This is a genomic window from Ruegeria sp. CF8, from assembly GCF_056537285.1.
The window spans coordinates 1-224,898 of the sequence record NZ_JBQFRG010000005.1; the positions used below are offsets into that span (position 1 = coordinate 1).

Sequence of the window (224,898 nt, forward strand, 5' to 3'; positions counted from 1 at the left end):
GGACAGGCATCTCCCAACCCGCAAAATCAACCATCTTACCACCCAACTCAACATGCAAATCGTACAAGGGCGTGCGTCTAATATCGGTCATGGCGGGTACTTTCTGTATCTAATGTTGAGCGTGCCGCGTCGTCAGTCTGCCCCAAGCTGGAAAGATTGCAACGATTCCAGTCAGCTTGCGCCTCAAACACCACCATTGGGACAGGTCTGCATACGGACGTATGCACATAAATGTTCCTATAGGAAACTTTTTTCCCTTAGGCAACACTCCTTATCTGACCGTTTCCGCCTGGATATCCGATGCCGCTCATTTTTCAGAAACCACCTAGTCCAACTAACGATGAGGGCTGGATAAATTTGCGCATCGCCCTCGCACTTTGACTATTACCTTCCGAGTGACCGGACAGCAGCATCCAACACATTGAGCCCGGCCAGCAGATCGCATTCAGCGGTATCTTCGGCGAAGTCATGGCTGATTCCGTTGATCGAAGGCACAAACAGCATGGCAACCGGCATCAAGCGTGACACGTTCGTCGCGTCGTGCAATGCGCCTGAGGGCATCTTGCGCCACTTTCTCGGCGCAACCTGTTGCGCACCACTTTCCAGCGCTTCCCGTAGTGTCTGATCCATGGCAACAGGCTCGAGCCCCAGCATTGTGCCATAATGCAACGCCATTCCTTGTTCTTCGGCGACTTCCTGTGCTGTCGCGCGAATGATATTCTCCATCCTGACCAGCCGATCCGCATCGCCATCGCGCCATTGCATCGAGAACCGCACCCGACCCGGAACGATAGACGAGGCATTGGGATGCACATCGACACGCCCGATGGTCCAGACAGTCTGTGGCGTTAACACATTGCGGAAACGTTCATAGAGACGGGTGTTGAACAGGGACAGTGCCTGAAACGCGTCGCGGCGCAGGTGCATCGGTGTTGTGCCTGCATGGTTCTGCTGACCTTCAAAGGTGATCGACATGTCGCGGATGCCAACAATATCGGTGACGACGCCAATCTGCTCGCCTGCTGCGTACAGGGACGGGCCTTGTTCGATATGCATCTCGATAAAACCGGTAAACCGGGACGGGTCCACAAAAGCACCAGACAATTCGGACATCGAAGACCGCGCGGCACCAAAACGAACACCCGCGCCATCTGTCAAAGCATCTGCCTGATCCAACGGCAGGCCATCGGACCAAACGGCCGAGCCTGTGGTTACACCAAACCGGCCTTCTTCGTCCTGAAAGCTGACGACCGAGATAGGCCGGTCGCTGGAACGCGCGATTTCCAGCGCGGCGATGACGCCCAGCGCGCCGTCCAGCCAGCCACCTTCGGGTTGGCTGTCGGAATGCGATCCCATCAGCAACGAGGGACCTTCGGCCAACCCAAACAGATTCCCGACCGGGTCGAAATGTGGTGTCAGTCCCGCGTCCACCATACGTTCAGCAAGCCATTTGCGCGCGTCTATATCCGCTTGTGAATAGGCCGGCCGGATCACACCTTTGCCGACACCCGACGCCCCAAATTCACGCAGCTTGTGCAAATCCGCCAAGAACCGTTCGTGATTGACTGGCATGATACCCTCCGAATTTTCAGTGGGCAGACCATAGCCACAAATGAAACCGCGGCGAGGATTTTTTCTGTGGCAGGTGAAACCCCTCTGGTCCCGGGGTGGAACCTGCCCTAAGACGTCTGCGCAAGAGGGACCAACATGTCACATATCACATTGGTGCGGCACGGGCAGGCCAATACCGCAGCGCGCGACGAAGTAAGTTACGACAGGCTCAGCGAGTTGGGGCATCAGCAAGCCCGTTGGCTGGGCGCGCATCTGCGCGACACGCGCAGCCACTATACCCGCGTTTATTGCGGTACACTGACTCGCCATGCAGAAACCGCCCAAAGCATGGGGCTGTCTGACCCGACCCGTGATGCACGATTGAATGAGATCGAGTATTTCACACTGGCGCAATTGCTCGAAGAACAGCACGGCATTGCAATCCCAACAGATCGCGAGGGGTTTGTCGAACATCTGCCCAAGACCTTTGCCGCCTGGGCCAATGGCGACATCAAGAACGCACCCGAAACCTTCGAAGCGTTCGAAACGCGTGTTCGTGATGCGCTGAGTGAAATCGGAACCGAAGGCGGACCCGCCATTGTTGTCACCTCGGGCGGGCTGATCTCGATGGTGGTGCGGCAGGCGATGGGGTTGGATATTCCATCGATGGCGCGGGTAGCCCTTGCCATCATGAACACGTCGATGCATCGTCTGCACCCGATTGGCACCCAGCTGAGTCCGGTTCTGTTCAATGCTGTCCCGCATCTTGAGGCACCCGACCGGCAATTCGCGCAGACCCACCTGTAGTCAGATCGGAGATACCCCATGCAGCTTTATTTTGCCCCTCGCACGATCTCGATCGCTGTTGCGATTGCTCTGGAAGAGGCAGGGTTGGAGTATGAGGCGATCCAGTTGGATTTCGCCGGGGGCGAGCAGACCAAACCGGCTTACCGGCAGATCAACCCCAAAGGTCGGGTTCCGGCGCTGGTGGTTGACGGTGGCATCCTGACCGAGACCGGAGCGCTGCTGGAATATATCGCTGCCCAAGCACCTGCTGCAGGCTTGGTCCCTGCTGATCCGGTCATGGCCGCGCGCATGCGTGAAGTGATGTTCTATCTTGCGTCGACCATGCACGTGAACCACGCGCACAAAATGCGCGGAGAGCGGTGGGCGGACAAGAAGCCCAGCTGGAAAGACATGAAGGATAAGGTCCCACAGACCATGACCGCATCCTGCGAATACATCTGTTCAAACGGTCTGCGTGGGCCATTTGTTCTGGGTGACGGATTCTCGCTGGCAGATGCGTATCTTTATGTGGTTTGCAGCTGGCTGGAAGGCGACGGCGTCGATGTCTCGGCGTTTCCCAAAATTCTCGCTTTCCGCGAGGCGATGGAGGCGCGGCCTTCGGTTCAGGCGGTCCGTGCCGCCGGAATGCTCTGACAAAAGGAATTACGATGACACATCTCTGGGTCCGGGCAGAACAGCGCCCGAACGAGGAACGGGTTGGGCTGACCCCCGAAGGGGCTGCGGCGCTGATCGCGGCTGGAATCCGCGTGACGGTCGAGGAAAGCCATGTTCGTGCCATTCCAATCGACGGCTACAAGGACGCAGGCTGCGAGATCGCACCTGAAAACACGTGGCCCGACGCCCCTGCGGACGCAATCATTTTCGGCCTCAAGGAGTTGCCCGAAGACGGCACGCCCCTGCCCCACCGTCACATCATGTTCGGACATGCCTACAAGGGCCAGCATTCCGGTCGCGCTTTGCTGGAACGGTTCAAGGCCGGGGGCGGCACGCTGTATGACCTGGAATATCTGGTGGATGAAGACGGCCGCCGGGTTGCGGCCTTTGGCTATTGGGCCGGGTATGCCGGTGCGGCAGTCACGCTGAAAACCTGGGCCGCACAGCAACGGGGCGAAAAGTGCCCACCTGTTGGGGTTTATGCCGGTAAGGACACGTTGAATGCCGATCTGCTGGCTGAGCTGGACGCAACAGGGGCAGAACGACCAACCGCCATTGTCATAGGGGCCTTGGGCCGCGTTGGCACCGGCGCTGCCGATCTGTGCGAAGCCATGGGTGTCGCCGTTACAAAATGGGACATGGCCGAGACCGCCAGCGGCGGGCCGTTCCCGGAAATCCTAGACCACGATCTGTTTCTGAACTGCATTTTCGCGCGTCCCGGCACGCCGGTCTTTGTTCCGCGTGAGGCGCTGACCGCCCCACGCAAGCTAACCGCCATTGGCGACGTCGCCTGCGACCCGGATAGCGATTACAACCCGGTGCCGGTCTACGACCGCGCAACCACATGGGACGCGCCTGCCCTGCGCGTGGCGAATGATCCGGTGATGGATGTGATGGCCATCGACAATCTGCCGTCCATGCTGCCGGTCGAAAGCTCGGAAGACTATGCCGCGCAACTGCTGCCGTCCTTGCTGACTCTGACCGATCTGGACAGCGGCGTCTGGGGTCGGGCAGAAGCAACCTACAAAACGCATATTGAAGGGATCTGAACGATGACGATTCATTGGTGTGGCACCGGCCTGTCTGCCATTCCCGGCCTGCGCCGCCTGATCGAAGGCGGGCACAAGGTCACCGTCTGGAACCGAACCATCGAAAAAGCCAAAGCCGAGGTCGGAGACCTGACCGACGATATCCGGGCGTTCGATATCGACGCCCTGGGTGAGGTGCTGGGCAAGGGCGACGTGATCGTCTCGATGCTGCCGGGCGACTGGCATGTTCCGCTGGCAGAGCTGGCGATCTCGAAACAGGCCAACTTCGTTTCATCTTCCTACATCGCACCCGAGATGCGCGCGCTGGACGACAAAGCGCGCGAGGCTGGCGTTGCGCTGGTCAACGAGGTTGGACTGGACCCGGGCATCGATCACCTGATGGCACATGCGCTGGTCGACGACTATCGTGCCTCGGATGCGTTCGATCCTGAAAACCACCTGAGCTTTATCTCGTATTGCGGCGGGATCCCGAAAACGCCCAACCCGTTCCGTTACAAATTCAGCTGGTCGCCGCTGGGTGTTCTGAAAGCGTTGCGGTCGCCCTCGAAGTCGATCCGTGACTATGCTCCGCTGGACGTTGCCCGCCCTTGGGACGCCATCAGCAGCTATATCGCTCCGCTGCCCACACCGGAAAGCTTCGAGGTTTACCCGAACCGCGACTCGATCCCGTTCATGGCGCAGTATCACTTCGAGGATCACTGGCCGGTCAAGGAATTCGTCCGCGGCACCCTGCGTCTGAACGGCTGGGCCGAAGCATGGTCGGACGTGTTCACCGAGATCGAAACTCTTTCCGGGCCCGAAGGCGACGCCCGCCTGAAAGAGATGTCGGACCAGTTCTGGGACGAAAACGCCTATGATGAGGGCGAACCAGACCGCGTTGTGCTGTGCGTTGGCCTGAAGGCTGGAAAAGACGGCATCGAGGTCTGGAACAAGACCTATGTTATGGATGCCTGGGGCGACGCGCGTGGCACCGCCATGGCGCGTCTGGTGTCGATTCCGGTTTCACTGGCTGTCGAGGCTGTTCTGAACCGCGCGATCCCGGCGGGCGTTCACGCCGCGCCCAGCGATCCGAAGCTTGTACAGGCATGGATGGGTGAGATCGACACGCTGGCACAACATTTGCAGATCGTCGATCACTTGGCCTGATTGAAAGGTGAAAGCCATCCCAGTTTTGCTGGAATGGCTTTCATCGTTCTTGGCTAGGCATGACTTGCATTCCCTTTCGGGCCTTCAGATGTACCGCTCAATCGTGTCTTCGATGTCGCTTCGATTGATGCCAAGCTCGGACAACTGATGATCGGTCAACGCATTGAGATGCTGTGCCGCGCGAACAATGTCGGGGCTGATCGATCGGATACGCATGGCACGGTCGAACAGCAGCAATGCACTGGCAGCCGGTGCCGGTTGATTGGTGGGCGGGATAACGTCAAACATACGGATAACCTCACAAACATAGACCTGGGGATGGATTAATTCAGGGGAAACCCACCATCACTGGCGGTAGGGTTTGTTGTGATAAACACTCTCATACGCGCATCGATTGATCTGGTCCCGCTGGACACCGATATCGGCAAGTTGTTGATCATCCAGCTTCTCAAGATCCCGCACAGTCTTTGCAAGAATTCGGCGACGGAAGTGCTCGACCTTTTTGTCGGCGTACTTCGAAAACAGACCATCAAGAAGGCCGTTCTGGGTGTTTACTGCTTGGGTATGTACCATGTCTTTGTCCTCCTAAACTTGATTTGCGTTGTCTTGGTGAAATCAAACTTGGGGACGCCGCCTTAACGTTATCAAAGCGCATCATTAAGGTTTGTTTAAGTCTTGGTCAAAGAGAGCATGCGGCGGATGAATTATACCGAAGTATGTCTGCAATTTACGCCAGCAAAGTGTATCTCAATCAAATATAAAGCCCAGATGGCGGCCAAACCGCCATCCTCGTATTTGGCTTGGAAAACGATCTACATCAGGTCGTTCTCAACATCCTCAGCCGAAATACCTAGCGCATCCAAACCGTTCTCCAGGTGATCTGACAGATGCGGGGTGCCAATCAGGTAGTCAGCACAGGGGGTCGAGGCTTCGGACTTGGCGGTGGCGATGGCTTCGGCCAGATCTTCTGCAAAAAAGCTTTCGCGGCCGATCCACATGATGGCGACCAGCTCGGCCTGTTCGTCTTCGCCCATGCGGTCGATGAACGCCCGCAGCTCACCCTCGGCCCGGTTCAGTTCGCGGCCCATCATGGCCACCTGGGCAACTTTCCTTGCCGAAATTTCCAACATGTCCTCAGCTCCTGTTGTTCGCGGTTGTCAAACCATCACAATCATCGACAGGGGCCTGAGTCTTTGATCTTACGCAAACTGGGGATCAGTCCCGCACACGCGACAATGGCTGGTCCGGGACAGGCTGGGATCGGAACGGTCGGAAGGTCGCCTTTTTCAGCCACAGTTTGAACGCCTGCCAAACAATCAGCGCAAAGGTCCGCCGGGCCCCAAACGGACGCCGCAGCAAGGACCACAGGATCACTCGATTTGTCAGCGGCTGACGCGGTCCGGTTAAGGTGGCGATCAGCCCACCTTCGGGTCGAGTATAGTCGATCCAAACACCAACCCTGTCAGGGCGGAGATCAAACCGAAACGTATAGCTCCCTTCGATCTTCTGGAATGGCGAAACATGCATCAGCTTGTCCGCCACCACCCGATCCGATGGTTCGATGGGTGCAAAATCAGGCTTGTGGCATAGATAGCTGTGACGCGTCCCAAAGGTGTTCGTCACCTCGGCAACCACCACATAGAGTTGGTCGTTCCCGTCAAAGCAGAACCAGAAGCTGACAGGGTTGAACACATGCCCCAGAACCCGTGGCTGGGTCAGCAACATGATCCGCGCTGGTTGTGGCACGGCCATCTCGTCAAAGCGGGCACGCACCCACGCAGCGCCTTTGCCCTGACCAGGCGCGCCGCCATGATCGCGCGTACGCCAGTTGGCGACGTTTGCGCGGTCACGTGAAAACAGCAAGGGGGTGGTCAACTTGGCCTCGGGGTCAAACAGAATGTAATCAACCGAGTACCGAAAAGCGTTTTCAATCCCGCCCTTGCGCCCGTGATAGGTGTGGCCCGCGATATGATCTATTTCTTTAGTCATCTTGTGTTTTCAGACCTGCCCATAACTGCCTAAAACAGCGTCGTTTTCAGCCATATTTGTATAGTAGTGGTACGGAAAATAGCGCGAGTTGGATCATAATGTCCCGATAAAGTGATCCGGCTTGGGGCGCGGCCCGTAATGTGGTTATGTTTACCGAGATCAATACTGCGACCTTGGACGAACCTGCGGCTGACACAGCCGCCCCTCAGCCTTGGCGCGGGAAGAAACGCATCAAGGGTAGACAGGTGAACGGAACGAAAGACAGTTGCGACACCAGAACCGAGTGGGTGGAACACGTCAAACGCATCCGGGATGCGCAGGACCAGGCGGCTTTTGCCGAGCTGTTCCAACACTTCGCGCCACGCATCAAGGCGTTCCTGATGAAATCAGGGTCTGATGCCACCATGGCCGAAGAATGCGCACAAGAGGTGATGGCGACCTTGTGGCACAAGGCCCATCTGTTCGATCCGACACGGGCCACCGTGGCCACGTGGGTGTTCACGATTGCTCGGAACAAGCGCATCGACGTGCTGCGCAAGCAACGCCGACCCGAACCCGAGGAACTGGGATGGGGACCCGAGGCCGAGCCTGAACAGGACGACGTGATCGCGCTGCAACAGGAAACCGCGCAACTGCGCACCGCCATGTTGGCGTTGCCCGAGGCGCAGAGAGAGCTGATCGAGAAGGCGTATTTCGGCGACTTGAGTCACCGCGAAATTGCGTCTCAGACCGGGTTGCCCCTGGGAACGATCAAATCACGTATTAGGCTGGCGCTGGACCGCTTGCGCCACGCGATGAACTGAGATGAGTAAGATGAGCAAGTCGATTAAACATCACCTGACAGATGACCTGCTGATGGCGTATGCCACAGGAACTCTGCCCGAGGCGTTCGATCTGATGGTCGCAACCCATCTTTCCCTGTGTGACCATTGCCGCGCACGGGCCGAGAGCTTTGACGCCGTAGGCGGGCAGGTTCTGGACGACCAGGCGGGTTCTGTCGCCATGTCTGACGCCTCCCTCGCGGCGACTATGGCATTGATTGCGCAGGGTGCGCCGACCCCCAAGCCCGCGCGACCGGGCTGCGCGGTTCTGCCGACCCCCTTGCAGGACTATGTGGGCGGAACAGTCACAGACATCCGCTGGAAATCGATAGGTATGGGTGTGAAGCAAGCCATCCTGCCGACCACCAAAGAGGCCACGGCACGGTTGTTGTTTATCCCGGCCGGTGCTGCGGTCCCGGATCACGGTCATCAGGGCATGGAACTGACAATGGTTCTGCAGGGCGCGTTTTCGGATGAGGTGGATCACTTTGCCCGCGGCGACGTTGAGATCGCTGACGAGGATCTGGAACACACACCTGTCGCTGATATCTCGGAAGACTGCATTTGTCTTGCGGTCACGGATGCGCCTTTGAAGTTCAACAAGCTTATGCCGCGCTTGTTTCAGCCGTTCCTGCGCATCTGACCTACTGGCGAGTTCCGGCCAAAGCGAAGCTTGAAAGGAAACAGACATGACAGGAAAACTTCTTTTGTCGGCCCTTCTGCTTGGTTTCGCGTCTGTTGCGTCAGCGCAAATGACGTCAGAGGTGCAGTTTGAGGCCGGCAATTATGGCACCATGGTCAGCGGGGCTGTCACTGGTGATGAGTATTTCGACTATTTGTTGGGTGCAAAAGCCGGGCAGGAGATGTTTGCCGACCTTCAGGTCAGTGACACCAATGGAAATGGCGTGGTGTATTTCAACATTCTGCCCCCTGGCAGTGATGGTGTCGCGATTTACAATGGGTCGATTGACGGTAATACCACCCGGATCAACCTGCCAGAGGACGGAGACTATACGATCCGCGTTTATCTGATGGGCAATGACCGAGATACCGGGAAAACCGTCGGGTACAACCTGGACCTTTCGATCCAGTAAGGTTCAACCTTCGTGACGCGCCAACGGCACAACGTCTGACGCGGCATCAGGTGCGATTTCTTCGAAATCAAAATTGTCCAGACGCTGTGCCCGTCGGCCAGCTTTTTCCGCGCTGATCTTGATTTCCGAGATATCCTTGGCTGCCTGACCAAAATGACGATCCAGATTGGTCACACGATCACCCAGACGCTCCACATCCTTGTGCAGCAATCCCAATTCTTTGCGGATCGCACCTGCCTGTTCGCGCATCCGGGCATCTTTCAGGATCGCGCGCATTGTGTTCAGCGTCGCCATGCAGGTGGTCGGCGAAACGATCCAAACGCGCTTGCTGAAACTTTCCTGAACCAGCTCAGGGAACTTGGCGTGAAGCTCGGCATAAACGGCCTCGGACGGCAGGAACATCAGCGCACCATCGGCGGTTTCACCGTCCAGGATGTATTTCTCGGCAATATCGTTGATGTGCTTACGCACTGTGCTGCGGAACATCTGCAACGCCGCTTTCAGCTCAGTGTCATTGGTCGCGCCGATCAGCGCTTCATAGGCCTCCAGCGGGAATTTGCTGTCGATCACGATGGGGCCGGGCGGGTTCGGCAGATGGATAAGGCAGTCCGCACGACGCCCATTTGACAGGGTGGCCTGCAACTGGAAACTGTCCCGGGGCAGCGCTTTTGAGACAATATCCGTCAGCTGAATTTCACCAAACGCCCCGCGCGTCTGCTTGTTCGACAGGATATCCTGCAGACTGAGAACGTCACCAGACAGTTTGGTGATATTGTCCTGCGCTTTGTCGATGGCAGCCAGACGCTCCTGCAGTTGGGTCAAGGATGTCGCGGTCTGTTTTGATGACCCATGCAGCGATTCTTTCATCCGCTCCTGCATTTCGGCCAGCGCGCGGGCAGACTTCATCGCGTTGTCCGCCAGCCGGTCATTCATCTGCTGCTGGACCGAGGACAGGCGCGCTTCGACCGTTTGGATCACCTGCACTTGCGCATTGGCCTGCGTGTCCGAGACATGCTGAAGACCGCCGCGCAATTGTTCCTGCCCTTGCCCCAGTTGCTGCACATGCTGCCCCAGATGCGCCATCTGCCGCGCCAGAGGTTCCGCCATCCGGGCCGAGCGATTGGCCGCCCGCAGCGACAGGAACAAAAGCAGCAGGATCAGCAGGACAACCCCGCCAACGGTCAAAAAGACCGGGTCATCTACTGGGATTTGGGTGCCTGCAATCTGGATCATGTCAGTCTTTATGTTCTCGTTTTGTTTCGATCTTCTTAATAGGTTCTGAACGACGGATCAACTGCGCCCGAACAACCGCTCGATATCGCTGAGCTTCAACTCCACATAGGTCGGCCGCCCATGGTTGCACTGACCGGAATGCGGCGTCGCCTCCATCTCGCGCAGCAGGGCGTTCATCTCTTCGGCGCGCATCCGGCGACCGGATCGGACGGACCCGTGGCAAGCCACCCGGCTGAGGATCGCTTCGATCTTTGCCTGAACCATCTGGCTTTCACCCTGATCAGCCAACTCATCAAGGATATCCAGGATCATCGCGCGGGCATCGACCTCGCCCAGAATTGCTGGGGTTTCACGCACAGCGACGGCACCACCACCGAAGGGTTCGATGGTCAGACCAAAGCGCGTCAAGTCATCCGCAACGGCCATCAGACGCGCACAATCGCCTGCAGACAGCTCCACGATTTCCGGGATCAGAAGCGCCTGCGCCGCAACGCCGTTTTCCGCCATCTGCGTTTTCAGCTTTTCATAAACCAGCCGTTCATGTGCAGCGTGCTGATCCACGATCACCATACCGTCGGCGGTTTGCGCGATAATGTAATTCTCGTGCACCTGCCCCCGCGCAGCCCCCAAAGGCAGGTCCTGCGGTTGAGATTCTTCTGCCTCGGCACTCGGCGAAACCGAGGTGGGCTCGACAATGCTGCCACTGTAGTCCTGGGCCAGTTCAGCAAAGCCCGGAGATTGCGCCCGATACGCCGCCTGCCGCGCTGCGGGCGAAGGTCGATCCATCTGGTACACACGCGCCGGGGCGGATTGCGCAGGTTCGGGCCGCATCGCGCCCAGAGTCGCATTGGCCACGGTCGAGGACGCCCGATGCCCGGCCTCGGCCAGTGCATGTCGCAGGCTGGACACAATCAAGCCGCGCGCGACGCCGGGGTCGCGGAACCGCACCTCGGATTTGGCGGGATGTACGTTCACGTCCACCAGCGTCGGATCACAGTCGATGAACAAAGCCGCTGCCGGATGCCGATCCCGACTGAGGAAGTCGAAATAGGCGGCCCTTAAGGCGCCGGTCAGCATCTTGTCACGCACAGGGCGGCCATTGACAAAGAGGTACTGCGCCACCGCAGCGCCTCGAGAATAGGTCGGCAAGGCAGCATAGCCATAAAGCCGGATGCCCTCACGCGTGGCGTCGATTTGCAGCGCATTCTCGGCAAACTCACGCCCGATCACACGGGCCAGACGGGCGTGAAGCGCGTCGAAGAGATCTCCGTTCTCGCGATCTGCGCGGAAGGTCACTCGACCCTCACCGCCACCGGACACATCGCGCAGCGTGAAGGTTACGGATGGCTCGGCCATGGCCAGCCGTTTTGCGGTATCGGTTATAGCCTGCGCCTCCGCCCGGTCGGTGCGCATGAACTTCAACCGGGCTGGTGTGGCGAAGAACAAATCGCGCAGTTCGACGACTGTGCCCGCGCGCAGGGCGGCGGGTTTGACCGCGCCCATCTTGCCGCCCGCAACGTGGATCTGCGCCGCCTCGGCACCCGGTACGCGGCTGGTGATGGTCAGACGCCCGACCGCACCCAAAGAAGGCAGCGCCTCACCCCGAAACCCAAATGTGTGAATGTTCAGCAGGTCCGATCCGTCAATCTTTGACGTGGCATGGCGAGACAACGCCAGCGGCAGATCATCTGCCGAAATACCGCAGCCGTCATCTGTGACGCGGATCAGGGTCTTGCCCCCATCCGCAATATCGATGGCGATCCGCGTGGCCCCTGCGTCGATTGCGTTCTCGACCAGTTCCTTCACGGCAGAGGCCGGACGTTCCACCACCTCACCAGCAGCAATCCTGTTGATTGCAGCGTCATCCAGTTGCCGGATCACCGGGCGATTTTCGCTGATATTGGGGTTTGCCTGCGCCATACCCCTAGACCTAGCACAGCCGCGCACGATTCTGCCACTGGTTTACGCAGGTCTTTTGATCAGAGGGGGTGTCCGGATGGCCGTGAACGTCCTAGTGCTCAGGTCCACCCGGACGTACCAAGTGAGTGGTGTGATTCAGCTAATGAATGGACGGCGTGTAACATGTGCCCACATTAAAAGCTGCTTAAGATTCATCAATTGGGCATCTGGGCAGAGATTGGCCGATGACGTGCGGACAGGTGCGGCGGGAACATGCCCGATCACGCAGATGTGTGCACCCCGATACGCGCGCGGCACGGTCCGAACATGGCAGCTGCGGCAAGTATCAGACCAGACATCGTGGCAATCATGCCAGCCGCGCTGACGGCATCCGACCCGCCCAACCACAAGGGGCCGTACCCAGCCAATACATAGCCCGACACTGCCGAGGCCGTGGCGAACACAATGCTCCAGACAATCTGCGCCTCGAGCCGGTTGGTCAGCATCCGCGCCGCCGCCGGAGGGCAAATGAACATGGCGATCACGATGATCGAGCCCACCGCGTCAAATGCCGCCACCGCCGCGATGGCCGCTACTATCACCAATGCCATGCTCAGGGCACCCGTGCGAATGCCGATCGTGCGCGCAAATCCTTCATCGAAGGTGGAAATCTTCAGTGGTCGCCAGAACAGCCAGGTGAACACCGACACGCCCACCAGAGTCAGAGCAATCCGAGGCAGCTCGGGCGGCAAACCCGCAAGGGCTTCGACATCCAGCAATGATCCCCAGCCAGTTGCGTCCAGCCAGATCAGGCTTTCTAGGTTGCCGTAAAGCGCATGTTCCACGTCCAGATGCACGGTCGAGGTGTCTGTTTGCTCAAGCAGCAAAACACCCGCCGCAAACATCGTGGTAAAGACAACACCCATGGCGGCACCGGGTTCGATCTGACCCAGTCGGCGAATGGCTTCGATCAGAACCACAGCCACAATCGCCGCCCCTGCAGCGCCCAGCATCATTGGCCATGTCGATATCGCCCCGGTCACCAGGAACGCCACAACAATGCCCGGCAGCACCACATGGCTGATCGCGTCGCCAATCAGCGCCTGCTTGCGCAGCACCAGAAAGTTGCCGGGCAAGGCGCAGGCGATGGCAGCAAATGTGCCAATCAGCAGTGGCGTCAGCGACAGTGGGACAAACTCTTCACCACTCATACCGGAACCCCCTGCGGCCCGCCAATTTGACGGTCGATTTCAGCGATCTGATCACGGGTCAGAACGGTTTCGATATCCCTCAGCCCGTCATAAAGCGCAGCCGTCGCCTCATGCGCCTGATCCGCGCGCACGATCTCCCAGCGTTTTTCGTCGCGCAGCGCTTTTGCCGCCCGCGCCTTGCCAGAGTCCGTGGCAACACCGTCTGGCCGGACCAGTCCCGCACGGCGCAGAAGGCGCAGCGTAAGCGGTTCATAAATCTTCTGCCCCTGCGCCAGAGCCAACAAACCCTGACGGATATGCACCCGGCGCTGAAACCGCAGATGCCGCAACACCGCCGCCAGCACCCCGCGCTTTGGGGCGCAGAACATGGACAGGACGAAGAATGCAAAGCTGACCAGAACGATGATCGGTCCCGTCGGCAAGTTGGGGGCAGAAGCGGAAATAGCAGCGCCGATGTACCCGGCCAGACCTCCGGCAAGCCCGGCAAGCAGGACAACGTGTTCCGAACGCTCGGACCAGAACCGCGCCGTAACCGCCGGAATGATCAGAAGCGCTACGATCAGGATCAAACCCACAATTTTCAGACCGACCACAGTGACAGCCATGACCAGCCCCATCATCGCAAGATCGATGCGATGGATTGGCAAGCCACGGGCGGCAGCATATTCCGGGTCAAATGCGACAAGAGTCATCGGGCGGCGCAGGATCAGAACTAGAAGCAGCGTCGCCGCGCCACCGATGGCGATGATCATGGCATCCGCCCACAGCATTCCGGCGGTCGAGCCTAACAGGAAGCCCTCCAACCCTGCCTGACGCCCAACGCCCATGGTTTGAATGATCGTCAGTAGAACGATCCCAAAGCCAAAAAAGACAGACAGAACCGCACCGATTGCTGCGTCTTCGGCAAGTCGGGTGCGCCGTGTCAGCCAGTTCATGCAAAGTAGCCCAATCCATGCCGAAATTGCAGATCCTGCCAGCAAGCCCAAAAGGTTACGCCCATCCCCGCCCAGCGCAACCAAGACCATGAAGGCCAGACAGACGCCCGGCAATGTGGCGTGGCTGATGGCATCGCTGACCAAGGCGCGTTTGCGCAGGAACAGAAAAGTCCCTGTGACACCGGCCGATACACCCAGCAAAGTCGCACCAACTGCGACCAGCGTGGCGTTATAGCCAAGCTGCAGGGTCAGAGCGTCCCAAATCATGTGTTATCCCAGCGCGCGCGATATCTGATCGATCTGCGCAGTTGCCAAACGTCCGCCATAGGCCGCTTGCAACGTTTCTGCAGTGAACGCCTCGGAAACCGGCCCTTCGGCCACCTTTCGGGTATTGATCAGGAAAACGTGGTCGAAATAATCGGTCACGGTCGCCAGATCGTGATGCACCACGACAACCGTCTTGCCGGCTTCTTTCAGAGATTTCAGCACCGCGATGATGGCCTTCTCGGTGGCGGCATCCACCCCAGCGAAAGGTTCATCCAGCAGGTACAGATCCGCGCCTTGCGCCAAAGCACGCGCCAGAAACACGCGCTGCTGCTGGCCGCCGGACAATTGCCCGATCTGACGATCCGCGAAGTCCCGCATCCCAACGCGATTCAGGCAATCCATCGCGCAGGCTTTATGGCGGGCACGTACGCGCCCCAGAAGCCCAAGCTCACGCGACAGACCCATCAGCACAACGTCAATCACGCGTGTCGGAAAATCCCAATCCACGCTGGCCCGCTGCGGGACATAAGCAATACGCGCGCGCTGCGCTTCCAGCGGCTGTCCAAATACCGTCACCTGACCGGACAGGGGAGTGACGATTCCAAGCGCCGCCTTGAGAAGCGTGGACTTGCCCGCTCCGTTCGGGCCAATGATGGCGGTCATGGCGCCGGGCTGCACCGTCATATCAACCGAAAACACAGCAGGCTTTTGTCCGTATGAAACTGTCAGGCCACGTACCGCAAGCGGGCTGTCGCCCAATCCACGGTCCTCAAGCGTCACACCATCATTGCTGACCAGACCCAGCATTATTCAAAACCCCGCAGACAGTTTGCCGTCCATGCCTCGCCCGGGGGCGTCGCCGTTCAGCGCACCGCCAATGACTGTTATGTTGTGGTCCAGCATCCCGATATAGGTACCCTCATAGGTGCCTTTTGCGCCCATCGCATCCGAAAAAAGCTCACCACCGATCGTCACTTTGTGCCCCTTGGCCGCAGCCCCTTCGATCAACGCGCGAATTGAACGATCCGAGACCGAGCTTTCGACAAAGACAGCCGTGATCTGGCGATCAACCAGCAGGTCTACCAATTCGCTAATCCGGTTCAGGCCCGCCTCTGACTGGGTCGAGATGCCCTGAATGCCCAGAACCTCGAACCCGTAGCTCTGACCGAAATAGCCAAATGCGTCGTGGGCGGTCAGCAGAACTCTGCTGTTCTCGGGCACCGAAGACAATACGTCCTCGGCATAAGCCGCCAGACGGTCAATGTCGGCAAGATGCGCCTGTGCATTGGCTGCAAACACGCCTGCCGCTTCTGGACGAACGTCGGTCAAGGCATCCTGAACCTCTAGCACAACTTCGCGCCAAAGCACGGGCGACATCCACAGATGCGGGTCGTATTTGTCGGCGTAATCATCATGAGCACGCAGTTTGGCCGCATCGACCCCTTCTGCCACCGCGACTACCGCGCGCTTGCGTTCCAGATCGTGGAAGAAATCTTCCATTTGCGCTTCGAGATACAGACCGTGCCAAAGGATCAGGTCAGCGCGGGTCATGGCAACGATGTCGCTTCGGGTCTGGCGATAGGCATGAGGGTCGACGCCCGGCCCCATCAGTCCTGTGACCTCAACCTGATCACCGCCCACCTGGCGCGCTGCATCCGCGATCATGCCTGTTGTCGCGACCACTTTGAGTGGCGCTTCCGCCCAAGCGGCGACTGGCATCGAAAAGGCCAGCGCCAACGCGGCAAGAAAACTCCGACGAATCATCTTCGACCTCAGTTTTGCGTCCTGTTGAGACTGAATATGAGAACCATTCGCAACTAAGTCAACGCTAATGCGAATTATTCGCAAGAAAGCCCTCTCTTTTTGTCCAAATGGTCAAAAAATTGCCATTCAATTCCATGCAACACCTTCCATTCCCCGTTCTGCCGTGCGAATTTGTCGCAAACCTCCCAAAGGACGTGACTATGGATACGCAGAGCTCAGAAAGCCCCGTGCGCACCGCGCATCTGCCGCAAGTGACCGAACCCCGGAACCCGGGAATGGATCTTGATCTTGACTGGGTCCGCGCCGTTCAGGCCAATACCTCGGCCATTGAGCGCCGGGCTGCGACCCTTCCCGGTCGGCGGTCTGTCAAGAAGGACTATCAGGCGGCATGGCTGCTGAAGGCTGTTACCATGATCGACCTGACCACGCTGTCAGGCGATGACACAGTGGGCCGCGTGCGCCGCTTGTGTGCCAAGGCCCGCCAGCCTGTTTCGTCGTCGCTGTTGCAGGCGATGGATATGCCGCAGATTACAACGGGTGCTGTCTGTGTCTATCACGACATGATCGAGACCGCCGTGGAAGCCCTGAAAGGCACTGGCATTCCGGTCGCTGCGGTATCCACTGGCTTCCCGGCCGGCCTGTCGCCGTTCCATCTGCGCGTGGCTGAGATTGAGGAAAGCGTGAAAGCCGGGGCCGAAGAGATCGACATCGTGATCTCGCGCCGGCATGTGCTGTCGGGTGACTGGCAGGCGCTTTACGATGAGATGAAAGCCTTCCGTGTGGCGTGCGGCGATGCCCATGTCAAAGCCATCCTTGCGACCGGTGAACTGGGCAGCCTGCGCAACGTCGCCCGCGCCTCGCTGGTCTGCATGATGGCGGGCGCGGATTTCATCAAGACTTCAACCGGCAAGGAAAGCGTTAACGCCACGCTTCCGGTGTCGCTGGTGATGATCCGGGCGATCCGCGACTTTTATGATCGCACCGGGTATCGCGTTGGGTACAAACCCGCAGGTGGCATTTCGAAAGCCAAAGATGCACTGGTTTACCTGTCTCTAATCAAGGACGAGCTGGGCGACCGCTGGCTGGAGCCCGACCTGTTCCGCTTTGGTGCCTCTTCGCTGCTGGGCGATATCGAGCGGCAGTTGGAACACTTTGTGACCGGAGCTTACTCGGCTGGATACAGACATTCGATGGGGTGAGGCGCGCCCGGAAATCGCTCCGGTGGAGCGATTTCAGCGCCGAACGGGCGGAGCCCCGGGAAAAGGATAAGAACAATGACAGTCAAAGAAATCTTCGAGACCATGGATTACGGCCCCGCCCCCGAAAGCGCTGCCGAGGCGCTGGCCTGGCTGGTCGATCAGGGTGACAAGTTCGGGCACTATATCGATGGGGCTTTCACCAAACACGGCAAAGGTTTTGAGAGCCGCAACCCGGCGACCGGAGAGGTGCTGGCCAAGCTGACGCAGGCGAAACAGGCCGATGTGGACGCCGCCGTGGCCGCTGCTCGTAAGGCGCAGCCCAAGTGGGAGAAGCTGGGCGGTGCGGGTCGTGCGCGGTTTCTCTATGCCATTGCGCGGCTTTTGCAGAAACACGCGCGCCTGTTTGCGGTGCTGGAAAGCATGGACAACGGCAAACCGATACGTGAATCGCGGGACATCGACATTCCTCTGGCGCAGCGGCATTTCTATTATCACGCGGGTATGGCGCAGTTGATGGAAAGCGAGCTGCCCGATGCGCAGGCTTTGGGCGTTTGTGGTCAGATCATCCCGTGGAACTTCCCGCTGTTGATGCTGGCATGGAAGATCGCACCTGCGCTGGCGATGGGGAATACGGTGGTTCTGAAACCGGCCGAGTACACCTCGCTGACTGCGTTGTTGTTTGCCGATATCTGCTCGCAAGCCGGGCTGCCGAAGGGTGTCGTCAACATCGTGACCGGCGACGGCGCGGTGGGCGAGATGATCGTGAGCGCCGACGTGGACAAGATCGCCTTTACCGGCTCGACCGTTGTGGGTCGGCGTATCCGAGAGGCGACGGCTGGATCGGGCAAGGAACTGACATTGGAGCTTGGCGGAAAGTCTGCCTACATCGTGTTCGATGACGCCGATATCGACAGCGCCGTCGAGGGTCTGGTCGATGCGATCTGGTTCAATCAGGGTCAGGTGTGCTGCGCCGGTTCCCGCCTACTGGTGCAGGAAGGTATTGCGGATCGATTCCACGAAAAACTGCGCACGCGGATGGATGGTTTGCGCATCGGTGATCCGCTGGACAAATGCATCGACGTGGGCGCTGTTGTGGATCCGGTTCAGTTGCAGACCATCAAGGGCGTGGTTGAAAGCAACACGGTTGGCCACGTGCATCAGGCCGCATGCGAACTGCCAGCGAACGGCTGCTACTATCCACCGACGCTGATCTCGGGCCTCGAAACCTCTGACCCGCTGATGCAGGAAGAGATCTTTGGCCCGGTTCTGGTGTCCTCGACCTTCCGCACGCCGGAAGAGGCGGTCGAGCTGGCCAACAACACCCGTTATGGGCTAGCCGCCACGGTCTGGACCGAGAATGTGAACCTTGCGCTGGACATCGCGCCCAAGCTGGTTGCAGGCGTGGTCTGGGTGAATGCCACCAACCTGTTCGACGCCGCCGCAGGCTTTGGCGGTGTGCGTGAAAGTGGCTTTGGCCGCGAAGGCGGTTGGGAAGGTCTGACGGCTTACACCAAGCCCAAGGGTAAGGCCAAACCTCTGGCGAAAGTCGAAGCGACAATGGGCGAAGGGGCTCCGGTCGATCCGATTGACCGTACTGCCAAGATGTATGTCGGTGGCAAGCAGGCGCGCCCTGATGGCGGTTATTCCAAACCCGTCTGGGGCAAATCGGGTCTGCTGGGCCATGTTGGGCTGGCGAACCGGAAAGACGTGCGCAACGCGGTTGAGGCCGCAGCGGGTGCGAAAGGCTGGTCCAAGACCACCGGCCATCTGCGGGCGCAGATTCTGTATTACATCGGCGAGAACCTCTCGGCCCGCGCCGTTGAGTTCGCAGCGCGCATCGACGCCATGACCGGCAAGAAGGATGGCGCGAAAGAGGTCGAAACCTCGATCCAGCGCCTGTTCACCGCGGCGGCCTGGGCCGACAAATATGACGGTCAGGTGCATGGCGTCCCGATCCGGGGTGTGGCCATTGCCATGAAGGAACCCGTGGGCGTCATCGGCGCGCTTTGTGCGGATGAAGCGCCTCTGTTGGGTCTGATCTCGGCGATGGCGCCTGCGATTGCGATGGGCAACCGGGTGGTTCTGGCGGCATCCGAACCCTACCCGCTGGCGGCAACCGATTTCTACCAGATTCTTGAGACCTCGGACGTCCCCGCAGGCGTGGTCAACATCCTGACTGGCAGCCATGCAGAGCTGGCCAAACCGCTCGCCTCGCATCTGAACGTGGACGCGGTCTGGTCGTTCTCGTCCACTGATCTATCGAAAGAGATCGAGGCAGTCTCGGCCGGGAACCTGAAACGGACCTGGGTCAATAACGCCACGGCATTTGACTGGGGCATGGACCATTCCCGCCGCTTCCTGCAGGCTGCGACCGAAGTGAAGAACATCTGGGTGCCCTACGGCGAGTAGGGCTCCCGCGCATCACGGGAGGCCCTTATGGACTTTGCAGGAAAAACCGTCATCGTCATTGGTGGCACCAGCGGTATTAACCGGGGGATTGCCGAGGCCTTCGCGGCCTCGGGCGCGAGGTTGGCCGTTGCCAGTCGTTCACAAGAGAAAGTGGATGACACGGTCGCTGCGCTGCACGCCGCAGGATCGGCAGAGGCCATCGGCGCGGCGTTTGATGTTCGCGATCCGGACGCCGTCGCAGCCGGTCTGAAACAATTCCACGACACCTTCGGTGATTTCGACGTGCTGGTTTCAGGCGCGGCGGGGAACTTCCCGGCGTTGGCGGCTGAAATGTCGGTCAATGCGTTCAAGACGGTAATCGACATTGACCTGATGGGCACGATTCATGTGATGAAAGGGGCGTATCCTTTCTTGAAACGCCCCGGTGCCAGCATCATCAACATCTCGGCTCCGCAGTCTTACCTGCCGTATGAGGGCCAAGCACATGTCTGTGCCGCAAAGGCAGGTGTCGATCAGATTACCCGGACACTGTCAATGGAATGGGGTGTCGAAGGGATCCGCGTGAACTCGGTCGTGCCGGGGTTCATCGAAGGCACCGAAGGCGCAAAACGTCTGGCCCCTACCCCGGATGCCGGTGAGGCGCTGCGCCGCGATGTGCCGTTAGGCCGCTGGGGTCAGCCGCAGGATGTGGCCAATGCCTGTCTGTTCCTCAGCTCGGATCTGGCCAGCTATATCAGCGGCACGGTTCTGGCCGTGGATGGCGCGCTGTATCAGCGCGGATCAGGCAAGTTTGGTCAGATGATGGGTGAGATGTTGCGCAGCATAAAAAAGGGGTGAGACACGCTCACCCCTGATTTTCAGTTTGTGGTCTCAAGACCGACAGGTTTTCCGACGATGATAAAATGCAGCCCGTCCGGGTCTAGCAATTCGGAGGCAACGCGGTTCACGTCTTCCAGCGTTACTGCATTCACCTTGTCGTTGCGGGTTGCGATATAGTCGATTGGCAGGTCTTCCATCTGCATCCCGACCATGATCCCGGCAATCTGCCCGTTGCCATCAAACCGCAGCGGATATGCACCGGTCAGATAGGTCTTGGCATCGTCCAGCTCTTTCTGAGTAACGCCTTCGGTCGCTGCTTTGGCCCATTCGTCACGGATCACCTCGACCGCCTCGGCAATGCGGTCATTGGCCGACGACACCGACCCCAGATAGACAGATGCCAGATCCTTGGGCACCAGATAGGTTCCGATCCCATATGTCAGACCACGTTTTTCACGCACTTCCTGCATCAGACGGCTTTCAAACCCGCCCCCGCCAAGAATGTGATTCAGGACAAACGCAGCGAAGAAATCCGGGTCATCCCGATCAATCCCGGCATGACCAAACAGGGCCACCGATTGCGGTGTGTCGAACTCGACGACGCTGACGCCACCCGGAATGGTCACATCGGCTTTGTCCGGGATGGGCTTACCGGTTTCCGGCAAATCGGCGAGCAGTTTATCCAGTAACGCGCCCAGTTCTTCCGCCGTAATATCACCCACCGCCCCGACATAAAGGCGGTCCTTGGCAAAGACGCTGTCATACGCAGCCACCACGTCATCGCGCGTCAGGGCCGAAACGCTTTCGATCGTGCCTTTCCCTTCGGACCCATAAGGATGGTCGCCATAGGCCATCTGAGCAAAGTTCAGGCCAGCAATCTCATTCGGGTCGGTCTGGTCCGAGCGCAATCCCGAAAGGATTTGCGCACGTACGCGTTCGATCGCGTCCTGATCGAAACGGGGTTCATGGATCGTGGTGCGCAATAGATCAATCACCTGGTCCCGGTTTTCGGTCAGAAATTGCGCCGAGATCGATACGGTGTCGTCGCCCGCATTATACCTGAATGATGCTGCCAGTGCTTCAAGCTCACGGGCATAGGTCTGAGCGTCCATATCGCCCGCGCCTTCTTCGATCAGGCCGCTCATCAAATTCACTGCACCGCGCTTGTCCGGATCGTCCAGCGACGTCCCGCCACGAAACCGCAGTTCCAGCGCAGTGAAGGGGATTGCATGATCTTCAACCAGCCAGGCTTTGATTCCGCCGGGTGAAGTCACCTCTTTGATCTCGATCTCGGCCCAGGCCGGCAGAGCAACCACACAGGCGATCAGAGTTGCAAGAAACCGTTTCATTGCGTCACCTCATCATCACGCATCAGCCAGCCCGTGACAGATGTTTCAGGTTGCAGGACTTCGCGGGCAGCGGCGATGATCTCGTCTCCGGTCACGGCCTGAAGAATGTCGGGCCAAGCTTGCACATCCTCGACCGTCAAACCGCTGGTCAGGGCGCGGCCGTACCGGTTGCCGATCCCATCAACATTGTCGCGTGCATAAATCTGTGACGCACGCAGTTGCATCTTGATGCGGTTCAGATCGTCTTCGTTAACACCTTCAGCAATAAAATCAGCGACCGCCTGATCCATGGCATCTTCGGCCTCTTGCAGCGACACGCCCTGCGCCGGAACAACCAGCAAATCGAAGGTTGTGTCATCCAGCGAGACACCGCGGTAGAATGCGCCTGCATACACGACTTTTTGCTGATCGAACTGGAGTTTTTCGTTCAGGTAGGACGTGGTGCTGCCGCCCAGCAATTCGGCCAACAGGAACAGAGCCGCCGCCTTTTCCTGTTCACCCGGATCGCGTTCGGGGGCCAGATAACTGCGCTGCACATAAGGCTGCGCCACGCGCGGATCTTTGTAAGTCAGCCGCCGTTCGGCCGTTTGAGGTGGTTCTTGTGCCCGCATCCGTTCGGGCAAGTCCGGGTTGGCCGGGATCACACCGTAATACTGTTCGGCAAGCGCGCGGACCTCATCAGGTTCGACATCGCCTGTGACCACCAGGATGGCGTTGTTGGGCGCATAATGAGTTTGGTAGAATGACAATGCATCCTCCATGTCCAACTCTTCCATCTCGTGCTTCCAGCCGATGATCGGCACGCCGTAGCTGTGGTTGAGGTATTGCGCGGCGTTCATCTGTTCACCAAACAAAGAGCGCGGGTTGTTCTCGGTCCTTTGGTTACGCTCTTCAAGGATCACGTCACGCTCGGTCAGGATATCCTCTTCGCTCAGCCGAAGGTTCCGCATCCGATCGGATTCCATTTGCATCATCAGCTCAAGCCGATCAGCCGCGACGCGCTGGAAATACGCGGTGTAGTCATATGATGTAAACGCATTGTCGTTACCACCATTGGCCGCAACCGTGGCCGAAAACTCACCCGGAGCAAGCGTATCGGTGCCCTTGAACAGAAGGTGTTCCAGAAAATGCGCAATCCCGGATGTGCCCACCGGTTCATCTGCAGATCCGGCGCGATACCAGACCATGTGTTGCACAACTGGTGCACGGTGGTCCTCGACCACGACGACATCCATGCCGTTGTCCAAAGTGAAAGTGGTGACCGCTTCTTTTCCGTCCTCGGCCAAGACCGGGGTGGCAGCGATAAGGGCAGCCGACAGGGCTAGGGCCCGAACCATGGGGCATCCTCCGTTTCGTTTCTGGTATTCAAACTACGGTGGTGCGGCCCGGGTTCAAGCCCGATGACGGAAAGTTAAGAATTATTCATTCGGAGGCGAGGACGGCGTTTCAATACCGGCACTACGGGCTGCATCGGTTTCCGCGTAAGGATTGATCGATTGCCGTTCATAGACCTGACCGTAGCGGTCCACTGGGAACAGGCGCAATCCGGTCCAACGACCACGACGTTTGCGGAACGCAGCATCTTCGGCTTCGACAACCTGGCGCGCATCAGGTGATACACCATACCGGCTGGAGGCTGTGACCAGCGCTGCATCGGACGACGGTACGGCCGCATTCGGGTTCAACGCTGCCGGATTTCCACCCAGTGCGGCAACGGCCTCGGCATTGGGGTTCGGATCCGTCAGGTTGCTACCGCCCGGTGTGGGCGCAGGCAAAAACGCGTAATCCTGAGGCTGCGTCAGCGGTTTGACCGGCAAGACCGAAAATTCATCCGGACCCTGCCCCGGAGGTGCCAGATCCCGCAGACCGGGATTCGAACATGCCGCAACCGCTGCGACAACAGTCAGAACAAATATGGCGCGCGGCATCCGCATTGGTGTCTCCAGCCTGTTTCTGGCGCTTTTATCTCATAAAATTCGGCGCGTCACGAGGGCTTTTTGCTGTCGAACAGAACCAGCCCCAATGCGCCCGCAAATATGAACACATCTGCAAGGTTGAACACAAACGGGTTGTTGATGCCGCAACATGACATGTTCAGGAAATCCAGCACATAGCCGTATAACAGCCGGTCCACCACGTTTCCAAGCGCACCGCCTATCAACAGACCTGCGCAAAAGAGCAGGAGTTTTGATGCGGCCGTACGGCTGAGCCAGATAAGAACGCCAACACAGATCGCAATCGAAATACCGATCAGCACCCAACGCGCGGCGTCGGAATTCCCCTGAAACAGACCGAAGTTGATACCGCGATTCTCACCGTATTTGAAAACCAGCAGCGGGGGCAGAACGTCGATACCACCGGGTTGTTCGGCCACGCGCATAACGTGAACGACCAGATACTTGCTGATCTGGTCGATCGCAAAGGCGGCAATCGCCGCCCAGAGAAGCAGGCCAGACCGCATCAGTGACGGAAATGCCGCATGCCGGTGAAGACCATGGCCAGACCGGCCTCATCCGCAGCAGCAATCACCTCGTCGTCGCGCATGGAGCCACCGGGTTGAATGACGCAGGTTGCACCGGCCTCGGCGGCTTCCATCAGACCGTCCGGGAAAGGAAAGAAAGCGTCAGAGGCGACAGCAGATCCGATGGTCAGCGGCTGAGGCAGACCCAGTACATCCGCCATCCGCTCGGCTTTCTTGGCAGCGATCAGCGCAGAATCCACCCGGCTCATCTGACCCGCACCCACGCCCACAGTTGCTCCGTCTTTGACGTAGACGATGGCGTTGGACTTGACGTGCTTCGCCACTTTCCAGGCAAACAGCAAATCACGCATCTGCTCATCGGTCGGGGCCTTTTTGGTGACGACCTTCAGGTCATCCATGCCGACAAAACCGTTGTCCTTGTCCTGAACCAGCAAACCACCGGACACCTGACGAACGGTTTTGCCACCGGCCGTTACATCTGGCAGGCCGTCGGTCGTCAGCAAGCGCAAATTCTTTTTGGCCGCAAAGATCGCCTTGGCTTCGTCAGATGCTCCGGGGGCAATCACGACCTCGGTGAAAATCCCGGTGATCTCTTGCGCGGTTTCCGCATCCAGCGGCTGGTTCAATGCCACGATCCCACCAAAGGCCGAAGTGCGGTCGCAGTCGAACGCGGCCTTGTAAGCCTCAAGCAACGTCGCACTCGTGGCCACACCGCAGGGGTTGGCGTGTTTGATAATGGCACAAGCCGCGCCCTGGGCGGGGTCAAATTCAGCAACCAGCTCAAACGCCGCATCGGTGTCGTTGATGTTGTTGTAGCTGAGTTCCTTGCCCTGATGCTGCACGGCTGTGGCCACACCGGGGCGGTTTGTGCCATCTGTGTAAAACGCTGCTTGCTGATGGCTGTTCTCGCCATAGCGCAGTGTCTGCTTCAACTCGCCCGCGAAGGCACGGCGTTTAGGTGCTTCAAGCTTCAAGGCATCGGCCATCCAGTTCGAGACAGCCGTGTCGTAGGCCGCGGTGCGGGCATAAGCCTTTTGCGCCAGCCATTGACGGAAACCGTACGAGGTTTTGCCGTAGTTTTCATCCAGCTGATCCAGCAGCGAAGAATAGTCTTCAACATCGACCACAACGTTTACAAAGGCATGGTTCTTGGACGCCGCGCGGATCATAGCAGGACCGCCGATATCAATGTTTTCGATGCACTCGTCATAGCCTGCGCCTTTGGCAACGGTGGCCTCAAACGGATAAAGGTTCACAACAAGCAGATCGATCGCGCCAATCCCGTGCTCGGTCATCGCAGCGACATGAGTGTCGTTGTCGCGCAACGCCAGCAGCCCACCATGCACCATCGGGTGCAGAGTCTTGACCCGGCCATCCATCATCTCAGGGAAGCCGGTGACTTCGCTTACGTCCTTCACCGCAAGCCCGGCATCGCGCAGCGCCTTGGCCGTGCCGCCGGTCGACAGCAGTTCGACCCCACGCTCGGCCAGCGCCTTGCCCAGCTCGATCAGCCCGGTTTTGTCGGATACGGAAAGCAGCGCGCGGCGCACGGGGTGAAGATCGGTCATGGGTCCAAAGGTCCTTTTGGCGTCAGTCGAATTCTGGCTCGTCCCGGTGCGTATCGCGCACGGCATAGGCTGTGTCCTGCGCCTTGCTCAGCGTCCACCGGATGCGCGTCGCATACTCCATTGCGCGCCCGGATAGAACGATCTGTTTTGTCGCGCGTGGCTTTAATCGCCCTTTTTCAAGGTAAACGCTTGGCTCGACGGACAATTTTCCAATGCCATCATGGCGGAAAACCCAGATCTCACCGCTTTTGAGCGCCATCGACACCGCCGCCCCGCCCAAATCCAGCGCGGCATCCACGTCAGGATGCAGATGAAAACGGATATCGTACCCGATCCCCTTGAGCGCCGAGGCGTCCATTGCCTTATCGAACTGCCGCTTAGCCTTGTCAGTCGCGGTCAGCAGAATATCCTCGACCGCCAGCTCGCGGCCATCGAACCGCAACTCAAAAGTCCGGGCATGGGTCAGGCCGAACACTTTGGCATATCCGTCATGACCGGCCATGAAGCGGATGCCTTCAAACGCGTCCTCGAAATCGACTGGCACGTCCTGTGGCGCATCCACCAACGCCTGACTTTCGCGGCCCGGCAATGGATTGGCCAACCGCGCGCTGGAAAACCCATCCAGGCACAATGTCGAGTGCGAGGGCGTTGCCCGCCCAGCGCGTCGCCATTCCAACCCGAAGCTGGCCCCCGACCCGCAATTCACGATCAACGGACGCCGCCCCGAGGTCAACTCGAACGCCAGCGTAGAGGCATGTGCATTGAACGAGGCCGCACCAGTGGGCGGCGCGCTGGAATCCACGATTACCGTGGTACGCGCAGCAGACAGGCGCGCATAGCCCATCGGCAATTCGGTCGCCGCCTTATGTTTGACGCCGCTTTGAGCAAGGGCCTGTTCCAAACGTCCGTCGACTCCGCGCCCGCCACCATGAAAACGCGCCAGCGCCCCGTCCGCATGGCGCAGGCTCCGCAGGGTCGGCGCGATCCGCTTGATTGCATTGACCTGCGCGACAGGCGCTCCGCGCCCCAGATCATTCAGCGCCGCTGTGGTCCAGCTGAGCAATGTGAAAACTTCCAGCAACTCTTCTGGGTTGCGCGTCGGAATACCACCCTGCGCGTCCACCTGCCGATCACATTCGCTGGCAAGTGCCCGCAAGGCCGGATCGGCCATCTGCTCCAGCCCTTCCAACGCCAGCCCGGCCTGCACCAGACCCGCCAAAGCTTCAAACCGGGGCAAGCCGGGGGTCGCCGCCTGCCAGCGTTTGGACAAAAACCATGTCTGTTGCGCCAGTGAACGGAAGAACAGCCTACTTTGCCTGTCATCTGCACCGCGCAGTAGAAAAATCGCGTGGTTGATCCAGCGCATGACACGCCGACCGGTCAGATCGGGCACCCAGCCCGGGCCTTGGCCACGACCATGCGCTTCGATCCAGCCAAAAACCCAGCGCTGCGCCTTTTCGCGTGCGCGCATGTCTCCGACCGCAGCCAGGTCGTCCAGCCAGGCAAAACCATGGCGTTCGTCGTCAAAGCCCGCACTGGGGGCTGCGACGTCCCATAATCCGGTATCTTCGGCCTCGACCAGGTACCCGGCGAACAAGAGGTTTCCAGCAACCAGTTGCCGACCACGCGCAAACGAGCCCACGGTGCGCGGATCGGGTTGCGCGACAAACCCTGTGACCGCCTTTTGCCGTTGGCTCAAGCGCGCGTAGAAACGGTTTTGAAACCGCATCCACCGACTGGTCATGGTGTCCGAGTTCGACATGTCTCGTGTTACTCTGCCCCTTGCGCTCTGCTGGCGCTTGAGACCCAACGATAGACCGTGCCGATCGTCAAGTCATCGAAAAGCGTGCGCTTAGGCGGATTTGGTCAGACAGGCGATGTAGAACCCGTCCATACCACCGCGATCCGGCCAATAATCAGGCCGCAGACGCAGGCCGCCTTCTTCCGTTGTCCAGCCCGTTTCAACGCCTGATATCTTTACTGCGTCGCGGTTCACGCTCATGTCGGGATACATCTCCAACGCCTCTTCGATCTGTACTTCACCTTCGTCCGGCAACAATGAACAGGTGCAATAAACCATGCGCCCGCCGGGCTTCAGCATACTCCAAGCATGGGCCAACATCTGTGTCTGAAGCTCGATCAGACCGCCGAATTCGGATCCATCTTTGGCAAAGGGCAAATCCGGGTGCCGCCGGATCGTACCTGTGGCCGAACACGGCGCGTCCAGCAGGATCGCGTCATACTGCCCTTTATGTTCCAGCGCATCCCCAACAATGACCTGCGCCGTCAGGCCCGTCCTTTGCAGGTTTTCGCGCACCCGCTCCATCCGAGATTCTGAAACATCCAACGCCGTAACATCCGCTCCCGCCGCAGCCAGTTGCATCGTTTTGCCACCAGGAGCAGCGCAAAGATCCAGCACGTTCTCACCGGCCTTCGGAGCCAGGACGCGAACCGGCAAGGCAGCCGCCGCATCCTGCACCCACCAGTCTCCGGTTTGGTATCCCGGCAGGGCCGAAACCTGACCGGCATCCTGCAGACGAATTGAGCCTGTTGGCAGCACATCGCCCGCGGGACCATTCGACCCCGGCTTCAAAGTCAGATCAAGCGGTGCGCCTGCGAAATGCGCCTGCTCCATTCCGGCCACGGCATCCGCGCCCCACGCCACAACCAAGGGATCGCGAAGCCATTCCGGCAATCGCGGGACACGCATTTTGGGCCATGCCTCGGGCCCTTCTGCAGCGACTTTGCGCAGAACCGCATTCACCAGGCCCTTCAGACGCCCATGCTTGCGCGAACGGCTGATGATCTCGACCATGGAGTTCACCACGCCATGCGCCGCTTCACCCTTACACAACTCAACTGCACCCAGCCTGAGCGCGTTGTGAACGGTCAGAGCGGGCGTGCGGTTCAGATGGTTGTCCAACAACCGGTCGGCGCGCTCCAGCCCGCGCAAGGTCTCCAACGCCAGACGTTGAGCACGCGCGCGATCTTCAGGACCCAGCCGGTCCAATGCACCCGCAGCGAGACATTCAGACAACAGGCGGCCCTCGCCCAGAACCTGATCGAGAAGATAGATTGCGCTGCGCCGAGCTGCTGTTGCGCTGTTTGCCATGGTATCGCCTTGCTGTGACCTGCGCCCGCATTGCCATTGGCGGACGCGGGCGTATATCAAGACCCAGCACGGAAAGGAACCCGATGTCATGAGTGACGACCGCAAAGACCTGCCCCCCGCCGCCCAGCGCGCACTGGCCGAAGCGGAAGAACGCCGACGCAAAGCCGAAGCCGAGGCCAAGGCGTTGCCCAAGGAACTGGGTGGGCGCGACGGGCCGGACCCGGCCCGCTATGGCGATTGGGAAAAGAAGGGCATCGCCATCGATTTCTAGGCGCTCAGCCGCGCAGCGCCTGTAGAAAGTCTTTGATCAGCGCGCGTTGTTTTTTGGATTTCGCCCGATCTTCGGGCCAGGTCAGCCAGTACCCGTCTTTGGTTTGCAATTCCGGAAGGCCCATCCTGCGCAACCGGCCCTCTTGTAGGTCGGCAAAAGCCAGAGGAACCGACCCCAGCACCACACCCAGTCCGCGCCGCGCTGCCGAGATCGCGTGTTCCATCGAATCAAAACTGATTTGAGACGGCGGTGCATCCTCCTGATTGCATTTCTGGGCCCATTCCCGCCATCCGGGGCGTTCTCCGCGCAATTCGATCAGAGGGGCACCCCATTCGATTCCCGGTGCGGCCATGGGCACAAGAACCTCATGCGCGATCAAGGCCGCGTCGCGCCCGGCCCACATGCCACGGCCATATCGGATTTGCAGCCAGGTCCGCTCTTCATCCAAGGTTGACCGCCGCGCGCCTGAATCGGTCAGCACCCGCACCTCGGGTCGCAGTTTTTGAAACGCAGGCAGGGCCGGCAGGACAAGCGCGTGAATGTTGGACGACAATCCGGCGACGCGCAGCTCTCGTGGGGATTTTCCGAACAGATCCTCGGTATTGCGCTCTAACGCTTGCAAGCTGTCTTGCACCAGGGGTAGATAGCTCTCGCCTTCGACCGTCAGCGACACGCCACGCGCTTCGCGCACGAACAGGGATCGGCCCAGCCATGCCTCGAGATTACCGATCCTTTGGCTGACAGCGGCCTGAGTCAAACCAAACTCTTTGGCCGCAGCCGAGAACCCCCCCAAACGCCCCGCAGCTTCGAACACGCGCAACCAGTCCAGCGGTGGCAGTCCGATCTTTTTCTTAGCCATAAGTTTTTCCAAGCCTCAGCCGAAATAAGGATTAATTGTCGTAATGCCACGAACAGCGTATCTGCTCAACCAAAGCTCGCGCCGAACAGGAGATCCCCAATGCTGCGCACCGCTACTAATGGCGCCAACGTCGTGACCGTGACTTTCACCGACGACAGCCAAGCCCGCTTTCACGCCATCTGGCTGCGTGACAACGCGCTGGACCCGGACACCCGCGCGCCCGGCAACGGTCAGCGCCTGATCACCATCGGCGACATTCCTGCCGACGTCTCAATCAGCGCGGCCGAGGTGATCTCGGGCGATCTGCAGGTCACCTTCCAGCCCGAGGAAAAGACCGTCGTCTTCCCCGCCAACTGGTTGGCAGATCACATCTATGACCGCGATCAGGACAACGCGTTTGGTCGCATCGCCCCGGGCATCACCACGTGGGAAAGCGGCATCAATGCACCCAGCGGCGACTGGAATGAAGTTCACGTCAGCCCGACCGCCAAGCGTGATTGGCTGGCAGCCGTCGCGGAATTCGGGTTTGCCAAGTTAACGGGTGGCCCGACCGAACCTGAATCGCTGCTGAAAGTGGCTGATTTGTTCGGCTATGTACGCGAGACGAACTATGGACCCTATTTCGAAGTGCGGACTGAGGTGAACCCGACCAACCTTGCCTATACCGGACTTGGCTTGCAGGCGCATACCGACAACCCGTATCGCGATCCGGTGCCAACGCTGCAAATCCTGTATTGCCTTGAGAATTCTGCTGAAGGCGGAGACTCGATCGTGGTCGATGGTTTCCGCGCGGCCGAAAAGCTGCGTGCGCAGAATCCCGAAGGCTTTGCCCTGTTGGCCGGCTACCCGGCACGATTCGAATACAAGGGTTCCGACGGGGTTTGGCTGCAATCGCGCCGTCCGATGATCGAACTGTCTCCGGATGGGGAATTGATTGGCGTCCGGTTCAACAACCGCTCAACTGCGCCGTTCGTCGATATCCCGTTCGACCAGATGGAGGCCTATTACGCCGCCTATCGCCAGTTGGGCGAGATAATCGATGACCCGGCCATGGGCGTGTCGTTCAAGCTGGAACCGGGCGAAAGCTTTATCGTCGACAACACCCGCGTGCTCCACGCGCGGCTGGGCTATTCCGGCGCGGGCTCACGCTGGTTGCAGGGATGCTATGCCGACAAGGATGGCTTGCTGTCCACACTGGCCGCGATGGAAATAACGCACCCGGAGGCGGCGGAATGAAACCCGATTTCTCGACGTTGAACCGTGACAATATCGTAGCCTTCATCGGTGATATTTTCGAGCGCCGCGGCGATGAGGAATATCTGGGCGAACCCGTCACCATGGCCCAACACATGCTGCAAGGGGCCACCATCGCCGAGCAGAACGGCCAGCCTGAAGAAATCATCGTCGGCGCGTTGCTGCACGACATTGGCCATTTCACCTCCGAGTTCGGGACCTACCATCCCGACGATACCGAAGACCGCCATCACGAGGATGCAGGGGCCGAGGTGCTGGAACAGTTCTTCCCCTCGGTCATCACCGATTGCTGCCGCTATCACGTGGCAGCCAAGCGGTACCTCTGCGCCACCAAGCCCGAGTATTTCCAGCGCTTGTCTGCCGCCTCGGTTCATACGCTGGAACTGCAGGGCGGCCCGATGAGCGAAGTAGAGGTTACCGCATTCGAATCCAACCCTAACCTGAAAGAGATCATTCAGGTTCGCTATCTGGATGAGGCCGGTAAACGCGCGGATATGGAGACCCCCGATTTCGCCCATTTTGCACCCATGGTGCAGCGCATGGTCGACAAACATCTGGGCACGTCATGACTGCACCTGAATACATCTTCGAGGCCAGTTCCAAGCCCTCGTTACCCTGGCACGAAGTTCCTCTGATCCGCGCAACAGATCAGACGGTCAAAGGCTATGGCTGTCTGGTCGATGACCCCGAGACCTTTGAAATCGAGATCGTCCGCTGGCCGCAACAAGGTTGGCGCCCCATCGACGAAGGCACCGGCGACGAAGGCGGCTGGGTCGAAGGCACGTTCAAATGTGACTGGCGAGGCGACGTGCTGTATGGCGAGAACGAAGCCGTCAAGGGGCATTACGTTCTTGGCTGGTCCACGGATCCGCAAACCGCGCAGACGGACCGACAAACCGCGCCCCGTGATCAGGTATTGCTCTGGCACATGAACTATCACCCCGATGGCGGACAGATGTTTTGGCCTCTGGACAACAAGCCTTTCATTGTCCCTGCTGCTCTGCCTGGTGACAACCTGACCCCCGACAAGGTGGTGGCGTTTTGGTGCGACGGCTCTCGCGGCCTCTATATCCACCCGGGCATCTGGCACGAGGGCATATTCCCGGTCGAAGATGACCAACGGTTCCTAGACCGACAGGGTGCAGTTCATGCACGGGTCAGCGCCGATATCGGGAAAGAGTTCGGTGTGTACCTGGCCTGCCCTTTGCGCGAAGACAGGATCAAGGAGCTGTAACCAAAGCCCCCTGATGCCCCGACCGTTTGCGCACGATCCATATCTGCACCGCAAGCAAATAGGGCACAAAGAACGCAAAGTTCTGAATCAGATCGAAAGGGCCCGAGAAGTCGGGCTCTGACCCCAGCCCACCGGTCAGCAGATACCACAGCGTGTAATGCACCCGGTACAGCCATGATCCCAGCGCCAGCCAGAACAGCCTCAACCCCCAGGCCCAGTGCCCCGCGCGATCATTGCAAAGCGCCATGCGTGCCACCATCAAAGCTGCGGTGAACAGGCAAAGGCCGTATAGGAAAAACGCGGCAGACATCACCGGCCCACCAACCGTGCCTCGCAAAGGGATATAGGTCATCCCCGCCATCCCTGTCACAAGAGCCAGCGCAACCAGCACAGTACCCAAGGCGCGGTGAAACCCGTTGAAGCGCTGCCGAAGGGCGTGGATCAGTTGCAGCGGCACCAACACCACCAAGAGCGTTCCCGTAAGGATGTGCAGCACCATCGCGGCGTTGCCGATACGTTGCCCATCAGCAAAAAGATAGCTTCGCTGGGCCGCATCCGACGACATGCCTACGCCGATCATACCAAACCCGTGCGCCACAAATGGCAGCAGTGTCAGATAAAAAAGTACCAGCAGGACACCGGTTGCCGAACCGGAACGACGTATACGCATGGATCAGAGCTTAGCGCCAACAATCCGGGCGTCTATGGCTTACAACCCCAGCACATCCACCATGTCATACTGCCCGGGTGCCTTGCCCTGACCCCACAACGCGGCTTTCAGCGCACCACGGGCAAAGATTGCGCGGTCACTGGCCAGATGACGCAGCACGATGCGTTCTCCGGGGGCAGCGAACAGCACATCATGTTCACCAACAATGTCGCCGCCGCGAATGGCGTGGAAGCCGATATCACCCCGCTTGCGCGCGCCGGTGATGCCGTCGCGGCCGCGGTCAGAGACATCGGCCAGTTTGACGCCGCGCCCCTCGGCAGCGGCCTCACCCAGCATCAGCGCTGTGCCCGAAGGCGCGTCCACCTTGTGGTGGTGGTGGCCTTCGATGATCTCGATATCGAAATCTTCATCCAATGCGGCAGCGACTTTCTTGGTCAGTTGCACCAGCAGGTTCACACCAAGGCTCATATTGCCCGCCCGCACGATCACGGCATGGCGTGAGGCCGGTTCCAGTGCCGCGACTTGTTCGTCGGACATGCCAGTTGTGCCGATCACGTGGACGCAACGCGCCTGCGCAGCCAGAGCGGCAAATTCCAAAGTCGCTTCGGGCGCGGTGAAATCGATCACCGCCTGCGCTTGCGCAAACGCTTCCAGCGGATCATCGGTGACGGTGACACCCAGCGCCTGACCACCCATGGCCTCGCCTACGTCCTGACCGATCCAATCATGGCCTTTGCGCTCGACCACGCCAACCAGACGCGCCTGATCGCTTTCGCTGACAGTCTTGATCAGCATCTGCCCCATACGGCCCGAAGCCCCTGTGATAACGATCCCCGGAATATGGGTCATTGCGCTGGTCCTTTTCGTTAAGTCGGCTCAAAGCCTCCTACCCCGTTCGCGCCCGCTTGGCAAAGCCCAGCTTTGGGCTTAGATCGGGGATATGGCAAAGAACAAATTCCACGATGGCCCCGGCCCGTCCCAACGACAGCTGCGTGTCGGCGAACTGATCCGTCGCACCCTGTCCGAAGTTCTGGCGCGCGGAGATGTCCACGACCCCGACCTGAACCGCATGTCGATCACCGTGGGTGAGGTCCGTACCTCGCCCGATCTCAAAATCGCGACAGCCTATGTGCTGCCGTTAGGCGGCAAAGGGCAAGAGGACGTGATCGACCTGCTGGCCCGCAACAAAGGTGAGTTACGGCGCGTGATCGGCAAGAAACTGAACCTGAAGTTCTCGCCCGATCTGAGGTTCCGTCTGGATGACACGTTTGACCGTTTGGACGACACCCGCCGCATGTTCCAGCAGGACGCGGTGCGCCGCGATCTGGACGAGTGATCCGGGCACTGACCATTTTGGGCGCGGTACTATGGGCCGCGCAAGCGTCTGCGGTGACCTGTGAAAAGGTGACTCACGAGGATCTGCGCTACACTGTCTGCGAGGTCGATGCGTCCGCGGCGGACCTGCGCCTGTTTCTGAATGGTGAAGACGGCGAAGTGCTGGGGCATTTCTCGTCGGTCAACGAGACACTTGAACCCGAGGGCAAACGGCTGGCCTTTGCAATGAACGCCGGTATGTATCACGACGACCGCTCGCCCGTCGGCCACTATGTCGAGGATGGGCAGGAGCAGATGCGGGTGATCCCGAACCCCGGCCCCGGCAATTTCGGCCTGCTGCCCAATGGGGTGTTCTGCATCCGTAACGGGCGCGCCGATGTGTTCGAGACACTGGATTTCGTGGATCAGACGCCGAACTGCCGCTTTGCCACCCAATCTGGCCCGATGCTGGTGATCGACGGCGAACTGCACCCACGCTTTTTGCCTGATTCGACCTCTCGCTATATCCGCAACGGTGTTGGCACGAGCGCTGATGGTACGCGGGCCGTTTTTGCGATCTCAGAGGATTATGTCACCTTCCACGAATTCGGGAGCTTGTTCCGCGATGTGCTGGACACTCCGAATGCTCTGTTTCTGGATGGCAATATCTCACGAATGTATGACCGGGCAGGCAATCGCTCGGATCTGGGGTTCTCGTTGGGGCCAATCGTTGGCGTGGTCGAGGATCGGCCAGCAAATTGACAGGGCGGGTGTGATCCGTTAACCCGCGCGCCTCAGCAAAAGGCAAGGTGCAAGATGGGACGCAAACGCAAGGGTCGCGACATTTCCGGTTGGCTGGTTGTGGACAAGCCTGCGGGCATGACCTCTACGTCGGTGGTCAACAAGGTGCGTTGGGCGATGGATGCCAAAAAAGCGGGCCATGCGGGCACACTGGACCCCGAAGCAACCGGCGTTCTGGCCGTGGCTTTGGGCGAAGCGACCAAAACCGTTCCCTACATCACCGATGCGCTTAAAGCTTATACGTTTACCGTGCGTTTGGGGCAGGCCACCAATACCGACGATGCCGAAGGCGAAGTGATCGCAAGCAGCGATGCGCGCCCCTCGGATGAGGACATCAAACAGGCGCTCACCCCATTTCTTGGCGACATCATGCAGGTTCCGCCTAAGTTTTCTGCGGTGAAGATCGACGGCCAGCGCGCCTATAAACTGGCCCGCGATGGCGAGGATGTGGAACTGACCGCCCGGCCCCTTTGGGTCGAGGAACTGATCCTTGTCGACCGCCCCGATGAAGACCACGTGGTGTTGGAGATGACCTGCGGCAAGGGGGGCTATGTCCGGTCGATTGCGCGCGATCTGGGTGAGGCATTGGGCTGCCACGGCCACGTCAAGGAACTGCGCCGTATCTGGTCCGGCCCGTTTGAGGCCGAAGATGGGCTGACCATCGAGCAGATCGACGAGATGGCCAAGTCCACCGCGCTGGACACGTACCTGCACCCGTTGGAAACCGGCCTGTCGGACCTGCCCGAGCTGAAATGCACCCCTGAGGGCGCCACCCGCCTGCGTAACGGCAATCCCGGCATGGTGCTGGCATCAGACGTCGAATACGGCGATGAAGCCTGGGCCTCGTTGGATGGTAAAGCGGTGGCCGTGGGCATCTACAAATCGGGCGAGCTGCATCCGAGCCGGGTGTTCGTTTCCTGAAACACGTGCTAGGCGGTTGGCATGATCACCCGAACGCATACCAAGGGCGACGCGCCTTCGACCGCCATCTATTCCGATTGCGAACACTACCGCTATAGCCTGACCCGCGTATGGGATCCGGCAGGCCGCAAAGCGCTGTTCGTGATGCTGAACCCTTCGACCGCGACCGAGGTGCAGAATGACCCCACGGTTGAGCGCTGCGAACGGCGCGCTCGGGCCTTGGGGTTTGGCGCGTTTCAGGTGACCAACATCTTTGCCTGGCGCGACACCGATCCGCGCAAGATGCGCGCCGCTGCCGAGCCGGTCGGGCCTGCGAATGACAAAGCTATTCTGGACGGCGTGGAATGGGCCGATCAGGTCATCGCTGCCTGGGGCACCCATGGTGCACATCTGGACCGTGGCACGGCAGTTGAACAGTTGTTGCGGGAAACCGGTCAACCCCTGTTCCATCTGGGCCTGACCAAAGACGGACACCCCAAACACCCCCTTTACATCTCCTACACTCAGCAGCCTGAGCAGTGGTGATAAAGTATTAACCATTTCAAAGACTTGCCTTTGACCTAACCGTCCCCGGCGTGAGACATTCATCCTCGGAGCATTCTGCTATCGGAGGAGTGTCATGTTTCTGGCCGGATTGATCGGACTGGCCGCCATTGGCGGTGCAGCCTACGCGATGAGCGACATGCTGATCGAAGACGAGGACACGTCAGATGACTTTCCCGAAGATGAGCCGCAAACCGAAAGCGGAACCGGAGAGTATCTGGAAATCGGCGAAAATGTCGAAGACCCTGTCGGAACCGAAGTCGAACCCCTGTCCACCGGGATCGTCCTTTCCGAATTCGAAGGGGATCTGGTGATTGCCGGAGAAGACGGCCCGGACATGATCACCGGAGGGGACGGTGTGGATCAGATCAACGGCTATGGCGGCGAAGATACGATCCACGGGGGCCAGGGGGATGACGTCCTGCATGGCGGCGACGAGATGGATACCATCTATGGCGGGCCGGACAACGATGTCCTGCATGGCGAAGCGGATGATGACCTGCTGTTTGGGGACACAGGCGATGATACTCTGTTCGGGCATTTCGGCGACGACACTCTGGACGGTAGCGAGGGCGAAGATGAGCTTTATGGCGGTCAGGGCGACGATACTTTGGGAGGCGGGGCCGATGATGACGCTCTACAAGGCGGATTTGGGGATGATGTCCTGACCGGAGACGCAGGCGAGGATGCGATCTTTGGCGGCGACGGGGACGATTTTGTATTCGGCATCGAAGACGGTGCAGCCGAACAGGATTTCCTGAATGGGGGTGCCGGCGATGACACCCTTCTTGCTGGCAGTGGCGACGTGGTGACCGGTGGTCAGGGGGCCGATGACATCGTCGTGGGCCTAGGTGAGGAAGATATCACCGTCATGGGGTTCCAACCGGGTGAGGATAAGTTGCTTGTCACCTGGGAGGACGAGGCTGAGCCTGAAATTGCCGTGGAACCTGACGCAGAAGACTCAAACCTTACGCGGGTGATCATCGACGGTCAGGAAGTGGCACAGGTGTATGGTGCCGAAGGGATGACGGCAGCCGATATCCAACTGATCACCGAAGCCCAACTGGAACAGTATGGGCAGATGGTCTGAGCCCGCAGATTCCCTTTGCCATTTGTCCAAAATGCGCCTATACGCGCCCATCCGCATCGGAATCGGTGCGGTTTTCTCCATGGGCCTGTGCTGGACGACATCCCGGCCTGCGCCATTAACTCTAGCCTTTGAAGGAGACCCCGATGTCGATCACTGCCGCTGAAAAAGCACGCGTCATGCAAGAATTCGCAACCAAAGAAGGCGACACCGGTTCGCCTGAAGTACAGGTTGCCATCCTGACCTCGCGCATCAACACCCTGACCGAGCACTTCAAGACCCACAAAAAGGACAACCACGGTCGTCGTGGTCTGCTGAAAATGGTTGCTCAGCGCCGTAAGCTGCTGGACTACCTGAAGGGCAAAGAAGAAGCGCGTTACCAGGACCTGATCAAAAAGCTGGGCATCCGCCGCTAAGGTCGGATCGCATCGCTTGCAGATTTCAGACGCCCGCCACTTTGGCGGGCGTTTTTTTGTGCAGGTCAATCAGTTGGAAGTCAGGTGCCCTCAATCAGGATGGGCACGTTCATATTCCATGCGTGCGCTTTTAACCTGATCCATCTGCTCATGTGACCAATAGACAAGCGGCTTGAGCAGCTCCAACAGATCTCGGCCCAAAGGTGTAAGCGCATAAGAAACCGCAACAGGCGGGCCGGGATCGACGGTGCGGGTCAGATACCCATCCCGTTGCAATCCCCGCAGGTTTTCCGTCAGCACCCGTTGCGTCACGTCGCCAATACAGCGCTTGAGCTCTCCAAACCTTTTAGGCTCATCCTCAAGGGCCAGAATGATGATCATCCGCCATTTGCCCGTGACGTTGGACAGAACCGAACGGATCGAGCAGTTGGACGCTTCGGCCTTGCTGTTGACGCCAATGGGGAGCATGAGAACCTCTGGTGCGGTTTTGTTACTTAAGACAACAATAGAACTTCCCGAAATATTCGCAAGGCTATGTTTTTAATGAAGTATCCCAGAAGTAACCTCGTGACATTTTAGTGCGTAATTGTAATGTGGTTCGTTTTCAATACTAACTATCAGCACAACTCGAATCATCAGGAATTGACCATGACCCCTAAAGAGCTTGTCCTCGCACTGTTCTCAGCCGCCTTTATCGATCACGACCCGGAAGCCGCGCGCCAGATGGTGAGCGCCGACTACATCCAGCACAATCCGCAGGTTCCGACCGGCGCCGAAGGATTGATGGGCCTGATCCCATTGGTTGGACAATCCGGCATGTCTGCCACAACTCACCGTGTGCTTGCTGAAGGCGACATGGTTGTGCTGCACAACACTTATGACAATGCCGACGCGTTTGGAGCCTCGTCGCTTGCGGCCTTTGATATCTTCCGCGTGGAAGATGGAAAGGTTGTTGAACACTGGGACAACCTGCAGCCCATCCCCGAAACCACCGCGTCAGGACGTGGCATGACGGACGGGCCGGTTGAAATTACCGACCTCGACAAAACCCAAGAAAACAAGGCGTTGGTGCTGGGCTTTGTGCGTGATGTGCTGGGCGGTGCCGCGCCGGAGAACGTCACAACCTACATGGACCCAGAGGTCTATATGCAGCACAATCCTTCTATTGAGGACGGTCTGGCCGGATTGATGGCCGCGATCGACGCTTTCGCCGCGCAAGGCATGGTGATCACTAAGTTCGAGCCTCAGTTCGCCGTAGCCGAGGGCAATTTCGTCTTCGTGGCCACCGATGCCACTATGGGCGGTGAGCCATGGGCCTTCTTCGATCTGTGGCGCGTCGAGGACGGGAAAATCGTTGAGCATTGGGATGTTGTCTCACCCATCCCGTCTGAAATGGCGCATGACAACGGCAAGTTTTGATACTGGATCAAAAAAAACGCCCACCGTCTGGTGGGCGTTTTCAATTTTCATAGCGGTCGTACTTACATCTTCGCCTTCTCAGACTTCAGCGCCAGCCACAGGCAGTAGCACATCATCAGAACCACCAGCGTGAACGGTATCCCTGTTGAAACCGCTGCGCCTTGCAGAGCGGACAACCCACCCCCAAGCAGCAGGGCGATGGCGACGAGACCCTCCAGCGTGCACCAGAACACGCGCTGCACAACCGGCGCATCCATCTTGCCGCCTGCCGTAATCGTGTCGATCACCAACGAGCCCGAGTCGGACGAAGTGACAAAGAACACCACGATCAGGATCAACGCGATGGGCGCGACGATGCCGTAGAGCGGCAGCTCTTTCAGGAAGCCGAACAGCGCACCTTCGGGGGCGTAGCTGTCGATCACCGTGGCGCGGACGCCTTCGGCTCCGCCTGCGTTCAGCATGTCGATGGCTGCACCGCCGAAAGTCGACATCCACAGGGCACAGACCGCCGTCGGGGCCAGCAGCGCGCAGAGGATGAACTCACGCACCGTGCGGCCCTTGGAAATGCGGGCGATGAACATGCCCACAAACGGTGACCATGCGATCCACCATGCCCAGTAGAACGTCGTCCAGCCGTGGAAATAGCTGGTGTCTTCTCGCCCGAACGGATTGGACAGCGCCGGAAGGTGCGTCACGTAATCCACCATCACGTTGAAATACCGCGCGATGGCTGTGCCAACGCCAGTGACAACGATGACGAACAGGAACAAGCCCACAGCCATGATCATGTTGATCTCACTCAGCCGTTTCACGCCTGCATCCATGCCCATCAGGACTGATCCCAGCGCGATCAGCGTGATTCCGATGATCAGCAAGACCGTCACAGTTGGGCTGGGTTCGATGCCGAACACCTCGTTCAGCCCCGCCGCAACCTGTTGCGCCCCAAGTCCCAATGAGGTCGTCAGGCCGAACAACGTCGCAAACACCGCAAGCGTGTCGATAAGGTGACCCCACCAGCCCCAGACGCGCTCACCTAGGAGCGGATAAAAGGCCGACCGCAGGGTTAGTGGTAGATTCAGGTTATAGGCAAAGATTGCAAGGCTCAGGCCTACAGCGGCATAGACCGCCCAACCTTCCAGCCCCCAATGGTGGATTGTGCCGACGATGCCGATATATTCGTTGCCCGGAACTGCGATATCAATGCCCAAGGGCCGCGCATTCCCGCCTTCGGCAAAGTTATAGTAGACCGGCTCCATCACGCCAAAGAACAGCAGACCGATACCAATACCGGCGGCGAACATCATCGCGATCCATCCGGCATAGGAATAGTCAGGCTTGGCGTCTTTGCCGCCGATCCGTACTTTACCAACGGGCAAAACAATCAACACCAGACAGAACAGGGTGATCGCGTCAACCGAAAGAACCAGGAACCAGTCAAACGTGCTGGTCAGCCAAGGCCGGAGCCAGCCGAAGAACGAGGCCGCTGCCTCTTGGTTGGCCAATGCGATCAGAACGAACGCAAAGATCAAAATACTCGAGATCAGAAAAACCGGGTTGTGAATATCCAGACCAAATGGCCGGACGTTGTCCTGCCCCAGCTCATATTCCGTTTCGAAGTCGTAAATCCGGGGATCCGGATCCAGCATCTTCTTTGTTTGTGCCATTCGATTGCCCTTCTGTTCGCTTTTTGCAAACGCCAAGGTATTCGGTCGGCGGACGGTTATGAGATAGTTACCCCCTTGGCGCGTTTCCGTCATCTCGACCGCGGGCTTATTCGTAAAAGCTTATACAGCCTTGTTATTTTTACAATTGCATTCGATTTTTCATATGTTAGCGATGAAAGCTCTCTTGCGAGTTTCTATCGTCTGACCGGAATGAAACGCTGTGTTTCGCCACGCTCAGTTTCAAGTTTTGACCTGAAAATTGGGCTCATAAGGAAAGCCATTGCCAGTCTCAGCATGATCCGGCCACCGGATGCGGTTTCTCTTTCCTTCCAACGCATTCTCATGTATGCGCGCGGTATCTGAGACGTTGTGCCCTGACCCCGGCACTCGAATGGAAGATAAAGTGGGGTCGGCGGCAATGGGGCCGCCATGCAAACCGGAGACCCGCAGGGGCGGGAGTGCTCCGTTCTAGGATACGCATATGTTTGATGTAACGAAGAAATCGATTCAGTGGGGCGAAGAGACGCTGACACTGGAAACCGGCAAGGTTGCCCGTCAGGCGGACGGCACCGTGATTGCCACGCTGGGCGAAACCAGCGTCATGGCCAACGTGACCTTTGCCAAGCAACAAAAGCCCGGTCAGGACTTTTTCCCGCTGACCGTACACTACCAAGAAAAATACTATGCCGCCGGTAAGGTTCCGGGTGGCTTCTTCAAGCGCGAGGCGCGCCCGACCGAGAAAGAGACGCTGACCGCGCGTCTGATCGATCGTCCGATCCGCCCGCTGTTCGTTGACGGTTTCAAAAACGAAGTTCTGGTGATGTGCACCGTGCTGAGCCACGATCTGGTCAACGATCCCGACATCGTTGCAATGATCGCTGCTTCGGCTGCCCTGACCATCTCGGGCGCGCCGTTCATGGGCCCGATCGCTGGTGCCCGTGTTGGTTTCGTGGATGGCGAATACGTCCTGAACCCGACCGTGGACGACATGCAGGACTTGCGCCTGAACCCCGAACAGCGTCTGGATCTGGTTGTGGCCGGTACCAAAGACGCCGTGATGATGGTGGAATCGGAAGCTTACGAGCTGTCCGAAGCCGAAATGCTGGGTGCCGTGACATTCGCTCATGAGCAAATCCAGCCGGTCATCGACCTGATCATCTCGCTGGCCGAAGAAACCGCCAAAGAGCCGTTTGAGTTCGTCGCCCCCGATTACTCGGAACTGTACGCCGCTGTTTCCGCAGCCGGTGAAGAGCAAATGCGCGCCGCCTTCGCGATCACCGACAAGCAAGAGCGCACCGCCGCTGTTGCCGCTGCCCGCGAAGCGATCAAAGAAGCGCTGACCGAGGAACAGCTGGAAGACGCCAATCTTGGCTCGGCGATGAAAAAGCTGGAAGCCGGCATCCTGCGTGGCGACGTTGTCAAAGGCGGCAAGCGCATCGACGGTCGTTCGACCACCGATGTACGCGCCATCGAAGCCGAAACCTCGCTGCTGCCCCGGACCCATGGTTCCGCCCTGTTCACCCGTGGTGAAACTCAGGCGCTGGCCGTGACCACGCTGGGCACCGGTGATGACGAGCAGTTCATCGACGCGCTGCACGGCAACTTCAAATCGAACTTCCTGCTGCACTACAACTTCCCTCCGTATTCGGTGGGTGAAGTAGGCCGCGTGGGTTCGCCCGGCCGTCGTGAGATCGGTCATGGCAAACTGGCATGGCGCGCGCTGCAGGCGGTTCTGCCTGCGCCGACCGACTTCCCCTATACCGTTCGCGTGGTATCGGAAATCACTGAATCGAACGGCTCGTCCTCGATGGCCTCTGTTTGCGGTGGTTCGCTGTCGATGATGGACGCAGGTGTTCCGCTGAAAGCACCGGTTGCCGGTGTGGCCATGGGTCTGATCCTGGAAGATGATGGCGATTACGCTGTTCTGACCGACATTCTAGGTGACGAAGACCACCTGGGCGACATGGACTTCAAAGTGGCAGGTACCGAAAACGGCATCACCTCGCTGCAGATGGACATCAAAGTCGCAGGTATCACGCCGCAGATCATGGAAACCGCTCTGGCACAGGCCAAAGAAGGCCGGATGCACATTCTGGGCGAGATGGGCAAAGCCCTGTCCGAGACCAATGAATTCTCGGTCCACGCCCCGCGCATCGAGACCATGAACATCCCGACCGACAAGATCCGCGAAGTGATCGGTTCGGGCGGTAAAGTCATCCGTGAGATCGTTGAGGTTTCGGGTGCCAAGGTCGACATCAACGACGACGGTGTGATCAAGATCGCCTCGCCCGATGGTGAATCGATCCAGAAGGCTTATGACATGATCTACTCGATCGTGGCCGAGCCGGAAGAAGGTCAGATCTATACCGGTAAAGTGGTCAAGATCGTCGACTTCGGCGCCTTCGTGAACTTCTTTGGCAAGCGCGACGGTCTGGTCCACGTGTCCCAGATCGAAAACCGCCGCCTGAACCATCCGTCAGATGTTCTGAAGGAAGGTCAGGAAGTAAAGGTCAAGCTGCTGGGCTTTGACGATCGCGGCAAGGTCCGCCTGTCGATGAAAGTCGTCGATCAGGAAACCGGCGAAGAGATCGTTCCCGAGAAGAAAGAAAAGAAAGAAGACGCAGAGTAATCTGCCCATTCGTCCAACACAGAAGGCCCCGGCATTGTCCGGGGTCTTTTTTTTGCGGGATACGCAGCGCAACCCCAACTTTCTGAATAGGGTAAATCAACCATTAACTGTTCTTAAACGTATTAGCACAACCTTAAGGCTGGAATTGGCAATTTCAGGGATGCTGTGCAGCCGTGGCCTCGATCACCGTTTACGAAATCAGCGCGGACCCGTTTAGCTCCCGCAACGTCGATATCACGGCAGCGTACTCCGTCGACGTCACTGACAATGATGCTTTCCTGCAGGATCCGGACCCCGACAGCGTTCAGTTGGATCTTTCCGGGCTGCCCGGGATTTCTGCATCGTCTCAGGATTTCAGCACATTCGAGGCATATACAGGTACGATCAATGGCGCACCGGTCCGTTTCACCCTGATCCAGTTTTCGAACCCGCGTTACATCATCGTCACCTCGGGTCAGGCTGCCCTGAAAGACACAATCGAAAACACCAGCTTTGGCGGTAACGCCTCTGCCACCCCGTATCAAAGCCTGCCCTCTTTCGTGTGCTTCACCACGGAGTCGCTGATCCTGACGCCAACGGGTCAGCGTAGGGTAGAAAAGCTGGTACCCGGAGATCCGGTCATAACCGCGGACGAGCGGGTTCGTCCGGTGCGCTGGATCGGTCGACGGCATCTGTCGACGCAAGAGCTGCGTTCCTCTCCGCATCTGTGCCCTGTACGCTTCAAGTCGGGCTGTTTTGGTCCGAACAGCCCCACGCGCGACCTGCTGGTTTCGCCGCAACATCGGGTCGCTGTGACCTCAGCTATCATGGAACTGATGCATGGCGAGACCGTGATGCTGGCCCCGGCGAAAACGTTGATCAACGGACAAAGCATTGTGCAGGATCCGCCTGCACGGGGGGTCGAATATGTTCACATCCTTTTAGATCAGCATGAGCTGGTGAATGTCGAAGGGATCTGGTCCGAATCTTTCTATCCCGGCGACACCACCCTGAGCGCGATGGCACCCGCCACCCAGCGCAGATTGTTCGACCTGTTCCCAGACCTGTCCCACGGCGCGAATGGTTACGGACCAACAGTGCTGCCGGTCCTTAAACCTTTCGAAGCCGCACTGCTGAAAGCAGACCTGATGGTTCCAAATTGGCGGGTTTATCCAAATACGCTTCAGAGGGCCGCCTGACGCAGTTTAGTGCGCAACACCTCCCGGCCCGTGTTTCAAGACATGCCATTGGCCATAGCTGTCTTTCAAATCCAGCTTGATCGCTGCGTCAGCGCGCGTTGAGGCGCTGCCGATCTCGGCCATTGAGAACTCGATACCGCCAGGAATATCGATACGCACACGATGCGGTCCCCCGCCATGAGGGGCTTCAATCGGGCGACCCGTCGAGTTCAGCACATCGCCGATGGAGACGCGGGCAGTGCGCTCTTCCATGTCCATTTCGAAATCAATGGGCAGGTAAAGCGTCTCGTGCACCTTGTCGCACATGGCACGGAACACGTACCAATGCGTCGCCATCTCTTCTGTTTCTTCTCCGTGAAAGACCTTTTCAAGCGCAGCGCGCTGTTCCGGGCTCGCTGCAGGATCAACGATGACCTGCATTTCCCCGCCGCCTTCGAAAATCGGCCCCGGCCAGGCATAGATCAGCGCCGCCTTGGCACCACTGAGATCAATGTCGCCGAAATACCCTGTGCCAATCTCAAGCACTTCGAAGCCCCGACAATTTCCGTGGGTGGGCAGTTCTTCGAATTGGCAGGGGCAGGAATAACCGCAATTGCAGTTTCCAAAGCTATCTCCTTCAACGTACCAATCTGTCAAAACCATGGTTCTCTCCTGTGAAGCACAGTGGAAACCCGATTTGTCTGGCTGTTGCCTGTCGTATGGCCTGCGCAGCCACCCTAGCACATCTTTGCATGTAGCAGAAACGCAGGCGTGGGCCATCCTGCGACAACAGATGAGCCATTCAGATTATTCTGTCACGCGCGCCCAAATTAGAGTGAAACGATGTGACCGCCCAAAACCTTTCCATGCAAGTTCAAACACCCGATCTATGCCGGGAAACGTTTTGGAACAAAGGACATGATCATGGTTAGTCGTTTCATCCTGACCTCCGCTGCCCTGATGCTGGGCACAACCGCAGCAACCGCACAAAGCCTGGGTGACGGCACCTATGTTCAGGGCTTTGTCGGCTACAGCCAACTGCAAGACAGCGACTTTTCGGGCACGATCGGTGGTTCAACGCAATCGGTAGATACGGACTTTGATGCAGGATTCGGCCTGGGTGTTGCTATCGGTAGAGAGATCCCGCAATGGTCCAATGACGCGATCGGAATACGGGTCGAACTGGAACTTTCCTATCGCGACAGCGACGTGGATGGTGTGAACTTTACCGGCAACGGTCCGGGAGCCGAGGGCAATATCTCGGGCGATGTGACACAGACCTCGCTGTTTGCAAATGTACTGTTCGATTTCAAACAGGCTGGCGCGCTGACCCCGTTTGCAGGCTTTGGTCTGGGTGCCACCTACTCAGATCTGGATTTCGCATACGGGCCAGGTGTGGCGCTGAATGACAGCGACACCACGTTTGCCGCCCAACTGATCGCCGGTGTGGCCTATGACATCAACGCGTCCACCGCATTCACAGTCGATGCGCGGTATGCTCGGGCCTTTGACGTTTCCTCACAACGCCTGGCCCCGAACGGAGCTTTGACCGGCAACGTAGAAGACGATCTGGACACATTCAGTGTCAATTTCGGGCTCCGCTACAACTTCTGATCGCTTTGGGCGTCAGGTTTCTCTCCGGTTTTCTGCCGCCTTCTTGCCCTCGCACCTCAGGTGCGGGGGCATTCAAATAATACCACTTTCATCGGATGTACCGTGGATCGCCCTGCCCGCAACAACCGCCTGCTTCATCTGGCCGAAAATACCTTCGGGGGGAATCGTGCCGACAGGCGCGATGGGGGGCAGACAGCCCCCCTGAACCGGCAACCGATTTAGGATGGCGCCTTGGTTTTGCGCAGATAGGGGAAGATCGTTTCGAACTCGCCGAACTTTTGTTTTGCTTCATCGTTCGACACGGCGGGCGGAATGATCACATCTTCACCCGGTTTCCAGTTGGCCGGAGTTGCAACACCCTTGGCCGACATTTGCAGCCCGTCCAGAGCGCGCAGGATCTCGGCAAAATTCCGGCCCACGGTCATCGGATAGGTCATCGACAGTTTCAGCTGCTTGTCCGGGCCGATGATGAAAACCGAGCGCACAGTGGCACTGTCAGCCGGAGTGCGACCGTCGGGCAGATAGGCTTCTGCGGGCAGCATGTCGAAGGCTTTGGACACGGCCAAACCGTCATCGGCGATGATCGGGAAACCGGGGTTGGCCTTGCCGTATTCCTCAATGTCCTTCTTCCACTTCTTGTGGTCCTCGACGCCATCGACCGATACGCCGATCACTTTGGTGTTGCGCGCGGCCCATTCGTCATTCAGCTGCGCAACTGCCGAAAACTCAGTGGTGCAAACAGGGGTGAAATCCTTTGGGTGCGAAAACAGAATGGCCCAGCTGTCGCCGATCCAGTCGTGAAACTGAACAGTGCCCTGATCCGTTTCTGCTGTAAAGTTGGGGACGGTATCGTTGATGCGCAAACCCATGGGGCATCTCCTTTCCAGTTAAAAACCTGAGTCGGTTGCGTGGAACCTAATCACTTTGCGCGCAGGTTAAACCATCCCCGGCGCTCAGGGATACGGAATTCGACCGCGTTAAGGGAAAATAATTTGATCAAATTCGCTATTGCTCGATCTTGGTATGGGTGCCAGAGTATGCGCTGACAACTGGGTTAGTGCTGATCCATCAGGAGGATTCACGATGATCGAAAAGCGGGATTTTTACATCAACGGTCAGTGGGTTTCTCCTTCGTCGCCCAATGAGTTTCAAGTGATCAACCCCTCGACCGAGGAACCCTGCGCAGTGATTTCACTGGGTGATGAAGCCGATACAAATGCGGCTGTTGCGGCGGCCAAAGCCGCGCTGCCCGGCTGGATGGCAACTCCGGTGGAAACGCGCATCGCGCTGGTTGAAAAGCTGGTCGATCTCTATGCGGACCGGTCCGAGGATCTGGCGCAAGCCATGTCACTTGAGATGGGCGCACCGATTGATCTGGCCCGTTCGGCGCAGGCCGGGGCGGGCATCTACCACCTGAAAAACTTCATCCGCGCCGCAAAGGCTTTCCAGTTCGAACGCCCGTTGGGGGATCACGCACCGAATGATCGCATCATCTATGAAGCGGTTGGTGTCGCTGCATTGATCACGCCTTGGAACTGGCCGATGAACCAGATCACACTCAAGGTCGGTGCAGCGGCAATCGCGGGCTGCACGATGGTCTTGAAACCGTCAGAGCAAAGCCCTCTGAACGCGATGATCTTTGCAGAGATGATGCACGAGGCAGGTTTCCCGCCCGGCGTGTTCAATCTGGTCAACGGTGACGGGGTGGGCGTTGGTTCGCAACTGTCCGGCCATCCAGATGTGGATATGGTCAGCTTTACCGGTTCGACCCGCGCCGGCACTGCGATTTCGAAGAATGCCGCCGAGACGCTCAAGAAAGTGCATCTGGAACTGGGTGGCAAAGGCGCGAATGTGATCTTTGAGGATGCGGATGATAAGGCGGTCAAGCGCGGTGTGCTGCACATGATGCAAAACACGGGCCAAAGCTGTAATGCACCCAGCCGGATGCTGGTGCAGCGCCCGATTTACGACAAGGCGGTAGAAACGGCGACTGAAGTGGCCAACATGGTCAAGGTCGGCCCTGCCATCGAAGAAGGCCGCCACATTGGCCCGGTGGTGAATGAGGTCCAGTGGACCAAGATTCAGGATCTGATACAAACAGGCATCGACGAAGGCGCTCGTCTGGTCGCCGGTGGCACCGGGCGGCCCGAGGGGCTGAACAAGGGCTACTATGTCCGCCCGACGGTGTTTGCCGACGCCAACAACCAGATGACCATCGCACGCGAAGAAATCTTCGGTCCGGTTCTGACCATGATCCCCTTCGACACCGAAGAAGAAGCCATCGAGATCGCCAACGACACGCCCTATGGCCTGACGAACTATGTTCAGACTCAAGACGGCGCACGAGCCAATCGCATGGCAAGGGTCTTACGCTCGGGCATGGTCGAGATGAACGGTCAGTCACGCAGCGCAGGCTCTCCGTTTGGGGGTATGAAGCAATCCGGCAACGGGCGTGAAGGTGGTGTGTTCGGTTTGGAAGACTTCCTTGAAGTCAAAGCGGTCGGCGGATGGGCGGCTGAGTAAGCCACCCAATGAGTCAGCCAAATTGGGCGGGGCAATACAGGTGCCCCGCCCTCAGTGTTTCAAACAGGCCGCACCACAAGCTGAGGCTCGCCATCTGAAGTGTGCCGTAGGGATCGGCCATCCCAGCCAATCTCTCCGGTGACGCGCTGCCGATAGGCGGAAAAGCTATCGAACCGCACCACATCGACAGGCGTATCGAAGTGCAGCGTAACCCTGCGACGCGCGCCATCGCCCAGCATAGTTATACCCCGAATTTCCCCCGTGTATGGCTGACCCAGGTATCGTCCCTCAACCCGGTCACCTACACGCAGGTGCATCCGATTTCCGGCCATTGCATGCAATGTGTTCCAGTCTCGCACGCCGTGCTGATGGGCCAACAGTTCCAGTGTGGCGCTATGCGACAGTGATACGCCTGTCGCTTTAAGTTTTTCCCGCAAGCGTTTTGCCTGCTCTTTCAGCTCTTCAAGCGGAGCAATGGTTTGGAGTCGTGTCATCATGTGCCTCGTTTCCTTGAACGGGCGCGTGTTTAGGACGGGGTTCGCATTACCATCCGCGCGCCGGAAAAGGGCAACAGATGTCATTAAACCGGGTTTCACCAAAGCCACAGGCCGCGAACGGTAGGGGACCCGAACCTGCTGTGCCTTTTGGCAGCGGTCTGGTCATCTGTCAATCAGGCATCGGCCTGCGCTGCTTCATAGGCCAGCATGGCGCGCTTAACGGGTAGACCCCAGTGATAACCACCTAACCCACCCGATTTGCGCAATGCGCGGTGACACGGGATCAACCAACTGACCGGGTTACGCCCAACTGCCGTTCCCACGGCGCGAACGGCTTGTGGTGAACCCACGCGCTGCGCGATTTCGGAATAGGTTGTGACCTGCCCCGAAGGGATATGCATCAACGCTTCCCACACTTTGATCTGCAAAGGCGACCCGATCAGGTAAAGCGGCGTTGGTTCCAGCCGGTCGTTAGCAGCCCCAAAAGCGCTCAGCACCCAAGGGCGCAAACGCATCGGATCCTCGACGAAATCCGCTTTGGGCCAGCGCGAGATCATGTCTTCCATCGCGGCCTCTTCGCCGGTCTCTGCCCCGAATGCCATGCCGCAGATGCCCTTGTCGGTGCCCATGACCAGCGCAGGGCCAAAGGGACATTCAAACCAACCCCAATAGATCGTGAGACCTGCGCCCTTGCGGGCGTATTCGCCGGGGCTCATGGATTCCCATTTCAGGAACAGATCGTGCAGGCGGCCGCTGCCGGACAGGCCAACGTTATGCGCAGTTTCTAAAGTGGTGAACCGCTCGCGCAACAGAGCCTTTGCGTGGCCCAGCGTGAGGTATTGTTGATACCGTTTCGGCGATACCCCGGTCCAGCGCGAGAACAAGCGTTGAAAATGGGCAGGGCTCATATCCATCTGACGGGCCAGCTCATCCAAGCTCAGGCCCTCGCCGCCCTGATCGATCAGGTCGATCGCGCGGCGCATGACGTTGTAGTGGTATCCGCTTTCCGGGGTCTGGACATTCATGTCGCTTACCTCTTGCACTATTTCCCAGACTATACGTCGTCTGTCTATTGGTGGGCGACCCGAAACTTGCGCAACCGTATTTCTTTGAGCATTGATCTGACTTAGGGTCGAACCACATCCAATCAATCCCGAGCCGAACATGACCCTCTCCGCCGCCATGGACCAAACAGGCCGCGTTCTTCTGGACGAGTGCGGTGAATCCCTGTTTCCCTGGTGGAGCTTCACCAAAACTGCAATCGCAGTTCTTGTCATGCAGGCGTGGGAACGCCAGCAATGCGATCTTGATGCGCCGTTCCGAGAGCATCCATTTTCGCTGCGCCAATTGATGCAGCACCGCGCCGGGCTGAGGGATTACGGGGCGCTACCTAGCTATGGTGATGCCGTCGCACAAGGTGCGGATCCCTGGTCTGTCGAGCAGTTGTTGGCAGAAGCAGATTTTCGCAACCTCGCCTACCCGCCCGGAACCAACTGGGTATATTCAAATGTGGGCTATCTGCTTTTGCGCCAATTTCTAGAAGAGGTGCACAACGCCAGTCTGGCCGAAATCATGCAAGCTCGCATTTGCCAGCCGCTGGGTCTGACTGCACGCGTTGCTCGGACACGGGATGATTTCGAACAGTTGTATTGGAACGCGCATGGTTATCACCCGGACTGGGTCTACCACGGCTGCCTTATGGGCACTGCAACCGACGCCTTGCGCCTGTTATGCGCCGTCCTGAACGGCGATCTGTTATCTGCTGCAAGCAAAGACCAGTTGCTCAGCCGTTCCATGCAAGGCCCGGCTATTCTGGGACGGGTTTGGAGCGAAACCGGCTATGGGCTTGGTCTGATGATCGGTGCGGCCCAACCCGTGGGCCGCATTATCGGGCACACTGGATGCGGCCCATTTTCGGCAAATTTGATCGCACAGTTTCCAGACACCCCTTCCGGGCTTTTGGTGGCCAGCTTTTGCCCAAAAGGTGACGAAACGCCCGCGGAATTTGAAGCCGTAAGACTTGCTACCAAGCTAGACGAGTCGCGCGCATGACCACATCAAGCGTGTTTTCAATTGCAGCCCGCACAATCCCACGGCATTAAGGCCCGGATGGCTAAACAACTCGACTATCATACGATCCGCGAGATCTTTACGCGCTTTCAGGAAGCCGACCCGGAACCCAAGGGCGAGCTGGAGCATGTAAACGTCTATACGCTGGTCGTGGCCGTCGCGCTGTCGGCGCAAGCGACCGATGCGGGCGTCAACAAAGCCACCCGCGAACTGTTCAAGATCGCCGACACGCCGCAAAAGATGCTGGACCTTGGCGAAGAGGGCCTGATCGAACATATCAAGACCATCGGTCTGTTCCGTCAAAAGGCGAAGAATGTCATCAAGCTGAGCCGGATTCTGGTTGAAGATTACGGCGGCGAGGTGCCCAATTCCCGCGCCGCGTTGCAATCGTTGCCGGGTGTCGGGCGCAAGACGGCCAATGTGGTTCTGAACATGTGGTGGCGGCAACCTGCACAGGCGGTTGATACGCATATCTTTCGCGTTGGCAACCGAACCGGCATTTGCCCCGGCAAGGACGTGGACGCAGTCGAGCGGGCCATCGAAGACAACATTCCTGCTGACTTTCAACTTCATGCACATCACTGGCTGATCCTGCATGGCCGGTACCATTGTAAGGCGCGCAAGCCACAATGCCCCACCTGCATCATCCGTGATCTCTGTCAATTCGAGGACAAAACCCAATGAAAACTTACCAACTGACCGGCATCGGAAATGCCGTCGTGGACGTGATTTCCCAAGCCGATGACAGTTTCCTGGAACTGATGGGCATCGAGAAAGGCATCATGCAGCTGATCGAGCAGGAGCGTGGTGAGGTTCTGTATGCCTCGATGGAAGGCCGTGTGCAGACGCCGGGCGGCTCGGTCGCCAATACGATTGCGGGTGCCGGAGCCCTTGGACTGGACGCCGCCTTCATCGGGCGCGTGCATGACGACGCGCTGGGCCGCTTCTATGCGGATGCGATGAACGAGGACGGCGTTGATTTCGTGAACCCTCCGGTTCCAGGCGGTGAGCTGCCGACCTCGCGTTCGATGATCTTCGTCTCGCCTGATGGTGAGCGGTCGATGAACACCTATCTGGGGATTTCGTCCGAGCTGTCTTCGCAGGACGTGTCAGATGACGTCGCTGGCAACAGCCAGATCATGTTCCTCGAGGGCTATCTGTTCGATAAGGAAAAGGGCAAAGCTGCGTTTCTCGAAGCCGCGCGCGCCTGTCACAAGGGAGGTGGCAAGGCCGGTATCGCCATTTCCGATCCGTTCTGCGTGGAACGTCACCGGGTCGATTTCCTGCTGCTGATCGAAAACGAACTGGATTTCGTGATCGGCAACGAGGCCGAGATCAAATCGCTGTTCGAAACCGACGATCTGGACGAAGCGCTGGCCAAAACCGCCGCAATTTGCCCGCTGGTGGTCTGCACACGTTCAGGCGATGGCGTGACGGTCCTGAATGGTGACAACCGCATTGACGTGCCAGTTGAAAAGGTTGTGCCAGTGGATGCAACAGGCGCTGGCGATCAGTTTGCCGCAGGCTTCCTGTTTGGCATGGCCACTGGTCGGGATTATGAGACCTGCGCGAAAATCGGCAATGTCTGTGCTCGTGAAGTCATCAGCCATATAGGCCCGCGCCCAGAGGCAAACATGCAGGAACTTCTGCGCGCTGAAGGGTTGCTCTGACTTGGGATCGAGACCCTGTTATTTGATCTGAAAACGGTTCGGGGCGCATGCGCCCCGCGCTGATCCGGTTGTTTTCTAGGAAAACAGCGCCAGCCAGATTCCGACAAACATCAGAACCCCGCCCAGGTTCACCCAGACGTGCCATATCGCGTAACGAAACGGCAGTGTCTTTTGGGCATAAAACATCGTTCCAAAAACATAGCTGGCTGCGCCGCCCGCAATGCACCAAAGGGTAGCTGTAGGAACTGTCGTCATGTCGGGGATCGCGCCCAGACCAATCCCGCCTAGACCGAGGTATGACGCCGTCGACCATCGAGATTTGACCGTCTCATTCGAGATCTTATTCCAGACGGCTGCGATAGTCAGACCCCAGCATACCCAAAGCAAGGTCATGGTCCATGTCGTGTCCGCCTGAACGAAGAATGGCGTGAATGTTCCGCAGATACTGGGATAAATCGCGGCGTGGTCGATGCGGCGCAACAGCTTGCGACGATCATGCCAAGGCGCGAAATGATAGGCGCAGGACGCAAGGTTCGAGGCAAGTGCACTGAGAACATACACGATGACCGCAAGAAGCAGCGCAACATCCAGACGTTGATAGGCGTTCACGATCAGCAGGCTGCCAGCCGTCAGGATCAAGGACAACCCGACCCCATGGACAACCATGTCAGCGGTGCGGTGCGCGCGTACTGGGCTGGGATAGGTTGTTTGAATCATGAAGAGCCTGCTAGGAACGGCTCCGCGCTAAAGGTCCGCTTGGAAAATGTCCAACCTTCCCATACGTCAATTCTTCTTATGCAAGTAGCTGTCAAAAGCCTTAAGCACTTGCTCGTATACTTCTCGTTTGAACGGTACGATCTCGTCGATCAACCGATCAGGCGCTTGCCATTTCCATTGTGAAAACTCTGGGTGATCGGTTTCGATGTTGATCTGATCATCCGATCCGACAAAGCGCAGCAGGAACCATTTCTGCTCTTGCCCGCGATAACGGCCTTTCCAGATATTGGGCACGATGTCGTGCGGCAGATCGTAAGGCAGCCAACCGTCGGTTTCGGCCACAACGTCGACCAGGTCCGAGGTCACCCCGGTTTCTTCCCACAGCTCGCGCAAGGCCGCGTCGCGCGGGTCTTCGCCTTTGTCCACGCCACCCTGCGGCATCTGCCATGCGTCCTTGTGGCGGTCATTGCGCTGACCCACAAAAATCCTGCCCTCCGCGTTTATCAGCATCAGCCCCACGCAAGGACGATAGGGCAGCTTGGCGATGTCTTCGGGTGTCATTTGGGGCCTCATCGGGTTGTTCCGCCAACCTCTAGCAACCGCAAGGGCAACAGCAAAGAGGGTGACGTGGGGTTTCGCGTGACAAAGTTGACGCGAAGGTCAATCTAACACCCATATTCGGGAGGGAGAGTTTCGCCATGACTGCGTACCCAAACATGCTGGCCCCGCTGGATCTGGGCTTTACCACCTTGAAGAACCGCGTGCTGATGGGCTCGATGCATACGGGGCTTGAGGAAACCGGTGACTGGAACCGGGTGGCTGAATTCTATGCCGATCGGGCACGCGGTGGCGTGGCGCTGATGGTTACGGGCGGTATTGGCCCGAATCTTGAGGGCTCGGTTCTGCCCGGCGCGTCGATGATGACCAATGAAAAAGAGGTGGCGAACCATTCCATCGTGACCCAACGGGTACACGAAGCAGGCGGCAAGATCGCGATGCAGATCCTGCACGCGGGCCGCTATGCTTATGGTCCGAAATGTGTGGCCCCCAGCCCGGTGAAATCCCCTATCTCTCCTTTTCCGCCTAATGAACTGGATGAAGAAGGCATCGAAAAACAAATCAGCGACATCGTGAACGCCGCCGTTCTGGCCCAACAGGCAGGCTATGATGGGGTCGAAATCATGGGGTCGGAAGGGTATTTCCTGAACCAGTTCCTTGTGACCCATACCAACAAGCGCACAGACCGCTGGGGCGGGTCCTACGAGAACAGGATGCGCCTGCCGATCGAGGTCGTGCGCCGCACGCGCGAGGCCGTAGGCCGCGATTTCATCATCATCTACCGCCTGTCGATGATTGATCTGGTGCCCAACGGCTCGACCCATGAAGAGGTGGTGCACCTGGCGCAAGAGGTGGAAAAGGCCGGTGCCACGATCATCAATACCGGCATTGGCTGGCACGAGGCGCGGATTCCGACCATCGCCACCAGCGTTCCGCGCGCTGCTTTCGCCTGGGTGACGAAAAAGCTGATGGGCAAGGTTTCGATACCTGTGATCACCTCAAATCGGATCAACACGCCCGAGGTCGCCGAAGAGGTCTTGGCCACCGGCTGTGCGGATATGGTGTCGATGGCCCGCCCGATGCTGGCAGACGCCGATTTCGTCAACAAAGCCATTGCGGGGCAATCTGCGCAAATCGCACCCTGCATTGCGTGCAATCAAGCCTGTCTGGATCATACATTCAGCGGCAAGCTGACGTCTTGTTTGGTCAATCCCCGCGCCTGTCATGAGACCGAATTGGTTATTGAGCCTGCTTCGACCCAGAAAAACGTTGCCATTGTCGGTGCAGGCCCCGCCGGTCTGTCCACCGCCATGACCGCCGCCCAGCGTGGCCACAACGTCACCTTGTTTGACCGCGCCGCAGAGATTGGCGGACAGTTGAACATGGCCAAACAGGTTCCGGGCAAGGAAGAGTTTTGGGGGCTGGTCGATTGGTATCGCACCATGATGGACGATCTGGGCGTAAAGGTGGAGTTGAACCGTGAGGTCAGCGCTGACGACCTGGCCGGCTTTGACGAGGTGATCATCGCAACCGGCGTCACACCACGCGATCCGCAGATTCCCGGGCAGGATCGGAAGAATGTCCTCAGCTATATCGACGTGCTGCGTGGCAAGGCCGAACTCGGCGAATCCGTCGCTGTAGTCGGCGCAGGTGGCATCGGCTTTGACGTCTCCGAATTTCTTTTGGAGGACGGACACAGCGCAACCACCGACTTGCCGCTTTGGATGAAGGAATGGGGCGTGACAGACCCGGCCGAACATCGCTCGGGTCTTGCGCCAGAAGGGCCTCAACCCAGCGCGCCTGCGCGTCAGGTCACATTGCTACAGCGCAAGAAACAGGCGCACGGTAAGGGACTGGGCAAAACCACCGGCTGGATTCACCGTGCTGCACTAAAGATGAAAAACGTAAACTTCGTGGGCGGTGTGAACTATGAGCGCATCGACGATGAGGGCCTGCATGTCAGTTTTGGCGAAGACCGTGCTGACCCGACAGTGATCTCGGCGGATACAATCGTTCTGTGTGCCGGGCAGGTTTCAGACCGGTCTCTGGCGGACGCGCTGATCGAACGCGGCGTTACTCCGCACGTAATCGGCGGCGCGGATGTGGCGGCTGAACTGGACGCCAAACGGGCGATTAATCAGGGAACACGACTGGCGGCCGAGCTTTAAGCTCGGTCAGTCAGAAAGTGCAAGTTTCACCCCCAGCGCACCAAAAGCCGTTGCAAAACACCGTTTGATCCAGGCCATCACGGACGGGCGGTGGATGATGTAGTCCCGCGCCAAGGCTGCGCAGGCCCCATAGGCGATGAAGACAACAAAGGTCATCGCCATGAAGGCAAGCGCCAGTTGCACCAAAGCCGACCCTGCATGGGCTGTTTCGGCGGGTAAGAACTGCGGCAGGAACGCGAGGAAGAACAATGAAAGTTTCGGGTTCAACACGTTGATCAACGTGCCGGTCGTCGCAATCTTTAGGTAGCCTTTGGTCGATTTCTCGGCGCTTACCTCCATGGCTCCGCCCTCGCGGACAATGCCCCACGCCATATAGAACAGGTAGAGCACCCCAAGGTATTTGAGCACCTGAAAGGCCAACGCACTTGTATGCAGCAGAGCGGCCAAGCCGATAATGCTGGCCACAGCGGCGGGCACGATTCCAAGTGTGCAGCCTGCCGCCGCTGCAATGCTGGCGCGAAAACCGCGGCCGAGCCCAATGGCCAGCGTGTAGATGACGCCGGTGCCCGGCAACAGCACAACGATCAAGGATGTAAGAAGAAACTCAAGTGACATAGAACCCTCCGACCAATGGCCGGAGAGTTCCTTACATCAACACGAAAGTAAACAGGCCCGCGGTCGCTTATTCGACCGTGATCGTTATCACTTCGGACACAATCGGCGGGTTGTGCGGCACATGGCCCGCGTCGCCCAATACCAGTTGCAGCGTGTGCTGACCTGCGGGCAGGTCCAGTGTCACTTCGGTCTGGCCGCCGCCAAAATGCATATGGTTGTCATCGGCAGGAAGGCCATAAGCCAGCTCGTCCGCACCATCTTCACCCTCACCAATCGGGGGGCGGTTGAGCAACAGGTGGTGGTGGCCGGTGTTTTCCTTCTCGGTCCCGGCAGGGGCGACGCCCATTCCGCTGAGGCCGAAGACAACCGTGACCGGTGATTGCACTGTGTCACCGTCTGAAAGGTTAACGAAATAAACCTTAGCATCGGGGTTCGAAGGCGTTTCACCCCCGGCGTGTGCAAAGCCCGCAAAAAGGCAAAAGGCAGCGATGGTGAAAACGGTCTTCATGATCTCCTCCCTTGTCACAAAAATGCCATCCTCAAGGTAACACAATAGGCCGCCGCGCGAAAAAACACAGCCAGACAGGGGCTCAGGCGCATTTGGAAACCACTGTTTCTGCGTTTCCCATACGCAAACGATCCGATTCAAATCCCTGATATTATCCCATGTCTGCCGCGTTTCCGCCCAGATTCAGCGCCATAGTCGAGTACGAAATCAAGATCTGGGGAACGAGTATGGACCGACTGACCGAAATGGAAGCCTTCGCCAATGTGGTGGACCAAGGTGGCTTCACCGATGCGGCCAAAAAGATGGGCATCTCCAAATCCGCCGTGTCCAAACATGTCTCGAGCCTCGAAGCGCGTCTGGGGGCCCGGTTGCTGAACCGCACCACGCGCCGGGTGTCGCCGACGGAAATCGGCCTTGCCTACTATGACCGCGCGCGGCGCGTTCTGAATGACGCGGGAGAGGCAGATTCGCTGGTCACATCTATGCAATCGGCCCCTTCGGGCCTTCTGCGCATCAGCGTTGCCACCGACTTCGGCGTGAATCACCTGTCCCCCGTTCTCTCCGAGTTTCTGGCCGCTTATCCCGACATCACTGTGAACATGGTTCTGAACAACCGTTACGTCGAATTGATTTCCGAAGGATTTGACGTGGCCGTCCGCATTGGCGAGCTGGAAGACAGCACGCTGCGCGCACGCAAACTGACCGAAACCGTGAAACGCATGGTAGTTGCACCCAGCTACATCGAACGCTTCGGACGCCCGCAGAAGATCGATGATCTGAATGAACACAAACTGCTGCACTATTCCAGCCAGTCTTCGGGCAATGTCTGGAAGCTGACCGCGCCATCGGGCGAAAAACGTCAGGTGCGCACCGCAGGATGGTTGAGCGTGAATGACGGGCAATCGCTGCTGAACGCCGCTATCTCTGGACTGGGGATCGCGTACCTGCCCAGCTATCTTTACGCCGAAGCATTGAAATCAGGACAGGTGGTCGACGCCATGCCATCTCTACCGGACGAGGTTCAGGGCATCTATGCCGTCTACCCGCCCGGCCGCTTCACACAACCCAAAGTTCGAGCCTTTATCGACTTCCTCGTCGAATCCTACCACGACAAAGGCCCGATGGACTGGTAATTCTCCCTGAAGACCAACCTATGACCCGCATGTCAAAGTGCGGGTCTTTTTTTGCCTTCAGGCTCGGCTTTACCTGTTCAGTTGACCAGCAGCACCGCCTCGACCCGGCGGTTCAGGTCGCGGCCCTCGGGCGTCGCGTTGGACGTAATCGGAGCCAGATAGCCCACGCCTTGCGCTTCGATCCGCTCGGGGGCTACGCCATGGGCCTCAATCAATCGGGTGCGTACGGCCTCGGCCCGGCTTTTGCTGACGGAGATATTGGCCGACAGCGCGCCTGTGTCATCGGTATGCCCGACTAACGCAAGTCGCGTGTCAGGATTGTCAGACAAGTAACCGGCGACCAGAGTCAGCGAGGCGAACGGACCTTCACCCAATGCCACCTCGCCGGTTGGAAAATGCAAATCATCTAGGATCACATGCCCTGCGCTTGTCAGAGCCTCCAGCAATCCGCCCGAGCCTTCGACGGCCTGTTCGATCACAACCGGATCAGGGTCAGGCGCATCCTGCGGCGTCACGCGGATCAACTGAACGTAGCCATCCGGCGGGTTACGGCTGACCAATAAGCTAAGCGCGACGGATCCCTTGGTCGCTGAAAGGAAACGGTAATCCTGAATAGCGACATACATATCAGGTGTCGGCACAACTTCTGTCCCAAAACGGAAATCGAAACCGCCGCAGGTGTGCGCCTCACATTCAAACAGGATCTTGTAGCCTTGCGCCTCGATCTGGTCACGCAGCGGCGTAAGCAATTGCAAAGTCGTGCTGGAGCCTGCCTGAAGCCGCCACGTAAACCGCTCAACCCGACCTTCAACAGTGTCGGAAGGCACTGCACCGTTCGCAAAGGGCCCAGTCGGAAGCTCATAGCTGTCCAGCGGCGAGGTCCGGTCGCTAATCTGGCGCGCACTGGTGGGCAGGGTCAGATCCTGCGCCAGAAGCGGCCCGGTCAGTAGCATTGAAAGAAGAACAGCGGCGCGGATCATCGAAACTGTGCGTGATATTCTTCGTTGGGTACCATTGCGGTTGCACTGGCCACCCGGTTGGACATGTTGAAGAACCCGGCCACATTCGCAATGTCCCAGATGTCGCGGTCGGTAAACCCAGAATCGCGCAACTTCTGGCGATCAGGTTCTTCAATCTCAGCGCTTGCGGTGGTCATCTTGGCGGCAAAATCCAGCATCGCACGTTGACGCGGCTCCAGCGGCGCGACCCGATAGTTCATCACCAGCATTTCGCCCAGCTGCGGATCACCCGAAAGCTGCCGCACCGCCGCACCATGCGCGACCAGACAGTAAAAGCATTTGTTGATTGATGAGACGACCACCGCAATCATCTCGCGCTCCAGCTTGGACAATCCGCTGTCAGCCAACATCAGGTCGTTATACATCGCCGTAAAGGCGTTCAGCTTGTCGATGTCGAACGCGTTGGCCTTCAGTACGTTCGGTACCATACCCAGTTTTTCGACGCAGATATCAAAGTACTTCTGCGTTTCCGGCGGCAGCGGATCGACCATGGGCAGGTTCAGCGCGGTGGGCATGTCTTTCTGTGTCACGGCGGCCTCTTCAGTTCACTCGAGCAGACGGTAATGGTATTCGCCCGCAAGCTCCATCCCGAGCGCGCGATAAAGACCGTTGGCCGCATTGTTGGCCTTGGTGCAGATCACACTGAGGGTCTGCGCGCCGTTGTCCCGCGCCCAGATTGCCGCCGCGCGCATGGTCCAATGGCCCAAACCTTGGCGGCGGTGCTCGGGCAGGATTTCAAGCGCGTGTGCCATCGCAACATCCTCATGCATTGCCACAAAGGCCACACCGCTGGGTTTATCATTGTGGCGCAGCAACAGGCTGGTTTTGGGGCCCTTCGCGCGCGCCATCACCGCCAAACGTTCTGCGCCGATCCCGGCCGAAGCCCAGATTTCGCGCATGATTTCAAGCGGTTCCCAGACCGAAAAAACCATGACCGGAGGGATAGGCTGATCTGTCAGCAGGTCGACAGGGCAGGCATAGATGTTGACCGGATCCAGAATACGATACCCTCGACGGGCCAGCTGCGCGTCCAGCGCCTCGTCTCCGGGTCGCAGGCAGAAAATGCGTTTCTGCCCTATGGCCAGCATTGCGGCTTCGGCGGCGTCAATATCCGCGTCGGTGGTGGGGCCACATGCATTGGCCGCAGACACGCGCGACCCGCCACCCTGCCCTTCGCGCAGTTGGAACGGGCCAAGCGCTTTGTAGCCTGCGGCAGGCCATGTGCCGTCGACAATATCCGTCCAGTTGGTGCTCAAAGCTCCAACTCTTTCGCCAGGCGGGTCATAGCCGCGTCAATCTGCCCACCGTCAGTGCCACGGATCACAACGTTGGCCCCGAAGGCTCCGTTGATCTGGAACGGATAGCAGCCAATGGACAGCTGGCTGAAGTCCTCAGCCAGTACAGACAGAGTCGCCGCAATGTCACCCTCACCGCGATCAATGCGCAAAGTTTGCGACAACAAGGGGCTGCCGCCTGTCAGCTTGGGTAAAACACTGGCCACCATGGCCTGAAACACTGAAGGCACACCCGCCATCACATGCACGTTCGCAAGGATAAAACCCGGTGCGGTCGAAACCGGATTGTCGATCAAGGTTGCACCATCCGGGATACGCGCCATGCGCAGGCGAGCGGCGTTCAGCTCCAACCCGGATTTGTCGTAATGCGCCTGCAACAACGCCCGCGCGTCATCCCTGATATCAATCGGCGTGTTGAAGGCCCGTGCGATGCAATCGGCGGTGATATCGTCGTGGGTCGGACCGATGCCGCCGCTGGTAAAGACGGTATCATAGGCATCAGACAATGCCGCAACCGCCGCTTCGATGGCAGGGGCGTCATCGCTGACAATGCGCACTTCTTTAAGGTCGATGCCGTGTTTGGTCAGCTCCTGCGCCAGAAAATGCATATTCGCATCACGGGTGCGGCCGGACAGGATTTCATCCCCGATCACCAACATCGCTGCGGTTGGATTGGCCATGGCGCTCTCCCCTCTTGATCGTTCTCAGGGGCAGGTATAGGCCCTGAACCATGCGTTTTGAAACCCCTCTTGTCCCCGCTCGCCTGATCCGTCGCTACAAACGCTTTCTGGCTGATTGCACGCTGGAAGACGGGCAAGAGGTTACGGCTCATTGCGCCAATCCCGGGTCGATGATGGGGCTGGCCGAACCGGGCGAGAAAATCTGGCTGGAACCCAATGACGACCCGAAGAAAAAGCTGAAATACGGCTGGCGTCTGGTGGATCACGAAAACGGACATTTTACTGGCGTTGATACCTCGGTTCCCAATCGCGTCTTACGGGCAGCACTTGAAGCTGGCGAAATTCCTGAACTGGCCGCCTATGACACCGTCCGGCCCGAGGTGAAATACGGCGAAAACAGCCGCATCGATTTTCTGCTGACCGCACCGGGCTTGCCCAACGCTTATGTCGAGGTCAAAAGCGTGACCCTCTCGCGCCAACCCGGATTGGCCGAGTTTCCCGACAGCGTCACGGCGCGCGGCACCAAGCATCTGGGCGAGCTGGCGGCAATGGCCGCGCAAGGGCACCGCGCGATCATGCTGTATCTGGTCCAGCGCACCGATTGCGATCGGTTTGCGCTGGCGGCCGATATTGATCCCACCTATGCGACAGCATTTGACGCGGCGCAGGCGCAGGGGGTGGAACGATTGGTGTATGGGACGAAGATTTCGCCAGAAGGGGTTTGGTTGGATAGGAATGCAATAATGATGAGTGACAGGTAGTACTGAATGCCGCCTAGTGCCCTAAGCGGACGTTCCGATGGCGGGAAAAACCAGGAACTGCGCAGCGCAATTCAATGAATGTGATATCAACCGAAAACGCCAACTTCTTTGCGTTCCTTAGACCATTATTTCACTTAACAAGCTTGAATATTAGGCGTTTCATCGGAAGGCTCCGGCTAACCGAAGTTTAATAACTTGAAAATTCTGAGTTGATCGTGAGACTTATCGTATGAGCGAGTATTTTGATGAAATGTTCAACGGCGATGGATCACTCAGAGGTCCGTATGAAGAAATAGGCCGTTGGTTCAACGCTGAGGATGCATCTCGTTTAAGGGCAAAACAGCGCGAAGCCGAAGAAGTCTTCAGGCTGACCGGCATTACCTTTAACGTATATGGCAAAGCCGAGGCCGAGGAACGTCTGATCCCGTTTGATATCGTACCACGTGTCATTTCCGCGCGCGAATGGCAAAGGCTGGAACGCGGCATCGAACAGCGGGTGCGGGCAATCAACGCATTTCTTCATGACATTTATCATCGTCAGGAAATTGTCCGGGCCGGGCGTGTGCCTGCTGAGATGATTGCCGGGAACGAAGCTTTCCTGCCGCAGATGCTTGGTGTCTCACCGCCCGGACAGGTTTATACGCACATTGTTGGTGTCGATCTGGTGCGAACCGGACCAGACGAATTTTTCGTTCTGGAAGACAATGCCCGCACGCCGTCCGGGGTCAGCTATATGCTGGAGAACCGGGAGACGATGCTAAAGATGTTCCCCGAGCTTTTCAGCGCGACCAATGTTCGGAATGTTTCTGATTACCCCCGTAATCTGAGAAGGTCTCTTGCGGCCTGTGCACCAGCTTGCGCAGACGGAGAACCCACTGTCGCGGTGTTAACCCCGGGCATTTATAACTCAGCCTATTACGAACATGCGTTTCTTGCTGATCAAATGGCCGTGGAATTGGTCGAAGGCCACGATCTTCGGGTTGTCGACGGACGCGTCTGCATGCGCACCACCAGAGGCTATAAACCCATCGACGTGCTGTATCGCCGGGTCGATGACGACTTCTTGGATCCACTGAATTTCAACCCTGACAGCGCATTAGGCGTACCTGGCATTCTGGACGTTTACCGCGCAGGTGGCATCACGATCGCCAATGCGCCGGGAACAGGTATTGCCGATGACAAGGCGATCTATTCCTACATGCCCGAGATCGTTGAGTTCTATACGGGCGAAAAGCCTCTGTTGCAGAATGTTCCAACCTGGCGGTGCAGCGATCCAAAATCGCTTTCCTACGTGCTGGACAACCTATCCGAACTTGTCGTGAAAGAAGTGCACGGTTCTGGCGGCTACGGGATGCTGATTGGCCCGACCGCCAGCAAAAAAGAGATTTCCGCTTTCCGGGATAAACTCAAAGCGCGGCCAGCGAACTACATTGCACAGCCGACGCTGTCTCTTTCGACGGTTCCAATCTTCGCACGTTCGGGGCTGGCCCCCAGACATGTCGACCTACGACCTTTTGTTTTGGTGTCTCCCGACGGGATCAAAATCACACCTGGCGGATTGACCCGCGTAGCGCTGAAGAAAGGCTCACTGGTCGTAAACTCGAGCCAGGGCGGCGGGACCAAAGACACCTGGGTTCTGGAGGACTGACCATGCTGGGAAAAACTGCTGGCGGGTTGTTCTGGATGTCCCGATACCTGGAGCGCGCGGAAAACACGGCCAGGCTGCTGGAGACAGGTCAAAGGATGGCGTTGACCCGGACTAAGAACTCCGCCGAGGAATGGGGGTCGGTTCTGAAAACGGCCGGAGTTCTGGATGGGTACCACGCCAAGTACGATGAAATTTCAAAAGACAATGCCGTCGATTGGATGCTGCGTGACGCTGACAACCCGTCCTCGATCAAGTCGGTTATCAAGCAAGCACGAGACAACGCGCGCCTTGTTCGAACCGCGCTGACCCACGATGTCTGGAGTGCTGTAAATGCGACTTGGATGCAGATTGACGAGGTCATGAAGCGCCGCGTGAATGAGCGGGATTTGCCCGCGACGCTGGAACTCATTCGCCAACAGGCGGCGCTGGTGCGCGGTGCCACCTTGGGGACCATGCTGCGCAATGACATTTTCGACTTCACCCGCATTGGCACGTTTGTCGAGCGGGCCGACAACACCGGGCGCATTCTGGACGTGAAATACTATGTTCTGCTGCCCACTGCCTTCTCGGTCGGCTCGTCACTGGACAACATCCAATGGGAAAGCATCCTCCGATCTGTCGGCGCTGGTGGAGGGTATCGAATGACGCATGGTGAGAAAACACGACCGTCTGATATCGCGCAATTTCTGATCTTGGATCAGCGGATGCCTCGCAGCCTTCACTTTTGCTGCAGAAAGATTCAAGAGAACCTGTCATACCTGAAGAAAGACTATGGCTTTGCCGGGCCTTCGTGCGAGGCGTCAAACGCTCTCTACGAGAAATACCTGGATCAGAAGATCTCGGATATCTTTGAATTCGGTCTTCACGAATACATTCAGGACTTTCTAACCGACCTAGGCAACTTAAGCCGTCAGATCGAGATTGATTACCGGTTCTACGAGTAGACAATGAAACTGCACATTCGACACGAGACACGATACGATTTCGACGCACCGGTTCCCTTCGGGCTGCAACAGCTGAGGAAGACACCAAAGTCCTTTCGCAATCAAAGCATTGAAAGTTGGAACACCGAAATCACCGGCGGGCGCAAAGAACTGACGTTTGAAGACTATCACCGCAACACTGTGGAATTGATCAGTTTCGACGCAAACACCCAAAGTATTTCGTTGATCTCTGAGGGCGTTGTTGAGGTGGAAGACACCCATGGCGTCTTGGGGCGTCACGAAGGGTCGACACCCTTGTGGCTGTTCAACAGGGGCACCCCGCAGACAACGCCGGGGAAAGGGGTTGCCGACCTGATAGCCGCGTTGCCCAAAGGCGAACCGCTGGAACAGATGCACGCTCTGTCCGAAAAAATTCGAGCTCAGGTCGCGTATGAAATTGGAAGTTCGCACCCGGACTGGAGCGCCGAAGATGCCCTCAAAGCCGGGCGCGGCGTGTGTCAGGACCACACACATATCTTCATTACATGCGCGCGACAGATCGGAGTCCCGGCACGTTATGTATCGGGTTACTTGATGATGAACGAAACGGAACTGCAGGACGCGACCCATGCCTGGGCCGAAGTGCATTTGGACGGTCTTGGCTGGGTCGGGTTTGACGTTTCAAACGGGATCTCACCTGACGATCGATACGTCCGCGTCGCAACCGGGCTGGACTATGCCCAAGCCGCACCGGTAATAGGGAACAGAATTGGGACAGCGGGCGAGCAATTGACAGTGCAGTTGCAGGTCGCACAGCAGTAACGGAGAATTTGATGACCTACGCTGTGGGCATGCGGCTGAATCGCGGGCTGGTGTTCATGTCCGATACGCGCACGAATGCAGGCGTGGACAATGTTTCGACCTTCAACAAGATGTTCAACTGGACAGTCGAAGGGGACCGGTCGATCACAATCCTAACGGCTGGAAACCTTGCCACTACTCAGGCGACGATCAGCCTTCTGGAAGAGCGTACAAAAGTGCCGGAAGAACGCTCGCCGTCTATACTGGAAGCGCCGACAATGTTTCAGGTTGCGCAACTGGTCGCGGCAACGCTGAACGACGTCATCGAAGAGCATGCCCGGTCTGGTCAGCAAGCTGACAGCGCCTTTCACGCGACACTCATTCTAGGAGGCCAGATCAAGGGCGGCCCGTCTCGTTTGTTTCTGATCTATCCCGAAGGCAACTTTATCGAGGCCGGCGACGATACCCCGTTCTTTCAGATCGGAGAGACAAAATATGGTCGCCCAATTCTAGTGCGCGCCTATGATCCGGAAATGAGCTTTCCGGAAACCGTAAAACTCCTGCTTGTGAGTTTTGATTCCACAATCAAGGCCAATCTATCTGTCGGGGCTCCGCTTGACCTGCTTCTCTACGATGAAGACAGCCTTGAAGGTGGAACGCGAACAAGGTTCGAACCCGACGATCATTACTTTCGCACGATCTCAGAGGGGTGGGGCGATGCCTTGAAATCCGCCCTGTCCAAGCTTCCGGAGTACAATTTGTAGGGAAAACTAAACGGTTGAACATCCGCTTTGTCTGCATAGTACGGTTTGCTTGCTTTACCGCCTGAGCGAAAAAGCCGTAATGACACTCCAAACAATGCTCAACGGGCTAACGCTTGAATTTGCCGCTTTTTGCACCATTTGAAACCCCGCAACCCGGCACCCTCTGGTACTTTCTGCACAAGCAGCGTAAAAGGAATGCTGCGCGCAACTTTTTGGAGCTTAGCGTCGATGAAAGAACATCGTGGCCGCCTGACCAAAGACGGCATCCGCATCTATGAACAAAGTGACTTCGCCGGGATGCACGCGGCGGGGGCTTTGGCGGCACGGATTCTGGATGATATTGCCGAACATGTCTTTCCCGGCCAGACGACCGGCGTAATTGACGGGCTGATCACTCAGATGGTCGAAGACGCGGGCGCAACTTCGGCCACAATTGGCTACAAGGGCTATCAACACGCCAGCTGCATCAGCGTCAATCATGTGGTCTGCCACGGCATTCCCGGTGACAAAAAGCTGAAAGACGGCGACATCCTGAACATCGACGTGACTGTTATCGTTGACGGCTGGTTCGGCGACACCTCGCGCATGTACGTGGCGGGTAAACTGCCGCGCAAAGCAGAACGGTTGATCCAAGTGACCCATGATGCGCTGTTCAAGGGTATAGAAATGGTTAAGCCCGGCAACACTTTCGGTGACATCGGCCATGCCATTCAGGCTTATGTCGAGGCGCACCGGATGAGTGTTGTACGTGATTTCTGCGGCCACGGTCTGGGCCGCGTGTTCCACGCGCCGCCGAACGTGCTGCACTATGGCCGTCCGGGCACTGGTGCGGTTCTGGAAGAAGGTATGTTCTTTACCATTGAACCGATGGTCAATCTGGGTCGTCCTGAAACCAAAACGCTGGCCGATGACTGGACTGCCGTGACCCGCGACAAGTCATTGTCGGCACAGTTCGAGCATTCGGTTGGTGTCACGGCGGATGGGGTCGAGATCTTTACGCTCTCACCGGGCGGCAAGTACCACCCGACTTATTCTTCCTGATCGGCAGCCTGTTCGCGCATCACTTTCAGCAGCATCGTTTCTGCCCCCCATGGCGTGACTGCGTCATGGATGAAAACCGGCGCGCGCATCGGCTTGCGCTCGGGGCCGGTTGAGGCTTCGGCGTCGCGGGAAAACGTCCAGCTAAAGGGTGTCAGGGCTCGGTCCATGACGGCACGTTAGCACAGTTCAGGTTCTGAGTCCCAAAAGCCGGTGTGCCTGTGCCATATCCGTGATCACTTCGGCACCCAGATCAGCCAACCTGTTGCCACCCCCATGTGGTGCATAAACCAAACAGCGCATATCCGCCCGCACGGCCGCTGTGACACCATTCTGGCTGTCTTCAATAACCACAGGGGTATTTGCTTCGAAGTGCTAAGCGGCCAGCTTGAACATCTTTGGGTCCGGTTTGCCAGTTCCCAGAACATGAGCCGAGAACATAACGTCCTTAAAGCAGTCCCAAAGCCCATTCTGACCCAGAGTGATCTTCATCTTGTCCGGGCTGCCGTTTGACACAACGCAGAACGGGATGCCGTTTTGATCCAATGCCGCCAACAATTCGGAAACACCAGGCACCAAAGGAACCCCTTTGCGCAGGCGGTCATAGGTTTCAGCATAGATCTGATCCACCCAGCCCTCGGGTAGATCGGCCCCCATGCTGCGTGCCTTGTCGCGTACTCCAACCATCGTTCCGCCGACAAACAGCGACATGCATTCAGGCAATGTCAGGTGCAGGCCATAACCAGCCAGATTGCCCATCAGCACCTGGTTCGAGATCACTTCGCTGTCGACCAGAACACCGTCACAATCGAAAATCACCAGATCATGCATCCGCTTCGGCTTTCCACATCAAAGAGATATGCGTGTCGCCGTATTTCCGGCTTTCGTGCAGATTGAACCCTGCGGGCGCCTGCATCGGGGTGTTTTCTTCCCAAACCAAGAGTGCATCCTCGGCGAGCCAACCGTTTGCCAAGGCTGCAACGGCTTTCTGGCCCATGGCCTTTCCGTAAGGGGGATCAAGAAAGACCAGATCATATGAGGCGTTCGGGTTGTCGCCCAGCCGCGTTGCGTCGCGGCGGATCAGGACAGTGCGTGCTGCGCTTCGCGTCAGATCAATATTCTTGCGGATCAGCCCCTGCGCCACGCGACCGTCATCAACGAAGGTCACATGCGCCGCGCCACGCGACAGCGCCTCGAGCCCCAGCGCCCCGGTACCTGCAAAGAGATCCAGCACCCGCAGACCGTCAAAGTCGATTTGGTGGGTCAGGACGTTGAACAGGCTTTCACGCACACGGTCGGTGGTGGGACGCAGATGTGCGCCCGCATCCCCTTTGCCGACCGAAGCCAAAGCGCGGCCCCGGAACTCTCCGGCGATGATCCTCACGCTTTGAGCAGCGGCTTCAGGTCCGCGTCCGGATCAGCTACGATGGCCGGATCGGCTGTCTTGCCTGCGTCGATCAGGCGTTTGCCGACCATATAGGCGCGGGGGTCGTTCATTGCGTCCACAGCTATCAACTGATCGCCCTTGTAATACCAGAAGGACACGGTTTGCCCTTCGCCCTTGCGGGTTACAACGCGGTCATATCCGGTGTTCAGACCGGCGATCTGCAATTTGACGTCATACTGGTCCGACCAGAACCACGGGGTCGCCACATAATCCCGGGCCGCACCCAGCATATTCTGCGCCACGATCTCGGCCTGATCGATAGCGTTGGGCACACTCTCCAGCCTGATCCGGCCTTCACCGTGTGGAAACGAGGCGCAATCACCTGCCGCCCAGATCGACGGATCCGATGTACGGCCATGGGCGTCGGTCTTGATACCATTGTCCAGCTCCAACCCCGCCATCTCGGCCAATTGGGTTGCGGGCGCGATGCCCACGCCAACCACAACGAAATCAACCTCCAGCTCGGTGCCGTCGGTCAGCAGGGCGCCCGTAACCTTGCCATTTTCGCCAATCAGTCGGTCCAGCCCAACACCTTCGCGAATGTCAGCGCCGTAGTCGCTATGCAATGCACGGAAATAATCGCTGGTCTCGGGTGCCGCGACCCGTTGCAAAATACGGTCGGCCATCTCGACCAGAGTCACCTTGACGCCGCGCTTGGCGCAGACAGCTGCGGCCTCAAGCCCGATATAACCACCGCCCACAATCAGCGCGCGGGCACCTTCGGTCACCTTGGGCTCCATATCGTCGATATGTGCCAGATCGCGCACCACATGCACACCGTTCAGGTCGCCACCGATTGCCGCAGGCAGGCGGCGCGGATCGGACCCGGTGGTCAGTGCCAGCTCGTCGTAGGAAAGAACCTCATCCCCCAACGTCACAGTCTTGGCTTGAGGATCGATGCCCGTGACGCGCTGGCCCAGACGCAGGGTGATGTTGTTTTCGGCATAAAAGCTTTCGGGTCGCAGGAACAGGCGCTCCAGTTCCATCTCGCCCAGCAGGTATGCCTTGGACAATGGCGGGCGCTGATAGGGCAAATGCGGCTCGGCTCCGACAAGGGTGATGTCCCCTTCGAACCCATCCTTGCGCAACCGCGCCACCAAAGATGCCCCCGCCTGACCGGCACCGATCACGACAATATGGTTCATGTTTCGCCCACCCTGCAGATTTCCCGTGGTTACTTTGTTGCGACCACCTATATTGCGGCTAAGTCCAAATCTGCAAATCCAAACGACAGGAGCAAAAAAATGATTTCAACAGGAGACACCCTTCCCGAAGCGACATTGACCCAGATGGGCGCGGACGGACCGGAGGAGGTTCGGATTTCAGAAAAGACCAAAGGCCGCAAAGTCGTGATCTTTGCCGTTCCGGGTGCATTTACGCCGACTTGCCATTCCGCACATGTGCCCAGCTTTATGCGCACAAAGGATCAGTTCGACGCCAAAGGCGTGGATGAAATCATCTGCATTTCGGTCAACGACCCGTTTGTCATGAAAGCCTGGGGCGAAGCGACCGGCGCGTCCGAGGCCGGATTGACCATGCTGGCCGATGCAACATCGGAATTCACAAAAGCCATTGGCATGGACTTTGACGCCCCGCCTGTCGGTCTGATTGCACGATCCAAGCGCTATGCCATGTTGGTTGAAGACGGTAAAGTCACAGCCTTGAATTTGGAAGAAAATCCAGGCGCTTGTGAGATCTCTGCGGGTGAAGGCCTGTTGGAGGCCATCTGAACAACATCGGCCCCGGGTACCCGGGGCCTTTACACCCCAAATTAACTTGAAGCCTTGCTCCATTGCGCAAATACTTGGTCTACGCATAAGTGGAGTTCTTTATGAAACTTAAGATATTTTCGCTCATTCTGACCGGCGCAGCCCTGATCTCGGCCTGCGGACCGGCCCCTACCCCACAACAACAAGCCGCGCGCCAGCACGAGATCGCGTGCCTGGGCGGCACACTGGGCGGCGCCTTGATCGGCGGCGCCATCGGCAACCAGTTCGGCGGTGGGTCAGGCAAGACGATCCTGACCGCGGCAGGTGCTGCTGCTGGCGGTTTTGAAGGTCAAAGATTTGCATGCTGAGGGGGATGGACATGACACGAGCAATTTTCATAACCGCAGCTTTTGTTCTGGCGTCTGCAGCAACAGCGGAAACCGTTGCTGAACTGCATGAAAAAGAACTGAACGCCATTGATGCAAACAATGACGGGTTCTTGTCCAAGGATGAGTTCAACGCATTCTCGGATTACGCATTCCAGACCATGGATGAAGACAAGAACGGCACTTTGGGGCTGGACGAAGCCAAGCCGTTTTTGGACATCAAGCAGTTTCAGGATGTTGACCGCAACAAGGACAGCTTTATCTCAAGAGCGGAATATGATGCTCAGATGAGTGAGGATTTCAACGCTGCGGACAAGGATGGCAATGGCCAACTGGACTAGGCCTGCCAAGGACAGGAGTTTGAGATGAACAAATGGATTGGTTTGGGTGTATTGGCGTTGGTCGCAGCGTGTGACGTTCCGCAGGCCCCGGTTGTGACGGGGCCGGACGGTCAGGCCCGCATTCAAATCAATCTATCCGGGCTCACCTGCTATCAAAACCGGTGTCTCGACATTAACCCCGCCGCGCGCAGCGTGCGCCAGATTGGAAACAAGACAACGGGTATCCCAAGATCCATTGACGTCAGCGACGGGACTGTGACACCTGCCGAGTTCCGGCAGATGGCCACTGCCGCGTCCCTGGCCGGTGGCCAGGGCTCAGGCAACGATCGCTAGCAAAGACTGTCCATCTTGCGGGCCAGCTTGGCATCCAACGAGGACAGCCCGCCCACGTCATGGGTGGACAGAACGACTTCAACCGTGCGGTACACGTTTGACCATTCCGGGTGGTGGTTCCATTTCTCAGACCAAATCGCCACTTGGGTCATCCACCCAAAGGCAGAAACGAAATTGTCGAAAATGAACGTTTTGGTGATTGCATCTCGGCCTTCGACCATTGTCCAGCCGTTCTTGAACAGCGGATCCAGCAGCGGGCCACGGGTTTCGGTCGACAAGAGTTCGGTCATTGCTGTTCCTCCGGGTTCGATTTCCTGAACGGGCCGTAGTCCGTTAGAATCTCGATCTCTTCTCCCACTGCCCGGCCTTCGGCGTCCAGATATTTTTTAACAGCATCAGCAAAACCCGGATCGCCAACCCAATGCAAGCTATGCGTGCGCGTTGGCAAATAGCCTCGCGCCAACTTGTGCTCACCCTGAGCACCCGCCTCGACCCGGGCTAGACCATGGGCAATGGCAAAATCTATCGCCCTATAATAGCACAACTCGAAATGCAGACAGGCGTGATGCTCAACGCAGCCCCAATACCGGCCAAAAAGCGTCTCGCGACCTATGAAGTTCAACGCGCCCGCTATGGCATAGCCGTTCCGTTCCGCCAGCACCAAGGCCATATCATCTGCCATGGTTTCCTGCGCGATATCAAAGAATTGACGCGTCAGATAGGGCGAGCCCCATTTGCGCGCTCCGGTATCCTGATAGAACCGCCAAAATGCATCCCAATGTTCCGGGCGCAACGCATCGCCGGTCAGGGTACGGATGTCACCGCCAAAGTCATTGGCCTGCGCCCGTTCCTTGCGGATGTTCTTGCGTTTGCGTGATGACAGGGCAATCAGGAAAGCGTCGAAATCAGAATAGCCTTCATTAAACCAGTGAAACTGCTGCGAACTGCGTAGCATCAGACCCATCTGTTCCCCGGCCAACGCTTCGTCTTCGGTACAAAAGGTCGCGTGCACCGATGAGACCTGATTGTCAGCTGCCAGTTGCACCGCGCCTTGCACAAGGGCTGACATGCCGATCCTCTCGTAACCCGGGCGCACCAGGAAACGTCGTCCGGTGGCCGGGGTGAACGGCACAGCGATCTGCAGCTTAGGGTAATAGCGCCCGCCAGCGCTTTCATAGGCATGGGCCCAACTGTGATCGAAGATGTATTCGCCCTGACTGTGCGATTTGGCATACATCGGGGCCGCAGCAATCAGCAATCCGTCCAGATAGGCCGTCAGATATTGGGGCTGCCAGCCTGTGCCGCGCCCGACCGACCCGCTTTCTTCCAACGCCAGCAGAAAACGATGGGTTGTGAAGGGATCAAGAGGCCGCCCGCCATCAGCGGCCTCGGGACAGGCGCAGGCATCCCATTCTGCCGCAGAAATCTGCGACAGGGTGCCCAATACCCGAATTTCGATCTGTGCCTGATCCATATGTCCTCCGCGCCTGTCCATTATCTGTGACAGGTCAGAGCAGGTTCAAGCTGAATGCTCAGCCAGATACCCTTCGAAAGTCACATTGTCGGCAACTCTGCGGGCCTCTGCCTCTTGTTCAGGCGACCGGATGGTCCAGCACAGGATCGGCACACCGCGCGCCTTCAACTCGGCCACGCGGGGGCGCGCCAGGTCGGCGGCCTCGTGACTGATGAAGCTGGCATTGCTGCGCTCAAAATCCGGAATGTCACGCAGGTGTTGACGGACGGCTTGAGACAGCGGCCAATCCTCCGACTCGAAGGCGCATGTTACGATGCCGCAAGGCAAATGCGGGGCCAAACGCGCGAGCTCAGCAGTTGAATTCGGATTAAACGACATCAGCGCCAGCGGGCCTTCATAGCCTGACAGAATGCGCAGGGCCTCTTGTTCCAGCGGTCCGATGCCGGTGCCCATAGCGCCATCCTGATCTTTGAATTCAACAAGCAAGGGCACCTGACCTGCGACGAGATCCAGCACTTCCTTTAGCGACGGGATGCCTTCGCTGTCAGAATATAGCAACGGAACCGCAGAAGCTTCGGCTCCGGTGATCTGTTGGATCGCGCCAGCCTGCCCGGTCAGGCGCTTGAGATCATAGTCATGAAAAACCACCACCTGACCGTCCGCAGTTAGTTGCAGGTCAATCTCTATCCCATATCCAGCGTCTATGGCGGCCTGAATGGCGGCGCGGCTGTTTTCCGGGCGGTTGTCGGAAATGTCATGCAACGCCCGATGCGCAATCGGGCGTTGAAGAAACACTGACGGCAATGAGGGTGTCATTGGACTTCGAAAATCCCTTCGATCTCGACCGCGACGCCCAACGGCAGTGACGCGGCACTGACGGCTGAGCGCGAATGGCGACCTGCATCGCCCAGCGCCTCGACAAGGAAATCGGACGCGCCGTTGATCACCTGCGGCTGCTGGGTGAAATCCGCTGTCGAATTTACGAAACCAGTCAGCTTGATCACGCGCACCAGCTTTTCAATGTCGCCGCCACAGGCTGCTTTGACCTGCGCCAACAGATTGATCGCGCAAACCCGTGCCGCTGCCGCACCGGCTTCCACATCCATGTTGTCACCCAGTTTGCCGGTGATAAGCTCATCGGTTTTCGAAATCTGGCCCGACACGTAAACGATATTGCCCATGCGGACGAACGGCACATAGTTGGCAGCGGGTGCAGGCGCTTCGTCCAGCGTGACACCCAAGCTTTCCAGTTTTGCGGTGATGCTCATTGAGAGGGTCCTTCCCTAAATTCGACTCTGCCGGACGCTAACCGGGAAGCTTGGTTTGCGAAAGGCAGAAACCGGCAATTTCGTGTTTGCCTGCAATCTGAGCGTTTCTTTACTTATTACGAGCTGTTGATCCTTGGTCACTTTACCCGCCCCCAACTGACAGGTTACACGCAAGGTGTTTCATTTAAGACCCGAAACGACTATGTGACAGAACTTGTGCCACCCCAGCACGTGGATTTTGATTGAACGTCCGGCGGACCATGTGTCGGGCAATTTTGGGAGAAGCAAACAGTGCCACGCAGATTGCGCCTGAAACATATTGTTGTCCTGTCATGCATGGCCATTCTGTCTGCTTGCGCAACGACTCCGCCCGAGGGGGCCTCGCGTAGCGACGTTTTTGATCCGTATGAGAACAACAACCGGGCAATCCACAAATTCAACCTTGGCGTGGACCGGTTTTTGTTCCGCCCTGCTTCAAAAGGCTATGTAAAGATCGTTCCTGACCCGATGGTGACCAGTTTCAGCACCTTCGCCGAGAACATCTCGCTGCCGGGGCAGGCCGTGGATTACCTGCTGCAGGGCAATCCAAAGCAGATGGGCAATGCATTGCTGCGATTCGTGGTTAATATGACCGTGGGTGGTTTTGGCCTGTCCGCACCCGCCGACGAATTGAACTTGCCGCCGGTCGACACCGATTTTGGCGAAACCCTGCATGTCTGGGGCGTGGGTGAAGGCGCTTATGTTGAATTGCCATTCTATGGCCCTTCGACCCAACGAGACGCCATCGGGGTCGTGATCAACCTGTTCTCGAACCCGATCAACTTTACCCCCGTGAGGCCAGCGGATAACCTGGGCGTATACGCTGAAATCGTACGTCGCATGGGAGATCGTGGTCGATTCTCGGATACGGTCGATTCGATTCTTTATGAAAGTGCAGACAGTTACGCGCAGGCGCGCTTGATCTATCTGCAAAACCGCAGATTTGAACTGGCAAGAGACGACGAAGACGCCTATCTGGATTTGTATTCTGACCCCTATGCCGAAACCGGGACAGACCCGGTCAGGGACCCCTTTTTAGACCCCTACGAGGACCCCTATGCCGAATAACGAGTTGAACCGCCGTCACTTCATCGCCTCAGGCATTGCGTTGGCTCTACTGCCAATGCCAGCATTTGCGCAGACCGAAGCCGCAGCAAAAGCACTGGTCAACAGCGTGGTTGCTGACATCAATCGGGTGATTGATTCCGGCAAGTCTGAAAAGGCAATGCTGCGCGACTTCGAAAAAATCTTTGTTCAATATGGCGATGTTCCCATCATGGCGCGTTACGCGCTGGGGGCTGATGCCCGTACGGCCAGCCCCGCCCAACTGAAAAAGTTCACCAAAGCGTTCCAGGGCTATATTTCGCGCAAATATGGCCGCCGGTTCCGAGAGTTTATTGGTGGCGAGGTCGATGTGCGCAATGCCCGGAAAATCAAGGCCGGGTACGAAGTTCGGACGCTGGTCAAACTGCGCGGATCGGCCCCATTTGACGTGACCTTTCTGGTGTCCGACAAGTCGGGACGGGACAAGTTCTATAATATGTTCATCGAAGGCGTGAACCTTCTGCTGACCGAACGTACCGAAATCGGCGCCATGCTGGATGCCCGGAAAGGCAATCTGGATCAACTGATCAGAGATCTGAACAAAACAGGCTGATCTTGCTGCTAGGCGTGGTCACGCACCAGCTCGAAGATTTTGCTAGAGCATACGAAAGGGTCAGGTTCTTCTGACCCTTTTTGTTTCGATTTCAGAGCGCATAACTGCGTACCAAAGCGCCTGCAATCAAGGCCCAGCCGTCAGCGATGACAAAGAACGCCAGTTTGAATGGCAGGGATACGATTGCCGGAGGGACCATCATCATGCCCATCGACATCAACACCGCTGCCACAACAAGATCGATGATCAGAAACGGCAGGAAAATCAGAAAGCCAATCTGAAAAGCCCGCGCAATTTCGGACAGCATGAAAGACGGCATCAGGACAGATAGCGGCGCTTGCGCTGACAGTTCCATCGCATCCCCACCGGGTCGGAGGGCCGCCATGGCATAAAAAGTGTCCGCGTCCAAACGGGCTGCCATGAAAGTACGGAAGGGGTCCAGCGCCCGTTCCAGCGCGGCCTCGACTCCCATCGATTCCTCCATCATCGGGCGAATGCCACTTTCCCAAGCTTCTGTGAAGACAGGGTCCATGATGAAATAGGTCAGAAACAGCGCCAGACTGACAATCAGCATATTGGGCGGCGATTGCTGCAAGCCAATCCCCTGCCGCAGGATCGACAAGACTGTAACCAGAAACGGGAAACAAGTGATCATAACTGCCAGGCCTGGCGCTATGCTCAACACCGTGATCAACAGGATCAACTGGATGGTCCGGGCCGAAATCGACCCGCCTTCGCCAAGGGACAAAGTCACATCCTGTGCTGCGGCGAGCGATGGCGTAAGCACAATCGCCAGAGCCAGCCAGATCGCAAAGCGCATCAACCGATCCCGTTTTGAAGGTCGGCAATCTCGGTCAGGCGTACAGCCAGTTGTCCGGCCTGATCGCCCTCCATCTCTTCCAGCAAACCACGCGCAACCAGTTGGTCCCCGACATAAAGGTCGACCGGATCTTCGATCCGTTTGTCCAGCATCAAAACCGCGTTCTCGCCCATGTTCAACAAATCCCGGATTAGCGGGCGGGCGCGGCCAACCGAAACTGTCACCTCGATCGGGACGGATTCAAACGGGTTTGGTTTTTCTGTTTGCTGGATTTGAGTTTCATTCATTGGACAAAGCCTCCCTTGCCTCAAAGGCATAAGCGTCAAAAATCTGTGCGACGGTGGTCAGCAAAGCGCTGCAATCCACTTCGCGCCGGTTGGTTCCGACCTGCAGGCGGGCTTGCCCTGCCTCGAGCGAAGGATCTTCGATGACATGCGGTTCGCGATGCGTGCCTGAGAGCAACAGCGCCTTGACATCTTCAGCGCATCCGATGGGCACCATGATCTGCATCGGCTGCTCGATCTGCGACCGTGCCATCTCGGACAATTGTTCAACAAGACGTGCGGCCAGCCCTTGTTCGACCATCTGGGGCAAAACCTTTTGGACCAGACTTTCAAACATCGGCTCCAAAGACATGGTCATCCGCATCATTGCCTCGTGACAGGTGAAAGACATGTCCTCCAGTGACTGTGCAAGCTCGGCCGAAACCTTCCCACGGCTTTGTTCCTGTGCCTCAGAGGCATCTTCCCAACCGGCCCCGTAACCTTCTTCAAAAGATGCGAGCCTTTGTTCTTCCAGCGTTTCCTCATCTAGCAGCAGAACGTTGCCAGTGCTGGTCTGCGCGGTGAAATCCTCAAGAAGATGGGCAATCGACATCACACCCTCTCCTCGCCTTCTTCAAGCCAGCTGCGCAGAATCTCGACTGTTTCTTCTTGCTTGTCGCCGATCATTGTCCGCAATCGCGCGACGGGATCTTCAGTGGCGCTGTCGCTCAGAGCAGGAACGCCCCCCTGTGGCGGCAAAGGTGCGAAACCAGCACCCTCGCCCGTTGCAATTTCACCGGTCAGAACCGAAGCGGCTTCGTCAGCGGCGGGCAACAGCGCTGTCGTCGTTGCTGGTTTCATAAGGATCGGTCGGATGACGAACAACGCAAGTACCAACGAGACAACCGCCAAAACAGCCATCTGGATCAGGGACATGGCATCCAGATGAATCTTTTGCCACATTGAAGACGACGCCAATGTGCCTTTCGGCTCTACTATTGGTAAATCCAGAGACTTCAGGGTTATCACGTCCCCCCGCGCGGCATCGAAACCCACGGCCGAAGCCACCAGTTCCTGAAGCGCGTCCAGCTCTGCCTGTGGCAGCGGTGCAAATGATTCCACGCCCGAGGCATCCACTGTCCGGGTCCCGTTCACCAACACGGCAACCGTCAGACGTTTGATCGCTCCGGGTGCGGTGTGCACTTCAAGCTCCGTCTCAGAAACCTCATAGTTCACACGCTCACGTGTTTGGGTGGCGGTGGAGTTTGATTCATCCCCGCCAGCCCCATCTCCATCGGGCAGATTCGATGCCACGGTGACATCGGAAGACTGATTGCGGGCACTGTCCGAGCGTTCTTCGACATCCGTGCTGATCGCCACACGGCTCTTGGGATCAAAGCGCCGCTCGCGGATGGATTCGGTCTTGGTCTCAGTGTCCACACTGACCTCGACCACCGCATTGCCGGTTCCAACGCGCGCTTCGACCAGGCGCAGGACACGTTCACGCAGCTGACGCGATTTGTCTTCCGCTGTATCTGCCGCCACAGCTGTGTCCTGCCCACCGATCACGGCCCCGTTCGAGTCGATCACGGTCACGTTCTCGGGTGCAAGCCCGCTCACGGCTGAGGCAACCAGGAACCGGATGGCCTTGGCTTGGTCGCTGGTGATGTCGGCGCCTGAAGGCACCAGATAAACGGAAGCCGTAGGTGACACGCTGCGCTGGAACGGGTTCGCCGAGCCGTTGGCTATGTGCACACGTGCCTGGCTGACATGCCGACTGCCGACTATTGTGCGCGCCAGCTCACCTTCTTTTGCACGCCAATATGCTGCATCGAACATCTGCGAGGTGGTGCCAAACCCGCTCAGCGAATCCAGCAGTTCATACCCCCGGTTGCCATTCGCTGGCAGGCCTTCGCTGGCCAGGGTCATCCGCAACTCGTCCCGCTGCGCGCCGGGGACATAGATTGATCCACCGCGAATCTCATAGATGACACCGCGCTGATCCAGGGCACGCACAATATCCCCCGCCGCGCCGCTTTCCAGGCCCGCATACAGCAGCGTCATAGACGGCGCGGTTACAATGCGGGACATTCCGAGAATTCCCAAAAACACCAGCGCAACCGCACCAGCAACGATAATTTGTTTACGCCTGTCCAAACTTGCCCAGACAGTTCCGATCTGCTGCACGCTCACCTCCGACTCGCCGACATTCTGCCCGGCGCATCCCTTGTTTGGACGATTGCCCTTAACAATCGGTTAGTCCCTGACCGGTTATGAAACGACAGAACGGATGAATGAGGACGTCATGACCGACGCAACGGCTGAACAGGCAGAAGCCCCTGACAAAAAGGGAAAAAAGGCAATGCTTATCGGGGTGATTCTGGCGATTGCCGGGGCTGCCGGTGGGTATTTCCTAACCTCTTCAGGGCTGATTCCATTGGGCGGTAAAGCCGCGAAAGAATCAAGTCAGGACGTCGAAAATGACACGCCAGCCAAAGCATTGGCAGATGTCGGGTTCGTCGATCTGCCACCCGTGGTCGTATCTGTGAATTCAGGCAATTCACGGCATCTGAAATTTCACGCGCAGCTCGAAGTGAACGCCCCGTATGTGGCTGACGTCGAAAAAATGCTGCCGCGGATCATGGATGTTCTGAACGGATATCTGCGGGCCGTGGAGTTGCACGATCTTGAAGATCCGCTGGCGCTGATGCGCATCCGTGGCCACTTGCTGCGGCGCGTTGAAATTGTTGTAGGCGAAGGTCGCGTTCGCGACGTGCTGGTCATGGAATTTGTACTGAATTAGGAGGCGAAATTGGAGCTGATTGCGGATATTTTGCTGGTCGCTGGCGCGCTGGGTGCGGGTCTGTACTGTTTTGTTCTGTCGCGCCGCCTTAAGCGGTTTACCGACCTTGAGAAAGGCGTTGGTGGTGCCGTGGCCGTGCTGTCAACACAGGCGGAAGAGCTGAAAAAATCCCTGGACAACGCACGTGACGCTTCTGATCAGTCCGGAGAACAACTTGGGGCGTTGACAATACGGGCTGAAAGAGTTGCTCAGCAGCTGGAACTCATGATGGCGTCAATGCATGACATTGTCCCCGAAGTGGCACCTAAGCCGGATGCAACGGAAGAACCAGTTCCTACTGAAGCCCAATCAAAAGAGCCAGACAAAATCGACCGTGAAGTCACCGCAGATCCCGCCGAGTCCGCTGCATCTGAAGTGAAGGAACATCAGAACAAAGCGCCTGAGGGGCTGATGTTTTTCCGCCATGACCGCAATCAGGACGGGGCCCAGGCATGAGCCGTCGCCACGCCACCCGAAAAGACGGCCGCCCGAGAGCCGGCGTCCTAACCGTCATTGCCTTACTGATGCTCGGCTCTGCCGTTATTCGTATCGGGTTGGAGGCGGGACCAGCCCTTGCGAAACCGACAGGGCCCGAGGTTGCGGAATCCAAACCCACAGCACCAGGCGCACGCAATATTCAGGCGCTCTTGAATGAACTTCTAAAGCGAGAAGAACGGGTCAAGCAACGTGAAGACATGCTTCGTGAACAGGAAAAAGCGCTGGAGATCGCAGGTCAGGCGATTGAGACGCGTCTGGTTGCGCTTGAAGAGGCAGAACAGTCTTTGCGTGCCACACTGGCCGTTGCCGACAACGCCGCCGAGAAAGATCTGACCCGTCTGACAGATGTTTATCAGACCATGAAACCCAAAGATGCAGCAGCGTTATTTGAAACCATGGAACCAACTTTTGCAGCTGGATTCCTGTCGCGTATGCCTCCCGACTCTGCGGCTGGGATTCTGGCGGGTCTCAGTCCTGAGGCGGCCTATACGATCAGTGTGGTCATGGCCGGGCGGAACGCCTCAGCCCCCCTGGAATAGTTACCTGCGTCACCCCGTCTAGCGCAGCCCCTAACCGGAGATTTCAAATGATTGGAATTGTAGGAATTGTCGTCATTTTCGTGATGGTTTTCGGCGGCTACCTTGCTGCTGGCGGCAAGATGACCATCATTCTGAAATCGCTGCCGTTCGAAATGATGATGATCGGCGGTGCAGCAGTTGGCGCTTTTCTGATCAGCAATGACATGGGCGGTGTGAAACACACGGTCAAGGATATGGGCAAGGTCTTCAAAGGTCCGAAATGGAAACCCGAAGACTATCGCGACCTTCTCTGCCTTTTGTTTTCGCTGATCCGTATTGCGCGCGCCAATCCGGTTGAGGTTGAACAACATATCGAAGATCCGGAAAACTCCAGCCTGTTTTCTGCCTACCCCAAGATTCAAGCCGACAAGGAAGCGGTTGATCTGATCTGTGACACGATGCGGTCTGCCGCGATGAATTACGATGATCCCCACCAAGTTGAAGAGGTGCTGGAAAAGCGGATGGAGGCGAATTTTCATCACGCGATGCACTCGAGCCATGCCTTACAGACAGTGGCAGACGGCTTGCCCGCGCTTGGGATCGTGGCAGCCGTTTTGGGGGTCATCAAGACCATGGGCTCGATCGATCAACCTCCCGAGGTGCTGGGCAAGCTGATCGGCGGTGCTCTGGTAGGCACGTTCCTTGGGGTTTTTCTGGCCTACGGTCTGGTGGGTCCTTTTGCCGGGAAATTGAAATCCGTGGTCGAGGAAGACAATCACTTTTATCAACTGATCAAGGAAGTTTTGGTCGCAAACCTGCACAACCACAATGCTGCCATGTGTATCGAGGTCGGCCGTCAGAATACACCCACACATAACCGCCCCGGCTTTACCGAGCTTGAAGAAGCGTTGAAAGACCTCAAGCAGGCGGCCGCATGAAACATCTCGGTCTTTTGCTTCCGGCTATAGTCGCGGCGGCTACCTCAGCCGCTGCGCAAGACGTGACAGTTCGGTCAGGTGAGCATGACGGCTATACACGTTTGGTGTTTAATGTGCCGCCGAACACAGAATGGAGATTGGCCCAGCGCAGAGACGGTGCGCGATTAACGGTGGACTTGGACGGCGTGATTTTTCGGACAGGGTCGGTGTTCAGCAGGTTGACGACAAATCGCCTGGAATCGCTGTCCCAGGCGCAACCCGGGGCCGCTTTGAACCTTGAGTTCGGCTGCGAGTGCGTGGCTTCGGCTTTTCTGTACCGAGGGTCGATGATCGTTCTCGACATCGCGCCAGGTGAGTTCCTGCCGCCGTTGCTGGCTGATATTCCACCGCCAATGCAACAGCGACCCGTCAATGCAACAACCGCTTCGGATACAAACGCACAAATGTCAGGGCTTGACCTGCCGCTTCTAGAGCGTGGGTTAAAAGACCAACTGTCGACCCGTTTTTTGCAGGGCGCTGACCGTAAGCTGCTGGATCTGGATCTGGCCCCGGTTGGACCGCGCAGTTCTATCACATCCAATGAAGATTCACTGTTGAACGGTTTGAGTGCGAATATACGCCTGACCACTGTTCTGGACGATCTGCAGGATGTGTTGAATTCCGAAGTTCTGCAACTCGACCTTCAAAAAGCCTGCGTCTCGACGTCCGAATTGGGTTTCTCAGGTTGGTCCACAGCAGACCCGTTCGCCACGCAGGTATCTGTTCTTCGTACGGCGCTTTATCATGAGTTTGACACGCTTGACGAAGACAGCGCTCTGAAACTGGCTAAGCTGTATGCATTCCACGGCTTTGGGGCCGAGGCTTTGGCCGTTTTAGAATTGACCCAGTTAGTGTCTGATGAAGCGGATCGCATCAAGGCGGTTGCGCGGATCGTAGACAAGAAGGCGGTGCAAAACACCAATCCGTTCAGTGGTTTGCAACGTTGCGACAGCAATGCAGCGCTTTGGGCTGTCCTTTCTGACAATGCGTTATCTGCCGATGCCAATGTCGAAGCGATCGAGCAGGCCTATGCAGGATTGCCGGATCATCTCCGCCGCAGGTTTGGCATACAGCTTTCACAAATTCTCGTCGAAGGAAACCAATTGGAAGCCGCGCGCAGAGTGATACGTTCAGTCGAGCGTATTGAAGAAAGCGCGTCGCCCAGCATGACGCGCGCAAAGGCCATAGTTGCCGCAGCCGAAGGCAACCAGGCCCAAGAAGAAAAGTTGCTTACCGAAGTTGTTAAGGCAACCGAAGCAACGCCTGAAGCACCGGTGGCATTGGCCCGTTTGGTTGAAAAGCGCTGGACCGATCGCAAAACCGTTTCCACGCAAGAGCTTGAGTTGGCTGCGTCTTATTCGGTTGAGTATCGGCGCTCGGATCTGGGCCCTATGATGGCCCGCACCCATGCGATTGCGCTGAGCCTTAGCCAGGACTTTGATCCTGCATTCGATATCATTCTGGCGCTTGAAAACGGGCAGGACAGGAACCGCGCGTTTGATCGGCATCTGCATCTGCTGGCAGAGCGTTCTGATGACGTGTCCTTCTTGCAGCAAACATTTCACATCCTGCAGATGGAAAAAACGCCAGCCCTGACCACGGGCGCTGCAATCGCATTGGCTGATCGGCTCGCCACGCTCGGGTTTGCGGATCAGGCGTTTGCTCTGGCAAACAGAACCGAAGATCAAACCCGTCGGGCTGAAAGGGCCCGTTTGCGAGCCAGGGCAGCCATGCTTTCGGAACGCCCCCACCAAGCGCTGCTTGAATTGGCTAAGGACGACTCGGACACAGCGCAGGCGTTGCGAGCACAGGCCATGGAAAAAGCGAAGGACTTTACGGGCGCAGCTGAGGTCATGCAGAGTTTGGAGCAGGACGAGGCAGCAAACCGGCTTTTCTGGCTGGCAGGCTTGCCGGGAGACACGGTTGATCCCACGGATGGGAAATACGCGAACCTGAACCGGACCACTCAGTCCTTGTTTACTCCCCCTGAAAGGCAATTGGAAAAACCATTGAAAGACGCCCAAGATCTGCTTGAAAACAGCGAAACGACACGACAGCAAATCGCTGAGATGTTCAATTCGATTGATAGAGAGTGACACGCGCTTCTCGCGTGCCCCGGTCAATAGGTTTTCATAATGCGGCAACTCTACACCATGGGATGAACCCCGCGATAGCCATTCAAAGCTTCGTCGTCACCGATTTTGGTTTCGCAAGTATCAGCAACCCCAAAAGTCGGATAGCAATCCTGTTGATGTGCTCAGCGCCCGACATTTGTGCCGGGCGCAGAAAAACGGGGCTATAGCCGAGCCATCGTTTATCAGTATGGTGCCTCGACATCGTTCATCGAGACATAGACGGTTTTCATCTCGCTGAAGTGGTTGATCGCCAGTTTCGAGTTTTCACGCCCCACGCCTGACATTTTCGACCCGCCAAACGGGGCTTCGACCGGGGCAAGGTTATAGGTGTTGATGTAGCAGGTACCTGCCTCAAACCCAGCCACCACGCGGTGGGCGCGTGTCAGATCGCTGGTGAAGACACCAGCGGCCAGACCGAATTCAGTGTCGTTGGCGCGGGCCAAGACCTCGGCTTCGGTGTCAAAATCCAGCACCGACATGACCGGACCAAAGATTTCTTCGCGCGCGATGGTCATGTCGTCGGTCACGTCGGAAAAGACTGTGGGTAGCATGTAGAACCCGTCGCCATCAAGCCGCGCACCGCCATGGACCAGACGCGCGCCCTCGGCCTTGCCTTTTTCGATGTAGCCCAGCGCGATATTCATCTGATTTTCGCTGACCATCGGACCAAAGCTGACATCTTCATCCATCGGATCGCCGATTTTGGCGTTGGCCAGACGTTCGGACAGGCGTTTAAGGAAAGCTTCTTTGATACCCTTTTGCACAAACACGCGGGTGCCGTTGGAACAGACCTGACCCGAGGAATAGAAGTTGCCCAGGATCGCGCCTGAAACGGCATTTTCGATATCGGCGTCGTCAAACACGATCATCGGGGATTTGCCGCCCAATTCCATGGTGACATGTTTCATACCTTCTGCTGCTGCGGCATAGACCTTGCGACCCGTCGGAACAGAGCCGGTCAGCGAAACCTTGGCCACGCGCGGATCAGTGACCAGCGAAGCGCCTACATCCCCATACCCCTGGATCACGTTGTAAACGCCTTTTGGCGCACCGGCCTCGATTAGGATTTCTGCAACTTTCAACGCCGAAAGGGGCGTGGTCTCGGATGGCTTGAACACCATGGAATTGCCGCAGGCCAGCGCCGGTGCCCCTTTCCAGCAAGCGATCTGGGTGGGATAGTTCCAGGCTCCGATCCCGACGCAAATGCCCAGAGCCTCGCGGATCGTATAGACAAAATCGCCTCCGCCCAGCGGAATATGTTCGCCGGTCAGACTGCCAGCCAATCCACCAAAGTATTCCAGCGCGTCCGCGCCCGAAGTGGCATCCGCCACGGTGGTTTCCTGGATCGGCTTCCCAGTGTCATGGGTTTCCAGAACAGAAAGGTCGTAATTACGTTCGCGCATGATATCGGCGGCACGGCGCAAGACCCGGCCTCGCTCGGTTCCCGACATCGCCGCCCAGGCCGTCTGGGCTTTTTTTGCGCTGTTTAGAGCCATTTCAACGATAGCAGGTGTGGCTGAATGCACTCGCGCGATCACCTCGCCGGTGGCCGGATAGATTACGTCGATGGCTGCTCCATCTGTATCTTCGACATAAGCACCATCAATGAAATGGCTGGCCTTGGGCTGAAACTTCATACCATGTCCTCTTCTTTTTCACCCGTCTGAACGGGACAATTGGTTCGTTGAAATCGGCCCTAAAGATTATTGACTGGCCAGTCAATAAAATCATTCGAGCGGCAGGATCATGCCAGCTGATGTCCCTAAACCTTGAAATTTTTGGTTAATGTTCTATTTATGTTCCACATAGTCAGAGGATAAACCGATGGCCCAGCACACGCGCCAATCTGCCCTGAACGGGCCCAGCAACGACTATCATTTGCTTCCGGTGACGGACAGGCAGATGCGCTATGCCCGCGCGATTGCCGAAAAGTCGGCCTTAGAGATACCGGCCGAGGCGCAACGTGACCGAAAGCTGCTTTCGGATTGGATTTCAACGCATAAACCGCGCAGCACGTCGCAATTCGACAATTACCCATCAGGCAAGCAAGTCGCCTTTGCCGAGCGGATTTCACGGGCCAAACGCCGCCCTATCCCGTCCGAGTGTTTTCGCGACAAGAAAATGATTTCGCGCTGGATCGATCACAACAAATAGAGCCTATTTAGGGTCTTCATGGCTGTGATTGCGCGCGTACAGTGAGACCGCTGCCGCAACGAACATGCCTAGCAGGATATATCCCGTCACAGCCTCGGACACGGCAAGCCCGCGACACAGGCCGGTTGGGGACATGTCGCCATACCCTACAGTTGTGAAGGTCACATAGGAAAAATACAGAATGTCACCCGGACCCTGCGCGCCGACGACACAATGATCATTGTACCCAAACGCGCCATAGACCGCAGCGAACAGGAATGGGACCACCTGTATGAACGACACCCCCATCAGGAACAAAAGCCTACGCGGCGATTTCACCTGGGTCATGTAATACCAGGACTGCGACACCAGCCAGATCAACAGACCAACCGAAGCGATTGTGCCGATCGTGTCACCTGCGGTCGTTTCGCTCAGGCGTGAAAGGCCGTACCAGGCAAGAAAGCTTGCCAGAACCAAACCCAACGCAGCCAGAAAGGTCGACTTCCATTCTTCCAATGTTGTGGGTTTGCGGCGCATGAGTGCCCCTTCAAGCTGATTTCCAGGTGATCATCCGACCTAAAGCAATGGCCTGCAACCCGAATTCAATCCTGCCGCAAATGCGTCTCACCCCGTTCACGCGCCAGCAGGATCTGCTTTTGCCGCTCGCGAAAGCGCATTTTGTCAGCCTCCGATGTCTCATCGATACATTGGTGACAGGACACGCCATGTTCGTATTCCGGGCGTTTCATGTCCTCGGGCAAGATCGGTCGACGGCACCCATGGCAAAGCATGTGCGGACCTTCAACAAGGCCATGACCAACAGAAACGCGATTATCGAATACGAAACACTCACCCTGCCAGGTGCTGTCTTCAGCGGGCGTTTCCTCCAGATACCGCAAGATGCCGCCTTTGAGGTGATAGACGTCCTCGACCCCCTGTCCCAGCAGGTAATTGGTGGATTTTTCGCAGCGGATACCCCCGGTGCAGAACATGGCGACGCGTTTGTTGTGAAAACGGTCCTTGTTGTCTTCCCACCACGCCGGAAAATCGCGGAAACTGGCTGTTTCAGGGTCTATTGCGCCTTCAAACGTGCCTATCGCCACTTCGTAGTCGTTGCGCGTGTCGATCACCACAACATCGTCCGAGCGGATAAGGTCGTTCCAGTCCTGAGGCTCGACATAGTTGCCAACGCGGGCGCGCGGATCGACATCCGGCTGCCCCATGGTCACGATTTCTTTCTTTAGCCGCACCTTGATCTTGCCAAATGGTGGATGATCCGAGGTCGCCTCTTTCCATTCAAGATCCGCGCAGCCGGGCAAGGCGCGAATATGTTCCAGAACCGCATCAATCCCAGCACGCGGACCAGCGATGGTGCCGTTGACCCCTTCATGCGCCAGCAGCAATGTGCCGGTGACCGATTGGGCGCGGCACAGGTCCAGCAACGGGTCGCGCAACGCGGCGGGATCCGGGAAACGTGTGAAATGATACAGGGCAGCGATGGTATACATAGGCGCGATTTACCTTCGTAGACCCGAAGCCGCAAGGGAGTGCATTGACGCCTGACGCCCCGCCCCCTACCGATAAGACAATCAAAGGAGGCCGCAATGACCCATGCCCTGCTCGTCATCGATGTTCAGAACGATTTCTGCCCCGGCGGTGCTTTGGCGGTGGCAGGGGGGGATGAAATCGTGGCCCCCATCAACGCAATGATGGACGATTTTGACGCTGTGATCCTGACACAAGACTGGCATCCTGCAGGACATTCCTCATTCGCCAGCTCACATGAGGGCAAAAATCCGTTTGACCTGATCGAGATGTCCTACGGCCCTCAGGTTCTCTGGCCCGACCACTGTGTTCAAGGATCACAGGGGGCCGCTTTTCACTCTGATCTCCGCATCAATGGCGATCTGATCCTCCGTAAAGGATTTCGTCGTGCCATCGACAGCTACTCTGCATTTTTTGAAAATGATCACAAAACGCCCACAGGGTTGAAAGGGTATCTGGAGACACGAGGTATCGACCGCTTGACGCTGGTTGGTTTGGCCACTGATTTCTGCGTTCATTACTCGGCCGTGGATGCTGCGCGGTTGGGGTTTGATGTCACCGTTCGCATGGACGCCTGCCGCGCCATTGACATGGAGGGGTCGCTGGCCGCAGCGGAACAGGCGATGCGCGACGCCGGAGTTACCCTGATTTAAGGGGTCGCCCCAGCTGCTGCCAGCAGCTTGAGAAGTACAAACAAAACGACCGCCAAACCCAAAGCCAAACCGATGCGGCCAGGTACTGTTCGCCGGTCGTTGCTTGGCTGCACCGGTTGCGGCGGTGGCGTGCGCGCCTGACGCGCGCGCGCGATGCCTGCCATCGGCTGCGCAACACGCACATACGTCAGGAAATCCATCAGGTCGAATTCGCCGCAATATTCCCCCCGAACCCCGCGCGTTTTTATGTTGGCAAATAGTGACCTCAGGACCCGCACCCGTTCGGCTTGATCCTCGGCAGGAAAAACACCCGGCACGATGCCGCTGTTGCGCGACTCAAGGCTGAACCCGGCGTCCAGGAACATCTTGCGGATTTTCGGCGACGTTCCCCGCAAAGCATCCGCAGTTCTAATGTCGCGGAAAACCGCATGCACCTGACGGCCCCCATCCCTCTGAGCCTCCGGCTTTTCGGTGTCAAAATCGTCTAGTGCTGCGTTAACAATATCAAAATCGTACTCGAGACCCATTCACAAACTCAGTTCCGTATTTCCATCCCCTCTTCTCACTAACCGGTGAAAACAATGCACAATATGCCGGTAATGTGACGTCATACTGGCATTGTCACCAAATCAGCGACTCTTGCCATTCCCGTTGTCGATTGATCTAACTACGGAAATTGCAGGAGTTCCCCATGGTCGACATTGCGACCCGTGTATACAATCACAAATGGCAGATTGACCCGATTGTCCGGTCTTTGATCGATACGGACTTCTACAAACTGCTGATGTGTCAGTCAGTGTTTCGAAACAAGCCCCAAACAACGGTGGCGTTTTCCCTGATAAACCGGTCGAATCACGTTCCTTTGGCGAAATTGATCGACGAAGGAGAACTGCGGGAACAACTGGATCACATCTGCTCACTTAGCCTTAGCCGGGGCGAAAGCACCTGGCTTCGGGGCAATATGTTCTACGGAAAGCGGCAGATGTTCCGCTCGGATTTCATGGAATGGTTCGAGAACATGCGCCTGCCGCCCTACCATCTGGAACGCAAGGGCGATCAGTATGAACTGACCTTCGAAGGCAAATGGCATGAGGTCATGCTGTGGGAAATCCCTGCGCTGGCGGTGTTGATGGAGCTGCGATCTCGGGCCGTTCTCAATGACATGCGACGGTTCGAGTTACAGGTGCTTTATGCCCGCGCGATGACCCGCGTGTGGGAAAAGATCGAAAAGCTGAGCTCGGTTGACGGTTTGAGCATTGCGGATTTCGGCACGCGGCGGCGGCATTCATTTCTGTGGCAGGATTGGTGCGTGCAAGCCATGATCGAAGGATTGGGCGCGTCGTTTACCGGGACGTCAAATTGCCTGATCGCCATGCGTCGCGAAGTTGAGGCCATAGGCACCAACGCCCATGAATTACCCATGGTCTATTCTGCGCTGGCCGACACCGACACAGAACTTGCGCAAGCCCCTTACGACGTCCTGAGCGACTGGCACGATGAGCATGACGGCAACCTTCGTATCATCCTGCCCGACACTTACGGAACCAAAGGTTTCCTGGACAACGCCCCCGACTGGTTGGCCGGATGGACCGGTATTCGCATCGACAGCGGCGATCCCGCGACAGGGGCCGAAGTGGCCATCGAGTGGTGGAAATCACGCGGTGAAGATCCAACCCAAAAGCGGATCATTTTCTCAGATGGTTTGGATGTCGAGAAAATTCAGGAATTGCACACCCAATTCGCAGGTCGTGCCAATATTTCCTTCGGCTGGGGCACTTTGCTGACCAACGATTTTCGCGGACTTGTGCCCAATGACGCACTGGCCCCGTTCTCATTGGTCTGCAAAGCGGTCTCCGCCAACGGGCGCCCGACGGTGAAACTGTCGGACAACCCGGAAAAGGCGATGGGACCGAAAGACCAGATCGAGCGCTACAAGCGAGTGTTCGGAGTGGGCGCGCAAGAAGCGATCGAGGTTGTCGTTTAACCGTGAAACGCGGCAACCGTCTTCAGTTGTGAGAACCCATACAACGCTTCGAACCCTTTTTCGCGACCGTGTCCGGATTTACCAACTCCACCAAAGGGCAATTCAACTCCGCCCCCAGCGCCGTAGTTGTTTATGAAGACCTGCCCCGAACGCAGCCCCTTCGCCAGTCGCATCTGCCGGGCCCCGTCGCGCGTCCAGATGCTGGCAACCAGGCCGTATTCCGTACTGTTTGCGATTGTTAGAGCCTGTTCTTCGGTGTCAAACGGGATCAAAACCTGAACCGGGCCAAAAATTTCATCCTGTGCCAGCATGTGATCAGGCGATACATCTGCAAACAAGGTAGGCCGGACATAAGCGCCGGTTTCAGGCGCATCACTGACAATCTGCCCCTGCGCCGCGATGGTTAGATCCGTACCTTTGTCCAGAAAACCGCTGACGATCTGCTTTTGCCGGTCCGAGATCAACGGTCCGACTCGCAGATCCTGCATTGCTGGTCCGACCGTCAGCTGTTCATAGGCTTCGGACATACGGGACTTGACTTGATCGTACACTCCACGCTGCACCAGAATGCGGGACGAGGCTGAACAAGTCTGCCCTGCGTTTTGTACGCCAGCATTCACCAGAAACGGCAGCGCCGCGTCCAGATCGGCATCGTCAAAGACCAGTTGCGGGGATTTTCCGCCCAGTTCCAGCGTCACGGGCACCACATTGCGCCCTGCCGCCTGCTGCACCAATGCCCCGGTAGCGACAGAGCCCGTAAACGAGATATGGTTCACACCTGGATGCGCCGACAGCGCTGCGCCCGCCTCAGCTCCAATACCGGGCACGACGTTCAAAGAACCGGCAGGCAAGCCCGCCTGCTGCGCCAGATGAGCAAAGGCGAGCGCGGTCAAACACGCTTCCTCTGCGGGTTTCAGAACGCAAGCATTGCCCATGGCCAGCGCCGCCCCGACCGAACGCCCAATGATCTGCATCGGGTAGTTCCACGGCACGATATGGCCCGTCACCCCATGCGGTTCTCGCAGCGTATAAACGGTGTAGCCATCAAGATAGGGGATGGTCTCTCCCATCACCTTGTCCGCTGCACCGCCATAGAATTCGCAATACCGGGCCAGCGCAACAGCATCGGCACGGGCTTGCGTCAGCGGCTTGCCCACATCCATCGCTTCGAGCTGCGCAAGATCTTCGACCCGTTCCAGAACCAGTTGGCCCAGCCTCGTCAGAATACGGCCTCGATCCAGCGCTGTTTTGCGCCCCCAATCGCCTTTCATTGCGGCTTGGGCTGCTGCGACAGCGGCGGCAATGTCCTGCTGCGCGCCGCGAGCGATCCGGCAAATTTCGGTCCCGTCCGAGGGATTGATCAGCGGCAGGGTGTCACCCGAGGACGCGGGCACCCAGCGTCCATCGATCAGGCAAAGAGCGGGGTGGAACCATATCTTTTGCGTCAATTTTGCCTCCATTTCAGGCTCTAATCAGAAGTTTTAGGCCGATATCATCTCAATCTCTGGCAATCGCGGTGCGGCTGCGATCAGAGTTTGTGTGTAAGGGTGTTGTGGCGCTTCAAAGACCTGATTGGTCTCGCCCTGTTCAACGATCTGACCGGATTGCATCACCAACACGCGATCGGTGACGGTGCGCACAACGCTCAGGTCATGGCTGATGAATAGATAGGTCAGGTCGTAGGCGTCGCAAAGCTCGGCCAACAGATCAAGGATTTGCGCTCGGACCGACACGTCCAACGCCGAGACAGCTTCGTCAAACAGGATCAATTCAGGTTGGATGATCAGCGCCCGCGCGATGGCAATCCGCTGACGCTGCCCGCCCGAGAATTCGTGAATGTACTTACCCGCGTCATCCGGGCTGAGACCGACCGCTGTCAGCATCTCAGCGATCCGATCCTGGCGGTCTGATCCGGTCGGCGGGGTATCCAGCAGATGGAACGGTTCAGTGATCAGACGCGCAACACGGTGGCGCGGATTAAAACTGCCAAACGGGTCTTGGAAAACCACCTGCATCTTGCGGCGCACCGCAAGGTTGGGTTTGTGACCTGTGAACACAGGCTGCCCGTCCAGTTGAATCTGGCCCGATTGCACCTCTTCCAACCCTAAAATAGCCCGTGTTAGGGTCGATTTACCGCAGCCGGACTCACCCACCAGCCCCAAACGCTCTCCTCGATTGAGGGTAAAACTCACACCATCCACGGCCCGGTGATGATGCGGCCTGTCAAACAAGCCCTTTCGGGGCAGGCGGTACGCGCGCACGACCTGGCTCACCTCCAGCAACGGCTGAGGCTGCGGTGGCTGGGGCAGCGTGACCTGATGGCCGGATGCCTCAAACAGCATACGGGTGTAGGGGTGCTGCATGTTGTGCAACAGATGATCGGTCCCACCGCTTTCAACCACTTCCCCGTGACGCATGACGGTGATCTGGTCAGCCATATCCGCGACCACAGCCAGATCATGGGTGATCATCAGCAAGCCCATGTCATATTCGCGCACCAGCCCCTTGAGCAAATCGAGGATCTGCGCCTGCGTGGTGACATCCAGCGCCGTTGTGGGCTCGTCCGCGATCAACAGCTTGGGTCGCAGGGCAATGGCCATGGCGATCACCACGCGCTGACGCTGCCCACCAGACAGCTCATGCGGATAGCGGGACAAAGGGAAGCGATCGGCGGGCAAACCGACGCGAGTCAGAACCTCTTCTGCCCTTGCTCTAGCCTGAGCCAGAGGCATCGCCTTATGGATCAGGATCGTTTCCATCACCTGATCGCCAATGGTTTTAACGGGGTTGAGCGCTGTCATCGGCTCTTGAAAAACCATACCGATGGATGCTCCGCGCAATGCGCACATCTCGGCCTCGGACCGGGTCAACAGATCTTCGCCCTCCAGTTGGAGCGAGCCGTCTACCTCTGCACCGTTCGGAAGCAACTGCATCACTGCCAAGGCCGCCATGGATTTGCCCGAACCGCTTTCACCCGTGACGGTCACGATCTGACCGTGATCAATGGAAAGGTCGACCTGTTTCAGGATTGGTACCCCATGGATCCACAGTGATAGGTTCTTGATACGCAACAAACTCATGCCCGCGCCACCCTGATCCGGGGATCCAGCCAATCCCGCAACCCGTCGCCCAGCAGGTTCAATCCCAGAACCGTGACGATGATCGCCACGCCGGGAATCAGAGCCAAATGCGGGGCAAAACTGACCATCGTCTGCGCATCCGCCAGCATCCGGCCCCAACTTGGCGTGGGCGGCTGCGCCCCCAGACCGACGTAGGACAGACCGGCCTCAGCCAAAATCCCCAGGCTGAATTGAATGGTGCCCTGCACGATCAGCAGGTTGGCGACATTGGGTAGGATATGCTCGACCGATATCCGCGCCGCCCCTTTTCCAGATACGCGCGCGGCAAGGATAAACTCGCGCTCCCACAACGACAGGGCCGCGCCGCGGGTGATACGGGCGAAAACAGGAATGTTGAAAATTCCGATAGCAATGATGGCGTTGATCGCTCCGGCCCCAAACACGGCGGTGATGAGGATCGCGATGACCAGTGAGGGGAAGGCGAAAACCAGATCGTTGCCGCGCATGATGACCTCATCCAACCACGATCCTTTGCGGGCCGCGGCCGTCAGGCCAAGGGGGACGCCCAGCGCCATGCCAATCCCCACGGCCACCAAAGCCACCGCAATGGACGTGCGCGCACCAACCATGATCATCGAAAACATGTCGCGCCCGAAGTGATCCGTACCGAACCAGTTCTGCGCATTTGGGGGCTGTAACTTCTCTGGAATACTCAATGCTGTGTGGTCGTAGGGGGTCCAGACAAACGAAATCAGCGCGGCCAAAACCACGAGTGAAGACAAAAGGGCACCCAGAAACAGGTTGCGGCTCATGTCCTGCTCCTCAGCCTTGGATCGACGGCGGCATAAGCCAGATCGACCAGAAAATTCACGGTGATCACGGCAAAGACCAGCAACATGACCACCGATTCAACGACGATCAGGTCACGGGCCGAAATCGCCTGAAACACCAGTCGCCCAAGGCCGGGCAGGTAGAATACCTGTTCGATGATGATCGACCCGGCCAGCAGGAAAGAGAACTGCAAGCCGATGATGGTCAGCACCGGGATCAGCGCATTTCGCACCCCGTGTCGCCACAGCGCCTGACGCCGGGACAAACCTTTGGCCCGGGCAGTGCGCATGAAATCCTCGCCCAGAATGTCCAGCAGGGCCGACCGCATAACGCGAGCGAGGATAGCCGCCTGTGGTAAGGCCAGCGCGATTGCGGGTAGGGTCAGCGAATGTAGTCCGGCCCATACCCCGTTGCTCCAACCGACAAACCCGCCCGCGTTGAACCAACGCAGATTGATGGCGAAAATCAGCACAAGCATCATCGCAAACCAGAAATTGGGGACGGCAATGCCCAACTGCGTGGCACCCATGACCGCCAGATCCCCCGGCTTGCCCCGACGGGCAGCGGCGTAGATCCCGGCGGGAAACGCAATCAAAGTTGACAGGGTCAGCGCATAAAGTGCCAGCGGCAGCGACACCCAAAGCCGGTCTGCGATCATCTGGGACACCGGCGTGCGGTACGTGTAGGACGTGCCAAAATCCCCCACCAGCATTCCGCCGACCCAGTTGAGGTACCGTTGCACTTTTGACCCGTCCAGGCCCAGCTCGGTCCGCAACGCGGCCAGTGTATCCTCTTGCGCGTTCACACCCAGCATGAACGACGCCGGATCGCCCGGTGCGACTTCGATCACTGCGAAGATGACAACCGAAGCAACAGCCAGGCTGATCAACAACGAAATCAGGCGTTTAAGGGTATAGCGGAGCATTGGTACCACGTTAGGGTCACATCAGGTCCGGGTCCAGCACCTATGGCACCAAAAGAAACGCGTAAATCGCATAGACAACAATCGCTGCATATCCCAACGGATAGATCCACTTGATCGCATAATTGTCCAGAACCCGCGCCGCACCTTCCTTGCCGGAAATCTTGAGCCTTCGCAGCGCGACATTGAAGACAATCAGTGCACCTGTCATCAAGAACATGCACTGCAGGACAAAATCCAGAAAAGTCAGATAGCCCAGCTTTGGCAGATCAGCTGAAATGGCCCAGTTGAACGCAACAAAGACCAACAGGTTGCCCCCGGCAATCTCGATCCTGCGGCGGTATTCATCCAGAAAGAACAGCGCCCAGCCAACCGCAATCAGAACCAGCATCGGCAAAAAGACTCGAATGACATAATAGGTCAGGTGCCGATTGCCGTCGAAAACAAGCGCAACCTGATCGCTTTCCCGTCCGGAAAGCCCCATGACCTCGGACGTTTCCAGGCGTGCATTGCCTAAAATCCACTCTTCTTCACCCAACAGATCGCCAAGTCCCGAATAGTCTTCAAGCGGGTAATAGGACACGTAGTCGGACGGAAAAATTGAAACGACTTCGAAGTGAAATTCCTGCGTATCAAAGGGATATTTTCGAAAATCGAAATGCGGTGCCTGTAAAGTCAGCGAGGATTTCTCGACATAAACCACTCGCCCGTCATAGCGCAGGGACGCCGCAGATTCGTGTATCCATTTGTTGGATTGCTGGTTGTGGATGACAAAGGCGGGCAGAACGGTGCCGATCTCCGCAGCATGATCGGCCAGGTCCGGCGGGCTGAACACCTTAATGTCGCGCCCAATATCGGCCTGATCAAATGCCAGCGCGGGATCAATCCACTCGACCCGCAAAACCACGACAGCGCCATAGTTCTCAGCCTTTTGATCTACGCCTGTGATCTGATCGATGCGGATTCCTATCCCAACTTCCAATGGGTTGTCTGGTGTGCCTGTCAATGCATCCAGCCGCCCGCCCAAAGCATTCTGAGCCAACGCCGCACCCGAGGAAATCGAAGTGAGGCAAAAAATTAGGGCAAGAAGGCAAAAAACACGAAGCACGCACATAACCAGAAACACCCAAAAAGAGCGTAAAGCCGGGGCAGCGCGACACAGCCCCGGCTGAAGACCTTTATTCAGACCAAGTGATTTGGGTCAGGTCTATTGCCGCCGTAGGGGCGTTTTCCCACAATCCTTGCACACCAGCCTTTGCGACACCCAGCTTGGCCAACTGGAACAAGTAGCCGTTTACATAGTCGGTCGAGATCAGGCGCTGCGCTTCTCCCAGCAGGCGGGCACGTTCATCGGGATCGGTGGTGGCGTTCAGCGTATCCATGAGCGCTTGAAAATCAGTGCTTTCATACTGGAAGTAATAATCGGGCCGCGCATAGATTCCGATATCCATGGGTTCCGTATGACTGACAATCGTCAGACCAAAATCCTTACCCCTGAAAACCGATTCCAACCATTGCGCCCATTCGACGTTGATGATCTCGGCGGTGATGCCGACCTCAGCCAATTGAGCGGCAACAATCTCTCCACCCCGGCGCGCATATGAAGGTGGCGGCAGGTGCAGCGTGGTTTCAAAACCGTTCTCAAACCCGGCCTCGGCCAACAGCGCCTTCGCCTGTTCCGGATCATACGCAGACTGGTTCGTCAAATCGACATAAGCCGGGTGGTGCGGTGCGAAATGTGTGCCGATCGGTGTACCATAGCCGAACATCGCCCCATCGATTATCGCCTGCCGATCGATGGCATGAGCAACGGCTTGTCGGACAAGAATGTCGTCAAACGGGGGCTGCTTGTTGTTGGTGGACAGGATCGTCTCACCTTCTGTTGTACCGACCAGAACCTGAAAGCGCGGATCGGCATCAAATTGTGGCAGGTTTTCCGGCGCCGGAAAGTTGTCAAACACGTCCACATCCTCGGCCATCATGGCGGCAAACGCAGCGGTCGGATCCGAAATGAACTTGAATGTTGCAGTCTCTAACGCTGGCTGATCGCCCCAATAATCGGGGTTGCGGTTCAGCGTGATGCTGTCGCCCTGCACCCAGTTGCCAAAGGTGTAGGCCCCGGTGCCGACCGGGTTGGTTTTGATGTTTTCAATGCTTTCGGGCGCGACAATGACCGCATCCCCCCAAGCCAGGTTGAACAGGAAATTGCCGTTCGGTTCCGACAGGGTGACTTTAACGGTCAGCGGGTCGACAACCTCGACGCTCTCAATCCCGGCAAACAGAGCCTTCTGCGCGTTTGCACTGTCCTCGGCGGTGGCGCGATCAAGGGTGAACCTGACGTCCTCGGCATCCATACTTGTGCCGTCATGGAAGGTTACACCCTCGCGCAACTTGAAGGTATAGACTGTTCCATCGTCAGAAATCTCCCAGCTTTCAGCCAAGCCGGGCACGACCGAGCCATCGCCCATGAACCGGGTCAGTCCTTCAAAAATGTTGGTGTAAACCACCGAGTCGATGGCCTGTGCCGCAGCGCTGGTCGGGTCAAGATGCGGGGGTTCAAGCTGCATCGCTATGGTGATGTCCGATTTGGCATAAGCCTGCGTGGCAAGCAGGCCAACGCCTATCGCCAAAGTCGACGCAAATGTCCTGAACATGAGTTTTGTCATGTGAACTCTCCCTACTGAAACTGGTTGCGCCCTTGTTTTCAGGGCCAATTTGAGACCAGTTTTCCTGCAAACCTGAGGTCAATCAAGGGAATGTTCGCGCAACCGGGGTTTCTTTGGCCCTGTCCAGTCTGCTATGCCGCACTGCAACATAATACCTGCAGGAGCGACCCATGAGCGCCACCGCCCGCAAGAAAGCCCCGAACGCCGAAGATATTCGCGCCCAAAAAGGCGGCGCGCCTTTGGTCTCGCTAACCGCCTATACCACCCCAATGGCACGCCTTATGGACGCGCATTGCGACTTTGTTCTGGTGGGCGACAGCGTCGGCATGGTGCTGCACGGGTTGGAATCCACGCTGGGCGTCACGATGGAGATGATGATCCTGCACGGTCAGGCCGTATCGCGCGGATTGGACAAGGCGATGATGGTCATCGACATGCCGTTTGGCAGCTACGAACATTCACCTGCCGACGCCTTCCGCAATGCCGCGCGCCTTATGGCGGAAACAGGTGCTGGGGCCGTGAAGCTGGAAGGTGGCGTTGAGATGGCTGAAACCATCCGCTTTCTGGTCAAGCGCGGCATCCCCGTGATGGCACATATCGGCCTGACCCCGCAATCGATCAACACGCTGGGTGGCTACAAGGTGCAGGGTCGTGACGAGCAGGCAGAAGCCGTTATGTCAGATGCCCGCGCCGTGGCCGAGGCCGGTGCGTTTTCAGTCGTTCTGGAAAAAGTTCCCCAAGGACTGGCAGACCAGATCACCGAAGAGGTTGCGATCCCAACTATCGGAATCGGCGCATCCGCAGGCTGTGACGGGCAGATTCTGGTCGTGGACGACATGGTCGGCTTTTTCACCGCCTTCAAACCCAAGTTTGTCAAACGCTATGCCGAACTGGGCCCATTGGCCGAGGCTGCCATCGCGGAATACGCCGCCGAGGTGCGCTCACGGGCCTTCCCGGCAGACGAACACGTCTTTGCAGATCAGGCTCCGACCAAAGGGGCCAAAGCATGACCGCGCCGATTTTGCGGTCTCTGGCAGAGCTGCGCGCCAACACCACTGAATGGCACCGCAATGGCGATGCGATCGGCGTGGTTCCGACCATGGGTGCGCTGCACGAAGGGCATTTGTCGCTGGCGCAGGCCGCAAAGGAAGGGTGTGACCGGGTCATCGTGACGATCTTTGTGAACCCCAAACAGTTCAACAACCCCGAAGATCTGGCAAATTACCCCCGCACTGAACATGAAGACGCCAAAAAACTGTCCCCTTACGGCGTGGACGCGATCTATGTACCGGACCCGCAGGAAGTCTATCCTGACGGCTTTTCAACCACAGTTACGGTTGCTGGCCTGACCGATATGATGGAAGGCCCTTTCCGCCCAGGCCATTTCGAGGGCGTAGCCACCGTTGTCGCCAAGCTGTTTCTCCAAACGCAAGCAGATCGAGCCTATTTCGGGGAAAAAGACTACCAACAGCTGCTGGTTGTCCGCCGTATGGCCCGCGATTTGGACATTCCAATCGAGGTGATCGGCTGCCCGACTGTGCGCGAGCCTTCTGGGCTGGCGATGTCGTCCCGCAACCTTCTGCTTTCCCCTGATGGGCTAAAGATCGCAGAACATATGAACAAGGTCATGCAGCAGGTCGCACAAAATCTGGCCGAGGGCGGTGATTTCGCAACTTTGGCGCAAAATGCCAAAGCGCGCTTGCTGGCCGCCGGGTTTTCAGAGGTCGAATACGTGGACCTGCGCTGCGCCGAGACGCTGGAAAGCCTGCCCAGTGCCAGCAGGCCAGCCCGCCTGTTCGTAACCGCATGGGCCGATGGCGTTCGTCTGATCGATAATATCCCGGTTGATCCAGCCTGATTTCTACTCTGGCCCCTGCGCCATTGTTTGCGCTAAAGTCCCGCGAAACGAGACCGGGGGAGAGCGGACATGACCTATATTCTGGCAATCGATCAGGGCACCACGTCCTCGCGCGCCATACTTTTTGATGCGCAAATGCAGCCAGTTAGCACCGCACAGCAAGAGTTTCCCCAGCACTTCCCTCAGGAAGGTTGGGTTGAACATGACCCCGAAGATATCTGGTCCAGTGTTTTGCACGTGTGCCGCGAGGTGATGGAAGCCACCGGCATTTCCGCCAATCAGATCGCCGGGATCGGGATCACCAACCAGCGTGAGACGACCGTCGTCTGGGACAAACACACCGGCAAAGCGATCCACAACGCCATCGTCTGGCAGGACCGCCGCACCGCCGATATCTGTGCCCGCTATAAGCAAACCGGGTGCGAGGATGACGTCACCGCCCAAACCGGCCTGCTGCTGGACCCATATTTCTCGGGCACCAAAGTGAAATGGCTTTTGGATACCGTTTCGGGCGCGCGTGAGAGGGCCGATGCCGGAGAGCTGTTGTTTGGCACGATCGACAGTTTCCTGATCTGGCGGCTGACCGAAGGCCGTGTCCACGCCACGGATGCCACCAATGCCGCCCGCACCCTTTTGTTTGACATCCACAAAGGCACATGGAGCGCCGAGATTTGCGACCTGCTGGATGTGCCCCTGACAATCTTGCCTGACGTGCTTGATTGCGCTGCGGATTTCGGCTCCACCACTTTGTTCGGGGGCGACATTCCTATTCTGGGCGTCGCCGGCGACCAGCAAGCCGCCACAATCGGACAGGCTTGTTTCCAACCCGGCATGATGAAATCGACCTATGGCACAGGCTGCTTTGCGTTGCTGAACACCGGCGCGCAGCCGGTTCAGTCAAAAAACCGCCTATTGACGACCGTTGCTTATCAGTTGGACGGTCAGCGGACTTATGCATTGGAAGGGTCGATCTTTATTGCCGGGGCCGCCGTTCAGTGGTTGCGTGACGCGCTACAGATCATCGACGCAGCCCCACAAAGTGGCGATTTGGCCACGCGGGCCGATCCGAACCAGCATGTGGTGCTTGTGCCCGCCTTCACCGGTCTAGGCGCGCCCTATTGGAAACCTGACTGTCGCGGCGCGATGTTCGGGCTGACCCGCAACTCAGGCCGGGCCGAAATCGCGCGCGCCACGCTGGAAAGCATCGCATTCCAAACCCGCGACCTGTGGCATGCCATGCAGGGCGACTGGGGGGCAGACGCCGATGTCATCCTTCGCGTCGATGGTGGGATGAGCGCGTCTGACTGGACCATGCAGGGCCTGTCGAACTGTCTGGGCGCGCCGGTGGACCGTCCGGTGATGCAGGAAACAACTGCATTGGGGGCCGCATGGCTGGCTGGCATGAAGGCCGGGGTTTATCCAGACCAAGATGGGTTCGCAGAAACATGGCGGCTGGACACGCGGTTTGAGCCAAAAATGGCGCAGGACGACCGCGATGCGGCCTATGCCCGCTGGCAACGCGCAGTGCAGGCCGCAATGGCGTTTTAATCCATAGAATTGTTTTCCGAAACATGTCTGCGCCGTCGGCGTGGGCTTACTTGCAACGCAATCCCTACAGGAAGCGCTATGTCATCCTTTGAAGTCCTCACTCCCGACAACGCACCCGAAGACGCAAAGCCATTTCTGGACAAAGCCAAAGCAGATTACGGGGTGATTCCGAATTTGCAGGGGGTTATGGCGCTGTCGCCGCAGTTGCTTCAGACCCATCTGGACTGTCTGGACGAGTTTGCCAAAACAACACTGACCCCAGCAGAGCAGCAAGTGGTGTATCTGACCGTGAATTTCGAGAATAACTGCGAGTATTGCGTTCCCTGGCACACAAAATTGGCGCGAATGGCCGGGCTGACGCCTGATGCTGTGGACAGCCTGCGCTCGGGCGACACACTGCCCGACGAAAAGCTCAATGCGCTGCACGAATTCACCAAATCCATGGTACGCACCCGGGGCAGCATCGCGCCAGCCGACCTGAATAAATTTCTGACCGCCGGATACACTCCGCAAAACGCGCTAGAGGTTGTTTTGGGCATCGCAAACAAGGTCGTCAGCAATTACACGGCCGCATTGACAGAAGTTCCGCTGGACAGCGCTGTGGAACGGTTCGAATGACGAAAGCCCTCTTTAAGGGCAAAGTCCTAAGGCGTCATGGGCCGCTGTCTGACCGTGTCCACAGGTGCATTCGGTCACGCGAAATCAAAGCGGTCTAACTGTGGTCCTTCAAAAGCCGCTGCTTCTGACGTGACCAATCGCGCTTGGCCTGCGTCTCGCGCTTGTCGTGGATCTTTTTACCCTTGGCGATGCCGATTTTAATCTTCGCACGACCCTTGTGGTTGAAATACAGGACCAGCGGCACCAGCGTCATTCCCTTGCGCTGGGTCGCATTCCACAAGTTCGACAGTTCCTTGCGTGAGACCAACAGCTTACGGCGACGACGCTCTTCGTGTTTGAACACCTTGGCCTGCTCGTACGGCGCGATATAGCTGTTGATCAGCCACAGTTCCCCGTCGTCGACCGAAGCATAGCTTTCCGCAATGTTCGACCCGCCAGCGCGCAGGGATTTGACTTCGGACCCTTCCAGGACAATGCCGCACTCGATATCCTCTTCGATCGCGTAATCGAAGCGGGCGCGCCGGTTTTCGGCGATAACCTTGTAATTCGGGTCTGTCTTCTGCTTGGCCATGACGCGTTGATTTAGGCGGCTTGCGCCGACCTTGCAAGGCAGGGTTTTCCCAACTGCATCAGGATTTGGCAGAAATGATCAGATCAGGGCCAAAAATCGTATCAGCATATTTGTGCAGATAGATCTTGAGCCATGGCGTGAAACGATCCGGGTGGCGTGTCACTTCGGCCAGAAGGTCATGATAGTCGATCCAGCGGATATCCATGACTTCGTCAGGGTTAGGCTCGATCTTAAGCGTCCCGCGAACATGGGCCAGGAAGACGTCGACAACCTCGTTTTCAACCATGTTGTTGCCGACATCCGCGTGGTACTCCAGACGGTGTCGATATTCTGGATAGAGACCGGTTATCCCAAGTTCTTCGCGCAGACGTCGCACGGCGCAAGTTGACGAGCTTTCGTCCCAATCCGGATGCGTGCAACAGGTATTCGCCCAAAGGCCGGGCGTGTGGTATTTGCCCATTGCGCGACGTTGCAACAAAATCTCTGTTCCACGCACAACAAAAACGGATACAGCCTTGTGCTTGAGCCCTTTTTCGTGCGCTTCGAGCTTGTCTACAGGGGTCAACTCGCCATCGACCCAGGCCGGGATCATTATTCCCATCTGTCCTCTCCTGCTGCCAGTGCATTTACCGGGCGGTTGTTGTGAGTGTAGCTGCCGCCGGATCGGTCTGGCTGTGCGACGGGTGGAAACCACCTGTCTGATACCAAAGTGGCTGTGATTTGCCCCGGCATCAATCGCACGAAAGGCCGCAGGGGCTGCGGCCTTTGGTCCTTGTGCTGTTGCACCTTGCGTTAAGGCTTATTCGCCCGAAACGCTGACGATATAGGCATAGACGTCTTCAGCGCCTTTTTTCAGCTTGAAGGTCATTTTCGACTTGGCAGCAGTGTCATCCAGATAGGATTTCAGAAATGCCTTGGGATCTTGTGAGTATTCGACAAAGGTTGTCTCGTCCCAAACCAGGCCTTTTTCGCCTGCGGCAACGATGCTGTCACCGTATTTGAAGCCCTCATACGTGCCAGCGGTGCGGCCAGCGATGCCATACAGGTTCGGGCCAGTCTTACCGCCTTTGACAATCACTTCGCCTTCCGGGTCAGCGATCAGGTGGCAGGACTTGCATTTGTTGAAGGCTTTCTTACCGGCTTCGGCATCGCCTTCAGCATAGGCGGGCAGGGCCAGAAGGCCGACAATTGCGGTAGCGAGGATGCGATTCATAGCTATTGCTCCGATACAAATTTGCTGCACCGAATGGACCTTCGGCGCAAAAAAGAGTCAACGCGCAGATTGCCGCGCAGGCCTACTGTGCCACTGCGACAAAAGGGATGTCCTTAACTTATGTCATGTACCCTGGACCAGCAGGGCAAAAGGTCACCAGCGGCCGGAGTCGCCAGATACACCGCCCGCGCAATGGCCCGCGCCAGACAAACCGAAGCAGCGTGACCAATCAGCCCCAACTCGGCTTCGGTTGATAAGGGTCGAACACCGGTGCTGGCGGCAAACACCAAATCGCCGTCGCCCGGCGTGTGGGCGGGCACAATTGCACGGGCAATGCCGTCATGGGCGGCAACGGCCATCCGCTGACATTGGGGCTTGGTCAAGGCTGCATCTGTTGCGACGATGGCAATGGTCGTATTTGTCTTGGCCGGGTCGGCGGATTTCATCGCCTGCGCCTTGCGACTGGCTTGCGGCGCACCAAGAGCGGCATTTGGATCAGGCCCCAAACCGCCAAATTCGTTGCCGATTTCAAAAGGTGCCGCCCAGAAGTGTTGATCCCCGGGTGTGGTCACACTGCCCAACGGGTTGGCCGCAACCAGCGCGCCCACGGTTATCCCACTGTCCAGAACAAACGAAGCAGAACCGAGCCCGCCTTTTTGCATCGCAGCCAAAGCTCCGGTTCCTGCGCCTGCCGAGCCGAGGTCGAACTGATCCGACGCAGTATGGAACGCTGTGCGTCCCAGGGCACGATACGGGTTTTCAACCCAGTTTTTGTCACCACCGTTGAGCAAATCAAACAGGATCGCACCCGGGACTATGGGCACCGTGACGTCGCCGACCGGATAACCCCGGCCTTTGTCACGCAACCCGTCCGAAACACCCGAGCAGGCCTCCAACCCAAAGGCAGAGCCGCCAGACAAAACAATCGCATCCACATGGGTCACAGCCTTGTCCGGAGCAAGCAGATCGGTTTCGCGCGTCCCCGGCGCACCGCCCATCACATGGACCGAAGCCACAAACGGAGATTGCGCCGTCAAAACTGTCGCGCCGGATTTCAGCGTATCGTCCTGCGCGTTACCGACCATCAGGCCGGGGATATCAGTGATCAGGTTCTTGGGTCCGGGGGTCATTTTCTACTTTGTTGTTCAGGCCGAAAAGAGCGCAAGCGCGATGCCTCCGGCGGAGGTATTTTGGGCCAGATGAAGAACGGATCAGATGCAGCGGCCACCGTCAACCTCAAGTGCTGTGCCGGTGATCATGCTGGCCTCGTCCGAGCAGAGGAAACAGGCGGCATTGGCCATGTCTTCTGGTGTGGAGAAGCGGCCCAGCGGAATGGTCGACAGGAATTTGGCGCGAATCTCGGGCGTGTCTTCACCCATGAAGGATTTCAGCAGCGGTGTTTCTCCGGCCACGGGGCAGATGGCGTTCACACGCACACCGGTCGGGGCAAGTTCCACGGCCATGGTCTTGGTTGCCGTGATCATCCAGCCTTTGGAGGCGTTGTACCAATTCAGGTTGGGACGCGGAGACAACCCAGCCGTTGAGGCCACATTCAGAATTGCCCCTGCCCCGCGCGCTTTCATCGCCGGGACAAAGGCGCGGGCGGTCAGGTAGACGGATTTCATGTTAACACTGAAGACGCGGTCGAAATCGTCTTCCAAGACGTCTTCGAGCGGGGTCGGCAAATGCGTGACACCTGCGTTGTTCACCAGAATATCCAGATCTTCGAACTGATGCCTTGCGGTATCAGCCATGGCTTGAACCGATGCGCCGTCTGCAACGTCAACCTGGTGTCCGATTGCCCGTTCTCCGAGTGTGTTCGCAAGATTCAGCGCCGCTTCGCCATTGATATCCGCGATCATCACGCGCGCGCCTTCGTCCAGGAACTTCTGCACGATCCCTGCGCCGAACCCGGATGCGCCACCGGTTACGATTGCGGTTTTTCCCTCCAGCCTCATGGCGTTACCCTTCTGCCTGACAGGGGTAGAGTAACAACGCATCGAAAAGATGCCAGATCATTCTTCCGAGACCTTGCCCCGCAGTGCCTTGACGTCGCCGCGCGCCTTTTTGGCCGCCAGCCTGCGCTTGACCGACCCATAGGTCGGCTTGGTGGCGATGCGTCGTTTGGGTTTGACGAGCGCGCGAGTGATCAGTTCGGCCAGCCGAGCGCGCGCGATGTCACGGTTGCGGGCCTGAGAACGGGTTTCGTTACACTGGATGATAATTGCGCCCTCTTTGGTCCAGCGCCGCCCGGCCAGCCGTTTCAGCCTGCTCTTGACCGGATCCGGCAAAGAGGGGGAACGCGCCGCTTCGAACCGCAATTCAACTGCGGTCGAGACCTTGTTGACGTTCTGCCCGCCGGGACCGGAAGAACGAACAAAGCTCTCGGTCATTTCCCAGTCTTGCAGGATGATATCGTCAGTGATGCGCAACATGGGCCCGACCTTACAGGGCACGGGTGGAAACAGAAAGGGCCGCCCCTTTTGGGACGGCCCTTCGAAAGTTCAGGAGGTCGGGTCGGTTAGATCAATCGACCAGCCGGAGCGAACGCTCCGCCAAGGGCTGCCCTAGCAGGCTTTCCCCCCGGTTGTTCCGACACCTCTCTCCAATCTCTTTCTTGACACTGGATCACCTCCTTTTCTATCTGTTGCGGTTAACTTTGAGCCTGACACAAGATGCGCCATTCTCAAAGCACTTTTTTTACGCAGGCTGTGCGGCGGTCAGCCGGGCAACAATGACTTTGAACGGGATCAAAGCAATCAGCGCCAGCGACAGTTTCACCAGCCAGTCGGCAAAAGCCAGCGTGACCCACAGCGGGGCCATCGGGCCGGACAGCATGAACGGCACAGGCTCCCACGCCCAGTTGATCGCAGCGTCGGCATTCGCGCCAAAGAATGTGACCGAGGCCGAGAAAGCGACGGTGAAGAAGATCGCGGTGTCCAGCGCTGATCCAACCAGCGTCGAGACCAGTGGCGCGCGCCACCAGCGACCGCCACGCATGGCGTTGAACACGGTGACGTCCGTCAGTTGGGCGATCAGGAAGGCAGTGCCCGAGGCGACTGCGATCCGCAGCGGTACGGCGGCGTATTCGAAACCGTCGCCTTGCAGCATGATCTGACTGCCGATCAGCGAACAGATGATGCCGGTGACAAAACCGGCGAACACGACCTTGCGGGCCGGGCCTACGCCATAGACGCGGTTCATGATGTCAGTGACCAGAAAGGCCAGAGGATAGGTGAAAGCACCCCAGGTCAACAGCCCGTCAAGGATCAGGAACTGGACCAGAATGTTCGAGGCCACAACAATGGCGGCCATGGCAATGATGCCGGGAATGTAAGCGCGTTGCATGTTTTGATGCCCGTTTTGACAAGGTAGCGGCGACTTGGCCAAGGGCTCATCCCAAGGCAGGCCGTGCGTTTAGACCCTTGTAGGCCTCGAGTCAATCCGGCAGCAGGTATTCCACCAATTCGGTTCGTTGCAGGGCAAGAAAGTTGTCGTCCGAAATCATTGTGGCGCGCAAACGGCCCAGCCCATCGCGCCAGACGGACAGCCCTTCGAGGTTGTCATGCGTGCCTGCCGCAGTTTCCAATAGGGTTTCTTCGGCGCCTAGTGCGTCATCCGTCAGATCCCACCGGCGTAACCTTGAGCGGAAGCCGAACAACCCCAACTTGCGCTCCAGCAGATAAAACTTCCCATCCGGGCCAAAATCAGCGCTGACAGGCTTAAACCGACCCCGTTGTGGCAAAACAAAGGGAATCGACCATGCGTCGCCATCCCAGCGAAAAACCGGGATGTCCCCGCCTTTGGTGCGATTTTTTTCCGGCATCGTATAAAGCCAACCGCGCGCATCAATGGCAAGACCTTCAAACGACCCGTTGTCAGCAAGATCTTTGAAGGCCGACGAACGAGGTAGTACGCGCGCCCTTGCTCCCGGTTCCGAATAGTGGGCGATCCGATGCACCCCTTCGAACGAAATGTAAACTCCACCAACTGGCGCTAAAGCAAGGCCTTCGGAATCGCCCACACCACCTTTCATTCTGTGCCCTTGGCTGGACAAGACCCGCCATTGATCCAAAACATGAATGCTGGTGATCTGGTCTCCGTCCCGCTCGATGCGTGCCGTGGCTATTCTGGCCCGATCGCTCAGCACCAGTATCTGCTGGCCGTCGCCCAAAACATGCAGCGCCGAAAACCCGCCAAACCAATCCGCCGGATTATTCCATTCAAAACTGTGCAGATGGGTGGCGGACTTGATTTCGACCGCCACTGCTGCCGTGGACGCAATCAGAAAGGCGCTTAGTTGGATTGCAAAACGGCGGCGCATTGTTGTGGCAAATCAGCCAGAACATATTCCCGGCGTTTCTTGGGGGCTGGGGCATTTGGGTCGGGTGGCGGAGGATTGAGGATGTTGTTTACCCATTCCTGCGCCTGAGCGCAGCCATCGCCCTTGGGGGGCGGGTCCTGATTGACGCAGCCTTTCGACCCTCGGGGGCATTTCAGGCGGACGTGAAAGTGATAATGATGCCCCCACCATGGTCTGATCTTGCGCAGATAGGCGCGGTTGCCTTTCTCATCCTTGCACATCTGCACTTTCGCGCCGGGAAACACAAAGATACGCGCCACGCGCTTGTCTTTGGCCGCTTCGCGCAGAACAGCATGGTGCTGTTTCGTCCAGTTCCCGTTGACAAAAGCCCCATTTGCGCGACGCAGAGAAATAGAAGAGATATTCTCGCGCGCTTTGCGGCTGAGACGCATGTTGTCCCCGGGCAGCATCCAGATATCGATATCCAGACCCAACTGATGGGACCGATGGCCCGATGTCATCGGCCCACCCCGTGGTTGGCTGATATCTCCTATATAGAGACCGTTCCAACCCGGCTGCTTCGCCGCAAACTTGCTGAGGTCCTTCACGTAATCGATCGCCTCAGGGTGTCCCCAGTTACGATTGCGCGACAGACGCATAGCCTGCCATGTGGCACCGGTTTCGGGCAATTGCACCGACCCAGCAGCGCATCCGCGCGAATAACTGCCGAACGCGGCCGGTTTTTGTTGCGAATTGACCCGTTGCGCCCCGAACAACTGCTTCGCCAGAGGCTCTGCCGTCGCTGTACCCGCCAAAGCAAGCGCAGCCAAGATTGTCAAAAAACGCTTTAAAATCATCTGCTCTGATCCCCTTCCGGTCTGACCCAGCGCATCAGGAATAGTCCCAGAATAAACAACCCAACGATGGGTGACACCCCCAGCCGGGCACTGCCCGTCACGGTTGTTGCAATTCCGATCAAAAGCGGTGCCGCAAATGCGGTCGCGCGCCCCGACAGACCATAAAGGCCAAAGCTTTCTACCGGAGCTTCGGGATCAGTATGGCGCACCATCATCGAGCGGCTGGCAGATTGAAGAATGCCGCCCATACCACCGATCAACACACCGCAGCCGAAGAAAACGATATCCGGCAAACTGGATCCTTCGGCCAATTGAATGCCGTAGATTTGCGTTCGATCCATCATGACCACAGTGGCGCAGACAAATATCAAAACCCAGATCGCAACGATGATCACCGGTTTGGGGCCGTATTTCTTGTCCAGCTTGCCGCCAACCCAGGAAAACGCCGCAGCTGCCAAAACGCTGACAATCCCAAACACACCGATCTTGATCAGGTCCCACTCCAACACCAACCGCGCATAAACACCGCCAAAGCTGTAAAGCCCGTTCAGCGCATCACGGTAGAACATCGACGAGCCAAGGTAGCTGGCCAGACTAACGCGATGGCGCAGGTTAGATACTGATTTCGCCAGCAGACGCAGCGCTTCACCCACGCTGCCCGTTTTGTCCGCTGGTGCGTCATCGCGCACCCACAGGAAATAGGGCACCATAAACAGAATGAACCAAGCAGCCGTAAACGGGCCGACAAAACGTGTGCCTTCACGGGTCGCCGCATCAAGCCCCAGGGCAGGTTCCATCCCGATCAGTGTCTTCCCGTTCGCCTGTTCCACAAACAGCGCCAACATGATCGCCAGCGAGATCAGCCCGCCAAAATAGCCAAACGCAAAGCCCGAGCCCGAAATCTCGCCCACTTCACTGTCATCACCCAGATCAGGCAGCTGTGAATTGATAAAGATCAGCGCATATTCCGCACCAACGAAACCCAGCCCAAAGGCCGACAGCATCAGCCACATGTTCGAACCATCCGGCATCGTGTACCACAACGCACCGGATCCAACCGCGTACATGACCGAAAACGCAAAAATCCACGGAATGCGCCGCCCCGACACATCCGCCATCGCCCCCAGCAAAGGCGCGCCAAAGGCTATGATCAGTCCTGTGATCGTCAGGCAGTTCGCCCAGACCGTCTGCGCCTGTGCGGCTGCTGCCTCGGCATCCAGTCCGCTGTTCGCGTAATACCCGGCTGCTACACCGGCAAAATATGGGCCAAAGACAAAGGTGACCAACAGCGTGTGATACGGCTGGCTGGCCCAGTCAAAAAACCACCAGCCCCAGATGCGCCTGCGTTTGGAAATCTCTGCCATCTCTGCCTCTGTTATTGTTGTGTTTATAAGACGGGGGTTTGGTTCAATTCGCAAGCGTTGAGTGTCAGGCACTTGCTCTTTGCCGTTGTGGTGCTTAGGTCTCGGCCAACAAGAAAACGGAGAACCCATGCTGTCGCTGATCCAAATCCTGCTGCTGATCCTGGATGTTGTCTGGTTCATCATTCTGGCCCATGTGATCATGAGCTGGCTGATCAACTTTCAGGTGCTCAACTTACACCAGCAACTGGTTGCGCAAATCTGGTACGGGTTGAACCGCATATTAGAGCCTATTTACGGCCCTATCCGCCGCATTCTGCCCAATATGGGCGGGCTAGATCTGACGCCTTTGGTGGTGCTGATCGGGGTCTATGCGCTGCGGATTATCCTGATCAACAATGCGGTCTATTTCTACTGACCTCTTGTTCACCGAATCTTAGTATGTGATTGTCCTGCCTTAAGAGCAGATAAACCTTAAAACAGGGCAACCCCGCAGATGTTCGACTCCGCACCCTTGTTGCGAGATGTCTTTGGATTCGACGACTTCCGCCCCGGGCAGGAAGAAATTGTCGATGCCGTGACCTCGGGCGAAAACGTGCTTGCGATCATGCCGACCGGGGGCGGGAAATCCCTGTGTTTTCAGCTGCCCGCCCTGCTGCGCGACGGGGTGACGGTGGTGATTTCGCCACTGATCGCCCTGATGCGTGATCAGGTGCGTGGGCTGCAGGAGGCCGGGGTCGAGGCCGGGGCGCTGACCTCGGGCAACACGCCAGAAGAAACCGATGCAGTGTGGGAAGCTTTGGAGGCCGGACGGCTCAAGCTGCTTTACATGGCGCCTGAACGTCTGGCGGCCGGGTCGGCGTTGGGCATGCTGCGCCGGATCAATGTCAGCTTGATCGCCGTGGACGAGGCGCATTGCGTCAGTCAGTGGGGCCACGATTTCCGCCCGGATTACCTGCGGATCGGAGAACTTCGGCGCGCGCTAAACGTCCCGCTGGCGGCCTTTACCGCCACAGCGGATGCGGAAACGCAGGACGAGATTGTCGAGAAACTTTTTGACGGCATCGAGCCGCACAAGTTTCTGCGTGGGTTTGACCGGCCCAATATCCACTTGGCTTTTGCTGCCAAGGACGGGCCGCGCAAACAGATCCTCGATTTCGCCGCTGCCCGTAAGGGTCAATCCGGCATCGTCTATTGCGGCACCCGCAACAAAACCGAAGTGCTGGCCAAGGCTTTGCGCGACGAAGGCCACACCGCCTGCCACTATCACGGCGGTATGGATCCCGAAGATCGGCGCATCGTCGAAACCCGCTTCGCCCGCGAGGATGGTCTGATCGTCGTTGCCACGGTTGCCTTTGGAATGGGCATCGACAAACCCGATATCCGCTGGGTCGCCCATGCGGACCTGCCCAAATCCATCGAGGCCTATTATCAGGAGATTGGCCGCGCTGGGCGCGATGGCGGCCCCGCCGAGACGCTGACTCTGTTTGGGCCGGATGACATCCGCCTGCGGCGGTCGCAGATCGACGAAGGGCTGGCCCCGCCCGAGCGCCGCATGGCAGATCATGCCCGGTTGAACGCTTTGCTGGGTCTGGCCGAGGCGCTGGCTTGCCGCCGTCAAACTCTGCTGGGTTATTTCGGCGAACAGGCCGAACCTTGCGGCAAATGCGATCTGTGCGACACCCCGCCCGAGGTCTTCGACGGCACCACACCCGTCCGTATGGCCCTTTCCTGTATCTTGCGCACCGAAGAATGGTTCGGCGCGGGCCATCTGATCGATATTTTGCTGGGGAACGAGACCGACAAAATACGTGCGCGTCGTCACGACGATCTGTCCACTTGGGGCATCGGCAAAGACTGGTCCCGCCCACAATGGCAGGCGATTTTCCGGCAGATGATGGGGCATGATCTGGTCCGTCCTGATCCCGAACGTCACGGCGCATTGCGCATGACCGAAGTTGCCAAGCCGATCCTGAAAGGCGAGGCGCAGATCAACCTGCGCAAGGACACAATCCGAAAGGCTACGCGCCGCCCCGCTGTGAAAGCCATGGTGTCCGAGGAAGACGCGCCGTTGCTGTCGGCCTTAAAGGCCAAACGCCGCGCTTTGGCAGAAACCGCGCGTGTGCCAGCCTATGTGATCTTCCCTGATCGCACCTTGATCGAAATGGCTGAAAAACGCCCCGTTACACTGGATGACATGGCGCGTATTGGTGGTGTTGGTGCCAAGAAGCTGGAACGCTATGGCGACACCTTCCTTGAAGTCATCGCAGGCGCAGTTGAGGCCGTGCACCCAGCTCGCCGCAAACTGGCGGGGCGCGACCAGGGCGAGATTTACGATCGTTTGCTCGAAGTGCAATCTCAGTTATCGCGCGGCCCCGATGGGATTGATAAGCCGCTGACCTGCTCGGCCTCGCAATTGGCGAAGGTCGCGCAGATGCGGCCGGATGATCCGCGCGGGATCGAAACAGTGCTGGGTGATCGGCGTCACGAAAGGTTTGGCGCTGCCTTTCTGGACGTGCTGCGTGAGGCGGGCTAGTTCGATTTGCGGTTCAATCGTGTCAAAAGACGCTGCCTCTCCCAACGGTCGACCGCGCCTTTCGACAAAAGCACTTTTGGTAAAACGCAAAACGACCTAGATAAGCCAAATCAGGCAAGAAAAGAGGGCGGATATGCTGGTAGTGATTTCCCCGGCCAAGCGGCTGGACTGGGCAGAGCGGGATGTCGCGGTCACACAACCCGACTTTCAGGATGACGCGATCCGGCTGTCGAAGACTGCCCGCAATCTGACGCTCGGTGATCTGAAAAAGCTGATGAACCTGAGCGACGACCTGGCGCGCCTGAACCGCGACCGCTATCGCGCCTTTACGAACGCGCCCGAGGCCGAGGCCACACGCCCCGCCGCGCTGGCCTTTGCGGGCGACACTTATCAAGGTCTGGAAGCTGCATCGCTGGATGCGGAAGAAATGGCATGGGCTCAGGATCACCTGCGCATCCTTTCGGGACTTTACGGCATGCTGCGACCTTTGGATGCGATACAGCCTTATCGGCTGGAGATGGGCAGCAAACTGAAAACCCGGCGCGGCAAGAACCTTTATGACTACTGGGGCGACCAGCTCAGTAAAGCGTTGAATACACAAGGCGCGGAAATTGGCAGCGATATTCTGATCAACTGCGCGAGCCAAGAGTATTTTGGCGCGGTTGACCTTAGCGCGCTGAACTTGCGTGTCATCACGCCGGTGTTCATGGAAGACAAGAACGGAACCCCAAAAATCGTCAGCTTCTTTGCTAAAAAAGCCCGCGGTGCGATGGCGCGATATATCGTCCAGCGCCGCCTGACCGACCCCAATGCACTGTTAGAGTTTGACACAGGCGGTTACGCTTATCGCGCGGACTTGTCAGAAGAGGACAAACCGGTCTTCGTCAGACCCTATGCAGCCTGAATACATCCGTTAGAAAACGAAAGTCAGCACTTGTGTGTCAGGAAGGAAGCGAGGGGCCAGCCCTTCGCGCTCCCCGAGGTATTTTTAGCCAGATGAAGCAGGATCCTGTTTGTTGTCACTACAGCTTCCGCTGGTCTCGTGAGGATTGGTTCTATCAACACGGGTCACGTCATCTGGCTGGTGTTGCAGGATCATTTGATGGATGAGTTTCTTGTGCAGAGGTTTGGTCAGGTAGTGGTCGAGCCCGGCGGATAGGATCCCCTCATCGTCGCCAGCCATCGCGTGAGCAGTCAGGGCAACAATGGGGACGTGTCGGCCGGTTTCGACCTCGAGCCTTCGGATTTCGGTGGTGGCCTGTTTACCATCCATTTTTGGCATAGAGATATCCATGAATATCAGATCAGGTGCGAACTCTTGATAGACCTCAACCGCTTCGAGCCCGTGCGATGCAAAGCGCAAATCGATATTCAAATCCTTCACCATCTTTTTCAGGATCAGTTGGTTGGTGCGGTTGTCTTCAGCCGCGAGGATTTTCATACGTCGGGTACTGGTTTCTTTGGTTTTGCCCTTATTAAGCTCGTCAGTTTTCGGTTCTGCTAAGCAAGCAGCCTGCGACGACGCTTTGAGAGCCATCAGCCTGCCATAGAGTTCAGACCGGGGGATTGGTTTCTGCAAAACACCGCTCACCAGGTCGCGCGCCGGATGGGCGTGTATCAAAGCGGGATTTGCGGACATCACGATCACAGGCAAATCCCCCCAGCCCCGGTCTTTGAGCGAGGTTGCAAGGTCCAACCCGTCCATGTCCGGCAGGTCGTGGTCGCACAAGACCAGCTCAACTCGATCAGTAATTTTGGCCAGCGCGTCGCCCCCCGAAGTACAAACGGTGACGTCAGCACCCAGACGGCCAAGTTGCTTCGCAAGGATGGCCCGGTTTACGGCCAGATCTTCGACCACCATGACGTGTTTCACACAATCTTTCAGATCTGGAGGTTCGGGTTGAGGACCTTCGGCGGTGGGCAGCGATATGCGAAACCCAAAACAGGACCCCTGCCCCAACTCACTTTCGACCCAGACAGCCCCGCCCATCATGGAAATCAGGCGTTTGGTGATGGCCAACCCCAGCCCCGTGCCTTCGAACTGACGGTTTCGCTCGTCTTCAACTTGATTGAACTCGCCAAAGATATGGCCGATTTTTTCAGGCTCGATTCCGATGCCTGTGTCTTCGATGGCAACGTGAATATCGCAGGTTTGTGCATTCGGATGAGGCACGCCGGTGACGCGGATCAAAACATGCCCTTCGGACGTGAATTTGACCGCATTGCCAACCAAGTTGGTCAAAACCTGCCGAACCCGGCCTGGATCACCCACGAACAGAGTGGGCAGGAACAGGTCATAATCTACCAGCAACGTCAGGCCCTTGTCGCGTACGTTGGGCTGCAACAGCATCGCAACCTCTAGAATACAGCGCTCTAGATCGAAGTGTTCTGGGTGCAGGACCAGTTTGTCAGCTTCAATCTTCGAATAATCCAGAACGTCATTGATAATCACAAGCAGGGCCTCGCCCGAGTTTCTGATCGTGTTGACGTACAGGCATTGTTCTTCATTCAAAGGGGTTTCGTCCAGCAGCTCGCTCATCCCGACGATGCCGTTCATCGGAGTGCGGATTTCGTGGCTCATGTTGGCTAAAAACGCGGATTTGGCACGGTTGGCCGCCTCGGCCCGTTCGCGCGCTGCCTTTAACTCTGTCTCATGCCGAACAGACGCGGTGATGTTGAGCGCAAGGCTAACAACGTCGCCGCCGCTGCCCCGCTGGTCGATCAGGCGGATGTATTGCCCATTCCACAGTTGCAACACGATCGGTGGCGGATTGGTACGGTTCCAACGCGCTTGCATCTTGGCGCGCCACACGTCGGCAGCTTCATCCCCTATGTCAACAATGCCTTCGGTTGTCAGCAATTCAAGAATTCGAGAATAGGTAATCCCGGGCACGACCTCATCCAAACCATCAAAAACACTGAGATAGGCGGTGTTGGCCCCAATCAGGCGACCATCACAGTCAAAAAAAGCAAATCCGTCCTGGATAGTCTGAATTGAGTGCCACAGACGACGTTCGGCCACCTCGATCTTGGCATGAGCTACGGTCAGATCAGATTTGACCTTTTCATTCTCATCCCGGACAGTTTCTACCTCGGCCTGTGTTTCACCGATCCGTTTGGTTAACGCCATGGCATGCTGGCCCAGTTTCCGGTTGGCCGCCGAAAGCTCGGCCTGTTTCAACGCCAGCAGTCGTTCTGCCGCTAAACGCGCGCGCCGTTCCTGTGCCAGTTTGTTTGCAAGACTCATCGTGACTTGTTCCGGGATGTACAGATTTCAGCATCGCGTCAGAGAATGAAAAACTGCTTAAGCCGTTGCGCAAACGGCGCGCGCCATGCAAGGCTGAGCACAAAGAGGAGGGCAGCATGCACCGCTTTGTTTTTATTTCAATAACTTATATCTTTTCACTCTTAATCCTGCCCGTCACCGCTCTGGCGCAGAACGCCGTGCCCGAATTTCGCTACATCACTACCCGGGACACGGACTTTTATGGGTCAGATCTGGATGCGCTGTTCGACACAGATCTGAAATCATGCATTCGGGCTTGCTCGGCCAATGATCGCTGCACAGCTTTCACTTATAACACGCGATCCGATTCCTGCTTTCCCAAGGACGGGGTAACCCGGCAGGAGGCGTATCAAGGGGCGCTTTCCGCGCAAAAGGTAACGACCTCAGAACAGGCTCTGATATTGGGCAAAACCCGTGCGGCGGCGTTGAGCGTGCTGGGGTCTGCTGATTTGAATCGGGCGACAGATCAGGCGCGCAACCTGGGATTCCTGCATCCTGCCGGCGGTTACGATCTGCAAGCTGTGTTGGACGCAGCGCGCAGCGCGGGAAGTGCGATACAAGCGATGCAGTGGACCGGTGTTGCCGTGTCTCTCAGCGATGCACCAGATCTTTGGGTGGAATACGCACGCCTGTTGCTGACTATTAATCCGTCAGGCTGGAACGAGCGGCGCGATCTTCGAAACCGTGCGCTGAACGCCGCGATCAATGGTTATTTGCGGTCCGAGGCCACCGGATCACAAATCACGGCCTTGATGACTTTGGCCAACGCTCTGGAAGATGTGGACCGTGGCCGCGATATGATCCCCGTTCTTCGGCTGGCCGAACAGCTGCAACCGCGTGAGGACGTACTGGCGGCGCTTGACGATGCAATCGGGAAATACGGGTTCCGAGTGGTCGATACCGCAGTCGAGAGCGATGCGGTCGCGCCCCGGATCTGTGTTGAGTTTTCGGAACCACTGGTCAAGGCCGGTGTTGACTACGATCCCTTTGTACGGCGCGATGACACCGGACTGGTTGTTCAGCCCGACGAAAAGCAGCTTTGCATAGATGGCGTCGCGCATGGCCAGCGCTATCGCCTGACTTTAAGACAGGGTTTGCCTGCCGCATCCGGCGAAGCACTGAATCGCAACGTTGAACTGACCCACTATGTACGCGACCGCACACCGTCGGTTCGGTTTCCCGGACGCAGCTATGTCCTTCCGAAATCTGCGGATGCGGCTTTGCCGGTCGAAACGGTTAACGTCACCGAGCTGGATCTGATCCTGCGGCGGGTCAGCGACCGGAACCTGTTGCGCGCGGTGCAACAGGACTTCTTTGGCCGCCCACTCAGCGAATGGCAGGAAGAGGAATTCTCGGACCAGATTGCCGAGGATATCTGGACCGGTACGGCCGAAGTATCCAATCAGTTGAACCAAACCATGACAGCGCGCCTGCCCATGGCAGAGGCCATCGCTGATCAGCCTGCAGGCATCTATGCGCTGACAGCCCGTGTTCCGGGGGCCGATCCTTATGACGACCCCGGCGCGACGCAGTGGTTTGTGTTGTCCGATCTGGGGATCAGCACCGCACTTGGCACGGATGGGCTGCACGTGACCGTGCGCGGCCTCAGCGACGCAGCACCGCGTCAGGACGTCGAAGTTTCGCTGGTCACAAATGCAAACGCGGTCATTGCAACCGCGCAAACCGATGAAACCGGCTATGCCACCTTCGATCCCGGCCTGATCCGCGGAAAAGGGGCCAGTGCGCCTGCCTTGGTGATGGCCTCTGCCGGGGACAGCGATTTCAGCTTTTTGTCCCTGACAGATCCCGCCTTTGATCTGTCGGATCGCGGCGTCGAAGGGCGCGCGCCTGCGGGGCCGGTTGATGTCTTCCTGACCACGGACCGGGGTGCCTATCGTGCCGGAGAGGTCATCCATGTCACCGCGCTGTCTCGAGATGGTGAAGCACAGGCAATCGAAGGGCTACCCCTCACAGCGATCCTGTATCGCCCGGACGGGGTTGAATACCGCCGATCTGTCTCGGACGGGGGCGTTGTCGGGGGGCATGTCTTTGCCCTGCCTGTCGCTGTCGACGTACCGCGCGGTGCATGGAAGATTGAGATTAAATCTGATCCCAAAGGCGACGCGCTGGCGCGTCAGACGGTGCTGGTCGAGGACTTTCTGCCGGAACGTATCGATTTCGATCTGTCCCTGCCCGACGCGCCCTTGCGGCCCGGCGATAGCCCACCGCTTTCTATAGATGCACGCTATCTTTTTGGTGCGCCGGGATCTGACCTGAGCATTGACGGACAGGTCATCGCGCGCGCCGCGGATACCGTTCCGGGGTACGAAGGTTACCGCTTTGGCCGCTACGATGCTGAGGCCGTGATCAAAAGCACGTATTTCGGAAACACGCGCACGGATGCGGCGGGACAGGCCACCGTAGCCGTCGAAATTCCAGTGTTAGAGACTGAAGGAAAGCCCATTGAGGCTGAAATCATCGCACGATTGACCGATGGTTCTGGCCGTCCGGTTGAGCGTCGCCTGTCTGCTCCAGTCCTGCCACCGCAGCCGGTGATCGGTGTCAAACCTCTGTTTGAACAGATTGTTCCTGAAGGTACAGAAGCTGCGTTTCAGATCGTCGCGCTCGCTCCTGATCTAACGCCCAGCCCTATGCGCCTGCGGTGGACACTGAACCGGGTCGAGACGCGGTATCAGTGGTATCAGCTTTACGGCAACTGGAATTGGGAACCGACAACCCGCCGCACGCGCATTGCCACCGGCGAAGTGGACATCTCTACCGATCCTGTGACGCTGGCACAGACCGTGGATTGGGGTCGTTATGAACTGGTTGTTCAGCGCATCGACGGCACATATGCCGAAACCGCTGTCGATTTCTATGCGGGCTGGTATCAGGCCGCGGATGCGTCAACCACACCAGACCGGCTTGAGATGTCTCTGGACCGTGACACCTATCGCGCAGGTGATACCGCGCAGTTGCGGATCGTCCCACGCATGGCGGGCGTCGCCCAGATCGAAGTTTTGTCAAACCGGCTGATCCATCGCCAGATGGTGGACGTGCCGGAAGGTGAGACCGTGATCCCGATTGAAGTGACGGAAGATTGGGGCGCGGGCGCTTATGTCACCGCCACGGTCATCCGCCCGATGAACGTCGCAGCAGGTCAAAACCCGGCGCGTGCGATGGGCGTAGCACATGCCGCCATTGATCCAGCAGTTCGCAAGTTGGACGTCGTAATTGATGTGCCCGAGGTCACATCTCCACGGCAAACGCAAAAAACCCGAGTTAGGGTCGAAAATGTCTCGGACAGTGACCCTGTCTGGCTGACGCTGGCTGCTGTGGATGTGGGCATTCTGAACCTGACCGGATTCGAAAGCCCGGATCCGCAGGAATATTACTTTGGGCAACGTCGTCTTGGCGTGGATCTGCGCGACGTTTACGGGCGCCTGATCGACGGCATGACCGGAGCGATGGGCACCGTCCGTTCCGGCGGTGACGCCGACAACGGCTTGCGCCGCCAATCCCCGCCTCCGACGCAAGACTTGATGGCCGTGTTCAGCGGCCCGGTTCAGGTCGGCCCGGACGGAGAGGTTGAGGTGGACATCCCCCTGCCCGCCTTCAATGGCACTGTCCGATTGATGGCCGTCGCGTGGTCAACCAAAGCGGTCGGGCAGGCCGATGTCGATATGATCGTCCGCGACCCTGTGGTCGTCACCGCCAGCCTGCCGCGCTTCCTTGCCCCCGGAGATCAAAGCCGAATGCGGCTAGAGATCGTTCATGCCGATGGAACACCCGGAGACATGGCACTTGGTCTGACGGCTTCCGGTGGATTGGAACTGGGCGAGGCACCAACCAGCTTTGTGTTGGAAAACGGTGGCAAGGCGATCTTTGACATCCCCGTCACAGCCAGTGTTGTTGGCGACCCCGAAATCAGTGTTTCGATCACCACACCGGACGGTCGCGACCTGTCGCAAACCCTGCGTATGCCCGTACGTGCCAACGATCCGGTGATTGCACAGACACGACGTTTCGCGTTGGGGGCCGAGGACAGTTTCCTGTTTTCGCAGGACGTATTTGACGGGTTCCAGCCCGGTTCGGCCAAGGCCATCCTATCTGCCGGAACTTTGGCAAAGTTCGACACGCCCGGTCTGTTGGATCAGTTGAACCGTTACCCCTATGGCTGCACGGAACAGATCACCAGCAAAGCCCTGCCGCTGCTTTATCTGTCATCGGTCGCGCAGGCCTCGGGGCTGGGCGACGGTCCGGTAGTGGATCAGCGCATCACAGAGTCCATCCGCAGCATCCTGACCCGTCAGGCCGCCAACGGTGCCTTTGGCCTTTGGCGTGCAGGCAGTGGGGATTTCTGGCTGGACGCTTACGTGACAGACTTCCTGTCCCGTGCGCGCGCTCAGGGTCACCCTGTACCAGACCGAGCTTTTGCCCAGGCCATGGATAACCTTCGAAACAGGGTCAACTACGCACCGGATTTTGATTCAGGTGGTCAGGATATTGCCTATGCCCTGATGGTTCTGGCACGAGAGGGCGCAGCCTCGATGGGTGATCTGCGCTACTATGCAGATGTCAAAGGGGATGCGTTCGACACCCCATTGGCGGCCGCACAATTGGGCGCAGCGCTTGCATCTTACGGAGATCAGACCCGAGCTGACGCGATGTTCAACCGCGCTGCTCGTATGTTGGAGCAGGTCCCGGATGAGCAGGAAAATTACTGGCGCGCGGATTACGGCACGCACCTGCGGGATGCGGCGGGTCTGCTGACCCTTGCCGTGGGCGCGGGCAGCGAGGCCGTCAATCGCGACGCATTGATCCAACGTGTCAGCGCCGGTCGCGCCCATCTGTCCACGCAAGAGGCCACGTGGTCGTTGTTGGCCGCCCATGCGCTAGTGTCTGATCCGACGGGATCAGGCTTGACCGTCAACGGAGTTCAGGTGTCTGGTCCGTTTGTGCAAGTTCTGCAATCTGGTCAGGCGGATGAGGTCAATATCACGGCAAGTGACGGTCAGGCGACGGACATCACCCTTACGGTCACGGGAATCCCTGAGGTTCCGCCCGAGGCGGGCGGCAACGGTTATGCGATCGAACGGCAATATTACTCGATGGATGGCGATCCGATTGACGCCAACAGCTTTGATGTTGGCGAAAGGTTTGTCACGGTTCTGACAGTGACCCCGTTCGAAAGTGGCGGAGCGCGGCTGATGGTCGATGATCCACTTGCCGCCGGGATCGAAATCGACAACCCCAGCCTGTTGCGTTCAGGCGATGTGCGGTCGCTTGACTGGCTGGATCTGTCCGATGCCACCCATACCGAGTTCCGTTCAGACCGTTTCCTGGCCGCTGTTGATCTGTCCGGGCGAGAAACAGTGACGCTGGCCTATGTGGCGCGCGCTGTTACACCGGGTGTCTTCCATCATCCTGCGGCCTCGGTCGAGGATATGTACCGCCCGCAAAACCGCGCGCGTACAGCGACTGGGCGGATTGAAGTTAAGTGATTTGCACCGCGCTATATCACTGCCCGGGTGGCTGTCGTGCCTAGGCCGTCCCGGCTTCTGCTGGCCCTCGCCGGTGCCCTCTATCTGACGGCACTGGCACGGGACGGTGTGCACCGCTGGATCGACGCCACAGTTCTTCCCCCTGTTTTAGCCGAAACATCAGTTGAGATGCGGGACCGGAACGGCGACCTTTTGCGTGCGTTTCCGGTTGAAGATGGGATTTGGAGACTGCAACCCGGCGCGGTCGATCCGAATTTCACCGCCATGCTCATCCGGTACGAAGACAAACGGTTCTGGACACATGCCGGAGTGGACCCGGTTGCGATGCTGCGGGCCGTGGGGCAAAGCCTTTGGAACGGGCGCACGGTGTCGGGTGGGTCCACCCTGACCATGCAGGTCGCGCGGCTGATCGAAGATGGCTCGACCGGGCGCTGGAGCGGTAAAATCCGCCAAATTAGAGTCGCATTGGCCCTGGAGCAGCAGCTAAGCAAACAACAAATCCTGACCCTCTATCTGACCCACGCACCCTACGGGGGCAATCTGGAAGGTATCCGAGCCGGAACCCGTGCATGGTTTGGCAAAGGCGCAACACGGTTGACCGCAGCACAGGCGGCCCTGTTAATCGCATTGCCGCAATCCCCGGAAGCTCGACGTCCGGATCGTCAGCCAGAGACAGCCCAAGAAGCACGGGACCGGGTTCTGCGCAGGCTCGAGCGGCACGGCGCCCTGACCGCCGCTGAAACACGAACGGCTTTGTTGGAGCCCCTACCCGACAGGATGAACCCATTTCCGCGCCTTGCACCGCACTTGACCGATCGTGTGAAGCGTCAAGCGCCCGCGACAAGCGCTTTTGATCTGACCCTGGATGCCGGGTTGCAGGCCCGGTTGGAAGCTTTAGTTATGCAGGCCGCCACGCGCGCGGGATCACGCGTGTCTGGCGCTCTGATCGTGGCTGATCATCGCAGTGGCGAGGTTCTGGCCTCGGTCGGGTCCGCCGGGTATCAGGACGCCCGACAGGGGTTTGTGGATATGACACAAGCACTGCGGTCGCCCGGATCAACTTTGAAACCTCTGGTCTATGGGCTGGCCTTCGATCAGGGACTGGCCCATCCCGAAACTCTGATCAGCGACAGTCCCGTCATGTTTGGCCGATATGCCCCGCGCAATTTTGATGGCGTATTCCGTGGCGATGTGAGGGTTCGGGACGCCCTGCAATTGTCGCTGAACATCCCGGTCGTACGTTTGACGAATGAGTTGGGACCCGCGCGCGTGCTGACAGCACTGCGCTTGGCGGGATCGGAACCGCGTCTGAGCGGCGGCACGCCCGGATTGGCGATTTCATTGGGCGGTGTGGGGTTGAGCCTGCGCGATCTGGTACAGATTTACGCCGCTCTGGCAGCAGGTGGGCAAGGCCCTGTCCTGTATCACGACGTTTTGGCGGATACGCAGCAGACACCGCGCGTTTTGTCAGAAACCTCTGCCTGGCAGGTCGCCGACATTCTGGCCGGGCTTTCACCCCCAGCAGGCGGTGCGACAGGGGCGCTGGCCTACAAAACCGGCACCTCTTATGGCCACCGCGATGCATGGGCCATCGGCTTTGACGGGCAGCATGTCATTGGGGTCTGGCTGGGTCGTGCGGACGGAACGCCAGTTCCCGGCGCGTTCGGAGGCGATCTTGCCGCACCGCTTCTGGCCGAGGCGTTCAGCCTGTTGAAACCCGCGCTTAGCCCGCTGCGCCCACCGCCGCCTTCGACCTTGCTGGTGGGCGCTGCGCAATTGCCCCAGCCCTTGCAACGTTTCCGCCCCCGCACGGCGGCTTTCCAAAATGACCCCACCGCTCCGGATCTGCTGTTTCCGCCCGATAATGCCGTGTTAGAGACGTTTGGAGCGCCCCTGACAGTGAAGCTACGTGGGGGTGTCGGGCCATTTTCAGTGCTTGCAGATGGCGTGCCCGTGCTGACCGGACAGCGGCAGCGAGAGTTCGAAATCCCCAATCCGGGGGCCGGTTTCACCTCGCTTGTTATTGTGGATGCGCAGGGCCAATCGGACCGGGCGGCAATCAGGATCGATTAGCGCCGTCCTTCGCGCAGCCACCCACCCAGCAGGAACCCTCCTGCCAACAGCAACACCAGCCAAGGCGGCAGAAGACCGGCCTGCGTGACGTCCCGTGTTTCATACGCATTGCGCGGGGTCAGGCCGATCCACCCCCGCCCAGCCGCTGGACGTCCAGCGCGCACGTTGCGGATTGACGGCAAACCGTCTTCCAGACGGATCACACCACCGCGCATACCTGCCAGAACCGGTTCAAGAACATCGCCGGTTGCGATGGTGCGTTCAAATTCCTTCGGCGCGGCGGGGCCAAGGCCAATTACGGCCATATGGTCGCCTTCCTGCAAACGGTAAAGACCAATCTCGGGCCCATAATATTGCGCTTCGAACCGACCGGGAGAAACCTCTTCCAAGGTAATCTCCAAGGTCTCACCGTTTGGACGCGTTACCGTCACCGACCCAACTTCGTCTTCAAGCGTCTGGCGAATGATGCGCATGGATTGACCATTGGCTTCGGCCCACAGCGCCTCTTCTTCCAGTTCGGGTTCCTTCATCATCCAATGGGCGAGCCTGCGCAGCAGTTCCAACTGCGGGCCACCACCTTCAAAACCGCGGCTCCACAGCCAAGCGTGGTCGGATGCCAGCATCGCAACGCGCCCCTCGCCCACGCGGTCCAGAACCAGCAGCGGGCGTTCGTCGATGCCAGTCATCAAAACCTCGCCCGAGCGGTGATTCACGTCGATCTGTCGCAACCACGCCCCCCAATCCTCGGAATCGCCCAGATTGGTTGTCACCGGATGCCGTTGCCCCAAGTCGCTGACCATTGGCACATACCGTTCTTCGAACACCCGTGCTGAAGGCTGCGCCGGCAAGATCGGCGCCAGAGGAGATCGGAAGATACTGTCAGCGCTGGCGAAATCGGGACCTGCCGCAATTAGAACCGCACCGCCGTCGTTGATGTAACTGGTAACGTTGTCCAGATAGATCGCAGGTAGGATACCGCGCCGTTTGTACCGGTCGAAGATGATCAGGTCGAAGTCGTTGATCTTTTCCAGAAACAGCTCACGCGTGGGAAAGGCGATCAAGGACAGCTCATCGACAGGCACACCATCCTGCTTCTCAGGCGGGCGTAGAATGGTGAAATGCACCAAATCAACCGAGCTGTCGGATTTCAACAGGTTGCGCCATGTGCGCCCGCCGGGATGCGGCTCACCCGAGACCAGCAAAACACGCAGACGATCCCGCACGCCGTTCATCTGGATCAGCGCCGTGTTGTTGCGGTCGGTCAATTCACCGTCGGCTTGAGGAACAGAGAACTGGATGACATTGCGCCCGCCATGGGGCAGCGTGATCGGCAATTCGACATCGCGGCCAATAGGAACACTGAACTGTTCCGGCGCGCCGCCATCGACCGAAATTTCGAGCGGCGCGGTTGCTGCACCCGCAGGCGTAGCACCGCTGTCTTCCACGCGAAGGGTCAATGTGACCGGCTCGCCAATAATGGCAAAGGCTGGCGCGTTTCGGACGATAAGCCTGCGATCCCAGTCACTTTCACGCCCGGTTTGCAGAAGGTGCATCGGTGCGGGCAGGTCCGGGGCCTGATCGACATCGTGCACAATCCCGTCCGACACCACCAGGATACCAGCGATCCGCGCACGGGGTTCTTCGGCCAATGCCTCATTCAAAGCCGCCATAACCTGCGTACCCTCATCTCCATCCCCGTCGCCAACCTGAATGCGCCGAAGTTCCGTGTTGTCGCGCGCTTCAATCTCGTCGGCGAGTTCCTCGGCAGCCTGTGCGGTTTGTTCCCCCCGGTCCGACAGCGTCTGACTGGCGCTTTCATCCTCGATCATCAAAACGATATCAGTCAGCGGCGCGCGATCTTCGATCTGATAAACCGGCCCGGACAGCGCGGCCAGAACCACCAGAGCCGCCAACCCTCGTAACGCCCAGCCCGAAAGGCCACGCCACAAGGCCAGTACAACCCCTGCCACGGCAATCGCACCCACAGCGGCCAGAATGGGCCACGGGATCAGTGGGTCGAATATGACGGTTCCGGTCATTGTCCTAGCCTGTCCAGAAGCGCGGGCACGTGGACCTGATCGGATTTGTAATTCCCGGTCAGCACATGCATCACCAGATTGACGCCAAAACGATTGGCCAATTCTCGCTGCCGTTCCCCAGCGTAACCGCGCCCAACAGGTAGCAGAGCCTGCCCGTTGCGATCCACAGCCCAGGCCCCGGCCCAGTCATTGCCGCCGATGACGACCGGGGTTACGTTGTCATTCAGGTTCCGGAACGGCATCCCTTCGATCTGTTCTGCATCCAGTGGCGCAGCTTCGACCCAGACCTCGGTACCGGAATAGCGGCCTGGGAAATCCTGCAACAGATAGAACGTTCTGGTCAGGACGTGATCGCGCGGAATCGGCTCTAACGCTGGAATATTCATGGGCGCGGCCAATTGCTGCAACTTGCGGCCATTCGGGCTGGAAGAGCCGAAACCGGCAATATCGGCATCACGTGTGTCAAACAGGATCATCCCACCCGAGCGAAGATAGGCGTTCAGTTTCGCGTAAGCTTCAACGGATGGCTGAGGCTGGCTTGGGGAAATCGGCCAGTACAGCAGAGGAAAGAATGCCAGTTCATCGCGTTCCAAATCCACTCCGATCGGTTCAGCGGGTTCCACCGATGTGCGATAAAACAAGGTTTGCGCCAATCCCCGCAACCCTGCCTGCGCAATGTCATCCACTTGTGCGTCACCTGTCAGCACATGTGCCAGAACCAGTTCATGCGTCGCCGCCAGCGCAAACTCGGTGTCTTCCGGCGTCTGCGCCTGAACCTCGGGCACCAGCAAAAACGCAGCCAGAACGCCAGCCGCTGCGCGCGCCAAACCCAACCGACCGGACAGAGCCAAAGACGCAATCACGTCAATCGTAAGCAGGATCAAAGCAAGGCTAAGAAGCAGCCCACCAAGCGGAGTTTCGGTGCTGATTTCCTGACCTTTGATCGGCACATTGGCAGGCCAAACCACAGGTCGCAATTCGGTGTCTTCGGAAACAACATTCAGCGCCAGTTTCTGTTTGCCGCTTTCATACAGGCCCGGGCGCAGCTCGGGCCCAATCTGTCCCGAGATCAACTGCACACCGTCGACTCCCGCCAGTGTGCCGGCGTCTGACAACGTGCCAAACCCGTCCATGATCTGCACCGGCTCCCACGTGGTGCCCTGCAATTGCGCCTCTTGACGGGATTTCGCGGCCGAGGCCACGGCCAGACGATCCAGCATTTCGACAAACAGACCCGACAGCGGCAGGCTCGACCATTCCGCATCAGCGGTCACGTGGAACAGCACCACCTGCCCCAATCCCAACGCCTTGCGCGTTACCAAGGGTGTTCCGTCTGACAGCGAAGCAATCACGCGATCCGCCAGATTAGGGTCTGGTTGCGCCATAACCTGTGTTGAAACGACCACGTCATCAGGGATGTCCAAACCATAGAACGGAGAGCTTTCTGGGAATGGTGCCAAGGTCTTTGCCTCACCCCAGCTCATGGCACCGCCAACAGACCGACCGCCGCTGCGCAGACGAGCGGGGAGCAGCGTGTCTTCGGTGTCCCGCCCAAGATCGCTGGCCGCCATACGCGGACCGGCAAATCGCAACAGCAGGCCCCCCTGTTCAACCCATTCAATCAGATCGGCCTCTTCGGTATCCGACATCTGCGCGACATCCGACAGAACGATCACGTCCGGGTTCGCAGGCAGAACCTCAAGCAGACCCCCATCGACAAAATCTGCCGTGGGGATCAAAACCTGTGTCAGGTAATGCAGAGGCGACAACAGCTCCAGCCCTTCGCGGTTCAGGGTTCCGGCAATCAGCGCTACTTCGCGACGACGCAAACTGTCATCGGTCAGAGTTACGGCTCCGGCGGACCTCTGACCCTGAATCTCGAAGCGCGTAATCCGAGCGCGCAACTCCGACGGCAATGCCAGATCGACTTGCGCCGAAGTTTCACCCGCTTCGAGAATCAGATCAACGGAATGCAACACACGCGCCGTGCCAGCCGGATCGCGCCCTTGCGCCAGGACCGTCACAGCCTCTTGCGGGCCGGGACCAGCGCGCTGAACAGTGAGCCGGATCAGGCCGTCCCGATAGGCCGCTGGCTGGATCGCAATGGGGCGCGACGCTCCCTGATACACCGTTACACCGCCCCGCGCCTGCAAGGCGTCGACCAACCCCGCGTGTTGGGCATAGTCCAGCCGATCGCTAAACCAATGGGTGTCAAAACCCCCATCGACTGCATCGAGCGTAGCGATGGCCTGCAATATCTGATCTTCAGTGGGTTGCCAGGGGTTTGGGGTCAGGCCCGGCAAACGCCCGCGCCAAGCCTCTGCCGCCTGAAAAACTGGGGGTTCGGGCTCGGTCAGGCGCACTATGGCGACGGTGCGACCCGCACGTCCAGCCTCGGTCAGTTGCGCGTCAATCTGATCGAGCGTAGCCGACCACCGCGTGGCACCAGCCCAGCTGGCATCCAGCACCAGCAAGAGCGGCCCTGTGCCGGTCTCATCCCGCGATGGGTTCAGGACCGGTCCGGCCAGACCGATAATAATGGCAGCCGCTGCCAGCATCCGCAGCAGTAACAACCACCACGGTGTGCGATCCGAAACACTTTCGTCATCCTTTAGCCCCAGCAACAGGGTGACCGCCGGGAACATCCGGCGGATCGGAGCAGGCGGCACCGCACGCAGGATCAGCCATAGGATCGGCAGGGTCAAAAGCCCCAGCAAAACCCACGGCGCGGTAAAGCCTATGCCTGCAAGAACCGTCATCGCGTGCCCCCATCCAAGGCCCGATAGAGCCACAACAGAGCCGCTTGCGCGCTGTCGCCCGTGTGATGCAGGCCCAGTTGCCAGCCTGTCGCACGGCACAACTGCGTTAGGGCATCCTTGCGGCGTGCAAGACGTTCCAAATAACGGTCCCGCAACTCAGCCGCTTTTAGGGTTTCGTGTCGGACGGACCCTCCGACGCTTTCGAAAATCGTCCGGCCCCGATACGGAAATGTCTCTTCGCCCGGATCCAGCACTTGCAGGACCACACCGCGCACGCCTCGATCAGCCGCTTTGGTCAGGGCCAATTCAACCTCGTCCATGGGGCCAAGGAAATCCGAGATAAACACGGCGCGGGCATGGGGGATCATGGCACGGTGTTCAGGCGGAGCGTAATCCGTTTGGTCATCTTCAGACCAGGCTTGGGCCAAACGGATGATCTGCGCGTTGCCGCGCCGGGGCGGCAGGGTTGTTCCGGTCAGGCCGACACGTTCTCCGCCGCGTACCAGCAGGATCGAAGTTGCCAACCCCAACAGTCGGGCGCGATCTGCTTTTGTCGGCAGCAATTTGTCAGATGCAAAGCGCATCGACGCGCCCTGATCGACCCAAAGCATCACCGATTGCGCGATCTGCCATTCCCGTTCCCGGACAAACTGCTGATCCCCCCGCGCCGAGCGGCGATGGTCGATCATGCGGCGGCTGTCCCCGATTTGCGCGGGGCGGTATTGCCAGAAATCGTCGCCCATCCCCGAGCGCCGCCGCCCGTGATCGCCCAACAGGACGGTTCCGGCCAAATGCTCGGCCCGCGCCAAAAGCGGCGGCAGCCGGGACGCTTCGGCCTCGGATCTTTCGCGAAGGGTCAGCGCCGCATTCACGCCGCGGCCTCGGTCCGGATCAGACCGGCAGCCGTCGAGTCAATCAGCTCGGCAAGGCTGTCACCACGCGCTCGCGCCGCAAAGTTCAACGCCATCCGGTGGCTGAGCACCGGGCGCGCCATGTCCAGAACATCCTCGGCATTCGGGGCCAACCGGCCCTGCAACATCGCACGCGCGCGGACCGTCATCATCAGCGCCTGCGCCGCACGGGGCCCAGGCCCCCAAGCCACGGTTTCTGCAACGCGTTCGGAAACACCAGCTTCTTCGGGGCGGAAGGCGCGAACCAGATCAAGGATCAGTTCGACCACCGATTCACCAACCGGCATCCGGCGCAGAAGGACTTGGGCGGCCAACAGCTCCTCTTTGCTGAAAATCTGATGCGCCGCTTCCTCTTCCACACCGGTTGTGGCCAGCAGAATATCGCGCTCGGTCTGTCGGTCCGGGTATTCGACGTCGATTTGAACCAGAAAACGGTCCAACTGCGCCTCGGGCAGTGGATAGGTGCCTTCCTGTTCGATCGGGTTTTGCGTGGCCAATACGTGGAAGGGCGTTCCCAGCGAACGATCTTCTCCCGCCACAGTCACCGTGCGTTCCTGCATCGCTTGCAGCAAAGCAGACTGCGTTCGCGGGCTGGCGCGGTTAATCTCATCCGCCATCAACAACTGGCAGAAGATCGGGCCAGAGATAAAGCGGAAATGCCGTGACCCGTCATCGGCGGTATCCAGAACCTCGGATCCAAGAATATCTGCGGGCATCAGGTCGGGCGTGAACTGAATGCGGTTGCCGTTCAGGCCCATCACGGTCGACAGCGTTTCGACCAAACGCGTTTTTCCCAGCCCCGGCAAACCGATCAGCAGGGCATGACCACCGCACAGCAGCGCGGTCAGAGTCAGATCCACGACCCTTTCCTGCCCGATGAAGCGGCGGGTGATCGAGGACTTGGCCTCTTGCAGCTTGTTTTCCAGCGCTTCGATCTCGGCTACGAGGTCGGCAGGTTCGGTCATGACTTTCCCTTCCGTGGACTAATATGATTGAAGTGTATCGCGCTAAGAGGAAATGGCAAAAGCAATGAGCGGACAAAAACCTGTGAAACCGTCGCCAGATGGTCTGGCTGCATCAGTCAAAGCGGCCAAAACCAAGGGTTTACCGCCCGTTCACCTATGGAATCCCCCGTTTTGCGGCGATCTGGACATCCATATCGCAAAAGATGGCACTTGGAGTTATTTAGGCTCACCCATCAACCGTTTCGAGCTGGTGAAGCTATTTTCCTCAATTCTTAAGAAAGAAGATGGGAAATACTTCCTCGTCACCCCGGTCGAGAAGGTGGGAATCACTGCCGAAGACGCCCCGTTTGTCGCCGTGGATTTTGATTGTGAGGGCGAAGGCGAACAGCAAATCCTGACCTTTACCACTCATGTAGGCGATCACGCTGTTGCAGGGTCAGAACATCCGATCCGGATCGTTATCGACCCGGTGACAAACGAACCTTCACCCTACATCATGGTCCGTTCCGATCTTGAAGCGCGCATTGATCGCAAAAGTTTCTACCGTCTGGTTGAGATTGGCACACATCACGACGGCTGGTTTGGCGTTTGGTCTGGTCAAAAGTTCTTTGGGCTGATCCCATCAACCGAGCTTGGCTGATCCTCGGGACTGTCGCGGCGCGCGGTCCTGCGCCAAGACAACGGCCAAAGCGACTACACCCGCGCCCAGCGCGCGGGTCCAGTTCCAGTCATCCCCCAGCACCAGCATGATCAGCATCACGTAAAACGGTGCGATGTTGATGTGGAACGACGCCAAGGCAACGCCCAGTTTACCGACTGACGCGATGAAAAGAACCTGGCTCAGCCCCATGGCAATCAGCGCATAGATTACCAGCATCCCAACCTGCTGCGCATCCACAGCAGCGCGTGGCATCACATCCATACCCATTTGCGCGGCCCCAAAACAAAGAGCCCCGGCCATCAGCAACCCACCTGTAAAGGTGATCGTGGTGCGCCCGGTCTGGCTGAGCTCGGGAAAGTCGCGAACCGTCGCCATGCTTGCCCAACAGAAAAGTCCGGTTGAAGCAATTGCACAGACTGCGCCCAGCCCCAGCTGCGCCGGGGCGTTGGCGCTGGTGGCAATCAATCCGCCCACTATCGACACCAACACGCCAATGGCGAAGTTCCACTTTAGACGCCGGGTGCCAGCGGCAAGTTCAAGCAACGTTGCTGCCAGCGGCGCGCAGGACGCAATAATCGCAACGGTTACCGGGTCTGTTAACTTCTGAGCAAGGATCAAAAGGAACATGCCGATCCCGTACCCAAAACCGCCAACAAACATTGCCCGGCCCCATTTCGCCCTCAATACGCGGCTTGGTCCGTCAAGAATAAACCAGAGCGGCAACATCACACCGACAGCCAAAGCCAGGCGCGCCGCTAGCAGAGCAACTGGGGGCCAGCTTTGCAAAAGCACGTCGGCCGCAGGAAACCCGGCCGCCCAAGCCATCATCGACGCCACGGCCAGTCCGTTGCCCGACAGGGCCGAACTGCGGGCGGATGAGAACGATGCCACGTTCCCGCTTACGGGTTCAGGGCTCATGGCCATGGGGTTAGACCTTTTTTGTTGTTACAGCCTGAAAATGATTCGCTGATATGGCGTGACTGTCCCTGATCCCGTAGCCATGATCTGGTCGGTTTTCGACAACTTGTCGTTTTCAACCTCTTCCTCGGAAAAGGCGTGACGGTTAGGGTCGGACTGTTACAACTAAAGACCGCACATGCCCAGATTTGCCGCCAACCTGTCCCTGCTCTTTACTGAATTGCCCTATCTCGACCGGTTTCGGGCCGCCGCTGATGCCGGTTTCACTGCCGTTGAGATCCTGTTCCCCTACGACGTGGCGGCAAAAGAAACCCGCCGTGCCCTATTGGCCAACGGGTTAGAGCTGGTACTGATCAACGCGCCGCCGCCCAATTACACGGGCGGCCAACCCGGATACGCAGCAGTTCCTGGCGGCGAGGCCCGGTTTCAGTCGGATATCCGCCGTGTCCTGCGCTATGCTGATGTTTTGCGCCCGGGACTCATCCACATTATGTCAGGATATGCCTCAGGGTCGGATGCGCTGAATATCTTTGTCCAGAACCTGCAATGGGCTGCCGATAGCGCCCCGCAGCAGAAATTTACGATTGAACCGCTCAATCCAGTGTCGCAGCCTGACTACTTCCTGAACAATTACGATCTTGCATCCGAGGTGCTGGATCGTGTGAATCGCCCGAATGTCGGCCTGCAATATGACAGCTTTCACGCCCACATGATCCATGGTGATGCACAGGCCGTTTGGGAACAATTTCACCCGAGGGTCATCCACGCGCAGATCGGCGCGGCCCCGGACCGATCTGAACCGGGGCGCGGGCCAACCGATTTCCAGAACTTGTTCTCGGCTATGGACGCGTTTGGTTACACCGGTTGGGTCAGTGCCGAATACACACCTTCGACATCACGAACATCCGACAGCCTTGATTGGATGAAGGCCTAGTACTGGAATTTGCGCGGCAAATACTGCACATCAAAGACGATACGACCTTCAGGATACACGCCATGATACCAGCCCGCTATGCCCGCGCCGTATTCAGCCTGATCATGTCCGGCCTCATGTCCTGCATCGTCACGGGGATCGCAACAGTGAAAGCCATTGGTTTCGGCCCCAGCACATTCGGCGATTGGATGGCATCCTGGGCTTTTTGCTGGCCGATAGCCTTCACCGTGATTCTGCTGTTTGGCCCAATGGTGCAACGCATGGTGAACCGCATGGTCAGGCCGCAGGACTGACCCGCGACGAAGAGGGCCCGCCGGGCCAGATGAGGCGCGCCGCTAGTGCGCCTCGGCCCAATTTGCGCCTTGCCCGGCATCTACACTCAGCTTCACGTCCAGCTTGACCGCCGGGTCCGAGGCACCCTCCATCACGTCGCGCGCCACGCTGATCACCTGATCCACTGAATCCTCGGCCACTTCGAACAGCAATTCGTCATGCACCTGCAACAGCATCTTGGCCGGTAGCCCGTCGATCGCCCCCGGCATCCGCACCATGGCCCGTCGGATCACGTCTGCCGCCGTCCCCTGAATGGGCGCGTTGATCGCCGCCCGCTTTGAGAACCCGGCGTGAGGTCCCTTGGCATTGATTTCGGGCGTATGAATCTTGCGCCCGAACAGAGTCTGGACATAGCCATTCTCTTTGGCAAAGGCGACAGTGTCGTCCATATAGGCCCTAATGCCGGGGAAACGCTCAAAATAGCGGTCGATGAAGCCCTGCGCCTCGGCCCGCGGAATGCGCAGGTTCCGCGCCAGACCAAAACCCGAGATGCCGTATATCACACCAAAGTTGATCGCCTTGGCCTGACGACGTATGTCGGGCGTCATCTCATCCAGCGGCACATCGAACATCTCGGACGCTGTCATGGCGTGAATGTCCAGCCCATCCGAGAATGCCTGTTTCAAGGCGGGGATATCCGCAATATGCGCCAGAATCCGCAATTCGATCTGGCTATAGTCGAGGCTCACCAGCACATTGCCCGGCTCGGCGATAAACGCCTCACGAATGCGTCGGCCTTCCTCGGTCCGCACCGGGATGTTCTGAAGGTTCGGATCGGTCGAGGCCAAACGTCCCGTATTCGCGCCGGTGATTGAGTACGACGTATGCACCCGCCCCGTATCCGGGTTGATGTGGGTCTGCAGCGCATCCGTGTAGGTCGATTTCAGCTTGGACAGCTGCCGCCAATCCAGCACCCGGCGCGGCAGCTCATGCTCGGTCGCAAGATCCTCGAGAATGTCCGCGCCGGTCGAGTATTTCCCGGTTTTACCCTTCTTGCCGCCCTCAAGACCCATCTTGTCGAACAGGATTTCTCCCAACTGCGCGGGCGAGCCAACATTGAACGTCTCACCCGCCAGCTCGTGGATTTCAGCCTCTAATCCGGCCATTTTCTGCGCAAATGCGTTGGACATGCGGCTCAGCACGTCGCGGTCGACCTTGATGCCGTGCATCTCCATCTCGGCCAAGACAGGCACCAAGGGGCGTTCCAGCGTCTCATAGACGGTCGTCACCTGAACCTGATGCAGCTGCGGCTTGAACAGTTGCCAAAGACGCAAGGTGATATCCGCATCTTCGGCGGCGTAGGCCGTGGCCTCGTCAATTGGAACCTTGTCAAAAGTAATGGCCGATTTGCCCGAACCCAGCAGCGGCTTGATCGGGATTGGCGTGTGGGTCAGGTAGCGCTCGGACAGAGTGTCCATCCCATGCCCATGCTCGCCGCCATGCATCGCATAAGACATCAACATCGTGTCGTCGATTGGGTCAACGTTGATGCCATGACGCGCGAATATCTTGGCATCGTATTTCATATTCTGCCCGATCTTGAGGATCGACGGATCCTCGAGCATCGGTTTGAGCAAGGTTAGAGCCTGATCCAGAGGCATTTGCCCCTCGGCCAATGCATCCGAGCCGAACAGATCGTCCGCCGCGCCGTCACGGTGGGTCAGCGGGATATAGCAAGCCTCGCCAGCCTCAACACACAGCGAGACGCCGACCAGATCGGCGATCATCTCATTCAGACCGGTGGTTTCGGTATCGACAGCGACCCAACCGCGCTCATAAGCCTGATCGATCCACTTTTGCAGGGCCTTGGCATCTCGCACACACTCATATTTCGACGCATCAAACGGAACGAGCTCTGCCTCGGCTTCTTCAGCCGCAGGCGCTGGCGCGTCAGCAATCACCGGAGCTTCGGCCCCCAGCTTATCTGCAATACGCTTGGTGAGAGTGCGAAACTCCATCTCGGCCAGGAACCCCAAAAGGGTTTCGGCATCGGGGTCTTTCACTTCGAGATCGTCGAGGGTGAAGTCCAGCGGCGTGTTTTCGTCCAATTGCACCAGCTTTTTGGACAGCTCGATCTGGTCTCGTTTTTCGATCAGCGTCTGGCGGCGCTTTGGCTGTTTGATCTCTTCCGCGCGATCCAGCAGCGCTTCCAGATCGCCATATTCATTGATCAGCAGAGCCGCCGTTTTCACGCCAATCCCAGGGGCACCCGGCACGTTGTCCACCGAATCCCCGGCCAAAGCCTGCACATCGACCACCCGTTCGGGGCCAACACCGAATTTTTCGATAACTCCATCCCGGTCGATGCGCCTGTTCTTCATCGCATCCAGCATCTCAACGCCATCACCGACCAACTGCATCAGATCCTTGTCGGAACTGACGATGGTTACACGGCCCCCAGCCTCGCGCGCCTGAACGGCCAGCGTGGCGATGATGTCGTCAGCCTCGTACCCCTCAAGCTCTTTGCAGGCGATGTTGAAGGCTTTCGTCGCCTCACGGGTCAGCGGCATCTGGGGACGCAGGTCTTCGGGCATCGCCTCGCGGTTGGCCTTGTACAGATCGTAGAGATCATTTCGGAAGGTGTGCGAACCCTTGTCGAAGATCACCGCCACATGGGTTGGCGCATCCGGTCCGGCATTTCCCTCGACATATTTCTGCAACATGTTGCAAAAGCCCGAAACAGCGCCAATCGGCAACCCGTCTGACTTGCGCGTCAACGGCGGCAGTGCGTGATAAGCTCTGAAAATAAAGGCCGATCCGTCGATCAGATGCAGGTGACACCCTTTTCCAAAATTGCTCATGCGCACTCTCCCTGTCGGTCAGGGATGGTTCTGCCACAGGGGCAGGCGGGTGACCAGTCAGGAACGTGCGTTACCCACCAAAGAGGCCGCTGAAAACGTCCGAGAAACTGTTCAAAAGCGCCATAATCACCAGAACGCCGAGGAAAGCGAAAAACGCGAAAGCAAAAAACTGGAACAGGATCGCGCCAGTTCCAATGGCCATTCCGGCGATGGCCGGGCGTCGTTTTTCGTGACGAAGAATGCCAATCACCGAGACAACAATTGCCAGCCCACCCAGCATGGCCACGCCAATTTGCAAGTAATCGTCCAGATCGCGGGTTTGGGCCACGGGTGCGGGCTGCTCAAGCCCGGCAGCGGCGCGCAGGGTGGATTTGCCAAGCTCAGCCGCAAGTTCACCCAATGAAACGCCGGTGGACTGTTGCGGTGCAAAAGGACCGGCCCAAAACACAAACAACGCAGCGAACAAAGCCAATGCAGCAAGGAAAAACCCGATCCAACCAAAAAACGGGTTGGCTGTGTCAGTGGCAGTCATGTCGGTCATCACACTCACCTACGATGGTTGCACCAACGCACTACCATGAAAATCGCGGCGAGATTTGGGCGAAACCCGGTTAGGCGGGCAATCAGCCCTGTTCTGTGCCCTTCAGAACATATTTGCAGTCGCAATAGGGGCACTCGACCCAGCCGGTATCTTCGGGGATTTGCAGCCACACGCGCGGATGCCCCAACGCACCTTCGCCGCCGTCACAGGCAACACGGGTGGTTTCGACGATCTTGGTTTCCGGCGCTTCGATGGTCACGGCTGGCGATCCTTCTTCGGTTGTCGGCCTCGCGGGCATGTACTAGGTGCGTTTATGAGCGATGAGCAAACCGGGGGCAAGAGCCACATGAGCGATGCGGCAATCAGGATCGAAGGGCTGCGCAAAACCTATCGCGGCGGCAAGGGCCAGCCCGAGAAACACGCGCTGAAAGGCATAGACCTGACCGTTCCGCGCGGGTCGGTGTTTGGGCTGTTGGGGCCAAACGGGGCTGGGAAATCGACCCTAATCAACATTCTCGCCGGGCTGGTTGTGAAATCGGCGGGCCATGTATCAATTTGGGGATTCGATCAGGATCAGAACCCGCGCCAGTCGCGTGCCGCCATTGGCGTGATGCCACAAGAGCTGAACCTGGACCCGTTCTTTTCCCCACGTGGCGCGTTGGAGGTTCAGGCCGGTCTGTACGGCGTGCCAAAGGCGCAGCGCCGCAGCGATGAGATTCTGGAGCTGGTGGGCCTCAGCGACAAGGCCGAGGCGTATGCCCGCACGCTGTCGGGCGGGATGCGGCGGCGGCTTTTGCTGGCCAAGGCGCTGGTGCATCACCCGAAGATTCTGGTGCTGGATGAACCCACGGCAGGTGTGGATATCGAACTGCGTCAAATGCTCTGGACCAATGTGCGCAAACTGAATGAACATGGCATGACCATCATCCTGACCACGCATTACCTGGAGGAAGCGCAGGAAATGTGTGATGAGATCGCCATCATCAACCATGGCGAAAAGATCGCGCAGGACAGCACCGCCAACCTGCTGGGCCGGATGGACAGCCGGACGATGGTGATCGTCCCGGACAACCCTGTGGCGAAAATGCCTGTAACCGAAGGGGTCGAAGCTGCGCTGCGCGACGATGGCAGTCTTGTGCTGCAATATCAGGGCAATCAAACCAGCGCCGAGCAGGTGCTGGAAGCCGTCCGAGCCGTCGGTATTCGCATTCGAGACGTGCGTACCGAGGAAGCAGATCTTGAGGATGTGTTCCTTGCACTGACATCGTCGCGCACCGAGGAACCTGTAGACGATCAGGATCAGCCGCGCCGGGGAATGCACCGCGTCAAACTTTAGGCGCGGTCGATCCGCGCCTGATAGCAGTTGTTTCTGGCCGAGCGGACGTGAACATAGGCAATATCCTCGCGGGCAAAGATGTCCTTTACTGCTGCGCCGATCTGTTCCACTGGCGTGATCGCGCCGGTGCCATAGACGATCCGGTCATCCGCACCATAGCCTTTGATCAGATAGTCTGGAGAGGTGGTCAGGATCTCGGGCATCTCGTCCCCCTCATACCGCTTGCACGGTGCGGCACACAGAAAGATCGGGCCGGTTTCCGCATACGGATGTGTCTCTAAAAAGGGGCGATGGGCCAATATCAGCATCTCTTCGCCTTCGGGAATGTTCTGCAGGCAGTGGCGGCAAGGGTTGCCTGCACCCGTCGAAATGGTGCGCTCGGGCGTAGCGCCATAAGCGTCCGGCGCTCCGGCTTGAAGGGCGCGGACTTCGGGTGTGGGCAGTGCGGTTATCCGGAACATATCGGGTCTCCTTTTTGCCGACCCTGCCTATCTGATCGATCTCAAGCGACCCGTTTCCTGCGCAAAGGACTCGAAAAAGAACAAAACGTGAATATAATAGTGACTCGCCATGTATGCCGAGCTGTCGATCACGTCGAACTTCACCTTCCTCACCGGGGCCTCGCACCCCGAGGAATACATGGAGCGTGCCGTGACCCTGGGCCTGCCCGCCATTGCGATTGCCGATGACAACTCGGTCGCTGGTATTGTCCGCGCCCACACCCAGGCGCGCGAGATCGCTCGTAAGGTCCGCGAACGGCTGGAGTGGGAAGAGCAGAGCACCTCCATCGGCCCACCCTGCCCTGACCACATCCCCAAACCGCCCTCGTATCCGATTCACGCCGTGCCGCGCCTGATCCCAGCCGCGCGGCTGATCTTTACCGACGCACCCACCGTCACCGCCTTGCCGCTGAACCGACAGGGCTGGGGCAACCTGTGCCGCATCCTGTCCACTGGCCGCCTGCGTGCCGAGAAAGGCGACTGCATCCTGCACCTGTCCGACCTTTTGGAGTTTTCCGACGGCCTCCACCTGCTGCTCTGGCCACAAGCGGACCGATCCCAAGGCAGCGCGGACGGGTGGCGGACACAAGCGCAACAGCTGGCGCGCTGCTTTGCCGGTCGGATAAACCTGTTGATGCACCCTCGATACGATGGCGCAGACACTGCATATTTTGCTTTGTTAGAGACTGAATCAAAGCAACTCGACATCCCTACCCTCGCCAGTGCCACACCGATTATGCATCACGGCGCCCGTCGTAAGCTGGCCGACGTTCTGACCGCCATCCGCCTGCGCCGTAAGGTGGATGATCTGGGCCGCGAGGCATTGGCCAATGGCGAACAGCGCCTGCGCTCCGAGACCGAAATGTTGCGCATCTTCAAAGGTCACGAGGGCGCTGTTGCCCGCGCCCATGAGCTGAGCGAAAAACTCACATTCTCGCTCGACGAGCTGCGCTATGAATATCCCAGCGAGGGCAGCGAGCAGGAAACCCCGACCCAACGCCTGCACCGACTGGCACATGAGGGGCTGAAGTGGCGCTATCCGGCGGGCGCGTCCGAAAAGGCTCAGAAGATGTTGGCCCATGAACTCGCCCTGATCGGAAAGCTGAAATACGAGCCCTACTTCCTGACCGTCCGCGACATCGTCCATTTTGCCCGATCTCGGGGCATCCTGTGCCAGGGGCGCGGCTCGGCGGCCAATTCGGTGGTCTGTTTCTGCCTCGGCATCACCGAAGTCAGCCCCGAGATGGGTACGATGGTGTTTGAACGCTTTGTCTCAGAGGCGCGTGATGAACCGCCCGACATTGATGTGGATTTTGAGCACGAGCGCCGCGAAGAGGTGATCCAGCACATCTATGATCGCTATGGTCGCGAACGCGCGGGGCTGTGCGCCACGGTTGTCCATTACCGCGGCAAGCGCGCCATTCGCGAGGTCGGCCGCGCCATGGGCCTGACCGAAGACACGATCTCGGCGCTGTCCTCGCAGCTTTGGGGTTTCTTCTCGACCGTCGGGCTTGAAGCACACCGGATGCGCGAGATCGGCCTCGACCCCGAGGATCGCCGTCTGAAACAGACTCTAATGCTGGTGTATGAGATCGACGGCTTTCCCCGTCATCTATCCCAGCACGTCGGCGGTTTTATCATTACCGAGGGGCGTTTGGACGAGCTTGTTCCCATCGAGAACGCCACGATGGAGGACCGCACGGTCATCTGCTGGGACAAGGATGACATCGACTCGCTTGGCATCCTCAAGGTCGATGTCCTCAGTCTCGGGATGCTCACCTGCATCCGCAAGGCGTTCGATCTGATCGGTCAGCACCACCAGACCAGCTATACGCTGGCCACGCTGCCACCCGAGGATCCGGTGGTCTATGACATGCTGTGCAAAGCCGACAGTATCGGCGTGTTTCAGGTAGAAAGTCGGGCGCAAATGAACTTCCTGCCCCGGATGCGGCCACGCAATTTCTATGACCTGGTGATCGAGGTTGCCATCATCCGCCCCGGCCCCATTCAGGGCGACATGGTTCACCCCTATATCCGCCGCCGCAACGGAGAGGAGGAGGTCAGCTTCCCCTCGGACGAACTGGGCGAGGTGCTGGGTAAAACGCTGGGCGTGCCGCTGTTTCAGGAACAGGCAATGCAGATCGCCATTGTGGGTGCGGGGTTCACCCCGGAACAGGCCGACCGGCTACGGCGGTCGCTGGCAACCTTCAAGAAACACGGCAATGTCAGCGAATTCCGCGCCCTGTTCCTGCGCGGCATGAAGCGCAACGGCTATGACGACGAATTTGCCGAACGGTGCTTTTCACAGATCGAAGGATTCGGCTCATACGGTTTTCCCGAAAGCCACGCGGCCAGCTTTGCATTGTTGGTCTATGCCTCGGCCTGGATCAAATGTCACCATCCCGGCATTTTCGCCTGTGCCCTGCTGAATTCACAGCCGATGGGGTTCTATGCCCCCGCCCAGATCGTACGTGATGCCCGGGAACACGGGGTGCAGGTGCGCCCGGTCTGCATCAATGCCAGCTTCTGGGACAACGTGATGGAGCCCGACGGCCATGGTGGGCTGGCCCTGCGGTTGGGGTTCCGTCAGATCAAGGGCCTCAGCGAGGAAGACGCCAGCTGGCTGACCGCCGCGCGCGGCAATGGCTACCATCAGGTCGACGATGTCTGGCGCCGCGCGGGGCTGGGGCCGTCGGTGATCGAACGGCTGGCCGAAGCCGATGCCTTCGCCGCCTGCGACCTGACCCGGCGCGAGGCATTGTGGCAGGCCAAGGCGATTGCAACCGCCAAGCCCTTGCCCCTGTTCTCGCAGGATCTGGAAGGTGAGGCGCTGGACGAGCCCGAAGCCTATCTGCCGCAGATGACATTGGGTGAGCAGGTGGTCGAAGATTACGTCGCCACCCGCCTCAGCCTGCGGGCGCATCCGGTGGCCCTGCTGCGGCATATCCTGACGCCCGAGCCGCGCGACAAAACCACGCCTGTTGCATGACGGCCGAAGGGGATACTTCCCCGGGACAGAGTCGAATTTGGTGACCTCATGACCAGACCCATCCTGCCGCCGCGCTTTCCGGCGACACCCGATCAGATCAATGCGCAGGTCCACGCCTTCTATGCCCGCGTCCGTGAAGACGCTGTGCTGGGTCCGGTCTTTGCCAACCATGTCACCGACTGGCCCGCGCATGAGGAAAAGATCGCCGCGTTCTGGCGCAACGCCATCTTGTTTGAACGCAGCTATGACGGCAATCCACAGCGGGTCCATATCGAACGGCCTGATGTAAAACCCGAGATGTTCGCCCACTGGTTGGACCTGTTCGAAGAAATAGCCACCCAGACGCTGCCGCACGACACCGCAATCCCATGGGTCGCGCTGGCCCGACGTATCGGCGTGGGGATGAAGGCAGGCGTGCAATCGGCCCGTCAACCCAAAGACGCGCCGCCGATCCTGCGTTGATCCCTCTGCATGGCGGCTTTGCGATGTTAGCGGTAAAATAGGGGCTATGCGGACCGCAAAAATGGGGTTACTCAAGGGCAAGACAGCCCCTTTGCGCTGCCACGGCACAGTGCCACCACACCGACATCACCCGAGGCCATATCGATGAGCACTCAAAACACCACCCTCAGGGGCCTTGGTTTCGCGTTTGCGGGATTCGCGGTCTTTGCCAGCCACGACGCGCTGATCAAGGTGCTGGGCGGGACCTATTCGGTGATGCAGATCATCTTCTTCGCCACGCTGTTTTCCTTTGTGCCAATGGCCGTATCCATGCTGGCCGACCGGACACCCAGCAACTTCCGTCCGCATCATCCCTGGCTGGTGCTGTTGCGCTCGGGCCTGGTGGTTACATCCATGGTCTGCGCCTTTTACGCCTTTTCGGTGCTACCACTGGCCGAGGTTTATTCGCTGCTGTTTTCCTTCCCGCTGATTGTGACCGTCCTGTCGATCCCCATTCTGGGAGAAGTTGTGCGCGTCCAACGCTGGGCTGCGGTCGGTGTTGGCCTGATCGGCGTTCTGATCGTTCTGCGTCCGGGCGCGACAGACATCACCCTCGGCCACCTCGCCGCCCTGACAGCCGCTTTTTGCAGCGCGTTTGGGTCTGTTCTAGTGCGTAAAATCGGGAACGAGGAACGATCCGCCGTGCTGATCCTCTATCCCATGCTGCTGGCCATTCTGGTCATGAGCCTTGCGCAACCGGCTGTGTATCAGCCTCCATCCCTGCTGCATCTGGCCATGATGGCGCTGGTCGGTGTGTTTTCAGTTATCGCCCAGCACCTGATCATCCTCGCCTACCGCGCGGCACCCGCCGGGGTCGTCGCGCCCAGCCAATACAGTCAGATCATCTGGGCCACGATTTTCGGAATGGTCTTCTTTGGGGAACACCCGGATGGCTGGGTTGCGGTCGGGGCCAGCATCATCATTGCATCCGGTGTCTTTGTGGTTTGGAGGGAGAGTCGGACGAACACGACCTCGACCAACACCCCGGTTCTCCGGGTGCGGTCTCCGCGATCAGATACCGGTGCCTCGCGACCGGGGGAATAGGGTCCGGCCTTCAAGACTCCTTGCACCTGATCTTCAAACCTCCATTGACGTTACCTTCCTCAAAGCGGCCAATGGCGCGGACCAGGTCACTCAATCTTTTGTGGCCATAAGTGCGCGAATCGAAGTCCGGATACATCTTGCCCAATTGGCTACCCACGAATGAAAGGCTCGCCCAGCTATCAGCTTCGTTTGTGTTCAGTACAACGTTCCGGATCAACTGATAGGCATGGTTCAACTCATGTTTCGATTTTGCGCCCTTGTTTTCTTTTGAGGTGTTTGCTCCGCACTCCGGCTTTTGGATGTTTTCAATGTAGATAAACCTGTTGCACGCATTCACGAACGCTTTGGGAGCCTTTCGTTCTTCTCCAATGCCGAATACCTTCAACCCCTGCTCGCGGATGCGACTGGCCAGGCGAGTGAAATCGCTGTCCGACGACACCAGTACAAACCCGCCAAATCGACCGGAATGCAGGATGTCCATCGCATCTATGACCAGCGCGATGTCACTGGAGTTTTTTCCGGACGTATTTGCAAACTGCTGATGCGGAACGATTGCGTATTCTGCCAATGATCCAGAGTTCCAACCCTGCGGCGCCCCGTTCGAAAAATCTCCGTAGATCCGCCTTAGGCTGGCCTCGCCCAACGTGGCAATTTCTTCAAAAATCTCCGGCGCGTGTTTTGCCGGTACATTCTCTGCATCAATAAGGACCGCCAAGCGATCCATGCCTGCTGTTGTCACTGAAATTCCTCAAACAAAAGTAATTCGTATTGCGGAATGTAGTAACGAAAAAGGGCGAGCAAAAGCCCGCCCTTCGAGATTATTTCAGTTTTCTCAATACACTACGACCGACCGGATGCTCTCACCTTTATGCATCAGGTCGAAGCCGTGGTTAATGTCGTCCAGACCCATGGTGTGGGTGATCATCGGGTCAATCTCGATCTTCCCTTCCATGTACCAGTCGACGATCTTTGGCACATCGGTCCGGCCGCGCGCGCCGCCGAAAGCTGTGCCGCGCCATGACCGGCCGGTGACAAGCTGGAACGGGCGGGTCGAGATCTCGGCACCTGCAGGGGCCACGCCGATGATGATCGATTCACCCCAGCCTTTGTGCGCCGATTCCAGCGCGTCGCGCATCACGCCGACATTTCCGGTTGCGTCAAAGGTATAATCCGCACCGCCCTTGGTCAGGTTGACCAGATAGGGAACCAGGTCGCCTTCAACCTCTTTGGGGTTCACGAAATCGGTCATGCCGAATTTCTCGGCCATTTCCACCTTCGATGGGTTCAGGTCAACACCAACGATCTGATCAGCCCCGGCCAGACGCAGGCCCTGAATCACGTTCAGGCCAATGCCGCCCAGGCCGAACACGATGGCGCGGCTGCCGATTTCGACCTTGGCGGTGTTGATCACAGCGCCAATGCCGGTGGTGACGCCGCAGCCGATATAGCAGATCTTGTCGAAGGGGGCGTCCTCACGCACCTTGGCCAGCGCGATTTCCGGCAGAACCGTGTGGTTCGAGAAGGTCGAGCAGCCCATGTAATGCAGGATCGGGTCACCATCCAAAGTCGAGAACCGCGAGGTCCCGTCGGGCATAAGACCCTTGCCTTGTGTTTCGCGGATTGCCTGGCACAGGTTGGTCTTCGGGTGCAGACAGTATTCGCATTCACGGCATTCAGGGGTGTAAAGCGGGATCACGTGATCACCCGGTTTCAGGCTGGTCACGCCCGGACCGACCTCAACCACAACACCTGCGCCTTCGTGGCCCAGAATCGCGGGGAACAGACCTTCGGGGTCTGCCCCGGACAGGGTGAATTCATCCGTGTGGCAGATGCCGGTGGCTTTGATCTCCACCAGAACCTCGCCCGCTTTGGGACCTTCGAGGTTCACATCCATCACTTCCAAAGGTTTGCCCGCCTGAACGGCGACGGCGGCACGGGTACGCATATCACTGTCTCCCTGTCTTCTTTGCCCCGACCCTGCGTCAATTGCAGGGTGTTTTCAACTGTGCTTTCATGACAGACTTGCTAATTGTTTGATATTGCAGAAACGACATTGCCGGAATGAGGAACGCCAATGCACCGATTTATCCCGATTCTGATCCTTCTGGCCGCCTGCGCCGAGACCCCGGCCCCCGAAGAAGCGCGCCTTGCGCCCGAGGCCGCGCCGGTTGATCTGGCCTTTTGTCAGGGCGAAGCATTTGCCGACTCGGTGGGCCAGCCGGTTTCGACCATTCAGGCCGATTTGCCGGAACGCACCCGCGTGCTGGGGCCCGATGATATTGCAACGCAGGACTACCGGATCGACAGGCTGAACGTCTTTGTAAACGGGGCCGGTGTTATTCAGCGGCTGACCTGCGGGTAAGCGTGGACTCGGGCGTTGATTCTCGGATAAGAACAAAATGGGAACATTTTGATGTCTGCCGATGCCAAAACGCCGAATACTTTCACTGTGGTTTCCCCGTCTTGGGGCTGAACGGCTGATCCGCGCCGCGCGGGGGCTGCATTCCGGGCCGTTGGCCGTGGTCACCGAGCAGTCGAACATGCAGGTCATTACTTCATTGAATACTGAAGCACAGGCTGCCGGCCTGCGTGTGGGCCAGCCCGTGCGCGATGCCCATGCCATGTGCGCCAGCCTGATCACACGACACCGCAACGCCCCGGCCGAGGCCGCGTTTCTAACCGCGCTACGCCGCTGGGCGGGCAAGTTCAGCCCTTGGGTGGCCGAAGAAACTCCAGACGGGCTGATCGTTGACCTGTCGGGTTGTGCGCATCTGTTTGGCGGGGAAGAGACGCTGCTGAGCGTGCTTGAAACGGACTGCGCTGATATGGGCCTCAGCGTACAAATGGGCATTGCCGACACGCTGGGCGCAGCCTGGGCTTTGGCGCGCTATGCAGGGCAAGAGGCCACATCCGACCGCAACGGCGACGCCATCAGCCAGGAAGCCCGCGCCACCCGCGCCCGGGCAGGCAAGCGGCGGCACTGGACCAAAGGCGGGACTGCACCGCAGGTGATGGCCTTGGGTGGTGGCGCGCGTATTGCAGCGCCGGGGCAATCCTATGGCGCGCTCAGCCCCCTGCCCATCGCGGCGCTGCGATTGGACGACCCGGTTGTGACGCAGTTGAACCGGCTGGGCCTGCGCCGGATCGGCGATTTGCTGGGACAGCCGCGCGCGTCGCTGGCGCGCCGCTTCGGGCGGGGGTTGGTATTGCGGCTGGATCAGGCCATGGGTAGCGCGCCCGAGCCGGTTTCTCCGGCCCGTCCGCCACATCATTTTGCGGTGCGGATGACTTTGCCCAATCCGATTGGCCTGATTGAGGATGTGATGGCCGCTGTCGATCGGGTGCTGCCCACGCTCTGCGCCAAGCTGGAAGAGAAAGATCGCGGTGTCCGCACCCTGCGGCTGGAGGCGCATCGCGCCGATCAGGCGGCCGAGGTCATCGAGATCGGGCTGGCCCGTCCAACCTATGACAAACATCGTATTCGCCCTTTGTTAGAGATGAAAATCGACAAGATCGATGCGGGCTATGGCATCGACATGCTACGGCTTGAGGCGATCCAGACCGAGCCCATCCATGCCCGCACCATCGCCGGTCACGCCGAGGCACGCCGCGTGGCCCGTAATCGGCTTGAGGGTAATACAGCCGTGGATGACCTGATCGGCAAACTGGGTGCGCGGGTGGGGCTGGAGGCGATCACAAGACGGCATCCCTCCGCCTCTCATATCCCCGAGAAAACAGCACAGACGCTGGCGGCTGCATGGTCGGAACCCGCACGTGACTGGCCTGCACCGCCGCGCCCCCGGCCCTTGCAGATGTGGCAGCCCGAGCCGGTGATGGCGCCGGAAATCCCGGATGTCCCAACCGCCTTCCGCTGGCGCGGGCGCGACTGGCAACTGGCGCAGGCCACCGGCCCCGAACGGATCGCGCCGGAATGGTGGCTGGATGACCCCAACTGGCGCAGCGGCGTGCGCGATTACTGGGTGGTGGTGACGGAACAGGGCGAACGCCTATGGCTGTTCTACGGGCACGGAGGCGCGATGTCCGCAGGCTGGTTCTGTCAGGGACAGTTTTGTTAGAGTCTATTTTCCGCGATAAACCAGCAGATCCGGCAGGTAGTCAATCAAACGAATAAACCACGAGAATGGTGCCGGGAAATCAGTGCGGAACCGGTGGCGCGACATCGCTTTGATTACGCGTTCTGCCGCGTTCTCAGCCGTCATCAGCATCGGCATTTTGAAACTGTTCTTGTCGGTCAGGCGGGTCTTGATGAAACCCGGATTGACAATACGCACCGTCACACCGGTGCCCGCCAGATCATGCCGCATCGTTTCGGCCAGCGAGATCAGCGCCGCCTTGCTGGCCCCATAACCGATAGCAGCAGGCAAACCGTGATACCCGGCCAGCGATCCGATCAACGTGATCTCTCCTTGACCTGACTGCACAAAGCCAGGAACCGTTTCACCTAATACCCGCAACGCCCCCGAATAGTTCACATCACTGATCCTGAGCGACGCCTCGGTATCCCAATCACCAGTACGCATCGGTTCATAAGCGCCTGCATTGTAAACCAGCCCGTCGATCTGACCGGCCTCGGCCACGGCACTACGTACAGAGTCTAAATCGGTCACATCACACGGAATCGCACGTGCATTGGGAAGCTTGGAACAGATGTCATTCAGACGGGCGACGTTGCGTGCAGACAGAATCAGATGCGCGCCCTTACGGCTCAACGCTTCGGCCAAGGCACGGCCCAAGCCTTCGCTTGCGCCGATGATCCAATAGGTTTTTCCGTCAAAGCTGCTCATACCCGCGCCGTTTTGTTGAACTTACCTTTTTTACGGCCCTGCATCCGCGGTGGATCATAGGGTGACGTAAGGAAGCGGGCGCTGTAACCCGAAGTCACAAGATAGTGCATCTGTTAAAAACTTCTATCCGGATTGATCCAGCACGCCATACCCTGCGTATCTCATTGTAAAATGTCACATAACGAGGCTGGAATGTTCGACGAAACCCGGGGTGTACGGAAGAAAATTGCGATTGTAGGTGCAGGCATTTCGGGTCTCTCTGCCGCGTATTACCTTTCAGAAAACAACGACGTGACGGTTTATGAAGCCGAACCCAGGCTGGGTGGCCATGCCCGCACGGTGATGGCTGGCAGAAACGGCGACCAGCCGGTCGACACCGGCTTTATCGTTTTCAACTACGCGACCTACCCTTACCTGACGCAGCTTTTTGATGAGCTGAACGTACCCGTCATCAAAAGCGAAATGAGCTTTGGCGCGACCATCGACAATGGCCGCATCGAATACGGGTTGAACAATCTGCGCACATTGACCGCACAGAAGCGCAATCTGGCGCGCCCCGCCTATTACAAAATGATCGCGGACATTCTGCGGTTCGGCAAAGAAGCGCCCGAGGCCGCCAAGGACGATGACACAACGATTGGTGAACTGGTCGATCAACTGCGTTTGGGTCACTGGTTCCGGCACAACTATCTGATGCCGATGTGTGGCGCGATCTGGTCTACTCCGGTTGAGTTCGTAGATCAGTTCCCGGCCCGGTCGCTGGTGCAGTTCTTCCGCAACCATGCTCTGCTGGCCAGCGGACGTGCCAATCAACATCAGTGGTACACGGTCAAAGGCGGCAGCATCGAATATGTCCGACGGATCGACGCGGCCTTGCGCGCCCGTGGCTGTGACATCCGGCTGACCGCCCCGGTTCAACACGTTTACCGCGACGACATGGGCGTCAGCGTCACAAGCCAGGGGCATACGGATCAATTCGACGAGATCATCCTTGCAACCCACTCGGACCAGTCCCTTGCCATTCTGGGCGAAGGCGCAACACCGGCCGAGGCCGCAGCTTTGGGCGCGATCCGCTATCAGCCCAACACGGCCATTCTGCATTGTGACCCACGTCAGATGCCCAAGCGGCGCGCGTGCTGGTCCAGCTGGACTTATCGCTCGCAAGCCGGAGATGTGGGCGTGACCTATTGGATGAACCGGCTTCAGAACATCCCGGACAGCGATCCGCTGTTCGTGACGCTGAACGCCTCATCAGAAATTCACGCGGACAAAATCTATGATCAGGTCGAATTTGCCCATCCGGTGTTCGACAAAGCCGCCCTGAAAGCACAAGGGCAAATCCGCGAGATGCAGGGACAGAACCGAACTTGGTTTGCCGGTGCTTACAACCGGCACGGATTTCACGAAGACGGGATTGCCAGCGCGATGCATGTCGTTGCGCGAATAAACGGCGCCCCGCAAACCATCGGAGCTGACAATGGCATTTCTGGGAACGACCCGGCCATCCCTGTGGCGGCCGAATAAGGGAATTTTGCACGCAGCGCTACTGGCAGCGGCGCTGCTGGCCCCGTCAGGGGTATTGGCATCGCCCGTAACGGACGAGTTGAAGGACGCGCAACTGCGTGGCTCAGCAACCTTTCGGTATCTGGGTTTGCCAATTTATGACGCCAAACTTTATACCCCCGGCGGCGCGCCGTTCAGTTGGAGCGAAGATATCGGCCTGCAACTAACCTACCGCAAGAACTTCAAGAAAAAAGCGCTGGTCAACTCGACTCTGGACGAGATGGACCGGATCGGACGTTCCGCCCCGGTGCGCAATCAGCTGGACCAGTGCTTCAAAGCTGTGACCAAGGGGGACAGCTTTCTCGCGGTGTCCGATGGGCCGGATAAGGTGAGCTTCTGGCTGAACGGGCAAAAGACCTGCACCATGTCCTATCCGGGCATCAAACGCAGTTTCATGTCTGTATTTCTGGGCGACAACACGCGGTCCGCCTCGTTTACACAGAAACTTCAGGGGCGCTGATGCTTTATCCTCGGGTCAGCCTGTATGCGCTGATGCTCGCTGCGGCGGGCATTCCGCTTTATATCCACCTGCCGCGCTTTGCGGCGGTGAATCTGGGTATTGGCCTAGGGGTTATTGGAACCGTCCTTCTGGTGATCCGCCTTGTTGATCTGGTTCAGGACCCGTTGATTGGCTGGGCAATCGACAAGTGGCCAAGGGGCCAGCTTGTATTTGCTTCTCTGGCGGCGTTGGGGCTGGCGGTCGGGTTCCCTTTGCTCTTTAGCTTGCCCCAGGGTGCCAGTGTTGCAGCGCTGATCGCGATTCTGATCCTGCTGTTCTCGGCTTACAGCCTGGGCACGATCCTCTTGTATGGGCGCAGCGCAACTTTGGCAAAACGTCCGGACCCGCAAGAGCTTATGACCTTGGCCGCCTATCGCGAAGGCGGGCAACTGACCGGCGTGGTCATCGCCGCCAGCGCCCCGGCGCTTTTGGTTGCATTTGGCGCGCAAGCCCAAGGCTATCCCGCGTTTGGAGTATTTCTGGGGCTGCTGTCTGTTCTGACTCTGTTGCTGACTATTCCGATCTGGAGGCGTACGCCGATCACCGGCACCGGCCTGTCTTTTGCAGGGCTGGGTCAGGCCGGAGGGCTTCGCCTGCTGGCGCTTGCTCTGGTCAACAGCTTGCCCGTGGCAATCACCTCGACCCTGTTTTTGTTTTTTGTTGAAGATCGGTTGCAACTGCCGGGCAAAGCAGGCCCGCTGTTGATCCTGTTCTTCCTTAGCGCGGGCGCAAGCGTGCCGCTTTGGGCCAAGCTCAGCAACCGGATTGGCCCGAAACAGACTCTGATGATTGCCATGCCCCTCTCGATCGCGGGGTTTATCGGTGCCGCCACCCTGAGCGCCGGGAATCTGGCCGGGTTCGCCGTGATCTGCCTTGCCTCGGGCGCAGCCTTGGGTGCGGACATGGTTGTGCTGCCCGCCATGTTTTCTGTCGTCCTGACCCGGGCTGGGCTGAACGCCTCTGCGGCGTTTGGCATCTGGTCTTTCGCAGGCAAGCTGGGCCTCGCCCTGGCTGCCTTTTTCACCTTGCCACTGCTGGAACGCAGCGGCTTCACCCCCGGTCAAGCCAATTCTGCTGACGCGCTAGAGACACTCAACCTTGCTTATGCGGTGCTGCCCTGCATCCTCAAGCTCGGTGCGTTTGGAATGGTCTTGACCCTGCCCACCGAGGTCACAAGCAAATGAACGCTATCGCCATCATCCTGCTGGTCCTTCTGATCGCAGTTTTCATTCGCGCCCGATTGCTCAGCTTTCGTGCGCAAACTCCAACCGACTACGCGGGAACGGGACCTGCCTTTTCGCTGAAAGAGCATCTGAACGGAGAAATCCTGTCTGAAGGGCTGATCTATGGCCCCAATGGAAAGATGTCGAACAGTTTCGTCGCGCGCATGGTCGGCGAATGGAAGGGAAACTCGGGCACGCTGTCCGAATACTTCACCTATTCCAATGGCAAACAGATGACCCGAAAGTGGTATCTGACACTGGGCACCGGGAACACGTTCACTGCGACGGCGGATGATATTGTCGGCGAAGGCCGGGGCATCATGTCTGGTTCGACCGTCAAGCTGACCTATCGGATCATTCTGCCTGAAGATGCCGGTGGGCATACTTTGGACGTCACAGACTGGATGTATCTGACGGAACACGGGGTGATCATGAACCGGTCCGAGATGCGCAAATTCGGCCTCAAGGTCGCTGAGCTGGTTGCCACGATGCGCCCTGCTCCCAATGTGAAAACCACGCATGTGCCAGGCGCAAACGGGTATGACGCGACATCCGAAGGGAAACCCCTGCAATGAGTGTTTTCCGTTCCCTTCTCACCTTTCTTGCCATAGCAAGCCTTGCGCTTCTGGCGGCCTGCTCCAGCAAGCCAAAGGTGCCCAAGACCTTCTTGTCCGACCGGCAACTTAACCTCGAAGAATTCTTCGAAGGCAAAACGGTTGCTTACGGTCAGTTTCAGGACGTTCTGGGCAATATCCCTCGCAGATTTACGGTGGATATCGAAGGGACATGGGATGGTGAGACCCTGACACTGGTCGAAGATTTCATTTATGACGATGGCGCCACCGAGCAGCGCATCTGGACGCTGACGAAAACCGGTGAAGATACGTGGACAGGGACAGCCCCTGGCGTTTTGGGCACGGCCAGCGGGATTGAACGCGGCGATACGTTCAACTGGAAGTACAAGATCGACCTGCCGATCAAAGACGGTACGATGCGTGTCAAATTCGACGATTGGATGTGGCTTTTGGACGATGATCGCTTGCTGAACCGCGCATATGTGTCACGTTTTGGCGTACGTTTGGGCGAAGTGATCCTGTTCTTCGAAAAGCGATAGTGAACGCAATTCAAACTGGTCGTCTGGATCTAGAAAAAGATGAATTCATCCACCGGAGATTGCAGCGATTTTTGGGTTGTACCGGTCCGGGTCACTCCTGATCCATCCAAGGCCCCACCTTCGGACGGGGTGTTGTTTTCCAGATTAAGACGCGCACGCTCGATCTGCCCCCAAAGAAAAAACAGACCGTCCCGCTTGCCCATCAATCCCGCAGGTACCTGTGCCCGCGAAGCACGTTTTTTTGCATGTCGCATCTGCGCTCTCACTGCCTCCGGTGTTTACCACCTTTTCAAAAAACCTACCGGTTTAGTTGCAAAAAAGCAATTTTGCATAGGCAAAAACGCGCCCGCAACCAGGCGTTGTCGGGTTACATATGACATCACTTAAAGCGTGCCTTTGATCGACGTGAAAAAACTGCTGAAAGCGAAGGTCTATCGTGCTTCTTTGACGGGCTGCCGAAACAGATCAACCTACGTTGTGACCCATTCAATCTGAACAACATACACTTCAATTGAACCATAGCTGAAGCGAATGCGCCGGGTAACCGGTGTGAACTGGCGCGAGTTTTACCCCGCTGCGCCATTTGAGGCGATTAAAGTAGCCTTTCTCGACGGATCAACAAAAAAAGTGTACAATTAGTCAGGTGGAATTTTGACGCCTGAGTTTTCCAAAAGCCCTTTTTGTATTGGATTAAGCAAATGTTAGTACAAACCACAGCGGCGTTGTACGCACGCCTTGCCATTCCATTGCTGTCCCTTTTAGCGCTGCCCGTAACGTTGTTGGCCGACGCAGAAAAACCAGACAGTTATGGCAAACTATCGGTCAAGTTCGAATACGAAGGTAAACCCGCAAACGGCAGCCTCATCGTATCCGACGGGACAACACGTCAAGAATGGGTCGATGTCTCAGAAATTTCCGCAGAAGTGCCAATATCTGCGACATATATCATCGACCTAAAGCCCCCCGACGATGATCAAACGATACCTATAACGTTCCGCGACGTTATCCCAGTCCTCGAGATCCCTGATTCTGGCTCTCTTGATCTGATCGTCTCTGTCCTTCCTTCTGATCTTCCCAAGCCTTTTGATCCGGTTGTTTTCATTCGTGAAGCAGGCGTCGATGTCGCGGTTTCCAACCGGACCGAGCAACTGTCCTCAAAACCCAACCGTTTGAAACTTACGTCCCGCATTGAAAAATCCAAGCCGTCACTTGTCCTGTTGGACGGGATCTATTCGACCGAAGAAACAGATCCAGACGACGAGCGTGACTTCACATGTGGAGACAATTGCCCGCACTTGTTCCAAGACCTCAATTGCGACCCGATGTGTTACACCTGTTCATCGACATGTGTGTCCCGTGGTTACTGGAAAGCCAATTACAACATGTGCGAAGGCATCCTGACCTCGGAACCGCCAGAGTCTGAATGGGAAGAATTGCCGCCAGGTATCGGCGGTTTGCAGTTGGCCATCGCGACCATAAACGACGGCGCAATTTACCCAAACAAGATGGAACTCAACGGTGCGGGCTACTCAGAAGTGATGGAACCGCCATTCAAAACAAGGCGTTTCCCAGATTTCACGGCCCCCGAAGGTGACTATCTATATTCTCTGTCGTTCGAAAACGCCGGAATATATGACGCAAGTGGCACATCGAATGTCACACTTCCGCTTTCCATTCGGGACGGTCGAATTGGCAACCTTATTGTGCGCCTGCCAGCCTCACGCGATGAACTTCAAGCTCCTTTTCCCGTTGCAGACAATAGAATCGGCGCTGTGCTCAGGGCGTATGAGTTCAGCCAAGATGACAGAAGCATTTCGTTGGATGTAACCAGCCCCGACCCTGACCCCGGAGCAATCTGGTATGCACTCGCCCTGCCACAAGGCCTGACAGAGAGCGACGTGAAAGTTACCAGCAATGGATACCCGATTGAGCACAAAAGCAGGTACGTTTTTGGGGCCGTAATGGAACAGCCGATAATGATTGTTAGAAGTGAAGGTCAGCGCGATGAGATAAGGATTACGTGGTAGCACCAATGTGCTTGTCATTGAATCGATGACCAGTACACCTGTAATACTTGCGTCTATACCTTCTTTGGCCATGTGAACTCATTGACCGAGGCCAGTGCCTCGGCAGAGTTTCATACGCGGCGACAAAAAACACCTGCAAAACGGACGGCCTACCAAAACAGATTTCAGTCTTGGTCGAAATCCCCGAGCCTAACCCAATTGTTCTTGCGGGCAATTTTTCGGGTTGTTGCGGGCTGACTTCGAATGCTCAGTCACCAAGTCGGCCAGCTCTGACCGGCATGAGCCGCAGTTGGTTCCAGCCTGAAGGGCGCGTCCGATATCGTCCACATGGATCAAATGCTTGTCATGAATGGCACGGATGATGGTCCTCAGCCCGACCCCGAAACACGAACAGACGACTGGTCCGCAATCTTCAGAAGCAACGGATGATCGGCCAGACAGAATTTGTTGGAGCGCGACCTCGGGCAAAGTTGCCAAATAGTCTCGCATCAGTGTGACAGGCTGGCGGGAGATGAAGAGCGCCGCCAAAATGCGCTGCCCGTCTGACAGCGCGATCCTGTAAGAGCCACGTTTGGGATCCTCTACTGAAGTCACCATTGCATCCGGCAACCCAAACCAGTCGCGGGCAGTGCTCTCCCAATCTTCTATGGTCTGTTTCCCTGCCAACTCCATCCTGTAGCCGCTGGTTGTTTTGGCGGCTGCCCAATACTCTGCGTCAGGGGATGCGGCGCTAACTGAAACGGCGAAACCGTACCATGCGGCTTGCATACGCCTCAAAGACACTGCTGTTGACTTACTCTCTGGCTGTCCAGAAATCGGATCCGTCACACTTGGAACAAGCGCACCCACACAGGCTGACGGGGCGGTTTCACCTGACCAGTGAATTGGTGCGAACACGTGGCCGGGCGCGACAGCTTCCGTAATGCGAAGTCGGAAGATTCCGCTTCCAACTGAACTGTCGAGTTCGACCAAATCCGCAGCATTAAGTCCCAACCGATCAACATCCTTCGGGTTGACCTCTACATATGGCTCGGAAAGATGAGCTGACAGCCGGGGCGACAAACCGGACCGGGTCATAGTGTGCCACTGATCCCGATTCCGCCCTGTGTTCAATTGAAACGGATATTGTTGGGACGTGTCGGCTTGTGGCGGTCGATGGGTAACTGGCACAAAATGCGCCTTACCATCAGGATGAAAAAACTGCCCATCGCCGAAAAAACGGCCATCTGATTTGCCAGATATCGTCGGCCACCGGGTCGGGCGTAGCGCGTCATAACCTGCGTCATCAACGTCTGATAATTCTGTAATGTCCAAGTCCTTGCCAAATGATACGGCAAGCGCAGTCATCTTCGCGTATTCCCGAAAAATCTGGGCAGGTGTCTGATAACTGAATGCCTCGGTCCACCCCATGCGGCGACCCACCTCGGCCAAGATATCCCAATCCGCACGCGCGTGTCCCGGAGGTGACAGAACGGCCCTTTGTCTGCTGATCGTGCGGTCTGAATTGGTCACAGTGCCATTTTTTTCACCCCAACCTGCTGCTGGCAGCAAGACGTCCGCGATACGCGCGGTGTCTGTTTTGGCAGTCACATCGCTAACAACTGTGAACGGACAGTTTTCGATCGCCGCCTTCACTCGGCCTGCATCCGGCATGGTGGCGGCCGGATTCGTGTGGATGATCCAAAGTGCTTTGATCTGGCCGCTTTCGACGGCCCGAAACAGGTCAACCGCCTTGAGTCCCTGTTTCTCTGGCAGGTTGGGTGCCTTCCAGAAGTCCCGGACAGCGGCTCTGTGGGCTTCATTTTCGATATCCAAATGGCAAGCCAGCATATTGGCCAAACCGCCGACCTCTCGACCACCCATAGCATTTGGCTGGCCAGTGACTGAAAACGGCCCCATCCCTGCGTGCCCGATCCGCCCCGTGGCCAGATGGCAGTTCAGTATCGCGTTGACCTTGTCTGTTCCGCTGGAGGATTGGTTTACACCCTGACTGAAGATCGTAACAACGCGCTCAGTCCCAATCCACAGATCACAAAATGCCTCAACCTCATCGGCGCTCAGGCCGGTTTCATCAGCATCATCAAGCTGTGCCAGTTCAAGAGCTTCGGAGAATCCGATGCTGCAGTTCAGAAATTCGGCGGACACATGCCCGGTTTGGTGAATTCTGCTTAGCAAGCGGTTGAACAGTGCCACGTCGCTGCCGGGTTGCAACGCCAGATGCAGGTCCGCCTGATCGCAGCTCGCTGTGCGGCGTGGGTCAATAACCACGATCTTCGTGCCGCGTGCCTGTCGTGCAGCTATGACGCGCTGATAGAGAACGGGGTGGCACCAAGCGAGGTTCGAGCCCACCAGGACAACCAGATCAGCCTGATCCAAATCCTCATAAGTTCCGGGCACAGTATCGGTACCGAAGGCACGTTTGTGCCCGGCCACGGTTGAAGCCATACAAAGCCTGGAGTTGGTGTCGATACTCGCCGACCCAATGAAGCCTTTCATCAGTTTGTTGGCGACATAGTAATCCTCAGTCAGCAACTGTCCGGAAACATAAAACGCTACACTGTCCGGCCCATGCGTCTTGATAGCGGCAGAGAACTGATCTGCAACCAATTGCAAGGCTTTGCCCCATGTGGTGTCCTGGCCAAAGGTGCGAGGTGCCAGCAACCGGTGTTCACGCCCCACTGTTTCGCCCAAAGCCAGCCCTTTCGAGCACAAGCGACCATGGTTCGCCGGATGATCTGGGTCGCCCCGTACAGTCAGACCTCCAACCCCGTCAGGCCGCAGAAGCACACCGCAGCCGACGCCACAATACGCGCAGGTCGAGCGCACCTCGGGCAGACCGCTTCCATCCATCAGGCCGCGCTCCGCCGGGTGACAGCGCTGTCGTCAAGCAGAATGCGACCGCCTTCGAGGCGCACCGGATAGGTGGCGATCCGGCCGTCATCCGCGCCCTGCGCCTCGCCCGTGTTCAGGTCAAAAACCCAATTGTGCAGCGGACAGGTGACCGACTGCCCGTGCACTATCCCTTCGGACAGGGGGCCGCCCTTGTGGGGGCAGGAATTGGTAGCGGCGAAAACCTCGGCCTCGGCGGTGCGAAAGACCGCGATACAACCGATGTGAGTTTTCACCAAGCGCGCGCCGCGCAGGGGGATGTCTTCGATATGCCCTATGTCGATCCAGCTCATTCAGCGGCCTCCAATGTGAAATCTGCGATTGGGGCATAGGTCTGCGCCTTGTCGCGTACATGTTCAGCCCATGGATCTTTGCGGTAGATGCTTTGCGACAGTTCAAACCGGGCGACCAAAGCGGCGCGGTTCTCAAGGTCGTCCACGACTTGCGCCTTAACCCAGCCCATGCCGACCTTACCTAGCCATTTATACAGGCGATCCAGATACTTGCCGCCTTCACGATAAGCTTGGGTGACGGCCATCACGACCTCGATGGCTTCGTCTTCGGTGGGAACCTGACAGAGCAACTCGGTCTCTTTGACATCCATACCTGCGGCACCGCCGATGCTGATCTGGTATCCGGAGTCGACGCAAACCACGCCAATGTCTTTACAGGTCGCTTCGGCACAATTGCGAGGGCAGCCCGACACGGCCAGCTTCAGCTTATGGGGTGTCCACGACCCCCACAGAGTTTTCTCCAGCTTGATGCCCAAACCAGTACTGTCCTGCGTGCCAAACCGGCAATGATCAGTGCCCACGCAGGTTTTGACCGTGCGCAAACCCTTGGAATAGGCGTGACCCGAAACCAGACCGGCCTTGTTCAGATCAGACCAGATTGCAGGCAAGTCCTCACCCTTAACGCCCAACAGATCGATGCGCTGACCGCCGGTGACCTTGACGGTTGGCACGTCGTATTTGTCTGCGGCATCCGCGATAGCGCGCAGTTCTTCTGGGGTGGTGATACCGCCCCACATGCGTGGCACGACGCTGAACGTGCCATCCTTCTGGATGTTGGCGTGTTTGCGTTCGTTGACGAAACGGCTTTGCGGGTCATCCTGATATTGCAGCGGCCAATCGGCCAGCAGGTAATAGTTGATCGCCGGGCGGCACACATGGCAGCCGTTGGGCGTCGTCCAGCCAAGTTCCTGCCAGACTGCGGCCTGACTTTTCAGTTCCTGCCCCTTGATCAGGCGGCGTACATCCTCATGCGTCAGGTCGGTGCAACCGCAGATCGGTTGCGCGACTGGCATCTGGAAGTCGTCGCCCAGAGTGAATTGTAGAACCTGCTCGACCAGCCCCGTGCATGTCCCGCAGGACGCACTGGCCTTGGTGCTTGCGCGAACGGCGCCCAGATCATTGGCCCCTGCGTTGATCGCCTCAACAATCTCACCTTTGCATACGCCGTTGCAGCCGCAAATCTCCGCCTCAGGCGGCAATGCTGCAACGGCTGAGAGAGGGTCCGCGGTGTCGCCCCCCTGATAGGCCGGGCCGAAGATCAGCGTCTCGCGCATGTCTTCGATGCTGTTGCCGTCCTTGATCAGACCGAAGAACCAGTTGCCATCAGCCGTGTCCCCATACATGACCGCGCCGACCAGACGATCCCCTTCGATCACAAGGCGTTTGTAGACCCCGCGCGAGGGGTCTCGGAAGACGATGTCCTCTCGGCCCGGTCCGTCGGCGAAATCCCCCGCGCTGAACAGGTCACAACCGGTGACTTTCAACTTGGTCGAGAGGGTCTTTTGAACGAAAGCGGCCTCTTCTTCCAGCAACGATTGTGCTGCGACCTTCGCTTGGTCATACAGTGGGGCGACGAGGCCAAAGACTTCTCCGTCATGTTCGACACACTCGCCTACAGCGTAAACATCCGGGTCTGAGGTCAGCATTTGGTCATCCACATGGATACCGCGCCCGGTCGCCAGACCAGCCTCTTGCGCCAGAGCCGTATTGGGGCGGATGCCGACAGCCATGACCAGCAGGTCACAGGGCAATTCAGTGCCGTCATCCAGCAACAGCGCGCGCACCTTACCATCTTGCCCAAGGATTTCCTTGGAGTTCGCCTGCAGGCAAATCTTGATGCCTTTGTCTTCCAGCGACTTCTTCAGCAGGTAACCAGCGGCTTCGTCCAGCTGACGCTCCATCAGGTGACCCATGATATGCACCACGGTGACGTCAACGCCATGCGCGGCCATGCCCGCAGCGGCCTCAAGACCCAGCAAACCGCCACCGATCACAACGACCTTGTTGTCCGGGCCCATGCCCATCATCTGCTGAGTGTCTTCCAGATCGCGATAGGCAATCACGCCCTCCAGATCATGCCCCGGCAGAGGGATCATGAACGGGTTAGACCCGGTGGCGATCACCAGCTTGTCATAGGGAACGTGACCGCTCCCACCCTCGACCACCTTCATCTCGCGGTCGATCTTTTCCACCTTTTCGCCAAAGCGGCAGGTCACGCCCCGCGCGGCGTACCAGGCGTCGTCATGCGTGACGATCTCTTCGTACGTCTTTTCACCCGACAGCACCGGGCTGAGCATGATGCGATTATAATTCCCGCGTGGCTCGGCGTTGAACAGGGTGATGTCATACGCATCGGGCGCGTTGTCGGTCAGGTGTTCCAGCACCCGGCCCGAGGCCATGCCTGCGCCAATGACTACAAGTCTTTGCTTCATGTTTTCACTCCGCTGCAATTGCCTTGGGGGCGGGCGTCTTCGGCTTAGCGCCATGTTCGTATTCTTCGAGGAAATCGAGGACCTCCTGCCGGTAGGCGTAGTAATCAGGGTGTTCCAACAGGGCCTTGCGCGTGCGCGGACGCGGCAGGTCTACCTTGGTGATCTTGCCGATGGTCGCTTGCGGACCGTTGGTCATCATGACCACCCGGTCGGCCAGCAGGATCGCTTCATCAACGTCATGGGTCACGCAGATTGCCGTCACTTTGGTACGGGACCAGACCTCCATCAGAACCTCCTGCAATTCCCAGCGGGTCAGGCTGTCGAGCATTCCGAAGGGCTCATCCAGCAACAACAGTTTGGGGGACAGAGCAAAGGCGCGGGCGATGCCGACACGTTGCTTCATGCCGTTCGATAGGTCTGAGGCGGATTTGTCCATCGCGTCAGCCAGACCAACGCGTTCCAGATAGTATTCGACCACGTCTTGCCGCTCAGCAATGCTGGCCTTGGGATAGACCTTGTCGACTCCAATCGCGACGTTTTCCTTGGCGCTGAGCCAGGGGAACAGGTTGGGCGACTGGAACACGACGGCACGTTCAGGATCAGCGCCTTCAACGTGGCGGCCATCCAGTTTGATCGCGCCTTTCGAGATGTCGTTCAGCCCGGCAGCCATTGTCAGAACCGTGGATTTGCCGCAGCCCGAATGGCCGATCAGCGATATGAACTCACCCTTGTCGATCTTCAGGTCGAAATCCTCAACGACGGTCAGAGGGCCTTTGGGTGTCGGATAGACCTTGTGCAGTTGCGAGAAGTCGAGGAAGCGGTCCTGGATCATCCCCTTTTGCGCCTCTGCCACCGCAGCTGGCACGCCGTGAATTGGAGTCACATCGGGCAAAATGCGCGAACCTTCGACCTTGGCCTCGATCCCCACATCCATAAGGTACTTTGTGACGTCAGCACGCAGGCGCTTGAACGTCTCATCGTTGTTCATGGCCCCGCGTTCACGCGGGCGCGGGATCGACACGCGGAACTCCTGCCCCAGTGTGCCATCTGGGTTCAAGGCAATGATCCGGTCGGCCAGGATGATCGCCTCGTCCACATCATTGGTGATCAGAACGCAGGTCTTCTTGTCGGCCTCCCAGATATGCTCGATTTCGTCCGCCAGATTGGCGCGGGTCAGCGCATCCAACGCCGACAAAGGCTCATCCAACAGCAGAACTTCGGGGTTCATCGACAAGGCGCGCGCCACGTTGACCCGCTGGCGCATCCCGCCGGACAGTTCCGCCGGGCGGCGCGTTGCGGCATGGCTGAGGCCTACCATCTTGACGTAGTGCGCCACTTTCTCGGCCTTTTCGGTCTTGCTAAGACCGGGGAAGACGGTGTCGACCGCCAGCCCCACATTGCCGCTGACCGTCAGCCACGGCATCAGCGAGTAGTTCTGAAAGATCACGCCCCGTTCCGGGCCTGGCCCTTTGACCGGAGCGCCTTTGAACGTGACCTCTCCGCTGGTCGGGCTATCAAGCCCCGCCATCAGGTTGATCAGGGTGGTCTTGCCGGTGCCCGAGAAGCCGAGGATCACCAGAAACTCGCCCTCTTGCACGTCCAGATCGATACCTTTCAGCACATCCGTACGCGCAGTGCCCTCGCCAAACGATTTCGAGGCGTTTTTGAAGCTAAGAATGCTCATCTCGATCACCGGTTATTCGTGAATGTAAACAGGGATTGCAGCGCGTACATCACCCGGTCCAGCAGGAAACCGATGATGCCGATGGTGAAGACCGCAACCATAATCTTGGCGAGCGAGCTGGACGAGCCGTTCTGGAATTCATCCCAGACGAATTTGCCCAGTCCGGGGTTCTGAGCCAGCATCTCGGCTGCGATCAAGACCATCCAGCCTACGCCAAGTGACAGGCGCAAACCGGTGAAGATCAAAGGCAAGGCCGAGGGCAGCACCAGCTTGGTGATCTTGGTATAAGTGTTCATTTTCAAAACTTTGGAGACGTTCACCAGGTCCTTGTCGATGGACGCCACGCCCAGTGCGGTATTGATCAGGGTCGGCCACAGCGAACAGAGCGTCACAGTGATGGCCGAGATCAGGAAGGACTTGGCGAACCAGCCGTCATTGGTGACATAAACCGCCGAGACGATCATGGTCACGATCGGCAACCATGCCAGAGGTGAGACCGGTTTGAAGATCTGGATCAGCGGGTTCAGCGCGGCATTGGCGGTCGGTGACAATCCAGCAGCGATCCCCAAAGGCACGGCCACAACGGTCGCAATCAGGAACCCGAAGAACACGGTTTTGATCGAGGTCCAGATTTGCTGATAGTAGGACGGCGCACCGGTGTAGGCGACTTGCTTAACCTCATCCGCGCGGCCCGCATCGATCAGCTTCTGGTTCCGTTTCTCGACCATTGCCTCGAACTTGGCGCGTTTTGCAGCCTTCGCCTGCGCGTCCTCGTTGAGGTTGATCATTTCTTCCCAGACCTGAGCCGGTCCGGGGACTGCACCCAGAGAGGTTTGCACTTTCGGTGCCAGCGTCGCCCACAACAGCAGAAACGCGCAGATCGACAGCAGCGGGACGACCAGCAAGCGCCAGATCTCGGTCATCTGGGCGCGGGGGTTGTCTCCGGCGGCAGCCTTCAGAACCGGGGTGGCCCAGCTAAGGCCCAGAACCTGAAACCATTTATCGGCTGCGTTGATGCGGGTGAAAAGGCGGGCGCGGCGCGCCTCTCGGGCGGCGTCTGCGTTGAATTCGGGATCGACCGTTGTCATTTGATCTTGTCCTTGCGATGGCGGGGCACTGTTTGAGCCACGCCCGGCGGATGCCGGGCGCGGCGATTCAGGGTTAGCCTTGCACGTCCGAGCCAACGATCTTCTGATCGCCCTTCAGACCAATGGACAGGCTTTCGAGATAGGCGTTGGGGGTACGGCCGTCATAGGCGATGCCGTCGATGATATCCTCAGCCGGTGTCGGCGCTTTGTATCCATCGCTTTCCCAGGGGAAGTCGGCCTCATTCGCCAAGCCTTCGTCGACCAGCAGGCGTGCGGCTTCCAGATAGATCTCAGGCTTATAGACGGACTTCGCGACTTCGTCATACCAGCCGTCTGGTTTCGCTTCGGCGATCTGACCCCAACGGCGCATCTGAGTCAGGTACCAAACAGCGTCCGAATAAAACGGGTAGGTCGCGTTGTAGCGGAAGAACACGTTGAAATCGGGAACTACGCGCTTGTCGCCTTTTTCATATTCAAATGTGCCGGTCATCGAGTTGGCGATGACGTCGTAATCCGCGCCCACATATTCCGGGCGGCTCAGGATTTCGACCGCTTCGGGGCGGTTGGCGTTGTCGTTCTCATCCAGCCACATTGCGGCGCGGATCAAAGCCTTGGTCACGGCCAGAGTGGTGTTCGGGTACTCCTCAGCGAACTCGGCAGTGATGCCAAACACCTTCTCGGGGTTGTTCTTCCACAGTTCATAATCCGTGATCACCGGTACACCGATGCCCTTGAACACAGCCTGCTGGTTCCAAGGCTCGCCCACGCAGTAGCCGTAGATCGTACCGGCCTCCAACGTGGCAGGCATCTGCGGCGGAGGCGTCACCGACAGAAACACATCCGCGCCGATCTGACCGGTCACATTTTCGGGGCTATAGAAACCTGGATGCAGCCCACCTGCCGCCAGCCAATAGCGCAGTTCGTAGTTGTGCGTCGAAACCGGGAAGACCATGCCCATGTTGAAGGGCTTGCCTTCGGACTTGTATTTCTCGACCACCGGAGCCAGAGCCTCGGCGCTGATCGGGTGCTGCGGGCGACCATCCTCCATTTTGGGGATGTTCGGCTTCATCTCTTCCCAAACCTCGTTGGATACGGTGATGCCGTTGCCGTTCAGATCCATCGAAAAGGGCGTGATTATATGGGCTTCGGTCCCGTAACCGATGGTGGCTGCCAAAGGCTGTCCGGCCAACATATGCGCGCCGTCAAGCTGCCCGTCGATCACACCGTCCAACAGGACTTTCCAGTTGGCCTGTGCCTCAAGCGTCACGAATAGCCCTTCGTCCAGAAAGTATCCCTGCTCATAGGCCACAGCCAAAGGCGCCATGTCGGTCAGTTTGATAAAGCCAAAGGTCAGTTCGTCTTTTTCCAGTTCCAACTCGGCCAGCGCCGGAGACACAAGCGCCGTTGTTGCGGCGAGGCCTAAAAGAAGCTTTTTCATCTCTATCCCTTTCGGTTCAGCCCAACCCCTTGGGCAAACAAAAAAGCCGCCGACACAGTCCGCCGGGAGGAGGTGGCGGATGGTCGAGCGGCTTTGCTCTTGTGAGGTGCCCTGGATTGTGGGCGAATTCCGTCGGTGGGCGTCGTTGCCTTCCGATGTCCCGATTAAGTCAGGCACACAGCAGGACGTCATCAATTTTCGACGTTTTCACCTCGAAAATTCTGCAATGCAGCAAAAAGAAATGCTGCGCTGCAAAAATTTTGTGCAAACTTACCCTGCAGGCTCGAAAATGCGCCGGTCGAAAAAGACGTTCCGAGACAGAATCAGGCTGCCATTGGCCGAGGCGACCGCCGTCGACTCGGGCAACGCCCCCTCCAGTTTCTCGGACGCGCCGGGGGTTTCGACGCCAAGACCTTGCAACTCGCGGCGATAGAGATCACTGCGAAAGACCTTGGCGGCTTGTCGTTCCGCAGTCCCCGCGTCCAGCCCGTTTCTTTGCGCCAATTGATGCGCGACCCATTTTGCCTGACTGCGCCAAGGAAAAGTGGCAGCGCCGTCAAAGAACTCGACAAACCCATCGACATGGCGTTGTTCGCCGCGCGCCGAGATTGTGAATTCACCCATCAGCGCACGGTCGATCAGTTCGGGCGAGACGTTAAGGTAGGTTTTGCGCGACAACATCTCGGAGGCAGTCGTTCTGCTGTCGATATGTGACAGCCAACGTCCCGCGCGCCAAACGGCCCGCATGAGGCTGCCTAGGAGGTGTGGTTCTGTTTCAGCCCAGTCGTTTCTAACTGCCAACACCTTTTCAGGTGCGCAGGTCCAGATTGCCTTACCGGGCAGCAGTAATGCGCCAACATTGTCGTCTACAGCGAATGAGCCCCAGGGTTCACCCACGCAGAAGGCATCGATCTCACCACCTGCAAGCGCTTGTGCCATGAGTGGTGGCGGGACAGTGCGGATTTCGACCTGTTTCGCAGCAAGTTCGGTTCCGGCAACCCAATAGCGCAGCAATTCAACATGCATTGAAAACGGGAAGGGCACACCAAACACCAAAACGTCGCCTGCGGCCTGCGCCAGCGCTGCCCCAGCCGCAGCAGCATCGGTAAAATCAAATCCGTAGCCCTGGTCGGCCAGTCGCCTCGCCAATTGGGTTCCAACACCTATGACGTTGCCGTTCAGAGAAAGGACAGATACTGCGGATAGAGGTGTCGCGATGCCACCAAGACCCAAGGCCATAGCGATGGGAACCGGCGACAGCAGATGCGCCGCGTCTACATGCCCAAAAGCCAGCATGTCACGCAAAGAGGACCATGACGGGGCCGGGCGCAGGTCCAGCGAAATGCCTTCGGCATGATCAAACCCCATTTCGCGCGCGACGATCAGTGGGGCCGCATCAACTAAGGGCATATAGGCGACTGGAAGGGTTACAGTTCTCATGACAACAACCCTGACGCAGTCACCAAAGCCTCGGCCACATCTGCAACACGGCGGTTCTGGTTCATCGCAGTCTTGCGCAGCAAGGCATAGGCCTCATCCTCGGAAACGCCTTTGGCTTTCATCAACAAACCTTTGGCACGGTCGATTACCTTGCGCTCTTCCAAAGCGCGGCGGGTCTCGGCAAGTTCCGTTCGCATCTGACGCAGAACCTGGAACCTGGCGATGGCAGTATCGATCACAGGTTTGATGCGCTCGGCTTGCAAACCGTCGACCACGTAGGCAGATACACCGGCCTCAACGGCGGCTTTCGCCAACCCGCCCGCAGCGCCCGAGACAAACATGGCCACCGGCCGCTCCATTGGACCCGACGCAACGGTCAACTCTTCGAGCATATCCCGCGATGGATTGTCTATGTCGATCAGCACAATGTCTGGGCTATGGGTTGCAATTTTTCGTGCCAGCCCAGAGACATTTCCGATTACAGAAATGTCCACGTCTCCAGACTCTTTTAAGGCATCCACAATTGCAAAAGCACGTTCTTGGTTCTGCTCGACGACAACGACAGTCAGGTGTTGTTTCATAGGGACTCAAGTGAGCCCAAGCTTCATCAATCGCAATTCCAAGGCCATAAAACTTTTAACCAGACTGCCCGTCCGCCCAATTTATCGGCATTTTTTTGCATATAGAGGAATGTCTGCACAGTTTTTTCACATGTCATCAAAGATCCATGCCTTGAGCGCTGCTGAGGCGCACAGGAGCAAACCTTTGGTTCTTTCACCCCGGTCAAACTTTGGGTCTGGAGGGTCTAAATGACTGTCCAACGACAACCCGAATTTGAAGTTCCCGTTTGACAGCGAGAAAAGCAACAAAGTTGGTGTACGGGCACACGCAGGACCAAGTTGTGCCATCCGAGAATGTGGCATTGTCTGCCTTTTTGTTGGCCGACGGACTAAGGTCAGCGCGACTGCCGCCGCTATCCAACGATTAATATCAGATACTTACAAGTGATTGAGCGAAGCCAGCTGGAGATCTATCGACGCCAGGTCTTGCTAGGAAGGTTGCCGCATGATGGCGGCGTGTAAACGGCGCCTAAAGTAGAGCGAAATGGATTATCCCTATCCGCAACGCCGGAAAAAGGTAACTCAAATGACCGAAATCAATACGCTTGCCGCCCCTACAAACCCTGCCACTGCCACTGTGCTGGCAAGCAGTATGCAAAAGATTTCCAATCCGCTGAGTTTCATTTTGTTTAACGCTCCCAGATCGGCTTGTAATAGAGCAATTTAAGCCGCGCGCAAATCTGGAGCAGAATTAGGCGCAAAAACCCGCTGTGTCAGAAGCACAAACCCGCTCAAGTGAGGCGCCAAACACCTTACCCTGTGTTTGCCGATAACACTTGGAACTTGACCTGTAGCCAAGCTGCATCACCCCAGCGGGCTTTTGCCGCGGCAAGTTACAAAGGAGGCTTCGGCAGGTCTCTGTCCTTCTCTACGAACTCATTGTGAAACAGAGCCCGTATCGCTTCTTTCTTCAGTCCGGAGCTATCCTTTTCTCCGTCCAGGCGCAATTCGCAATCACCATCGTCGAGATGAGCAATACGGCGTTCTTTGGTTTGAACCCTCCGAAGGGCAGTTAAGACATTCAGCACCAAGTTCTTCCCCTCCCAATAGACATTCAAATTTTGTCGCTGCGGGCCCGATCCGAACCATGCTGGTGGCTAGGCTCAAGGATCACCTTCCGTGAGTGCCAACCCGCAGCGACACGGCGGATGTAAGAGTTTCGTTTTGAGACGTAAGGGGGAAGAAAGTGGGGTTTTGCGTCACCGTTTTGACTAGTTGGTCAAAAAATCTTTACGTAGCTGACCTTTGCGTCAACTTCTTAACAGCTGCGATTTCTAAAGTGACGCCGCGTCGCAATAGGTGCTACCAATGCAGCGAAGCGAGGAATCTACCCTTTTGCTCCGAAAAATACCAAAGAGAAGCAGGTGGAAACCGCCGCGGCTGACCCACGGCAAATGATTGCCAATGCGGAAGAGGAACCGAAAAGGGCGTCTGCAGTAGCGCGATTTAGACGCTATGAACTCTAGGGTTCTCCCTCGATGATGAGCCACGCATTTTCTATTCTTCTTCCAGCCTGTGTAGGAAAACCAGGTAAGTTAGATTTCATAAACGAAATAAATGCATCAAGATGAATGAAGCTGTTGTTCGTGCTGATGTTATCTCCTGGTCCCGCAATGCTGCGCGTCAAGTTGATACACCCTACGGATGCCTTGAAGCCGCTACCTCGATGAATCAGAATTGCAGACCGGTTTCCTGTGTCGTGCACATAAACTCCAGGGCGTGGATTGCTGTTATTGCTGTAGCCAAAGGTGTGATATCTTGAACCGCCGAAGCCGTGCGTTCCAAGTTGATATGTTCCCTCTTCAATCCTACGAGAGTAGGTAACACCGCTCTGAGAATTGTCACCGGGACCTTTGGGCTCAACTGATGCGCCCGACATATTGGGCAAATTCACAACGTCGCCGTTTAGGTAGCATTTGTAATCACCGACTGTCCGATACCTAACACCGCTACCAGATCCTCTAGATTGAACCCGCAGCCTGCGAATAACTATAGCAAAACCATCAACTGGAATGTTCATTTGGTCCTCCAAATGCAGTTTTCGTAGAATATCTTGGTCAAAACATCTTCAATATTGAACCATCGACCGACTAACGGTCAACCTAATCGACATTTTGGTTGGCGGTCACAAAGTGCTGTCCCCGCTCGGCTGGTTTTTTCGGACTAGGGAATCCTAGTCACCTCAAACTAGAGTATTCGGTATCACTGATTTAGACGGCATACTTATTGTTCAGGCAATAGTTGAGGAACTCGACAACAACCGGCCACAAAGAGGCTCAATTATGCTATCGACCCATTAGCTTTGTCCCAAATGTGTCCCCTAGAGGCGACGGGCCGTCCGGTCTTACGCGTTATGACTTGGCGTGGAGCGCGCTTATCGCTCTTGATATTGTCTGGAAAAAGTGGTGAGCCGTGCAGGATTCGAACCTGCGACCCACTGATTAAAAGTTAGTCCAAACGGCTTTTCTACGGTTTTCTACGATGCGCCACATTGATACATAACCATTTGAAATACCAGTGTTTTTATTGAGATTCTTTCACGCTCTCCTCATACTGTTTGTCACAAAGTACTACGCCCGGTGGTTGCTAGGTGGTTGCTGTGGCTGTTTTTGAGGAATCAAAGCTAATGAAATTGACTAAACGACAAATCGACAACGCTACATGCGATGAGAACAAAGCGCGTTGTCTTTGGGATCACAGTTTAACTGGGTTCGGCGTTAAGCTGTTGCCCTCTGGCGCGAAACGATACGTCGTCAAATACCGCTCGTACGGTGGCGGACGCCGCGCCAAACAACGTTGGTATACGATTGGCACACATGGGCAAATCCCTTTTGAGCAAGCAAAGGAGGATGCGCGGCAGATTTTGGCGGCCGTAATCTGCTGCAAATACAAATTCTGCTGTTGAAGCTCAAATTGCGCCGCTTCACGCGAGGCATGGTCGAGCGCACGGAACGCAGATTCTAGGTTGTGACGTTCGGTCGCTGTCTGAGCAGAGGCAATGTTTGCGAAAGCAAACAGCAGGAATGCAAGTATAAATCTCAACAAGTTAGATCGCCTTATTCCAAAATGGGATTATTCTAACTTGGGATTATCAGGTCGCCAACGACTGATAAATACGGCACCTGAAATTGAAATCCCTCAGAACCAGAGAGCATCAAATTTTGATAGCTGGCCTCAAAGAGGCCAGACTCCAAGCAGGCTTGACGCAAGCGCAGCTTGCGGAACGTTTGGGCACTGTTCAGTCGTTCGTTGCTAAATCAGAAACTGGTGAACGACGAATGGACGTGGTCGAATTTGCAAGATGGGCAGACGCGACAACCGGTGCGGAGGCATTCTGCGGAATACTCAAAAAAATGATTGAATCGTGAATGGCAAAGCCACACAATAGACCATTTTTTCAGTCTGGTTAAAGACTTGTCACTAGTTTCGTGCACAACTACCCACGCCCCGACAAAATACTGGCCGTCACTTGGACTTTGCACCTCAATACTGACCAAGAACACGAGCCTGATCAAATGATAATCTCGCACGAAGATTTCAACGAAGTGGCTGTTTAAAAAACGCCGACGCTTGAGCGTTACGACGAGCTCAAACGACCTCAGGAAAGAAGTGTGATCAGACGGGTCAAAATTTTCGCCATTTCTCCTGCACTCTTGAGAACCTTAGCGACTGTATTAATACCCCTAACCATGGCATTGGCACGTTTAGTCTGCCGCACCAACCGTCGTTCGGCTTCGGATTGTTCGAGTTGTGTAGCTTGAAACTTACGTTCCGCTTCGAGAATTTTCGCATCATTCTGAGACAATTTAGCTCGCTCTGACCGAAGCTTGTCTACCAATTCTCGGTCGCTCGCACGCGAAGCTGCAATCAATTCTTTCGTGTTTTTTCGATACAGATCATTCTGTCGATTTCGCAACTGCTGGAATTGATTGGTTGCAGTTGATGTTGAAACATCTGCCATTTTCTAACCCTCCACAGTGTCAATTAAAGATTTTAAATTTTCGAGGTAACCAATTACTTCTTCAACACTACCTGGATTGCGAAGCGCCTGATCAAGAGAATTGTGTACCTCTGCGACAAGACCGACTTTATAGACCGCCGTTTTTTCGTAGTAATCCATAAAAGACTTCTGCTCCATTTGAAGCTCTACAATAGCATTTCGATATCCAACAGCATCACTGGTATTAAATAGTAGAACCGTTTCATTTTTTTTATTCAAATCCGCAATCCGCATAGAAAGAGTGCGCGGATCCTTTGAGGTGCCTTTGTCCACACCTAAGTTTAGTAGGTGCAGCTGCAACTCTCTGGCAACAGTGTTGACGTCATCGTTCGATGACTTCACAACAGATTTCATCCGATTGTAACGCAAAGTTGCAATTGCTGAAGAAACGACTTTTCCTACTGTGTCACTTTCGCTTTGACGCTTAGAAACAAATTCCGTTAGCTCTTTTATTTCTGCTGCCTTCCCAAGTTCAGAAAAAGATGCCAAAGCTGCCGCGTAACTTTCCGTTATTTCTGAGTCGCTTGATGCGTCCATCAAAAGCTCCAGTGCAGCAACGTAAGCACTAAGCGTGTCCATTTTACGTTTTGCCGAAGTAGCTTCGTTTTGAACCGGTTGGCGGCCACCAAGTGGTAAATTTACTACCTTGCATGAACTGGTCGCTACCGCGATATCGTCCTTAAGCAAGACTCTGCACCCTTCACTAAGGAACCACGCATCTCCTGCTTGGGCCGACGCCGTCAGTTCGGCTTGACGCGCCGATTCCAAACCCGGTTTGAGCGACGTAGATACTTGGCTCTCCGCCGAGGTCAAAACATCATTCAACGCCTTAAATTCCGTAGAAACACGATCCGTAGAGCAACCCACCAAGGCAAATGACAATGCAAAGACAACAAAATTGCTGATTTTTGGTAGCATTTAAATCTCTCAATCTAAAAACAATGAATATATCCAAATTTATTGTCGCAGACTTCAAATAAGATAATCAAGTATTTTTGTTCACTGCGGCGGTGCAGTCGAAAGGGATGGGATAATAACCCAAAAACAAACGGACCGTCACCTGGAAATCACCCAAAATGCCAGATCAGTAATGCAGGCGCTACTGTAGTGAACATCAAATGTGAAAAGGCTTGGAGCAAGGTATACGCTCGAGATCCTATTATCGAAAATCACCGATGTCCTCGACAATAAAAGGTTGAATAGACAACCCACTCCCGGCGCTCGGTATGGGGCCGACCGGGGAAATACCTGCATTTGTTTTACCTCCCCTCTTTAGACGCTCAGGGATTGCGGTCGTATTGACAATTTCACGTAAACGCTCCGCCTCTGTGATTGCAGAAACATTCTGATCACGCCCTGCGACATACCCCAAGTCACCAAGTGCACGCTCTAGGACAGACGACTCGAGCCCAGGTGATGAAATAGCTGCAACGTATCCTTCCGTGGCGGCACTCCAATCACCCAGATTGGCAGAGGCATCCGAATAAGCGATGAGCGAATTCGACGAAATCGCCGGGGCGTCATCGCTTGCCAGCCAAACAGCCTGCAATGCAGCTCCACGTGCAGTCGAAAACGCAGAAGAACGGAAGTCTGTGTCGTCAGATAGCTGTGCCGCCAGCATCAAACTATCGGATAGCCCTTTGAATCGTTTTGCGAGATCAAACGCTGAGTTCTGATTCAAGGCAGCTTGAAAACTAGGCGCAGTAGCAGAAAATTGCGGTGCTGCAGAAAGTGAAAGAGCGTCTTCGGGAACCGCGAGACCCACTGCATCGGCATAGACAATCGACGCAAAGACTGCGAGTTCGCGAGACCTTTTCTTATCCTCTGCCTGTAGTTCTATAGCTCGGTCTAAGAGTGCGTCACCGCCAGAAGTATGCGAGATCTTTGCTAGTTGACGCGTTAGATTATTCCAAGCGATTTCAAAGTTCTGACGCTCTTTTGTTGGAAGATCAGCCTCGCGGCCAGCCAAAGCCCGGTCGACAATACAAGCCCTTCGATGGAAGAAAGTGCCTAAGTCTTCTCTGGGCTGCCAATCCTTTTTGTGGGCTGATGCTGAACCGTCTGGAAGAGTCACCTTGATTATTTTACGAATCGCCGCGTGAAGGCGGGCGTTGGTGTGCCTTTCAGAAGTATCGGTGCTGCGCAGAGCATCGTACAACTCCTCTCCTGTCGCGTTAATAAGGAGTTCCGCAGTTTCGTCCACTTCATCAGGAAAAAATTCTTCCATCCAGCCCACAAGTGGATCCCGAAGGCACTTGGCAGGAAGAACAAGACCCAACCCCTTATCAGCGTCAGAAGATTTCTGTAAAATAACACCGAGCGTTAAAGCCATAGACGGGTCGGTTAACGGCGCGCCGCTATCACCGCCTTCTGACTGGTACGCGAGCCGATATGTACATAACATTTCGCTGGAATCGTGTTCAAAAGCATCCGGCGCCAGACTTCCTACATCTTCAATTAGCTTGGTCGAATTGGCAAAATATGATTGTACGACCGCCTTGTCATAGGTTTTCTGTAGAGGCCCAATCGCGACCCGGCGTTCCCGCATCTTTTGTCGAATATTTTCGTCAGATACTTGAAGTAGCACTAAGTCTCTTGCTTGATTCTCTTTCGGTAACTCCCTACTCGAGCCCGTTTCCCCCAGAACGGCTATGATCGTGGCCTCTGTTTCCCCGTCGCGCCTACCATCGAAGTTCTTAAATACGAGATCGAGATTCGCACCCACCGCCGCTGCTCCAAAACGTTCGTTGATTGCGTCGAGAGCAACGTGTCGAGGCGTAATCAACAGCCCGAGAGTTCCGTCTACTACAACCGCGTTTCCACGGTAGTCAGCTTTGCTTCTTTGACCAGGGTCATAGACCTTTGCCACAGTCCGATTATCGCCTTGAGAGACTGGGGACGTTCCCGAATAGGCGTCGATAGTAATGTTACAATAATCAAGTGCGTAGCCCGCGGTTGGCAGGACTAAAGTAGTACAAACAATCGCGGGAAAAGCTAGTTTTCCCAGCATCTTAGTTTCCATATGTTAGAGTTATTCGTTGAAGTTCTGAAGCTGATATCTCACCACCCAACCCCGCATCTATCGGTGGAACGGCCACACTGATCTCCCCGTTTGCATTTTCGGTCAAAGCGAATTCAAGAGTGATGACGAACTCCGTAGCTTCGAGTGGCGGCTCTCCTCCGATCGCAATACTTCGCGCCGCCGCGCCTTCGAAAATGGCATTTGACAGTACCGAACGGATAGTATCGCTCGCCGCCGAAACGTTTTCGGACGCACCAGCTTCCGGTGGGGTAAGCAGCATTCTTACGTTTGAAGTCACGGAGTTCGCGTGCGAAGCGCCAAGTTTGATGATCCAGAAGCCTACACGCCCGTCGACTTCGATCCGATTGATCACATTAAGTTCTACTTCAACCTCAGACAACGGTAGCATTTCGTTTTTGTCCAACGCATCCTGAGCATCCAAGAGAGACAATTGAATTGTCTGAATCATTGACGAAAGCGTTACCTCTTCGGCGACGACTGAAGCTGGGCAGAGCAAGCAGACTAGCAATGTTGAACGAAAAAAATTCCTAAGCATCAGAAACATTTCCAGAAATTATTTGACCTAAATTAGCGCCTACTATGGTGCATCTTTAACATCAGTTTATCAACATTTTATATAATGCATTGTTTTTGAATGAAGATTATCCATAGGTTGTGTTTTTGCTTTGGTCGCAAGGATGCTTCAGTAAATTTAGCATTCTGCCTGACGCCGCAGATGGAAATAAAGCATACCCAAAAACTGCGCCTTGTTCTTGGTGGCCCCCGCGCGGATCGGCTCTTGAATGAATTGGATCGATCCGCAACGGCTCTTGAGCTACGGGCAGCCGTAGCGCAGAACTCCAAAACCGCACAACGCCAGTCTATCCAGGGTCAGGTGGCAGAAGAAACCTCACCCGGCCTGTTGCGCCGAACAGCCGGTAACCTCGGCAATCCTCTGGATGCGGCGCGCGAGGTGTCCCAGTCCATTGCCGCGATAGATCCGGCCAGCATGTCAGCTCGCGAGAGAGGTATATTCGTGGAAATCGCCAAAGCGCTGACCGGCATCAAAGGAAAGGACGCACAGGACGCGCTCAAGGCAGTCAGGGGCGCATTGAAGGGGCAACCGCTCAAAGATGTACAATCAGAGCTTATTGGCCGTGTGGTGGCTGGTGCTACTGCTCTTGGGATTTATCAATCAGGGAAGCAATCCCTAGCGCGGTAACAGTCCCGCAGACACAGGCGATGAAGAAGGGGACAAAACCGAATTGATAGTAAATCTGCATGTACCCCCAGCCAATCGCATAAACGGTAATAGGGGCGCAGAGCAGTATAAGCACAATGGCGAGGTGAATAAGCAATCTACGCATGCCAACAATTTAAGAACGTCCGCGCGCCACGTCCAGACAGGAGGCGATACATGACCAGCGAAACCAAGATTTGCGGAGCCAAAACAAAAGATGGTGTTTGTATGAATGCCCCCGTTGAGGGAAAGGCCCGGTGCCGCCTTCACGGTGGCCTATCGACCGGTGCAAAGACGACAGAAGGCCGGAAACGTCAGTCGGAAGGGGCCAAAGCGCTATGGGCTGAACGTCATAGGCTGATGGCGCTGGCACGAGAGAAGCAAAGGGCGGCGATGGATTGAGCTATCGAAGACCATGCAGCATCCGTTGCTTTTGACGGGATCAATCAGAAGTACAGATCCACAACGAAAAAACCACTTAAGTCTATTGGATTAATCTGGGAGTGAATATACTTGTCCACCCCAGCCGCCGCCCAAATAACTTTGGCCCAAAATGTGCCCTCGCGTACCGTATTCAAATTCGACGCCCTGGTTGCCGAGTTCTTCAACGGCTTTTGGTGTGACTTCAAACATTAGTGTACCGTCCGTGGAATATGGATAGATGTTCAAATAGTCGCCTACATCGTAATTGGGAACTTGCTTCAAGTTTTCTACAATTTCCGATTCAGCCAGTGCTTCAAGCATAGTTTGCCTAACTTCCTCGTCGTCGAAGAGATTGATATTGCCATAATTAAATAGTTCAACCACGGGATCCGGAGCAACCTGCGGTGGAGTAAAACTAATACCCAGAGAGTCAGCCAAAGGACTACTAGGAGTTTGCACGCTTGGAGCAAAGTAAGTTAGGTTGGAAAAAGTGTCAGTTGCAGGGTCATAGCGTTCCTCAAGAAAATTCTCTGGCCAAGGTTGTATTTCTTCTGTGCTCTCAAACGCTTCATCTGTAAGGAGGCCAAAAACGTCCGGGTCATCAGAGTACAAGTCATCGCGTAGTGCTTCGCTGAGACGATCAATGTACTCTTCAAGGCCCTGCTCGTTTGCAGGAATTTGGCCGTCCGGAAAGTAGTTTAACACTTTTCCTCCGGTTGTTTTCCGCGTCTTGATGACCGCAGAAACAGATGCCTTGACGATGTTCCAGGCTTTTTTAAGTCTGTTGGGGTCAGGGTCGTCTATTGGGGTCTCCATTATGCGAATGTTGATTGGCTTTCCGGAATCGTCGAGATCCCACTGCTTGTAAAAAGTCACGGCCAAATACTCATAACATGCTGTATCCTCCGGAACACCTTCCGCGAGCATGCCGAGTAGGTAGTTTCCATGGACACGCTCATCTTCTTCAAAGACTTCGAGCTGACTTTGGCATTCCCTTCCTTCTTCACGGTGAGGTTCATGTTTACATGTGTCAGTGAAGTAGTCGTGAACCACCGAGGCTTTTAGGTGGTTGCCTGAAAACGGTCCTCCTACAAAACTCCAAAACACTCTAGGAATTGAAGCGCCATCAATCACGTAGTTACCAACCGTAGAGTATTTTTCACCCCACGGTGCCTCATAGATCAGGGGACTTTCTAGTAGGAAAAGTGGACGATCAATGTAGTCTCTTGATACAAAACGACCTTCTACTTCTCCATGAAACTGCCCAAACTTTTCAACCTCGATGCATGCATGGGCTTGGACGCAGGAAAAAATAGAAAGACAGATGGTTGCTCTAAACATAATTCAATCCTCAACTTGCAAAACAAGGATCCTCAGAGAGGTAGTGAGTATTCGTTGCGACAATGAAAAAGTGGTCTACGTAGCGATTTTATCACAAAAGCCTAAAACGAGCACTTTTAAAGTTTAGGGTTTGGAACTGGTGCAATCTTCACCGCTTATTGCAAAGGCTCCAAACCCACCGCCAAAACCGAAAACCAAGCCAACTTTGAAATAGTTTTCCAGACTTCTAAGGCGGTTATCTAGTGCAGATGTTGTTATGCTTGTCATTGTTATCCTTTCAAGTGTGAAAGAAATTCCCTACCCGTCCAAATTCGTTAGCTAGGGAAACCGACAACTACTTTGCCACACATAACAAGTTTCGGAGTAGCCCCGCCAAATTTTCATTTTTCCTTTTCGTCAACACCACCCCAACTCCGCTTGCGGTATCGCCTTCGTAAATGAACTGAATACCTTGCGCCTATTGCGGTGAGCTCATGCCGGAATGGAAGCGGATCGATGCGAAGTATTGCAAGGAAGGCTGTCGCAAGATGGCGGCGCGTAAACGGCGTGAGCGCAAAGCCTGCTGAACGAGGCGTTTCTAAAGTAGAGTGAAGTAGAAAGCCGGGCGCCTACTAAAATTTTGGCAAGTGGTAGGCGACAGAGAGTATTCGCAACCGTTTTCCGAGGCGGTCTATGGAATCTAAATAATCGCCAACATCCCCGCACTGCCACTGCCTTGCAAGGTTCGAATACGGACTAACGGTAACAGCAGCAATAGGCCGTATATTGCCCTTTTCTATCATCGCCACGGACAACGTCATATGCATCTTGAACATCAGCACATGAGTATCGGTAGTTTATATTAACTGCATCAGTGTGCCGACCTGGCCTTTCCGCCAACACTAAACCAATTGCCACCATTCCTCTGCAATTTGCATAATTGCCAGGGTGGGTTTTACAAGCGTTTGAACAAGACTCCCTAGCGCGCCTCGGTATCGTAATGTGAGCTGCACCTGATACGGGGGCACCCAACGCAAGACACGCCCCGCCAGCAGCAGCGTGAATCGCCGCGAACGTAGAGTTTTCCTTTGTTAGCGTATTGGCTTCGAGGCTTTGAACCTTGTTTCGAAGATCCTCGACCGAATTGCCTTGCTCTCTAAAATGTGTCTGTGTCTCAAACAACTCGGCCCTTGCTCCTTCCAGTGAGGAGGAAATATCGGCCTGCCGTGCGTCGAAAGCTTCCACGGATTCTTCAAGTGCGGTAACCCGTTCCAACTCGGTCGTTATTCGTTCCAATTCTGATTCCGCCTTGCTAACACGTGACAATGCTTCTTCTAGTTCGCTAAGAAGACACTTTCGCTGTTCAAATGTTTCCGATCCTCGAGTAGTTGCGGAAACTTCGCATTCTGCTACTACCTGACTTTGAGCAATCGCCGCCCCGCTAAAGGCAACCGACAATATCAAGCCAACCCAAAATCGCACATCTAGCATTTTCAAAAACTCCTCCTAAATACGCAATCAAAAGCGCAATCGCAGCAACAATTACTGCGCCAACAGCAGCTTTAGCTGCGTGAAGCGCAAGCTCTTCCCAGAATCCTTTTTTGGGGTCCGACACGAGAAAAACCTTAAAAAAGTGTTCCAAGAACTTTAGTTTGGACCTATTCAACAAAGCAAGGATAATTGCCCGTCGGCCTACTTGACGGCGTCTTTCCAATGCTTGTCCCTGAACTCGTCCAGCGTCGCAGATGGGCTAAACATACGCTCGGACCGAAGTTTCTTACGTTGATGCATTCTTTTGAGTTCTGTTTCGCTTCGACTGTATTCCCTCCGAGGGGTATTGAGCGCTGCTTGGATTCTAAAGTACATGAAAAAGGCGCACTCACCACGAGCGCGCGCCACCAAACGAATTACCGAAATCTCGCGCTCTCAAATACACCAGATTACCAGCTCAGGTTTTGGTTAAAACCACACCCATCCCATTGGCCGTATCGCCTTCGTTCAGAAACTGGATGCCTTGGGCCTCTAAGGCGGTTCGGATGGCTTCAACGGCATTCGAAGATGCGGATATTTTGCCAGAACCTTCAGCGCGCTTCACAGTTGGAATAGACACATTTGCCGCTTCAGCCACTCTCGCCTGAGACCATCCAATTAGTACTCTCGCTGCCTGAATTTGATTGCCCGTCATTTTGCCTCTTGATCCCTTTGGATCATCTATTATATTGATCCCAAAGGATCATATCACAGTCGGAGGAAACTGCAATGACTGAACAACGCGTTTGCGCGAACGGGGAAAGTGTATCTGGACCAATCTACCCCGTTGGTGACTACGAAAACTTCATCCATAACGGCCTGCCAAAGTGTTCTGACGACGTGTATCGTCACAAAATCTCAAAGATTGAGAAACTGCGGCAACAAAATGCTGAATACTACGCATCGCAACCGACTGATCCCAGGAAGATAAAATCCAAGGCCCTCAATCTACTGGGTGAAATCACGGACATAGACGAAATGCTGGATCAAACTGAGGCGCTTCTAGTCGGGATTAGGAGCATCGCTCAAGATTCATTGGATGAGAGCTTCTACGCATATCAGGCCATCCTGACGATGGCCCGCATGTGTGAGCAACAGGTTTCAGGCTCGATAGAGAACGTAAAGCTGGCTGCCCACCTTGCTCGACCTTCGGGCGTTCAGGGCAGCGCTGATCCGGCACCGAACAACTGGCTCACAGCTGTACATGGGTGACAAGCGCAATTCGGATGGCACGTGCTTCAAGTGGTTCGATATCAGGTCGTTTCCGAAGGAGCCGCCTTTGGTAGTGGCTAAAGGTGATTCGCAATCTACTTTGTAGTTTCGACCGATAGTCAAACCGCATTTATGATTGCCATGAAAGGCGCTGAAGTCCAAAAGTAGACAAAACTCAATGAAAAGAATCCCTTAGAGACCGGCCCATCGCGCCCCTGTAACCCATTGAAAAAAGTAAAACTTACCATATATTAGGAAAGCATTGGTACTGGCGAAGAAGGTCTTTTTTGCGTGCCGTTTCTTTAGGTTCGCAATCGCCACAAGCGTCGGAGCGCAGTCATGAATTTTAGTAAGGAAAACCTAAAGCACGATAGTGAAGAAGGGCGGGCAAAACGCCGCCCTGTTCGGTTTGCAGGCGCACCTGAATACGAGGATGTGCTGGAATCGTCCTTCCTGTTCGATGCCGAACGGTCAGGATTTTATCGTGTCAAAAAACCCAGAAAGAAAACTAAAGAGTCAATTTCCACGGAACCAGTCGCTCCCCTCGCAATCTTCTAAGTTCTGGGCGAAGGAAAAAGACAGATATCTTCGGCAGCTATTAATCGGCGATATAGAAGACGTTTCTGGTCGAGAGACGGTAGTATACTTCGCGCGTCTTTCAGAAGGTATTAACCACTCCGACACTGATGACCTTTCAGAGGTTCTGGAAGGTGTAAACGGGGATGAAATTGATCTAATTTTGCAAACCCCGGGCGGTATGGTCGATGCCGTTGAAAAATTCGTGACGATTTTACGCCAGAGAAAGAAGTCGTATCGTGTGATTGTGCCTGGGCTCGCGAAATCGGGCGGTACGGTAATTGCTATGTCGTCCGAAAAGATACTTCTTGGGGTGAATTCGGAACTCGGCCCTATCGACCCCCAATTCGTAATGCCCGATTTGGGAGCAGTACCTTGCCAATTCATTGCGAGCGACCCCACGCAATCACCCTTGCTACAGTCCCTGGCCAAATCGGCAGTCGTTCGTATGCGACAGCTAGCTGAAAGAATTCTCTCGGAAGGGATGCTTAAAGGTAGTTCTCAGCAAAAACTAGAAGACGTGATTCAAAAAGTCTCTTCTTCGGATACGTACAACTCCCATGGAGCTGTCATCGATTTTTCTGAAGCCCAAAGTCTTGGACTTTCGGTAGAGTGGATGCCACCTGACGAGGAGCTCTGGAAAAAGGTCTGGTTGCTTTACTGCTGTTATGACCATGACGTTAAGCTGAGGAACATTGGAAAAATTGTTGAAGGCGCAACTAATAGTATTGCGCGTCCATTGTCTTACTAGCCTGTTTATTGGGTTGACCAAATAAATCTATGCCATTTGTCCCCTATTTGTCCCCCAGAAGTAGTTAAGGCGCCAGTTGGGCTGCTGAACATTCCACACGGAAGGCGATTAACTTACTGATATTAAATTGAAAAAAGTGGTGAGCCGTGCAGGATTCGAACCTGCGACCCACTGATTAAAAGTCAGTTGCTCTACCAACTGAGCTAACGGCCCACTCTTTTTGATGGATCTCTACGATCCGTGGCGCTCTTTACGGCAATTCCCTGATCAGGTTCAAGCCCTAATTAACGCCTCGTTTCGCCTTTACATATTGTGTTTCCGGCGACCCGATAGGCGGCCTAATTAGGCAGGTGTCGCAGGGGGGTCAACCCCTTTTTTCACGATTCTGCGCAACAGGGTGGATTCATGTTCGGACCGGGGTTATATCGCCGCCATGCAACAGAGACTCGATACCGGTTTGCCCTTCATGAAGATGCACGGGCTGGGAAATGACTTTGTCATCGTGGATGCGCGCGCCCGCGATTCCCGGATCACCCCGGCTCTTGCAAAGGGAATCGGCCACCGACAGTTTGGCGTGGGTTTCGACCAACTGGCCGTGATTGAAAACGGACAGGCAGACGCGCATCTGATCTTCTACAATTCCGATGGATCAACCTCGGCCGCATGTGGCAATGCCACACGCTGCATCGCGCGGTTTCTGATGGATGAGACCGGAAAGTCCGAACTGGCCCTGACAACGGAACGCGGCGCCCTCTTTGCGAAAGATGCCGGTGATGGTCTGACCTCGGTAAATATGGGACAGCCTCAACTGAACTGGCAGGACATTCCACTGGCAAAGGAGATGGACACGCTGGAATTGCCGATCGAGGGCGCACCGACAGCGACCGGGATGGGCAATCCGCATTGCACCTTTTTCGTCGAGGATGCCGAGGCGATTCCATTGACCGAGTTTGGCGCGCGTTACGAACACCATCCACTCTATCCTGAGCGCACCAATGTTCAGGTCGCACAGGTGATCGGCCCGGATCATGTCCGTATGCGCGTCTGGGAGCGAGGTGTGGGGATCACATTGGCGTCTGGCTCATCCTCCTGCGCGACGGCGGTTGCAGCCGCACGGCGCGGTCTAACGGGGCGCAAAGTACAGATCGAGCTGGATGGCGGCACGATTTGGATCGACTGGCGCGAGGATGGAGTCTGGATGACCGGCCCGACAGCCCACGTCTTCTCGGGCACCCTCACCCCTGAGTTCTTGAGGTCATTGGGATGAACCCGCCCAAATTCACCACTTTGGGCTGCCGCCTGAACGCCTATGAAACCGAGGCGATGAAAGAGCTGTCGCAGCAAGCAGGTCTGACGGATGCTGTGGTGGTGAACACATGCGCGGTAACGGCTGAGGCGGTCCGCAAAGCCCGGCAAGAGATCCGCAAACTGCGGCGCGAGAACCCCAACGCCCGTCTGATCGTCACCGGCTGCGCGGCGCAGACAGAGCCGGAAACTTTCTCCGCCATGGCAGAAGTCGATGCAGTGATCGGCAACACCGAGAAGATGCAGCCAGACACCTGGAAGGGCTTGGCCGCCGATTTCATTGGCGAGACCGAAGCAGTTCAGGTCGACGACATCATGTCCGTGACCGAAACGGCAGGCCATCTGATCGACGGCTTTGGCACACGCTCACGCGCCTATGTGCAGGTCCAAAACGGCTGTGATCACCGCTGTACCTTCTGCATCATTCCCTATGGCCGTGGCAACTCGCGCAGCGTGCCTGCAGGTGTGGTCGTAGACCAGATCAAGCGGCTGGTGGACACGGGCTATAACGAAGTGGTTCTGACAGGGGTCGATCTCACTTCGTGGGGGGCCGACCTGCCCGCACAGCCCCGGCTGGGCGATCTGGTGATGCGCATCCTCAAACTGGTGCCCGACCTGCCGCGCCTTCGGATCAGTTCAATCGATTCGATCGAGGTCGACGAGAACCTGATGCAGGCCATCGCGACCGAGCCACGCTTGATGCCGCACCTGCACCTGTCGCTTCAGCACGGGGACGACCTGATCCTGAAACGGATGAAACGCCGCCACCTGCGCGACGATGCGATCCGCTTCACAGAAGACGCCCGTAAGCTGCGCCCTGACATGACATTTGGTGCCGATATTATCGCGGGGTTTCCGACGGAATCCGAAGCGCATTTCGAAAACTCGCTCAGGCTGGTCAAAGACTGCGATCTCACCTGGCTGCACGTCTTCCCATACTCCAAGCGCGACGGCACGCCCGCTGCGCGGATCCCACAGCAAGTCAATGGAACAGTGATCAAAAGCCGCGCGGCGCGACTGCGCGCGGCCGGGGATGCTCAGGTCTCAAAGCACCTGTCGGAGCAAATCGGCAAAACCCATCACATCCTGATGGAAAACCCCCATATGGGCCGGACCGAGCAATTCACCGAAGTGTCCTTCACCACGCCTCAGCCCGAAGGTCAGATTGTGACGGCTGCGATCACCGGACAGACTGCAGACCAACTCACCGTCTGATCCGCCCTTCATCTGGCCCAAAATACCTCGGGGATGAATTGGCCAATGGCCAAGAAGGGGCTGGCCCCTTGCAAGCAACCTCGCAAATAAAAATCCCCCGCAACCGGGTGGCGCGGGGGTTTCGATTTCTAATTCCGAAAAAGGATCAATCCTCAGGACGGAGCTTGCCCTTGTGCGGCGCCCACAGGCGCTTGTTCACCAGATACAGCAGGACTGACAGAACAGACAGGAAGATGACGCCAACAAAACCGGCGTTCTTGCGATCCATCAGTTTGGGCTCAGCCGCCCACATCAGGAAGGCTGCGACGTCTTCCGACATATGCTCGACGGAGTTTGAGTGCCCATCGGCAAACTCAACCTGTTCGTCCGCCAGTGGCGGGCCCATCGAAATCCAACCGCCGGGGAACGCGGTGTTTTCGTACAGGATGGTGCCTGCCTCTTCCTTTTCCTTGCCAGTGTAGCCGTCCAGCAGCGAGGCGATGTATTCCGCGCCACCCATGCCTTTGACCAACTGGTTGATGCCCAACCCGTAAGGGCCGTGGAAGCCCGCACGCGCCTTAGCCATCAGGCTCAGGTCGGGTGCACCGACGGCCGTATTGGCCGGGAAGTGGTCGGTCGGGATCGCCGGGCGGAAATCGTCCAATTCAGGGTCGAAAACCTCAAAATTGTCCGCCGCATAGGTGATGACCTGCTCTTCGTTGTAACCCAGCGCTTCCAGATCGCGCAGAGGAACATATTGCAGGCCGTGGCAGGCTGCGCAAACCTCGGTATAGATTTGCAGACCGCGTTGCAGCTGGTTTTGATCCCAGGTGCCAAACGGACCTTCGAACGAAAAGGCGAAGTCTTCGATATGCTGCTCGCCGCCACCTGCCGCAAAAGATGCAGCAGGGGTCAGGGCCAGAGCAAACGCAGCGCCGATTGCAAGTTTCTTGAACATGGTATCCGGTCCCTCTTCTTACTCGGCCGGCGTGGCTTCGGCATCAGCCTTGCCATAATGCGCGTTGAAGTCTTCTTCGATGGTCTCCGGTGGGGTCAGCGGTTTTTCGATGACACCCAGGATCGGCAGGATCACGAAGAAATAGGCGAACCAGTAGGCGGACGCGATCAGCGAGAAGGTCGCATAGGGCTCTTCCGCGGGCATCGCACCCAACCACATCAGGGCAAAGAAGTCGATGATCAGCAGGTAGAACCACCATTTGAACATCGGCCGGTATTTACCCGAACGCACGCTCGATGTGTCCAGCCACGGCGCCAGCGCCATGGCCAGGATCGCACCAAACATTGCAATCACACCGAAGAACTTGGCGTCGATGATGCCACCGGTGATGAAGCTAGCGAATTGTACAACCCAGACCTCGCCTGTGAAGGCCCGCAGGATCGCGTAGAAGGGCAGGAAGTACCATTCCGGAACGATGTGTGCAGGTGTGACCAGCGGGTTGGCTTCGATGTAGTTGTCCGGGTGGCCCAGGTAGTTCGGCATAAAGCCGACGATTGCCCAGAACACGACTAGGATCACGGCCAGCGCAAACAGGTCCTTGATCACGAAGTACGGCCAGAACGGCAGGGTATCTTTCTCGGCCTCGGCTTTTGAACCACGGCGCACTTCAACACCCGTTGGGTTGTTGTTGCCGGTGGTGTGGAAAGCCCAGATATGCACGATAACCAGCGCCGCGATGATGAACGGCAGCAGGTAGTGCAGCGAGAAAAAGCGGTTCAGCGTGGCGTTGTCCACAGCGGGTCCGCCCAACAGCCAAGTCTGGATCGCTTCACCCACAAACGGGATCGCACCAAACAGGCCGGTGATCACGGTCGCGCCCCAGAAGGACATCTGGCCCCAAGGCAGAACGTAGCCCATGAACGCGGTACCCATCATCATCAGGTAGATGAGCATGCCGATGATCCACGTGATTTCACGCGGGGCTTTGTACGAGCCGTAATACAGGCCGCGGAACATGTGAATGTAGACCGCAACAAAGAACAGCGAAGCACCGTTCATGTGCAGATAACGGATGAAGTAACCGCCATTCACGTTGCGCATGATGTGCTCGACGCTGGCAAAGGCCAGATCGACATGCGGTGTATAGTGCATCACGAGAATGATGCCGGTAACGATTTGCAGCGCCAGGCAGAACGCCAGGACGATGCCCCAGATCCACCACCAGTTCAGGTTCTTGGGGGTCGGGATCATAAGGGTGTCATATAGCAGGCCGACGATGGGAAGGCGGCTGTTCAGCCACTTTTCGCCGTTAGACTTCGGCTCGTAGTGATCGTGGGGAATTCCGGACATAAACTGGGTCTCCCTTAGCCGAGTTTGATGGTTGTTGCGTCGACCCACTCAACAGGTGGAATCGGCAGGTTTTCCGGTGCGGGGCCTTTGCGGATCCGGCCTGCCAGATCGTAGTGCGAGCCGTGGCACGGGCAGAACCAACCGCCAAAGTCGCCAGCATCACCCAGAGGCACACATCCAAGGTGCGTACAAACGCCCATTTGAACGATCCAGGCTCCCTCGGCTTCGCCTTCGGGCGACGGCATGACGCGGTTGGCGTCTGTTGCAGGTGCATCTGCGTTCAGGTTGAAGTTGCGCGCCAGCGGATCAGGCAAGTTGCCAACGGCTTCTTCGTCCTGTTGCTGGGCTTCGGCAATCTCGGCACCGGTGCGGTGACGGATAAACACGGGTTTACCCAGCCATTTAACTGTCAGCTGTGTGCCCGGCTCAACCCCGCTTACATCCGTGCGGATCGACGAAAGCGCCTGCACGTCTGCTGACGGGTTCATTTGGTTGATCAGGGGCCATACGGCTGCACCCGTTGCAACGACACCTGCGCCGCCAGCGACGTAATACAGGAAATCTCTGCGGGTGCCTTCGTGGTCTTCTGCGTGGGACACGAGGTTATCTCCGATTGTCTGGCGCCCGCGGACGGGCAAAAAGCTCGCGCACCGCGTGAAAGCGGCGTCTTAAACGCGCTTACTATCGGGGAGAATAGTGTTCGTCCAGCGTTCATAAACGCGCAATACGCCGCATGTGCCGCTTCATTTAGGGAACGAAGCCGATTTTTTGGTGAATCTTGCGCTCAACTTTGTTGATCAGGTCGAATCAGGCGGCTTTGATTCGATTGCCAGCCGACACCGACAACGACGCCCAGCAGGCGCGGGACGTTCCAGCCATGTACCGCAGAATTGCGCCTTGAATGTTCACAATCCAACCGGTGGGAACGGGATTGTTTTCTGCAAAATCATATTCCCCAAATAGATGATTTAAATTGCAAATTGTGCAGGCTTACCCCGTTGCACTTTTTGCGCGAATGCAGGACAGCGGGCAAAACGCGCGAACTCCTGTCAGGAGACCCCCTATGTCAAAACCCCTGTTGACCACAGCTGTACTTACATTGGCCCTGTCCACTCAGGCCCTTGCCGCAGGTGACCCCGAAAAGGGAAAGGCGATGTATAACCGCTGCTCGTCATGCCACGCGATCATCAAAGACGGAAAAGTTCTGGTCAAAGGCGGAATCACCGGGCCGAATCTCTATGGCGTCGTCGGACGGGTTGCCGGATCCGAGAATGACTACCGTTATGGCAGCGAACGCCTGCCCATCGGCATGTTCACCGACGACATGATCCGCGCCGGTGAAGAAGGTCTGGTCTGGAACGAAGAAAACATCGCGGCCTATTCCAAAGACCCGATCGGGTTCATCAAGGACTATCTCGACGACGACACCGCCCGCCCGAACATGAGCGTCAAGCTCAAGAAAGGTGCGGAAGATATCGCCGCGTATCTGGCGACATTCAGTCAGTAACGCAGACGCGGCTGCGGATGCTTTAGCCCTGAGGGCGGGTGGCCACCATGCTGGGTCGCTCGCCAAACTCCGCAAACCACTTGGCAAGCGCGTCATTGCCCTTGCGCCACCCCCGCGCGTCATGGCGCAGATCCAGATAACCCAGCGCACAGCCGACGGCGACCTGCCCCATATCCAACGGGCCCGACAAATGCGCCATCCAACGTTGGTTCAGCACAGCGCAGGCCCGGTCAATCTTGACCCATTGCGATTCGATCCACGCATCCCACTTTTTGTCATCGGGACGCAGGCGATCCTCATAAGTCATCAAAAGGGCTGCATCCAGAATACCGTCAGCAAGCGCTTCGAGTGTCAGAACATCCCAGCGGCCTGCGCCCTCGGGATAAAGCTTTCCACCTGCACGGGCATCCAGAAAAGCACAGATTACCCGACTGTCGAACAAGGTCGGTCCATCAGGGCGTTCCAGAGCTGGAACTTTTGTCAACGGTGCTTTGGTAACCAGCGGCTCAGCCGGTGAGATCGGTGTTCCTGCCACGGTCTCCAGCTCAACATCTTCAAGCTGATCTGTTTCATGCAGCAAAACCATGACTTTGCGTACATAGGGCGAAGTCAGACTGTGGTAGAGTTTCATCGGAAGGCTCCCTGTTTCAGCCGACCTTACAGGAGGTCTGTAAAAACGAAAGCCCACACTTCGCTGACGGCTAAGCCTTGCGCATCAACTCTTGCAGAACACTCAATTCGGACCCGATCCCCGACGACGCAACCTGTTCAGACGCCCGCAAGCGCACATCATCAGGCTTGTTCTGGCTCAACTTCCAGGTGCCCTGAACATCCTCTACCTGCATTCGGCACGGCACGATCATCCGCATCATTTTGGTCAAAGCCTCGTCTGACATCTTGCCCGTGCCCCATGGCAGCTTGGGCAACAAGCGTTCTTCATAAAAGGCCGATTGCCGGTTCAACAGATCCAGCAGCTCGTCCTGCGGGCGCAGCTCCAGCTGCCCGGTCAAATGCACGGCCACATAGTTCCAGGTTGGAACCTGATCCTCCACCTCGTACCAATCTGGCGAGATGTACCCATCCGGACCCTGCACCGCGATCTTCACCGCTTTCGGCGTGCCCAAGGCGCGCACGATAGGATTTGAGCGGACGAGATGAAGTTCAGCCACCAGCCCATCTGCGGACAAAAGAAACGGCACATGGCTCAACAGTGGGGTACCATCTGTCGACAAGGCCAAAACACCGAATCCTCGGTCACGTGCAAACGCAATATGGCGCGCGCGGTCCTCGGCGCGAAAGGCGGGGTTCGGGTGCATGGCGGTCCTCCTGCCAAATCTCTTGCAGACGAGGCCCAAGATATGCAAGGTCCGTCTTGTTCTCAGGGCGGGGCGGAATTCCCCACCGGCGGTATGCGGGCAACGACCCGTAAGCCCGCGAGCGGCCCAGACGTGTCCACGATCCGAAAAGCGGCAACCGGTTTTCGGAAAAAGTGTGGAAGCGCCAAAGGGTGTCAAGCAGATCTGGTGAGAGGCCAGAGCCGACGGTTACAGTCCGGATGAAAGAGAACGTGCAGCGCGCCCTTAACGCGGTGTGCTTGCCCGTGATCGCCTTGGGTGACGTGTCTGTTACGAAAGGAGATCATAATGACACACACCCGCTACGCTTTTATCAAAGCCAACTGGCATTCCGATATCGTTGACCGCGCGCTTGACGGTTTCCTCGAACTCATCCCCGCCGAGCAGGTCGATGTCTTCGACGTTCCGGGCGCGTTCGAAATGCCCCTGTTAGCGCGCGACCTGGCCCAAACAGGCAAATACGCCGCCGTGGCATGCGCCGCCTTCGTTGTGGATGGCGGCATCTACCGCCACGATTTCGTCGCGCAAGCTGTCGTTGATGGCCTGATGCGCGCCGGACTGGACACGGGCGTTCCTGTCCTGTCGGTCTCGCTGACACCGCACCAGTATCAGGAAACCGACCACCACAACGCTATCTACCGCGACCATTTCGTTCGGAAGGGACGCGAAGCGGCTCAAGCCGCACTGATGATCACGGATACCCGCGCGAAAGTCGCGCAGGCCGCCTAAGCTTCATTTTTTGAAAAATACTCAAATGCGCCGCCCACCGGGCGGCGTTCACGTCCTCAAAGACCAAATCCGCTTGAGGCCGGGGGCCTTGCCCGCTAATCACAACCCGCAAAGGAGCACGCCCCATGTCGATGAACAGCTTTGGACACCTCTTCCGCGTCACCACCTGGGGCGAAAGCCATGGTCCCGCATTAGGCGCGACGGTCGACGGCTGCCCTCCGGGTGTTCAAATCGACGAAGCCATGATCCAGCACTGGCTGGACAAGCGTAAACCGGGGCAGAACAAGTTCACCACCCAACGCCGTGAACCCGATCAGGTGAAAATCCTGTCCGGCGTGTTCGAAGGTCAGACGACCGGCACCCCAGTGCAGTTGATGATCGAGAATACCGATCAACGCTCGAAAGACTACGGCGACATCATGGACAAGTTCCGTCCGGGCCACGCCGACATCACCTATTGGCAGAAATACGGGATCCGCGACTATCGCGGAGGCGGGCGCAGCTCAGCCCGGGAAACCGCATCCCGCGTCGCCGCCGGAGGGCTGGCGCGCGAGGCGATCAAACAGATCGCGCCGAATGTACAGATCACCGGCTACATGACGCAAATCGGACCGCATAAGATCGACCGCGCGAAATTCGACTGGTCTCAGATCGAGCAGAATCCATTCTGGACACCCGATGCACAAGCAGCCGAGGACTGGGCCGCGTATCTGGACGATCTACGAAAATCCGGCAACTCTGTCGGCGCGGTCGTTGAAGTCGTCGCGCGCGGTGTTCCAGCAGGGATCGGAGCACCCGTTTATGCCAAGTTAGATACTGATCTGGCCGCTTCGATGATGTCGATCAACGCCGTCAAAGGCGTCGAAATTGGCGAAGGCATGGCCGCCGCCGAACTGACCGGTGAAGCCAACGCGGATGAGATATTCATGGGCCAGAACGGCCCGCAATACAGCTCGAACCACGCGGGCGGCATTCTGGGCGGTATCTCAACCGGACAGGACATCGTGGTGCGCTTTGCCGTGAAGCCTACCTCGTCGATCCTGACCACGCGCAAGACGATCACCAAGTCGGGTGAAGAGACCGAGATCATCACCAAGGGCCGCCACGACCCCTGCGTCGGCATCCGCGCGGTTCCGGTTGGCGAAGCGATGATGGCCTGCGTGATCCTTGACCACCTGCTTCTGCATCGCGGTCAGATCGGAGAGAACCGTGGACGGATCGGCTGATCTGCGCACGCGCCTGCGGGCAGTGGTCGCGCATCGCATGGAAACGGATCCGGCCCATGATCTGGCCCATCTGGATCGGGTCTGGACCAATGCTCAGGCCATCGCGGATGATCAAACCGATATGTCCGTGCTATTGGCTGCAAGTTATCTGCACGATCTGGTAAATCTGCCCAAGGACGATCCTGACCGACATCTGGCATCTCGCAGGTCCGCAGTGGAATCAGTGCCTATTCTGGGGGATTTGGGATATAATTCGGACCAGATCCGCGCCATCCAGCACGCAATCGAAGCCCATAGCTTCTCGGCCAATATTGCTCCAAAAACGGCCGAGGCACGCATCCTGCGCGATGCAGATCGGCTGGACGCCTTGGGAGCCATCGGTATTGCGCGCAACTTTTCCGTTTCGGGTGCTTTGGGGCGCACTCTTTATGACGCGGCAGATCCCTTTGCCCAAAACCGGCCATTGGACGACCTGCATTTCTCGCTCGACCATTGGAAAGTCAAACTGCTGGGGTTGCCGGACGACATGCTGACCAAGACCGGCAGGCAGATTGCGGAGCAACGCACCGAGCGTATGATCCGTTTTCTTGAAGAGTTTGCCGAGGAAATCGGCAGTTCCTTGCCTCAATCCTGGATAAATGACTAAACCCACCCGTTGATCTTTGGCCGCCAAAGGCGCAGGTTCGCGCCGATGACAAAACCCTTAACATCGCATCGACCTCTGCTGGCAGTGACGCTGAAACTGGGCGCGCTGTTCCTGTTCACGTCGATGTCCGCCTTGGTCAAAGCTTTATCGGATGAATTCCCACCGGGCCAATTGGTGTTCTTTCGGTCCCTGTTCGCGATTCCCGTCATCATTCTTTGGCTCATCGCGCGCGGTGAGTTGTCCAAGGGCTTTGTGGTCAAGAAACCCATGGGCCATTTCTGGCGCGGCGTTCTGGGCACCAGCGCCATGGGGCTTACCTTTACGGGTCTCAGCCTGCTGCCTCTGCCCGAGGTGACGGCAATTGGCTATGCCACACCGATCTTCACTCTGATTCTGGCTGCTGTGATGCTGGGCGAACGCATTCGTCTGATCCGTATCGGCGCGGTGGCTCTTGGTCTGTTGGGGGTCATGATCATGATTTGGCCGCGCCTGGGCACCACCGAGATGGAGGTTGCGGCCACCATTGGTGCACTATGCGTTTTGGGCGCAACCGTCGCGCGCGCCTTTGTTCAGATCCATATCCGACAACTGGTCAAGGTTGATCACCCAGCTGCCATCGTCTTCTATTTCTCGATGACGGCAACCTTGCTGTCGGCAATGACCGCGTTCTGGGGCTGGACGATGCCGACGCTGAATCAGGCTCTAATACTGATCATGATGGGCCTGATCGGCGGGGTTGCTCAGATTTTGGTGACGTCCTCTTATCGCTTTGGTCAGGCTTCCATGCTGGCACCTTATGACTACGCGACCATGCTGTTTGCGATTGTGATCGGCTACGTATGGTTCGACGAACTGCCAACGCTTGCAATCCTGATTGGGGCCGCTTTGGTTATCGCAGGCAATGTCGTTGTGATCTGGCGCGAACACCAATTGGGACTCGAGCGGGGCAAGGCACGGTCGGTCACAGACCCCAAAGCGTGACTTTACCTTTTGTAATCTTCCCCTAGGTTGGGCCGGACAATCAAAGAGGTTTCCCCATGAGCGACGCGCAGGATCACAAGGAAAAGATGCAGCAGGTGCAGGCCAAGCACCGCAAGAAAGTGTCGGAGGCGGTTGACCCCGGCCGCGGTCTGGTTCTGATCAACACCGGTAAGGGCAAAGGTAAATCCTCAGCTGCCTTTGGCGTCGTCATCCGCGCATTGGGTTGGGGCCAGAAGGTTGCTGTGGTGCAGTTCATCAAGGGCAAGTGGAAAACCGGCGAGCGCCGTTTCTTCGAAGAACGCGATCTGGTGACGTGGCACACGATGGGCGAAGGTTTCACCTGGGACACGCAGGATCGTGAGCGCGACATCGCCGCGGCTAACGCGGCCTTCGACAAGGCGCGCGCCCTGATGTCCAGCGGCGAATACGAGCTTGTCGTGCTGGACGAGATCAACATTGCCTTGCGGTACGAGTATCTGTCTGTAGATCAGGTCATCGACGGCTTGAATGCGCGTTCGGACAAGACCACCGTGTTTCTGACGGGCCGCGACGCGCCCCAAGCCCTGCGTGACTACGCCGACCTGGTTACTGAGATGACCGAGGAAAAACACCCCTTCCAAGCGGGTATCAAGGCACAACGCGGCGTAGATTTTTGATGGGTAACTGACGCGGGTTTTCCGGCCTGCGTCGTTCAGCCAAAACGGCTCAGCGTTGTTTCAACAATCTGTCGAATCGAAGCGCGCGGGGTAAGATCGCTGACTCTCGAACGATTAGGCTGTTTTACCTCGGGATGGTCGCGGCGCGGCTTTTGGCAGTCGACATAGGCGCAATAATCTCCGTCGCAACACGTGCATCCACATGCAGCCAGCGCATCATGGCGCGCCATAATCTCATCTAGTGACTCGCTCATTTCGACCTCGTTCTGCTTAGACAGATTCGTTTCCGGAGCGGCGGCAAGCTATCACTAAGATCATGCTAAGCCCGCAAGCCGCCCCGAAACCATGAGCTTGATGGTACAACATCTGGCGTTGCACATAATCTGACTATTTATGTCGGGATTTTCAAGTCAAAAAACACCCCAAGGATTTCTCGGGGTGCCGGTCGCATTCGTACTGGAAATCAAAGCGCGCGATTCTGCGGGTCCAACGTAACCGACCAGAGTTCGGTATCTGCCCGGTCCATCAGCCGAACCGTCATCTGTTCCGTCGCTCCGTCAATGTCCACCAGACCAAAGAACTGAAGACCCTCGCTGGGCGGAAGGTTCACCCCCTGCCCTTCGGCGGGTGCTTTGACGTATTTGACCTCGGGGCCGAACGTGCCGTCCAGGGCGTTTGGACCAAATGTCCCTGCGTGCAGCGGACCCGAAACAAACTCCCAAAACGGTTCAAAATCCTGGAATTGTGCCTTGTTAGGGTCATAGTAGTGCGCAGCGGTGTAATGAACATCAGCCGTGAACCAAACCGTGTTGGTGATGCCGGCCGTCTTGATGAAACGTAGCAGATCAGCAATCTCCAACTCGCGCCCCTTAGCTGGTCCGCTATCGCCGTTCGAGATCGCCTCTGCTCCGGCCTGTTCCTTCCAGTTGTCCCAGACGATCAACCCGATTGGCATGTCCGAGGCAATCACCTTCCAAGTCGCTTGCGATCCTGCCAGCTCTTGCTTGAGCCATGCCAGTTGTTCCGCGCCCAGAATGCGGGATTGATCCGTGATTTCATCCTCCATCGACGGGCCGTTCGGTCCACGATAACTGCGCAGGTCCAGAAAGAAGACATCCAGCATCGGACCATAGGAGATCTTGCGATACACACGCCCGGGCTCTGCCGGAGTAATGCGCAACGGTGTCATCTCTTGGAAAGCACGTCCGGCTCGGGACTGAAGAACATGCACGGACTTCTCGGTGTATCGGTCATCGGAAATCAGATCCTTTGCATCGGACCAGTTGTTCACAACCTCATGGTCATCCCACTGGAAAAAGGTCGGGCAAACGGCATTCATGGCCCGCACATGCTCGTCCATCATGTTGTATTTCCACTGGGCGCGGAACTCGTCCAGTGTTTCGGCCACCTTGCGTTTCTCGTCGATCAGAGTTGTGTTCTTCCAGATCAGTTGGCCGTCTTTCTCGACCTCATCCGTCATGGGGCCGTCAGCATAAACGGTATCGCCAGAGTGGATGAAGAAGTCCGGCTTGTGCTGCGCCATGGTTGCGTATGTGCGCATACCTTCGTCATCAATACCCCATCCCTGGCCGGCGGTGTCGCCTGACCAGGCAAATCGAATGTTGCGGCGTGAGGTTGGTGCAGTGCGGAATTGTCCAATAATAGGCTCTGAAATGACATTGATGTCATTCAGATCGGCAGCAACGAACCGGTAGAAAATATCCTGATCCGACGGAAGTCCCTCGACCAGACGTTTGACGGCAAAATCGCTGTTGGGGATAGCATCCATCGGCGGGAGTTTTCGGGCGTCTGCGAAGCTTTCTGTGGTCGATACTTCCATCATCACGCGAGACGGGCGATCCGTACGGGTCCAGATCATGCCCGATGTCGTATCAACATCGCCAGACTGAACGCCATGCGTAAACACGGGGCGCGATCCAGCGCGGCTGATGGCTGGCATGGCCAGTGAAGCGGCAAAGGCAGTGCTGCCTGCCAGAAAAGAACGACGGTTTGGGCGTAAGATCTTGGTCATAGTGAGGCTCTCCTGTCTGGTGATCGATTCTCCGACCACGCGATTGGTGCGCCGATATGAGCCGCCAGTTTGTAAAACCCGCGGCTCAGTTTCTTGACAGTATCATGATGATACCATGACAGTTGTGGATAACGTCGTCAGGCAGCGACGTCCTGCTCGGTCGCGCTGAGCGAGATGACCAGCACCACAGCCGCACCGTTCAGCCAGTAAAACGCCGCATCCATTCCCGTGAAGCCAAAGATGCTGGGTGCAAACAGAAAGGTGACGCCGACCAACAAGTCCACCGCCAGATGAAACCTGTAGGGCAGAACCCGCCAGATCCCCAAATGGTGATCGGTTAGAACCGTCAGAACAAAGGCGGCCACCCCGGTCGCAACAGACAACCACAGGGCCAGCGGATTGGACTGACCCAGCCCCAGAATGAATGGCAAGGTCATCAGGGCAACGGCGACCGGGTAATCCAGATAGGCGTGGACAGAGCGGGTAACAAAACGCAGGGACATAAGGTTTTTCCTTTCCTCAACCAGTGATGAAAGGAAGCTAGTCTGGCGATCCCGAACGCTGAATTCCTGATCGTTTCTGAAATCATGCAGATCGTTCAGATTTGTCGGAGTATCAGTGCATCGCCCTGTATGCAGCCGGCGAGAGTCCAACCTGTTTTTTGAAGACGCGCGAAAAGGCGGCTTCCGAGGCATATCCGACTTCGGCCGCGGCATCAGCCACGTTCCAGCGCGCCTCCGTCAGTCCATGGCAGGCGATCTGCATCCTCCAGTCAGTGAGATACTGCATCGGCGTTGTTCCCATTTTCTCGGCAAAAAGCTGAGCAAAGGCAGTGCGTGACATACCGGCCTCTCGCGCCAAAGACGCAACGCTCCAATCCTCGGCCGGGGCTTGGTGGAACGCGGTCAGCGCCCGCGAGATGCGCAAATCGGCAAACCCGGCCAAAGCTGAGTCCTGCGGACTCTGACGTTCCAGGTAGACCCTGATTGCCTGCGCGAACAGCACCTCGGACAATTTCATCGCAATCAGGTCGCCGCCAATTTTCGCGCCAGAAACCTCGGAACCGATCATACGCAGAGTCGATTCCATCCATGCCCCGGCCTCTTCGCCGTAGTTTTCGATCAGGATGTAGGGCGGAAGACGGTCGATCAGCATGTGCCCTGTGCCCTTCCGCCCGGCAGGACCTGTGAAAGAGAAGTGACCGCAGATCAACTGCGTATCGCGTTCGTCGTCAGGACCACCGTAAACCAGCACACCGTCGCCTGTGTAACCTGCCATCTCGAGCACCTGTTCCAAAGGCAACGCATCCAATGGCTTGACCTCGGCACAGAGCAACGCGTGTGGAGCACCGTGGGGAATCAGGATCAAGTCACCCTGCCGCAGCCTCAGTGTCTCGCCAGTCGTCGAGACATGCACCTTAAGCTCACCACGCTGCACAAAATGAAACCGCGCCACGTTTTCGTAGCCCGGCACCTGAATGCCGAAGGGCGGTGTGAACGATGTGCGGAAGTAGAACGTGCCGCGCAGGGACAGGCGCGTGAGAATATCGCTGAGCAGATCCAACATGCGCCAAAGATACGCGATATGTGCAGATCGTCCAGCTTACCGGACGATTTGCACGAAGCTTTGCACGTTCTGCAAAGAAAATCCCCGCCGAAGCGGGGGGTTGAAAGCTTACGCGCGAACCAGCTTTTCGTAATCTTCCGCGATCTCGCGGGTCAGGTCGCCCACTTCGAATGTATATTCGCCGATCTGCCCGACAGGCGTAACCTCGGCGGCGGTGCCAGTCAGCCAGCATTGTTCAAAATCAGCCATTTCTTCTGGCTTGATGCGGCGCTCGTGAACGGTGATGCCTTTGTCTTTCAACATCTGGATCACCGTCTGGCGCGTGATGCCGTTCAGGAAGCAATCAGCCAGGGGTGTGTGAACCTCTCCATCCTTGACGAAAAAGACATTCGCGCCGGTCGCTTCGGCCACATATCCACGCCAGTCCATGAACAAGGCGTCCGAGCATCCCTTAGCTTCGGCTTTGTGCTTCGAGATGGTGCAGATCATGTAAAGACCTGCGGCCTTGGCGTGAACCGGGATGGTTTCAGGGCTGGGGCGCTTCCATTCGGCAATGTCCAGCTTTGCGCCTTGCATCTTGGCGTCGCCGTAATAAGCGCCCCAAGGCCAAACCGCGACAGCCATGCGCACCGGGTTCTTCGCCGACGCCACTCCCATATCCTCACCCGAGCCGCGCCAGACCAGAGCACGCACATAAGCGTCTTGCAGACCGCTGGCTTTCAGCGCTTCTTCCTTCGCGGCTTCGATTTCATCGACCGAATAGGGAATCGGCATATCCAGCGCTTCGGCTGAAGCGATCAGGCGCTCGGAATGTTCGCGGCTTTTGAAGATCTTGCCGTTGTAGGCGCGTTCGCCTTCGAACACGGACGACGCATAGTGCATTGCGTGGGTCAGAATATGGACATTGGCCTCACGCCAGGGCACCAGCTTGCCATCCAACCAAATGGTGCCATCACGATCATCATACCCCGCCATGCGAAACCTCCTGAACCGGGTTGAATTTGCGATTGTTGCGCCACTTAGGTCCGATGCGGACATAATGTTGCGCAAAAACTGCGATTCGATACCGCTCTGCCCTTGGAATGTCAATAAGGCTGACATAAACTCGGCCCCGAGTAACAAATGAGGCGTACCATGTCCGACATCCGCCCTGCCCCGCGTTACGGGGGCGAGAGCTTGTTGTTTTTGACCGATGAGCAATTACGACAGGGGATTGAGGCCATGTTTTTCGCCTATCGCGGATTTACCGCAGATCCTGACCGCATCCTAACCGAAATGGCCTATGGCCGCGCCCATCACCGGGCGATTCATTTCATCAACCGCGCGCCAGGCACGACGGTCAACAACTTGTTAGCGATCCTTGGTGTCACAAAACAGTCTCTAAACAGGGTTTTGCGGACCTTGATCGATGATGGCCTGGTAGAAAGCCGCGTTGGTACAGTGGACAAACGTGAACGCCACCTATTTCTGACAGAGAAGGGACAAGCGCTGGAAACCACGCTGTCCGATGCGCAGCGTGCCCGAATGCGCGCGGCCTACAAGGATGCCGGACCAGAAGCCGTGGCCGGATTTCGCAAAGTGCTTGAAGCAATGATGGATGCTGATATGCGTCATGCTTATACGAAACTTCGGGATGCGACCTCATGAGCGATATGGACGCCCATCTGCTGATTGTTGACGATGACGAGCGCATTCGCGATCTGCTGAAAAAATTCCTGATGCGAAACGGGTTCCTGGTGACGGCGGCACGGGATGCAGCCCATGCACGGCGGGTATTGTCGGGGCTGGATTTCGACATGATCATCCTGGACGTGATGATGCCCGGCGAAGACGGTGTCAGCCTGACAAAATCGCTGCGAGAGACACATAGCACCCCCATCCTGCTTCTGACCGCCAAGGGCGAAACCGAACACCGGATTGCGGGGCTTGAGGCCGGGGCGGATGATTATCTGGCGAAACCGTTCGAGCCAAAAGAGTTGCTGCTGCGGATCAACGCCATTCTGCGCAGGATGCCAGAAACACCTGCCGAGGAAACAGCGGCGAAGATCCTCAACCTTGGCCCAATCCGGTACGACATTGAACGGGGCGAGATGTGGCAGGGCGAAGATCCGGTACGTCTGACCGCGACGGAAAGCCAGTTGATGAAAATCTTTTCGGCCCAGCCCGGCGAACCGATCAGCCGCGCGAAGCTGGTCGAGGATTTGGGGCGCGACAAGGGTCAGGCGCAGGAACGCGCGGTGGACGTGCAGATCACGCGCCTGCGGCGCAAGATCGAGCAGGATCCGAAACAGCCCAGGTATCTGCAAACCGTCCGCGGTGCGGGCTATATGCTGGCACCGGATTAAGCGTGCCGCTGCGCGGCGGTTTTGTGCCTTCGGCGAAGGTACTTTTAGCCAGATGAACAGGGGACCCCGATGACAACTGCCCTTTTAACCCATGCCGATTGTCTGGGCCATGTGACACCCGAGGGCCACCCCGAACGGGTGGCGCGGCTGGAACATATCCTGCACGCCTTGGAAGGGTTGGACCTTAAACGGGTGACCGCTCCGTTGGCGGCAGATGACGATCTGCTGCGGGTGCATCCGGAAGGTTACATTCGCGATATTCGATCCACGCGCCCGTCAGATGGGTTTGCGCAGATTGACGGGGATACCTTCATGTCACCGGGCTCGGTGGACGCCGCCTATCGTGCTGCGGGGGCTGTGGTTCGGGCTGTTGATCTGGTGCTGAGTGGCGATGTGTCGAACGCGTTCTGCGCCATTCGCCCGCCGGGTCACCATGCGGAAACAGACACTGCAATGGGGTTTTGCCTCTTCGGCAATGCGGCGCTGGCCGCGAAACATGCGCTGGACCATCACGGGCTGAACCGTGTCGCCGTTTTCGATTTCGATGTCCATCACGGCAACGGAACGCAGGATTTGCTGTGGGATGAAGCACGCGCGCTGGTGATCACCAGCCAGCAGATGCCCTTATGGCCCGGATCGGGTCGCCCGGATGAGACGGGGGTTCACGACACAATTCTGAATATTCCTCTGGCGCCGGGCAGCGGCGGGGCCGAGATGCGCGCAGCGTACGAGTCGCAGGCGTTTCCGCGCTTGCGGGCGTTCAACCCTGATCTAGTCATCATTTCCGCCGGATTCGACGCTCATCAGGACGACCCGCTGGCCAATCTTAACTGGTCCACCGGCGACTTCGCGTGGATCACAGCCGAGCTGTGCAAAATCGCCGACGAGGTTTGTGAAGGTCGTATCGTCTCGACTCTGGAAGGCGGGTATGATCTGAACGCATTGGCCGCGGCCACACGCGCCCATGTGGAAGAATTGATGAAGGCAGCACGATGACCGATACCCCAGTTGAGCAGATGACATTCGAGCAGGCCATGAAAGAGTTGGAGACCGTTGTAGGCCAACTTGAACGCGGCGATGTGGCATTAGATCAATCGATCGCGCTGTACGAGCGCGGTGCGGCCCTGAAGAAACGGTGCGAGGACGAGTTGAAGCGGGCTGAGGAGAAGGTGGCCGCAATCACACTGGATGCCACGGGGCAACCCACCGGGACCACGCCTGTCGAAGGTCAGTAAATGTTCCCCGAAAGACTGGCGCAAGATGCAGCGCGCATTCAGGCGCATTTTGACCTGATTCTGGGCGCTCTGGACGATATCGACGTCACGCGAGCCATGGCCTATGCCACGCAAGGCGGCAAACGGTTGCGTGGGTTTCTGGTTCAGGAAAGTGCGCGCTTGCATGATGTGGATGAGGGCCGCTCGATCTGGCCTGCCACCGGGATCGAGGCGCTACACGCATATTCTTTGGTCCATGATGACCTGCCCTGCATGGATGATGATGATCTGCGGCGGGGGCGGCCCACTGTTCACGTGAAATGGAACGAAGGAACCGGGGTGTTGGCCGGCGATGCGTTGCAGACCCTGGCGTTTGAGCTGTGCACTCGACCCGAAGTCGGCGATGCGCAAATTCGTGCAGAATTGGCTCTGACTCTGGCCCAAGCCAGCGGGGCGCAAGGCATGGTTCTGGGTCAGGCGCTGGATATCGCAGCCGAAACAGCGGCTACACCTTTGACACTGGAACAAATCACCCATCTGCAGGCAGGCAAGACAGGTGCGTTGATCGAATGGTCTGCTTGCGCAGGAGCGCGGCTGGCGCAGGCTGATCCGGCCCCCCTGCGCGATTATGCCCAGGCTCTTGGACTTGCCTTTCAGATTGCTGACGACATTTTGGATGTTGAAGGTGATGTCGAAAAGGCCGGAAAGCGGCTGCAAAAGGACGCCGATGCAGGTAAAGCGACCTTTGTTTCGCTTTTGGGTCTCGAGGCGGCCAAATCCCGCGCGACAGAGCTGGTTGAAACGGCCTGTGCTGCGTTGGACGGGTACGGTGCGTCAGCAGAAACCTTGAAGGACGCCGCCCGCTTCGTTATTGCCCGGGACAGCTAAGCCAGGAACGCGCCATATGTCTGACAGACCAAATACGCCATTGCTGGACCTTGTGAACCGCCCTGCGGATCTCAAGCAGTTTTCGGACGCGCAGTTGCATCAGGTGGCGCAGGAATTACGGTCCGAGACGATCTCGGCCGTGTCCGTGACGGGTGGGCACCTAGGGGCCGGACTGGGCGTGGTTGAGTTGACGACGGCGTTGCACGCAGTGTTCAATACGCCGCGCGACAAGATCATCTGGGACGTGGGCCATCAGTGCTATCCACACAAGATCCTGACCGAGCGGCGCGATCGTATCCGGACTTTGCGGATGAAGGACGGTCTAAGTGGGTTTACAAAGCGCAGCGAAAGCCCCTATGACCCGTTCGGCGCGGCACATTCCAGCACTTCGATCAGCGCGGCACTTGGTTTTGCCGTGGCGCGTGATCTGGGTGGCGTCACACCAGAAGGTTTGGGTGACGCGATTGCTGTGATCGGCGATGGCTCAATGTCCGCAGGCATGGCATTTGAAGCGATGAACAACGCTGGCCATCTGGGCAGGCGTCTGATCGTCATTCTGAACGACAACGAGATGAGCATTGCGCCGCCGGTGGGCGCTTTGTCCAACTATCTGTCCCGCATATACGCGGAAGAACCGTTCCACGATCTGAAAGCGGCTGCAAAAGGCGCTGTTTCGCTGCTGCCCGAGCCCTTCCGCGAAGGCGCCAAGCGTGCCAAGGAAATGCTGAAAGGTATGGCCGTCGGCGGCACGTTGTTCGAAGAGCTTGGCTTTTCCTACGTCGGCCCCATCGACGGACATGATCTGGACCAGTTGCTGCCTGTGTTGCGGACCGTCAAGGCACGAGCGACCGGCCCGATCCTGATCCATGTTCTGACGAAAAAAGGCAAAGGATACGGCCCGGCCGAGCAAGCCCGCGACAAGGGGCACGCAACGGCCAAATTTGATGTGGTGACCGGAGAACAGAAAAAGGCACCGTCCAACGCGCCCTCTTACACGTCAGTCTTTGGCAAGACCTTGGTGGATGAAGCCGCGCGAGACGACAAAATCGTTGCTGTGACCGCAGCCATGCCTGACGGTACCGGTCTGAACCTTTTTGCTGAACGCTACCCGTCGCGCTGTTTCGATGTTGCGATTGCCGAGCAGCACGGGGTGACGTTCTCGGCCGCGCTTGCCGCGGGCGGGATGAAACCATTCTGCGCCATGTATTCCACTTTCCTGCAGCGCGGTTATGATCAGGTGGTCCATGATGTGGCGATCCAGCGCTTGCCGGTTCGCTTCGCCATTGACCGCGCTGGCTTGGTGGGCGCCGACGGTGCCACCCATGCCGGATCGTTCGATATCGCGTATTTGGCCAACCTGCCGGGCATGGTCGTCATGGCCGCCGCAGACGAAGCTGAGCTGATGCATATGGTGGCCACTGCTGTTGCGCATGACGACGGGCCAATTGCCTTCCGCTACCCGCGTGGTGAAGGCGTTGGAGTTGACTTGCCCGAGCGCGGTGAGGTGCTTGAGATCGGCAAAGGCCGCGTGATCAAGAAAGGCGCGCGCGTGGCCTTGTTGTCTTTCGGAACCCGATTGTCCGAGGTGCAGAAAGCCGCCGAATCCCTTGCTGGCAAAGGTATCACGCCAACCATCGCCGACGCCCGCTTTGCTAAACCTCTGGACCGCGACCTGATTTTGGATCTGGCCGCCAACCACGAGGCTATGATTACCATTGAAGAAGGCGCGATTGGCGGCTTTGGCAGCCATGTCGCACAGCTTTTGGCGGAGGAAGGCGTTTTTGATCAAGGGCTGAAATACCGCTCGATGGTTTTGCCCGACACCTTCATCGATCAGGCCAGCCCAGCGGACATGTATGCCGTGGCTGGCATGAACGCCGAACAGATCGAAGCCAAGGTTCTGGATGTTCTTGGCGTCGCATCAATCGGGGAAAAACGCGCCTGAGCGGAGCCAACCGATAACAAGGGTCTTTGTGTTACCACCGATAGCAGGCGCGGTCGGGGACATCCTCATCCGTCAGGCGGCAGGGCAGTAAATCGCGTTTTAAAACCTTTTGCCGCATGGCAAGAAAAACACTCGCCAAAGCAGATAAACCTATAATATATATAAGAAAGTTTATTCGTTTATAGATAGGTCAATCATGGGACAAAATCGTTTTTCTTTCACAATTGTAACGGCGGCGGCTCTTTCGCTCGTTGCCGCATGCGACGACGGATCGAGCAAAGAGAAATCGGTAACCAAGGTAAAATATTCAGGCAACTTCAACACAATCAGTGGCAAGTTGTCTGACGGAAGCGATTTTGACGGCGTAGCCTGGTGGCTTCCGGGTGCTTACCGAGGAAATTTTTGCCTGCAAACCTCAGACGCAGTGTGTTCGGGAAAGTTTTCTGCCAGAGCCTCTCGTGTCATCACGGGCGCGTTTGAGTGTTCGGATATGACAACCGGGTCCTATCGTACTGAACGCCTTGAAGAAGGCGATTTTCTGCAACCCGTTCAGGCGACGGGTGTGTTGTCAGACGGGCGCACCAGCACAGCTGTGTTTGCCCCTCGCGAAGAAGGGTCAGGCGAGACCATCTGTTACCAATAGAGTCTAGCCTCAGGGATGATCCACAGGCGTAGATAAGCTGCGTTTGCGCAGCTTATCTAGGAGGCGGTGCCTGATCACGCCTCGTCCGGTGGCACGGCCCGCTGGTACAGGTGCCAAGTGGCGTGGCCTAGGATCGGCAGAGTGAAGATCAGGCCCAAAAATGCAGGAACCAGCGATATCAGCATGGTAAACGAGATGATTGCCGCCCAAGTGAGCATGACCACAGGGCTTTCCCTGACAACCCGAACGGACGTGAGCATCGCAGAAACGAAATTAGTTTCCCGGTCCAGCAACATGGGCATGGCAATAACGGTCACAGTAAACAGGGCCGCCGACAGAAACGCGCCAACGCATGTGCCAATGGCCAGGAAAGTCCAGCCTTGCGGCGTGAATAGCACGGTGTTCAAGAACCCATCGAAATCCGAAAAGGATGCATTCTGCAGGATGATCGCCAACCAAAGCCGCACCTGGTAAACCCACACCCAGAAAATGAACAAGGTCACAAAGGCCATCCAGCCCATCTCACGCTTGCGTTGATCGGCCATGACGGTGAGGATTTCGGACCAACCGAAGCTTTCTCCCTTTTGCAAGCGGCGCGACATTTCATATAGCCCGGCCGCTGCGAACGGCGCGACCAGTGGAAATCCTACAATCGCAGGAATGATCATCCAGATCTTGCCCAGCCAAACCAAGGCCCAAACCAACAGAAGCCCGAAAACCGCATAGAACAGGCCGAAGAAACCGCTCATGACGGGGCGCGCGAGGAAATCGGAAAACCCAGCCTTGAGCGCAGCGGTTATGTCATCTGCTGTAACCTTATTGATCTTGGGCATGGATTGCTGCGGTGTAATTTTGTCTGGTGGCGTTGAACCTGCAGTCTTGGACGTCATGACACACTCCTCCCAATGCATAGCGCAGCGCTGATCCGTTGACCGGCAAACCCGGCGGTGAACAGATACCTCTCCTCCTAAGTCAATCATGCCTCACGCAAGGTATTGGGGCAAGGTTGAGCTACTGTTGACACCCGCGTGCGGACCGCCTTCGGCATCAGCAAATGCACCTTATTGCAAAGAACCTCGGGCCGACGCCTGAGTAACCGACGCCCTTCAAACTCGAAAGTGAGTACGGGTTCAACGCCGTGTCTTTTGAGAAAAGTAATAAAAATGGTGCCTCAAGAGGGACTCGAACCCCCGACCTTGTCCTTACGAAGGACCTGCTCTACCAGCTGAGCTATTGAGGCAACCTTTGGCAGCCGGATCTGGCTCCGTCCGGCTGCAATGGATCATTTAAACCGTCACTCTGACGCCTGCAAGTCCAGATGCGCCCGCTTTCAACGTACCGCGCCAAAGTGCTGATGGGAGGCAAGAAGGGGCCACCCATATGGTGGAAACTGCGTTCTGTGAATTTTTTGTAACGTCAGTCGGTTCAAATTGACTCACTGTCATTATTTCAATAATTCATGAATTATGATAGAAAAGATAACCGATCAGCTGGCTATTCTTGGCCACCCGCAGCGTATCACCGTGTTTCGCATGTTAATGCGACGGTTTCCTGACAGCGTGCCTGCTGGGGAACTGGCGTATGAACTGGGGATCAAGCCCAGCACCATGTCGAACTATCTGAATGCGCTGCAACGATCGGGCCTTGTGACACAAGAGCGCCTCGGGACATCCCTGCGCTATTCGATAGATATGGCTAACGTGCAGAAAATGTTTGATTTTCTGATTGTGGACTGCTGCCGTGGCCGACCTGATCTTTGTATGCCTTCAACCAAGGGAAGTGAGACGATGACTGACCGGAAGTTCAACGTGCTGTTCATTTGCGTGGGTAATTCCGCCCGCTCGATCTTTGCCGAATCTCTGTTGCGGGAAATTGGTGGTGACCGGTTCAATGTCTATTCCGCCGGAACACAGCCTTTTTCCGAGTTGAACCCGTTTGCGGTTCAGGTCCTGCAAGACAAAGGCCACGATACGTCGGTTCTGCGGTCAAAGAATGTGTCGGAGTTTTCAGGGCCTGACGCGCCTGATCTGGATTTTGTTTTCACGGTCTGCAACCAAGCCGCTAATGAGGAATGCCCCGCTTGGGAAGGTCAGCCGATCAGCGGTCACTGGGGTATGGTCGATCCGGTCAAGGCAGAAGGCACCGACGCCGAAAAAAGCCTGGCCTTTCAAAACGCTTACGGCGCGCTGAAGCGTCGGATTCAAGCCTTTACTTCGCTGCCGGTCGAAAGCCTCGATCGGATCGCTTTGCAATCCGCTGTCGACGACATCGGGCGAACATCCTTTGAGGACGTAAAATGACGACCTATGCACTAAACGGCCTTGGCCGAATGGGAAAACTAGCGCTGAAGCCTTTGCTGGAACGGGGCGCAAAAATCGCGTGGATCAACGACGCTGTTGGTGATCCCGAAATGCATGCGCATCTGTTGGAATTCGACACTGTGCATGGGCGTTGGGATGCAGAGTTCAGCCATGATGCCGACAGCATCACTGTGAACGGAACGCGTCTGCCGTTTATCGGCACCACAGACCTGACTGCTTTGCCTTTGGATGGCGTCGACGTGGTGATCGACTGCACTGGTGTGTTCAAAACCGAGGCTAAGCTGTCCCCTTACTTCGACGCTGGCGTGAAGAAAGTGGTGGTTTCCGCCCCGGTCAAGGACGGCCCGACGGCGAATATTGTCGTGGGTGTGAACGACGAAACCTATGATCCTGCCACACATAAGATCGTGACGGCCGCATCCTGTACAACCAACTGCCTGGCACCGGTCGTCAAAGTCATTCACGAAAACCTTGGCATCCGCCATGGGTCGATGACGACGATCCACGATGTAACCAACACGCAAACCATCGTAGACCGGCCTGCCAAAGATCTGCGCCGCGCACGGTCTGCCTTGAATTCACTGATCCCGACAACCACTGGCTCGGCGACAGCGATCACGTTGATCTACCCCGAGCTCAAAGGGCGTTTGAACGGTCACGCGGTGCGGGTGCCTTTGCTGAACGCTTCGCTGACCGATTGCGTGTTTGAAGTCGAACGGGAAACGACAGCCGAAGAAGTCAACGCCTTCTTCAAAGCAGCCGCCGAAGGTGAGTTGAAGGGTATTCTGGGTTATGAGACGCGCCCGTTGGTTTCGACCGACTACACCAATGATGAACGATCATCGATTGTGGATGCGCCTTCGACAATGGTGGTGAACGGGACGCAGGTGAAACTCTACGCCTGGTATGACAACGAAATGGGCTATGCGCATCGTCTGGTGGATGTGGCCTTGATGGTTGGGGCATCGCTGTGACCCAACGGCCCGAAGGAATGTCGGCCTATATTGCGGTCACGGCGGCCTATTGGGCTTTCATGCTGACTGACGGGGCGCTCAGGATGTTGGTGCTGTTGCACTTTCATACTTTGGGCTTCTCGCCGGTTCAGCTGGCTTATCTATTTGTTCTTTATGAGATTGCCGGGATTGTGACCAACCTGTCCGCAGGCTGGATTGCCGCTCGGTTCGGATTGACCTCGACCCTTTATGCCGGGCTGGGCCTGCAAGTGGTGGCGCTGCTCGCCATGACGCAGCTTGATCCGAACTGGACCGTCGCCGCTTCGGTCACCTTTGTGATGGTCGTGCAGGGGGCAAGCGGGGTGGCCAAGGACCTTGCCAAAATGTCCTCGAAATCCGCAGTGAAACTACTGGCTCCGGCTGAGGGTGGAGGCTTATTTCGTTGGGTGGCCGTTCTTACCGGGTCAAAGAACGCGGTAAAAGGCCTGGGTTTTCTGCTGGGCGCGGCGATGTTGGCGACGCTTGGATTCATGACCGCAATCATTGTGATGGCGGCGATTCTGGCGCTGATCCTGTTGGCGGTCTTCCTTTTCATGCCACCGGGTCTGCCCAAAGGGCGCAAAGGCGCGAAATTTTCAGAAGTGTTTTCGAAATCCGCCAACGTCAACTGGCTGTCCGCCGCCCGCGTCTTCCTGTTTGGCGCGCGGGATGTCTGGTTTGTGGTCGGCATTCCGATCTATTTCTACGCTGTCCTGTCTGACGGCACAGAAGGCGGCAATCGAGCGGCGTTTTTCATGATCGGAACTTTCATGGCCCTGTGGATCATCCTGTATGGCGCCGTGCAGGCCAATGCACCAAGGATATTGCGCGCCGCAGACCGCAGCGAAGGCGATCTGATAGGTGCCGCGCGCAGTTGGGCCATTGCGCTCTTTTTTGTTCCTGCGGCTCTAACCTTGGCAGTTTTGCTGTCAGATGGGCCTGAGGCCTGGTTGACCGTTACGCTTGTGATCGGCCTTTTGGTTTTCGGCGCGATCTTCGCCGTCAATTCGTCCCTGCATTCCTATCTGATCCTGGCCTTCACCAAATCCGAGCGTGTGACCATGGATGTGGGGTTTTACTATATGGCCAATGCCACAGGCCGTCTGGTCGGCACCGTTTTGTCCGGTCTGACCTACCAGATCGGGGGGTTGGCCTTGGTGCTGGGCACGGCTGCCGTGATGGTTGCCCTCGCCGCGCTGACCTCGGGCAAGCTCACGGATCAGACATCTGAGGCTCTGACCTGAGCTTCAAGCCGTCGCAGACCTGAAATATTTTGGACCGGCGCGGCAGTCGAAGCCATAAGCGCAGCGGTGGTGTTCAGGGCGGTATCTTCCGAAATCTGTCTGGTTCGGCGCAAGCCCGATGACATGAAAGGTCCTAAGACAGGGGCCACAATTCTTGCACCGGTCCGTCTGCTTATCGAAGATCCCGCTTTAACCGTTCAGCGCGGCCCGAAAGGCACGCGGGGTCTGACCCGTCACTTGCTTGAAGCTGCGGGTGAAATGCGCCTGATCCGAAAACCCGCAATCCAGCGCAATGTCCCCGAAGGGACGGCCAGGATCCTCGATCATCTTCATCGCCTGCTCGATCCGGAACGACATAACATATTGCATCGGCGTTGACCCAAGCGTTTCCTTGAAGACCCGGGCAAAATGCGACGTGCTCATTCCAGCCTCGGACGCCAGTTGGTCAACGGTGATCGTGCGATCCAGGCGCTTTTGCACATAAGCCAAAACGCGTTGATAGTGCTGGGAGGTGAATCGCGACGACAGCTCAATATCCTCAGCACGGCGTTTTCCGTATTTCTGCAAAAGCTTGACCAGAAACACCCGGCTCATGGCCTCGAACATAACCGCCGAGGACATATCATCCGTCTCCAGCGCATCCCGCAACAGAACACCTGCAACGCAAAGGTCAGGGTCGGAAAATTGCGGCAGATCCCGGAACTGCTGCGGATCAAGAAGCATCCCAAGCTCAGATTGCGCAAAACGGTCCACCTTAGCTGGGTCCAGAGTGACAACTATGACATCCGACGGCCCGAACCACCGCCAACCTGACCGAACGCCTGCGGGCGTAACAATGACCTCATCCTTGCAAAAGGTGAAATCCCGCAGCGTGCCATCACGCCAGTTCTGCACGCGGTGGGGGCTGTCCTGCAAGTTCAACAAAACATGGTGTTCCGCAAACACTTCTTCCGGCATCCGATCAGGTTCCGCCCGAAAATACCGCACAGACATCAGCGCCGCTGCTGAAGGACGATCCATCGCATCACTGTTGAGCAGCGGTTCAGACGGATAAATATCTGCGTATCTCAGCGGCACTTTTGTGTTCCCAAAACAAGCTTGCGCAATTTACGCAGCTATCCGCCGTGCAGACAACGCATTTGATGCGCCCGCAAAGTTCGGGGGCACCGCGTTCCATCACGCGCCAATATCCGGAAGGCTCTATGAAATGGCGACCCCGGCAGGATTCGAACCTGCAACCTGCCCCTTAGGAGGGGGCTGCTCTATCCAGTTGAGCCACGGGGCCGTGTGTGGCCTTCTGTAACCGGGATTTTCCGGGTTGTCATCGGCTTTGCACAATTGTTGTACACGCGGACTTGTTCACGCTACCATCGGGCAAAACAACAACACAGGTGCCTCCCGTGAACAGTGAATCCAAACGCCCGCTTACCCTTCGCGATGTGTCCGAGGCTTCTGGAGTATCCGAAATGACCGTAAGCCGGGTTTTGCGGAACCGGGGGGATGTGTCAGACGCCACCCGCACCCGCGTTCTGGCCGCCGCAAAAGAGCTTGGCTATGTCCCCAACAAGATCGCAGGTGCCCTGGCGTCCAGCCGGGTCAATCTGGTCGCGGTCATTATCCCGTCGCTGTCGAACATGGTGTTTCCTGAGGTTCTGACAGGCATCAATCAGGTTCTGGAAGACACCGAATTGCAGCCCGTTGTGGGCGTGACCGACTACCTGCCCGAAAAAGAGGAAAAAGTGCTGTACGAGATGCTCTCGTGGCGACCTTCCGGCGTGATCATTGCAGGGCTGGAACATACCGAAGCCGCACGCGCCATGCTGGATTCAGCGGGCATTCCTGTGGTCGAGATCATGGATACCGACGGCAAACCAGTGGATGCAATGGTCGGCATCTCGCACCGGCGCGCCGGGCGCGAGATGGCGCAGGCGATTCTGAAGGCCGGGTATCAGCATATTGGTTTCATGGGCACCAAGATGCCACTGGATCACCGTGCCCGAAAGCGTTTCGAAGGCTTTACCGAGGTGTTGGGCAAGCACGGCATCGAAATCGAAGACCGCGAGTTTTATTCCGGCGGGTCGGCCCTTGCGAAGGGGCGCGAGATGACGCAGGCCATGCTGGAGCGCTCTCCTGATCTGGATTTTCTGTATTATTCCAACGATATGATCGGTGCGGGTGGCTTGTTGTACCTGCTGGAGCAAGGCATCGACATCCCGGGACAGATCGGGTTGGCCGGGTTTAACAATGTCGAGTTGTTACAGGGTCTTCCGCGCAAGCTTGCAACGATGGATGCCTGCCGGCTTGAGATTGGTCGTCACGCCGCCCAAATCATCGCCGAACGCCTGAAAGACCCCGATTCTGAGATTGAAACGCGCGCAACACTGACCCCCAAGATCAGTTTTGGCGACACCCTCAAACGGCGATGACCGCATCCCTCAAACGGCTGGGTAACCGAACGGCTCGGGCCGTTTTCATGGACCGCCACGCGTTGGCGGAACAACCTTCGGGCGAGGCCAAGGGCAGCGCGCTTCTGGATTTGATCCAGAGGCTGGGGTTTGTGCAGCTTGACAGTATCAACACGGTTGCCCGCGCCCATGATATGATCCTTTTTTCGCGCAGACCCAGCTATCGTGGTGCGCACCTGAAAAGGCTCTATGAAAGGGAAAAAGAGCTGTTCGAACACTGGACGCATGATGCGGCCGTGATCCCGATGGAGTTCTACCCCCACTGGCATCTGCGCTTTCAGCGCGACGCAGATTTGCTGAAGGCACGGTGGAAGAACTGGCGACGGGATGGGTTCGAACAGCAGTTTGAAACGGTGTTGCAGCACATCCGAGACCATGGGCCGGTATCCTCTTCGGACGTGGGCAAGGACGAAAAGAAAGGCTCGGGCGGATGGTGGGATTGGCACCCGTCAAAAACCGCCTTGGAGTTTTTGTGGCGTTCCGGCGCGCTTGCTGTTGTCGGCCGCGACGGGTTTCAGAAACGCTATGACCTGACTGAACGGGTGATTGAAACCCAGCTCTGTCCGGGAAACATACATTGCGATGCAGAAGCAACTGTGGATTGGCTGTGCAACGCGGCACTTGACCGGCTTGGATTTGCGACATCAGGCGAATTGGCAGCGTTCTGGGACACGGTCAGCGCAGCAGAAGCCAAAAGCTGGTGCGCAAGGGCGCTGGCCAAAGGCGATATAGAAGAGATCGAGATCACCTGCGCTGATGGGCGGCACCGCAAGGTCTTTGCCCGCCCTGACCTGGCGGACCAGAGTTTGAACCTGCCCGCGCCGCCGGGGCGCATCCGCGTGCTTAGCCCGTTTGATCCCATGTTGCGCGACCGGAACCGGGCCGAGCGGTTGTTCGGGTTTCACTATCGCATCGAAGTCTTCGTACCGGAACCCAAACGCAGCTATGGTTACTACGTGTTTCCCTTGCTTGAAGGTGATCGCCTGATTGGCCGGATTGACATGAAAGCCCATCGTGACTGCGACATGTTACGCGTCAAAGCTCTGTGGCCCGAGCGCGGGGTACGCTGGTCCGACGCCCGTACCCGACGCCTGAACGCCGAACTGGACCGGGTGCGCCGGTTGGCAGGTGTGACACATGTCGAGTTTGCCAAAGACTGGCTTAAAGACCCTAAATAGGGTCTAGTCTGCATCCGTCAGGGTCAATTCGATCGGCACGAGCCCGTCAATCTCACCACTCAGAACATCTCCTGCCACAACCGGCCCAACACCCGCAGGCGTGCCCGTCAGGATCAGATCGCCGGGGCGCAGGTGATAAAAGCCGGACAGATGGCAGATGATTTCGTCAATCTTCCAGATCAGTTCCTCAAGCGTTGCATCCTGACGTATCTCACCATTCACACGAAGCCGGATGTGCTTGTCCGCGTCCGCAGACCAGTCTTCGGCCAGTGTCAGAGGGGCAAATACAGCGCCGTTTTCGACATCTTTGCCCAGATCCCAGGGGCGCTGCTTGTTCCGCTCGCGTATCTGCAGGTCACGCCGGGTCATGTCGAGGGCGCAGCCATAAGCGTATACAGCGTCCAAAGCCTGCGCACTGTTCGCGCGGAACACCGGTTTCCCGATGGCCAACGCCAGTTCCATTTCGTGGTGATAATTCTCGGTGCCCGCAGGGTATGGAACCTTTGCCCCGGACATAACTGCGTTTGCGGCTGACTTGGTAAAATAAAATGGCGCTTCGCGGTCGACCTCGTTTCCCATTTCAGCGGCGTGGGCAGCATAATTTCGACCAACGCAGAAAATACGCCCAACGGGATACTCGGCCGTTGAACCGACAACAGGAATAGTGACCGGGTCAGGAAGGGAAAAAAGGGTATTTGACATGGTGCTCTCTGACAATTGCGCTGCTTCATCTTAAGAGCGTCGGGCCGATCAGCAATACTGGAAAACACGCCGGAACTCGCCATAACTTTTGCGGTGTTTCAGCGCGAACCCGCTCAATTCTGATGGCCAACACAAAGCCCGTTTCCAAGCAAGTTCACTTCCGCCTTTATGGCGTCGTCGGTGGAAGAACACATACGACTTGGCTCAGGCAAAAGTTGAACTATTTACTGACGTGTAAGTTGTGCAGCCGACACCACGACTGCACGAAATACAAACCTGCGCCCATTGCAAACTGACCTGCTTGGGTAACACTAGGGAACCAACTGCAGAGCCACTCATCGGTTGGCATTTGGGAACACCTATTTCGGAGAGCAAAGGCGTACACCCATCCCTTGGGAAAAACGCCTTGTTTAGAGCCTTTTTTGGCTCGGCACACACTCCGAAGTGCGGGCCGGACCGTCAGGCTACACGTGACGCAACCGGCCTCGGGCCAGGCACATAATATCCAGTCCGAGTCTGGCCGCCCCGTCGGAGAAATCCCCCTACATTCTCCGGCGGGGTCCCTGAGCACGTCGCGCAAAACAGCCCTTACTTAGGGGTCGAGATCCTTCAAGTCATTCAGAAGATCCAGCAAAAGCTCGTGCTTTTCGGGTCCAAGCTGAGACCGAATACGTTCTGCCTGGGCGGTACTTACAGACAGATTGGCACGAATGATCTGAACGCCACTTGTGCTGATCTCGATAATCTGGCGGCGGCGATCCGCAGGATGAGACCGCCTTGAGATCAGACCGCGCTGCTCAAGTTTCTGCAAAATTCGCGTCAGACTGGGCAGCAACAGACAGGCGCGATCAGCTATATGAGTGGGTTCCTGCGGACCTTCTTCGTTCAATACCCGCAACACCCGCCATTGCTGTTCAGTGACACCGGCGTCAGCCAGCATGGCACGGATGGGTCCCATAACCTTTTCCCGCGCGCGCAACAGCGCAATGGGCAAAGATCGCGACGTCAGAGGAAGGTCGTCGGTCATGGCAAAATTATCGCCGAAATTCAGCTTTTTCGCAAGCAGACCTCACCATCCGGTTAAACCAACTGACCCAGCCACGACAACGGACCGCACTGTTATATTCGTCAACGCCTTGGACAGTTTCACATTCCGGCTGGACAATTCAAAATCATCAGAGAAGATGCGCAAAGGGCTCAACCGGAGCCCTGTGAAAACCTTGGATATGTGACACGGAGAGAACTTATGGCTGCCCCGGAGAACGCCTTCAAAAAGGCTCTAAATGAGGGAAAAATCCAGATCGGATGCTGGATGAGTTTTGCCGAACCAGTCACAGCTGAGATCATGGGAACCGCAGGCTTTGATTGGTTGGTGATTGACGGGGAACACGCCCCAAACGACATCCGCTCGATCCGAGATCAACTGATGGCATTGGCCGCCAGCCCGACACATCCGGTGGTCCGCATTCCAATTGGCGAGACGTGGTTGATCAAGATGGTTCTGGATGCCGGGGCGCAGACAGTTTTGGTGCCGATCGTCGAAAGCGCCGAACAGGCCCGTGAACTGGTTCGCGCGTGTCGCTATCCTCCAACCGGTATACGTGGCGTAGGCGCGATGGCATCACGAGCGACGATGTATGGATCGGTCTCGGACTATATCCAGACGGCAGATCAAGAGATCTGTTTGCTGTTGCAGGTTGAAACCCGCGCCGGATTGGCTGCATTGGATGACATCCTGCAAGTCGACGGCGTTGATGGTGTGTTCATCGGCCCAGCAGACCTGTCCACCGACATGGGGTATCAGGGCAACAGCGCTGCGCCCGAGATGCGCGAGGTCATCCGTGACGCTTTGGCGCGGATCAAGGCCGCTGGCAAAGCACCGGGTATCCTTGCAACCAATGACGAAGCACGGCAGGCCTATAAGGATATGGGGGCGCAGTTCCTGGCCGTTGGCATAGACGTAATGTTGCTGGCGCAGGCGGCCCGTTCACTGTCGAAACAATGGAAGGAAAAGTGAGCTTTCAGGCGCGCATGGCTGCAGCGGCCTGAGCGTACCCACCGGACGCGCCATCAACAAAATGCATGTGGTCGTCGCGCGTAGCCGACGGCACAATGCATGTCATCATCGCTTCGTCCTGTGCGTGCAGCCCATACTTGATCTTGCCGCGCGCCCGCGCCTCTTCCAGCATCTGTTCGATACGCTTCAGCGTGGACGGGTCGCAATCCAGCGTCATTTTCAAACCGTCATCAAACTTGCGAAAATCCGCATTGCTGCTGACCATGTGTTTATAGTGGTCCGGCTCGAACTGGCCCAAGCGTTTTCCTGATTTAAAAAGGATCGCAATAAGCAGATTCTGAAACAGCAAAACGATTTTTTGCAGCATCATATTCCGTCCGTTGCGCGACACATGCGCGTCAATCTCCAAGCCCGGCGGCGGCCATTTCATGGGCGGGCCGTTTTCAGGCACGGGATGACCCGCGCGCTCCAGTTGTTCCGACATGGACAGCACAGATTGGGCAAGATCGGCAAAGTCACGTTCAGTGGCCGATACCGTGGGTTCCACAACCAGCGAGACGATCTGACCGTGCCGTGCCGTACTGTTGGACCATCTGCAGGACAGGCCGGTCAGATCCGGCTGTACTCCCGGCTCGGCAAGTTCAACCATATTGCGGCCGGCTTTCATCTCAGCCTCGGCCCAGGCCAAGCCGCCGCCTGAAAACATTGCATAATCCACACCGGTTGACGGCGCATAGCGGGCCACGCGCAAGTCTCGACCGGCGGCTCGGATATCTGCCACCGATACCAATGCTGCGCGCAGCGGCATGGAAAACTCTTCCTCCGCCCAGCGCCGCAAGGCGGCCAAAGCATTGCGCGCCCCTTCAACCTGACTGGGTGGCACGGCAAAACCAGCGCCGTCACCGCCAAAGACATAAGGAAACAGCTTGCCACCCATGGCGTTGATCATCGCTGAAATCACGGCGGCCCCGACCGTGTTAACCGTTTTGTACCGGCCCCGCGCGATTTCACCGGTTGAATCGACGATGTCTGCAACACCCAAAACCCAATCGTCCGGGACAGCCGAAAACCGTGCCGGATCCGCAACCAAGGTAAAGTCCCGCAATAGGGGAAGGTTTTCATAAAACTCGGAATGGAGGTCTTTCATGGTCCCCCTCAAATCAATGTTGAGCATAAATTAGGTGGACGTTGGTCCAAGTCCCGTTTCTGAAACATACTACACACGCTTGTGCGTTGCATCATGGCATGCCAAGCCTTTGCCTAAAGTGCGCAAAAAGGGGCAGGTTATGCAGGCAGGTTTGGTGGTTTTATGCCTGGGCTACGTGCTCAGCCAATTTTTCCGCGCGTTTCTGGCTGTTCTCAGCCTCGATCTGGAACGGGACATCGGCGCAACGCCTGAAGATCTGGCATTTGCATCGGGCCTTTGGTTTTTGGTTTTTGCGGCGATGCAAATCCCGGTCGGCTGGGCACTGGACAAGGTTGGTCCACGGCTGACCGCAGCAGTTCTGTTGCTGATCGGTGGCGCAGGAGGAGCCGGGATTTTTGCAATCGCGTCCTCGCCATTGCATATCAGCATAGCCATGGGGCTGATCGGTGTCGGGTGCTCTCCGGTTCTTATGGCCTCATATTTCATCTTCGCCCGTGAATACCCTCCTGCTCGCTTTGCCACATTGGCTGCTGTGATGCTGGGAGTGGGGTCGGTCGGTAATCTTGTAGCATCATACCCGACAGCCCTGGCTGTGGAGTGGATGGGATGGCGTGCCACAATGGCGGGTCTGGCCGGGATGTCCGCTGCCATTGCCGTTGGTATTTGGCTGACCGTACACGACCCTGAGAAAGCGGAAACGGATCACAAGGGGTCTTTGCTGGACCTGCTGAAAGAACCCACGCTTTGGCTGATCCTGCCGCTGATGCTGGTGGCATACGCACCTTCTGCCGCTTTGCGGGGTCTTTGGGCCGGGCCATACCTGAACGATGTCTTCGGATTAAGCACGACGCAAATCGGCACGGCGACCCTGATCATGGGGGCCGCAATGATTGCTGGTACTTTTGTCTATGGGCCACTGGATCGCATATTTGGCACACGAAAATGGGTTATTTTTGCAGGCAATGCTCTGGGGGCCGCAGCGTTGACTTTGCTGTGCCTGTGGATTGACAACGCAATCTGGCTGTCTGTTTTGCTGCTGGCCGTCATCGGCTTTGCCGGGGCCAGCTTTCCGGTCATCATGGCCCATGGGCGGGCTTTCGTTCCGCCGCACCTGGTCGGCCGTGGCGTAACTCTTCTGAACTTGTTCGGGATCGGCGGTGTAGGTGTCGCTCAGTTCGTGACCGGTCGGATTCATGCGGCAACCGTTCAGACAGGGCCAACCGCGCCTTACACGGCGATATTCGGGTTTTTTGCCATATCTCTTGCCATTGGCTGCGTGATCTATCTATTCAGCCGGGATAGTGTCGACTGAATCAGCCATCAGGAGAGCCCGGTGAAAGACCCCGTCGTCATAGCCCCAAATCTGAAACGCAGGCTTTCGGGCGTGACCGCAACCATCGCAAGGCTGGTTCCGCTGCAGGCACACTCCATCGACATCGCCGCAACGGGTCCAGGCCTGCCGGACGACATCCCGCATATCCCGCTGGGTCGCCTGCCCTTTCTGTCCCGCCGTCCAACACGCGTTTGGCACGCCCGCCGCAACACCGAGATGCTGCTGGGCCTGATCCTGCGGAACGTATTCCGCCTGAAACTCAAACTGCTGTTCACAAGCGCATCCCAACGCCCCCATACAAGCTACACCAAATGGCTGATCGGCAAGATGGACGCGATTGTGGCGACGTCGCAAAAAACCGCCGGGTATCTTGAGCGCGACGCGCAGGTTGTCATGCATGGCATCAACCTTGAGGATTTTACGCCCCCACAGGACAAGGCCGCCGTTCGGACGAAACTGGGGCTGCCGGACGGGCTGCTGTTGGGATGCTACGGCCGCATCCGGCATCAAAAAGGTACAGATGCCTTTGTTGACGCAATGATTGATCTATGCGGGCGGTTCGACGACGTGTCGGGCATCGTCATGGGACGGGCCACCGAAAAGCACACCGCATTTCTGGCCGAGCTGAAAGACAAGGTTGCAAAAGCGGGCTTGTCTGATCGCATCCTGTTCATGCCCGAGGTCACGGTAGATCAGATTGCCGAATGGTATCAGGTTCTGGACCTGTTCATCGCGCCGCAGCGGTGGGAGGGGTTCGGACTGACCCCCCTTGAAGCCATGGCCTGCGGCGTACCGGTTGTGGCCACCGATGTTGGCGCGTTTTCCGAGATCGTAACTGACCCGTCGCTGGGCCGGATCGTAGCCCCCGACGACATTCCCGCGCTGGCCAATGCGGCGGCGGAGATGCTGAAGAACCGTGATTCCCTTGCACAGTCCGGTCAGGCCGCCCGCGCCCATGTCGAACAGAATTTCGATATTCACGGTGAGGCAGAGACGTTGGTTGCGCTCTACCAGCGTCTTCTGAACGCCTGAAGCGCTTCAATTCGACGTCAAACGTTCGATTCCGCGCCAAAAGCTCTTTTTTCTTCGCCGCAACGCAGCTATGAACGCGCGTCCTTAACTTTGGAGACATGAAATGGGCTATCGCGTCGTTGTCGCCGGCGCCACGGGTAACGTGGGCCGCGAAATGCTGAACATCCTGGCGGAACGCCAGTTCCCGGTCGATGAAATTGCCGCTCTGGCAAGCCGTCGTTCCTTGGGCACAGAGGTAAGCTTTGGCGACAAGACACTGACGACCCAGGACATCGACACGTTCGACTTTAGCGGCTGGGACATGGCGCTGTTTGCCATCGGCTCGGACGCCACCAAGACCTATGGCCCCAAGGCGGCTGCGGCGGGTTGCGTGGTGATCGATAACTCGTCGCTCTATCGCTATGACCCGGACATTCCGCTGATCGTGCCGGAATGTAACCCCGAGGCGATCCACGACTATAAAAACAAGAACATCATCGCCAACCCCAACTGCTCGACCGCGCAGATGGTTGTCGCGCTGAAGCCGCTGCATGACCGCGCCAAAATCAAGCGCGTAGTCGTCTCGACCTATCAGTCGGTTTCGGGTGCAGGTAAGGACGGCATGGATGAGCTTTGGGATCAGACCAAAGCCATCTACAACCCAACCACCGAGGTTGAGCCGAAGAAGTTCCAGAAGCAGATCGCGTTCAACGTCATTCCGCAAATCGACGTCTTCATGGAAGACGGTTCGACCAAGGAAGAGTGGAAGATGGTGGTCGAGACCAAGAAGATCGTCGATCCGTCGATCAAGGTTACAGCCACCTGTGTCCGCGTTCCGGTTTTCGTTGGCCATTCCGAGGCCGTAAACATCGAGTTCGAGGAATTCCTGGACGAAGACGAAGCCCGCGACATCCTGCGCGAGGCTCCGGGCATCATGGTGATCGACAAGCGTGAGGCCGGTGGTTACGTCTCGCCCATCGAATGCGCGGGCGACTTCGCAACATTCATCAGCCGCATCCGTCAGGACTCAACCGTGGAAAACGGCATCAACCTGTGGTGCGTCTCGGACAACCTGCGCAAGGGCGCGGCTTTGAACGCAGTACAAATTGCCGAGTTGCTGGGCCGTGAGGTTCTGAAAAAAGGCTGACGGTTCAATCCTTTCAAAAAATCAAGAAACCCGCTGTTTGAGCAGCGGGTTTTTTGTTTTTGCCAGCCAGACAGGTTCAGGAAACAGCACGATGTTTTGCAGGCGCAGAAGGAAAAGACTTGCCTACGGTCTCGACTTGAAAACGGGATCAAATCGACATGAGCCATTTCTTGAAAATTCTTACCGTGACCCGTTCCTGATCGCCGGGTCGGCAGACAAAGTACAACCCACGATCCAATGGCACACTGCTGTCGTCAAGACGGATCAACCGGCCAAGCTTCAAGTCTCGCTCTGCCAAAAGATGCCGCGCCAACGCAACGCCTTGGCCGTCGATCGCCGCCTCAAGCAATACAGCACTGTCCACGTATTTTATGCTTTGCGATTTGATCCGATCTGTGCTCAGCCCAACTTGCGATGCCCAGCTCTCCCACCCGACGTTGAACGCATCGTGCAATAGTGGGAGTTCCGCAACATCCTTAGCGCGCATAGGGTGCCGTGACGTTCCAACAAGGGACGGCGCGGCTACGACAACCAGTTCCTCTCGTCTGATTTGCTCGTGATACAAGCCTTCCCAACCGGGTTTTCCAAACCGCAGGGCGACATCAACCTCGGACGTGTCGAAATTAGCAAAGGCATCATTTGTGTCTAGCAACAATGCGATACCTGGGTGTTCCTGTTGAAACGAACTGAGCAGCGGTACAAGCCATTTGAGCGCCAGTGAGGTGGACAAGGATACTGTAATTGACTGGCGATGATGTAATCGCTTCACCTCTGATACGCCCAACTGCAACGCCGAAAATGCGCCACGCGTTGATTGATACAGGCGTTCTCCGGCATTGGTGAGTTCGACACCATTGGGACGGCGATGAAAGAGTGTCGCGCCAAGATGCAGTTCCAACAACTTGATTTGCCGACTTATCGCCCCGTGGGTGACATTCAGAACATCCGCAGCCTTGGTCAGACTGGAATGAGTTGCGGTTTCGTCGAATGCCTGCAGGGCACGAAGGTGTCTAAGGTTTTCGGACATGTGAGAAAATCTAATACCACTCTCCGAAAAACTCGATAGGTAAATAACAAACTTGGGAGTTAAACTGTCTGCTATTCAGAAAATCTCACATGTTGCATGCAAAGTGAAAGGGGACACCATGCCCGATACCAAAGTCGCGCTGATGACAGGCACGGGACAAGGCATTGGCCGGGGTTGTGCCATTGAAATGGCGAAGGCAGGCTACAAGGTTTCGCTGATGTCGCCGTCCAACCGCTCGGTCGAACTGGCAGAAGAGCTTGGAGGCATTGGCCGCCGCGGCTCAGTACTGGATGTCGATGACTTGCAAGCGATGATCGACGACACCATGAGCAAATATGGGCGGATTGATGCAATCGTCAGCAATATGGGCCATGGCGGATCGGTGCCCGAAGCCATCAAGACCGTAGGTTTTGACCCTGATTTTGATGGGCCTTTGTTAGAGCTCAGCGACGCATTGTGGCACGAAAGCTTGGACATGTATGTGCTCAACGTTGTGAAGATCGCCCGTATTGTCACGCCGATCCTGATCGAACAGGGCGGGGGCGCATTCGTGAACATCTCGTCCATGAATGCCGTCGAACCGCGTGCCGCCTATCCGATGAGTATGTTACGCGGCGCCCTGCACAGTTTTTCAAAGCTATATGGGGATCGGTATGCACGGCATAACATTCGTATGAACAACCTGTTGCCTGGATTCTGCGAAAACGTGAATCTGTCCGAACGGGCCCGTCGCGAAATACCGGCCCAACGGCCAGCGACGTTCGAAGAAATCGGCCAAGCTTGTGTGTTTCTCGCCAGCGATGCAGCCCGCTATATTAATGGCCAGAATATTTTGTCCGATGGCGGGATGAACCGCGCGGTACGGTAACAAGAAGGCGGTGAAATATGATTGTCAAAACACTCAACGATATTCTTGGTTCAGACCGCGACGTTTCCGGCCCAGGCTGGAACAGCAGAAGGTTACTGATTGCCAAGGATGGTATGGGATTTTCACTGACGGATACGATCATCAGAAAAGGCGCGGCACTTGAGCTGGAATACACGCATCATTTTGAAGCCTGTTATTGCATCTCAGGTAGGGGGCAGATCAGAGCTGCTGATGATGAAACCTGGCACGCGCTGGAACCATTTACCCTCTACGCGCTGGATCAACATGACCGCCACGTGGTGCGCGCCACTGACACAGATTTGCGACTTGTATGTGTTTTCAATCCACCGCTTACTGGACGTGAAGTGCACCGCGAAGATGGAAGCTATGCAGCGCCTGAAACAAAATCCTCGGTATCGTGAACTGCGTCAGTTACGGCTCTAAAGTGAACCTGCGCGTCGGCACGACCCTGAACGCAACAATTCCCAACCAGTTGACAAAGATGAGCGGGCTTGCCACCTAAATACCAACCCTTGATTGCGGAAGATGTGGCATACCAAGTCACAAGAAAAGCCACGCGCAAGGTCGCTGAGGCAGAGCATGCAGGTTCCGACCATACGCAGAATTGGTAGAACTCTGACCGTCGGATGCGCGTGTATTCTGATGGCGCTTGTCGTTGTCGGCTTTAGCGGACAGGTTTTTGCAGTTGGGGACTCGATTGCCCTGCTGCGTCCGCAGGCGGGGGTATTGCTTTTGCCGTGTGCGGTGTTGCTGCTCTACTTGCGCGCAAGATACATGGCTCTGACATCCTTGGCTGTTGCTGTTGTGGCTCTCGGCTCCATCGCCGCCAGCTATGCCGCGCCGTCTACTGAATGCGAAGGGACTTGCCTGACGCTGTACCAAAAGAATCTGATGAGCAAAGCGTGGCCGCGATATCCTTTGGCGGATGATATCATCGCGTCCAACGCCCAGATCGTGACTCTGCAGGAAGTATCCAGTCACAACCAAAAATACATGAACAACCTCTTCGAACACTATCCATCCAAGGCTGTGTGCAGCTTTCGACCTGAGCAAAGCGTTGCCATCCTGACAACACTGCCTATCGTGGAAAACTCGGAGTTTTGCCTTAAGGGCAGTGGATTGGTCGGTGTACAGGTTGAGGCACCCGATGGGACTGTGGTCTGGATCGTATCAGTGCACCTGAAATGGCCGTTTCCTTACGATCAGGCGCAGCAAAGCCAGATTATCGCGGATCGAATTGCCGATCTGGACGGGCCCGTCCTAATCGCAGGGGATTTCAATATGGTGCCTTGGGGGGCAAGCGTCCAAAGGATAGCTGCAGCTGCGGATAATCAAAGTTTCGGAACCGCGCTGAACACACATTACTTCGGCAGTTGGAAGGTGCCGCTGCCGATAGACAATCTGCTGTTTCCCAAAGGTACGACCGGAACTGTCGAGCTGCGCCCTTTCATGGGATCAGATCACCTTGGGAAACTCGCCCGATTTCGCATTGAATAGTGTCTAATAATTAATGTTTGGGGCGATTTCACCGCGCTTGATCAAGTGTTGTTTTCAACCAGTGTTTTTAAATTGGTCAAGCCGCGCTGGTAGTCGTCGCCGACCCACTTATCCATCATCAGCCCCATCCATCTGGACATCGGATTAAGCCCCAAATCAGATTCAAAACCCCAGGTTACCAATGTCGAACTCCCATCCGGTTCCAACAGGAAGAACGCCGAGGCCGTCCCCATCGGACCGAAATCCAGTTCCGTTAGGACCCGTTGGTTCTCGACACTTTCAACAATAACCTGCGAACCAGTGCCAACCTGCGGATGGTCCGAGGCCCAATTCAGAGTGTTTCCGACCCCACTGTCGGGTCCGGAATAGGTGAGTTGGGTGTCAGGATCACGGTGCAGCCAAGGGGACCATTGTTCAGTCTCTTGCATGGAATTCACGTAGGGAAAAATCGCCTCGGCTGGCGCATCGATGGTGATGCTGCGGGAAACTTCGGCCTTACCGGGCAACAGATATGACACCGCGACCAGTGCAATAACAAGCAGACCCAATCCTGCAAGAATGCGTAAAACAACTTTCATCTCAATCTCCGAAACTCGAAACGTATGCACACACAATACAGGATTGCGGCTCTGAATCAGAACCGCAATGCGTTTCGTTTCTTCGATGTCAGAATGCTGTCAGACCGAGACAAACTTCTTCTGATGGGGGTCAAAGCATTCCAGACCACCCGCGCCAATATCGGTCCACAAACCATGCAGGCTCAGCGCACCCTCTTCGACCGCTGAAGAGATAAACGGGAAGGTCATCAGGTTTTCCAGAGATGCCACAACCGCCTGGCGTTCAAATTGCCTGGCTTGATCGACCGGGTCTTCGATGTCCGCGACCAGCCCGTATTTTGGCTTTAGGATGTCCATCCAACGGCCAACAAAGCTTTCTTTAGCTTCCAGTTGTGGCGCTTCGCCCTTGCACATGTCGATGCACCCCTGAACACCGCCGCATTGCGAATGGCCCAACACGATCAGATGCGCGACTTTCAACGCGGTAACGGCGTATTCAATCGCGGCGCTGGTGCCGTGGTGATCGCCATCAGGCGCGTAGGGTGGAACAAGATTGGCGATATTTCGGTGAATAAAGAAATCACCCTGGTCGGCCCCGAACATCGAGGTCACATGAACCCGGCTGTCACAGCAGGAAATCACCATCGCACGGGGGCGTTGCCCCTCTTCTGCCAACCGCTTGTACCAAACCTGGTTCTCGGAATAAGTTGTGGCTTTCCACCCGTGATACCGCTTGACCAGATAGGTCGGCAAAGGCTTGGCAAAGTCCATTATGATGTCCCAGTTCTTCTCGCTTTAGGACGCTCTAAACCGAATTCAAGGAAAATTCGAGCCATTATCCGATTTCCCCGCAAGGTTTTGCAAAGGAATTTACCTCCAATATCAGACCCACGCCGTGGGGGCGTTAGAACTAGGGTGAATGTGGTGGATAAGATTACAACGCTTGAACACAAAGAATCCGTCCGGCTGGACCCGGATCAACTCAACGGGCTGTATCGCCAATTGGGGGACAAGAACGCGCTGGACGTGCTGTGCCGCACGGTTGAAGAACTGGCTGTACGCCTTTCAAACTGTGAACGGCACTGGCGGCATCGCGAATGGGCCGATCTTCGCAAATGCGCCAAATCGCTGGTCGCAATCTCTGAGCAGGTCGGGATGACGGCGCTGGCGCGCGTCGCTGGTGATGTGACCCAAACCGTCGACGCCGGAGATGCAGTGGCGGCGGGTGCAACTCTGGGGCGGTTGATCCGAGTGGGCGAACGTTCCCTGACCGCGGTATGGGACCAGCAGGATCTTTCCGTCTGACAGGGGTTGCAGGTGGATCAGGCGCAGCTAGTCTGGGCTTAGAAATCAACTGCTGAGACACCTATGACCCTGTCCTTTGCCGCATCCTCCGACGCCTCGATACCGCTTCATGTAATCGCCCAACCGGATCTTGAAGCGTGGCTGCAAGAACAGACGCTTCACGTGCAATCCTGGGTCGCAGTAAACGGGTTTTCAGCGGCGCTGGGCCAGACTTTGCTGGTGCCCGATGCAACTGGCACAGCAGAGATGGCGCTGGC

224 protein-coding genes, 3 tRNA genes, 1 pseudogene and 1 riboswitch (1 of these 229 only partly in view) are annotated in these 224,898 nt (G+C 57.2%); of the genes and pseudogenes, 110 read left to right on the forward strand and 118 right to left on the reverse strand.

What is annotated here, in order from left to right:
- Positions 1–384: 384 nt before the first annotated feature.
- Complete coding sequence (locus tag ACR0EV_RS12415) at positions 385–1,572, reverse strand: Zn-dependent hydrolase (RefSeq protein WP_480800378.1); 1,188 nt, start codon at positions 1,570–1,572, stop codon at positions 385–387.
- A 135-nt stretch (positions 1,573–1,707) separates the two neighbouring features.
- Between ACR0EV_RS12415 and ACR0EV_RS12420 the strand changes: the two genes are divergently transcribed.
- From ACR0EV_RS12420 to ACR0EV_RS12435, 4 genes are read left to right on the forward strand one after another with little or no spacing between them, the layout of a single operon-like run.
- A complete protein-coding gene (locus ACR0EV_RS12420) occupies positions 1,708–2,358 on the forward strand; it encodes a histidine phosphatase family protein (protein WP_480800379.1) in 651 nt (216 codons plus the stop codon).
- A gap of 18 nt (positions 2,359–2,376) precedes the next feature.
- The gene (locus ACR0EV_RS12425) at positions 2,377–2,991 is read left to right on the forward strand and encodes a glutathione S-transferase family protein (protein ID WP_480800380.1); all 615 of its coding nucleotides are present in this window, start codon (positions 2,377–2,379) and stop codon (positions 2,989–2,991) included.
- Positions 2,992–3,005: 14 nt separating this feature from the next.
- Positions 3,006–4,061: a saccharopine dehydrogenase gene (locus ACR0EV_RS12430; RefSeq protein WP_480800381.1), complete on the forward strand. Its 1,056-nt coding sequence runs from the start codon at positions 3,006–3,008 to the stop codon at positions 4,059–4,061.
- Positions 4,062–4,064: 3 nt separating this feature from the next.
- Entirely contained in the window at positions 4,065–5,207 is a 1,143-nt protein-coding gene (locus ACR0EV_RS12435; RefSeq protein ID WP_480800382.1) for a saccharopine dehydrogenase family protein, read from the forward strand.
- 84 nt (positions 5,208–5,291) lie between these two features.
- Here ACR0EV_RS12435 and ACR0EV_RS12440 read toward each other — a convergent pair whose 3' ends face one another.
- The 4 genes from ACR0EV_RS12440 to ACR0EV_RS12455 all read right to left on the reverse strand — a co-directional run bounded on the left by ACR0EV_RS12440 (position 5,292) and on the right by ACR0EV_RS12455 (position 7,196).
- Positions 5,292–5,495 carry a DUF1127 domain-containing protein gene (locus ACR0EV_RS12440; RefSeq protein WP_480800383.1) on the reverse strand — a complete coding sequence of 68 codons (204 nt, stop codon included), beginning with the start codon at positions 5,493–5,495 and terminating at the stop codon, positions 5,292–5,294.
- Between the two features lie 57 nt (positions 5,496–5,552).
- Positions 5,553–5,780, reverse strand: a complete 228-nt coding sequence (locus tag ACR0EV_RS12445; protein WP_171178139.1) for a DUF1127 domain-containing protein — start codon at positions 5,778–5,780, stop codon at positions 5,553–5,555.
- Between the two features lie 239 nt (positions 5,781–6,019).
- Positions 6,020–6,337: a DUF3775 domain-containing protein gene (locus ACR0EV_RS12450; protein ID WP_171093320.1), complete on the reverse strand. Its 318-nt coding sequence runs from the start codon at positions 6,335–6,337 to the stop codon at positions 6,020–6,022.
- Between the two features lie 85 nt (positions 6,338–6,422).
- Complete coding sequence (locus ACR0EV_RS12455; protein ID WP_480800384.1) at positions 6,423–7,196, reverse strand: DUF1365 domain-containing protein; 774 nt, start codon at positions 7,194–7,196, stop codon at positions 6,423–6,425.
- 146 nt (positions 7,197–7,342) lie between these two features.
- On the opposite strand from ACR0EV_RS12455, the gene ACR0EV_RS12460 reads away from it, so the two are divergent.
- From ACR0EV_RS12460 to ACR0EV_RS12470, 3 genes are read left to right on the forward strand one after another with little or no spacing between them, the layout of a single operon-like run.
- On the forward strand, positions 7,343–7,999 hold the full coding sequence (locus ACR0EV_RS12460) for a sigma-70 family RNA polymerase sigma factor (protein ID WP_480800385.1): 657 nt from the start codon (positions 7,343–7,345) through the stop codon (positions 7,997–7,999).
- A 10-nt stretch (positions 8,000–8,009) separates the two neighbouring features.
- On the forward strand, positions 8,010–8,660 hold the full coding sequence (locus ACR0EV_RS12465; RefSeq protein WP_480800386.1) for a ChrR family anti-sigma-E factor: 651 nt from the start codon (positions 8,010–8,012) through the stop codon (positions 8,658–8,660).
- A gap of 46 nt (positions 8,661–8,706) precedes the next feature.
- Positions 8,707–9,111, forward strand: coding sequence for a hypothetical protein (locus ACR0EV_RS12470; RefSeq protein ID WP_480800387.1), 405 nt, complete (start codon positions 8,707–8,709; stop codon positions 9,109–9,111).
- Positions 9,112–9,114: 3 nt separating this feature from the next.
- On the opposite strand, the gene ACR0EV_RS12475 is transcribed toward ACR0EV_RS12470, so the two are convergent.
- From ACR0EV_RS12475 to ACR0EV_RS12500, 6 genes are all read right to left on the reverse strand, one after another.
- Positions 9,115–10,344 carry a DNA recombination protein RmuC gene (locus tag ACR0EV_RS12475; protein ID WP_480800388.1) on the reverse strand — a complete coding sequence of 410 codons (1,230 nt, stop codon included), beginning with the start codon at positions 10,342–10,344 and terminating at the stop codon, positions 9,115–9,117.
- A 57-nt stretch (positions 10,345–10,401) separates the two neighbouring features.
- Positions 10,402–12,264, reverse strand: a complete 1,863-nt coding sequence (mutL, locus tag ACR0EV_RS12480) for a DNA mismatch repair endonuclease MutL (RefSeq protein WP_480800389.1) — start codon at positions 12,262–12,264, stop codon at positions 10,402–10,404.
- Positions 12,265–12,524: 260 nt separating this feature from the next.
- Positions 12,525–13,454, reverse strand: coding sequence for a metal ABC transporter permease (locus tag ACR0EV_RS12485; RefSeq protein ID WP_480800390.1), 930 nt, complete (start codon positions 13,452–13,454; stop codon positions 12,525–12,527).
- Positions 13,451–14,656, reverse strand: coding sequence for a metal ABC transporter permease (locus ACR0EV_RS12490; protein ID WP_480800391.1), 1,206 nt, complete (start codon positions 14,654–14,656; stop codon positions 13,451–13,453). The genes ACR0EV_RS12485 and ACR0EV_RS12490 overlap by 4 nt, the downstream gene beginning before the upstream one ends.
- A 3-nt stretch (positions 14,657–14,659) precedes the next feature.
- Positions 14,660–15,463 carry a metal ABC transporter ATP-binding protein gene (locus tag ACR0EV_RS12495; RefSeq protein WP_480800392.1) on the reverse strand — a complete coding sequence of 268 codons (804 nt, stop codon included), beginning with the start codon at positions 15,461–15,463 and terminating at the stop codon, positions 14,660–14,662.
- A 3-nt stretch (positions 15,464–15,466) separates the two neighbouring features.
- Positions 15,467–16,420 carry a metal ABC transporter solute-binding protein, Zn/Mn family gene (locus ACR0EV_RS12500; RefSeq protein ID WP_480800393.1) on the reverse strand — a complete coding sequence of 318 codons (954 nt, stop codon included), beginning with the start codon at positions 16,418–16,420 and terminating at the stop codon, positions 15,467–15,469.
- Between the two features lie 200 nt (positions 16,421–16,620).
- Between ACR0EV_RS12500 and deoC the strand changes: the two genes are divergently transcribed.
- The 3 genes from deoC (at position 16,621) to ACR0EV_RS12515 (ending at position 20,865) form a co-directional block, all read left to right on the forward strand.
- Positions 16,621–17,619 carry a deoxyribose-phosphate aldolase gene (deoC, locus tag ACR0EV_RS12505; protein WP_480800394.1) on the forward strand — a complete coding sequence of 333 codons (999 nt, stop codon included), beginning with the start codon at positions 16,621–16,623 and terminating at the stop codon, positions 17,617–17,619.
- 75 nt (positions 17,620–17,694) lie between these two features.
- Complete coding sequence (locus ACR0EV_RS12510) at positions 17,695–20,028, forward strand: aldehyde dehydrogenase family protein (protein WP_480800395.1); 2,334 nt, start codon at positions 17,695–17,697, stop codon at positions 20,026–20,028.
- A gap of 27 nt (positions 20,029–20,055) precedes the next feature.
- On the forward strand, positions 20,056–20,865 hold the full coding sequence (locus ACR0EV_RS12515; RefSeq protein WP_480800396.1) for an SDR family oxidoreductase: 810 nt from the start codon (positions 20,056–20,058) through the stop codon (positions 20,863–20,865).
- Positions 20,866–20,885: 20 nt separating this feature from the next.
- Here ACR0EV_RS12515 and ACR0EV_RS12520 read toward each other — a convergent pair whose 3' ends face one another.
- From ACR0EV_RS12520 to ACR0EV_RS12550, 7 genes are all read right to left on the reverse strand, one after another.
- Positions 20,886–22,196, reverse strand: a complete 1,311-nt coding sequence (locus ACR0EV_RS12520; protein ID WP_480800397.1) for a M16 family metallopeptidase — start codon at positions 22,194–22,196, stop codon at positions 20,886–20,888.
- Positions 22,193–23,533, reverse strand: coding sequence for a M16 family metallopeptidase (locus tag ACR0EV_RS12525; protein WP_480800398.1), 1,341 nt, complete (start codon positions 23,531–23,533; stop codon positions 22,193–22,195). The genes ACR0EV_RS12520 and ACR0EV_RS12525 overlap by 4 nt, the downstream gene beginning before the upstream one ends.
- A gap of 81 nt (positions 23,534–23,614) precedes the next feature.
- Positions 23,615–24,130, reverse strand: coding sequence for a DUF3035 domain-containing protein (locus ACR0EV_RS12530; RefSeq protein WP_480800399.1), 516 nt, complete (start codon positions 24,128–24,130; stop codon positions 23,615–23,617).
- A 50-nt stretch (positions 24,131–24,180) separates the two neighbouring features.
- Positions 24,181–24,657 (reverse strand): signal peptidase II, encoded by a 477-nt coding sequence (gene lspA, locus ACR0EV_RS12535; RefSeq protein WP_480800400.1) that lies wholly within the window; start codon positions 24,655–24,657, stop codon positions 24,181–24,183.
- The gene (gene purH, locus ACR0EV_RS12540) at positions 24,657–26,246 is read right to left on the reverse strand and encodes a bifunctional phosphoribosylaminoimidazolecarboxamide formyltransferase/IMP cyclohydrolase (RefSeq protein WP_480800401.1); all 1,590 of its coding nucleotides are present in this window, start codon (positions 26,244–26,246) and stop codon (positions 24,657–24,659) included. The genes lspA and purH overlap by 1 nt, the downstream gene beginning before the upstream one ends.
- 22 nt (positions 26,247–26,268) lie before the next feature.
- Positions 26,269–28,008: a heparinase II/III family protein gene (locus ACR0EV_RS12545; RefSeq protein ID WP_480800402.1), complete on the reverse strand. Its 1,740-nt coding sequence runs from the start codon at positions 28,006–28,008 to the stop codon at positions 26,269–26,271.
- A gap of 90 nt (positions 28,009–28,098) precedes the next feature.
- A complete protein-coding gene (locus ACR0EV_RS12550) occupies positions 28,099–29,358 on the reverse strand; it encodes an RsmB/NOP family class I SAM-dependent RNA methyltransferase (RefSeq protein ID WP_480800403.1) in 1,260 nt (419 codons plus the stop codon).
- Positions 29,359–29,446: 88 nt separating this feature from the next.
- Here ACR0EV_RS12550 and ACR0EV_RS12555 point away from each other — a divergent pair, with 88 nt between their 5' ends.
- Complete coding sequence (locus tag ACR0EV_RS12555; RefSeq protein WP_171093279.1) at positions 29,447–29,629, forward strand: DUF1674 domain-containing protein; 183 nt, start codon at positions 29,447–29,449, stop codon at positions 29,627–29,629.
- Between the two features lie 4 nt (positions 29,630–29,633).
- On the opposite strand, the gene ACR0EV_RS12560 is transcribed toward ACR0EV_RS12555, so the two are convergent.
- Positions 29,634–30,488, reverse strand: a complete 855-nt coding sequence (locus ACR0EV_RS12560; RefSeq protein ID WP_480800404.1) for a LysR family transcriptional regulator — start codon at positions 30,486–30,488, stop codon at positions 29,634–29,636.
- A gap of 99 nt (positions 30,489–30,587) precedes the next feature.
- Here ACR0EV_RS12560 and tmpA point away from each other — a divergent pair, with 99 nt between their 5' ends.
- Genes tmpA through ACR0EV_RS12575 form a run of 3 tightly spaced genes read left to right on the forward strand, consistent with a single transcriptional unit; the run spans position 30,588 to position 32,976 of the window.
- Positions 30,588–31,724: a 2-trimethylaminoethylphosphonate dioxygenase gene (tmpA, locus tag ACR0EV_RS12565; RefSeq protein WP_480800405.1), complete on the forward strand. Its 1,137-nt coding sequence runs from the start codon at positions 30,588–30,590 to the stop codon at positions 31,722–31,724.
- On the forward strand, positions 31,721–32,311 hold the full coding sequence (gene tmpB, locus ACR0EV_RS12570) for a (R)-1-hydroxy-2-trimethylaminoethylphosphonate oxygenase (protein ID WP_475197894.1): 591 nt from the start codon (positions 31,721–31,723) through the stop codon (positions 32,309–32,311). The genes tmpA and tmpB overlap by 4 nt, the downstream gene beginning before the upstream one ends.
- The gene (locus ACR0EV_RS12575; RefSeq protein ID WP_480800406.1) at positions 32,308–32,976 is read left to right on the forward strand and encodes an ureidoglycolate lyase; all 669 of its coding nucleotides are present in this window, start codon (positions 32,308–32,310) and stop codon (positions 32,974–32,976) included. Before tmpB ends, ACR0EV_RS12575 begins: the two co-directional genes overlap by 4 nt.
- On the opposite strand, the gene ACR0EV_RS12580 is transcribed toward ACR0EV_RS12575, so the two are convergent.
- A complete protein-coding gene (locus tag ACR0EV_RS12580; RefSeq protein WP_480800407.1) occupies positions 32,963–33,646 on the reverse strand; it encodes a DUF2306 domain-containing protein in 684 nt (227 codons plus the stop codon). The genes ACR0EV_RS12575 and ACR0EV_RS12580 overlap by 14 nt on opposite strands.
- 39 nt (positions 33,647–33,685) lie before the next feature.
- Positions 33,686–34,495: a 4-hydroxy-tetrahydrodipicolinate reductase gene (gene dapB, locus ACR0EV_RS12585; RefSeq protein WP_480800408.1), complete on the reverse strand. Its 810-nt coding sequence runs from the start codon at positions 34,493–34,495 to the stop codon at positions 33,686–33,688.
- Between the two features lie 91 nt (positions 34,496–34,586).
- Here dapB and rbfA point away from each other — a divergent pair, with 91 nt between their 5' ends.
- The 6 genes from rbfA to rpsO all read left to right on the forward strand — a co-directional run bounded on the left by rbfA (position 34,587) and on the right by rpsO (position 38,728).
- On the forward strand, positions 34,587–34,982 hold the full coding sequence (rbfA, locus tag ACR0EV_RS12590) for a 30S ribosome-binding factor RbfA (RefSeq protein ID WP_171093264.1): 396 nt from the start codon (positions 34,587–34,589) through the stop codon (positions 34,980–34,982).
- Complete coding sequence (locus ACR0EV_RS12595) at positions 34,979–35,722, forward strand: phosphodiester glycosidase family protein (RefSeq protein ID WP_480800409.1); 744 nt, start codon at positions 34,979–34,981, stop codon at positions 35,720–35,722. Before rbfA ends, ACR0EV_RS12595 begins: the two co-directional genes overlap by 4 nt.
- Positions 35,723–35,776: 54 nt before the next feature.
- On the forward strand, positions 35,777–36,682 hold the full coding sequence (gene truB, locus ACR0EV_RS12600; protein ID WP_480800410.1) for a tRNA pseudouridine(55) synthase TruB: 906 nt from the start codon (positions 35,777–35,779) through the stop codon (positions 36,680–36,682).
- Positions 36,683–36,703: 21 nt separating this feature from the next.
- Positions 36,704–37,207: a DUF1643 domain-containing protein gene (locus tag ACR0EV_RS12605; protein ID WP_480800411.1), complete on the forward strand. Its 504-nt coding sequence runs from the start codon at positions 36,704–36,706 to the stop codon at positions 37,205–37,207.
- Between the two features lie 94 nt (positions 37,208–37,301).
- Positions 37,302–38,315 carry a calcium-binding protein gene (locus tag ACR0EV_RS12610; RefSeq protein ID WP_480800412.1) on the forward strand — a complete coding sequence of 338 codons (1,014 nt, stop codon included), beginning with the start codon at positions 37,302–37,304 and terminating at the stop codon, positions 38,313–38,315.
- Between the two features lie 143 nt (positions 38,316–38,458).
- Entirely contained in the window at positions 38,459–38,728 is a 270-nt protein-coding gene (rpsO, locus tag ACR0EV_RS12615) for a 30S ribosomal protein S15 (protein WP_170329634.1), read from the forward strand.
- Positions 38,729–38,818: 90 nt separating this feature from the next.
- On the opposite strand, the gene ACR0EV_RS12620 is transcribed toward rpsO, so the two are convergent.
- The gene (locus ACR0EV_RS12620; protein WP_171093255.1) at positions 38,819–39,196 is read right to left on the reverse strand and encodes a winged helix-turn-helix transcriptional regulator; all 378 of its coding nucleotides are present in this window, start codon (positions 39,194–39,196) and stop codon (positions 38,819–38,821) included.
- A 180-nt stretch (positions 39,197–39,376) separates the two neighbouring features.
- Between ACR0EV_RS12620 and ACR0EV_RS12625 the strand changes: the two genes are divergently transcribed.
- On the forward strand, positions 39,377–40,147 hold the full coding sequence (locus ACR0EV_RS12625; RefSeq protein WP_480800413.1) for a nuclear transport factor 2 family protein: 771 nt from the start codon (positions 39,377–39,379) through the stop codon (positions 40,145–40,147).
- Positions 40,148–40,209: 62 nt separating this feature from the next.
- On the opposite strand, the gene ACR0EV_RS12630 is transcribed toward ACR0EV_RS12625, so the two are convergent.
- Complete coding sequence (locus ACR0EV_RS12630) at positions 40,210–41,811, reverse strand: BCCT family transporter (protein ID WP_480800414.1); 1,602 nt, start codon at positions 41,809–41,811, stop codon at positions 40,210–40,212.
- A gap of 75 nt (positions 41,812–41,886) precedes the next feature.
- Between ACR0EV_RS12630 and ACR0EV_RS12635 the strand changes: the two genes are divergently transcribed.
- The 3 genes from ACR0EV_RS12635 (at position 41,887) to ACR0EV_RS12645 (ending at position 45,618) form a co-directional block, all read left to right on the forward strand.
- Positions 41,887–42,174, forward strand: coding sequence for a hypothetical protein (locus tag ACR0EV_RS12635; RefSeq protein WP_480800415.1), 288 nt, complete (start codon positions 41,887–41,889; stop codon positions 42,172–42,174).
- Between the two features lie 118 nt (positions 42,175–42,292).
- Positions 42,293–44,440, forward strand: a complete 2,148-nt coding sequence (gene pnp, locus ACR0EV_RS12640) for a polyribonucleotide nucleotidyltransferase (RefSeq protein WP_171184321.1) — start codon at positions 42,293–42,295, stop codon at positions 44,438–44,440.
- A gap of 173 nt (positions 44,441–44,613) precedes the next feature.
- Positions 44,614–45,618 carry a Hint domain-containing protein gene (locus tag ACR0EV_RS12645; RefSeq protein WP_480800416.1) on the forward strand — a complete coding sequence of 335 codons (1,005 nt, stop codon included), beginning with the start codon at positions 44,614–44,616 and terminating at the stop codon, positions 45,616–45,618.
- Positions 45,619–45,624: 6 nt separating this feature from the next.
- On the opposite strand, the gene ACR0EV_RS12650 is transcribed toward ACR0EV_RS12645, so the two are convergent.
- Positions 45,625–46,260, reverse strand: a complete 636-nt coding sequence (locus ACR0EV_RS12650) for a DUF1326 domain-containing protein (protein WP_480800417.1) — start codon at positions 46,258–46,260, stop codon at positions 45,625–45,627.
- A 261-nt stretch (positions 46,261–46,521) separates the two neighbouring features.
- Here ACR0EV_RS12650 and ACR0EV_RS12655 point away from each other — a divergent pair, with 261 nt between their 5' ends.
- Positions 46,522–47,211, forward strand: coding sequence for an outer membrane protein (locus ACR0EV_RS12655; protein WP_480800418.1), 690 nt, complete (start codon positions 46,522–46,524; stop codon positions 47,209–47,211).
- A gap of 218 nt (positions 47,212–47,429) precedes the next feature.
- Here the strand turns inward: ACR0EV_RS12655 and ACR0EV_RS12660 are convergent, their stop codons facing one another.
- A complete protein-coding gene (locus tag ACR0EV_RS12660) occupies positions 47,430–48,080 on the reverse strand; it encodes a peroxiredoxin (RefSeq protein ID WP_480800419.1) in 651 nt (216 codons plus the stop codon).
- A gap of 214 nt (positions 48,081–48,294) precedes the next feature.
- Here ACR0EV_RS12660 and ACR0EV_RS12665 point away from each other — a divergent pair, with 214 nt between their 5' ends.
- The gene (locus ACR0EV_RS12665) at positions 48,295–49,734 is read left to right on the forward strand and encodes an aldehyde dehydrogenase family protein (RefSeq protein ID WP_480800420.1); all 1,440 of its coding nucleotides are present in this window, start codon (positions 48,295–48,297) and stop codon (positions 49,732–49,734) included.
- A gap of 59 nt (positions 49,735–49,793) precedes the next feature.
- Here the strand turns inward: ACR0EV_RS12665 and ACR0EV_RS12670 are convergent, their stop codons facing one another.
- Together ACR0EV_RS12670 and ACR0EV_RS12675 are read right to left on the reverse strand one after the other, a co-directional pair.
- Entirely contained in the window at positions 49,794–50,231 is a 438-nt protein-coding gene (locus tag ACR0EV_RS12670; protein ID WP_480800421.1) for a glyoxalase superfamily protein, read from the reverse strand.
- A 173-nt stretch (positions 50,232–50,404) separates the two neighbouring features.
- Complete coding sequence (locus tag ACR0EV_RS12675) at positions 50,405–51,256, reverse strand: bifunctional helix-turn-helix domain-containing protein/methylated-DNA--[protein]-cysteine S-methyltransferase (RefSeq protein WP_480800422.1); 852 nt, start codon at positions 51,254–51,256, stop codon at positions 50,405–50,407.
- Between the two features lie 139 nt (positions 51,257–51,395).
- On the opposite strand from ACR0EV_RS12675, the gene ACR0EV_RS12680 reads away from it, so the two are divergent.
- The 3 genes from ACR0EV_RS12680 to ACR0EV_RS12690 are packed head-to-tail and all read left to right on the forward strand — an operon-like array spanning position 51,396 to position 53,971.
- On the forward strand, positions 51,396–52,283 hold the full coding sequence (locus tag ACR0EV_RS12680) for a serine hydrolase domain-containing protein (RefSeq protein WP_480800423.1): 888 nt from the start codon (positions 51,396–51,398) through the stop codon (positions 52,281–52,283).
- A gap of 57 nt (positions 52,284–52,340) precedes the next feature.
- On the forward strand, positions 52,341–52,985 hold the full coding sequence (nth, locus tag ACR0EV_RS12685) for an endonuclease III (RefSeq protein WP_480800424.1): 645 nt from the start codon (positions 52,341–52,343) through the stop codon (positions 52,983–52,985).
- Positions 52,982–53,971, forward strand: coding sequence for an adenosine kinase (locus ACR0EV_RS12690; protein WP_480800425.1), 990 nt, complete (start codon positions 52,982–52,984; stop codon positions 53,969–53,971). Before nth ends, ACR0EV_RS12690 begins: the two co-directional genes overlap by 4 nt.
- 75 nt (positions 53,972–54,046) lie before the next feature.
- On the opposite strand, the gene trhA is transcribed toward ACR0EV_RS12690, so the two are convergent.
- Both trhA and ACR0EV_RS12700 read right to left on the reverse strand, forming a co-directional pair.
- Positions 54,047–54,688 (reverse strand): PAQR family membrane homeostasis protein TrhA, encoded by a 642-nt coding sequence (gene trhA / locus ACR0EV_RS12695; protein ID WP_480800426.1) that lies wholly within the window; start codon positions 54,686–54,688, stop codon positions 54,047–54,049.
- A 66-nt stretch (positions 54,689–54,754) separates the two neighbouring features.
- The gene (locus ACR0EV_RS12700; protein WP_480800427.1) at positions 54,755–55,249 is read right to left on the reverse strand and encodes an RNA pyrophosphohydrolase; all 495 of its coding nucleotides are present in this window, start codon (positions 55,247–55,249) and stop codon (positions 54,755–54,757) included.
- A gap of 137 nt (positions 55,250–55,386) precedes the next feature.
- Here ACR0EV_RS12700 and ACR0EV_RS12705 point away from each other — a divergent pair, with 137 nt between their 5' ends.
- Positions 55,387–57,414, forward strand: a complete 2,028-nt coding sequence (locus tag ACR0EV_RS12705; RefSeq protein WP_480800428.1) for an FAD-dependent oxidoreductase — start codon at positions 55,387–55,389, stop codon at positions 57,412–57,414.
- 6 nt (positions 57,415–57,420) lie between these two features.
- Here ACR0EV_RS12705 and ACR0EV_RS12710 read toward each other — a convergent pair whose 3' ends face one another.
- Entirely contained in the window at positions 57,421–58,029 is a 609-nt protein-coding gene (locus ACR0EV_RS12710) for a LysE family translocator (protein ID WP_480800429.1), read from the reverse strand.
- A gap of 67 nt (positions 58,030–58,096) precedes the next feature.
- Positions 58,097–58,537: a DUF4399 domain-containing protein gene (locus tag ACR0EV_RS12715; RefSeq protein ID WP_171184345.1), complete on the reverse strand. Its 441-nt coding sequence runs from the start codon at positions 58,535–58,537 to the stop codon at positions 58,097–58,099.
- Between the two features lie 227 nt (positions 58,538–58,764).
- Here ACR0EV_RS12715 and ACR0EV_RS12720 point away from each other — a divergent pair, with 227 nt between their 5' ends.
- Complete coding sequence (locus tag ACR0EV_RS12720) at positions 58,765–59,670, forward strand: LysR family transcriptional regulator (protein WP_480800430.1); 906 nt, start codon at positions 58,765–58,767, stop codon at positions 59,668–59,670.
- A gap of 77 nt (positions 59,671–59,747) precedes the next feature.
- On the opposite strand, the gene ACR0EV_RS12725 is transcribed toward ACR0EV_RS12720, so the two are convergent.
- From ACR0EV_RS12725 to ACR0EV_RS12740, 4 genes are read right to left on the reverse strand one after another with little or no spacing between them, the layout of a single operon-like run.
- Positions 59,748–60,650, reverse strand: a complete 903-nt coding sequence (locus ACR0EV_RS12725; RefSeq protein WP_480800431.1) for an OmpA family protein — start codon at positions 60,648–60,650, stop codon at positions 59,748–59,750.
- Entirely contained in the window at positions 60,647–61,204 is a 558-nt protein-coding gene (locus ACR0EV_RS12730; protein WP_480800706.1) for a peroxidase-related enzyme, read from the reverse strand. Before ACR0EV_RS12730 ends, ACR0EV_RS12725 begins: the two co-directional genes overlap by 4 nt.
- 30 nt (positions 61,205–61,234) lie before the next feature.
- The gene (locus ACR0EV_RS12735) at positions 61,235–61,945 is read right to left on the reverse strand and encodes a GNAT family N-acetyltransferase (RefSeq protein WP_480800432.1); all 711 of its coding nucleotides are present in this window, start codon (positions 61,943–61,945) and stop codon (positions 61,235–61,237) included.
- A complete protein-coding gene (locus ACR0EV_RS12740) occupies positions 61,942–62,664 on the reverse strand; it encodes a competence/damage-inducible protein A (RefSeq protein ID WP_480800433.1) in 723 nt (240 codons plus the stop codon). The genes ACR0EV_RS12735 and ACR0EV_RS12740 overlap by 4 nt, the downstream gene beginning before the upstream one ends.
- A gap of 50 nt (positions 62,665–62,714) precedes the next feature.
- On the opposite strand from ACR0EV_RS12740, the gene sfsA reads away from it, so the two are divergent.
- From sfsA to map, 6 genes are all read left to right on the forward strand, one after another.
- Positions 62,715–63,425: a DNA/RNA nuclease SfsA gene (gene sfsA / locus ACR0EV_RS12745; RefSeq protein ID WP_480800434.1), complete on the forward strand. Its 711-nt coding sequence runs from the start codon at positions 62,715–62,717 to the stop codon at positions 63,423–63,425.
- A 229-nt stretch (positions 63,426–63,654) separates the two neighbouring features.
- Entirely contained in the window at positions 63,655–65,073 is a 1,419-nt protein-coding gene (locus ACR0EV_RS12750) for a circularly permuted type 2 ATP-grasp protein (RefSeq protein ID WP_480800435.1), read from the forward strand.
- Between the two features lie 2 nt (positions 65,074–65,075).
- Positions 65,076–66,017 carry an alpha-E domain-containing protein gene (locus ACR0EV_RS12755; RefSeq protein WP_480800436.1) on the forward strand — a complete coding sequence of 314 codons (942 nt, stop codon included), beginning with the start codon at positions 65,076–65,078 and terminating at the stop codon, positions 66,015–66,017.
- Between the two features lie 3 nt (positions 66,018–66,020).
- Positions 66,021–66,818, forward strand: a complete 798-nt coding sequence (locus ACR0EV_RS12760; protein ID WP_480800437.1) for a transglutaminase family protein — start codon at positions 66,021–66,023, stop codon at positions 66,816–66,818.
- A gap of 11 nt (positions 66,819–66,829) precedes the next feature.
- Positions 66,830–67,561, forward strand: coding sequence for a proteasome-type protease (locus ACR0EV_RS12765; RefSeq protein ID WP_480800438.1), 732 nt, complete (start codon positions 66,830–66,832; stop codon positions 67,559–67,561).
- A gap of 228 nt (positions 67,562–67,789) precedes the next feature.
- On the forward strand, positions 67,790–68,602 hold the full coding sequence (gene map, locus ACR0EV_RS12770; RefSeq protein WP_480800439.1) for a type I methionyl aminopeptidase: 813 nt from the start codon (positions 67,790–67,792) through the stop codon (positions 68,600–68,602).
- On the opposite strand, the gene ACR0EV_RS12775 is transcribed toward map, so the two are convergent.
- The 4 genes and pseudogenes from ACR0EV_RS12775 to ACR0EV_RS12790 all read right to left on the reverse strand — a co-directional run bounded on the left by ACR0EV_RS12775 (position 68,590) and on the right by ACR0EV_RS12790 (position 71,191).
- Positions 68,590–68,769: a hypothetical protein gene (locus tag ACR0EV_RS12775; protein WP_480800440.1), complete on the reverse strand. Its 180-nt coding sequence runs from the start codon at positions 68,767–68,769 to the stop codon at positions 68,590–68,592. The genes map and ACR0EV_RS12775 overlap by 13 nt on opposite strands.
- A gap of 19 nt (positions 68,770–68,788) precedes the next feature.
- Positions 68,789–69,430, reverse strand: a pseudogene (locus ACR0EV_RS12780) (HAD family hydrolase).
- Positions 69,423–69,983 carry a 16S rRNA (guanine(966)-N(2))-methyltransferase RsmD gene (gene rsmD / locus ACR0EV_RS12785; RefSeq protein ID WP_480800441.1) on the reverse strand — a complete coding sequence of 187 codons (561 nt, stop codon included), beginning with the start codon at positions 69,981–69,983 and terminating at the stop codon, positions 69,423–69,425. The pseudogene ACR0EV_RS12780 and the gene rsmD overlap by 8 nt, the downstream one beginning before the upstream one ends.
- Positions 69,980–71,191: an NAD(P)/FAD-dependent oxidoreductase gene (locus ACR0EV_RS12790; RefSeq protein ID WP_480800442.1), complete on the reverse strand. Its 1,212-nt coding sequence runs from the start codon at positions 71,189–71,191 to the stop codon at positions 69,980–69,982. The genes rsmD and ACR0EV_RS12790 overlap by 4 nt, the downstream gene beginning before the upstream one ends.
- A gap of 99 nt (positions 71,192–71,290) precedes the next feature.
- On the opposite strand from ACR0EV_RS12790, the gene ACR0EV_RS12795 reads away from it, so the two are divergent.
- The 4 genes from ACR0EV_RS12795 (at position 71,291) to ACR0EV_RS12810 (ending at position 72,815) form a co-directional block, all read left to right on the forward strand.
- Positions 71,291–71,776, forward strand: a complete 486-nt coding sequence (locus ACR0EV_RS12795) for a peroxiredoxin (protein ID WP_171093195.1) — start codon at positions 71,291–71,293, stop codon at positions 71,774–71,776.
- Positions 71,777–71,877: 101 nt separating this feature from the next.
- Positions 71,878–72,123 (forward strand): glycine zipper 2TM domain-containing protein, encoded by a 246-nt coding sequence (locus ACR0EV_RS12800; protein ID WP_480800443.1) that lies wholly within the window; start codon positions 71,878–71,880, stop codon positions 72,121–72,123.
- Between the two features lie 11 nt (positions 72,124–72,134).
- Positions 72,135–72,482, forward strand: a complete 348-nt coding sequence (locus ACR0EV_RS12805) for an EF-hand domain-containing protein (RefSeq protein ID WP_480800444.1) — start codon at positions 72,135–72,137, stop codon at positions 72,480–72,482.
- A gap of 24 nt (positions 72,483–72,506) precedes the next feature.
- The gene (locus ACR0EV_RS12810) at positions 72,507–72,815 is read left to right on the forward strand and encodes a hypothetical protein (RefSeq protein ID WP_480800445.1); all 309 of its coding nucleotides are present in this window, start codon (positions 72,507–72,509) and stop codon (positions 72,813–72,815) included.
- On the opposite strand, the gene ACR0EV_RS12815 is transcribed toward ACR0EV_RS12810, so the two are convergent.
- From ACR0EV_RS12815 to ACR0EV_RS12830, 4 genes are read right to left on the reverse strand one after another with little or no spacing between them, the layout of a single operon-like run.
- Positions 72,812–73,105 carry a 4a-hydroxytetrahydrobiopterin dehydratase gene (locus tag ACR0EV_RS12815; protein ID WP_171093186.1) on the reverse strand — a complete coding sequence of 98 codons (294 nt, stop codon included), beginning with the start codon at positions 73,103–73,105 and terminating at the stop codon, positions 72,812–72,814. The genes ACR0EV_RS12810 and ACR0EV_RS12815 overlap by 4 nt on opposite strands.
- Complete coding sequence (locus tag ACR0EV_RS12820) at positions 73,102–74,289, reverse strand: GNAT family N-acetyltransferase (protein WP_480800446.1); 1,188 nt, start codon at positions 74,287–74,289, stop codon at positions 73,102–73,104. The genes ACR0EV_RS12815 and ACR0EV_RS12820 overlap by 4 nt, the downstream gene beginning before the upstream one ends.
- Before the next feature lie 45 nt (positions 74,290–74,334).
- Entirely contained in the window at positions 74,335–75,105 is a 771-nt protein-coding gene (locus tag ACR0EV_RS12825) for a glycerophosphodiester phosphodiesterase family protein (protein WP_480800447.1), read from the reverse strand.
- Positions 75,102–75,557, reverse strand: coding sequence for a RidA family protein (locus ACR0EV_RS12830; protein ID WP_480800448.1), 456 nt, complete (start codon positions 75,555–75,557; stop codon positions 75,102–75,104). Before ACR0EV_RS12830 ends, ACR0EV_RS12825 begins: the two co-directional genes overlap by 4 nt.
- 291 nt (positions 75,558–75,848) lie before the next feature.
- Between ACR0EV_RS12830 and ACR0EV_RS12835 the strand changes: the two genes are divergently transcribed.
- Positions 75,849–76,664 carry an MlaA family lipoprotein gene (locus ACR0EV_RS12835; RefSeq protein WP_480800449.1) on the forward strand — a complete coding sequence of 272 codons (816 nt, stop codon included), beginning with the start codon at positions 75,849–75,851 and terminating at the stop codon, positions 76,662–76,664.
- Positions 76,654–77,253, forward strand: a complete 600-nt coding sequence (locus ACR0EV_RS12840; RefSeq protein WP_480800450.1) for an MlaC/ttg2D family ABC transporter substrate-binding protein — start codon at positions 76,654–76,656, stop codon at positions 77,251–77,253. Before ACR0EV_RS12835 ends, ACR0EV_RS12840 begins: the two co-directional genes overlap by 11 nt.
- Positions 77,254–77,344: 91 nt before the next feature.
- Here the strand turns inward: ACR0EV_RS12840 and fliP are convergent, their stop codons facing one another.
- From fliP to fliF, 4 genes are read right to left on the reverse strand one after another with little or no spacing between them, the layout of a single operon-like run.
- Positions 77,345–78,073, reverse strand: coding sequence for a flagellar type III secretion system pore protein FliP (gene fliP, locus ACR0EV_RS12845; RefSeq protein ID WP_480800451.1), 729 nt, complete (start codon positions 78,071–78,073; stop codon positions 77,345–77,347).
- Positions 78,073–78,360, reverse strand: coding sequence for a FliM/FliN family flagellar motor switch protein (locus ACR0EV_RS12850; RefSeq protein ID WP_480800452.1), 288 nt, complete (start codon positions 78,358–78,360; stop codon positions 78,073–78,075). The genes fliP and ACR0EV_RS12850 overlap by 1 nt, the downstream gene beginning before the upstream one ends.
- Entirely contained in the window at positions 78,353–78,949 is a 597-nt protein-coding gene (locus tag ACR0EV_RS12855; protein WP_480800453.1) for an ABC transporter ATP-binding protein, read from the reverse strand. Before ACR0EV_RS12855 ends, ACR0EV_RS12850 begins: the two co-directional genes overlap by 8 nt.
- Positions 78,949–80,523, reverse strand: a complete 1,575-nt coding sequence (gene fliF, locus ACR0EV_RS12860) for a flagellar basal-body MS-ring/collar protein FliF (RefSeq protein WP_480800454.1) — start codon at positions 80,521–80,523, stop codon at positions 78,949–78,951. Before fliF ends, ACR0EV_RS12855 begins: the two co-directional genes overlap by 1 nt.
- 118 nt (positions 80,524–80,641) lie before the next feature.
- On the opposite strand from fliF, the gene ACR0EV_RS12865 reads away from it, so the two are divergent.
- From ACR0EV_RS12865 to ACR0EV_RS12885, 5 genes are read left to right on the forward strand one after another with little or no spacing between them, the layout of a single operon-like run.
- Positions 80,642–81,139 carry a flagellar basal body-associated FliL family protein gene (locus tag ACR0EV_RS12865; protein WP_480800455.1) on the forward strand — a complete coding sequence of 166 codons (498 nt, stop codon included), beginning with the start codon at positions 80,642–80,644 and terminating at the stop codon, positions 81,137–81,139.
- Between the two features lie 9 nt (positions 81,140–81,148).
- Positions 81,149–81,634: a hypothetical protein gene (locus tag ACR0EV_RS12870; RefSeq protein WP_480800456.1), complete on the forward strand. Its 486-nt coding sequence runs from the start codon at positions 81,149–81,151 to the stop codon at positions 81,632–81,634.
- Complete coding sequence (locus ACR0EV_RS12875; protein WP_480800457.1) at positions 81,631–82,215, forward strand: MotE family protein; 585 nt, start codon at positions 81,631–81,633, stop codon at positions 82,213–82,215. Before ACR0EV_RS12870 ends, ACR0EV_RS12875 begins: the two co-directional genes overlap by 4 nt.
- A 47-nt stretch (positions 82,216–82,262) precedes the next feature.
- The gene (gene motA, locus ACR0EV_RS12880) at positions 82,263–83,132 is read left to right on the forward strand and encodes a flagellar motor stator protein MotA (protein ID WP_171093164.1); all 870 of its coding nucleotides are present in this window, start codon (positions 82,263–82,265) and stop codon (positions 83,130–83,132) included.
- Positions 83,129–85,267: a hypothetical protein gene (locus ACR0EV_RS12885; protein WP_480800458.1), complete on the forward strand. Its 2,139-nt coding sequence runs from the start codon at positions 83,129–83,131 to the stop codon at positions 85,265–85,267. Before motA ends, ACR0EV_RS12885 begins: the two co-directional genes overlap by 4 nt.
- A 221-nt stretch (positions 85,268–85,488) precedes the next feature.
- On the opposite strand, the gene betB is transcribed toward ACR0EV_RS12885, so the two are convergent.
- A complete protein-coding gene (gene betB / locus ACR0EV_RS12890; protein WP_480800459.1) occupies positions 85,489–86,943 on the reverse strand; it encodes a betaine-aldehyde dehydrogenase in 1,455 nt (484 codons plus the stop codon).
- A gap of 187 nt (positions 86,944–87,130) precedes the next feature.
- Here betB and ACR0EV_RS12895 point away from each other — a divergent pair, with 187 nt between their 5' ends.
- Positions 87,131–87,460 carry a hypothetical protein gene (locus tag ACR0EV_RS12895; RefSeq protein WP_480800460.1) on the forward strand — a complete coding sequence of 110 codons (330 nt, stop codon included), beginning with the start codon at positions 87,131–87,133 and terminating at the stop codon, positions 87,458–87,460.
- A gap of 3 nt (positions 87,461–87,463) precedes the next feature.
- On the opposite strand, the gene ACR0EV_RS12900 is transcribed toward ACR0EV_RS12895, so the two are convergent.
- Positions 87,464–87,976, reverse strand: coding sequence for a potassium channel family protein (locus tag ACR0EV_RS12900; RefSeq protein WP_171093157.1), 513 nt, complete (start codon positions 87,974–87,976; stop codon positions 87,464–87,466).
- Positions 87,977–88,041: 65 nt separating this feature from the next.
- A complete protein-coding gene (gene trhO / locus ACR0EV_RS12905) occupies positions 88,042–88,947 on the reverse strand; it encodes an oxygen-dependent tRNA uridine(34) hydroxylase TrhO (RefSeq protein ID WP_480800461.1) in 906 nt (301 codons plus the stop codon).
- A 96-nt stretch (positions 88,948–89,043) separates the two neighbouring features.
- On the opposite strand from trhO, the gene pncA reads away from it, so the two are divergent.
- The gene (gene pncA / locus ACR0EV_RS12910; RefSeq protein WP_480800462.1) at positions 89,044–89,637 is read left to right on the forward strand and encodes a bifunctional nicotinamidase/pyrazinamidase; all 594 of its coding nucleotides are present in this window, start codon (positions 89,044–89,046) and stop codon (positions 89,635–89,637) included.
- Here pncA and ACR0EV_RS12915 read toward each other — a convergent pair.
- Positions 89,634–90,164, reverse strand: a complete 531-nt coding sequence (locus tag ACR0EV_RS12915; RefSeq protein ID WP_480800463.1) for a hypothetical protein — start codon at positions 90,162–90,164, stop codon at positions 89,634–89,636. The genes pncA and ACR0EV_RS12915 overlap by 4 nt on opposite strands.
- 164 nt (positions 90,165–90,328) lie before the next feature.
- Between ACR0EV_RS12915 and pncB the strand changes: the two genes are divergently transcribed.
- Entirely contained in the window at positions 90,329–91,621 is a 1,293-nt protein-coding gene (gene pncB, locus ACR0EV_RS12920; RefSeq protein WP_480800464.1) for a nicotinate phosphoribosyltransferase, read from the forward strand.
- Here pncB and ACR0EV_RS12925 read toward each other — a convergent pair.
- The 6 genes from ACR0EV_RS12925 to ACR0EV_RS12950 all read right to left on the reverse strand — a co-directional run bounded on the left by ACR0EV_RS12925 (position 91,618) and on the right by ACR0EV_RS12950 (position 99,120).
- Complete coding sequence (locus tag ACR0EV_RS12925; protein ID WP_480800465.1) at positions 91,618–93,069, reverse strand: aldehyde dehydrogenase family protein; 1,452 nt, start codon at positions 93,067–93,069, stop codon at positions 91,618–91,620. The two genes, pncB and ACR0EV_RS12925, sit on opposite strands and share 4 nt — an antisense overlap.
- 33 nt (positions 93,070–93,102) lie before the next feature.
- A complete protein-coding gene (locus ACR0EV_RS12930; protein ID WP_480800466.1) occupies positions 93,103–94,701 on the reverse strand; it encodes an ABC transporter ATP-binding protein in 1,599 nt (532 codons plus the stop codon).
- A complete protein-coding gene (locus tag ACR0EV_RS12935) occupies positions 94,698–95,513 on the reverse strand; it encodes an ABC transporter permease (protein WP_480800467.1) in 816 nt (271 codons plus the stop codon). Before ACR0EV_RS12935 ends, ACR0EV_RS12930 begins: the two co-directional genes overlap by 4 nt.
- Entirely contained in the window at positions 95,510–96,457 is a 948-nt protein-coding gene (locus tag ACR0EV_RS12940) for an ABC transporter permease (protein ID WP_480800468.1), read from the reverse strand. The genes ACR0EV_RS12935 and ACR0EV_RS12940 overlap by 4 nt, the downstream gene beginning before the upstream one ends.
- 40 nt (positions 96,458–96,497) lie before the next feature.
- Positions 96,498–97,496, reverse strand: a complete 999-nt coding sequence (locus tag ACR0EV_RS12945) for a ligand-gated ion channel (RefSeq protein ID WP_480800469.1) — start codon at positions 97,494–97,496, stop codon at positions 96,498–96,500.
- A gap of 136 nt (positions 97,497–97,632) precedes the next feature.
- Positions 97,633–99,120: an ABC transporter substrate-binding protein gene (locus tag ACR0EV_RS12950; protein ID WP_480800470.1), complete on the reverse strand. Its 1,488-nt coding sequence runs from the start codon at positions 99,118–99,120 to the stop codon at positions 97,633–97,635.
- A gap of 170 nt (positions 99,121–99,290) precedes the next feature.
- On the opposite strand from ACR0EV_RS12950, the gene panB reads away from it, so the two are divergent.
- From panB to ACR0EV_RS12970, 4 genes are all read left to right on the forward strand, one after another.
- The gene (panB, locus tag ACR0EV_RS12955) at positions 99,291–100,130 is read left to right on the forward strand and encodes a 3-methyl-2-oxobutanoate hydroxymethyltransferase (RefSeq protein WP_480800471.1); all 840 of its coding nucleotides are present in this window, start codon (positions 99,291–99,293) and stop codon (positions 100,128–100,130) included.
- Positions 100,127–100,978 carry a pantoate--beta-alanine ligase gene (panC, locus tag ACR0EV_RS12960; RefSeq protein ID WP_480800472.1) on the forward strand — a complete coding sequence of 284 codons (852 nt, stop codon included), beginning with the start codon at positions 100,127–100,129 and terminating at the stop codon, positions 100,976–100,978. Before panB ends, panC begins: the two co-directional genes overlap by 4 nt.
- Positions 100,979–101,047: 69 nt before the next feature.
- The gene (gene glpK / locus ACR0EV_RS12965; protein ID WP_480800473.1) at positions 101,048–102,526 is read left to right on the forward strand and encodes a glycerol kinase GlpK; all 1,479 of its coding nucleotides are present in this window, start codon (positions 101,048–101,050) and stop codon (positions 102,524–102,526) included.
- A 78-nt stretch (positions 102,527–102,604) separates the two neighbouring features.
- Entirely contained in the window at positions 102,605–103,144 is a 540-nt protein-coding gene (locus ACR0EV_RS12970; RefSeq protein ID WP_480800474.1) for a carboxymuconolactone decarboxylase family protein, read from the forward strand.
- Between the two features lie 94 nt (positions 103,145–103,238).
- On the opposite strand, the gene smpB is transcribed toward ACR0EV_RS12970, so the two are convergent.
- The 10 genes from smpB to ACR0EV_RS13020 all read right to left on the reverse strand — a co-directional run bounded on the left by smpB (position 103,239) and on the right by ACR0EV_RS13020 (position 111,452).
- Positions 103,239–103,715 (reverse strand): SsrA-binding protein SmpB, encoded by a 477-nt coding sequence (smpB, locus tag ACR0EV_RS12975; RefSeq protein ID WP_171093124.1) that lies wholly within the window; start codon positions 103,713–103,715, stop codon positions 103,239–103,241.
- A 58-nt stretch (positions 103,716–103,773) separates the two neighbouring features.
- Complete coding sequence (gene idi, locus ACR0EV_RS12980; protein ID WP_480800475.1) at positions 103,774–104,316, reverse strand: isopentenyl-diphosphate Delta-isomerase; 543 nt, start codon at positions 104,314–104,316, stop codon at positions 103,774–103,776.
- 198 nt (positions 104,317–104,514) lie between these two features.
- Complete coding sequence (locus tag ACR0EV_RS12985) at positions 104,515–104,928, reverse strand: c-type cytochrome (RefSeq protein ID WP_171093120.1); 414 nt, start codon at positions 104,926–104,928, stop codon at positions 104,515–104,517.
- Positions 104,929–105,041: 113 nt separating this feature from the next.
- On the reverse strand, positions 105,042–106,058 hold the full coding sequence (locus tag ACR0EV_RS12990) for a P1 family peptidase (RefSeq protein ID WP_480800476.1): 1,017 nt from the start codon (positions 106,056–106,058) through the stop codon (positions 105,042–105,044).
- A gap of 81 nt (positions 106,059–106,139) precedes the next feature.
- Positions 106,140–106,886: an SDR family oxidoreductase gene (locus tag ACR0EV_RS12995; RefSeq protein ID WP_480800477.1), complete on the reverse strand. Its 747-nt coding sequence runs from the start codon at positions 106,884–106,886 to the stop codon at positions 106,140–106,142.
- Positions 106,887–106,943: 57 nt separating this feature from the next.
- Positions 106,944–107,363 (reverse strand): alternative ribosome rescue aminoacyl-tRNA hydrolase ArfB, encoded by a 420-nt coding sequence (gene arfB, locus ACR0EV_RS13000; RefSeq protein WP_480800478.1) that lies wholly within the window; start codon positions 107,361–107,363, stop codon positions 106,944–106,946.
- 265 nt (positions 107,364–107,628) lie between these two features.
- Complete coding sequence (locus ACR0EV_RS13005) at positions 107,629–108,276, reverse strand: queuosine precursor transporter (RefSeq protein WP_480800479.1); 648 nt, start codon at positions 108,274–108,276, stop codon at positions 107,629–107,631.
- A gap of 91 nt (positions 108,277–108,367) precedes the next feature.
- Positions 108,368–109,252, reverse strand: coding sequence for an esterase-like activity of phytase family protein (locus tag ACR0EV_RS13010; protein ID WP_480800480.1), 885 nt, complete (start codon positions 109,250–109,252; stop codon positions 108,368–108,370).
- A complete protein-coding gene (gene mepA, locus ACR0EV_RS13015; RefSeq protein ID WP_480800481.1) occupies positions 109,225–110,088 on the reverse strand; it encodes a penicillin-insensitive murein endopeptidase in 864 nt (287 codons plus the stop codon). Before mepA ends, ACR0EV_RS13010 begins: the two co-directional genes overlap by 28 nt.
- On the reverse strand, positions 110,085–111,452 hold the full coding sequence (locus ACR0EV_RS13020; protein WP_480800482.1) for an MFS transporter: 1,368 nt from the start codon (positions 111,450–111,452) through the stop codon (positions 110,085–110,087). Before ACR0EV_RS13020 ends, mepA begins: the two co-directional genes overlap by 4 nt.
- A 127-nt stretch (positions 111,453–111,579) precedes the next feature.
- On the opposite strand from ACR0EV_RS13020, the gene ACR0EV_RS13025 reads away from it, so the two are divergent.
- The 3 genes from ACR0EV_RS13025 (at position 111,580) to yaaA (ending at position 114,889) form a co-directional block, all read left to right on the forward strand.
- Complete coding sequence (locus ACR0EV_RS13025) at positions 111,580–111,867, forward strand: YggT family protein (RefSeq protein WP_480800483.1); 288 nt, start codon at positions 111,580–111,582, stop codon at positions 111,865–111,867.
- A 78-nt stretch (positions 111,868–111,945) separates the two neighbouring features.
- A complete protein-coding gene (recQ, locus tag ACR0EV_RS13030) occupies positions 111,946–113,985 on the forward strand; it encodes a DNA helicase RecQ (protein ID WP_480800484.1) in 2,040 nt (679 codons plus the stop codon).
- 133 nt (positions 113,986–114,118) lie between these two features.
- Positions 114,119–114,889, forward strand: a complete 771-nt coding sequence (gene yaaA, locus ACR0EV_RS13035) for a peroxide stress protein YaaA (protein ID WP_480800485.1) — start codon at positions 114,119–114,121, stop codon at positions 114,887–114,889.
- A gap of 84 nt (positions 114,890–114,973) precedes the next feature.
- Here yaaA and ACR0EV_RS13040 read toward each other — a convergent pair whose 3' ends face one another.
- Entirely contained in the window at positions 114,974–117,232 is a 2,259-nt protein-coding gene (locus ACR0EV_RS13040) for a response regulator (protein ID WP_480800486.1), read from the reverse strand.
- Positions 117,233–117,348: 116 nt separating this feature from the next.
- Here ACR0EV_RS13040 and ACR0EV_RS13045 point away from each other — a divergent pair, with 116 nt between their 5' ends.
- Together ACR0EV_RS13045 and pbpC are read left to right on the forward strand one after the other, a co-directional pair.
- Positions 117,349–122,775, forward strand: a complete 5,427-nt coding sequence (locus tag ACR0EV_RS13045; RefSeq protein ID WP_480800487.1) for an alpha-2-macroglobulin family protein — start codon at positions 117,349–117,351, stop codon at positions 122,773–122,775.
- 36 nt (positions 122,776–122,811) lie between these two features.
- Positions 122,812–124,848: a penicillin-binding protein 1C gene (pbpC, locus tag ACR0EV_RS13050; protein ID WP_480800488.1), complete on the forward strand. Its 2,037-nt coding sequence runs from the start codon at positions 122,812–122,814 to the stop codon at positions 124,846–124,848.
- On the opposite strand, the gene ACR0EV_RS13055 is transcribed toward pbpC, so the two are convergent.
- From ACR0EV_RS13055 to ACR0EV_RS13070, 4 genes are read right to left on the reverse strand one after another with little or no spacing between them, the layout of a single operon-like run.
- Entirely contained in the window at positions 124,845–126,887 is a 2,043-nt protein-coding gene (locus tag ACR0EV_RS13055; protein WP_480800489.1) for a hypothetical protein, read from the reverse strand. The two genes, pbpC and ACR0EV_RS13055, sit on opposite strands and share 4 nt — an antisense overlap.
- Entirely contained in the window at positions 126,884–129,646 is a 2,763-nt protein-coding gene (locus ACR0EV_RS13060; protein WP_480800490.1) for a DUF4159 domain-containing protein, read from the reverse strand. The genes ACR0EV_RS13055 and ACR0EV_RS13060 overlap by 4 nt, the downstream gene beginning before the upstream one ends.
- Positions 129,643–130,518, reverse strand: coding sequence for a DUF58 domain-containing protein (locus tag ACR0EV_RS13065; protein ID WP_480800491.1), 876 nt, complete (start codon positions 130,516–130,518; stop codon positions 129,643–129,645). The genes ACR0EV_RS13060 and ACR0EV_RS13065 overlap by 4 nt, the downstream gene beginning before the upstream one ends.
- Positions 130,515–131,522, reverse strand: a complete 1,008-nt coding sequence (locus ACR0EV_RS13070) for an AAA family ATPase (protein WP_480800492.1) — start codon at positions 131,520–131,522, stop codon at positions 130,515–130,517. Before ACR0EV_RS13070 ends, ACR0EV_RS13065 begins: the two co-directional genes overlap by 4 nt.
- Positions 131,523–131,586: 64 nt before the next feature.
- On the opposite strand from ACR0EV_RS13070, the gene ACR0EV_RS13075 reads away from it, so the two are divergent.
- Complete coding sequence (locus tag ACR0EV_RS13075) at positions 131,587–132,162, forward strand: DUF1285 domain-containing protein (RefSeq protein WP_480800493.1); 576 nt, start codon at positions 131,587–131,589, stop codon at positions 132,160–132,162.
- Here ACR0EV_RS13075 and ACR0EV_RS13080 read toward each other — a convergent pair.
- Positions 132,145–133,107, reverse strand: a complete 963-nt coding sequence (locus ACR0EV_RS13080) for a DMT family transporter (RefSeq protein ID WP_480800494.1) — start codon at positions 133,105–133,107, stop codon at positions 132,145–132,147. The genes ACR0EV_RS13075 and ACR0EV_RS13080 overlap by 18 nt on opposite strands.
- Before the next feature lie 172 nt (positions 133,108–133,279).
- Here ACR0EV_RS13080 and ACR0EV_RS13085 point away from each other — a divergent pair, with 172 nt between their 5' ends.
- Positions 133,280–134,035 carry a hydroxypyruvate isomerase family protein gene (locus ACR0EV_RS13085; protein WP_480800495.1) on the forward strand — a complete coding sequence of 252 codons (756 nt, stop codon included), beginning with the start codon at positions 133,280–133,282 and terminating at the stop codon, positions 134,033–134,035.
- Positions 134,036–134,097: 62 nt separating this feature from the next.
- Positions 134,098–134,328: a DUF2798 domain-containing protein gene (locus tag ACR0EV_RS13090; RefSeq protein WP_480800496.1), complete on the forward strand. Its 231-nt coding sequence runs from the start codon at positions 134,098–134,100 to the stop codon at positions 134,326–134,328.
- Positions 134,329–134,370: 42 nt separating this feature from the next.
- Here the strand turns inward: ACR0EV_RS13090 and polA are convergent, their stop codons facing one another.
- From polA to ACR0EV_RS13105, 3 genes are all read right to left on the reverse strand, one after another.
- The gene (polA, locus tag ACR0EV_RS13095) at positions 134,371–137,169 is read right to left on the reverse strand and encodes a DNA polymerase I (protein WP_480800497.1); all 2,799 of its coding nucleotides are present in this window, start codon (positions 137,167–137,169) and stop codon (positions 134,371–134,373) included.
- Positions 137,170–137,239: 70 nt separating this feature from the next.
- A complete protein-coding gene (locus ACR0EV_RS13100) occupies positions 137,240–137,710 on the reverse strand; it encodes a hypothetical protein (RefSeq protein WP_480800498.1) in 471 nt (156 codons plus the stop codon).
- Between the two features lie 82 nt (positions 137,711–137,792).
- Positions 137,793–137,969: a zinc-finger domain-containing protein gene (locus ACR0EV_RS13105; protein WP_170533977.1), complete on the reverse strand. Its 177-nt coding sequence runs from the start codon at positions 137,967–137,969 to the stop codon at positions 137,793–137,795.
- A gap of 87 nt (positions 137,970–138,056) precedes the next feature.
- Between ACR0EV_RS13105 and ACR0EV_RS13110 the strand changes: the two genes are divergently transcribed.
- Positions 138,057–139,046: an ABC transporter ATP-binding protein gene (locus ACR0EV_RS13110; protein ID WP_480800707.1), complete on the forward strand. Its 990-nt coding sequence runs from the start codon at positions 138,057–138,059 to the stop codon at positions 139,044–139,046.
- Here the strand turns inward: ACR0EV_RS13110 and ACR0EV_RS13115 are convergent.
- Positions 139,043–139,507 carry a DUF1203 domain-containing protein gene (locus ACR0EV_RS13115; RefSeq protein WP_480800499.1) on the reverse strand — a complete coding sequence of 155 codons (465 nt, stop codon included), beginning with the start codon at positions 139,505–139,507 and terminating at the stop codon, positions 139,043–139,045. The two genes, ACR0EV_RS13110 and ACR0EV_RS13115, sit on opposite strands and share 4 nt — an antisense overlap.
- 109 nt (positions 139,508–139,616) lie before the next feature.
- Here ACR0EV_RS13115 and ACR0EV_RS13120 point away from each other — a divergent pair, with 109 nt between their 5' ends.
- The 3 genes from ACR0EV_RS13120 (at position 139,617) to ACR0EV_RS13130 (ending at position 144,080) form a co-directional block, all read left to right on the forward strand.
- On the forward strand, positions 139,617–142,535 hold the full coding sequence (locus ACR0EV_RS13120; protein WP_480800500.1) for an error-prone DNA polymerase: 2,919 nt from the start codon (positions 139,617–139,619) through the stop codon (positions 142,533–142,535).
- A gap of 48 nt (positions 142,536–142,583) precedes the next feature.
- Positions 142,584–142,997: a group III truncated hemoglobin gene (locus ACR0EV_RS13125; RefSeq protein WP_171093071.1), complete on the forward strand. Its 414-nt coding sequence runs from the start codon at positions 142,584–142,586 to the stop codon at positions 142,995–142,997.
- Between the two features lie 144 nt (positions 142,998–143,141).
- Entirely contained in the window at positions 143,142–144,080 is a 939-nt protein-coding gene (locus ACR0EV_RS13130; protein ID WP_480800501.1) for a DMT family transporter, read from the forward strand.
- A 10-nt stretch (positions 144,081–144,090) separates the two neighbouring features.
- Here ACR0EV_RS13130 and ACR0EV_RS13135 read toward each other — a convergent pair whose 3' ends face one another.
- Positions 144,091–144,804, reverse strand: coding sequence for an NYN domain-containing protein (locus ACR0EV_RS13135; RefSeq protein WP_480800708.1), 714 nt, complete (start codon positions 144,802–144,804; stop codon positions 144,091–144,093).
- A gap of 108 nt (positions 144,805–144,912) precedes the next feature.
- Complete coding sequence (locus tag ACR0EV_RS13140; protein WP_480800502.1) at positions 144,913–146,025, reverse strand: S-(hydroxymethyl)glutathione dehydrogenase/class III alcohol dehydrogenase; 1,113 nt, start codon at positions 146,023–146,025, stop codon at positions 144,913–144,915.
- Positions 146,026–146,154: 129 nt separating this feature from the next.
- On the opposite strand from ACR0EV_RS13140, the gene ACR0EV_RS13145 reads away from it, so the two are divergent.
- Both ACR0EV_RS13145 and ACR0EV_RS13150 read left to right on the forward strand, forming a co-directional pair.
- A complete protein-coding gene (locus tag ACR0EV_RS13145) occupies positions 146,155–146,442 on the forward strand; it encodes an I78 family peptidase inhibitor (protein WP_171670792.1) in 288 nt (95 codons plus the stop codon).
- A gap of 61 nt (positions 146,443–146,503) precedes the next feature.
- A complete protein-coding gene (locus tag ACR0EV_RS13150; protein WP_480800503.1) occupies positions 146,504–148,156 on the forward strand; it encodes a DUF6504 family protein in 1,653 nt (550 codons plus the stop codon).
- Between the two features lie 3 nt (positions 148,157–148,159).
- On the opposite strand, the gene ACR0EV_RS13155 is transcribed toward ACR0EV_RS13150, so the two are convergent.
- Complete coding sequence (locus ACR0EV_RS13155; RefSeq protein ID WP_480800504.1) at positions 148,160–148,885, reverse strand: SDR family NAD(P)-dependent oxidoreductase; 726 nt, start codon at positions 148,883–148,885, stop codon at positions 148,160–148,162.
- 192 nt (positions 148,886–149,077) lie between these two features.
- Between ACR0EV_RS13155 and ACR0EV_RS13160 the strand changes: the two genes are divergently transcribed.
- The 5 genes from ACR0EV_RS13160 to ACR0EV_RS13180 are packed head-to-tail and all read left to right on the forward strand — an operon-like array spanning position 149,078 to position 153,284.
- Complete coding sequence (locus ACR0EV_RS13160) at positions 149,078–150,409, forward strand: NAD(P)/FAD-dependent oxidoreductase (protein WP_480800505.1); 1,332 nt, start codon at positions 149,078–149,080, stop codon at positions 150,407–150,409.
- The gene (locus ACR0EV_RS13165; protein ID WP_480800506.1) at positions 150,363–150,908 is read left to right on the forward strand and encodes a hypothetical protein; all 546 of its coding nucleotides are present in this window, start codon (positions 150,363–150,365) and stop codon (positions 150,906–150,908) included. The genes ACR0EV_RS13160 and ACR0EV_RS13165 overlap by 47 nt, the downstream gene beginning before the upstream one ends.
- Positions 150,908–152,131 carry an MFS transporter gene (locus ACR0EV_RS13170; protein WP_480800507.1) on the forward strand — a complete coding sequence of 408 codons (1,224 nt, stop codon included), beginning with the start codon at positions 150,908–150,910 and terminating at the stop codon, positions 152,129–152,131. Before ACR0EV_RS13165 ends, ACR0EV_RS13170 begins: the two co-directional genes overlap by 1 nt.
- On the forward strand, positions 152,128–152,745 hold the full coding sequence (locus ACR0EV_RS13175) for a DUF3833 domain-containing protein (protein ID WP_480800508.1): 618 nt from the start codon (positions 152,128–152,130) through the stop codon (positions 152,743–152,745). The genes ACR0EV_RS13170 and ACR0EV_RS13175 overlap by 4 nt, the downstream gene beginning before the upstream one ends.
- Positions 152,742–153,284, forward strand: coding sequence for a DUF3833 family protein (locus ACR0EV_RS13180; protein ID WP_480800509.1), 543 nt, complete (start codon positions 152,742–152,744; stop codon positions 153,282–153,284). Before ACR0EV_RS13175 ends, ACR0EV_RS13180 begins: the two co-directional genes overlap by 4 nt.
- A gap of 29 nt (positions 153,285–153,313) precedes the next feature.
- On the opposite strand, the gene ACR0EV_RS13185 is transcribed toward ACR0EV_RS13180, so the two are convergent.
- Positions 153,314–153,538 carry a hypothetical protein gene (locus tag ACR0EV_RS13185; protein WP_480800510.1) on the reverse strand — a complete coding sequence of 75 codons (225 nt, stop codon included), beginning with the start codon at positions 153,536–153,538 and terminating at the stop codon, positions 153,314–153,316.
- A 444-nt stretch (positions 153,539–153,982) separates the two neighbouring features.
- Here ACR0EV_RS13185 and ACR0EV_RS13190 point away from each other — a divergent pair, with 444 nt between their 5' ends.
- Entirely contained in the window at positions 153,983–155,311 is a 1,329-nt protein-coding gene (locus ACR0EV_RS13190) for a hypothetical protein (RefSeq protein ID WP_480800511.1), read from the forward strand.
- A gap of 189 nt (positions 155,312–155,500) precedes the next feature.
- Here the strand turns inward: ACR0EV_RS13190 and ACR0EV_RS13195 are convergent, their stop codons facing one another.
- The 9 genes from ACR0EV_RS13195 to ACR0EV_RS13235 all read right to left on the reverse strand — a co-directional run bounded on the left by ACR0EV_RS13195 (position 155,501) and on the right by ACR0EV_RS13235 (position 169,215).
- The gene (locus ACR0EV_RS13195) at positions 155,501–158,161 is read right to left on the reverse strand and encodes a molybdopterin-dependent oxidoreductase (RefSeq protein ID WP_480800512.1); all 2,661 of its coding nucleotides are present in this window, start codon (positions 158,159–158,161) and stop codon (positions 155,501–155,503) included.
- Positions 158,161–158,493 (reverse strand): nitrite reductase small subunit NirD, encoded by a 333-nt coding sequence (gene nirD / locus ACR0EV_RS13200; protein ID WP_480800513.1) that lies wholly within the window; start codon positions 158,491–158,493, stop codon positions 158,161–158,163. Before nirD ends, ACR0EV_RS13195 begins: the two co-directional genes overlap by 1 nt.
- Entirely contained in the window at positions 158,490–160,925 is a 2,436-nt protein-coding gene (gene nirB / locus ACR0EV_RS13205) for a nitrite reductase large subunit NirB (protein WP_480800514.1), read from the reverse strand. The genes nirD and nirB overlap by 4 nt, the downstream gene beginning before the upstream one ends.
- A 4-nt stretch (positions 160,926–160,929) precedes the next feature.
- A complete protein-coding gene (locus ACR0EV_RS13210; RefSeq protein WP_480800515.1) occupies positions 160,930–162,609 on the reverse strand; it encodes an ABC transporter ATP-binding protein in 1,680 nt (559 codons plus the stop codon).
- A 5-nt stretch (positions 162,610–162,614) separates the two neighbouring features.
- The gene (locus ACR0EV_RS13215; protein WP_480800516.1) at positions 162,615–163,697 is read right to left on the reverse strand and encodes an ABC transporter permease; all 1,083 of its coding nucleotides are present in this window, start codon (positions 163,695–163,697) and stop codon (positions 162,615–162,617) included.
- 73 nt (positions 163,698–163,770) lie between these two features.
- Positions 163,771–165,135: a CmpA/NrtA family ABC transporter substrate-binding protein gene (locus tag ACR0EV_RS13220; protein WP_480800517.1), complete on the reverse strand. Its 1,365-nt coding sequence runs from the start codon at positions 165,133–165,135 to the stop codon at positions 163,771–163,773.
- 270 nt (positions 165,136–165,405) lie between these two features.
- A complete protein-coding gene (locus ACR0EV_RS13225; protein ID WP_480800518.1) occupies positions 165,406–166,575 on the reverse strand; it encodes an ABC transporter substrate-binding protein in 1,170 nt (389 codons plus the stop codon).
- Positions 166,572–167,156, reverse strand: coding sequence for an ANTAR domain-containing response regulator (locus tag ACR0EV_RS13230; protein WP_480800519.1), 585 nt, complete (start codon positions 167,154–167,156; stop codon positions 166,572–166,574). The genes ACR0EV_RS13225 and ACR0EV_RS13230 overlap by 4 nt, the downstream gene beginning before the upstream one ends.
- Before the next feature lie 1,501 nt (positions 167,157–168,657).
- Complete coding sequence (locus ACR0EV_RS13235; protein ID WP_480800520.1) at positions 168,658–169,215, reverse strand: hypothetical protein; 558 nt, start codon at positions 169,213–169,215, stop codon at positions 168,658–168,660.
- A 606-nt stretch (positions 169,216–169,821) separates the two neighbouring features.
- On the opposite strand from ACR0EV_RS13235, the gene ACR0EV_RS13240 reads away from it, so the two are divergent.
- Both ACR0EV_RS13240 and ACR0EV_RS13245 read left to right on the forward strand, forming a co-directional pair.
- Positions 169,822–170,100: an Arm DNA-binding domain-containing protein gene (locus tag ACR0EV_RS13240; protein WP_480800709.1), complete on the forward strand. Its 279-nt coding sequence runs from the start codon at positions 169,822–169,824 to the stop codon at positions 170,098–170,100.
- Positions 170,101–170,356: 256 nt separating this feature from the next.
- Complete coding sequence (locus ACR0EV_RS13245) at positions 170,357–170,563, forward strand: helix-turn-helix domain-containing protein (protein ID WP_480800710.1); 207 nt, start codon at positions 170,357–170,359, stop codon at positions 170,561–170,563.
- A gap of 230 nt (positions 170,564–170,793) precedes the next feature.
- On the opposite strand, the gene ACR0EV_RS13250 is transcribed toward ACR0EV_RS13245, so the two are convergent.
- From ACR0EV_RS13250 to ACR0EV_RS13265, 4 genes are all read right to left on the reverse strand, one after another.
- Positions 170,794–171,156, reverse strand: a complete 363-nt coding sequence (locus tag ACR0EV_RS13250) for a hypothetical protein (protein WP_480800521.1) — start codon at positions 171,154–171,156, stop codon at positions 170,794–170,796.
- A gap of 3 nt (positions 171,157–171,159) precedes the next feature.
- Entirely contained in the window at positions 171,160–172,113 is a 954-nt protein-coding gene (locus ACR0EV_RS13255) for a hypothetical protein (RefSeq protein WP_480800522.1), read from the reverse strand.
- Positions 172,114–172,354: 241 nt separating this feature from the next.
- A complete protein-coding gene (locus tag ACR0EV_RS13260) occupies positions 172,355–174,205 on the reverse strand; it encodes a hypothetical protein (protein WP_480800523.1) in 1,851 nt (616 codons plus the stop codon).
- 1 nt (position 174,206) lies between these two features.
- Positions 174,207–174,782, reverse strand: coding sequence for a trypco2 family protein (locus ACR0EV_RS13265; RefSeq protein WP_480800524.1), 576 nt, complete (start codon positions 174,780–174,782; stop codon positions 174,207–174,209).
- Between the two features lie 171 nt (positions 174,783–174,953).
- Between ACR0EV_RS13265 and ACR0EV_RS13270 the strand changes: the two genes are divergently transcribed.
- Both ACR0EV_RS13270 and ACR0EV_RS13275 read left to right on the forward strand, forming a co-directional pair.
- Positions 174,954–175,439 (forward strand): hypothetical protein, encoded by a 486-nt coding sequence (locus ACR0EV_RS13270; protein WP_480800525.1) that lies wholly within the window; start codon positions 174,954–174,956, stop codon positions 175,437–175,439.
- A 195-nt stretch (positions 175,440–175,634) separates the two neighbouring features.
- Positions 175,635–175,859, forward strand: coding sequence for an HGGxSTG domain-containing protein (locus ACR0EV_RS13275; RefSeq protein ID WP_480800526.1), 225 nt, complete (start codon positions 175,635–175,637; stop codon positions 175,857–175,859).
- Positions 175,860–175,949: 90 nt separating this feature from the next.
- Here ACR0EV_RS13275 and ACR0EV_RS13280 read toward each other — a convergent pair whose 3' ends face one another.
- The 3 genes from ACR0EV_RS13280 to ACR0EV_RS13290 all read right to left on the reverse strand — a co-directional run bounded on the left by ACR0EV_RS13280 (position 175,950) and on the right by ACR0EV_RS13290 (position 179,385).
- Positions 175,950–177,221, reverse strand: a complete 1,272-nt coding sequence (locus tag ACR0EV_RS13280) for a DUF1353 domain-containing protein (protein ID WP_480800527.1) — start codon at positions 177,219–177,221, stop codon at positions 175,950–175,952.
- 735 nt (positions 177,222–177,956) lie between these two features.
- The gene (locus ACR0EV_RS13285; protein ID WP_480800528.1) at positions 177,957–178,697 is read right to left on the reverse strand and encodes a hypothetical protein; all 741 of its coding nucleotides are present in this window, start codon (positions 178,695–178,697) and stop codon (positions 177,957–177,959) included.
- A gap of 451 nt (positions 178,698–179,148) precedes the next feature.
- Positions 179,149–179,385: a helix-turn-helix domain-containing protein gene (locus ACR0EV_RS13290; protein ID WP_480800529.1), complete on the reverse strand. Its 237-nt coding sequence runs from the start codon at positions 179,383–179,385 to the stop codon at positions 179,149–179,151.
- 74 nt (positions 179,386–179,459) lie between these two features.
- On the opposite strand from ACR0EV_RS13290, the gene ACR0EV_RS13295 reads away from it, so the two are divergent.
- Positions 179,460–179,942 (forward strand): hypothetical protein, encoded by a 483-nt coding sequence (locus ACR0EV_RS13295; protein ID WP_480800530.1) that lies wholly within the window; start codon positions 179,460–179,462, stop codon positions 179,940–179,942.
- Between the two features lie 373 nt (positions 179,943–180,315).
- Positions 180,316–181,269: an SDH family Clp fold serine proteinase gene (locus tag ACR0EV_RS13300; RefSeq protein ID WP_480800531.1), complete on the forward strand. Its 954-nt coding sequence runs from the start codon at positions 180,316–180,318 to the stop codon at positions 181,267–181,269.
- 137 nt (positions 181,270–181,406) lie between these two features.
- Here the strand turns inward: ACR0EV_RS13300 and ACR0EV_RS13305 are convergent.
- Positions 181,407–181,482 (reverse strand) — tRNA-Lys (locus ACR0EV_RS13305).
- Between the two features lie 220 nt (positions 181,483–181,702).
- Between ACR0EV_RS13305 and dapF the strand changes: the two genes are divergently transcribed.
- Positions 181,703–182,536 carry a diaminopimelate epimerase gene (dapF, locus tag ACR0EV_RS13310; protein ID WP_480800532.1) on the forward strand — a complete coding sequence of 278 codons (834 nt, stop codon included), beginning with the start codon at positions 181,703–181,705 and terminating at the stop codon, positions 182,534–182,536.
- Positions 182,533–183,789 carry a tRNA (N(6)-L-threonylcarbamoyladenosine(37)-C(2))-methylthiotransferase MtaB gene (gene mtaB, locus ACR0EV_RS13315; RefSeq protein WP_480800533.1) on the forward strand — a complete coding sequence of 419 codons (1,257 nt, stop codon included), beginning with the start codon at positions 182,533–182,535 and terminating at the stop codon, positions 183,787–183,789. Before dapF ends, mtaB begins: the two co-directional genes overlap by 4 nt.
- 145 nt (positions 183,790–183,934) lie before the next feature.
- Here the strand turns inward: mtaB and ACR0EV_RS13320 are convergent, their stop codons facing one another.
- Genes ACR0EV_RS13320 through petA form a run of 3 tightly spaced genes read right to left on the reverse strand, consistent with a single transcriptional unit; the run spans position 183,935 to position 186,675 of the window.
- Positions 183,935–184,726: a cytochrome c1 gene (locus ACR0EV_RS13320; protein WP_480800534.1), complete on the reverse strand. Its 792-nt coding sequence runs from the start codon at positions 184,724–184,726 to the stop codon at positions 183,935–183,937.
- Between the two features lie 18 nt (positions 184,727–184,744).
- Positions 184,745–186,076 (reverse strand): cytochrome b, encoded by a 1,332-nt coding sequence (gene petB, locus ACR0EV_RS13325; protein ID WP_480800535.1) that lies wholly within the window; start codon positions 186,074–186,076, stop codon positions 184,745–184,747.
- 14 nt (positions 186,077–186,090) lie between these two features.
- Entirely contained in the window at positions 186,091–186,675 is a 585-nt protein-coding gene (gene petA / locus ACR0EV_RS13330; RefSeq protein WP_480800536.1) for a ubiquinol-cytochrome c reductase iron-sulfur subunit, read from the reverse strand.
- A 464-nt stretch (positions 186,676–187,139) separates the two neighbouring features.
- Here petA and ACR0EV_RS13335 point away from each other — a divergent pair, with 464 nt between their 5' ends.
- Positions 187,140–187,583 carry a c-type cytochrome gene (locus tag ACR0EV_RS13335; protein ID WP_480800537.1) on the forward strand — a complete coding sequence of 148 codons (444 nt, stop codon included), beginning with the start codon at positions 187,140–187,142 and terminating at the stop codon, positions 187,581–187,583.
- Between the two features lie 22 nt (positions 187,584–187,605).
- Here ACR0EV_RS13335 and ACR0EV_RS13340 read toward each other — a convergent pair whose 3' ends face one another.
- Positions 187,606–188,214 carry a glutathione S-transferase gene (locus ACR0EV_RS13340; RefSeq protein ID WP_480800538.1) on the reverse strand — a complete coding sequence of 203 codons (609 nt, stop codon included), beginning with the start codon at positions 188,212–188,214 and terminating at the stop codon, positions 187,606–187,608.
- A 70-nt stretch (positions 188,215–188,284) separates the two neighbouring features.
- Positions 188,285–188,899 (reverse strand): FMN-binding negative transcriptional regulator, encoded by a 615-nt coding sequence (locus ACR0EV_RS13345; RefSeq protein ID WP_480800539.1) that lies wholly within the window; start codon positions 188,897–188,899, stop codon positions 188,285–188,287.
- 54 nt (positions 188,900–188,953) lie between these two features.
- Positions 188,954–189,154: riboswitch (FMN riboswitch) on the forward strand.
- 72 nt (positions 189,155–189,226) lie between these two features.
- Here ACR0EV_RS13345 and ACR0EV_RS13350 point away from each other — a divergent pair.
- The 5 genes from ACR0EV_RS13350 to cobO all read left to right on the forward strand — a co-directional run bounded on the left by ACR0EV_RS13350 (position 189,227) and on the right by cobO (position 193,176).
- Positions 189,227–189,667, forward strand: a complete 441-nt coding sequence (locus ACR0EV_RS13350) for a 6,7-dimethyl-8-ribityllumazine synthase (protein WP_480800540.1) — start codon at positions 189,227–189,229, stop codon at positions 189,665–189,667.
- A gap of 125 nt (positions 189,668–189,792) precedes the next feature.
- Positions 189,793–190,893 (forward strand): chorismate synthase, encoded by a 1,101-nt coding sequence (gene aroC, locus ACR0EV_RS13355; RefSeq protein ID WP_480800541.1) that lies wholly within the window; start codon positions 189,793–189,795, stop codon positions 190,891–190,893.
- A complete protein-coding gene (locus ACR0EV_RS13360) occupies positions 190,877–191,539 on the forward strand; it encodes an HD domain-containing protein (protein WP_480800542.1) in 663 nt (220 codons plus the stop codon). The genes aroC and ACR0EV_RS13360 overlap by 17 nt, the downstream gene beginning before the upstream one ends.
- Positions 191,540–191,584: 45 nt before the next feature.
- A complete protein-coding gene (locus ACR0EV_RS13365; RefSeq protein ID WP_480800543.1) occupies positions 191,585–192,520 on the forward strand; it encodes a DMT family transporter in 936 nt (311 codons plus the stop codon).
- Between the two features lie 56 nt (positions 192,521–192,576).
- On the forward strand, positions 192,577–193,176 hold the full coding sequence (cobO, locus tag ACR0EV_RS13370) for a cob(I)yrinic acid a,c-diamide adenosyltransferase (RefSeq protein ID WP_480800544.1): 600 nt from the start codon (positions 192,577–192,579) through the stop codon (positions 193,174–193,176).
- Positions 193,177–193,211: 35 nt separating this feature from the next.
- Here the strand turns inward: cobO and ACR0EV_RS13375 are convergent, their stop codons facing one another.
- The 5 genes from ACR0EV_RS13375 to ACR0EV_RS13395 form a co-directional block, all read right to left on the reverse strand.
- The gene (locus ACR0EV_RS13375; protein ID WP_480800545.1) at positions 193,212–193,430 is read right to left on the reverse strand and encodes a hypothetical protein; all 219 of its coding nucleotides are present in this window, start codon (positions 193,428–193,430) and stop codon (positions 193,212–193,214) included.
- Positions 193,431–193,639: 209 nt separating this feature from the next.
- On the reverse strand, positions 193,640–195,208 hold the full coding sequence (locus ACR0EV_RS13380) for an alkaline phosphatase D family protein (protein WP_480800546.1): 1,569 nt from the start codon (positions 195,206–195,208) through the stop codon (positions 193,640–193,642).
- Between the two features lie 137 nt (positions 195,209–195,345).
- Positions 195,346–195,711 carry an SPW repeat domain-containing protein gene (locus ACR0EV_RS13385; protein WP_480800547.1) on the reverse strand — a complete coding sequence of 122 codons (366 nt, stop codon included), beginning with the start codon at positions 195,709–195,711 and terminating at the stop codon, positions 195,346–195,348.
- A gap of 112 nt (positions 195,712–195,823) precedes the next feature.
- A complete protein-coding gene (locus ACR0EV_RS13390; protein ID WP_480800548.1) occupies positions 195,824–196,774 on the reverse strand; it encodes an AraC family transcriptional regulator in 951 nt (316 codons plus the stop codon).
- A 108-nt stretch (positions 196,775–196,882) separates the two neighbouring features.
- The gene (locus ACR0EV_RS13395; RefSeq protein WP_480800549.1) at positions 196,883–197,749 is read right to left on the reverse strand and encodes a branched-chain amino acid aminotransferase; all 867 of its coding nucleotides are present in this window, start codon (positions 197,747–197,749) and stop codon (positions 196,883–196,885) included.
- 159 nt (positions 197,750–197,908) lie between these two features.
- On the opposite strand from ACR0EV_RS13395, the gene ACR0EV_RS13400 reads away from it, so the two are divergent.
- The 7 genes from ACR0EV_RS13400 to ACR0EV_RS13430 all read left to right on the forward strand — a co-directional run bounded on the left by ACR0EV_RS13400 (position 197,909) and on the right by ACR0EV_RS13430 (position 203,809).
- Positions 197,909–198,421: a MarR family winged helix-turn-helix transcriptional regulator gene (locus tag ACR0EV_RS13400; protein WP_480800550.1), complete on the forward strand. Its 513-nt coding sequence runs from the start codon at positions 197,909–197,911 to the stop codon at positions 198,419–198,421.
- On the forward strand, positions 198,418–199,119 hold the full coding sequence (locus tag ACR0EV_RS13405) for a response regulator (protein WP_171092997.1): 702 nt from the start codon (positions 198,418–198,420) through the stop codon (positions 199,117–199,119). The genes ACR0EV_RS13400 and ACR0EV_RS13405 overlap by 4 nt, the downstream gene beginning before the upstream one ends.
- 69 nt (positions 199,120–199,188) lie before the next feature.
- Entirely contained in the window at positions 199,189–200,115 is a 927-nt protein-coding gene (locus tag ACR0EV_RS13410) for a histone deacetylase family protein (RefSeq protein ID WP_480800551.1), read from the forward strand.
- Positions 200,112–200,354 carry an exodeoxyribonuclease VII small subunit gene (locus ACR0EV_RS13415; protein ID WP_480800552.1) on the forward strand — a complete coding sequence of 81 codons (243 nt, stop codon included), beginning with the start codon at positions 200,112–200,114 and terminating at the stop codon, positions 200,352–200,354. Before ACR0EV_RS13410 ends, ACR0EV_RS13415 begins: the two co-directional genes overlap by 4 nt.
- On the forward strand, positions 200,355–201,221 hold the full coding sequence (locus tag ACR0EV_RS13420; protein ID WP_480800553.1) for a polyprenyl synthetase family protein: 867 nt from the start codon (positions 200,355–200,357) through the stop codon (positions 201,219–201,221). It begins immediately after the preceding gene.
- 16 nt (positions 201,222–201,237) lie between these two features.
- On the forward strand, positions 201,238–203,166 hold the full coding sequence (gene dxs / locus ACR0EV_RS13425) for a 1-deoxy-D-xylulose-5-phosphate synthase (RefSeq protein ID WP_480800554.1): 1,929 nt from the start codon (positions 201,238–201,240) through the stop codon (positions 203,164–203,166).
- A gap of 490 nt (positions 203,167–203,656) precedes the next feature.
- Positions 203,657–203,809: a hypothetical protein gene (locus ACR0EV_RS13430; protein WP_480800555.1), complete on the forward strand. Its 153-nt coding sequence runs from the start codon at positions 203,657–203,659 to the stop codon at positions 203,807–203,809.
- 74 nt (positions 203,810–203,883) lie between these two features.
- On the opposite strand, the gene ACR0EV_RS13435 is transcribed toward ACR0EV_RS13430, so the two are convergent.
- Entirely contained in the window at positions 203,884–204,699 is an 816-nt protein-coding gene (locus ACR0EV_RS13435; protein ID WP_480800556.1) for a DUF2189 domain-containing protein, read from the reverse strand.
- Between the two features lie 274 nt (positions 204,700–204,973).
- Positions 204,974–205,049, reverse strand: a tRNA-Thr gene (locus ACR0EV_RS13440).
- 226 nt (positions 205,050–205,275) lie between these two features.
- Between ACR0EV_RS13440 and ACR0EV_RS13445 the strand changes: the two genes are divergently transcribed.
- The 3 genes from ACR0EV_RS13445 to arsJ are packed head-to-tail and all read left to right on the forward strand — an operon-like array spanning position 205,276 to position 208,366.
- A complete protein-coding gene (locus ACR0EV_RS13445) occupies positions 205,276–206,109 on the forward strand; it encodes an arsenate reductase/protein-tyrosine-phosphatase family protein (protein ID WP_480800557.1) in 834 nt (277 codons plus the stop codon).
- Positions 206,106–207,104 carry an ArsJ-associated glyceraldehyde-3-phosphate dehydrogenase gene (locus ACR0EV_RS13450; RefSeq protein ID WP_480800558.1) on the forward strand — a complete coding sequence of 333 codons (999 nt, stop codon included), beginning with the start codon at positions 206,106–206,108 and terminating at the stop codon, positions 207,102–207,104. The genes ACR0EV_RS13445 and ACR0EV_RS13450 overlap by 4 nt, the downstream gene beginning before the upstream one ends.
- Positions 207,101–208,366 carry an organoarsenical effux MFS transporter ArsJ gene (gene arsJ / locus ACR0EV_RS13455; protein WP_480800559.1) on the forward strand — a complete coding sequence of 422 codons (1,266 nt, stop codon included), beginning with the start codon at positions 207,101–207,103 and terminating at the stop codon, positions 208,364–208,366. Before ACR0EV_RS13450 ends, arsJ begins: the two co-directional genes overlap by 4 nt.
- A gap of 189 nt (positions 208,367–208,555) precedes the next feature.
- On the opposite strand, the gene ACR0EV_RS13460 is transcribed toward arsJ, so the two are convergent.
- Together ACR0EV_RS13460 and ACR0EV_RS13465 are read right to left on the reverse strand one after the other, a co-directional pair.
- Complete coding sequence (locus ACR0EV_RS13460) at positions 208,556–209,443, reverse strand: helix-turn-helix domain-containing protein (RefSeq protein ID WP_480800560.1); 888 nt, start codon at positions 209,441–209,443, stop codon at positions 208,556–208,558.
- A 131-nt stretch (positions 209,444–209,574) separates the two neighbouring features.
- Positions 209,575–209,651 (reverse strand) — tRNA-Arg (locus ACR0EV_RS13465).
- 115 nt (positions 209,652–209,766) lie between these two features.
- On the opposite strand from ACR0EV_RS13465, the gene ACR0EV_RS13470 reads away from it, so the two are divergent.
- Together ACR0EV_RS13470 and ACR0EV_RS13475 are read left to right on the forward strand one after the other, a co-directional pair.
- Positions 209,767–210,792: a LacI family DNA-binding transcriptional regulator gene (locus ACR0EV_RS13470; RefSeq protein WP_171092978.1), complete on the forward strand. Its 1,026-nt coding sequence runs from the start codon at positions 209,767–209,769 to the stop codon at positions 210,790–210,792.
- Positions 210,789–212,009, forward strand: a complete 1,221-nt coding sequence (locus ACR0EV_RS13475) for a winged helix-turn-helix domain-containing protein (protein WP_480800561.1) — start codon at positions 210,789–210,791, stop codon at positions 212,007–212,009. Before ACR0EV_RS13470 ends, ACR0EV_RS13475 begins: the two co-directional genes overlap by 4 nt.
- Before the next feature lie 3 nt (positions 212,010–212,012).
- On the opposite strand, the gene ACR0EV_RS13480 is transcribed toward ACR0EV_RS13475, so the two are convergent.
- Positions 212,013–212,711: a fumarylacetoacetate hydrolase family protein gene (locus ACR0EV_RS13480; RefSeq protein WP_480800562.1), complete on the reverse strand. Its 699-nt coding sequence runs from the start codon at positions 212,709–212,711 to the stop codon at positions 212,013–212,015.
- Positions 212,712–213,303: 592 nt separating this feature from the next.
- Positions 213,304–213,738 (reverse strand): homoprotocatechuate degradation operon regulator HpaR, encoded by a 435-nt coding sequence (hpaR, locus tag ACR0EV_RS13485; protein WP_480800563.1) that lies wholly within the window; start codon positions 213,736–213,738, stop codon positions 213,304–213,306.
- 219 nt (positions 213,739–213,957) lie between these two features.
- Between hpaR and ACR0EV_RS13490 the strand changes: the two genes are divergently transcribed.
- Complete coding sequence (locus ACR0EV_RS13490; RefSeq protein ID WP_480800564.1) at positions 213,958–214,728, forward strand: HpcH/HpaI aldolase family protein; 771 nt, start codon at positions 213,958–213,960, stop codon at positions 214,726–214,728.
- 4 nt (positions 214,729–214,732) lie between these two features.
- Here ACR0EV_RS13490 and ACR0EV_RS13495 read toward each other — a convergent pair whose 3' ends face one another.
- On the reverse strand, positions 214,733–215,875 hold the full coding sequence (locus ACR0EV_RS13495) for a DUF3095 domain-containing protein (RefSeq protein ID WP_480800565.1): 1,143 nt from the start codon (positions 215,873–215,875) through the stop codon (positions 214,733–214,735).
- Positions 215,876–216,014: 139 nt separating this feature from the next.
- Here ACR0EV_RS13495 and ACR0EV_RS13500 point away from each other — a divergent pair, with 139 nt between their 5' ends.
- From ACR0EV_RS13500 to ACR0EV_RS13510, 3 genes are all read left to right on the forward strand, one after another.
- Entirely contained in the window at positions 216,015–217,187 is a 1,173-nt protein-coding gene (locus ACR0EV_RS13500; RefSeq protein ID WP_480800566.1) for an MFS transporter, read from the forward strand.
- A 21-nt stretch (positions 217,188–217,208) separates the two neighbouring features.
- Positions 217,209–218,240 (forward strand): glycosyltransferase family 4 protein, encoded by a 1,032-nt coding sequence (locus ACR0EV_RS13505; protein ID WP_480800567.1) that lies wholly within the window; start codon positions 217,209–217,211, stop codon positions 218,238–218,240.
- Positions 218,241–218,343: 103 nt separating this feature from the next.
- On the forward strand, positions 218,344–219,366 hold the full coding sequence (locus ACR0EV_RS13510; protein ID WP_480800568.1) for an aspartate-semialdehyde dehydrogenase: 1,023 nt from the start codon (positions 218,344–218,346) through the stop codon (positions 219,364–219,366).
- Positions 219,367–219,514: 148 nt separating this feature from the next.
- Here ACR0EV_RS13510 and ACR0EV_RS13515 read toward each other — a convergent pair whose 3' ends face one another.
- On the reverse strand, positions 219,515–220,393 hold the full coding sequence (locus ACR0EV_RS13515) for a LysR substrate-binding domain-containing protein (RefSeq protein ID WP_480800569.1): 879 nt from the start codon (positions 220,391–220,393) through the stop codon (positions 219,515–219,517).
- Between the two features lie 118 nt (positions 220,394–220,511).
- Between ACR0EV_RS13515 and ACR0EV_RS13520 the strand changes: the two genes are divergently transcribed.
- From ACR0EV_RS13520 to ACR0EV_RS13530, 3 genes are all read left to right on the forward strand, one after another.
- A complete protein-coding gene (locus ACR0EV_RS13520) occupies positions 220,512–221,261 on the forward strand; it encodes an SDR family oxidoreductase (RefSeq protein ID WP_480800570.1) in 750 nt (249 codons plus the stop codon).
- Positions 221,262–221,278: 17 nt separating this feature from the next.
- Entirely contained in the window at positions 221,279–221,683 is a 405-nt protein-coding gene (locus ACR0EV_RS13525) for an ectoine synthase (RefSeq protein ID WP_480800571.1), read from the forward strand.
- A 178-nt stretch (positions 221,684–221,861) separates the two neighbouring features.
- Positions 221,862–222,779: an endonuclease/exonuclease/phosphatase family protein gene (locus ACR0EV_RS13530; protein ID WP_480800572.1), complete on the forward strand. Its 918-nt coding sequence runs from the start codon at positions 221,862–221,864 to the stop codon at positions 222,777–222,779.
- Positions 222,780–222,820: 41 nt separating this feature from the next.
- On the opposite strand, the gene ACR0EV_RS13535 is transcribed toward ACR0EV_RS13530, so the two are convergent.
- Complete coding sequence (locus tag ACR0EV_RS13535; RefSeq protein ID WP_480800573.1) at positions 222,821–223,357, reverse strand: SRPBCC family protein; 537 nt, start codon at positions 223,355–223,357, stop codon at positions 222,821–222,823.
- Between the two features lie 99 nt (positions 223,358–223,456).
- Complete coding sequence (locus tag ACR0EV_RS13540; RefSeq protein WP_171092950.1) at positions 223,457–224,107, reverse strand: carbonic anhydrase; 651 nt, start codon at positions 224,105–224,107, stop codon at positions 223,457–223,459.
- Between the two features lie 144 nt (positions 224,108–224,251).
- Between ACR0EV_RS13540 and ACR0EV_RS13545 the strand changes: the two genes are divergently transcribed.
- On the forward strand, positions 224,252–224,641 hold the full coding sequence (locus ACR0EV_RS13545) for a hypothetical protein (protein WP_480800574.1): 390 nt from the start codon (positions 224,252–224,254) through the stop codon (positions 224,639–224,641).
- Positions 224,642–224,704: 63 nt separating this feature from the next.
- Positions 224,705–224,898, forward strand: the 5' end (the start) of a protein-coding gene (locus ACR0EV_RS13550) for a leucyl aminopeptidase family protein (protein ID WP_480800575.1). 1,189 nt of this gene lie beyond the right edge of the window; only the first 194 of its 1,383 coding nucleotides appear in the window; its start codon is at positions 224,705–224,707; the stop codon falls past the right edge of the window.

What these genes read in the sequence shown, in the direction of transcription:
- ACR0EV_RS12415 (WP_480800378.1), bottom strand. Translation starts at nt 1,572, where the DNA reads ATGCCAGTCAATCACGAACGGTTCTTGGCGGATTTGCACAAGCTGCGT.
- ACR0EV_RS12420 (WP_480800379.1), top strand. Translation starts at nt 1,708, where the DNA reads ATGTCACATATCACATTGGTGCGGCACGGGCAGGCCAATACCGCAGCG.
- ACR0EV_RS12425 (WP_480800380.1), top strand. Translation starts at nt 2,377, where the DNA reads ATGCAGCTTTATTTTGCCCCTCGCACGATCTCGATCGCTGTTGCGATT.
- ACR0EV_RS12430 (WP_480800381.1), top strand. Translation starts at nt 3,006, where the DNA reads ATGACACATCTCTGGGTCCGGGCAGAACAGCGCCCGAACGAGGAACGG.
- ACR0EV_RS12435 (WP_480800382.1), top strand. Translation starts at nt 4,065, where the DNA reads ATGACGATTCATTGGTGTGGCACCGGCCTGTCTGCCATTCCCGGCCTG.
- ACR0EV_RS12440 (WP_480800383.1), bottom strand. Translation starts at nt 5,495, where the DNA reads ATGTTTGACGTTATCCCGCCCACCAATCAACCGGCACCGGCTGCCAGT.
- ACR0EV_RS12445 (WP_171178139.1), bottom strand. Translation starts at nt 5,780, where the DNA reads ATGGTACATACCCAAGCAGTAAACACCCAGAACGGCCTTCTTGATGGT.
- ACR0EV_RS12450 (WP_171093320.1), bottom strand. Translation starts at nt 6,337, where the DNA reads ATGTTGGAAATTTCGGCAAGGAAAGTTGCCCAGGTGGCCATGATGGGC.
- ACR0EV_RS12455 (WP_480800384.1), bottom strand. Translation starts at nt 7,196, where the DNA reads ATGACTAAAGAAATAGATCATATCGCGGGCCACACCTATCACGGGCGC.
- ACR0EV_RS12460 (WP_480800385.1), top strand. Translation starts at nt 7,343, where the DNA reads ATGTTTACCGAGATCAATACTGCGACCTTGGACGAACCTGCGGCTGAC.
- ACR0EV_RS12465 (WP_480800386.1), top strand. Translation starts at nt 8,010, where the DNA reads ATGAGCAAGTCGATTAAACATCACCTGACAGATGACCTGCTGATGGCG.
- ACR0EV_RS12470 (WP_480800387.1), top strand. Translation starts at nt 8,707, where the DNA reads ATGACAGGAAAACTTCTTTTGTCGGCCCTTCTGCTTGGTTTCGCGTCT.
- ACR0EV_RS12475 (WP_480800388.1), bottom strand. Translation starts at nt 10,344, where the DNA reads ATGATCCAGATTGCAGGCACCCAAATCCCAGTAGATGACCCGGTCTTT.
- mutL (WP_480800389.1), bottom strand. Translation starts at nt 12,264, where the DNA reads ATGGCGCAGGCAAACCCCAATATCAGCGAAAATCGCCCGGTGATCCGG.
- ACR0EV_RS12485 (WP_480800390.1), bottom strand. Translation starts at nt 13,454, where the DNA reads ATGAGTGGTGAAGAGTTTGTCCCACTGTCGCTGACGCCACTGCTGATT.
- ACR0EV_RS12490 (WP_480800391.1), bottom strand. Translation starts at nt 14,656, where the DNA reads ATGATTTGGGACGCTCTGACCCTGCAGCTTGGCTATAACGCCACGCTG.
- ACR0EV_RS12495 (WP_480800392.1), bottom strand. Translation starts at nt 15,463, where the DNA reads ATGCTGGGTCTGGTCAGCAATGATGGTGTGACGCTTGAGGACCGTGGA.
- ACR0EV_RS12500 (WP_480800393.1), bottom strand. Translation starts at nt 16,420, where the DNA reads ATGATTCGTCGGAGTTTTCTTGCCGCGTTGGCGCTGGCCTTTTCGATG.
- deoC (WP_480800394.1), top strand. Translation starts at nt 16,621, where the DNA reads ATGGATACGCAGAGCTCAGAAAGCCCCGTGCGCACCGCGCATCTGCCG.
- ACR0EV_RS12510 (WP_480800395.1), top strand. Translation starts at nt 17,695, where the DNA reads ATGACAGTCAAAGAAATCTTCGAGACCATGGATTACGGCCCCGCCCCC.
- ACR0EV_RS12515 (WP_480800396.1), top strand. Translation starts at nt 20,056, where the DNA reads ATGGACTTTGCAGGAAAAACCGTCATCGTCATTGGTGGCACCAGCGGT.
- ACR0EV_RS12520 (WP_480800397.1), bottom strand. Translation starts at nt 22,196, where the DNA reads ATGAAACGGTTTCTTGCAACTCTGATCGCCTGTGTGGTTGCTCTGCCG.
- ACR0EV_RS12525 (WP_480800398.1), bottom strand. Translation starts at nt 23,533, where the DNA reads ATGGTTCGGGCCCTAGCCCTGTCGGCTGCCCTTATCGCTGCCACCCCG.
- ACR0EV_RS12530 (WP_480800399.1), bottom strand. Translation starts at nt 24,130, where the DNA reads ATGCGGATGCCGCGCGCCATATTTGTTCTGACTGTTGTCGCAGCGGTT.
- lspA (WP_480800400.1), bottom strand. Translation starts at nt 24,657, where the DNA reads ATGCGGTCTGGCCTGCTTCTCTGGGCGGCGATTGCCGCCTTTGCGATC.
- purH (WP_480800401.1), bottom strand. Translation starts at nt 26,246, where the DNA reads ATGACCGATCTTCACCCCGTGCGCCGCGCGCTGCTTTCCGTATCCGAC.
- ACR0EV_RS12545 (WP_480800402.1), bottom strand. Translation starts at nt 28,008, where the DNA reads ATGTCGAACTCGGACACCATGACCAGTCGGTGGATGCGGTTTCAAAAC.
- ACR0EV_RS12550 (WP_480800403.1), bottom strand. Translation starts at nt 29,358, where the DNA reads ATGGCAAACAGCGCAACAGCAGCTCGGCGCAGCGCAATCTATCTTCTC.
- ACR0EV_RS12555 (WP_171093279.1), top strand. Translation starts at nt 29,447, where the DNA reads ATGAGTGACGACCGCAAAGACCTGCCCCCCGCCGCCCAGCGCGCACTG.
- ACR0EV_RS12560 (WP_480800404.1), bottom strand. Translation starts at nt 30,488, where the DNA reads ATGGCTAAGAAAAAGATCGGACTGCCACCGCTGGACTGGTTGCGCGTG.
- tmpA (WP_480800405.1), top strand. Translation starts at nt 30,588, where the DNA reads ATGCTGCGCACCGCTACTAATGGCGCCAACGTCGTGACCGTGACTTTC.
- tmpB (WP_475197894.1), top strand. Translation starts at nt 31,721, where the DNA reads ATGAAACCCGATTTCTCGACGTTGAACCGTGACAATATCGTAGCCTTC.
- ACR0EV_RS12575 (WP_480800406.1), top strand. Translation starts at nt 32,308, where the DNA reads ATGACTGCACCTGAATACATCTTCGAGGCCAGTTCCAAGCCCTCGTTA.
- ACR0EV_RS12580 (WP_480800407.1), bottom strand. Translation starts at nt 33,646, where the DNA reads ATGCGTATACGTCGTTCCGGTTCGGCAACCGGTGTCCTGCTGGTACTT.
- dapB (WP_480800408.1), bottom strand. Translation starts at nt 34,495, where the DNA reads ATGACCCATATTCCGGGGATCGTTATCACAGGGGCTTCGGGCCGTATG.
- rbfA (WP_171093264.1), top strand. Translation starts at nt 34,587, where the DNA reads ATGGCAAAGAACAAATTCCACGATGGCCCCGGCCCGTCCCAACGACAG.
- truB (WP_480800410.1), top strand. Translation starts at nt 35,777, where the DNA reads ATGGGACGCAAACGCAAGGGTCGCGACATTTCCGGTTGGCTGGTTGTG.
- ACR0EV_RS12605 (WP_480800411.1), top strand. Translation starts at nt 36,704, where the DNA reads ATGATCACCCGAACGCATACCAAGGGCGACGCGCCTTCGACCGCCATC.
- ACR0EV_RS12610 (WP_480800412.1), top strand. Translation starts at nt 37,302, where the DNA reads ATGTTTCTGGCCGGATTGATCGGACTGGCCGCCATTGGCGGTGCAGCC.
- rpsO (WP_170329634.1), top strand. Translation starts at nt 38,459, where the DNA reads ATGTCGATCACTGCCGCTGAAAAAGCACGCGTCATGCAAGAATTCGCA.
- ACR0EV_RS12620 (WP_171093255.1), bottom strand. Translation starts at nt 39,196, where the DNA reads ATGCTCCCCATTGGCGTCAACAGCAAGGCCGAAGCGTCCAACTGCTCG.
- ACR0EV_RS12625 (WP_480800413.1), top strand. Translation starts at nt 39,377, where the DNA reads ATGACCCCTAAAGAGCTTGTCCTCGCACTGTTCTCAGCCGCCTTTATC.
- ACR0EV_RS12630 (WP_480800414.1), bottom strand. Translation starts at nt 41,811, where the DNA reads ATGGCACAAACAAAGAAGATGCTGGATCCGGATCCCCGGATTTACGAC.
- pnp (WP_171184321.1), top strand. Translation starts at nt 42,293, where the DNA reads ATGTTTGATGTAACGAAGAAATCGATTCAGTGGGGCGAAGAGACGCTG.
- ACR0EV_RS12650 (WP_480800417.1), bottom strand. Translation starts at nt 46,260, where the DNA reads ATGGTTTTGACAGATTGGTACGTTGAAGGAGATAGCTTTGGAAACTGC.
- ACR0EV_RS12655 (WP_480800418.1), top strand. Translation starts at nt 46,522, where the DNA reads ATGGTTAGTCGTTTCATCCTGACCTCCGCTGCCCTGATGCTGGGCACA.
- ACR0EV_RS12660 (WP_480800419.1), bottom strand. Translation starts at nt 48,080, where the DNA reads ATGGGTTTGCGCATCAACGATACCGTCCCCAACTTTACAGCAGAAACG.
- ACR0EV_RS12665 (WP_480800420.1), top strand. Translation starts at nt 48,295, where the DNA reads ATGATCGAAAAGCGGGATTTTTACATCAACGGTCAGTGGGTTTCTCCT.
- ACR0EV_RS12670 (WP_480800421.1), bottom strand. Translation starts at nt 50,231, where the DNA reads ATGATGACACGACTCCAAACCATTGCTCCGCTTGAAGAGCTGAAAGAG.
- ACR0EV_RS12675 (WP_480800422.1), bottom strand. Translation starts at nt 51,256, where the DNA reads ATGAATGTCCAGACCCCGGAAAGCGGATACCACTACAACGTCATGCGC.
- ACR0EV_RS12680 (WP_480800423.1), top strand. Translation starts at nt 51,396, where the DNA reads ATGACCCTCTCCGCCGCCATGGACCAAACAGGCCGCGTTCTTCTGGAC.
- nth (WP_480800424.1), top strand. Translation starts at nt 52,341, where the DNA reads ATGGCTAAACAACTCGACTATCATACGATCCGCGAGATCTTTACGCGC.
- ACR0EV_RS12690 (WP_480800425.1), top strand. Translation starts at nt 52,982, where the DNA reads ATGAAAACTTACCAACTGACCGGCATCGGAAATGCCGTCGTGGACGTG.
- trhA (WP_480800426.1), bottom strand. Translation starts at nt 54,688, where the DNA reads ATGATTCAAACAACCTATCCCAGCCCAGTACGCGCGCACCGCACCGCT.
- ACR0EV_RS12700 (WP_480800427.1), bottom strand. Translation starts at nt 55,249, where the DNA reads ATGACACCCGAAGACATCGCCAAGCTGCCCTATCGTCCTTGCGTGGGG.
- ACR0EV_RS12705 (WP_480800428.1), top strand. Translation starts at nt 55,387, where the DNA reads ATGACTGCGTACCCAAACATGCTGGCCCCGCTGGATCTGGGCTTTACC.
- ACR0EV_RS12710 (WP_480800429.1), bottom strand. Translation starts at nt 58,029, where the DNA reads ATGTCACTTGAGTTTCTTCTTACATCCTTGATCGTTGTGCTGTTGCCG.
- ACR0EV_RS12715 (WP_171184345.1), bottom strand. Translation starts at nt 58,537, where the DNA reads ATGAAGACCGTTTTCACCATCGCTGCCTTTTGCCTTTTTGCGGGCTTT.
- ACR0EV_RS12720 (WP_480800430.1), top strand. Translation starts at nt 58,765, where the DNA reads ATGGACCGACTGACCGAAATGGAAGCCTTCGCCAATGTGGTGGACCAA.
- ACR0EV_RS12725 (WP_480800431.1), bottom strand. Translation starts at nt 60,650, where the DNA reads ATGATCCGCGCCGCTGTTCTTCTTTCAATGCTACTGACCGGGCCGCTT.
- ACR0EV_RS12730 (WP_480800706.1), bottom strand. Translation starts at nt 61,204, where the DNA reads ATGCCCACCGCGCTGAACCTGCCCATGGTCGATCCGCTGCCGCCGGAA.
- ACR0EV_RS12740 (WP_480800433.1), bottom strand. Translation starts at nt 62,664, where the DNA reads ATGGCCAATCCAACCGCAGCGATGTTGGTGATCGGGGATGAAATCCTG.
- sfsA (WP_480800434.1), top strand. Translation starts at nt 62,715, where the DNA reads ATGCGTTTTGAAACCCCTCTTGTCCCCGCTCGCCTGATCCGTCGCTAC.
- ACR0EV_RS12750 (WP_480800435.1), top strand. Translation starts at nt 63,655, where the DNA reads ATGAGCGAGTATTTTGATGAAATGTTCAACGGCGATGGATCACTCAGA.
- ACR0EV_RS12755 (WP_480800436.1), top strand. Translation starts at nt 65,076, where the DNA reads ATGCTGGGAAAAACTGCTGGCGGGTTGTTCTGGATGTCCCGATACCTG.
- ACR0EV_RS12760 (WP_480800437.1), top strand. Translation starts at nt 66,021, where the DNA reads ATGAAACTGCACATTCGACACGAGACACGATACGATTTCGACGCACCG.
- ACR0EV_RS12765 (WP_480800438.1), top strand. Translation starts at nt 66,830, where the DNA reads ATGACCTACGCTGTGGGCATGCGGCTGAATCGCGGGCTGGTGTTCATG.
- map (WP_480800439.1), top strand. Translation starts at nt 67,790, where the DNA reads ATGAAAGAACATCGTGGCCGCCTGACCAAAGACGGCATCCGCATCTAT.
- ACR0EV_RS12775 (WP_480800440.1), bottom strand. Translation starts at nt 68,769, where the DNA reads ATGGACCGAGCCCTGACACCCTTTAGCTGGACGTTTTCCCGCGACGCC.
- ACR0EV_RS12790 (WP_480800442.1), bottom strand. Translation starts at nt 71,191, where the DNA reads ATGAACCATATTGTCGTGATCGGTGCCGGTCAGGCGGGGGCATCTTTG.
- ACR0EV_RS12795 (WP_171093195.1), top strand. Translation starts at nt 71,291, where the DNA reads ATGATTTCAACAGGAGACACCCTTCCCGAAGCGACATTGACCCAGATG.
- ACR0EV_RS12800 (WP_480800443.1), top strand. Translation starts at nt 71,878, where the DNA reads ATGAAACTTAAGATATTTTCGCTCATTCTGACCGGCGCAGCCCTGATC.
- ACR0EV_RS12805 (WP_480800444.1), top strand. Translation starts at nt 72,135, where the DNA reads ATGACACGAGCAATTTTCATAACCGCAGCTTTTGTTCTGGCGTCTGCA.
- ACR0EV_RS12810 (WP_480800445.1), top strand. Translation starts at nt 72,507, where the DNA reads ATGAACAAATGGATTGGTTTGGGTGTATTGGCGTTGGTCGCAGCGTGT.
- ACR0EV_RS12815 (WP_171093186.1), bottom strand. Translation starts at nt 73,105, where the DNA reads ATGACCGAACTCTTGTCGACCGAAACCCGTGGCCCGCTGCTGGATCCG.
- ACR0EV_RS12820 (WP_480800446.1), bottom strand. Translation starts at nt 74,289, where the DNA reads ATGGATCAGGCACAGATCGAAATTCGGGTATTGGGCACCCTGTCGCAG.
- ACR0EV_RS12825 (WP_480800447.1), bottom strand. Translation starts at nt 75,105, where the DNA reads ATGACACCCTCATTGCCGTCAGTGTTTCTTCAACGCCCGATTGCGCAT.
- ACR0EV_RS12830 (WP_480800448.1), bottom strand. Translation starts at nt 75,557, where the DNA reads ATGAGCATCACCGCAAAACTGGAAAGCTTGGGTGTCACGCTGGACGAA.
- ACR0EV_RS12840 (WP_480800450.1), top strand. Translation starts at nt 76,654, where the DNA reads ATGCCGAATAACGAGTTGAACCGCCGTCACTTCATCGCCTCAGGCATT.
- fliP (WP_480800451.1), bottom strand. Translation starts at nt 78,073, where the DNA reads ATGCGCTTTGCGATCTGGCTGGCTCTGGCGATTGTGCTTACGCCATCG.
- ACR0EV_RS12850 (WP_480800452.1), bottom strand. Translation starts at nt 78,360, where the DNA reads ATGAATGAAACTCAAATCCAGCAAACAGAAAAACCAAACCCGTTTGAA.
- ACR0EV_RS12855 (WP_480800453.1), bottom strand. Translation starts at nt 78,949, where the DNA reads ATGTCGATTGCCCATCTTCTTGAGGATTTCACCGCGCAGACCAGCACT.
- ACR0EV_RS12865 (WP_480800455.1), top strand. Translation starts at nt 80,642, where the DNA reads ATGACCGACGCAACGGCTGAACAGGCAGAAGCCCCTGACAAAAAGGGA.
- ACR0EV_RS12875 (WP_480800457.1), top strand. Translation starts at nt 81,631, where the DNA reads ATGAGCCGTCGCCACGCCACCCGAAAAGACGGCCGCCCGAGAGCCGGC.
- motA (WP_171093164.1), top strand. Translation starts at nt 82,263, where the DNA reads ATGATTGGAATTGTAGGAATTGTCGTCATTTTCGTGATGGTTTTCGGC.
- ACR0EV_RS12885 (WP_480800458.1), top strand. Translation starts at nt 83,129, where the DNA reads ATGAAACATCTCGGTCTTTTGCTTCCGGCTATAGTCGCGGCGGCTACC.
- betB (WP_480800459.1), bottom strand. Translation starts at nt 86,943, where the DNA reads ATGAAGTTTCAGCCCAAGGCCAGCCATTTCATTGATGGTGCTTATGTC.
- ACR0EV_RS12895 (WP_480800460.1), top strand. Translation starts at nt 87,131, where the DNA reads ATGGCCCAGCACACGCGCCAATCTGCCCTGAACGGGCCCAGCAACGAC.
- ACR0EV_RS12900 (WP_171093157.1), bottom strand. Translation starts at nt 87,976, where the DNA reads ATGCGCCGCAAACCCACAACATTGGAAGAATGGAAGTCGACCTTTCTG.
- trhO (WP_480800461.1), bottom strand. Translation starts at nt 88,947, where the DNA reads ATGTATACCATCGCTGCCCTGTATCATTTCACACGTTTCCCGGATCCC.
- pncA (WP_480800462.1), top strand. Translation starts at nt 89,044, where the DNA reads ATGACCCATGCCCTGCTCGTCATCGATGTTCAGAACGATTTCTGCCCC.
- ACR0EV_RS12915 (WP_480800463.1), bottom strand. Translation starts at nt 90,164, where the DNA reads ATGGGTCTCGAGTACGATTTTGATATTGTTAACGCAGCACTAGACGAT.
- pncB (WP_480800464.1), top strand. Translation starts at nt 90,329, where the DNA reads ATGGTCGACATTGCGACCCGTGTATACAATCACAAATGGCAGATTGAC.
- ACR0EV_RS12930 (WP_480800466.1), bottom strand. Translation starts at nt 94,701, where the DNA reads ATGAGTTTGTTGCGTATCAAGAACCTATCACTGTGGATCCATGGGGTA.
- ACR0EV_RS12935 (WP_480800467.1), bottom strand. Translation starts at nt 95,513, where the DNA reads ATGAGCCGCAACCTGTTTCTGGGTGCCCTTTTGTCTTCACTCGTGGTT.
- ACR0EV_RS12940 (WP_480800468.1), bottom strand. Translation starts at nt 96,457, where the DNA reads ATGCTCCGCTATACCCTTAAACGCCTGATTTCGTTGTTGATCAGCCTG.
- ACR0EV_RS12950 (WP_480800470.1), bottom strand. Translation starts at nt 99,120, where the DNA reads ATGACAAAACTCATGTTCAGGACATTTGCGTCGACTTTGGCGATAGGC.
- panB (WP_480800471.1), top strand. Translation starts at nt 99,291, where the DNA reads ATGAGCGCCACCGCCCGCAAGAAAGCCCCGAACGCCGAAGATATTCGC.
- panC (WP_480800472.1), top strand. Translation starts at nt 100,127, where the DNA reads ATGACCGCGCCGATTTTGCGGTCTCTGGCAGAGCTGCGCGCCAACACC.
- glpK (WP_480800473.1), top strand. Translation starts at nt 101,048, where the DNA reads ATGACCTATATTCTGGCAATCGATCAGGGCACCACGTCCTCGCGCGCC.
- ACR0EV_RS12970 (WP_480800474.1), top strand. Translation starts at nt 102,605, where the DNA reads ATGTCATCCTTTGAAGTCCTCACTCCCGACAACGCACCCGAAGACGCA.
- smpB (WP_171093124.1), bottom strand. Translation starts at nt 103,715, where the DNA reads ATGGCCAAGCAGAAGACAGACCCGAATTACAAGGTTATCGCCGAAAAC.
- idi (WP_480800475.1), bottom strand. Translation starts at nt 104,316, where the DNA reads ATGGGAATAATGATCCCGGCCTGGGTCGATGGCGAGTTGACCCCTGTA.
- ACR0EV_RS12985 (WP_171093120.1), bottom strand. Translation starts at nt 104,928, where the DNA reads ATGAATCGCATCCTCGCTACCGCAATTGTCGGCCTTCTGGCCCTGCCC.
- ACR0EV_RS12990 (WP_480800476.1), bottom strand. Translation starts at nt 106,058, where the DNA reads ATGACCCCCGGACCCAAGAACCTGATCACTGATATCCCCGGCCTGATG.
- ACR0EV_RS12995 (WP_480800477.1), bottom strand. Translation starts at nt 106,886, where the DNA reads ATGAGGCTGGAGGGAAAAACCGCAATCGTAACCGGTGGCGCATCCGGG.
- arfB (WP_480800478.1), bottom strand. Translation starts at nt 107,363, where the DNA reads ATGTTGCGCATCACTGACGATATCATCCTGCAAGACTGGGAAATGACC.
- ACR0EV_RS13005 (WP_480800479.1), bottom strand. Translation starts at nt 108,276, where the DNA reads ATGCAACGCGCTTACATTCCCGGCATCATTGCCATGGCCGCCATTGTT.
- ACR0EV_RS13010 (WP_480800480.1), bottom strand. Translation starts at nt 109,252, where the DNA reads ATGCGCCGCCGTTTTGCAATCCAACTAAGCGCCTTTCTGATTGCGTCC.
- mepA (WP_480800481.1), bottom strand. Translation starts at nt 110,088, where the DNA reads ATGATTTTAAAGCGTTTTTTGACAATCTTGGCTGCGCTTGCTTTGGCG.
- ACR0EV_RS13020 (WP_480800482.1), bottom strand. Translation starts at nt 111,452, where the DNA reads ATGGCAGAGATTTCCAAACGCAGGCGCATCTGGGGCTGGTGGTTTTTT.
- ACR0EV_RS13025 (WP_480800483.1), top strand. Translation starts at nt 111,580, where the DNA reads ATGCTGTCGCTGATCCAAATCCTGCTGCTGATCCTGGATGTTGTCTGG.
- recQ (WP_480800484.1), top strand. Translation starts at nt 111,946, where the DNA reads ATGTTCGACTCCGCACCCTTGTTGCGAGATGTCTTTGGATTCGACGAC.
- yaaA (WP_480800485.1), top strand. Translation starts at nt 114,119, where the DNA reads ATGCTGGTAGTGATTTCCCCGGCCAAGCGGCTGGACTGGGCAGAGCGG.
- ACR0EV_RS13040 (WP_480800486.1), bottom strand. Translation starts at nt 117,232, where the DNA reads ATGAGTCTTGCAAACAAACTGGCACAGGAACGGCGCGCGCGTTTAGCG.
- ACR0EV_RS13045 (WP_480800487.1), top strand. Translation starts at nt 117,349, where the DNA reads ATGCACCGCTTTGTTTTTATTTCAATAACTTATATCTTTTCACTCTTA.
- ACR0EV_RS13055 (WP_480800489.1), bottom strand. Translation starts at nt 126,887, where the DNA reads ATGACCGGAACCGTCATATTCGACCCACTGATCCCGTGGCCCATTCTG.
- ACR0EV_RS13060 (WP_480800490.1), bottom strand. Translation starts at nt 129,646, where the DNA reads ATGACGGTTCTTGCAGGCATAGGCTTTACCGCGCCGTGGGTTTTGCTG.
- ACR0EV_RS13070 (WP_480800492.1), bottom strand. Translation starts at nt 131,522, where the DNA reads ATGACCGAACCTGCCGACCTCGTAGCCGAGATCGAAGCGCTGGAAAAC.
- ACR0EV_RS13075 (WP_480800493.1), top strand. Translation starts at nt 131,587, where the DNA reads ATGAGCGGACAAAAACCTGTGAAACCGTCGCCAGATGGTCTGGCTGCA.
- ACR0EV_RS13080 (WP_480800494.1), bottom strand. Translation starts at nt 133,107, where the DNA reads ATGGCCATGAGCCCTGAACCCGTAAGCGGGAACGTGGCATCGTTCTCA.
- ACR0EV_RS13085 (WP_480800495.1), top strand. Translation starts at nt 133,280, where the DNA reads ATGCCCAGATTTGCCGCCAACCTGTCCCTGCTCTTTACTGAATTGCCC.
- ACR0EV_RS13090 (WP_480800496.1), top strand. Translation starts at nt 134,098, where the DNA reads ATGATACCAGCCCGCTATGCCCGCGCCGTATTCAGCCTGATCATGTCC.
- polA (WP_480800497.1), bottom strand. Translation starts at nt 137,169, where the DNA reads ATGAGCAATTTTGGAAAAGGGTGTCACCTGCATCTGATCGACGGATCG.
- ACR0EV_RS13100 (WP_480800498.1), bottom strand. Translation starts at nt 137,710, where the DNA reads ATGACCGACATGACTGCCACTGACACAGCCAACCCGTTTTTTGGTTGG.
- ACR0EV_RS13110 (WP_480800707.1), top strand. Translation starts at nt 138,057, where the DNA reads ATGAGCGATGCGGCAATCAGGATCGAAGGGCTGCGCAAAACCTATCGC.
- ACR0EV_RS13115 (WP_480800499.1), bottom strand. Translation starts at nt 139,507, where the DNA reads ATGTTCCGGATAACCGCACTGCCCACACCCGAAGTCCGCGCCCTTCAA.
- ACR0EV_RS13120 (WP_480800500.1), top strand. Translation starts at nt 139,617, where the DNA reads ATGTATGCCGAGCTGTCGATCACGTCGAACTTCACCTTCCTCACCGGG.
- ACR0EV_RS13125 (WP_171093071.1), top strand. Translation starts at nt 142,584, where the DNA reads ATGACCAGACCCATCCTGCCGCCGCGCTTTCCGGCGACACCCGATCAG.
- ACR0EV_RS13130 (WP_480800501.1), top strand. Translation starts at nt 143,142, where the DNA reads ATGAGCACTCAAAACACCACCCTCAGGGGCCTTGGTTTCGCGTTTGCG.
- ACR0EV_RS13135 (WP_480800708.1), bottom strand. Translation starts at nt 144,804, where the DNA reads ATGGATCGCTTGGCGGTCCTTATTGATGCAGAGAATGTACCGGCAAAA.
- ACR0EV_RS13140 (WP_480800502.1), bottom strand. Translation starts at nt 146,025, where the DNA reads ATGCGTACCCGTGCCGCCGTCGCCGTTCAGGCGGGCAAACCTTTGGAA.
- ACR0EV_RS13145 (WP_171670792.1), top strand. Translation starts at nt 146,155, where the DNA reads ATGCACCGATTTATCCCGATTCTGATCCTTCTGGCCGCCTGCGCCGAG.
- ACR0EV_RS13150 (WP_480800503.1), top strand. Translation starts at nt 146,504, where the DNA reads ATGCCAAAACGCCGAATACTTTCACTGTGGTTTCCCCGTCTTGGGGCT.
- ACR0EV_RS13155 (WP_480800504.1), bottom strand. Translation starts at nt 148,885, where the DNA reads ATGAGCAGCTTTGACGGAAAAACCTATTGGATCATCGGCGCAAGCGAA.
- ACR0EV_RS13160 (WP_480800505.1), top strand. Translation starts at nt 149,078, where the DNA reads ATGTTCGACGAAACCCGGGGTGTACGGAAGAAAATTGCGATTGTAGGT.
- ACR0EV_RS13165 (WP_480800506.1), top strand. Translation starts at nt 150,363, where the DNA reads ATGGCATTTCTGGGAACGACCCGGCCATCCCTGTGGCGGCCGAATAAG.
- ACR0EV_RS13170 (WP_480800507.1), top strand. Translation starts at nt 150,908, where the DNA reads ATGCTTTATCCTCGGGTCAGCCTGTATGCGCTGATGCTCGCTGCGGCG.
- ACR0EV_RS13175 (WP_480800508.1), top strand. Translation starts at nt 152,128, where the DNA reads ATGAACGCTATCGCCATCATCCTGCTGGTCCTTCTGATCGCAGTTTTC.
- ACR0EV_RS13180 (WP_480800509.1), top strand. Translation starts at nt 152,742, where the DNA reads ATGAGTGTTTTCCGTTCCCTTCTCACCTTTCTTGCCATAGCAAGCCTT.
- ACR0EV_RS13185 (WP_480800510.1), bottom strand. Translation starts at nt 153,538, where the DNA reads ATGCGACATGCAAAAAAACGTGCTTCGCGGGCACAGGTACCTGCGGGA.
- ACR0EV_RS13190 (WP_480800511.1), top strand. Translation starts at nt 153,983, where the DNA reads ATGTTAGTACAAACCACAGCGGCGTTGTACGCACGCCTTGCCATTCCA.
- ACR0EV_RS13195 (WP_480800512.1), bottom strand. Translation starts at nt 158,161, where the DNA reads ATGGATGGAAGCGGTCTGCCCGAGGTGCGCTCGACCTGCGCGTATTGT.
- nirD (WP_480800513.1), bottom strand. Translation starts at nt 158,493, where the DNA reads ATGAGCTGGATCGACATAGGGCATATCGAAGACATCCCCCTGCGCGGC.
- nirB (WP_480800514.1), bottom strand. Translation starts at nt 160,925, where the DNA reads ATGAAGCAAAGACTTGTAGTCATTGGCGCAGGCATGGCCTCGGGCCGG.
- ACR0EV_RS13210 (WP_480800515.1), bottom strand. Translation starts at nt 162,609, where the DNA reads ATGAGCATTCTTAGCTTCAAAAACGCCTCGAAATCGTTTGGCGAGGGC.
- ACR0EV_RS13215 (WP_480800516.1), bottom strand. Translation starts at nt 163,697, where the DNA reads ATGACAACGGTCGATCCCGAATTCAACGCAGACGCCGCCCGAGAGGCG.
- ACR0EV_RS13220 (WP_480800517.1), bottom strand. Translation starts at nt 165,135, where the DNA reads ATGAAAAAGCTTCTTTTAGGCCTCGCCGCAACAACGGCGCTTGTGTCT.
- ACR0EV_RS13225 (WP_480800518.1), bottom strand. Translation starts at nt 166,575, where the DNA reads ATGAGAACTGTAACCCTTCCAGTCGCCTATATGCCCTTAGTTGATGCG.
- ACR0EV_RS13230 (WP_480800519.1), bottom strand. Translation starts at nt 167,156, where the DNA reads ATGAAACAACACCTGACTGTCGTTGTCGTCGAGCAGAACCAAGAACGT.
- ACR0EV_RS13235 (WP_480800520.1), bottom strand. Translation starts at nt 169,215, where the DNA reads ATGAACATTCCAGTTGATGGTTTTGCTATAGTTATTCGCAGGCTGCGG.
- ACR0EV_RS13240 (WP_480800709.1), top strand. Translation starts at nt 169,822, where the DNA reads ATGAAATTGACTAAACGACAAATCGACAACGCTACATGCGATGAGAAC.
- ACR0EV_RS13250 (WP_480800521.1), bottom strand. Translation starts at nt 171,156, where the DNA reads ATGGCAGATGTTTCAACATCAACTGCAACCAATCAATTCCAGCAGTTG.
- ACR0EV_RS13255 (WP_480800522.1), bottom strand. Translation starts at nt 172,113, where the DNA reads ATGCTACCAAAAATCAGCAATTTTGTTGTCTTTGCATTGTCATTTGCC.
- ACR0EV_RS13260 (WP_480800523.1), bottom strand. Translation starts at nt 174,205, where the DNA reads ATGCTGGGAAAACTAGCTTTTCCCGCGATTGTTTGTACTACTTTAGTC.
- ACR0EV_RS13265 (WP_480800524.1), bottom strand. Translation starts at nt 174,782, where the DNA reads ATGTTTCTGATGCTTAGGAATTTTTTTCGTTCAACATTGCTAGTCTGC.
- ACR0EV_RS13270 (WP_480800525.1), top strand. Translation starts at nt 174,954, where the DNA reads ATGGAAATAAAGCATACCCAAAAACTGCGCCTTGTTCTTGGTGGCCCC.
- ACR0EV_RS13275 (WP_480800526.1), top strand. Translation starts at nt 175,635, where the DNA reads ATGACCAGCGAAACCAAGATTTGCGGAGCCAAAACAAAAGATGGTGTT.
- ACR0EV_RS13280 (WP_480800527.1), bottom strand. Translation starts at nt 177,221, where the DNA reads ATGTTTAGAGCAACCATCTGTCTTTCTATTTTTTCCTGCGTCCAAGCC.
- ACR0EV_RS13290 (WP_480800529.1), bottom strand. Translation starts at nt 179,385, where the DNA reads ATGACGGGCAATCAAATTCAGGCAGCGAGAGTACTAATTGGATGGTCT.
- ACR0EV_RS13295 (WP_480800530.1), top strand. Translation starts at nt 179,460, where the DNA reads ATGACTGAACAACGCGTTTGCGCGAACGGGGAAAGTGTATCTGGACCA.
- dapF (WP_480800532.1), top strand. Translation starts at nt 181,703, where the DNA reads ATGCAACAGAGACTCGATACCGGTTTGCCCTTCATGAAGATGCACGGG.
- mtaB (WP_480800533.1), top strand. Translation starts at nt 182,533, where the DNA reads ATGAACCCGCCCAAATTCACCACTTTGGGCTGCCGCCTGAACGCCTAT.
- ACR0EV_RS13320 (WP_480800534.1), bottom strand. Translation starts at nt 184,726, where the DNA reads ATGTTCAAGAAACTTGCAATCGGCGCTGCGTTTGCTCTGGCCCTGACC.
- petB (WP_480800535.1), bottom strand. Translation starts at nt 186,076, where the DNA reads ATGTCCGGAATTCCCCACGATCACTACGAGCCGAAGTCTAACGGCGAA.
- ACR0EV_RS13335 (WP_480800537.1), top strand. Translation starts at nt 187,140, where the DNA reads ATGTCAAAACCCCTGTTGACCACAGCTGTACTTACATTGGCCCTGTCC.
- ACR0EV_RS13340 (WP_480800538.1), bottom strand. Translation starts at nt 188,214, where the DNA reads ATGAAACTCTACCACAGTCTGACTTCGCCCTATGTACGCAAAGTCATG.
- ACR0EV_RS13345 (WP_480800539.1), bottom strand. Translation starts at nt 188,899, where the DNA reads ATGCACCCGAACCCCGCCTTTCGCGCCGAGGACCGCGCGCGCCATATT.
- ACR0EV_RS13350 (WP_480800540.1), top strand. Translation starts at nt 189,227, where the DNA reads ATGACACACACCCGCTACGCTTTTATCAAAGCCAACTGGCATTCCGAT.
- aroC (WP_480800541.1), top strand. Translation starts at nt 189,793, where the DNA reads ATGTCGATGAACAGCTTTGGACACCTCTTCCGCGTCACCACCTGGGGC.
- ACR0EV_RS13365 (WP_480800543.1), top strand. Translation starts at nt 191,585, where the DNA reads ATGACAAAACCCTTAACATCGCATCGACCTCTGCTGGCAGTGACGCTG.
- cobO (WP_480800544.1), top strand. Translation starts at nt 192,577, where the DNA reads ATGAGCGACGCGCAGGATCACAAGGAAAAGATGCAGCAGGTGCAGGCC.
- ACR0EV_RS13375 (WP_480800545.1), bottom strand. Translation starts at nt 193,430, where the DNA reads ATGAGCGAGTCACTAGATGAGATTATGGCGCGCCATGATGCGCTGGCT.
- ACR0EV_RS13380 (WP_480800546.1), bottom strand. Translation starts at nt 195,208, where the DNA reads ATGACCAAGATCTTACGCCCAAACCGTCGTTCTTTTCTGGCAGGCAGC.
- ACR0EV_RS13385 (WP_480800547.1), bottom strand. Translation starts at nt 195,711, where the DNA reads ATGTCCCTGCGTTTTGTTACCCGCTCTGTCCACGCCTATCTGGATTAC.
- ACR0EV_RS13390 (WP_480800548.1), bottom strand. Translation starts at nt 196,774, where the DNA reads ATGTTGGATCTGCTCAGCGATATTCTCACGCGCCTGTCCCTGCGCGGC.
- ACR0EV_RS13395 (WP_480800549.1), bottom strand. Translation starts at nt 197,749, where the DNA reads ATGGCGGGGTATGATGATCGTGATGGCACCATTTGGTTGGATGGCAAG.
- ACR0EV_RS13400 (WP_480800550.1), top strand. Translation starts at nt 197,909, where the DNA reads ATGTCCGACATCCGCCCTGCCCCGCGTTACGGGGGCGAGAGCTTGTTG.
- ACR0EV_RS13405 (WP_171092997.1), top strand. Translation starts at nt 198,418, where the DNA reads ATGAGCGATATGGACGCCCATCTGCTGATTGTTGACGATGACGAGCGC.
- ACR0EV_RS13410 (WP_480800551.1), top strand. Translation starts at nt 199,189, where the DNA reads ATGACAACTGCCCTTTTAACCCATGCCGATTGTCTGGGCCATGTGACA.
- ACR0EV_RS13415 (WP_480800552.1), top strand. Translation starts at nt 200,112, where the DNA reads ATGACCGATACCCCAGTTGAGCAGATGACATTCGAGCAGGCCATGAAA.
- ACR0EV_RS13420 (WP_480800553.1), top strand. Translation starts at nt 200,355, where the DNA reads ATGTTCCCCGAAAGACTGGCGCAAGATGCAGCGCGCATTCAGGCGCAT.
- dxs (WP_480800554.1), top strand. Translation starts at nt 201,238, where the DNA reads ATGTCTGACAGACCAAATACGCCATTGCTGGACCTTGTGAACCGCCCT.
- ACR0EV_RS13430 (WP_480800555.1), top strand. Translation starts at nt 203,657, where the DNA reads ATGACAACCGGGTCCTATCGTACTGAACGCCTTGAAGAAGGCGATTTT.
- ACR0EV_RS13435 (WP_480800556.1), bottom strand. Translation starts at nt 204,699, where the DNA reads ATGACGTCCAAGACTGCAGGTTCAACGCCACCAGACAAAATTACACCG.
- ACR0EV_RS13445 (WP_480800557.1), top strand. Translation starts at nt 205,276, where the DNA reads ATGATAGAAAAGATAACCGATCAGCTGGCTATTCTTGGCCACCCGCAG.
- ACR0EV_RS13450 (WP_480800558.1), top strand. Translation starts at nt 206,106, where the DNA reads ATGACGACCTATGCACTAAACGGCCTTGGCCGAATGGGAAAACTAGCG.
- ACR0EV_RS13475 (WP_480800561.1), top strand. Translation starts at nt 210,789, where the DNA reads ATGACCGCATCCCTCAAACGGCTGGGTAACCGAACGGCTCGGGCCGTT.
- ACR0EV_RS13480 (WP_480800562.1), bottom strand. Translation starts at nt 212,711, where the DNA reads ATGTCAAATACCCTTTTTTCCCTTCCTGACCCGGTCACTATTCCTGTT.
- hpaR (WP_480800563.1), bottom strand. Translation starts at nt 213,738, where the DNA reads ATGACCGACGACCTTCCTCTGACGTCGCGATCTTTGCCCATTGCGCTG.
- ACR0EV_RS13490 (WP_480800564.1), top strand. Translation starts at nt 213,958, where the DNA reads ATGGCTGCCCCGGAGAACGCCTTCAAAAAGGCTCTAAATGAGGGAAAA.
- ACR0EV_RS13495 (WP_480800565.1), bottom strand. Translation starts at nt 215,875, where the DNA reads ATGAAAGACCTCCATTCCGAGTTTTATGAAAACCTTCCCCTATTGCGG.
- ACR0EV_RS13500 (WP_480800566.1), top strand. Translation starts at nt 216,015, where the DNA reads ATGCAGGCAGGTTTGGTGGTTTTATGCCTGGGCTACGTGCTCAGCCAA.
- ACR0EV_RS13510 (WP_480800568.1), top strand. Translation starts at nt 218,344, where the DNA reads ATGGGCTATCGCGTCGTTGTCGCCGGCGCCACGGGTAACGTGGGCCGC.
- ACR0EV_RS13515 (WP_480800569.1), bottom strand. Translation starts at nt 220,393, where the DNA reads ATGTCCGAAAACCTTAGACACCTTCGTGCCCTGCAGGCATTCGACGAA.
- ACR0EV_RS13520 (WP_480800570.1), top strand. Translation starts at nt 220,512, where the DNA reads ATGCCCGATACCAAAGTCGCGCTGATGACAGGCACGGGACAAGGCATT.
- ACR0EV_RS13525 (WP_480800571.1), top strand. Translation starts at nt 221,279, where the DNA reads ATGATTGTCAAAACACTCAACGATATTCTTGGTTCAGACCGCGACGTT.
- ACR0EV_RS13530 (WP_480800572.1), top strand. Translation starts at nt 221,862, where the DNA reads ATGCAGGTTCCGACCATACGCAGAATTGGTAGAACTCTGACCGTCGGA.
- ACR0EV_RS13535 (WP_480800573.1), bottom strand. Translation starts at nt 223,357, where the DNA reads ATGAAAGTTGTTTTACGCATTCTTGCAGGATTGGGTCTGCTTGTTATT.
- ACR0EV_RS13540 (WP_171092950.1), bottom strand. Translation starts at nt 224,107, where the DNA reads ATGGACTTTGCCAAGCCTTTGCCGACCTATCTGGTCAAGCGGTATCAC.